The following is a 219,794-nucleotide window of genomic DNA, read 5'->3' as shown; positions in this document are numbered from 1 at the left end:
GCCAGATCGGGCCGTCGGCGTCGATGACCTCGATGCGGGTGCGGGCATTGGGCTCACCGGGCACTTCGGCCATGCGGAAGAACGGTTCGCCCGCTACCAGCCGGGTATGCCGCTCCAGCGGAAAGGTTCGCCCGGGCAGCGCCGGGGCCAACGCCTCGTAGGTCTTGTCGATGCGTCGCTCGCGGAACAGCCGCTGGTAGGCGTCACGGGAATCGGGGCGGGTCGAGAACAGCACCAGCCCGGCGGTGAGGCGGTCCAGCCGGTGCAGCGGCACCAGGTCCGCATTGCCGGTGCGCGCCACCAGCCGCGCCAGCAGGGTTTCGCGCACATGCGACCCGGCCGGGGTCACCGGCAGGAAGTGCGGCTTGTCAGCCACCAACAGATGCGCATCCTGATGCACCACCGTTTCAAGGAACGGAATCACCGGCTCCTCGGCCACCTCACGGAAGTACTGGATCTCCAACCCCACCTGCCACGCCCGGTCCGGCGCCAGCGCCCTGCCCTGCGCGTCCAGCACCCGCCCGCGTGCAAAGCGGCTTTCCCATTGCGCCCGGTCGATCCGCGGGAAGCGCGCGCACAGGCCGTCGAGCAGCGTTGCCCACGCGCCCGGCGGCAGCTGCAGCCGACTGGGCGGGGTCATGCCGGGGCCCCGCTGCGAGCGTCGGCGTCGGCGTCGGCAGGCAGCGCGGCCACCGCCAGCAATGCCCAGCCATCGCGCTCATCGCCCCGCACATCGGCTGCAGCCAGCCCGGCGTCGATCAGCGCGCGCATCACCGCCGGCCGGTGCAGGTTGACCCACTGACCGCCGGCAGTCCGCACGCTGCCCGTGGCCAGCCCCGCGTCGCCTGACAGGCGACCGCTTGCCGGATCGGCAGCGAAGCGGATACGCAGGCGGCGCCCGGCACCGTAAGCCGACAGCACCGTGCAGGCCGGGTCGGCGCTGACCGGCCCACGCCGGACGCTGCAGATGAAGGGAGTACCGTCGATGACCAGACGGCGTGGCGGGGAACGTGACATGCAGGGCGACAACCGGACCGCGAAGGGCCCAGCGTGCCACCAAACGCCCTCCTCCAGAAGCATCGTGCCGGACACCCCCGGGGCAAACCACTATCATGGTCCTCTTTGCTCCCGGTATCCCCATGGCCCTCACCGCCACCATCCGCAAGGCCGAACTGCAGATCAGCGATATGGATCGCGGCTACTACGCGACCCATAACCTGACCCTGGCCCAGCACCCGTCGGAAAACGATGAGCGACTGATGGTGCGCCTGCTGGCCTTCGCGCTGAATGCAGAGGACCGCCTGGAGTTCGGCCGCGGCCTGAGTACCGACGACGAGCCGGACCTGTGGCACCGCGACTACACCGGCGACATCCTGCAGTGGATCGACCTGGGCCAGCCCGACGAATCGCGCATCCGCAAAGCCTGCAACCGCAGCCGGCAGGTGCAGGTGATCACCTTCGCCGGGCACGGCGCCGATATCTGGTGGAGCAAGCAGGCCAAGGGCCTGGAGCGCTTCGACAACCTCTCGGTGCTGGATCTGGACAGCACCTTCGTGGAACGCTGGGCCGAGCAGATCCAGCGCGCCATGCGCTGGAATGTGCTGATCCAGGATGGCGAAGTGCAGCTGATCAACGACCAGATGCAGCTGGACGTGATCCCGACCTGGCGTAAGCGCATCAAGGAATGAGCCAGGCGATGAAGCCCATTGCATGCGACGTGCTGGTGATCGGCGCCGGCGCGGCCGGGCTGATGTGCGCGCTCACCGCCGGCCAACGCGGCCGCATGGTGCAGGTGATCGACCATGCCAACAAGGTTGGCAAGAAGATCCTGATGTCCGGCGGCGGGCGCTGCAACTTCACCAACACCGGCACCACGCCGGCCAATTTCCTCTCGGCCAACCCGCACTTCTGCAAGTCGGCGCTGGCCCGGTATACGCCGTGGCACTTCATCGAGATGGTCGAACGCCACGGCATCGCCTACCACGAGAAGGAACTGGGCCAGCTGTTCTGCGACATCTCCTCCAAGCAGATCGTGCGCATGCTGATGGACGAGTGCCAGGCCGCCGGCGTGCAGGTGCGCACCGACTGCGGGGTGACCAAGGTCGAACGCGGCAGCGACGGTTTCCATGTCACCACCGCACAGGGGCAGTTCCATGCCGCCTCGCTGGTGGTGGCCACCGGCGGGCTGTCCATCCCCAGCCTGGGCGCCAGCGGCTTCGGCTACGAGCTGGCCCGCCAGTTCGGGCATGAGGTGCTGCCCACGCGCGCCGGGCTGGTCCCGCTGACCCTGAGCGGCAAGCACCAGGAACGCTTCAACGACCTCAGCGGGGTGGCCCTGCCGGTGACGGCGCGCTGCAACGATGTGGCCTTCAGCAACTCCATGCTGATCACCCACCGCGGCATCAGCGGCCCGGCCATCCTGCAGATCTCGTCGTTCTGGCAGCCCGGCGACGACCTGCGCCTGGACTTGCTGCCAGGCCAGGACGCGGAAGGCTGGCTGCGCGCGATGAAGCGCGACCGCGGCGCGGCCGAACTGCGCACGGTGCTGTCCGAAGTGCTGCCGCGGCGGCTGGCGCTGCGCCTGTGCGAGCACTGGCTGCCCGACCGCCCGGTCAAGCAGATCGACGAACCGCAGCTGCGCGAGGCCGCGGCCTTGCTGCAGGGCTTCCCGCTGGTGGCCAGCGGCACCGAGGGTTACCGTACCGCCGAGGTCACCCTGGGGGGCGTGGACACCCGCAAGGTGTCGTCCAGTACGTTTGAATCGCAGTTGGTTCCCGGCCTGCACTTCGTGGGGGAAGTGCTGGACGTGACCGGCTGGTTGGGCGGGTACAACTTCCAGTGGGCCTGGGCCAGCGGCCATGCCGCAGGCCAGGTGGTGTAAGCCGGCGGCGGATTCGTGACCGGCTACCGTTTGCCGCATGGACGTATCCACAGCCATCGTGTATCAAGTTTGCAGTCCGGGGAGTAGTGAATGCAGAACACGAATGACATGACCGTGCGCCTGCTGATCGTGGATGACAGCGGTGAAAACGCTGAAACCATCGTCAGCACGCTGCGCAACAGCGGCATCGCGGTGCGCCCGGCGCGCCCGCAGCACGCCGAGGAGCTGGCCCAGATCCTGGGCAGCCAGCCGATCGACCTGGTGCTGGCCGCGCCTGCGCAGAGCATTCCGCTGCTGCTGGTCACCCAGCAGATCGCGGCCAGCGGCAAGGACATCCCGATGATCCTGCTGGCCGAGTCGATCGACGAGAACGAATGGGTGGAAGCCGGGGCCAACGGCATCCGCGCCATCGCCCTGCGCAACCGCCCCGAGCACCTGCTGGCGGTGGTGCGCAACGAGTGGACCGACCTGCACGCGCGCCGCGGGCTGCGCCGCATCGAAGCGCAGATGCGCGAAACCGAACGCCGCTGCGATGCCCTGATCTCCTCCTCGCGCGACCCCATCGCCTACGTCCACGAAGGCATGCACATCCGCGCCAACGAGGCCTACCTGGAGATGTTCGGCTACGAATCCTTCGACGACGTCGAAGGTATTTCGCTGCTGGACATGGTGGCCCCGCAGCACGTGGACGGCTTCAAGCAGCTGCTCAAGTCCATGAGCAAGGGTGAGGCGCCACCGCCGCAGTACCAGGTGGATGCGCGCAACCAGGACGGCGCGGTGTTCCCGGCCACCATGGAATTCACCCAGGCCAGCTACGAAGGCGAATCCTGCCTGCAGGTGGTGTTCCGCCGCCGGCGGATGGAGTTCGACCCGGAACTGGCCCGCGAGGTCGAAGACCTGCGCCAGCGCGACCAGGTCACCGGCCTGCTCAACCGCCCCACCTTCATGCTGCACGTGGAGAACGCGGTGGCCCAGGCCGGCCGCAGCGAGGGCCAGTTCGGCCTGCTGCTGATCGAGCCGGACCACTACGCGCGCCTGCTGCCGGACATCGGGCTGGATTCGGCCGATGCGCTGATCGGCGCGCTGGGCCAGGTGCTGGCCGCCAGCGTCGGCGATGTGGCACAGGTGGCCCGCTTTGGCGAGCACAGCTTTGCGGTGCTGACCGAAGGCGCCTACGCGCAGACGGTGGCCCTGGCCGACCAGATCCGCGACGCGTTCGCCGGCCAGGTGTTCAGCATCGGCGAGCGCTCGGCCACGGTGACCGTCAGCATCGGCGGCGTACAGGTGGGCGAGAAGATCGCCAGCATCGGCCAGGTGCTGGCGCGCGCCACCGAATGCCAGCAGGCGGCGTCGGAACTGGGCAACACCACCCGCATCTTCGATCCGGCCGCCATCGACCGGGTGGAAGAAGAACGCATCCAGCGCTGGGTCACCCGCATCCGCGAAGCGCTGGGCGGCGACGGCTTCCAGTTGCACTACCAGCCGGTGCTGAGCCTGCAGGGCGAGCCGCTGGAGCTGTACGAGGCGTACCTGCGCCTGGACAACAACGGCGAGCTGCTCAGCCCCACCGCGTTCCTGGGCATCGCCGAAGAACATGGGCTGCTGGCCGACATCAACCGCTGGGTGGTGGCGCACGCCATCGGCGTGCTGGGCGAGCGCGAGCGCGCCGGCCACCCCACCCACATGATGGTCAAGATCACCCCCGAATCGTTCAACGACCCGCAGATGGTGGCCACCCTGCGCCGCGAACTGCAGGCCCAGGGCGTGCCCGGCGAGCGGCTGTGGCTGCATGCGCCGGAAGCGAAGGTGTTCACCCACCTGCGCAATGCCCAGCAGTTCCTGGCCGAGGTGGCGCCGCTGGGCTGCCGGATCGGCCTGGAGCAGTTCGGATCGGGGCTGGATTCGTTCCAGCTGCTGGCGCACTTCCAGCCGCAGTTCCTCAAGCTGGACCGCGACTTCACCCGCGATGTGGCCAGCACCCGCGAGCACAGCGAGAAGATCAGCGAAATCACCGCACGTGCGCAGTCGGCCAACATCCGCACCATCGCCGAGTTCGTCGCCGATGCGAACTCGATGAGTCTGTTGTTCAGTGCCGGGGTGGACTACGTGCAGGGCGACTTCGTCGGCCCCGCCGGGCCGGTGATGAATTTCGATTTCGCGTAAGGGGCGTCACGACCAACGGTCGTGACCCGCTACCGGGTGGCCAGCAGGCCGCCCAGCAGCAGATCAAGCGCGGCTTGTGCCTGGCTCAGACGCTCGGTCGCCTCGGGGTCCTCGGCAATCCAGAACGCTGCTTCGGCCAGACTGCCGTAAATCAGCGAGGCCAGCGCCTGCGGGTTGGCGTCCGCCACTACGCCCAGGCGCATGAGGTTTTCGATCAGGCCCTGCATCGAGGCGACGCAATGGCGCTGCGCTTCCGGTGATGCCCCGCCCAGCACCGCGCGCGCATCGCGCAGCACGATGCGCTGGATGTCCGGCTCCAGCGCCATCTGCAGGTAGGCATGGCAGCGGCTGCGGAACCCGTCCCATGGGTCGGCCGCAGTGGCCGAAATCGTCTGAAGACGGGCGTCCATGGCGGCGTCCAGCTGCGCCACCAGGGCCTGCAGCAATCCCTTCTTGTCGCCGAAGTGGTGATACAGCGCGCCCCGGGTGAGCCCGGCCTGCGCGGTCAGATCGTCCATCGAGGCGTCCGCATAGCCCTGCGCGGTGAACACGGCGTGCGCGGTCGCCAACAGGGCCGCGCGGGTTTCTTCCATCTCGGCACGGGTACGGCGGGCCATCCGGTCAACTCCTTACATACGGCACGTATGATTATTTACATTCACCCCGTATGTATATAGGATTTTATTCATACATGTCGTATGTATGTTCGTCCGCCCATCGGGCCGACGGCCGAATCCTGGAGAAACCCGATGTTCGCCCCGTACCGAATTTTGTTCGCCGCCCCCGGAACCGGGCGCTTCGCCCTTGCCGGGCTGCTGGCGCGCCTGCCCCTGCCGATGACCGGCATCGGCATCATCACCCTGCTTGCGCAACTGCGCGGCAGCTACGCCCTGGCCGGCAGCGTGGCCGCCACCTTCGTCCTCACCTACGCGCTGCTGTCGCCGCAGATCTCACGCCTGGTGGACCGCCACGGGCAATCGCGCGTGCTGCCGGTCGCCACGGCGATCAGTGTGTTGGGCATGGCGCTGCTGCTCGCGGCCGCTTGGCGGCAGGCACCGGCATGGACACTGTTTGCCGGGGCGGTGCTGGCCGGGTCCATGCCGAGCATGTCGGCGATGGTGCGCGCGCGCTGGGCCGCGATGTTCCGGGGGCAACCGCGCCTGCAGACCGCCTACTCACTGGAAACCGTGCTGGACGAAGTGACCTTCATTGCCGGTCCGCCGCTGGCGGTGGGGCTGTCGGTGGCGATCGATCCGCTGGCCGGCCTGTTCGTCGCCGCCGTGCTCTTGGCCCTGGGCGTTGCCGCGCTGGTCGTGCAACGCGGCAGCGAACCGCCGCTGCAGCCCATCGATGCGGGGGACAGCCACGGGTCGGCGCTCGGCGTGGCGAACGTGCGTCTGCTGGCGTTGCTGATGGTGGCAATGGGCGTGATTGTCGGCACCGTGGACATCACCAGTGTCGCCTTCGCCGAGCAGCGCGGCGTGCCCGGTGCCGCCAGCGCGGTGCTGTCCGCCTATGCACTGGGCTCGTGCGTGGCCGGCCTCTTGTTCGGTGCGGTGTCGCTGCGTTGGCCGCTGCGGCGCCTGCTGTTGCTGGGCGGCATGGCCACCGCGCTGTCCACCCTGCCCCTGCTGCAGGTGGACAGCATCGCCGCGCTCGCGGTGGCCGTGCTGGTGGCCGGGGTGTTCTTCGCCCCGACCATGATCGTGGCGATGTCGATCGTGGAACGGCTGGTGCCTGCGCATCGGCTGACCGAAGGCATGACCTGGCTGCTGGCCGGTCTCAACGTGGGCGTGGCGATGGGTGCGGCCGGTGCTGGCCAGATCGTGGATATCGCCGGTGCACGCGCAGGGTTCGGGGTCGCCGTGACCGGTGCGGCGTTGGTGGTGATCACCACGCTGTGGGTACATCAGCGGCTGCCCGGCAAGACTGGCACCGCACCCGGTGCGGCCGAAGCGCCCGCCACGCTTGCTGCAGGATCGGACCGATGACCCGCGTTTCCATTGCCCCCTCCTTCGCACCGCGTCCATGGTTGGCGGTGGTGGCTGCCGGCCTGGCCACGTTCTCGGTGGTCACCACCGAAATGCTGCCGGTCGGCCTGTTGTCGAGCATCGCCGAACAGTTGGGCACCCGCACCGGCACCGTGGGTCTGACGCTCTCGCTACCGGCGCTGCTGGCCGCGTTGTTCGCCCCCATCGCGGTGATCGGCGCCGGGGGCATTGACCGCCGCTGGATCCTGGCGGGCTTGCTGGCCCTGCTGGTGGTCGCCAACCTGGCCTCGGCGCTGGCGGTGGACATTTACTGGCTGCTCGCCGCCCGGGTGCTGGTGGGGTTCTGCATGGGGGGCATCTGGGCCATCGCCGGTGGCCTGGCGGCGCGGCTGGTGCCGCCCGAGGGCGTGGGCCTGGCCACGTCGATCATCTTCGGCGGTGTCGCGGCGGCGTCGGTGCTGGGCGTGCCGCTGGGTACCTGGATCGGCGACCTGGCCGGCTGGCGATGGGCCTTTGCCGGCATGGCGCTGTTCAGCGCTGCGGTGCTGGCACTGCATCTTCTGGCGATGCCCGCGCTGCCGGTAGCGTCCTCGCCTACCCTGCGCCAGTTGCGCGCGCAGCTGGGCAACCGGGCGTTGCAGGCAGGGTTGCTGTTGACGCTGCTGCTGGTCGGCGGCCACTTCATGACCTTCACCTTCGTGCGGCCGCTGCTGGTCGGCGTGGCCGGCATCGATCCGCGCTGGATGGGTGCGGTGCTGTTCGGCTATGGCATCGCGGGCATCGGCGGCAATTTCCTCGCTGGCACCGCGGCTGCGCGTCGCACGGCACCGACGGTCGCGGCCATTGCGTTGGGCCTGCTGCTCACGCCGGTGCTGTTCCTGACCATCGGTGACACGGTCGCCGGTGGCACCGCCGTGCTGCTGGTCTGGGGGCTGGCCTACGGCGGGGTGTCGGTGGCGTTGATGACCTGGGTGATGCGGGCCGCGCCGCACGCCGTTGAAATGGCCAGCGCGCTCTATGTCGGCGTGTTCAACGTCGGCATCGCGTTGGGCTCATGGAGCGGCGGCCAGCTGATGGACGGGCCGGGACTGAGCATCATGCTGTGGACGTCGGCCGGCTGTGCCGGCGCCGCGCTGATTCTGGCGGTGGTGCTGACCGCACGTGGACAGCCGCCGCGGACGCAAACGACAAACGCCGGGTAATCCCGGCGTTTGCAGTGCAGCTCAGGCGCGCCCCTGCTGGGGCGCCCTGGGTCAGGCCATGTCGACCAGGTTTGGAATCTGCACGTCGGTGGCCACGTCGGCGTCGTAATCCACGCCGTCCACGCCGAACCCGAACAGGCGCAGGAAGTCGGCCTTGTAGCCGGCCAGGTCGCTGATCTCGTACAGGTTCTCGTTGGTCACCTGCGGCCACAGGGCCACCACTTCGCCCTGCACGTCCGGCGCCATTTCCTTGTAGTCCGCACGCAGGCGGCCCGCGTCGTCGATCAGGTCAACCTGGCGGTCGCCATCGGTGAGCGCGTGGCGCAGGCGTTCGGTTGCGGTGCCGGTGTCCTTGCCGCCGTAGACGATGTCATACAGCGTATCGAGCTGCTCGATGCAGCCTTCGTGGGTGCCCTTGGCCTTCATCACCTTGAACAGCAGCGACAGGTACAGCGGCATGGTCGGGATGGCCGAGCTGGCCTGGGTGACCACCGCCTTGAGCACCGACACGCGCGCATCGCCGCCAATCGCCTGCAGCTTTTCACGCAGGCCCAGTACCTTGTTGTCCAGGTCCTTCTTGGCCGCGCCGATCGAGCCGTTCCAGTAGATGGCCTGGGTGATTTCTTCGCCCACATAGGTGAAGGCGGTGGTGGTGGCGCCGTCGGCCAGCACGCCCGCTTCCAGCAGCGCGTCGATCCACATCTGCCAGTCTTCGCCGCCCATCACCGCCACCGTGCCGGCCACTTCTTCCGGGGTCGCCGGCTCAATGGTGGTCTGGGTGATCACTTCCTTGTCGGTGTCCAGGCCGCGCAGGGTGATCGGCGCACCGATCGGCTTGAGCGTGGAGCTGATGATCTCGCCGGTCTTGGGATGCTTGCGGCGCGGCGCGGCCAGGCTGTACACCACCTGGTCGACCTGGCCCAGGTCCTGCTTGATCAGTTCGATGACCTTGGCCTTCACTTCATCGGAGAAGGCATCGCCGTTGACGCTCTTGGCGTACAGGCCGGCCTGCTCGGCGTACTTGTGGAAGGCCGCGGTGTTGTACCAGCCGGCCGTGCCGGGCTTGGTTTCGGTGCCCGGGCGCTCGAAGAACACACCCAGCGTGGCGGCATCGCTGCCGAAAGCGGCGGTGATGCGCGCGGCCAGGCCGTAGCCGGTGGAGGCGCCGAGCACCAGCACCTTCTTGGGGCCATTGGCGATCTTCGGCTTGGCCTGGATGTATTCGATCTGCTGCTTGACGGCCGCATCGCAGCCGACGGGATGGGTGGTGACGCAGATGAAGCCGCGCACACGCGGTTTGATGACCATGGAAACCTCGTTTGGACTGGCGCAGGCCGGGCCTGCGCGATGAAAAGGGGCGGTGCGCGCCACCGGGGCGGCTGCGCGGAACGCATGGGATCGTAGTGTGCGGGGCGGTGTTTCACAACCGACGGGGGTGTATGGCGGGTTGCTTGCCCCGGTGTTGCGAGGGACGGGATGTGCATGGCGGGACACGCCGTAAACCCGTCCTTGGGGGCTCGTGGTCCGCATCCATGCGGCCCAACGGTCCTGCCACGCCCATCCCGTCCCTCGCCCGACAGTGGGTCGCCCGCGGAGAGAAGAGCAGCCGGGCAGAGCCCGGCTCTACGCGCTGTGACGCCCCGTAGAGCCGGGCTCTGCCCGGCTGCCACACATCCGTAGAGCCGGGCTCTGCCCGGCTGGGCTTTTACCGCCGCGCAAAAGAAAAGCCGCGCAGGGCGCGGCTTTTCAGGTACTTCATGCAGCCGGTGGCTTACGGACGACGCTCGAGCGCCTCGATGTCCTTGGCCTTGGGCAGCAGGTCCTGCTTGGTCACGCGCAGGGCGCCGATGGTCAGCATCGGCACGGCCACCAGGATCGAGGACAGCACCACGATCACCGCGCCCACCATGTGGGTTTCGGCCAGGCCTTCCATCGAGGTGCCGCCGTACATGTACAGCGCCAGTGCCGACAGGAAGAACATCACCGCGGTGATCACCGTACGCGACAGCGTCTGGTTGATCGAACGGTTCAGCACTTCCAGCGGCTCCACGCGCAGGCTGCGGAAGTTTTCGCGGACGCGGTCGAACACCACGATGATGTCGTTGATGGCAAAGCCCATCACCGACAGCAGGCCGGCCAGCACGGTGAGGTCGAACTCGCGGCCGGTGGCCGAGATGTAGGCCACCGTTACCAGCAGATCGAACAGCGCCACGATGCTGGCGGTGATCGCGAACTTCCACTCGAAGCGGAACGCGATGTAGATCAGGAAGCCCACCAGCATGAACAGCGTGGCGTACAGCCCGTTCATCGCCAGGTCCTTGCCGACCTGCGGACCAACGAACTCGTTGCGCTGGATGGTGGCCTGGTTGTCGCTCAGCGAGATCGCCTTGACCACCGCAGCGGCGGTGCGCTGGTCACTGGCCGAATTGCCGGTGCCCGGTGCGTGCTCGCCCTGCGGCGCCAGACGGATCAGCAGGTCGGTGTTGCCACCGAAGCTCTGCACCTGGGCGCCTTCGAAGCCATTGGCTTCGAGCTTGGCGCGGACGTCTTCGACGTCCACCTTGCGCTCGAAACGGGCCTCGATCAGGGTGCCGCCGGTGAAATCCAGCGCGTAGTTGAAGCCCTTGGTGGCGATCAGTGCGATCGAACCGATGAACAGCAGCAGGGTGACCACCATGGCGGCATGACGCCACCGCATGAAGTCGATCTTGGTGTCGTTCGGGAGGATGTGCAGCGGAAACAGTTTCATTGTGCGAGTCGTCCCGTCAGATGGCCACGTTCTGGAGCTTCTTGCGACGGCCGTAGATCAGCGTCGCCAGGGCGCGCGATACGGTGATCGCAGTGAACATCGAGGCGAAAATACCGATGATCATGGTCAGCGCGAAGCCCTTCAGCGGACCGGTACCGAATGCGTACAGGGCCACGCCGACGATCAGGCCGGTCAGGTTGGCGTCGAGGATGGTGCCGCTGGCGCGGTCGTAACCGGTCACGATGGCGGTCTTGCCCGGCATGCCGGCCCGCAGCTCTTCACGGATACGCTCGTTGATCAGGACGTTGGCGTCGACCGACAGGCCCACCGACAACGCCAGACCGGCAAAGCCCGGCAGGGTCATGGTGGCACCGAACATCGACATCACCGCCACCACGATCAGCAGGTTGAACAGCATCGCCAGCGAGGTGATCACGCCGAACATGCGGTAGTACACGCTGAAGAACACCAGGGTGAACAGGAACGCGTAGACCACGGCGGTAATACCGTTCTGCACGTTCTCGGCACCCAGGCTCGGGCCGACCACGCGCTCTTCCACGAAGTCCATGGGCGCGGCGAGCGAGCCGGACTTCAGCAGCTTGGCCAGGTCTTCGGCTTCTTTCTTCTCCAGACCGGTGGTCTGGAAGTTCTTGCCGAACACGCCGTTGATGTTGGCCACCGAGATGACCTCTTCCTTGACGCGGAAGCTGCGCACTTCCTTGCCATCGACCATGGTCACCGTCGGGATGCGCTCGGTGTAGACCACGGCCATCGGCTTGTTCACGTTGGCGCTGGTGAAGTCGAACATGCGCTGGCCGCCGACGTTGTTCAACGTCACGCTGACCGCGGCCGAGCCGTTCTGGTCGGTGGTGGCCTGCGCGGCGACCATCTGGTCACCGGTGACGATCACGCGCTTGTTGAGCAGCACCGGGCCGCCGTTGTCACGGCGCTGGTAGACCTTGGCTTCCGGCGGGATGCGGCCACTGGCGATGGCGTCCTGCGCGTTGCCGTCGACCACGGCGCGGTATTCCAGCGTCGCGGTGGCACCGATCATGCGCTTGGCTTCGGCGGTGTCCTGCACGCCCGGCAGCTGTACCACCACGCGGTCGGCACCCTGGCGCTGGATGATCGGCTCGGCCACACCCAGCTGATTGACGCGGTTGCGCAGCGTATTGATGTTCTGCTCGATCGCACCGTTGGCGATCTGGCTCAGCTCGGTTTCCGGCACGGTGATGGCGATGCGGTTGCCGGTGACGTTGTAGCCCAGGGTGGGCTGCGCCTTGGCCATCACATCACGCGCCTTGGTGACCGCTTCTTCGCCGGCCGACGGGCTGATGGTGGCCACGATGCTGTTGTCCGGGCGACGCTCGACCGACTGGTAAGCCACGCGGGCATCACGCAGGCTGGTCCGCACGTCTTCGGCGTAGGCATCCAGGCGCTTGTCCAGCGCAGCCTTCTGGTCGACCTGCAGCACGAAGTGCACACCGCCCTGCAGATCCAGGCCCAGCACCATCGGGCGACCGCCCAGCTTGGCCAGCCAGTCCGGCACGGTCGAGGCCAGGTTCAGGGCCACCACGTAGTTTTCGCCCACGCTGTCGCGCAGCGTGTCGCTGGCGGCGGCCTGTGCCTGCAGGTCCGGCAGGCGGACGATCAGGCTGTCGCCTTCCTTTTCCGCGCCCATGGTGGCGATACCGGCCTTCTTGAGGTCGGCCAGCACCTGGTCACGCAGCGCGTCGTCGATCTGGCCGCCACGGTTGGCGGTGATCTGGACGGCCGGGTCCTTCTGATAGACGTTGGGCAGCGCATACAGGGTACTGAGCGCCAGCACGATCAGGATGAGGAAATACTTCCAGCGTGGAAATTCGAGCATTGCTTGGGTCCCGCGCGGCGCCCATCCCGGCGCCGCGGTTGTGCTTCGGAAAGGAGTGGCTTAGTTGGCCGACTTCAGCGTGCCGGTGGGCAGCACGTTGCCCACGGCGCCCTTCTGCACGCGGATGCGCACGTTGTCAGCCACTTCCAGGGTGATGAAGTTGTCGCCGATGTCGGTGACCGTGCCGGCGATGCCGCCGTTGGTCAGCACTTCGTCGCCGCGCTTGATCTTCTCCAGCATCGCCTTGTGTTCCTTCTGGCGCTTCATCTGCGGGCGGATCATCAGGAAGTACATGATCGCGATCAGGATGATCGGGAACAGCAGCGTGGTCAGACCCATGCCGCCCTGCGGCGAGCCGCCGGCAGCTTGGGCGTGGGCGGCGGGAATCAGGAAAGCGATCAGGTTCATCTTGTGTCCTTGGGTTGGGAGGCGCCCCGCCCAGGTGGGCCGGGGAGTCGCCGCGAAACGGGGGTCAGCCACGAAGTATGCCATGGCCCCGGGAGTTCGTCCTTGGGCCGTTTGGCAGGGTTTGCGCGCTGATTTGGACTGCGTGCGACCCTTACAACGCCGGCGTGGCCATGCCACGGGCCGCGTAGAAGGACTCACGGAAGGCGGCAAAGGTTCCCGCCTCGATGGCCGCGCGCATGTCGGCCATCAGCTTTTCGTAGTAATACAGGTTGTGGATGGTGCCCAGCATCGGGGCCAGCATTTCGTTGCAGCGGTCCAGGTGGCGCAGATAGGAACGCGTGTAGCCACTGGTGCAGGCGTGGCAGCCGCAGCCCGGCTCGATGGTGTCCATGTCGCGCTGGTAGCGCGCGTTGCGGATGCGGATGGTGCCGGCCGAGGTGAAATAGTGGCCGTTGCGGGCGTTGCGGGTGGGCATCACGCAATCGAACATGTCCACGCCACGGGCGACGCCTTCGACCAGATCTTCCGGGCGCCCCACGCCCATCAGGTAGCGCGGGCGGTCGGCGGGCAGGATCGGGTGCATGTGGTCGAGCATGGCGTTGCGCTCGTGCTCGGGCTCGCCCACGGCCAGCCCGCCGATGGCGTAGCCGTCGAAGCCGATCTTCTGCAGGCCCTCGGCCGACCGGCTGCGCAGGTCGTGGTGGACCCCGCCCTGGACGATGCCGAACAGCGCGGCGTCGTTGCCCAGTTCGTCATGCGCGTTGCGGCTGCGCTGGGCCCAGCGCAGGCTCAGCTCCATCGAGGTGCGCGCCACCGGCTCGGTGGCCGGGTACGGGGTGCACTCGTCGAAGATCATCACCACGTCCGAATCGAGCACCTTCTGGATGCGCATGCTCTCTTCCGGCCCGAGGAAGACGCGTGCGCCGTCGTTGGGCGAGGAGAAGGTGACGCCCTGTTCGGTGATCTTGCGGCGATGGGCCAGCGAGAACACCTGGAAACCGCCCGAATCGGTCAGGATCGGGCCATCCCAGCGCGCGAAGCCGTGCAGGCCGCCGTGGTCGGCGATGACGTCCAGGCCCGGCCGCAGGTACAGGTGGAAGGTGTTGCCCAGGATGATTTCCGCGCCCAGCGCCCGGATCTGCTCCGGCAGGATGCCCTTGACCGAGCCATAGGTGCCCACCGGCATGAAGGCCGGGGTTTCCACGGTGCCACGGGGGAAGGTCAGGCGGCCCCGGCGGGCACGCCCGTCGGTGGTCTGGAGCTGGAACTGGAGTCGGGACATGGAGCGGGATTCGGGCAAATAATTGCCGATTATCGCCGAAAAGCGGCCGACATGGCCGGCGGAGGCCGGACGGGCACGGATCGACCCGCCAACCGTACCGGCCAACGGCCGGTACCTACCCAAACGCGTGGAGCCACCGTCGATCGGCCACCCACACGGTGCACCCGGCATTTGGCCGGCCGCGCGCGCGCCGACGTAGAGCCGACCGTTGGTCGGCTGCCCGTCGGTCGGCTGCCCGTGGGCCGGCTTCCCTCAATTCACCCCTGCGGGAACAACAACATCGCGTCGCCGTAGCTGAAGAACCGGTACTTCTCCGCGATCGCGGCCCGGTAGGCCTCGAACACCCGCGCCTGGCCGGCAAACGCCGAAATCATCATCAGCAAGGTGCTTTCCGGCAGATGGAAGTTGGTCACCATCGCGTCCACGCTGCGGATCCGGTAACCCGGGGTGATGAAAATCTGGGTCTCGCCGGCATACGGCAGCAGTTCGCCGTCGCGCATCGCGCTTTCCAGCGCGCGCACCACCGTGGTGCCCACCCCGATCACCCGCCCACCGGCGGCCCGGGTGCGGCGCACCTGCTGGACCAGCTCGGCGCCCACGTTCAGCCATTCGCGGTGCATCACATGGTCGGTGAGGTCGTCCACCCGCACCGGCTGGAAGGTGCCGGCGCCCACGTGCAGGGTCACATGGCCGAAATCGACCCCCTTGTCCTTCAAGGCCGCCAGCAGCGCTTCGTCGAAATGCAGGCCGGCGGTCGGCGCGGCCACCGCGCCCACCTCCCGGGCGAACACGGTCTGGTAGCGCTCGCGGTCATCCAGCCCCGGCTCACGTTGGATGTAAGGCGGCAACGGCAGCCGACCGGCATGCAGCAGCCACTGCTCCAGTGCCTCGGGCACGTGGAACTGCAGCACATAGAACTCGCCATCGCGCCCCAGCACCTCCGCCTCGCCGCCCGCGTCCAGCGCGATCCGGCTGCCGGGCTTGGGCGACTTGCTGGCGCCCACCTGGGCACGGGCCTGCTGCGCGCCCAGCAGGCGCTCGATCAGGATCTCGACCCGGCCACCGCTGGCCTTCTGCCCGAACAGGCGCGCGGGGATCACGCGGGTGTCGTTGAACACCAACAGGTCGCCCGGGTTGAGCAGGTCCGGCAGGTCGCGCACATGGCGGTGATCGAAGGCGGCTGGCGCCTGCGGCACCAGCATCAGGCGGCTGGCGGAGCGTTCGGCCAGGGGCGCCTGGGCAATCAGCTCGGGCGGCAGTTCGTAGTTGAAATCGGACTTCTTCAAGGCAGCGCACGGCAACGTGTAGGCAATGTCGGCCATTGTACGACTGGCCCTCGGTGGCAACGCAGCTTTTACCGAACGTCGCGCAAAATGCTGCTATGCAACAGTTTTTGACGGGGTTATCGCGCGAAAAACCGCGTGATAGCATCGGGCTGGAAGTCAGATGCACGAGCAGGAATACCCCGAGCGCGCGCGAATAGACGCGCGTTTTGCGTTTTGCGCCGTGCCGCCAATTGTTTCAGGAGATCTGCAATGAGCTTCATCGAACGCCTCGCCCCCCTTCGCGCCCAGCCCGGCACCCGCCTCACCGCGGGCCTGGATGACGCCACGCTGGAACGCCTGGCCGCTGGCCACCCGCACCTGGTTGCCGCGATCGACGCTGCCGCCGCCGAATTCGAGCGCGTGCGCGCCGATCTTGGCGCGCTGCTGGCCGCCGACGAACGCGCCCAGATCGATGCGATGCAGGACGGTTTCGTCAACTTCTATGCCGACGATGCGGTGACCCCGTATGTCGCCCTCGCCGCCCGTGGTTCCTGGGTGGTCACCCTGAAGGGTGCGGTGCTGTATGACGCCGGCGGCTACGGCATGCTCGGTTTCGGGCATACCCCCGAGGCGGTGATGGAGGCGATGGCCGCCCCGCAGGTGATGGCCAACGTGATGACCCCCAGCCTGTCCCAGCAGCGCTTCATCCAGGCCCTGCGCAAGGAAATCGGCCACCGTCGCGGCGGCTGCCCGTTCAGCCACTTCATGTGCCTGAACTCCGGCTCCGAGGCGGTCGGCCTGGCCGCGCGCATCGCCGACGTCAACGCCAAGCTGCAGACCGACCCGGGCGCCCGCCATGCCGGCGCGAAGATCAAGCGGGTGGTGATCAAGGGCAGCTTCCACGGTCGTACCGACCGCCCCGGCCTGTACTCCGATTCCAGCCGCAAGACCTACACCCAGCATCTGGCCAGCTACCGCGGCGAAGACAGCGTCATCGCCCTGGCCCCGTACGACGAGGAGGCGCTCAAGCGCGTGTTCGCCGAGGCCGAGCAGAACCGCTGGTTCATCGAAGCGGTGTTCCTGGAGCCGGTGATGGGCGAAGGCGACCCGGGCCGTTCGGTGCCGCCGTCGTTCTATGCGCTGGCCCGCGAGCTGACCCGCCAGCACGGCAGCCTGCTGTTGATCGACTCGATCCAGGCTGGCCTGCGTGCGCATGGCGTGCTGTCGCTGGTGGACTACCCCGGCTTCGAGGGCCTGGACGCGCCGGACATGGAGACCTACTCCAAGGCGCTCAACGCGGCGCAGTTCCCGCTGTCGGTACTGGCCGTCACCGAACATGCCGCGCAGCTGTACCGCAAGGGCATCTACGGCAACACCATGACCTCCAACCCGCGTGCGCTGGACGTGGCCTGCGCCACCCTGTCGCTGCTGACCCCGCAGGTACGCGAGAACATCCGCGTGCGCGGCGAGGAAGCGGTGCGCAAGCTGGAACAGCTCAAGAGCGACCTGGGCGGCTTGATCACCAAGGTGCAGGGCACCGGCCTGCTGTTTTCGTGCGAGCTGGCCCCGCAGTTCAAGTGCTACGGCACTGGTTCCACCGAGGAATGGCTGCGCAACCACGGTATCAACGTCATCCACGGCGGCGAGAACTCGCTGCGCTTCACCCCGCATTTCGGCATGGACAGCGAAGAGCTGGACCTGCTGGTGGGGCTGGTGGGCCGGGCGTTGAAGGAAGGCCCGCGCCGGGAGCAGTCGCAGGCGGCGTGAGGCCCGTGGCCGTGCGGGTGTGAACCCGCATGGTCGGTTCCGCGATACGGCGGCCGACCAACGGTCGGCTCTACCCGGGCAATGGCAGCCGACCAACGGTCGGCTCTACCGGCGATGGGCCGATTGGCCTCCGCGCCACGAACGCGCGATAATCCTCCCCCGCATTCGCGGAACGAACCCCGTCACGAGGCCGGAACATCGGTCATCGGCGGGGCTTTTTCGTTTCCGCCGCATCCGTTCCCGAACACAGGAAGATCCAATGAAGTCGATTTGCGTTTACTGTGGCTCCAACCCCGGCAGCAAGCCGATCTACACCGAGCGCGCCATCGCGCTGGGCGACCGCATCGCCCGCGACGGCCTGCGCCTGGTCTATGGCGGCGGCAACGTCGGCCTGATGGGCACCGTGGCCAATGCCGTGCTGGCCGGCGGTGGCGAAGTGACCGGCGTGATTCCGCAGCAGCTGGCCGATTGGGAAGTGGCCCACCGCGGCCTGACCGAGCTGGAGATCGTCGGCTCGATGCACGAGCGCAAGTCGCGCATGTTCGAGCTGTCCGACGCGTTCGTGGCCCTGCCCGGCGGCTTCGGCACCATGGAAGAGATCTTCGAGATGCTCACCTGGCGCCAGCTCGGCATCGGCAACAAGCCGTGCGCGTTCCTGGACGTCGACGGTTTCTACGCCCCGCTGATCGGCATGATCGACCGCATGGTCGAAGAGCGCTTCCTGCACCCGGAACAGCGCGCCGACCTCTGGTACGGCTCGGACATCGACGCCATGCTGGACTGGATGCGCGCCTATGAGCCGGCGCAGGCGTCCAAGTGGATCGATGAGAAGCGTCGCGCCGCGTTGGTGTGATCGTGTGATGCGGTGATGTGGGGTGCCGGCCAGCGGCCGGCACTACCGGGCTTCGAAGGTTTCCATGGGGGCGGGGCGGCCGAGCAGGTAGCCTTGGCCGTAGTCGCAGCCCAGCTGCAGCAGGGTCTGGCGCTGGGCATCGTTTTCGATGCCCTCGCCCACCGTTTCGATGCCCAGCGTGCGTGCCAGCGACAGCACGCCCTGCACCAGCGCATAGGTGCTCTGCATGTCCTGCCCGTGCAGGCCGGCGATGAAGCTCTGATCGATCTTCAACGTCGAGATCGGGAAGCGGTGCAGGTAAGACAGCGCCGAGAAGCCCGTACCGAAATCATCCAGCTGCACCAGCACGCCGCGCTCGCGCAGCGTCTGCAGAATCCGCAGCGTGCGCGGACCGTCGTCGAGCAGCGCCACTTCGGTGATTTCCAGGCGCAGGCGGTGGGGATCGGCACCGGCCGCCTCGATCAGCCCGAACAGGCGGGTGCTGAAATCGGCCGAACGGAAATGCCGCGGCGACACGTTCACCGACAGATAGCCCTCGCCGCCCCGCGCGAGTTGCCCGATCACGTCTTCGTACAGCAGCCAGTCCACCTGCTCGATCAGCCCGCTTTCCTCGCCCAGGTCGAGAAACGCGCTGGGCAACAGCAGCCCGCGCCGTTCGTGGCGCCAGCGCAGCAGCGCCTCATAGCCCACTACCGCGCCGTCGGACAGCCGCACGATGGGCTGGTAATACGGCAGGAAGTCGCGGTTGATGATCGCCCGGCGCAGGTCCGCTTCCAAATCCAGGCTGCGCAGCGCTTCCTCGCGCATCGCCTCGTCGAACACCGCGCAGCGGTCCTTGCCCTGGGCCTTGGCCCGGTACATCGCCGCGTCGGCGTCGCGTACCAGTTCCTCGCCATTGCGGTAGCGCGGGTTCCACATCGCAATGCCCAGGCTGCCGGACGGAAACAGTTCGCGTCCCTTCACCCACATCGACTCTTCCAGCGCCACCAGCATCCGCTGCGCGAACTCCCGCGCCGAATCCAGCCCGTGGTCGCACTGCAGCACGATCGCGAATTCATCGCCGCCCAGCCGCGCCACCACGTCGCCCGGGCCGATCATCGACACGATCCGCTTGGCCACCTCGACCAGCATCTGGTCGCCGGCCGCGTGGCCGATACTGTCGTTGACCAGCTTGAACCGGTCCAGGTCCAGGAACAGCACCGCAAAGCGTGGGCCGTCGGGCACCCGGGCGCGCGCGATCGCATCTTCCAGCCGGTCCAGCAGGTGCAGGCGGTTGGGCAACCCGGTCAGCGCATCGTGCATGGCCTGGTGGGTCAGGCGCTGCTCGGCGCGCAGACGTTCACCGATCTGCCCGAGCAGTTTGTCGTTCACCTCGGCCAACTCGCGGGTGCGCTCGTCCACGCGCTTTTCCAGCTCGGCGTGCGCGTTGCGCAGGCGCTCCTGGTCGCGCTGGCGGGCCAGGCCGTTGCCGATGTTCTGCGCCACGAAGGTGAGCAGGCGCTGGTCGTGCGCGGTGAAGCTCACCTCCGGCGAGTAGCTCTGCACCACGATCACCCCGACCACGTCGTCGTCGCTGAGCAGCGGCACGCCCAGCCAGCAATGCGAGCGCGCGCCGAACTCGCGTACCCGCCCGGCGTCACGCAGGGCGTCGATGTGCTCGCGCGAGGCCAGCAGCGGCTGCCGGTTGCGCACGATGAACTCGGTCAGGCCCTGGCTGAACGGACGCGGCGCGCGCGACGCGTTGTACTCATCCACCGAGTACACGAAATCCAGCCCATCGCCGACCTCGTTGACCAGCGCGATGTAGAAATTGCGTGCATCCAGCAGCGTGCCCACCACGCCATGCACCTGCACGTAGAACTGGGCCAGGCTCTCGGCGCTCATCGCCATTTCGGCAATGTTGAACAACGCCAGCTGCAGCTTCTCGGCGCGGCGGCGTTCCACCACTTCGTCCTGCAGGCTGCGGTTGGCGCGCTGCAGTTCCAGCGTGCGCCGCTCCACCTGGCGTTCCAGCTGCACCTGGGCCTGGCGGCGGTCCATCGCGGTGAGGATGTGCTGGGCCACGTAGCCCAGCAGGGTGCGGTCGGCCTCGTTGTAGCGCACCCGGTGCTCGTAGCTCTGCACCACGATGGCCCCGCACACGCGGCCTTCGCGCAGCATCGGCACGCCCAGCCAGTCCAGACTTTCCGGCCCGCGGCTGGGGTCGTATTCGTCGTTCATCGCCGCCAGCAGCTCGTTGGACGGCCCGCTCAGCGGCTGCCCGTGGCGCAGCAGCGCGAAGGTCAGGCTGCGCGGCATTTCGTGTTCTTCGTAGCTGCGGTCCGGGTCGGCCACGAAGCTGTCGCGCTGGTCGGCGAAGTACAGGAAGCGCACCCGTCGGCGTACGTCGTCGTACTCGACGATGTAGCAGTTCTGCGCGTACATCAGCGAATTGAGCACGCGGTGGAAGTGGCGCAGCATGTCGGCCATTTCCAGGTCCGCGCCGGCCAGGTCGGCAATCTCGTACAGCGCCTGCTGCAGCCGTTTGGAGGTTTCCAGCGAGCGGATCTGCGCCCGCTGCCGGGCCAGTGCCACCGCGTCCTGCAGCGCCTGGCGGGCGATGTCCCACCACGCCTGGTCGGGCACGCCGCCGTCGGCGGTCAGCGCCTGGACGGCCAGTTCGCTGCCGTGGTCCTGCCAGCGACGCAGCGCGGTCTCGGCCCCGGTGGCACCGCCCAGCAGTGCCTCCAGCAGCGCGGCCGGGTCCTGCGCGGGAGCGGGATCGGCCTGGCAGCCTTCACCCAGGCCCGGATCGGACCAGGCCAGCGCCACCTGCGCGTTGCCGGGCAGCAGCGCGCCCAACGCCTGCGCGAGCGCAGCGGAAACCACCGCGTCATGATCGGAATGCCGCACGGATGTCGCTACCTGGCTGGACACGATGCTGATCTCTTCTGGCGCCGGATGCCCGGCACCTCCCCTGTGCCCTGAGCATAACGCGGCGGGCGGGGGGCAATGGAAGCCCACAACCCCGTTCAGCACCTTCGGACGTTGAACAGGTCATGTCCCCCGTCCCCGCGCCCCTGCTGTCGCCTGCCGTCGCCGCCCCGCCCCGCTATGCGGACGGCGGCCCAGCGCTTACCCTGTGCGCCGTGGACGCCGCTGCCCTGCCAACCGACGAATCGCTGATGCTGGCCTGGGCCGGCGGGGAGCTGCGCGCGTTTGAAACGCTGTATGCGCGCCACCGCAGCCGCCTGTACAGCTTCCTGCTGCGCCAGCTGCGCGATGCCGCGCTGGCCGACGAAATGTTCCAGGACGTCTGGCAGCGGGTGATCGCCGCGCGCGCCGGCTGGCAGCCCGACGCCGCCTTCACCACGTGGCTGTTCCGGATCGCCCACAATCGACTCAACGATCACTGGCGCGCCGCGCGGCACCGTCCGCCAGCGCCCGGCGACGCCGACGAGCGGGTGGCACGGATGAGCGATACCCGCACCCCGGAAAGCCAGCTGTCCGAGTTCGAACAACGCCGGCGCCTGCAGCTGGCGATGGAACAGCTGCCCGATGAACAGCGCGAGGTACTGCAGTTGCGGCTGGAGCAGGAACTGAGCCTGGAAGAGATCGCACAGATCACCGGCGTGGGCCGCGAAACGGTCAAATCACGGTTGCGCTATGCGATGGACAAGCTGCGCGCGGGGTTGTCCGAATGAACCGCTCGGATCCGCTGACCCCCGAAGAACGCGAACTGGCGCGCCTGCTCGGCCGTGCGGTGCCCAGCGCACCGTCGGCTGCGCTGGACGAGGCGGTGTTGGCGGCCGCACGGGCGGCCGTGCAGGCCGCACCGGTGGCCACGGCGGTTCCCTCCGACGACGCGGACGCTGCATCACAACCGCCCAGGGCTGCCGCCCCCGTCACGCGCCGGCCGCGGTCGCGGCTGCCCGCCGCGCTGGGCCTGGCCGCGTCGGTGGTGTTCGCGGTCGGCATCGCCTGGCAGCTCAAGCCCGACGCCCCGACCCCGCCCGCGCTGGCTGAGGTCGCACCTGCGCCTGCAACCGCCGAGGATGCCGTGCAGGCACCGGCCGCCGACGCTGCCGCCCCTGCCATGGCCACTGCCGAGGTGGCCGATGCGGCCACTGCGCCGGTGGCCCAGCCGCAGGCCAAGCAACGCTCGGTGGCCGCCGCGCCGCCGCCGCCACCCCACGACGTGCCGCAACCGATGGCGGCACAGCCCGCGCCCTCGGTAGTGGCTCCGCCGATGCCGCCTGCCCCGCCCGCACCCGCGGCCGCCCCGATGCAGGCCGCCGCTGCCCCGCGTGCAGACGCGTACGTGATGGACAGCGCAGAGGCGCGCCCCAACGACACCGTCACCGTGACCGGCGCGCGGGCGCGGGACGACGCGCTCACCGCCGCACCGGCACCGATGACCAACGAAGCGGCGCGCCCGATGAAAGGCGCACCCGGCGTGATGCGGCGCGCGGCATCGCCGGCCGTGGGCGGCGCGTTGTCGGCCAGCGCCGTCGATGCCGCCGTTGCGGCCGATGCCCTGCTGCCGCGCAAGCAGTGGCTCAAGCGCATCCGCGAGCGTCGCGATGCCGGCGACCGCGATACCGCGCGCGCCAGCCTGGAACGCTACCTGCAGCAGTACCCGGAAGCGCGCGTGCCACGCGACGTACGCCAGCTGCTGGACAACTGAGGGGCACGTGACGACCCACGGTCGTCACCTACAATGGTGGGAATGCCCGATACGCTCGCCACCGTCGTCAGCCACAGCCTGGAGATCAAGCACAGTCGCTTCATCGCGCATGCCGCGCCGATCGACACGGCGGGTGCCGCGCTGGCGTTCCTGCAGCAGGTGGCGATCCCCGATGCCACCCACAACTGCTGGGCCTACCGACACGGCAGCGAATACCGCTCCAGTGACGATGGCGAACCGGCCGGCACCGCTGGCCGACCGATCCTGGCCGCCATCGATGGCCAGGGCTTCGACCGGGTGATGGTGGTGGTGATCCGCTGGTACGGCGGGATCAAGCTGGGTGCCGGCGGCCTGGTCCGGGCCTACGGAGGCACGGCGGCCGAATGCCTGCGTACCGCGCCGCGCCTGCCACTGGTGGCCCTGACCCGCTTGCACGTGCAGGCTGCATTCGAGGACCTGGGCGCCTTGCATGCCGCGCTGTCCAGCCATGCGGCCGAGAAACTCGATGAATCCTTTACCCCGTCCGGGGTGGAAATGCAGGTTGAATTGCCGGCCGACCAGGCCGAGCCGTTGAAAAACCGCCTCCGCGACGCCACCCGTGATCGTATCCGCATCCAACGATGCACCGAACCAGGCCCCCTTGATGACTGAGACCACCCCCGCCCCGACCCCCGCGCTGCGCCGCCTGGGCAGTCTGGGCACGCTGTGGCCGTTCGTCCGTCGCCATTCGGGGCTGTTCACTGCCTGGCTGGTCGCCCTGGCGGTCTCGTCGGCGGCCACGCTGAGCCTGCCGCCGGCGGTCAAGCTGATGATCGACCATGGCTTCAACAACAACGGCCAGATCAATCGCGCGTTCGGCCTGCTGTTCCTGGTCGCGGTGGTGATGGGGCTGGCCACCGCCGCGCGCTTCTTCTTCGTGTCGTTGCTGGGCGAAAAGGTCGTGGCCGACCTGCGCAGCCAGCTCTACACCCACCTGATCACCTTGGGCGCCGGCTTCCACGACCGCAGCCGCAGCGGCGAACTGGTGTCCCGGCTGACCGCCGACAGCGAGTTGCTGCGCAGCGTGATCGGTTCCACCATGTCGGTGGCCCTGCGCAGCAGCGTGACCGTGGTTGGCAGCCTGGTGATGTTGTTCGTCACCAGCCCGCGTCTGGCCGTGTGGTCGCTGCTGGGCATCCCCCTGGCCGTGCTGCCGGTGATCATCGGTGCACGCCGCCTGCGCAACATCGCCCGCGCCAGCCAGGACCGCGTCGCCGACGCCAACAGCCTGGCCGCCGAAACCCTGGGCGCGGTGCGTACCGTGCAGGCGCATGCACGCGAGCCCTATGAACGCGGCCGCTTCAACGTCGCGCTGGGCGAATCGATCAAGGCCGCGCGCCGGCGCATCGGCGCGCAGTCGATCGTCACCGCCACCGCCATCGTGCTGGTGTTCGGCGCCATCGTGGGCGTGCTGTGGCTGGGCGCGCACGATGTCAACGACGGCCGCATGACGGCCGGCACGCTTGGCCAGTTCGTGCTGTACGCGATGATCGGCGGCGGCTCGGTCGGCGCGCTGGCCGAGGTCTGGAACGAACTGCAACGCGCCTCCGGCGGCATGGGACGGATCGCCGAACTGCTGCAGGAAGACATCGAGATCACCGCACCGGCCAACCCGGTGCCGATGCCCCTGCCGCTGCGCGGCGAGATCCGCTTCGACAACGTGGTGTTCCACTACCCGCAGCGCCCGGACACCGCGGCACTGGAAGGGTTCGACCTGCATGTGCGGCCCGGCGAGACCGTTGCCCTGGTGGGCCCTTCGGGCGCTGGCAAGAGCACGGTGCTGTCGATGCTGCTGCGTTTCCACGATCCGGCCACCGGCAGCATCCTGGTCGACGGCGTGGATGTACGCCAGGTCGACCCGGCGCAGCTGCGCGCGCAGATGGCGCTGGTCCCGCAGCAGCCCACGCTGTTTGCCGCCACCGCCCTGGACAACATCCGCTACGGCCGATTGGAAGCCAGCGATGACGAGGTGCAGCGCGCCGCCGAGGCCGCCGAAGCCGACGAATTCCTGCAGGCACTGCCCGACGGTTACCTGAGTGAGCTGGGCGAGCGCGGCGCGCGCCTGTCCGGTGGCCAGCAGCAGCGCATCGCGATCGCACGGGCGCTGCTGAAGGATGCCCCGATCCTGCTGCTCGACGAGGCCACCAGTGCACTCGATGCGCAGAGCGAGCGCGCGGTGCAGCAGGCGCTGGAACGGTTGATGGCGGGGCGTACCACGCTGGTCATCGCCCACCGCCTGGCCACCGTGCTCAAGGCCGACCGCATCGTGGTGATGGACCACGGCCGCATCATCGCCCAAGGCACGCACGAACAACTGCTGGCCGAGGGCGGGCTGTACGCGGAGCTGGCACGCCTGCAGTTCATCGATTGATGACGCACCGCTAACGCGGCCGGTTGCATGGTGCGCAGGTCACAGGTCGATGCCACTGCAGGAGGTGCTTCATGTCGTTTCGACAGTTTCCCGCTACCGACGCCACGGGCGAAAGCTACGTCATCATCGAGTTCAAGCAGGACGAAGCGGCCGCCGCACCGTCGGCTGCGGCCGCGGACGCGAACGTCCGCTACGAGCTGGCCGATGGCCGCCACCTGGTCCGCGATGGCCGTCAGTTCCGCACCCGTGGCGGCGAATTGACCCTGACCACCTGAGCGCGCGGCGCGCCGGATCGGCGCGACCCAAAAAAGTTTGCGACAGGCTGGTCATTTTATGACCAGCCATCTTGACAGCCTTTGCCTGCAACGGCTGCACGCGGTTATCCACATGTTTGTGCGCAACTCATCCACACCCCCTGTGGATGAATGCGGCGTTGCAGCACGTCAGCGCGGCAGAACCCGGCCGATGCCGGTGGCATCAATTTCCACGGCGGCGCGCTGCAGCGCCTGCACATCGCTGCCGGCCACGAAGCCAACACGGAAATGCACTTCCCCGCCCGGCGTGCGCGAGGAGTGGATCGACGCCAGGCTCACCGCGTGCCGCTCGAACACGTGCAGCAGTTCGCGCAGCGAACCGGGCCGGTCTTCGGGAAGATGCACGCTGATGGCATTGCGCTCGGTCAGGTCGGCCAGCAGATAGCCCACCCGTTCGAAGGTGTAGTTGCCTTCGGCCAACACCGTTTCGCCTTGACTGTCACGGTTGTCCAGCAGCAGCTGCTGCCGGAACGCCGCACGCGCGGCATCATCGCCCTGCCCGACCTGCGCGCGCAGCTGCTGCAGCTGGGCCAGCAACCGGTCCAGCATGGGCGCCACGTGCGGGTTGCCGAACTGGATGTCCTCGTAGATCGCCGGGTTCAACGACAGGATCCGCGCGATGATCGCCGTGTCCAGTTCGAACGACGCCGAGCGGTACGGCATCAACGCGGGCAGCGCGCCCAGCAGCGGCGCGTACTCGCGCAGCACGCCGGCCTGGGCAAGGTGGGTGGCATGCACCATTGCCTGCACCAGCGCCATCACCTGGTCGTGGTGCTCGGGCGTGGCGCGCACGCATTCGGCTTCCAGCGCGTCGCACAACTGCTGCACCCACGGCTGCCACCGCGCCAGGCGCGCCTCGCAGACCACCATCACCCGGCCTTTCAGCGTGGGCGCCTTGGGCGGTGCGGTCATCGGGTGCAGGCCTACCACCTCGGCCTGCGAGGCCAGCATGGCCGCCACCGGCGCGCTTTTCACCGAGGTCACGTCCAGCCACAGACGCCCGGCCTCGCGCCCGGCCGAGCGCGCGACGTAGTCGGCGATCAGCGCCGGCGTGTGCCGGATCGGCGCGGAGAAGACCAGCACATCGGCCTGCTCCAGCAGCTGGTCGGGCGTGTGCGACTGCGGGTCGGCGGGATCGTGGCCGATCACCTCCACGCCCATCCGCTGCTGCAGGAAACCGCGCAGCCAACGGCCATACGCGCCGGCACTGCCGACGATGCCCACTACCCGTGCGCTCACGCGATGCGCTCGGGCACGAAGCGCTGCGGCAGCGCCAATGCGGCCGGTGCGGCGGCCAGCACGTCGAACTCCTCGTGGCCATTGGCCAGCGTGGTTTCCAGCGCGACGTGCACGCCGGCGATGGCGCGCGAAATCGACTGTTCGAAGGATTCGCCGCGCAGCAGGAAGGCCACCAGCAGCGACATCAGCACGTCACCGGTGCCGGCCACGTCCACCGGCAGGTGCGGCGAGGACCAGCGCCAGATCGCCTCGCGGCTGACCGCCAGCGTGACCAGCTGGCCGGGCTCGCCGCCCACACTGTGGGCCAGCACCCACTGCGGGCCACGCGCCAGCAGCGCCTGCGCGGCGGCGATGGCATCGTCTTCGGCGAGGCTGGGCATGCCGGTCAGGCGGCCCAGCTCGAAGGCGTTGGGGGTCACCAGCCATGCATGCGGCAGCAGCCGCTCGGCGAAGATGGCTTCCAAGCCGGGTTCGACGTAGGGGCCGGTGTGGGTGTCGCCAATCACCGGGTCCAGGCAGTAGCGCAGCTGCGGCGCGGTGGGCAGCACCTGGTCGAGCCAGTCGGCGAAGGCCGCACCATTGCCGACGCTGCCGAAGTAGCCGGACACCAGCATGCGGGCGCGCTGCGGCAGGCCGCGTTCGCTGGCCCCCAGCAGCAGCTCGGCGAACCAGTCGGCCGGCAGCACGCGACCGCGCGTGGTCGGATAGAACGGCGCATTGCTGAGCAGCGTGGTGGGCACTTCGGCCACGCGCACGCCCAGCGCGCGCAGCGGCGGCACGGCCGCACTGTTGCCGGCGTAGCCATAGACCAGCTGCGACTGTACCGAGATGACGTCGACCGGCGACGGACCGTCCGGGCGCTGGCGGCGTCCATGGACCAGATGGCTTTCGAGGGATTCGTTCATACGGCCATTTTACGCCCCGCGCCGCGCCGGTAGAGCCACCCCATGGGTGGCTGCGCTGTCCCGCCGCACCCCACGGGTCGCTGCGCGGAGCCGGTCCACCGGTAGAGCCACCCCATGGGTGGCTGTCGACCCACCTGATACCGCGTGCAGCCACCCATGGGGTGGCTCTACCTTGGGCCGGGCGGTGCAGCCACCCATGGGGTGGCTCTACCCCCCCGTCGTCGGCGCACAGAAAAGGCCCGCTGTTGCCAGCGGGCCTTGAGGTGCATCACAGGAACCGGCCCCGCTTACGAGGTCATCCGGTCCCAGAAGCCCTTCACGCCGTCGATGAACGTCGCCGATTTGGGCGAGTGCTTGCGCGCTTCTTCGCCGGTGAAGGTGGTTTCAAACTGTTCCAGCAGCTTGCGCTGCTCGGTGGTCAGGTTGACCGGCGTTTCCACCACCACGCGGCAGTAGAGGTCGCCTTCGCTGCGGCTGCGCACCGACCGCACGCCCTTGCCGCGCAGGCGGAACAGCTTGCCGGTCTGGGTTTCAGCCGGAATGCGGATTTCCGCATAACCGCCCAGGGTCGCCACGCGGACGGTATCGCCCAGGGCCGCCTGCGAAATCCGGATCGGCACTTCGCAGTGCAGGTCGTCGCCGTCGCGCTGGAAGATCGCGTGCTCGCGCACCCGCACTTCCACGTACAGGTCGCCCGGCGGCGTGCCGGCCGGACCGGCCTCGCCTTCGCCCGACAGGCGGATGCGGTCGCCGGTATCGACGCCCGCAGGCACCTTCACCGACAACACCTTGTCTTCCTCCACACGGCCGTTGCCGTGGCAGGTCTTGCACGGGGTCTGGATGATCTTGCCGCGCCCGTTGCAGTTGTGGCACGCCTGCTGCATGGCGAAGATGCCGCGCTGGATGCGCACCTGGCCGTGGCCATGGCACACGCTGCAGGTGTCCACCTTGCCGTCTTCGGACCCACTGCCATCGCAGTCGTCGCACTCGGCCAGGGTCGGAATCTCGATGCGGCGCTCCACGCCCATCACCGCTTCTTCCAGGTCCAGCTCCATCACGTAGCCGACATCGGCACCGCGACGGGCCTGGCGCTGACCACCGCCGGCAGCACCGCCGAAGATGTTGCCGAAGATGTCACCGAAGATGTCGCCCATGTCCGGACCACCCGGGCCACCACCGCCGCCCCCCATCCCATGCTCGAACGCAGCGTGGCCGTGGGCGTCGTACATGCGGCGCTTGTTGGTGTCAGACAGGGTTTCGTAGGCTTCCTTGCACTCCTTGAAGGAGGCTTCGGCCGCCGCATCGCCCGGATTGCGATCCGGGTGGAACTTCATCGCACAGCGGCGATAGGACTTCTTCAGCTCTTCTTCGCTGGCGGTGCGGGACACGCCCAGCACTTCGTAATAGTCGCGCTTGCTCATAACTTGAATCGGTATCCGGAGGTCGGGATTCGTCAAAGCGGAAGAGCGGAACCACGTCCGCTCTTTCGTCGGGCGCCCCGACAAACCGTGTTACGGCTGCCAGGACCCAGGGAAAACGACAACGGGACGTTGCCTGCGCAACGCCCCGTGTCTGGGCCGGATCAGGACTTCTTGTCGTCCTTGACTTCGGTGAACTCGGCGTCGACCACATCGTCGTGCGCGCCGTTGTTGGCACCGGCGTCCGGGCCCGGGGCAGCACCGCCCTGATCGGCCGCGGCCGATGCAGCGAACAGCGCCTGGCCGGCTTCTTCCAGCACCTTCGACTTGGCTTCGATCTGCGCCTTGTCGTCGCCCTTCATGGCGGTTTCCAGGTCGGCCAGGGCCGACTCGACCTTGCCGATCACATCGCCACCGACCTTGCTGCCGTGCTCGGTGATCGCGGTACGGGTACCGTGGATCAGCGCGTCGGCCTGGTTGCGGGCCTGGACCAGCTCATGGAACTTCTTGTCTTCTTCGCGGTTGGCTTCGGCATCGGCGACCATGCGCGCGATCTCGTCCTCGGACAGACCCGAACCGGCCTTGATCTCGACCTTCTGTTCCTTGTTGGTCTTCTTGTCCTTGGCCGACACGTGCAGGATGCCGTTGGCGTCGATGTCGAAGGACACTTCCACCTGCGGCATGCCGCGCGGCGACGGCTCGATGCCGGACAGGTCGAACTTGGCCAGCGACTTGTTGAAGCGGGCCTGCTCGCGCTCACCCTGCAGCACGTGCACGGTCACGGCCGACTGGTTGTCCTCGGCGGTGGAGAACACCTGCGAGGCCTTGGTCGGGATGGTGGTGTTCTTTTCGATGATCTTGGTGAACACACCGCCCATGGTTTCGATGCCCAGCGACAGCGGGGTCACGTCCAGCAGCAGCACGTCCTTGACGTCGCCGCCCAGCACGCCGCCCTGGATCGCCGCACCCAATGCCACGGCTTCGTCCGGGTTGACGTCCTTGCGCGGTTCCTTGCCGAAGAACTCGGTGACCGCCTGCTGCACCTTCGGCATACGGGTCTGGCCGCCGACCAGGATCACTTCGCTGATGTCGCTCGAGCGCAGGCCGGCGTCGTTCAGCGCCACGCGGCACGGCTCGATCGACTTCTTGATCAGCTCTTCCACCAGCGCTTCCAGCTTGGCGCGGGTCAGCTTGATGTTCAGGTGCTTCGGGCCCGACGCGTCCGCGGTGACGTACGGCAGGTTCACTTCGGTCTGCTGGGCGCTGGACAGCTCGATCTTGGCGCGCTCGGCGGCGTCCTTCAGGCGCTGCAGGGCCAACGGATCCTTGCGCAGGTCGATGCCCTGGTCCTTGTTGAACTCGTCGACCAGGTACTCGATGACGCGGTTGTCGAAGTCTTCGCCGCCCAGGAAGGTGTCACCGTTGGTGGCCAGCACTTCGAACTGCTTCTCACCGTCGACGTTGGCGATCTCGATCACCGAGACGTCGAAGGTGCCGCCGCCCAGGTCGTACACCACGATCTTGCGATCCTTGTTGTCGCCCTTGTCCAGGCCATAGGCCAGCGCCGCGGCGGTCGGCTCGTTGATGATGCGCTTGACTTCCAGGCCCGCGATGCGGCCGGCGTCCTTGGTGGCCTGGCGCTGGCTGTCGTTGAAGTAGGCCGGCACGGTGATCACGGCCTCGGTGACGGTTTCACCCAGGTACGCTTCGGCGGTCTTCTTCATCTTCTCCAGCACGCGGGCGGAGATTTCCTGCGGGGCCATCTTCTTGGCGTCGCTGGTCTGGACCCAGGCGTCGCCGTTGTCGTGGGCCAGGATGCCGTAGGGCACGTGCGCGATGTCCTTCTGGACTTCAGCGTCGGTGAACTTGCGGCCGATCAGGCGCTTGACGGCGTAGAAGGTGTTCTTCGGGTTGGTGACAGCCTGGCGCTTGGCCGAGGCGCCCACCAGCACTTCGCCGTCCTTGGTGTAGGCGACGATCGAAGGCGTGGTGCGGTCGCCTTCCGAATTCTCGATGACGCGGGCCTTGCCGCCGTCCATGATCGCCACACACGAGTTGGTGGTGCCGAGGTCGATACCAATGATCTTGCCCATGAGGGAGACTCCTGAAATGTCGGGGAACATCCGGCAGTTGCCGGGTTATGAATGGGATGTGTGGGACGCCGGGAGGACTTTCAAGCCACCCACCAAACACAGTGTCCGATGGCGGCCCAACGTGTTCAGCGTCCGTAGAGCCGGGCTCTGCCCGGCTGGCTGATGCCCGGCTGGCCGACGCCCGGATCAGTCGCGGGCCACGACCACCAGGGCCGGGCGTAGCAGGCGATCGTTGAGCAGGTAGCCCTTCTGGAACACCTGGACCACGCTGCCGGGTGCCGCGCCGGGCGCGTCGACCTGGCTGATGGCTTGGTGGTGGTCCGGGTTGAAGGCCTGGCCGGTTGGGTCGAGCAGGGTCAGGCCATTGTCGGCGGCGACCTTGAGCAGTTGCTTGTAGGTCAGCTCCAGGCCTTCGCGCAGCGGGCTGGGCTCGGCACCGGCGCTGTTGAGGCCGGCGTCCAGGCTGTCGAACACCGGCAGCAGTTCGCCCAGCAGCTTTTCATTGGCGAAGCGGCGCGCCTGTTCGACGTCGCGGGCCACGCGCTTGCGCTGGTTGTCCAGGTCGGCGCGCTCGCGCAGCGACTCGGCGCGCAGCAGGGCCACTTCATTGTGCAGGCTGTCCAGCTGCTGCTGCAGGGACGGCTCGGCAGCCGGTTCACCGGCGGGATTCTGGGATGCGATATCAGGCTGATCTTGGTTCATTTCCGGATCCTTGGCGGTGACTCTCCGCCTCCACCCACCCCTATGTGGGCGCGGGGTCCCGTTTCAAGAGTCCAGCGGTGGGTTTTATGTGCGATCGCGGGACAATCCGCCGCCGGCCGGGTCGGCCAACGCCGCGCCCAGCACCTGGGCGGTGGCCTCCACCAGCGGAATCATGCGGTCGTAGGCCATGCGCTTGGGCCCGATCACCCCCAGCACGCCCAGCACCTGGCCGCCGGCCGAATACGGCGCGGTCACCAGCGACACCCCTTCCAGCGGCATCACCCCGGTCTCTTCGCCAATGAAGATGCGTACCCCCGGGGCCTGGATGGTGCGCTCGAGCAGCTGCAGGATCTCGCGCTTGCTGGCGAACACCTCGAACAGCTCGCGCAGCCGCTCCAGGTCGGACAGGTCCTGCACGCCCATCAGCCGGGTCGCGCCGGCCAGCACCATGTCGTCGGCCGGCGGCACCAGCGCCTGTTCGGCCAGCTCGATGCCGTGGGCCAGCAGCTGCTCCATTTCCGACTGCGCGTCGCGCAGCTCCAGCAGCAGCCGCTGGCGGATCTCCGACAAGGGCCGCCCGGCGCAGTTGGCATTGAGATAGTTGGCCACCTGCTCCAGCTCGCCGGGGCCGAAGCTGCGGCGGGGCTCGATCACCCGGTTCTGCACTTCGTTGTCGGCAAACACCAGGATGGCCAGCACCCGGCGCGCGTCCAGCGCCACGAAATCGATATGCCGGAAGGCGAACTGTTCACGCCGCGGCGCGCTGACCACGCCAACGAAGTGGCTCATTGCCGACAGCAGCTCCGAGGCACTGCCCAGCAGGGCTTGGGTGCCACTGCCGCTGGCCAGTTCGGTGCGCAGCCGGCTCAGCTCGCCCTCGCCGGGCGGCTGCATCTTGACCAGGCTGTCCACGAACACCCGGTAGCCGTGCGCGGTGGGCACCCGCCCGGCCGAGGTATGCGGCGAACTGAGCAGGCCCAGGTCTTCCAGATCGCCCAGGATGTTGCGGATGGTGGCCGGGCTGACATCCAGCCCGGCCAGCCGCGCCAGTGTCTGCGAGCCGACCGGCTCGCCGTCCTGGATGTGGCGGGCGATCAGCGTCCGCAGCAGGTGGCGGGCGCGGGGCGCAAGATGTGACGCAGTGGGGTGCATGGAATCAGCCTGTGAGACGCCATCCTAGATAATGGCTCCGGGGACCGAAGGCAAGTTATTGGAGCTGTCCCCGCCCCATGCTAGCGTTGCGCGGCTCAAGAACAGACAACCATGCTCAAACATCTATCGATCAAGGATTTTGCCGTCGTCCGTGCTACCGAACTCGAATTCGGGCCGGGCATGACCGTGGTGTCCGGCGAAACCGGCGCCGGCAAGTCGCTGATGGTCGACGCCCTCGGCTTCCTGTCCGGGCTGCGCGCCGACAGCGGCGTGGTCCGCCACGGCGCCGCCCGCGCCGAACTGTCGGCCGAATTCGCCCCCGGCGAGGACGCCCCGGCGCGGCGCTGGCTGCGCGAGAACGAACTGGACGACGAGGACCAGTGCCAGCTGCGCCGGATCATCCGCGCCGATGGCGGCTCCCGCGCCTGGATCAACGGGCGCCCGGTCACCCTCACCCAGCTGACCGAACTGGCCTCGACCCTGGTCGAAATCCACGGCCAGCACGAACAACAGGCCCTGCTGGCGCGGCCCTCGCAGCTGGCGCTGCTGGACGCGTTCGCGCGCAACGACGCCGAGCGCAGCCAGGTCCGCCAGGCCGCCGCACGCTGGCAGGCGCTGGTGGACGAGGCCGAAGCCTTGTCGCGCCAGGGCGATGTCAGCGACCGCATCGGCTATCTGGAACACCAGCTGGGCGAACTGCAGCGCGAAGACCTGGAGCCGGCCTCGATTGCCCAGCTGGGCAGCAGCCATCGCCGCCAGGCCCATGCCAGCGCCCTGATCGCCGCCTGCGATGTCGCCGTGGCCCGCCTCAATGGCGACGAGGACACCTCGGCGCTGCAACTGCTGCAGCAGACCCGCCACGAACTGGCCCGCGTGGCCGAACACGACCCGCGCCTGGGCGAGGTGGACGCCCTGCTCGACAGCGCCGCCATCCAACTGGACGAGGCACTGGCGCTGCTGGACCGGGTGCATGACGACCTGGATGCCGACCCCGAGCAGTTCGAGGACATCGAACGCCGGCTCGGCCGCCTGCACGACCTGGCGCGCAAGCACCGGGTGCCGATGGAGACGCTGGGCGAGCACCGCGACGCGATGGAAGCCGAAGTGGAGCAGCTGCGCGGCGCCGACACCCGTCTGCAGGCGCTGGCCGGCCAGATCGAGCGCGCCGCCGGCCAGTGGCAGACCGTGGCCGACACGCTCACCGCCAGCCGGCGCAAGGCCGCCACGGCGCTGTCGGAGACCACCACCACCCTGATCGGCGAGCTCGGGATGGGCGGCGGCCAGTTCCTGATCGAAATCGAACCGCAGCCCGTGGCCAAGCCCGACCCGAACGGCGCCGAGCGCGTGGAGTTCCTGGTGGCGGCCAACGCCGGGCAACCGCCGCGTGCGCTGCGCAAGGTCGCCTCGGGCGGTGAACTGTCGCGTATTTCGCTGGCCATCGAGGTGGCGGCGCTGGGCCTGGACGCGGTGCCGACCATGGTCTTCGACGAAGTGGATTCGGGCATCGGCGGCGCCGTGGCCGACATCGTCGGGCACAAGCTGCGCGCCCTGGGCGAGAAGCGCCAGGTGCTGTGCGTCACCCATCTGCCGCAGGTGGCCTCCAAGGGCCACGCCCATTACCGGGTCAGCAAGGCACCGGTGGACGGCATGACCCAGAGCGCGGTGGAAAAGCTGGACCCCAAGGCCCGCGAGGAAGAACTGGCGCGGATGCTGGGCGGGGTCGAAGTCAGCAAGGAAGCCCGCGCGGCCGCGCGCAAGCTGCTGCAGGTGTGAGGCCGGGTACCGACCAACGGTCGGTACCTACCCGTGGCGGCACCTCGCCCGGTAGTGCCGGCCGCTGGCCGGCTCCTCGCGGACCCACTGCACCTCGCCCGGCAATCCCGGCCGCTGGCCGGCTCCTCGCGGACCCACTGCACCTCGCCCGGCAACCCCGGCCGCTGGCCGGCTCCTCGCGGACCCACTGCACCTCGCCCGGCAATCCCGGCCGCTGGCCGGCTCCCCGCGATGCCGGCCCCGCGCGATGCATCCACCCGCACGCCGTTCACCCCAACGGCTTGGCCAGATCCACGTGGCCCATCAGGTAATCCAGCAGCGCACGCACCCGCAGCGGCAAATACCCGCCCTGCCCCTGAAACACCGCGTGCACCTCTTCCAGATCGCCCGGATTGGCCATCTCCAGCACCGGCAGCAGGCGCCCGGCCGCGACATCAGCCTGCACCTGGAACGCCGCCAGCCGCGCCAGTCCCACGCCCCCCAGCACCAGCCGGCGCAACGCCTCGCCATCGCTGGCACGCGCACTGCCGCCGGTCTGCACCACCTGCCGCTCGCCATCGACCACCAGCGGCCAGCCGGACTGCGCACGCGGGTGGGCGATATCCAGCCGGTTGTGCGCCTGCAGGGCGTCGGCGCTCTGCGGCATCCCATGCCGCGCCAGGTAGGCGGGCGCCGCCACGATCATCATCCGCGTCGCGCCCAGCCGCCGCGCCACCAGGCTGGAGCTCTTCAATGGCCCGGCCCGCACCGCCACGTCGGTGCGCTGCTCGAGCAGGTCGATGACCTCGTCGGTCAGCACCACGTCCACGCCCACCTGCGGATGCGCGACCAGGAAGCCGGGTAACAGCGGCAACAGAAAGTGGTGCCCGAATGGCACGTTGGCATTGACCCGCAGGCGCCCGCGCGGCTCGGCATGGGCACTGGCGCAGCGCTCGGCCTCGTCCAGGTCGGCCAGCACGCGCAGCCCGCGCTCGTAAAACGCACAGCCCTCGGGGGTCAACTGCAGCTGCCGGGTGGAGCGCTGCAGCAACCGCGTGCCCAACCGCTGTTCCAGCCGGGACACCAGCTTGCTGACCGCCGAGGGACTCAGCTCCAGCGAGCGCGCGGCGGCCGAAAAGCCGCCGGTTTCGATGACCCGGACGAACACTTCCAGTTCGCCGGAACGGTTGATGTCGGTGCCTGCCATGTGATGAATCCAGTTCACAGATGATTGTCCGTGCGCAGTCTAGTTCACAGATGCAGCGAAGATCACGATGGCCGTCCCCTCCAACGGATCGCCCGATGAACGCCCTCACCCGCTTCACCGCCATGGCCCTGCTCGCCGCATCGACCTCGGCGTCGGCCCAGCCGCCTGCCACCTGGGTAGCCAGCTGGCAGGCCAGCCCACAACCGGTATGGGACGCGTCGTTCCTGTTTCCCACCTTGGTCCCAGCCGCCCTGGAAGGGCAGACCTTCCGCCAGACCGCCCGCCTCAGCCTGGGCGGGGACCAGCTGCGGGTACGCCTGAGCAACGCGTATGGCACCGCGCCACTGCAGATCGGCGCGGCCAGCGTGGCCGGCGCTGACGGCCAGGCACCGCTTCCGCTGACCTTCGACGGGCGGGCCGGCACGCAGATCGCACCCGGCAAGGCGCGCCTGAGCGACCCCGTGGCGCTACCCACCCGCGACCGGCAGGCCGTGCAGGTCAGCGTCTACGTTCCCGCGAATACCCCGCTGCACACGTTCCATTGGGACGGCCGGCAAACCGCATCGATCGGGGCCGGCGATCAGACTCTGGCGCCGCAAATGGATCCGGCATCCACCACCACCGCGCGCCTGTTCGTGACCGGTATCGAGGTGCAGGCCGCCGCCGGCGCCCGCAGCGTGGTGGTGATCGGCGACTCCATCACCGATGGCGCCACCGCCAGCCTGGACCGCGACCAGCGCTGGACCGACCACCTGGCCGAACGGCTGGCCCCGCGCGGCGTGGCGGTGGTCAACGCCGGCATTTCCGGCGGACGCCTGCTGCGCGATGGCATGGGGGAATCGGCCCTCGAGCGCTTCCAGCGCGACGTGCTCGACCAGCCCGGCGTCGCCAGCGTGATCGTGCTGATCGGCATCAACGACATCAGCTGGCCCGGCACCGCGTTCGCCCGGAACCAGGCCCGGCCCACGCTGGGCGAACTGCAGGCAGGCTATCGCGCGTTGGCCACGCGCGCCCACGCACGGGGCCTGCGCGTCCTCGGTGCCACCCTGCCCCCGTTCGCCGGCGCCCTGCCCGGCACGCCGCTGGACGACTACTACGCCGCGGACAAGGACGCGCTGCGCCGCCAGCTCAACGCGTGGCTGCGCACCGACAGCCCGTTCGACGCGGTGATCGACCTCGACGCGGCGCTGCGTGATCCGGCCGATCCCTCACGGATGGCGGCTGCTTACGACTCCGGCGACCACCTGCATCCGGGCGATGCGGGCAACCGGGCGATGGCCGAGGCGGTGGATCTGGAACCGATTCTGATGCGCCCGTGATATCCAGCGAGCGCCGCAGGGCGTCTCAATCCGGTCGTCCATCTGGCATTCGTGCCCGCCTGTACCAACGGCCTCGACTGTCGATCCGCTCGCTGACGCGTACCCGAACGTCCTGCAGCGAGGCGCGGTTGGGCGCGCTGTACAGAGATGGGTCGTGCGCGCCTTTGCCATCGTCCTCCCAGGTGCAGACAGGGCAGATGTCATATTCACCCCGCTGGGAGAGGGTCAGGAACCCGCAGCAGGGGCAGGCCTCCAGCGGCGGCTCATTGCCGACCACGGCCACCGGTCGCCCCATACAGGCGGACAAATGCGTCTCAAGGGCCTCGTTTGAGACCCCCAGAAGGACCACCTCGACGAAATGCCGCAGCAGGAACGCCTGCGCCGCCTCGTCGAACACACTGCCGTAGGGCAAGGGCTGGCCAGACGTCTCATCTAGATAGTCCGCAGACAGATGGTCCTCCAGCTCGGCTGTCGACAGCTGTGACAGGCGATCCACCGCCAACACGGCCAATGCAGCCGACCTTCCAACGCTACGCATTCCCGCTTCCCCGCATTCCGCACAATCCCTCAGAGTCGCGCCATCCGAAGACGCCGTCGAGGCCGATGGCGACGGTGACGGATAACGAAAAACCCCGGGCATGCCCGGGGTCTCGTCACACTCGGCTGTTCAAGGGGCTTACTTGCGCTTCTTGCGCACGTACAGCACCAGCGAGTGCTCTTCCAGCTCGTAACCGTGGTCCGCCGCGATCTTGCGCTGCAGCTCCTCGATCTCGTGGCTTTCAAATTCAATGATCTTGCCGCTGTCCACGTCCACCATATGGTCGTGGTGGCCGCCGCGGTCCAGTTCGTAGACGGCCTGGCCGCCCTCGAAGTTGTGCTTCAGCACCAGGCCGGCGGCCTCGAACTGGGTCAGCACCCGGTACACCGTGGCCAGGCCGATCTCGTCACCGTGCTCCAGGAGCTGGCGGTAGATGTCTTCGGCGGTCATGTGGTGCTGATGATTCTGGGCATTGCGCTGCTCAAGCAACGCCAGGATCCGCATCCGCGGATGGGTCACCTTCAGGCCGACTTTGCGCAGGTCGTGGGTTTCCATAGTTCTCCGTTCATTGGCGATTTAGCGCCAGCTGCCTCGGATTGGGTCGCGGCGACGCGTCGTGAGTGTATCATCGACTGGATTTCCCCAAACGCCATTCCCGATGCGCAATCTCCTGCTGGTCGCCGCCGTTGCCCTGTCCACCACGGGCTGCGGCATCATCTATAAGCAACCCATCTATCAGGGCAACCTGATCCGGGAGCAGGCCGTCGGTCAGCTGCAGGTGGGCCAGAGCAAGCAGCAGGTCAACGCTCTGCTCGGCACCCCCTCGATCCCGGACCCGTTCCACGCCCAGCGCTGGGACTACACCGCCAGCGAGCGGGTCAACCGCCTCGGCCAGACCGAAGTGAAGAACTTCACGGTCTACTTCGAGAATGACCAGGTCACCCGGTGGGACGGCGAGTACTTCCCCAACCAGGATGCCGAGCTTGCCAAGTCCAGCGTGCGCCAGTTCGGCCGCAACCTGGCCAAGGACAAGAAGAAGCAGCGCGGCCGCTGAGCCAGCCTGACCCGGCTTCAGCTGCTGGCGCGGGCGCGCCGGCGGCGGTTGTCCTTGGGATCGGCCAGCAGCGGACGCAACAGCTCGACCCGGTCTCCCTCGCGGAGCAGCTGGGTCGGGTGGGCCAGCACCCCGTGCACGGCCACCGCCGGGCACAGCGCACTGCCCTCCAGCGCAGCGGCCGCGATGGCCTCGCCAACCGTGGCCGTGGCGGGCAACTGCAGCTGCCGCGACACCACCCGGTCTGGCCAGGCCAGCACCACCTCCACCGCAATCACGGCTCAGTCCTGCGCATCGGCGACGCTGACGAAGTCATTGACCATGCGGTCGGCCAATCCCTGGAAGCCCAGCGCCAGCGCCGGCCCCAGCAGGCGCGAGGTAGGTTCGAACTCCAGGGTCAGGCTGACCTTGCAGGCATCCTCGGCCAGCGCATGGAATTCCCAGCGCCCGTGCAGGCGCTTGAACGGCCCGTCGCGCAGCTGCATATCAATGCTGCTCGGGCGCTGCAGGGTGTTTTCGGTCATGAACCAGGTCGAGAACGCGCCCAACCCCAGGTCCAGGCGCGCCACCAGGCGGTCCGGTCCGGATTCCAGGATCTGCGCAGCCGAACACCAGCGGAAGCGGCGCGGATAGGCATCGATATCATTGACCAGGTCAAACATGCGGGCAGCCGAATGTTCGACCAGGGCACTACGGCGGATAGTTGGCATTTCGATTACTGATTGCTGATGAATCGACCGGGGAGGCCCGAATCGGAGACAATACGGACATGAGCAAGAACAGCGGCAAGGATAAAGCAAAGAGCGCGACGGCCAACAAAACCATCGCGCTCAACAAGCGTGCCCGCCACGAGTACCACATCGAAGATCGCTTCGAGGCCGGCCTGGCCCTGCAGGGCTGGGAGGTCAAGTCGATCCGCGCCGGGCGCGGCAACATCGTCGATGCATACGCCTACGTGCGTGATGGCGAGATCTTCCTGATCGGGGCACAGATCACCCCGTTGATCCAGGCCTCCACCCACGTGGTGGCCAACGACCGCCGCGAGCGCAAGCTGCTCCTGCATCGCAGCGAGATCGACAAGCTGATCGGCCGGGTCCAGCGCGACGGGTACACGATCGTCCCGACGGCCATGTACTGGAGCAAGAACAAGATCAAGCTCGAGGTCGCCCTGGCCAAGGGCAAGCAGACCCACGACAAGCGCGACGCCGAAAAGGACCGCGACTGGGCCCGCGAGAAGTCGCGGACCATGCGCCGCCACAACCGCGACGCGTGACCGCCCCTGCCCCGCCACCCCGTATCGAACCGGCCACGGCCGACGACGCGGCGGCGGTGTTGGCCGGGCTGCGTGCGTTCAACCACGCCGCCTGTGGCACGGCACTGGACGACCAGCCCCTGCATCGGGTGATCCGCGACGCGGATGGTGTGCCCTGTGCCGGCCTGGTAGCCGATGTCTACGGCGGCTGGCTGATGGTGCACGCCCTGTGGGTGGACGCCAGCCAGCGCGGCCGTCGGCTGGGCCAGACCCTGCTCGCCGATGCCGAGCAGCAGGCGCTGGCGATGGGGGCCCATTCGGCCATGCTCGATACGTTTTCCTGGCAGGCCGAGGGCTTCTACCTCAAGCAGGGCTACGAGATCTTCGGGCGGCTCGACGACTTTCCGCCCGGGCATCATCGAACCTACCTGCGCAAGCGGTTGATCGGCGCCTGAGCGCACACGACCGGGCCACGCGCACGGCATTTTCCCGCAGCGCACCCACAAGTGTCAGAATCCCCGCTTATTACCCAGGCTGGAGCGTTGCGTGACACAGGAAATCCCCCAGGAAACCACCGCGAGCGCGGACCCGATCGCTGAAATCAAGGCCGATATCGCCGCCTATGAGTCGATCTTCGCCGAGCTGACCCGCGCGATGGACCCGGCCGCCCTGCTCAAGGTGCTGACCTACCTGGTGCGCAATGCCAAGCGCGACGCGTCCGAGAACCAGACCTTCGATACCCTCGAGCACCGCCGCCTGGTGGCACGCGTGGACGCGCTGATGGCGCAGGTCCAGCCGGAAGCCCGCAAGCAGGCCATTTCCCAGCGCAACGAGCAGAACCACCAGCGCAAGCTGAAGGCCAAGCACCAGGCCGACAGCAAGCGCCAGCGCGAAGGCAAGCGCTGAACCACCGCGGCACGCAGACAGAACAGGAACGGACGCCTGCCGGCACCTCATGGAAAAGAGTTACTTCGCCACATTGCTGGCACTGATCGTGCACCAGATCGACGCCGCCTACTGGCATGAGTGGGACCTGTTCCACCTGCCGGGCGGCGTGCAGGGCTACCTGCTGTTCAACCTGCTGGCCCTGCCGGTGCTGCTGCTTGGCTATCGGCACGTCGTACTGGGCAGCCCGCAGGCGCGGACGTATGCGCGGATCTGCGCGGCGCTCGGGATCGCCACCTTCCTTATCCACGCCGGCTTCGCCGCCGCCGGCGAGCGCAGTTTCCACCTTCCCCTGTCCATCGCGATCATCGCGGCCTGCCTGCTGGCCGGCCTATGGCTCGGGTGGCGCAGCCGGCGCACCGCGTCGGCCTGAGCCAGTCCACGCCGCCGGCAACGGCAGGCCCTGTACGTATTACCGGTCGCCCGTTCGGGATGCACCCCATTCCGCAAAGGACATTCACGATGCGCACGTTGACCCCACTGCTGTTGTTCGGTGCGTTGGCCGCCACGGCGACCGCGGCGACGGCCGCCAGGCCCGCCGCCATCCCCGCGATGCACGCCTGCACGGCTGACGAAGCGGACCGCCGACGCATCGCGGACGACCGCATGGAAACCCCCGATGACGCCGCCAGCATGAGAGGCACGGCCCTGCAGGAACCCGACGGCACCTTCGCGGCGGATCTGGTGCTGGCCCAGGCCGGTGATGCGCCTGCCCAGAACCGGGTGGGCCACGCCTACGCCACGGGAAGCGGCGTCCTCCGAGATCCGGATGAGGCCCTGCGCTGGTACCAGCGTTCGGCGCACCAGGGGCTTCCCGCCGCCCAGTCCAGCCTGGCCGAGGCCCATCTGTTCGGACTGGGTACGCCGCCCGACCTGACCCGCGCGATCACCCTGTACCGCCAGGCCGCCGCGCAGGGCAATGCGGAGGCGATGCGCCGGCTGGGTGACATCCACGCCATCGGCGGCCCCATCAACCGCTACAACCGCTACCCCGCCGGCGCCCAATGCATCGCGGTCGACCTTCCCGAAGCGGCGCGGTGGTACGTGAAGGCGGCCGAGGCGGGCGACGCGTTCGCCCAGGAACAGCTGGCCATCGCCTACCTCGCCGGGCTCGGCGTCGACCCCGATCCGGTGCAGGCCGAACGCTGGCTGGAGGCGATCGGGAAGGAGCGCCGCGCCCATGCGGTGTTCTACCTCGCCGACCAGTACCTGTATGGCCGCGGCGACGTCGTGCCACAGGACCTGGCCAAGGGCGCGCATTACACGTTGATCGCCGCCGAACTGGGCCACCCGCCCGGTCTGGCCCAGCTCGGCGCGCTGCACGAGTACGGCACGGGCGTCGAGCAGGACGACGTGAAAGCCTACGCCTACGCGCTGGCGGCGCACGATGAGGGGCTTCCGATCGACGACCGCCAGTTCGCCAACCAGGTGGCCATGTTCCAGGCCCGCATGACCGAGGCCCAGCAGGCCGAAGCGCTACAGCTGTTCCGCAGCATCCGCCAACTGCTGCACAGCGAAGGGACCTACCTGTAAGCCCGCCCCCGCGCGCGCGGACGCGCTCGCGTGACTGTTCAGCTGGAGTGGAGTAGCATTGGCCCCGTCAAGTAGCGTCTGGGTCGCCAGATGTCTTGCGGTTCTTGAAGAAACCGGGGGTGCATTGGTTTCGACGGGGGTTGTGAAGTTACTTGGTGCATGCCGAGGGGGCAGCTTTCCTCGTTAATCCAGCAGCAAACTTTTAGTTGCCAACGACGACAACTACGGTTCGGACTTCGCAATCGCCGCCTAAACAGCAGCAGTTGCTTTAGTTCTACAGCCGCCTAAGGCGAACCCCCGAACCTACTTGTGCCCGTGCTCGTAGATGTAGGGTCATTATCACGGAACCGGTTGTGATGGCTGCCTGTCAGTCACGACTTAACTAAAGCAGGCTGGTCCTGGGGTGCGCTTTGCACGCCGTGCTGCCACAGGGCGAGATTCAACGGCGAGCTAAGCATGTAGTACCGGGGATGGAGTGCCTTCGGACGGCGGTTCAATTCCGCCCACCTCCACCAATGACGGGTTCGAAAGAATCCGAAGAAGCCCGGGAATCCTTACACAATAAGGGTTCCCGGGCTTTTTTATTTCCGGTTTCGTTCGGACCAGTGCGTTGCAGGTCGTGAGACCGTGGGGGCATATTCTAGGGCATCGATCCCATGCCCCCAGTCAGATGCCCCCACTTGCCGATCTGGCCTTGCGGCGCGCCAAGTCGGCCGAAAAGACCCAGAAAATGTTCGACGGCGGCGGCCTGTACTTGGAGATCTCTCCTAAGGATGGCCGATGGTGGCGCCTCAAGTACAAATTCGACGGAAAAGAGAAGCGTCTGACCCTCGGCGTCTACCCGGACGTGCCCCTTGCCCTTGCCCAGCAGCGACGCGAGGATGCGCGCCAGATGCTCGCTCGGGATATCGATCCAAGCGAACACCGGAAGGCGGTAGCACAAGCAAAAGCCGAGCTCGGGGCCAACACCTTTGAAGTGACAGCGCGCGAGTGGCTTGGCAAGCGAGATTGGGTGCCGAAGTGCTCGGTGAAGCTCGTTGCGCGGATGGAGAACGGCGTCTTCTCTTGGATCGGGTCCGGACCGGTAGGCGAGCTGACTGCCCCAGACTTCCTGCGGGTTGCTCGACGCATCGAAGCCCGGGGCGCGATCGAGTCTGCCCACCGGATCATGCAGAACTGCGGCCAGATCATGCGGTACGCGATCGCCACCGGGCGCGCGGAGCGAAATACCGTCGCCGACCTTCGCGGAGCCCTGCCCCCTGCCTTTGATCGCATGCGGCCGTGGTCGACCCGGTTGAGCTCGGGGAGCTGCTGCGTGCCCTGCATTCCTACCAGGGTACGATCATCGTCCAGACAGCGCTGAAGCTGGCACCCATGCTGTTCGTCAGGCCCGGGGAGCTCAGGCAGGCAGAGTGGGCGGAGATCCATCTCGACGACTCTCTATGGAGCATCCCGGCAACTAGAATAAAAATGCGGCAGGCGCACCTTGTCCCGTTGCGCAGGAAAGCTGTGGACTTGCTGCGGGAGCTGCATCCCCTAACCGGGCGCGGCCGGTACGTGTTACCCGGGGCCCGCAGCGTCAAACGACCGATGTCAGAGGCCGCCGTGCTAGCTGCTCTTCGGGTAATGGGATTCGACAAAAACACGGTAACTGGCCACGGGTTCCGGGCCGCCGCGCGCACCCTACTTGACGAGGTGCTGGGCTACCGGCCAGACATCATCGAGCACCAGCTGGCGCACGCAGTAAAAGATCCGAACGGCAGGGCCTACAACCGTACGACGCACTTGGCCGAGCGGACGCAGATGATGCAACGGTGGGCCGACTATTTGGATGAACCTCGCGGAGCCACCTGATGCATGAGCTCCGCGTCGCCGTCACGCGCTACCGCCGAGCAGTGGATCTGGGCCGTACCCTCCGTAACGTGCTGAGTCATCCTGGAACTTGATGATTGCCGCCTCCAATGTATCGACGTGCGGCTGTGATCCAAATGCTTTTGCGGCTGCAATGAAAGTCAGTCCGCCTCTGTAGAAATAGTTCCACAGATCGTGCTCATGCTCTTTCCGCCGAAAGTCCGGACCCGCGGACACTTTGAATCGTCCGTCTCGATGGTCATACATCTCCATCACGTTCGGCGCAGCGGCATGCACAAAGCCAGAGTAAGTTGCACTTAGTCTCTTCGCGATCTTTCCGGCAGTGCTGGGATCTTCCCAGTCCCTGTGTAGCGCAGCGTGGATCTTTTCCCGGCGGACCTGTCGTGGCTTTTTCACCTCGGTTACATCCGCAGGGTCGAGATGATCGTCTGCCCAGAAAGCGGCTAGGAATTCCTCATGTCTACTGGTCATCCCGTGGAGAATTCCCAACGCCAGGAAAGTTGCGTCGTCCCCGGCCTCATCGGCCATGCGTTCGAGAGCGCCTTGCGCCATCACTAATCCGGCCTCGCAAACTTGAATGGCGCCGTTCAGGAACTGGAGCAGCGCTGCCAATTTAAGCAGCATCGCGTGGTGAACGTCCTTCTTGGAAAAGCGTAGAACGTATCCGTCCCCTTGGCGGTACGGCACGGGCGGCGTCATTCCCCCTTCAAAATCTTGAAAGATAAGCTCCAGACGGGTGAGAAAATCCCTGCAGGGGCGAATGCTGTTGGCGTCATACTCCATGCGCTGCCTCTATCCTCAATACTCAGAGCATTGATGCAGCCCCCTACCATGTCAAGGTCGGGGGAAGATCAACAAAAACAAAGACTAAGCCGATCACCCGCGATCACTTGTGCTCTTTGGGAATCAATGACTTGCCAATGCACTGGGGTCAGTTTGGGGTCATCCCTTCCGCTTGAGCTCCAAAGCCTTGACGAGGCGCGGCTCCCACTCTACGAAGCCTCAAACGGTCTTTGTGCAGGAGTGCCCATAGCGTGGAGCCGATGACTCCTGGTCGTAACGGTTGCATGCTTGGCCCTTCATGTGTCGGCTAGAAGGCGCCGGTCCACCCCTCCCACGTCACTTGGTCACATGGGTGCTGCCGGAGCCGGAGCACCTCCGCGTTGTCGCACAGATGTACTCGCAGCGGCCCGCCGACGAGGCTTATCAAAAAGCAAAAAAATCCCCGGCACTGCCGGGGACTTTCTTCACCCATCACCGGACCTATCGACCCGTCCCTGAAGAACCTTGACCATCGCTCGACTGAACCTTTACTTGCTCAGCCTTGCGCAACTCGATCACGCGATCTAGCGCTTCCATGTGGCGAGCCATCAGGTAGCCAGGAAGCCTGAAAGACCAAATCATGGCCATGGACGCCAAGAAGACCAGAGCGTATTCGATTCGCAACTGCATCTTCATGGGCCATGCAAAATCCAGCGAAACTATAAACGCCAGCGTAAGCACGACAAGATAGAGAGAGAAAAGCCGGCGGTGAGATCGAAGCTCCCTCTTAATCAACTCAAGATCCGCAACATTACTGCGCCAACTTTTCCCCCTCAGAGCACGCTCATCGGAGACAATCGCAAATACCGCAATGAGAAAGCCCGCCAATATAGAGAAAACGGTCGACAGAATCGTGAGTGCATTCGAATTGTTGTGATACTTATCCTGAAAAAAGTAGGCAGCGGCGACAGAAATGACGACGCTACCACAACTGAATGCAGCTTTTTTCAAGCTAATTTTCTGTTTAATTAAACCTTCCATCGCCCTGATCCAGCGAGCTCCGCACGGAACTCTTTTATTTTATTCCAAGCATCAGTGAAGTCCAAATCATTTTGCTTAGCGAACCGCTTAATCGACTTGGTGGAAGAAAGTGAAAGACTATCGGCGCTGATCGGATTATTCTTCGTTGTAAGGAATCCAACGTCAGCCCCCGGCGGTGCATCGTCCATCGCCTGCTGGGCGACTTCTTGAAGCGCTTGGTACATCATAGGCTCTCCGCGCGAACCCTTCTTCACACTGATGACCGTCGTGACGTTCAACTCGTCAAAGCTATTTGCGATTGTCGCACGTGCCGCCTGACTGGGAGATTCCTCCAAAAACTCTTCGCGAACACCGCGCCAGAAAACGTCGAATCCATCCCGAAGGGCGTTCTTCTTCTTGGACTTTTTTGCGACCTGGGTTGCCGCATAACTTGCGGCAGATATCCTTATTTCCTTTACACCTTCAACCGCCAGGGTTTTCGCCATGTCTTGGTCAAGTCGGGAGATCAAACCAAACATTTCCGCTGGCGCTCCAAACTTGCCGAGGCCAATCAGAGCTTTCAGATAGGCTTCGAGGGTTCCCCGGCTCATGCCACCGTCATTGCAAAAGAGAACCTCATTGTCGTCAATGACACAAAAGCTATCTGCGAGCTTGAATACTCGGCCCGGCGGCGGCGCTTCGGGGGCATTTGCATCGGCATCCGCTTTCACGCCCAAGCCCATCGTCGCCATTCCCTCGCCTTTAACGCCGAGGCCGATAGCCAATGACACCGAATCGGGAGACACCACTTCACGCTCACGTACCGCCAGCGTGCCGGTGGACGCCATCAAAATTTCGGTTTGCTCCATAGTCCGGGTTTTAAGAACGCTTCGGACCATCTCCTCCAAAGTTCGCTTAACCTTGGTAGCGTCATTAAAAACGACGCGGACATAATAAATGCGCTTTTGCGAGCTCCGTGCCACTCTATTCCCCTGTGATCTCAAAAGATGCGACAGGCGCACTACGGTTATGTGGTGCGTCCCTGCACAACGGCACTTTAGACCATAATCGGCTTGCGCCCAAATCCTGACCGGAACTGGGCGAAAGGCACATTATTTACACTATAAAATCAATCACTTAGCGCTCGAAGACGCGATCTGTTGTGGTCATTTTCATCCGCCCGGGCTGCAGCAATGCGGTCAGCAGAAAGCCTCCCGCGACAGCGCGGCACACACCCGCGTTCATGAAATCCGCCTGGGCTCTGGCCGCAGCCATGACCTCAGACCGCTCGAAGCTGTTCTGGAGCCTTGAGCCCAGCTTCAAGGCCTCGCGCAGTCTGCGCTGCTGCTGCACCTCAAGGCGCAGACGGACCTGGTGCCGGATTGCCCAACGCTCCGAGCCGGTGACGCCCTGCTCGTAGCTCGTGCATACCCTGCACGAGATCGACCTGGCAGCGGCGATGGGCGGGGCGTGATGCTACCTACGGCCGGCCCGGTTCCGGTAGTCGGCCATCAGCCATCCCACGCGCCTCTTGGACTCCGCTTCCGCCAGTGCAAGGGCCGCGAGCGCAGCATCGATGCCGCCCCGAATTATCTTGAACGTGACTTCCAGCTTCTCTTGCTCCAAATCCGGAAGCGCAGTAGCAGCGGCCAGAACCGCCTTGCTAGCCTCAATGGCGATGACCACGCCGGTTGCGACTTCAAGGTCAACAGCAGGCCACTTAGTGAGGTCGACTTCTCTCGTCGCCAGACGCGAGAGTCCGAATTTGATGCTATCGGCGTAGTGCATGCGGTGGTCGCGACGTATCAGGTTGTTGGCGTCGACCCACATCGAGACGTCAGTTTCCTTTCCCACCGGCAAGGCCTCATCAGTCTTTCTGAGGCACGCATGGGCGTCGACGATGTCGTGCATGTACGCCGCCATGAACAGTGCGTTGGCCTTCTTTCGCACGAGTCGACGCTGGATCGAGGGCGCAAACACGGCAGCAAAAACCGCAGCGACCGTACCCACAGCGGCCCAAGCATCCCAGTCGATCAGACAGTCCTTGCTCAGCCACCAGCACTGGCTCACCCCGTCCTTCATAGACCAAAGCTCGCTGAGCAATCCCATATCCTTCCCCTATCCGAGTTGGCGCCGATTCTGCCATGACTCAGCGACACATCAGCCACCCCGAGGGGCTGTCGGCCTGCGCCGCCGGTCACAGCGCGCGCCACATTCTCGACCTGCGCGGCGTCGACCGCGGCGGCGGACAACTAGTCGAGCGCAAATGCCGGGCCACCAGCAAGCGCGTGGAGCCCGACCAGGCCTTGGCCAAGTGGCGGCGCATCAATCGCCCTGCCCGGCGCCCCCAGTCAGCGCAGTGTTCCAACGTCGTACAGATCCCTCTTCGTCTCGTGGCCACGGCCACAGAGACCGCCGCCTGACCGCGAGGACCTCATGACCGAGACTGACACCCCTCCGCCCCGCTTCCTTCGCCTCAAAGAGGTCCAAGAGCGAGTTAGCATTTCAAAAACCACCATCTACGATCGCGTCAAAGCCAAGAGCTTTCCCGCACCGGTTCACCTAGGAACGATGGCAGCCTGGGTGTACGCCGAGGTCGATGCATGGATCCTTGAACGCATCAGCGAGCGGGACCAAGGCAAGGCGGCGTAGCCCGGCGGCATCCTTGGGGGCACACAACCAATTACGGTTGATTTTTTATACCTATATCAACAACTTACGTCACCTATACGGTTTGGGCCCACCTCCACCAATGACGGGTTCGAAAGAATCCGAAGAAGCCCGGGAATCCTTACACAATAAGGGTTCCCGGGCTTTTTAATTTCCGGCATGGGCTGTGCGCAGCCAGCCTATGCCTCGGCAAGATTGCGCTGCAGCAGGCCATCCGCCAATGCCGCGATCTCGTCTCCGCGGTGGACACGGGCGAGCCAAGCCGCTGGGACGCCGGCCACGCCGTAGAAGGCACCCGCCAGCTGACCGACAACCGCCGCGGTCGTATCCGCATCATCACCGAGGTTCGCAGCCTCCAGCACCGCACCAGCGAAGCTGTCGTGCTGGTGGAGGCACCACAACGCGGCTTCCAGGCTGTCCACGACGTAGCCTGTGCCACGTACCTGGTCGCGCGTGGCGCTCCGGTATCCGCCAGCGGCGATGTCGCACAGACGCTGGCTGGACACCTCGATGGCGGCCAGGTCCAACACCTCCGCCTTGTCGCACCCCGCCAACGCGCGTTCAAGCGCCACGGCCAGCAGGCGGCACGCGTCCAGACACTCCCCCGCCGCGTGCGTCGTGCGGGAACTCAGTACGGCCATGGCCTGCAGCTCCGGCTTCCCGGCAAACCGAAGGACCACGGGCGCCAAGCGCATGATCGATCCATTACCCGCGCTATCGGGGTCGGTGTTGCCGGCCAGAGGCTCCCCGGTCACGAGGTAGGTGTGGATCGCGCCGCGTGTTGCCACGCCGATATCGAAGCAGGTGCCCGTCGAGCTCCAGTAGCCATGCTGATACCAATTGGCGTAGCGGTTCATCTGATCCCGCGGATCGAACGCGTCGCAGCGGATCAGGCTCTCGGCCAGGCACAGGGCCATGGACGTGTCGTCCGTCCACTGTCCTGACTCCAGATCGAAGGGCCCGCCGCCCACCATGTCGGTCAGCGGTTCGAAGCTGCCGCGTGGCTTGAACTCCAGCGTGGTGCCAACGGCGTCGCCTGCGGCCAAGCCGAGCAAAGCGCCTCGGTATCGATTCTGTAGGTCCATGTGGCCATTCTAGGACAACAGCACCACCCGCGATGCAGGCCCACTGCTTCAGGCGCGCGGTGAACACGCCGCGCAACAACCGCGACGTACGGCGCGCTGCCGTGGCCTGAGCCCGCTCTCCACAACTGCTAATCTGATGCAGGAACTGACCCGCTTGCAGACAGACGTAGCGGCGAGCGAGGTTGGGCAGCGGCCATCGTGTATCGGGCCAACGCGTCTATTGAGTTGACCCCACCGCAAGGACAGAGAGTGCTTATCGTATTCAGCGGCCTTCCTGGCACCGGAAAAACCACTATCGCCAAGGGGCTCGCCGCGAAGGTTGGCGCTCTGTATCTGCGGATCGATACGATTGAGCAAGCGCTTCGAAACTCCGGTGCGCTTGCGCACGATGTGGGGCGTAGTGGCTACATGGTTGCCAATGCGCTTGCGCTGGACAATCTCCCTCTGGGACGGACAGTCATCGTTGATGGTGTGAATCCCGTAATGGAGAGCCGAACTGCCTGGAGCGAGATCGCCTCGAAGGCTGGCGTTGAGCTGGTGAATATTGAAGTGATCTGCTCGGATAAAAATGAACATCAGCGGCGGGTGGAAACAAGGCCGGGTGATGTTCCGGGGCTGACACCCCCCTCTTGGCAATCGGTGTTGGATCACGAGTATGAAGCGTGGGCCGATGCACCGTTTTCAATAGACACGGCACTGATGTCACCGGTGCAAGCCGTTTCGATTGTCACCCAGCACCTGATCGCCGGTCGCGGGTGATCCGCACCCCCTCGCTGGGGGTCGTCCGGCGCTCAGGCGGCGGACAGGTCTTTGCTGAGAAACACGCGACGCGTTCCGGCTGGTTCGCACGGTATCTCGCCGAACACCCGCCAACCGTGCTTCACATAGAAATCCGGCGCCTGGAAGCTGATGGTGTACAGCACACCAGAGCAGCACCCACGCCGCCTGGCTTCGTCCTCAGCGGCCGCGAGAATGCGCGCGCCGAGGCCATGCCCACGCAGTTCTGCCGGAAGGTGGAACAGATCAATGAACAACATCCCCAATGATGTCCGGCCAGTCAGACCGCCCAGCATCTTGCCGGTTTCGGGATCAGTGACCAGAACCGCCAACGCACGCCGGTCGGCGTAACCGGCCGCATCCAGATTGAAGCCATCCAATCCATTGGCGATCAGATCCAGCGCCTCTGCACCAGGCGAGTCTGTGATGGAGATATCGAACTGCATGGTTCCATCTGCTGGCAGTGTTGTGACCTTGAATCCTAGCAAATCGGAGCTGCTCCTCAGAGACAGCGGATCGCATGGGCACCACCCTCCCCCGCCCGCTCTTTCGCCCGCCGCCTCAACACCCCGTCGTCCATCAGGTCCAGTCAAACGAGAACAGCACGGTGCGGCTGTCCGGCTCGTACAGCATCACGATGGCATCCGGGCCGGTGGCACACCAGTTGTAACCGGCGACCGTGGCAACCGCGAAGAACGGTCTGCCCGCACGGGTGATACGCACATTCTCCGCATCGGCCGCGCGATCGCGCTCGTACATCAGCGGATCCAGCCACAGCTCGAACGCAGGCGGAATGGGCGCGGTCTCGGTCCAGTTGCCGTCGGAGATCTGTCCACCGAGTGTGTCCAGGTAGGCCTGCTCGTTGGGGCCGCCTTCGCCAAAGTGCGAATAGCTGGCCAACCGCCCATGGTCCTTGAAATAGGCCTTCGCCCTTTCGTAGCTGTCCCGCATTTCGCCGATGTGCTCCACCAGCTCCGGGTCCTGCACGTTGATCCCCAGGAAGTAGCCTTCTTCCCCGAGGAAACGCATGCGGTTGTCGGTCGTCAGCTCGAACGCGATCCAGTTGGTGCCGATGCATGCGTTGTGATGCGCCTCGGTCTCTTCGCCAAGGCATCCTTCATAGGGCTCGACGGGACACAGCATTGTGGCCACGGTGCCTGCCAGTTCCGGACGCAGAATGCCCAGGTCCACGGAGATCAGCGGCAGTAAATGCGCCGCCAACCAGGCCTGCCCGGGAGCGAATACGTCGGAGGGAAAGGGCGTGAGGCCTGGCTGGAGCTCCCGGATATCGGTCTGGTAGAACATGGCGGTCCCTGCATGAGAAAAAGACGGTCGATACGTCGTAGTGTGCACCCGGCCAGCGAGCGAAGGAAACGCTGCGGCTCCGACGGCGCCAAAAGCACGGTGTTATGTTGCCCGATGGTGTGGTGTCCAAAGATGGCGAGCAACTTCCCCCACATCGCATCACGATGGGCGCACACCAGGAGACGCCCATGCACCGTTGGCATCTGAGCGGCCTTGACCACCGCCAATTCGAACACCTCGTTGAGATGGATGACAGCGACCTCGCAGCGCGCGGGATCGTGCGCTGCGTAGCCACGCAGGATCACGGATTCCCGTGCCGCATCAGCCTCGTCGATGCACGCGTCGGCGAAGAACTGTTGCTGCTTCCCTACACGCACCTGGCATGCACCTCGCCCTACCGCGCATCCGGGCCGGTGTTCATCCGGTGCCATGCAGTACGCTGCGTGTTGCCACCCGGCGTGGTGCCGCCCTATGTGCACCGCCGGCAGATGTCGGTCCGCGCCTACGACGCCGGGGCATTCATGCTCAGCGGGCAGGTCTGCGAAGGCGCTGAAGTGGCCGCCACTCTGGACCAGCTGTTCGATGATCCCCACGTGCACCAGGTCCATCTGCACAACGCCGGGCGCGGCTGCTATTCCTGCCGTGCCGAACGCTGCACGACCGACGTTCAGCCCGACGCGACGCCGCCGTCGGTCGAGATCAATCCATAGACATCAAAGTCACGCGCCACACCCCGCACCTGCCGGAAGTGGCGTAGCCGGCCTTCGTGCTGGAAACCACAGCGGCGCAGCACGGCGGCGGAGGCCACGTTGGTGTCCAGCACGCACGCCCGGATGCGATGCCAGCCGAAGGCCGCCAACGCCCATCGGCTGACAGACTGGCACAGCGCGCTGGCGATCCCGCGCCCCCAGTACGCCGGGCAGAGTTCATAGGCGATTTCTGCGGTGCCATGCGGCCACTGGATGCTGTGGAAGCCGATGCTGCCCACCAAGGCACCGGCGCGATCCACGACGGCCATGCGGATCTGGGTAGGCGCGCGGGGTGTTTCCAGCGCGTCGAATATCGGGGCCAGATCGTCCACGGAGGAGAGCTGCCAGCTGGTGTGTTCCAGTACGCCCGGTTGCATCAGGCAGGCATACCAGTCGGCGGCGTCGTCCCGCACCAAGTGACGCAGGCTGACCTCGGGGTGCCCGGAAGGTGGAATGCTGGTGCGCATGATGCTGGGTGCCGGTGCGGTTTGCCTCAATCTGCCCGCGTCACACCGGATGGGTCAACCGGCAGCCGCGCTCAGGTGCTTATGGAACAGCCGCATCTCCTGCAGGTCGGGCGCGCGGTCCAACAGCGCCTGGTAGCGTGCTTGCAGCGCGTCGTGTGCCGAGCGCCGGTGCAACAGATACAGCGCAGGATAGTCGGTGTTGGCTTCGATCCATTCCGCTGCATCCGCCCTGCGGAACCACTCCAACGATAGCGTGACGCTGGCGGACAGCTGCGCCTGCCAGCCCGGCACTTCGTCGAGGCTGTCGAACGCGCGCAGCCAGATCCAGAAGCGCGCGTTGAAGGCTTCCAGCGCTTCGGTGTCGTCCCTGAGGCTCCGCCAATCAGTCAGCTCCGCCACCACCGGGTTGGACACACGGGCCTTGATGGTGGATTCGACCAGAGCGGGCGGCCAACTCTCCGGATAGTCGAATGCCTCGTCGCGCAGCGCCTGTTCCAGCACGGCGTTCACCCCTGCCATCAGCGTTCGATCAAGCAGACCCAGGGTGAGGTGGAGCGAGTACCACCCTTTCTGCTTGGACAACCCGACCGTGTAGCGGTGGGTGCGCCCGGATGCGCCGACGCGCTCGAAATGGCGCCCGCGCTTGAGCACGAATCCCGTGGCCGCGAACTCGGCGGCGACGGCATCGGTCAGCGTCTTCAGCATTGCCTGGGTAGCCTGGGTCACGCGTTACGCTCCTTGTGACGGTGCCGACGCTCGCTCACGGCAGGGTGAATTTCCGGGCCATGCGCAGCGGCCACACCGAGGTGAACTGCGCGCCGCCGACCAGCCGGTAGGCTGCGGAGACGCTGTGCAGCACCCCAAGCCGGTCCAGCACGTCCTTGGCCCGCCGAAAGACCGAGCGCGGGTCGTCGGTGAACATGAACAGGTTGATCTCCTTGGCACTGACGTCGTGGCCGTCCAGCGCCGCCGTCGTGCCCAGGACCTGGCTGAGCTCGGCCTCCAGGGTGCCCAGGAAGGCCTCGTCGTCCAGCGACTTTCTCCAGAACTTGATCACAAGCTGGTAATCCATCGGGGGGCCTGCCGTTCAAGAAGGGAACCACCAAGGTTACCCTCCCTGGCGTCATCGACAACACCTTGATGTGCAGGCGATCATGCTCCGGTCATCCCCTCCCGGACTGCGAAGATTGCCATGGCCCCCTTCCGTTCGATCCTGTTGACCGCCCTGCTCGCACTGGCCCCGACCCTGGCCGGCGCGGCCGACAAGGTCACCACCACGCCGGTGCAGTTCGCCAAGGGCACCAGCAGCGCCACGCTGCGCGGCACTGTTGCCGGCTACGACACCGTCCGTTATACGGTGGCCGCACGCGCCGGCCAGACCATGACCGTCACGCTGGGTGGCAGCGCCAACGCCAATCTCAACGTGTACGCGCCGGGCGTGGTGCCCGGCCAGGGCGAAGCACTGGGCAGCACCGATGAGACGCGGCGCTGGACCGGCACCCTGCCCGCCTCCGGCACCTACGTGGTGCAGGTCTATCAGATGCGTGCGCAGGCACGTCGCGGCGAGAAGGCACCGCATACGTTGACCGTTGCCATCCACTGACCATGGATTTCCTCAAACTGCTCCGGTCGCTGGAAGAGTTTCTCTACGAACTCTGTACCTGGTTCCTGTTCTTTCCGCGCACGTTGTACCGGGTCATCGTGTACCCGCGGCGCATGGCGCAGTACGTCAACACCGAGCTGACCCAGAAGCTGGACAACCAGTTCGACGATGCGATCAGCCCGCCGATGTTCCTGATGCTGGCGGTGCTGGTCGCACACGGTGTGGAGCTGCTGATGCACCAACAGGTGACCGGGACCGGGCAGCTGTCGCGCACGGTGTTCGGCAACGAGGAAAGCCTGCTGCTGTTTCGCTCGATCACCTTTGCGGTGTGGCCGCTGATCAGCAGCGTGCACCTGCTGCGGCGCAAGAAGGTGGCGATGACCCGCGAATCGCTGCGCCGGCCGTTCTTCATGCAGTGCTACCTGACGGCCCCGTTTGCGGTGGCGTTGTCGACCAGCATGGTGTTCGTACGCCTTCCGGGCGCACTGTCCACCCAGATCGGCATTGCGGTGTCGGTGCTGTCGCTGCTCTGGTATGCCGTGGTGCAGGCTGGCTGGCTGAAGGTGGCCCTGCAGCGATCGTGGCCGAACACGGTGCTGTCGACCGCGTGGGTGCTGATGCTGGGCATCGTGATCAACAGCCTGATCGGCTGGATCCTGCTGGCGAACTGAGCGTGCGGCAGTGCAGCGTTTACTGCACGTCGCGCCACATGCTAGATAAGTCCTGCGCATGTGCGCTGCAGAAGCAAGGAACCTGCTGATGAAACTGCATTTGGCCGCGATGGCCGCATTGGCAATCACGTTGGGCGCAACCGGAACCGTCGGCATGGCCAAGGCCTCGCCACTGGACGGTCATTTCACCGAGTGCGTCCCGTTCATGGTCGCCAAGTATGTGTACCACCAGCGGTGCACCACCTATTACCTGGACGAGAACGGCAATCGCCACGTTGCCAGTGTCTACCACATCGACCAGGACGGGCAGTGGTACGTGCCCAACGAGTAAGACGGCGGCGTTGAGCCGCACGGGGTAGGCGCGCTCCGCCTGCCCCTCCATCCGCCAATGCGTGCAATTCCCCCTGGCCCCATTCCATGCGACCCTTCGGGGAAACGTTTTCATGGGATGGAGGGATTCCAATGTTGTCTCGTTTTCGTCGTACCGCGCTGCTGGCGCTGATGGCCTTGTCATTGCCCGTCGGCCACGCACTGGCCGAAACGGCTGCCCCGCTGCGGGTGATGTCATTCAATGTGCGCACCCCCGTGGATACCGAACCCGGCCGCCGCTGGGACGACCGCCGCGATGCGATGGTCAGCCTGCTGCGCGAGCAGCACCCGGCGGTGTTCGGCACGCAGGAGCTGGTGCAGAAGCAGGCCGATTACCTGGTGGCCCACCTGCCCGGGTACCGCTGGTTCGGCAAGGACCGGCGCGGCGGCAGCGGCGACGAACATATGGGCGTGTTCTACGACAGCGCGCAGCTGACGGTGGTGGAACAGGGCGATTTCTGGTTGTCCGACACGCCCGACGTGCCGGGCAGCATCACTTGGGGCAATCTCATGCCGCGCATGGTCACCTGGGCCTTGTTCCAGCGCCAGGCCGACGGCAAGCAGTTCTACCTGCTCAACACCCACCTGCCCTACCGCGACGAAGACGAGCCGCGCCGCGTGCTGGGCGCCAAGCTGATCGCCACGCGCCTGGCCACGCTTCCCAAGGACATCCCGGTGGTGGTCACCGGCGACTTCAACAGCGAACCGGGCAGCACCACCTACCAGGCGTTCACCGCGGCACTGAGCGATGCCCGCAAGCTGGCCACCAAGGTCGATGGCCCGCGGCTGACCTTCCACGACTTCACCGGCAAGCCGACCGTGGAACTGGACTGGATCCTGGTGCGCGGCTTCAAGGTCGACCGTTTCCAGACGCTCGACGATGCGCCCGGCGGCGTGCTGCCGTCGGATCATTATCCGGTGCAGGCCGAGCTGCGCTTCCCGGCCGCGACAGCGCGCTGAGGCAACCCGTGCAGGCCGTGCCGCACATCGCGGCGCGGGCCTGGGCACCGTAGCGGCCGCTGCGGTTGGGACAGCGCGGGCGGGGCTACGTCACGCCCCGTCGATGCCCGCGGTGCGATACCGGCACCCTCCCACCCTGGAGGTGTCCACCATGTCCCACCGCAGCCGCCTGGCCGGTTTCATCATCGATTGCCACAACACCCCCGCCGACGAAGCCGCTGCCTTCTGGTCGGCAGCACTGGGGTACCGCGCGCAACCGGCCTATAGCGAAGAGGGGGCCGAGTACGCCGACCTGGCCGGGGCGCCAGCCGGGCTGAATGTGGAAGTGCAGCGGGTGGACCACGCGTCACGCGTGCACCTGGATATCGAAAGCGACGACATCGACGCCGAGGCCGCGCGCCTGGAAGCACTGGGGGCGCGCCGGATCGGATTCGTCAAACGCTGGTGGGTGATGGAAGCCCCTACCGGACACCGGTTCTGCATCGTGCGCATGCGCGATGGGCAGGAGGGTGCGGCGGTCAACCACTGGGATTGAGTCAGGGCCTGCGTTGGCTGGCGCGCTCCCCCAACAGCCGGCACACCGCCAGATGCTGGTCGCGCGCCTGGCAGATCCGGGCCACGATGGCCAGGAACACCCCGATAAGAAGGACGCCGATGGCCAGCAGCGTGTCGGGAAGCCTGGCAAAGCCGAGCGCCACAATCACTGCGGCAAGCACCAGCAGCGTGATCGCGCCGGGCGACAATGCCGATTGCCCGTTCTGGGCCGGCGTGGCGTCGCCTCGCCACGGGTTGGGTTTGATCATGGAAACGTCCCCGGTAAAAGGGACGTTTTGTATCACTTGGATTGATGTCTACGGCAGTGGCAAAGCCGCCAATGGCCTCTTTTCTGGCTCGCAGTCGCGGCAAACTCTGACGCAGCGCACAGGTGAGGGCGGCCAGGCCGCCCTCACCTGCCAGGTCAGCGCAGCGTGCCGACCACGGCCGGTGGTGCGGCATCCTGCTGCTGGCCCCAACCACCCAGGGCCTTGTACACCCCCACCACGCTGACGTTGACCGTGGATTCGGCCGCCGCCAGTGCGTCGTCCGCCGCCAGCTGGGTGCGTTGCGCATCCAGCAGGGTCAGGAAGTCTTCCGAACCCTCGCGGTAGCGGATCTGCGCCAACTGCTCGGCACGCCTCGCGGCCTGCGCCTGCTCGGCGACGATGGCCAGCCGCGACTGCTGCTTGGCATACCGGGTGAGCGCGTTCTCGGTGTCCTCCAGCGCCAACAGCACCGCCTTCTCGTACTCGGCCGCCACACCGTCGGCCTGCGCCTTGCTGGCACGCAGGCGCGCCCGCACGGTACCGAAATCGAACGCGGCCCAGCTGATCGACGGGGTCACCGACCACGCCTTGTTGGCACCGTTGACCAGGCCGCTGGCATCGCCGGACAGGAAGCCGACGAAGCCGGTCAGGCTGATCCGCGGGAACAGATCGGCCGTGGCCACGCCCACGCGGGCAGTAGCAGCGGCCAGGCGGCGTTCGGCACTGCGCACGTCGGCACGCTGGCGCAGCAGGTCGGTGGTGTCACCCAACGGCAGCTGCTTGGCGTAGGCCGGTACTTCGCGCGGCTGCAGCAACTCGTCCAGTGCATCCGGACGCTGCCCCAGCAACACCGCCAGGCGGTGCCGCGACTGCACTTCGGCCACTTCCAGCAGTGGGATGTCGGCCTCGATCGCCTTCAGGCGTGCGCGGCTGCTCTGCACGTCCAGCTCGCTGCCGGCGCCCAGCTCCCAGCGGGCCTCGGTCAGGCGCTGGGTATCGCGCAGGTTGACCAGGGTGCGTTTGGCCACGTCGATGCGCTTTTGCGACCCACGCAGTTCGAAGTAGTTGCGCGCCACTTCGGCGGCCACGGTGACCTGGGCATCGGCTAGGTTGTCCTGCTCGGCACCGAGGTCCGCACGCGCCGCTTCGGCGGCACGGCGCTGGCGACCGAACAGGTCCAGCTCCCAGCCGGCGTCAAAGCCGAGCTGGTAGGTTTCGCTGAAGACACGCTCGCCGCCCACGGTGGCATCGGGCTGCTTGCGGCGGTCGTAGCTGCCGCCGGCGGTGACGTGCGGCAGCTGGTCCAGCCGCTGCTCGACGAACACCGCGCGCGCTTCACGCACGCGGGCCATCGCGATGCGCAGGTCCAGGTTGGTGCCCAGTGCGTCGTGCACCAGCTGTTCCAGCACCGGGTCATCGAACTGCGCCCACCAGCTTGCCACCGGCGAGGCGGAGGTGAACACCGGCGCGGCGGCGCCCTGCAGGGTCACCGGCGTAGCCGGTGGCGCCTGGTAGTTGGGGCCGACGCTGACGCAGCCGGCCAGCAGCGCGCTGGTCACGGCCACGGTCAACAGGCGGATCACCATGGCAGCACCTCGCCGAGGTAGGTGAAGCTGCCGTTCGGGCCGTCGGCACCGATCAGCGCCATGCCCACGCTGGAGCGTGCGCCTTCGCTGATTTCGATCTCGCCTTCGCCACCGTTCATGTCGGTTTTGACGTAGCCGGGATGCACGGTGTTGACCTTGGTGGTGCCGTCGCGCAGCTCATAGGCCAGCTGCACGGTCCAGGCATTCACCGCGCTCTTGGAGGCGTTGTAGGCCGGCACCGCAAAGCCATAGATCGGCGAACCCGGCTGGCTGTGCAGGGTCAGCGAGCCCAGGATGCTGGACACGTTGACGATGCGGCCCGCCGGCGAGGCGGTGATCAGCGGCAGGAACGCCTGGGTAACGGCGATGACCGCGAACACGTTGGTGTCGAAGGTCTCGCGCCAGGTCTGCAGGGTCTGCGCCGACGGTGCCAGCTTGATGTCATCGAGCAGGATGCCGGCGTTGTTGACCAGGATGTCCAGGCGGCCGTGACGTTCGGTCACGGTCTGCACGGCGGCGGCGATGCTGGCAGCATCACCCACGTCCAGCTGGATCGCCTCCACCGGCAGGCCTTCGGCCTGCAGCTTCAGCGCCTCGGCCACGGCGACGTCGCGCTTGCGCCCGGCCAGCAGCGTGTGCACGCCGGCCTGGGCCAGCTGGCGGACGGTTTCCAAGCCGATGCCGCGGGTGGCACCGGTGACCAGAGCGATCGCTTGGGTAGCGGTATTCATGTATGAAACCTCGCGGGGGATGGGATCAATGGTGGATGGTGGGTTCGCCGTGGGTCACCAGCTGCCCGCCGCCGTTACGGCTGACGAACTTGCGCAGGGCCACGTAGAACACCGGGGTCAGGAACAGGCCGAACAGGGTCACGCCCAGCATGCCGGCGAACACCGTGATGCCGGTGACAGAGCGCACCTCGGCGCCAGCGCCGTGCGAGAGCACCAGCGGGATGGTGCCGGCGATGAAGGCGATGGAGGTCATCACGATCGGGCGCAGACGCAGGCGGCAGGCTTCCAGCGCGGCCTCCACGATGCCCTTGCCACCCATCTCCAGCTCCCGGGCGAACTCGACGATCAGGATCGCGTTCTTGCATGCCAGGCCCATCAGCACCACCAGGCCAACCTGCACGAACACGTTGTTGTCGCCACCGGTCATCCACACGCCGAACAACGCCGACAGCAGGGTCATCGGGACGATCAGGATCACCGCCAACGGCAGCGACCAGCTTTCATACAGCGCAGCCAGCACCAGGAACGCCAGCAGGATGGCGACCGGGAACACGATGAAGGCGGCCTTGCCCTGGGTGGCCTGCTGGTAGCTCAGGTCGGTCCATTCGGTGGCCATGCCGACCGGCAGCACCTTGGCGGCGATGGCGGTGAGGTTGGTCATCGCTTCCGCCGACGACAGCATGCGCGGATCGGCCTCACCGGCCAGGTCGGCGGCCGGGTAGCCGTTGAAGCGCAGCACCGGGTCCGGGCCGAAGGTTTCCTTGACGGTGACCATCGAGCCAATCGGCACCATTTCACCACGGTCGTTGCGGGTACGCAGCTTGCCGATGTCCTCGACGCTGTCACGGAACTGGCCGTCAGCCTGGGCGATGACCTGCCAGGTGCGACCGAACTGGTTGAAGTCGTTGACGTACGACGAGCCCAGGTAGGTCTGCAGGGTGTCGAACAGCTCGGTGAGCTGCACGCCCTGTGCCTTGGCCTTGACGCGGTCCACTTCAGCATCCAGCTGCGGCACGTTGGCCTGGTAGCTGGTGATCGGGAACGCCATGCCCGGCGTCTGCGCGACCGCACCCTGCATCGACTGCACCGCGTTCTGCAACGCGCCGTAGCCCAGGTTGCCACGGTCCTGGATGAACATCTGGTAGCCGTTGCCGTTACCCAGGCCGAGGATCGGCGGCGGCATCATCGCAAAGGCAAAGCCTTCCTGCAGCCCGGCGATCTTCTGGTTGATCTCGGCGTTGATCTGCGCGGCGGTGCGGCCATGGCGCTCGTTGAACGGCTTGAGAGGAATGAACGCCACGCCGGTATTGGGCGTGTTGGTGAACTGCAGCGCGTTGAGGCCGGGGAACGAGATCGTGTGGGCCACGCCATCGGTTTCCTGGGCGATCTTGGCCACCTTGCGCAGCATTTCATCGGTACGCGCGATCGACGAGCCTTCCGGCAGCTTCACACCGGCGATCAGGTACAGCTTGTCCTGGGTCGGGATGAAGCCCGGCGGCACCAGCTTGAAGATGAAGCCGGTCCCCACCAGCAGCACCGCATACACCACGAACACCGCCCCGCGGCGACCGAGGATCTTCGACACGCCGCGCTCGTACTTCTCCGAGCTGGACTTGAAGAAGCGGTTGAACGGACGGAACACCCAGCCGAACAGACGGTCGATGATGCGGGTCGGGGCATCCTTCGGCGCGCCATGCGGCTTGAGCAGGCGGGCGGCCAGGGCCGGCGACAGGGTCAGCGAGTTGATCGCCGAGATCACCGTGGAGATGGCGATGGTGACCGCGAACTGCTTGTAGAACTGGCCGGTGACGCCCGACAGGAACGCCATCGGCACGAACACGGCACACAGCACCAGCGCGATGGCGATGATCGGGCCGGACACTTCACGCATCGCCTGATGCGCAGCCGCCAGCGGGGTCAGGCCTTCTTCGATGTTGCGTTCAACGTTCTCCACCACCACGATCGCATCGTCGACCACGATGCCGATGGCCAGCACCAAGCCGAACAGGCTCAGCGTATTGATCGAGAAGCCCAGCAGGTACAGCGCACCGAACGTACCCACGATGGACACCGGCACGGCGATCAACGGAATGATCGAGGCGCGCCAGGTCTGCAGGAACAGGATCACCACCAGCACCACCAGCGCGATGGCTTCCAGCAGGGTGGACACCACGGCCTTGATCGAGTCACGCACGAAGATGGTGGTGTCATACACCGCTTCGTACTTCACATCGGCGGGCATGGTCTTCTGCATCTCGTCCATGCTGGCCATCACCGCATCGCGGATCTCCAGCGCGTTGGCGCCGGGGGCCTGGAAGATACCGATGCCGACCGCGTTCTTGCCGTCCAGCTGCGAGCGCAGGGTGTAGTCGCCGGCGCCCAGTTCCACCCGGGCCACGTCCGACAGCCGCACCACTTCACCGTCGGTACCGCTCTTGAGCACGATGTCGCCGAATTCCTTTTCGCTGCGCAGGCGGCCCTGGGCATTGATCAGGGTCAGGAACTGGCTGTTGGGCATCGGCTCGGCGCCGAGCTGGCCGGCCGAGACCTGCACGTTCTGCTCGCGCATGGCACCGACCACGTCGCTGGCGGTCAGGCCGCGCGCGGCCACCTTGTCCGGGTCCAGCCAGGCGCGCATGGCGTAGTCGCCACCGCCGAAGATCTGCGCATCGCCCACGCCCTGGATACGCGCCAGGGCGTCCTTGACGTGCAGGCGGGCATAGTTGCGCAGGTACAGGGTGTCGTACTTGCCGTTGGGCGAGGTCAGGTGCACCACCATCAGGAAGGTGGGCGACTGCTTCTGGGTAGTCACGCCTTGGCGGCGGACATCCTCGGGCAGGCGCGCCTGGGCCTGGGCAACGCGGTTCTGCACCTTCACCGCCGCTTCGTCCGGGTCGGTGCCCGGGCGGAAGGTGATGGTCATCTGCAGCACGCCGTCAGAGCCGGCCACCGACTTGAGGTAGATCATGCCTTCGACGCCGTTGATGGCCTCTTCCAGCGGGGTGGCCACGGTTTCGGCGATCACCTTGGGGTTGGCGCCGGGGTACACGGTACGCACCACCACCGACGGCGGCACCACTTCCGGGTACTCGCCGATGGGCAGCATCGGAATGGAGATCAGGCCGGCGGCGAAGATCACGATCGACAACACCGCCGCGAAAATCGGCCTGTCGATGAAGAAACGGGAAAAGTCCATGGGTGGATTCCTGGGGTTTCACCATCGCCGGCGTGCACGACCCCGGCCGCTGTCACAGGTGACAGCGGTGGCGGGCTCCCCTGCACGGGGCGATGGCAGTCACGGTAGAGCCGACCGTGGGTCGGCTCCTACGTAGAGCCGACGGTCAGTCGGCTGCTCTTCAGTTCTTTGCAACAGCCGGCGCAGCGACCGGCGCGGCAACCGGCTGCATGGCAACGGCCTTGGCCTGCACCGGCATGCCCGGCATGAAGACCTTCTGCACGCCGTCGATGATCACCCGGTCGCCGGCCTTCAGACCCTGCTGCACGATGCGCAGGCCGTCGGCATTGCGGCCCAGCGTGATGTCCTGGCGCTGTGCCTTGCCGTCCTTGTCGACCACGTACACATACTTGCGGTCCTGGTCGGTCAGCACGGCCTTCTCGTCGATCAGCATGGCCTGGAACTGGCCGCTGCCCAGCAGCTGCACGCGGGCGAACAGGCCCGGGGTGAAGGTGCGGTCGGCGTTGTCGAGCAGCGCGCGAACGCGGATGGTGCCGGTGCTGCGGGTGACCTGGTTGTCGAGGAAGTCGACCTTGCCTTCGTGCGGGTAGCCGTCCTCGCCCGACAGGCCCACCTTGACCGGCAGGTCGCTGTCACGCTCGCTCGGGCGCTCGCCCTTGCGCGCCATCTGGGCGTACCGCAGGAAGGTGGCTTCGTCGGCATCGAAGTACACGAACACCGTGTCCAGCGACACCAGCGTGGTCAGCACGCTGGCGCTGTCGCCGGCGGTGACCAGGTTGCCAGCGGTCACCATCGCGCGGCCGGCGCGGCCGTTGATCGGGGCGCGCACCTTGGTGAACTCCAGGTTCAACGCGGCGGCATCCAGCGCGGCCTGCGCGGCCTGCACGCTGGCACCGGCCTGGTCAGCCGCGGCACGCCGCTGCTCCCAGGTTTCGGTGGAGATGGCCTGCTGATCGGACAGCTTCTTGGCGCGCTCGGATTCGCTGCGGGCCAGGGTGGACTGGGTGCGGGCGCGCGCCAGTTCGGCACGGGCGCGGTCGTACTCGGCCTGGTAGCTGCGGGCGTCGATGGTGAACAGCACGTCGCCCTTCTTCACTTCCTCGCCTTCGACGTAGTTGACCTTGTCGATGTAGCCGGACACGCGCGGACGCAGCTCGACGCTCTGCACCGCTTCAACGCGGCCGCTGAAGTCGTCCCACTGGCTGACGGGCTTGATCAGCACCGGCGCGGCGCTCACCTGCGGCGGGGGCGGCATGCCGGCTTCTTCTGCGTGGCCACCGCTGCAGGCAGCCAGCACGGCGGCGGCGAGGATCGAGACGCCGGCCATGGCCAGCCGTCGGGTAAGACGATGCGGAGTGGAATTGGGGGAGGTCATGACAGGCATCCGTACGGAGGGGTGGTATTCGAAAATCGGGGGTAGTGCTGAACGTGGGTGGCGCATCCTGCGACCTCAACCTTGGTAGAGGTCAAGCAGCGCCAGCGGTGTCGCGCGACATCGGGGGAGGCCAATCCCTGTGCAGCAGGCCGCGCGGCAGTTCGGCATCGCGCGCATCGCAACGCACGATGGCGCGGTTGTCGGTACAGGTGTCCAGCAGCGATACGAGGCGGCGGCCCACCAGCAACGCGCTGGGCCACTCGATGCAGGCGTTGGCCGCATTGGCCGGGGTGCAGACCGGGTTGCACACTTCCAGCATCTGCGCGCGCACGCCCAGCGCCTGCGCTTCCTGATGCAGCACCTGCGCGTACATGCGCGTGGCGGACATGGTGATGGACGATTCACCGTGCCCGGCCCACGGCTTGAAGCCGGCCGGACCGCCGATCAACACATAGCGACGCGGATGGGTGCCACCGCGCAGCAGCGGCAGCAGGTGGCGGCCGGCATGCACGTGCGGCATCACGTCGGCCTGCAGCGCCTGCAGCAGCGCGTCGCCACTGCGATCGGTCACCCGGCCGCGGTTGTAAGGCCCACCCATCGCATCGACCACGGCCGACAACGCGCGCCGGCGCGGGGCGATGCGCTCGGCCACGGTCTGCGCCGAGGCGTCGTCGCCGAAGGAACCCAGCAGGGTCTCCAGACCGGGCTCATCGGCGAACTGTTCCTGCAGGGCCGCCAGCCGACCGGGGTCGCGGCCGACCACCAGGACCGGGCTACCGGCCTCCAGCAGCGCAGCCACGATGCCCTGGCCGACACTACCGGTGCCGCCCAGAACAAGGACCTCGGGGGCCAGCGTCCCACTCATGGGACTTTCACTCCCGCCGCCGGGATAATCCCAATCCGGCCCAGTCGGCCCAGATCGCGATTGCCCAGGCGCAGACTGCCGCCGCGCTGCATCTTGGCGGGCGGGGTGAACTCTCGGAAAGCCTTGTAGGACAAGGACGAGGGCCGCTTCTCAACGGTCATCGCCAGGTCCAGCGGGGCTGTGCGGCCGGTCAGTACGCGGCCAAGAATGTTCCGCAACCACATGGCGGAGGTCCTTCAATTCGGGAATGGCGCCAGATTAGTCCTCAAACTCCCACTTGATTAGTCCGGATTAAGGGGAATAATCGTCCCGTACCCGGCACAATCTTTCGGGCACCCTATCCCCTCCCCGACTTCGGACCCGTCATGGCCCACGATCTCAACGACACGCTGATCTTCGTCAAGGTGGTCGAGCAAGGCAGCTTCATCGCCGCCGCCACTGCGCTTGGCCTGCCCAAGACCACGGTCAGCCGCAAGGTGCAGGAACTGGAAACGCGCCTGGGCGCGCGCCTGCTGCACCGGACCACGCGCCGGCTGGGCCTCACCGAGGCCGGGTCGGTGTACCACGAGCATTGCCAGCGCATCGCACGCGAACTGGAAGAAGCCGAAGGTGCGGTCAACCAGCTGCAGTCCGGCCCGCGCGGCTGGCTGCGCTTCACCGTGCCCTACTCCATCGGCATCACCTGGATCGCGCCGCTGTTGGGCGAGTTCCATGCGCAGTACCCGGAAATCCAGCTGGACATGCACCTGGGTAACGAAAAGCTCGACCTGATCGCAGGCGAAGCTGACCTGGCGTTGCGCGTGGGCACCCTGCCCGACTCCAACCTGGTGGCGCGCAAGCTGGGCAGCCTGCGCACCCAGGTGTTCGCCAGCCCGGCCTACATCGAACGCTACGGCGAGCCGCTGCATCCGGACGAACTGCAGTTCCATCGCATCCTGGCGATGCGCAAGGCGCGCAACCTCAACAACAACCGGTTCTTCTGGCAGCTGGGCGAGAACGGCGGCGACCTGCGCGACTTCCCGGTCAATCCACTGCTGGTGGCCAACGATCCCTCCGCGCTCAACGGTGCACTGGTGTGTGGCGAAGGCTTGCTGCTGACCGGTGACGTGATGGCCAAGCCGTTCGTCGAATCGGGCATGGTGCGCCGCGTACTGGCGGGCTGGACCGGCCCCGAGGTGGACTTCAACGCGGTGTTCGCCGGCGGCCGGCTGGTCTCGCCGAAGGTGCGTGCGTTCGTCGATTTCCTGGTGGCCAAGCTCGACTTCGACGCCAACTACATGCTGGCGCAGTGCCCGAACGCGAAGTTTGCCAAGCAGCAGAATGCGCAGGTGGAAGAGGAACTGCAGGCCACCGGCAAGCGGATCCTGGAGACGGTCACCGCGACCTGATCGCGCGCTTTTTCCCTGCGGTGGATTGTCGATCCACTGCCGCACAAGGCCGCCCTCGGGCGGCCTTGTCGCATCTGGGCGCCATGATGGCGCAGATACCCAAGGATTCTGCGGGACGTTGCGGGTAGCTGCGTCACATGCGGATCGTCGGGCTGGGCTGGGCTCGATCGGTATCCGATGCCGACCTGCCTTCCGTTGACCTTCGGCATGACAATAGCTAAATTAGAGTGAACACTCTGATTTAGAATCCGTGCGCAAACCCAATGCAGCAAGCCACGCCGCTCAACGCGCCCATCTCATCCAGGCGGCGAGGCGCTGCTTCGCGCGCGCCGGTTTCGATGGCTGCAGCACCGAGTCTGTCCGTGTTGAAGCCAAAACCAGCACTGGCAAGCTGTTTCACTATTTTCCAAACAAGCAGGCGTTGATCCTGGCGGTGGTGGAAGCCCACACCCGCAGCACGCATTCATCGCTCAGCGCGCTGGAACACCACGATGACGCACGCGCGGCGCTTCGGCTTCTGCTGAAAGGCGTCATCGAAGCCGCGGCCGATCCGGAAGAAAGGTGTCTCATCCTCGAAATATCCGCTGCCGCTTCGCGCGACGAAGAAATTGCCAAGCTGAGTGCCCAAGCAGACAAGGTCCTGGTGCAAACACTCAGTGCGCTCATCGCGCGCGTAAAGAAGGGCTTTCTCCTGCCCGATGAGCAGATGGTTGCACTGCTGTCATCTTGGATCGATGGAGTATTCAGTCGCGCCGGGACCGATCCTTCCTTCAATCCACTGACCATGCTCGCGACCATGGACAACCTGCTCGCAGTTCTTCAAGGCACACACCGTGGCAGCGGAGATGTCTGAACGCATCGACGCCATCGACGCAGTCCGAGGGTTCGCGCTTGCAGGCATTCTTGTGGTCAACAGCCTGGTCTTCGCCTCGACCTTCTATGGGACCGGTCTGTCCACGCCCGATGTGAGCTGGCTCGATACGCTCATCGGGGGCCTTGTCTCAGCAGTGTTCGAGCTGAAGTTCTACCTGCTGTTCTCCTTTCTCTTCGGTTACTCCGTCACGTTGCAGATACGGTCTGCCGAGCGTTCCGGAACCCGCTTCATGCCCCGCATGCTGCGCCGGCAGGCAGGACTTTTCGTCATCGGCGCGATACACGCGGTTTTGCTTTTCCACGGCGACATTCTGACCACCTATGCCGTTCTGGGACTGGTACTGCTGGCCCTGCGCAAACGCACTGATCGTTTTCTCACTACGCTTGCAGTGATCCTGACGGTCGCAACGGGCCTCCTATGGGCAGGAATTGCCGTTTGGCAGGCCGGTCTGCCCGTACTGGACCAGACCGATATGGCGCGAAGCATGATCCTCGCTGCGGCAGAAAACTGGCGGGACAACCCCATGCAGATCATTGCCGGGCACCTCGCCGCGCTTGCGGACTTTCTGCCCCTCCTGCTGCTTCTGCAAGCGCCGACGGCACTTGCAATGTTCCTCCTGGGGTATGTGGCGGGCCGCCATGAGATGTTCAAGCACTTGGAGACAGTGCGGCAGAACTGGGCTGGCCGCATCTATACGCTCGGGTGGCTTGTTGGCGTGCCCGGTTCCTTGGCATACGCATTGGGCTCGACGTTCTTTCCCGCCACCCACCTTGAAACCGCCGGTCTGGCGGTGTCCGTCGTGACTGCGCCATTGCTCTCCGCTGCCATGGCCCTTGGGGTTCTGGACCTGCTGTCGCGCCCTGCTGCGGCAGGGCTGCGCAGCCTGCTGGCTGCGGCAGGACGAATGGCGCTGACCAATTATCTGTTGCAATCGGTGCTCCTTGCCCTGGTGTTCCATGGCTATGGGCTTGGCCTTGTCAACCGCCTGTCGATGGTCCAGCTCGTTATCGTCGATGGTTTGATCTTCGCCATGCAATTGCTGGCGAGCACGTTCTGGCTTGCCCGCTTTCGCTATGGCCCACTGGAATGGCTGCTCAGAGCGCTCACACGGTTCTCGTTCACATCCACCAGCGCTGCGCAGTAGCCCGGATGCGGCGGTCAGAATTTCCAGCGACGCCGTAAGCTGCCAAATCGCCACGGCAACGTTGCCTTGCACGTGTGCGTTGCTGTTCGGCGTCTACCTTGACCATGGCGTTGTGGTGGAGGCGGCAGCAACGCCGCCTGGAGAAGGAGACGCTGTACATGCCCAATATGGCCTGCAAGACCGGCTGAGCGCAGCGCCGCCCAAGCGGGCAAGTGGGCCATCAGGACGCATCTGGCTCTGTCTGCGCGGATTGTCGTGATCGGCGTCGTTGCGCGCTGCATCCATCGCACTCCTGCGGATGCGTTCGGCGCGATCTGCATCACACCTTTGATCGTTCCAATCGCTGTTTCTCCAACCCGCGTCACATTGACGAGCGCTGCCGCGAACCACTGCGCACTTCCACTGTCTACGCGGCGTTAGGTTCCGCCCCACGCGACCTGGCCAGCCCGGCCGGATGCACTGGAGGCGAGACATGCACCACCCGTTCCGCGCACGGATCCAACCGCGCAAGGCCCCCCTCTCCCTGTTGCTGGTGGCCCTGCTGTCGCCGCTGCCTGCGCTGGCGCAAAGCACGGTCGGGGACATCCTCGGCCATGTGCCCGGGGCCACCCAGGGCACCGTGCAGATCCGGCACCTGGACGCTGGCACCACGCGTGAGACCCGGATCAACCCTGACGGCCGCTTCCGCCTGCCGGCGCTGTCCACCGGCCAGTACGAGGTCCGCATCACCCGTGCCGACGGCAGCAGCGAGCAACGCCAGGTGACCGTGGTGGCAGGCCAGACCACGCAGGCGGACTTCGCCCGGGCGGCCACGCTGGAGACGGTCAAGGTGCGCGCCAGTGCCGCCGCCCCTATCGACCTGGGCAGCGTGGAAACGCGCACCACCTTCACCGCCGAGCAGCTCAACACGTTGCCGGTGGCACGCGACATCACCAGCATTTCCCTGCTGACACCGGGCACCGTGGCCAGCAGCAGCTTCTTTGGCCCGGCCTCGTTCGGCGGCGCCTCGGCAGCTGAAAACAGCTACTACGTCAATGGCTTCAACGTCACCAATCTGTTCGACAGCCTGTCCTTCTCCGAGGTGCCGTTCCAGGCCATCGACCAGTTGGACGTGCAGACCGGTGGCTATGGCGCGCGCTACGGGTTCTCCACTGGCGGGGTGACCAGCGTCAACGTCAAGCGCGGCACCAACACCTGGAAAGGCGGCTTCAGCTGGACTACCGTGCCCTCTTCGCTGCGCGAGAATGCGCCGGACACGCTGCGCAGCGATGGCAGCATCCTGCGCTCGTACGACAACAACAGCAGCTCCAGCGACGTGGCCAGCGCCTGGGCCGGTGGCCCGCTGATCGAGGACAAACTGTTCGTGTTCGCACTGGGCAGCCTGAGCCGCTCGGACAGCGTTACCTTCGGCGGCCGCACGGCTAGCGGCCCGCGTCGCGCCAGCGACCCGAACACCCCGGTACCGCCCGCCTCGCTGTCAGCGTCGGCGCAGGACTACCGCTCGCGCGACCCGTACTGGCTGTTGAAGCTGGACTGGTATCTCAACGACCGCAACCACCTGGAATACACCGGTTTCGACAACCGCCAACGCTACCGCTACGACTACTACGACGCCGAGTACAGCAGCGACCGTCCCGATGCCGAGCCCGGCAAGCGCGACTATCGCGGCCGCAAGGAAGGTCGCGCCGGTGGCACCACCCATGTGTTCAAGTGGACCAGCCAGCTCACCGACGACCTCACCGCCAGCGTGCAGCATGGCCGCATGCGCAACCACACTGGCGAATACACGATCAGCCCGGACGGAAAGCGCGGTGACTATGACGGCGACATCAACGCCCCCGAAGGTGAGTGCCCGTACGTGGTTGACCGTGTGCTCGGCAAACAGGTCGGGTGCGCGGTCGACAGCCAGCTGGGCCTGCGCAGCGGCAGCAACGAACGCCGCACCACCCAGGCCGATCTGGTCTGGCAGCTCGGCAACCACCAGCTCGGTGGCGGCTACAGCCAGGAAGACTGGACCTCGGTGCAAGGCAAGGCGTATTCCAGCGGCGCCTACTGGAACCTCTACGCGAACTACGCCCAGCGCATCAACTTCCGCACCGGGGGCGCGATCGGCGTCAAGCAGGCGTCGTGGTACCTGGAAGACCACTGGCAGGTCACCGACCGGCTGATGCTGTACGCCGGGCTGCGCAACGACTCGTTCGACAACCGCAACGGCAGCGGCACCACGTTCGTCAAACAGGACAACATCTGGCAGCCACGGCTGGGCCTGTCGTGGGATCCCACCGGTGACGGCGACAGCAAGCTGTATGCCTCGCTCGGCCGCTACTCGTTGCCGATCGCGGCCAACGTGGCACTGCGCGCGGCCACCGCCTCGTACTACACCATGGACTACTTCACCTACGACGGCTATGACCCGGTGACCGGCAAGCCGAACATCACCGGCTCCTACCGCAACGGCAGTGCCGACGGCGTGGTCAACGGGGCCGATGGCAGCACACCCAACCCGCGTGCGGTCGCCTCACAGGGGCTCAAGCCGTATACCCAGGACGAACTCATCCTTGGCTACCAGCGGCAACTGCACTCAAGCAACGACTGGGTGGATGGCTGGACCCTGGGCGCCAAGCTCACCCTGCGCCGGATCAACCAGGTGATCGATGACACCTGCGATTCCCGTGCGCTTTACAACGCCGCCAAGGCGGCCGGCTACGACGTCTCGCATTGGGACAGTGAGTGGGAAGTGCCCAGCGGCCTGCCCGGCTGCTGGCTATACAACCCGGGCAGCGACCTGGTGCTGGACATCGACGTGGACGGCGACGGCACGCCCGACAACATCCGCGTTCCCGGCGAGGACCTGGGGCCGAAGGCCAAGCGCCGCTACACCGCGTTGACCTTGTCGGCGGAAAAACGCACCGAACGCTGGTATGCCAGCGCCAGTTACACCTGGGCCAAGCTGCACGGCAACTACGAAGGGTTGGTGAAGAGCACCAACGGCCAGGATGACACCGGCACCACCTCGGACTTCGATTTCAAGGAGCTGTCCTACGGCGCCGACGGCTACCTGTTCAACGACCGTCGCCACAGCATCAAACTGTTCGGCAGCTACCAGTTGAGCCCGGAGTGGCAGGTCGGCGCCAACCTGCTGGTGCAATCCGGCACGCCGATCAGCTGCCTGGGCGGCGGCAACGGCACCTTCGGCACCGAATATGGCTATCGCGGGGTGTTCCACACCTGCAACGTGGGTGAGGACGATATCGCCAAGCTGGGCAGCAGTGGCCGTACGCCGTGGACGGCGACCTTCAACCCGAACGTGGTGTATTCGCCGGCCGCGCTGGCCGGGCTGAGCGTGCAGCTGTCGGTGATCAACCTGTTCAATTCGGTCAAGCCGGTGCAGGTCTACGAGACCGGCTATGACGTCAATGCGGCCGGCACGGTGACCGACTACTTCAACTACGGCAAGGCGCGCTACAACACCACCCCGCGTTACGCCCGGCTGCAGGTGCAGTACGACTGGTAAGAGCCGCGCAGGCGGATGGGTTGATGGCGTACCGGCCAACGGCCGGTACCTACCCACCGCCGGTAGTGCCGACCGTTGGTCGGCACGGGTCCGCGAACGGGCCGACGTTTTCATGGCGTACCGGCCAACGGCCGGTACCTACCCACCGCCGGTAGGTGCCGACCGTTGGTCGGCACGGGCCCGCGAACGGGCGGACGTGTTCATGGCGTACCGGCCAACGGCCGGTGCCTATCCACCGCCGGTAGTGCCGACCGTTGGTCGGCACAAGCCCGCGAACGGGCGGACGTGTTCATGGCGTACCGGCCAACGGCCGGTACCCACAAAAATGCCGCCTGCAAGGGCGGCATTTTTGCTCCGGCCGGTGACCGGAGCCGTAACGCTGCGCGTTACGCGTTATTGCCGAAGCGGAATCACCCGGATTTCCACGCGGCGGTTCTGCGCGCGGCCCGCATCGGTGCTGTTGTCGGCGATCGGGTAAGCCTTGCCGGCGCCCAGCGTTTCGATACGGGCACCCTGCACGCCCTGGGCGGTCAGGTAGGCGGCCACCGAATCGGCACGCTCCTTGGACAGGCGATTGTTGACCGCGTCGCTGCCGATGCTGTCGGTATGGCCCACCACCTCGATCATGGTCTGGTTGTACTCGGCCAGGGTGCTGGCCACGCCATTGAGCGAGCCGTAGAACTGCGGCTTCAGCGTGGACTTGCCGAAATCGAAGGTGATGCCGTCCGGCAGGTTCAGGGTCAGGTTGTCGCCATCGCGGGACACGTCGATACCGGTGTTGGCGGTACGCTCGCGCAGGGCGCGTTCCTGGCGGTCCTGGTACTGGCCGATGGCCGCGCCGCTGAGCGCGCCGATACCGGCACCGATCATCGCGTGCTGGCGGCGCTCGGTGGCGCTGTTGCCACTGAGCAGGCCGGCGGCCACGCCCACGGCAGTACCGATCAGCGCGTTGCGGCCGGTCTTGTTCTGCTGCTGGGTGGGGTTGCCGTACTGATCGGACTGGGTATACGAGCCGCCGGTGGCGCAGGCCGTCAAGGCAGCGGCGGTCATCAGGGCCAGGGCCACGTTACGGGTTGCGGGTCGAATCATGGTGTTCTCCTTGGTTACCGGTCTACCGGCGTGCGAGCGCCCAAAGAATAAACACGCAGACGCGATGCCGGCATGACGATGCAAACCCCTGCGGGCTCCCCGTTCAGCTTTCTGAGCGGCGCCCGCGCGGCCGGGTTTACACGCTGCCGGTGTGACGGTAAGCAGCCAGCGCGGCATCCCGCCCCGCCGCGAGGTCCACCAATGGCAGGGTGGGATAGGTTGGCGCGTGCTCGGCCAGCAGGTGCGGGTGCTGCCACGGCGCAAAGCGGGCCTTCAGCGGCAGGGGGGCCAGCTCGGGCACCCACCGGGTGATGTAGCGCGCCTGCGGGTCGAACTTCTCCGACTGGGTGACCGGATTGAAGATACGGAAGTACGGCGCGGCGTCGGCACCGGTACCGGCAACCCATTGCCAGCCCATGGTGTTGTTGGCCAGATCGGCATCCACCAGGGTGTCCCAGAACCAGCGCGCGCCTTCGCGCCAGTGCTGGCGCAGGTGCTTGCACAGGAAGCTGGCCACCAGCATGCGCACGCGGTTGTGCATGTAGCCGGTGGCCCACAGTTCGCGCATGCCCGCATCGATGATCGGAATGCCGGTGCGGCCCTGCTGCCACGCCTGCAGCTGTGCGGCGTTGGGCGGCGCCCAGCGGAACCCGTCGAAACGCGGATTGAGGTTGTGGTCCGGGGTCTGCGGAAAGTGGTGCAGCAGGTGGTAGGAGAACTCGCGCCAGCCCAGCTCGCGGATGTAGCCGTCGATGTCGGCGTCACGGCTGGCACTGCGTTCGTCCTGCAGCCGGCGCACGATCTGCCAGGGCGCGATCTCGCCGAAATGCAGGTGTGGCGACAGCAGCGAGGTGCCCACCCGGTCGGGCAGGTCACGCTGCTGGCGATACCCGTTGAGCGCACCGTCGATGAACACCGTCAGCGCCTCGTGCGCGCCGGCTTCACCGGGCTGCCAGTGGTCCCAGAACTGCGCGTCCCAGGGCAGCGGCGCGGCCAGCTGCAGCGCGTCCAGTGCAACGCCCTGCACCGAGTGCGCCGGCAAGGTCGCCGGCGGCGGCGTGGGGGCCGGCACCTGCAGGCGAGTCAGTGCATTGCGCCAGAACGGGGTAAATACCTTGTACGGGTTGCCCTGGAGCGTTGCGATATCCCACGGCTCCAGCAGCAGGCTGCCGTTGTGGCTTTCGGCGTTGATGCCCTGCTCGCGCAGCGCGCGCTTGATGGTCGCATCACGCGGTTGGGTGGCCGGCTCGTATTTGCGGTTCCAGTACACGGCCACCGCCCCGGTCTGCGCGATCAGGCGCTCCAGCTCGGCGTGGCTGTCGCCCTGGCACAGCAGCAGCGCCGAGCCGCGCGCACGCAGGTCGGCGTCCAGCGCCGCCAGCGACCGGTGCAGCCAGGCATTGGAGGCCCCGCCCGGGGCCCAATCACCCTCTTCGTGCGGCGCATGGATGTAGACCGGTACCGGCAGATGGCCAGCATCCAGCGCGGCCTGCAGGGCCGGGTTGTCCTGCAGCCGCAGATCACGGCGAAACCACACCAGCGCTACCGTCACAACCACCACCCAGGCGAAAAAACCGTGGCCATGATAGCCAGCCGCGGTGAAGAACACGCACTGGCCCGGCGCCACACCGGGTTTGTGCGCCGCCTCGATGCTGGCTAGTCTTCGCAGTCCCGCCCCGGATGGACCCGCACCATGCACGCACTGCACGCTTCGTTTGCCCGCTTCGGCCCGCTGAAGGCGCAATCGACCGACCTGTGGCAAGGCGACATCGCACTGCCGTCAGCGCTCGCCGCGTTCTATACGCAGGTTGGTCCGTGGGGCGAGACCGTGCATGCCAGCGTCGGCCCGGTCGGTATCAGCGTGCCCGGAGTCAACGTCGCGTTCCCGCCGCTGCACCGTTTGTGGGCGCTGCAGGCAGGCTATCGCTGGGAAGGCGACGCTGGGGCGCGCATCGCGGAGTGGCCCGAACAGTGGCTGGTGATCGCCGACCAGAACGCGGACCCGTTCATCCTTGACCTCGACAGTGGCCAGGTGCTGTTTGCCTTCCACGGGGCGGGTACGTGGGAGGCAACGGTGCTCACCGAGGACCTGCGCACCTTCGTCGCCGTCCTTGCAGCCGTTGGCACGGTGTACCTGGAGGCCGGCGACGACCTGGAAGACGACGACGGCGAGCTTCGCCCGGCGCATCGCGACGCGGCCCTGAAGGCAGCGGCGGCCGTGCTGGGCGATGACGAGGCGGCGGACACCTTCTTCGAGACGCTGGAGTGGTGACGTCGGCAGGCGGCGGTGGGCAACAGGGCGCGTCCTTCGCACGGCAGCCATGCGCCGTGCACCGGCCTTGCACGCGGCGGCGTTCAAGGTGGCTGCATGCGATGCCCCAGCCGGCTGCTGCCAGGGCGTAACCCACGGTCACCCCAGCCGGCACTTCCTCCCGTTGCCCAGGATGCCGCCCCATGACCCCGTTCGCGCCCGCTGTTGCCTATTCGCCCGACGTTGAACAGCGCGCGCCGGACGAAGCAGAGAGCATCGCCGCCCTGGCCAAGGTGTTCACCGATATGGCCAGCACCGTGGCTGACCATGAAGGTCATGCGCATCGGGCGGTGCATGCCAAGGGTCATGCACTGCTGCGCGCACGCTTCCAGGTAGCACACGACCTGCCCGCCGACCTTGCCCATGGGCTGTTCGCCCGCCCCGGCGCGTATGACGCGCTGGTGCGGCTGTCGTCACCGCCGGCCGAACAGCTGCCGGACAGCGTTTCCACCCCGCGCGCGATGGCCGTCAAGATTCTGGGCGTGCAGGGCGCGCGCGTGGAAGGCGGCGATGAGCAGCACAGCCAGGACTTCCTGATGGTCAACGGACCGGCGTTCAGTACGCCGGGCGTGCAGGGTTTCCTGCGCGCGGCGAAACTGCTGGCGGCCACCACCGAGCGCATGCCGCGCACCAAGCAGGTGCTGTCGGCCACGTTGCGCGGTGCCGAAGCGGCGCTGGAAGCAGTGGGCGGGCAAAGCGCCACCTTGAAGGCATTGGGCGGCGAGCCACAGCATCATCCGCTGGGCGAAACCTTCTTTACCCAGGTCCCGTTCCTGTACGGGCCGTACATGGCCAAATTCTCGTGGGTGCCGGAGTCGCCGGCCCTGCTGGCGCTGCGTGGACAGCCACTGCCCTCCGGCGCCGATGCCCAGCGCGATGCCATCGCCGCATTCTTCGCCGACCTGGCCGCCCCGGTGATGTGGGAGCTGCGCGTGCAGTTGTGCCGCGACCTGGCGCAGATGCCCATCGAGGATGCCTCCGTGGCCTGGCCGGAAAGCCTCAGCCCGTTCCTGCCGGTAGGGCAGCTGTCGATCGGCGCACAGCCGGCATGGAGCGCCGATGCGGAAGCGCGCGAAGATGCCCTGGCCTTCGCACCCTGGCACGCGCTTGCTGCGCACCGCCCGCTAGGCAGCCTCAACCGTGCACGCCGGGTGGTGATGGCGGCATCGCGGCAGTTCCGTTCCCGGTTCAACCGCTGCCCGATCCACGAACCGTGACCGCCCTCAGCGGACCCGCCGTTCCAGCAGGTAATAGGCCAGGTTGCCCAGCCCGGTAGCGCCCAGCAACAGCGCGATCGCACCAGGGGTCACCTCGTTGATGCCAAGCAGGTCGATCAGGCCAAAGCCCAGCGCCACCGCCACCAGCACGCTGCCCCAGTGCAGCGCCGACTGCCGGCGCTTGCTGGCGTCGCCATCAAGCAGGGAGCGCACCAACGCCTCGGACCCGTGCGCGGCGATGATCCGGCGCCGCGTACCGGCGTCGACCACGCTCTTGATGGTGTAGACGACGCCGAGAATCAGGATGATCGGCAGGATGAGGTTGAAATCCATGGAAGGCCTCGCTGTGGTGGGGGTGTGTGCAGAAGGAGATACGGTGCGGGCGGCGGCGGTTGCACCCAGCGCACTTGCAACCGATCGGCCGCAGGACGTATCCCTATGGGAATGCCCGACCCCATCGCTCCCGACGACGCCGCACTGCACGCCGACCACGCGCTGGTCACCGCTGTCCTTGCCGGCACGCCGGGTGCGTTCGAAAAGGTGGTGCGCAGCTACCAGGGCCTGTGCTGGCATATCGTGGACCGCATGGTCCGCCATCCCGACGACACCCGTGAGCTGTGCCAGGAAACCTTCCTGCGCGTGCATCAGTCACTGCACCAGTACCGTGGCGAACGCCCCTTGAAAGCATGGATCGCGCAGGTCGCCTACTCGATGGCCAAGCGGCACCTCGAACGCCGTCGCATTCCCATCGCCGACAATGGCCCGGATGGGCAGATGCATGCCGCAGCAGAACGGGTCAGCGACGGGTTCGACCTGGAGACCCATACCAGCACGCAGGAGGACCACGCCCTGCTGCATGCCGCCATCGAGGCACTACCGCCGCTGCAGCGCACACTGCTCACGCTCTATCATCTGGAAGAGATGCCCATCGCGGAGATCGCCAGTGTGACTGCGCTTGCCGAAGGCACCATCAAGAGTCATCTGTTTCGCAGCCGCCGGCAGCTGCGGCAGATTCTGCACGCCCGCATGGGAGTTACCGCATGAACCGTGATCGCATCTCCCCTGTCGATGCCGACGAATGGGCGGCCCAGGAGCAAGGTCGGCTGCATGCAGGCGACGCAGCAAACGCCCGTACCAGCGCGGTGTCGGCCGACTACCGGCAGATCGCGATGGCCCTGCGATCGTTGCCGCGCAGCGCGCCGCCACCGGACTTCACCGCCGCGGTACTGCGACAGGTCACCGTGCACGAGGCCGGGGTCGAGAAACGCCTGGTGCCTGTGCTGATCGCCGTGCTTGTGGTGGTGACCGCGGGCATGGTGATGCTGTTCGGCCGGTACTGGTGGCAGCTGGTTCAGCTATACGTAGGCCACGATGGCATCCGCTGGGCCGTCGCCCTGGCTGCCTGCATGCTCGCCTCGCGGCTGTGCCGGCGTTGGTTGCGTCGGCCCGCCCCAACGATGGCTGACGCGCTGCACCGGCACGCTTGACCTCAACCATGCTTGAGGTCCGAAGATGTCTCCTCCCCTGACGGAGCTGTCTTCGATGACCTACACCCTGCCCGCCCTGCCCTACGCCTACGACGCCCTGGAACCGCACTTTGACGCGCAGACGATGGAAATCCACCATGCGCGCCACCACCAGACCTACGTCAACAACCTCAACGCCGCGCTTGCCGACGCCGGCGTTGAACCGATGCCGGTTGAACACCTGATCGCCGATATCGAGGCGCTGCCCGACAGCGTACGCACCGCCGTGCGCAACAACGGCGGCGGGCATGCCAACCACAGCCTGTTCTGGACCGTTCTCAGCAGCAACGGGGGCAGCCCGGCCGGTGCATTGGCGGCGGCAATCGAGCGTGACCTGGGCGGCTACGACGCCTTCAAGGACGCCTTCACCAAGGCTGCGCAGACCCGCTTCGGCAGCGGCTGGGCCTGGTTGACGCTGGGCCGCGACGGTCGCCTGCTGGTGGAAAGCAGCCCCAACCAGGACAGCCCGTTGATGGGCGCCTACGCCAACCTGTCCGGCGGCACGCCGATCCTGGGCCTGGACGTGTGGGAGCATGCCTACTACCTGCACTACCAGAACCGCCGCCCCGACTACATCGGCGCGTTCTTCCAACTGATCGACTGGAGCGAAGTGGCACGTCGCTTCGAGGCGGCGGGCGGGCGCTGATGCGCGCGGGCCCGGCACCTGCTGCGGCACCGGTCGTTGCCGCCGACGCGTCCGGTGCCGGGCTCGACACGGCTGCATTGCGCCACGTGTTCGGGCAGTACCCGACCGGCGTGGCGGTGGTCGCCGTGCATGGCGCGGCGGGCTTGCCGGTGGCGATGACCATCAACTCGCTCACCACGCTGTCGTTGCAGCCACCGCTGGTGGCGTGGAGCATCGGCGAGCGCGCCGCCGACCTGCCCATGTTCCGCGACGCGGCGTACTTCGGTATCAGCCTGTTGTCGTCCGGCCAGGAAGCGGTGGCGCGCCACTTCGCCGACCCGCTGCGGCGTCGCACACCGGCCGCTGCGGACGTGCTCGACCTGGGGGGCGCCGCACCGCGGGTGCGCAAGGCGGTCGGCTGGCTGCTGTGCACGGTGGAGCGCAGCCTGCCACTGGGCGACCACGTGTTGATCGTGGGCCGGGTTGCGCGTTTCGAGGCGGCACCGGGCGCGGCACTGGCCTACCACCGCAGCCGCTACACCCCTATCGATGGCCGCGCCGACGTGGATGCTCCGCCATGGACATGACCGCCCTGCAGCGCATGCTCGACGCCGGTCGCGACAGTGCGCTGCTGCGCTTCAGCCTGGGCAAGGGCCTGCTGGACGCGGGTGAGCCCGCCGAGGCGGCCGCGCACCTGCAGCGCTGCGTGGCGCAGGACCCGGCCTATTCGGCGGGCTGGAAACTGCTGGGCAAGGCGTGGCTGGCCGCCGGCGATGCCGATGCGGCGGCACGGGCATGGCAGGAAGGCATTGCCGTGGCGCAGCGCAACGGTGACAAGCAGGCCGAGAAGGAAATGGCGGTGTTCAAACGCCGCGTGGACAAGGCGACCGCCGCGCGCGGTTGAGCGCGCCTACGGCAGCGGCGGTGGCGTGGGCACGCGCTGGGATACCACCAGCATGTGGCCCAGCGGCACCATCACCGGCAGCCCCAGCACGCCGACAAAGGCCAGTGCGTTGAGCCGGTTGAAGAGGCCGGCAATCAGCAACGCCCCCAGGCACAGCAATGCACCGGTGCCGGTGCACCAGCGCGCCCAGCGAGGCGCGCCGTGCAGGGTCAGGCCATCGAGCAGGAAGCCGAACGCAAGCCGCCAGAAGCCGACCAGTGCCACGCTGGCCAGCAACACGCCGACCAGCATCGGCGCGTAATCCGGGTGGCCGGTGGGGCGCGACAGCATCAGCAGGCCGAAGCCATCGAGCAGGGTGACGGGCAATGCAAACACCAGCAACTCCAGCACCAGCAAGGCCACGCCAACCCCGTTCGCCCACTGCGACTTGCCCATCATCCGCCCCCCGGCTGTAGTGCGCCGAGCATACAACGGGCGGAGCGCCTCAATCGCCCTTGCGGCGCTGCTGCTGCAGGTCGAAGCGCTGCATCGAGGCGCGGATCAGCGCCTTGGCCTCGGCCGCGTTGCCCCAGCCATCGAGCTGCACCGGATTGCGTCCTTCGGGCAGGTCCTTGTACACGCGGAAAAACGCTTCGATGCGCTGGCGTTCGATCAGTGGCAGGTCCTGCAGGTCGCGGATGCCGGCGTAGGTGGGGTCGAGCTTATCGGTGGGCACGCCGATGACCTTCTCGTCATGTTCGCCGTTGTCCAGCATCTTCAGGAACCCGATCGGACGGAACCGCACGATCACACCGGGATGCAGCGGCTCGCGGGTCAGCACCAGCGCGTCGAGCGGGTCGTTGTCGCCGGCCAGCGTGCGCGGCATCGACCCGTAGTTGGCCGGGTACGCCACCGGCATCGACTGGAAGCGGTCCACATGGACCAGGCCGTCTTCCTTGATCTCGTACTTGGTGAAACTGCCGGCCGGTATTTCCACTGCCAGGTTGGCCTCGTCCGGGGCCTCCTTGGGCTGGGCGGCCAGGAACGGGTGCAGCACGGCGTTGGTGGCGCCACCGGCACCGGCCAGCAGCAGCAAGGCGGCGGCGATGGCGGCCAGGGGCAGAACGCGTCGGGTGGTCATCTTGTTCTCCAGCATCGGCCGGGCGCGTCGCAACGGCCCGGCACGGGGGTCATTCCCAGCAACGGTCGGCGCGGCCCTTGAGGGTTTGCGCGCGCGTGCAGTCACGGGGGGCGATGCGTCCCTGCGTCAGTTCGGTCTTGCGCTTGCGTCCATTGGCGGCACGGGTCAGTTCGAAGCCGTCATACAGCTGGCCGGTGACCGTGCGTGCTTCATAGCGCAGGTGTTTCGGGTCGATCTTCAGCACCTGGTAGAGCTGGGTGTCTTCGCCTACCGGCGCCATCGTCGCGCGCGCCTGCTCAGACAGGCGGTACTGCTTGGGACCGGCCACGGTGACCACGAACTGCGGGGTGGCGCCCTGCCCCTCGCCACGACGGCCATAGGTGTGGTCGTGGCCCTGCAGCACCAGGTCCACCTGATGGCGGCGCACCACCGGCAGCAGCACGTCGCGCAGTTCGGCGTTCTCGCGACCCTCGCGCGGCGAGTAGAACGGCTGGTGCAGCAGCACGATGCTCCACGGGTGCGGGTTGTTGGCCAGCACCGTGTCCAGCCATGCGGCCTGCGCCTGCGCGGTGCCCAGGTCCAGTGCCGAGGTGCCGTCGAGCACGGCGATGCGCACGCCCTGGTAGTCGAACCAGTAGGTGCTGGTGTCGGCGGCGTCCACGCCATTGCGCGGTAGCGCGAAGGTCACCGGCCAGTGTCGGCCCAGCACCCGTCGCTCCTGCGGGGTGTCTTCGAACTCCTCGAAATACTCGTGGTTGCCGATGGCCGGGGCCACCGCGGTTTCCTGTGGCAGCCAGCCCGCGGCGGCGAACCACTCGCCCCACTCGCTGTCGTCCTGGCCGTCGCCGCCGCTGACCAGGTCACCGGCGAACAGGCTCAGGCGCGCATCCGGTGCGGCCTTGATGCCCGCACGCAGCACGCGCGAGACGTGGCTGAGGTTCTTGTTCTGGGTGTCGCCGAAGTACAGCAACGTCAGCGGCTGCCGGGCGGTGCCTGCGGTGCGCAGCTGGTGCCACGCGCTCCAGGTGCTGTTGCCCTGCACCCGCCAGAGATACAGCGTGTCCGGCTGCAGCCCGGCCACGTCGGCGCGATGGTAATGGGCCGGGCCGTTCTCGGTCTCCAGCGCGCGGGTGGCCGCCGTGATGCGGGTGGGCGTGCCCACGTCCGGCGAGTCACCGGCCACCACCCACTCCAGGATTGGCGCGCTGACGGAGGCATCGGTGCGCCAGGACACGCCGAAGCCGCGCGCGGCGTCCTGCGCCGGCGAGGCCACCATGCGGTCCGGGAAACCAGTGGCCGCATAGTGGCGGTTGCCGGCGGGCACCTGGGTGTTGGGTTCGGCAGCGTTGTCCGGTGCCTTTGCGGCGGCCGGGCCGTTGCCCAGCAGCAGCGCCAACAGCAATGCCGCAGTGGTAATCGGGGCGCGCGTCATGGCGCGCACTCCAGCGGCAGCGACAACTGCCGGGCGACAGTGGCCCAGTCGAACGCCACCACGCCCTGGTCGTCATGCACGGCATACAGCACGCCGTGCGGGAACCGCGCAGATGCCGCTTGATCCAGCCAGATGCCGTCGGTGTTGGCCACCGTGTTGCCCTGGAACGCACCGACATGCTTCAAGGTGTGGCGGTCGAACAGGTGGAACACGCTGCGCTGCTTGCCCTGTTCGGTGGTGATCCACCAGCCGTCCTTGCCGCAGGTCTTGAGCATCACGCCTTCGGCCTGCGCCTGGAAGGCATCGCGGCCAAACGTGGTACCGGTGAAGCGGCCTTCCAGCGTGTACACCTTGATCTCGCTGGCGTAGGTTTCGTCTTCCTCGGCAATCAACAGGCGGTCGTTGGCCGGGTCGCCCCAGATCGATTCGACCACGCGCAGGGCACCGGCATCGCTGGTGTCGCCGATGCTGCCCACCAGGGTCGCGTCCAGCGTGTTCCCCTTCATCGTGAGTGCGTAGCGGCGCACGCGCTTGTCCAGTTCGGCCAGGGGCGGCAGCACGTCATTGCCCTGCGCGTCTTCGCCGGCATCGTAGGAGTCGGTGACGTAGACGTCGTAGCCTTCGCGCTGCTTGTTCACCCACAGCCCATAGGGCTTGCGCAGGTCGGCGGCGGCGAACACCCCCAGCGGGGTGAAATCGGGCAGGTGCAGCACCTGCACGCGGTGGTTGTCGCGCTCCACCACCAGCACCAGGTCGTCGATCACGGCGATGCCGTTGGGGCGGTCGAACTGACCCGGGGCGGTGCCCTGGCTGCCCACGTCACGCAGGTGCGCGCCGGTCTGGCCGTCATAGACCACCAGCTTGTGGGTGGTCTTGGCGGTGGCGATCAGCCACTGCTTGCCGTCGGGGGCGGTCCAGCTGGCCGGCGAGTCGATGTTGTCGGCCGGAGTCATCGGGGTAAGGAAGGCTTCGGCCACCGTGGCCACCGAACGCGTTGCAGCCGCGCCGGCCGGCGCATCGGCCGCCGGGCCGGATGCCGCCTTGCACGCCGCCAGCAGGGCCAGGCTCACCACCGCCACGGCATGACGTGCGCGCATCACAGCGCCACCTTCAGGCCCAGCGCATACGTGCGGCCATACTCTTCCATCTGCAGGGTGCGCGAGCGCGTGCCCTGGTACAGCTCCAGCGGCTTGTCGAGCAGGTTCTGCGCTTCCAGGTACACGCTCACGTTGGCGGTGATCTTGTAGTCCAGGCTGACATCCAGCTGGGTGTTGGGCGCCACGTAGATGTCGTAGGCAGCGCTGTCACCCAGCGTGTCCAGGTACTCGCTGCGGTACACCGCCGCCACGCGGGTGCTGAAGCCGGCCTTCTCATAGCCGATGTGCGCGGTGTAGACGTGCTTGGAGGCGCGCGGCAGCATGAAGTCGTCGCGCTCGCGCCCGGCCAGGCCCGGATCGAAGTCGGTATCCAGCCAGGTGCCGCTGGCGCCCACCAGCAGGCCGTCCCAGCCGGCCGGCAGGAACGCCAGCTGCTGCTGCCAGTTGAACTCGGCGCCCTTGACGGTGGCCTTGTTGCCGTTGATCACCCGGGTGACCTTGAAGTCCGGGTAGGCCGGGTCGGTCGTGCTCACCGTGTTGACGATGTAGCCGTCGATCGCCTTGTGGAACAGGCCCAGCGACAGGATGCCGGTGGTGCCGATGTACTTCTCGATCGACAGATCGATGTTCTTCGATTCGTACGGGTCCAGCTGCGGGTTGCCGATGCGCACTTCCTCGTCGCCACGGCTCAGGCCGATGCGCGGGGCGATGTCGCCGAACGACGGGCGCGAGACGGTCTTGTTGGCGGCCGCGCGCAGCACCCAGGCATCACCGGCGTCGTAGCGCAGGTGCAGGCCCGGCAGCACGTTGCTGTAGCTGCGGCTGACGGTGAGCGGGGTCACGGTGTAGGTGCGGCCATTGCTGGCCACGTCCACGCTGTTGCCGGTGGCGCTGAACTGGGTGTTCTCCACGCGCACGCCGCCGATGATGCGCAGTGCCCCGATGTCCCAGGTGCCCATCGCGTAGCTGGCGAAGATGTCCTCGCGGGCGGTGTAGTCCTCTTCCAGCGAGGTCAGCGCATTGCCGCCGGCATCCTGCGGGCGTGCGCTGTACTGGCCACCGAACTGCGCCCAATAGCGGCGCATCGCGTCCGAGCTCATGCCCTGGCCCAGCGTGCCGCCACGGTGTTCGGGCGTGCCGGTGGTCCAGTCGGACAGGGCGATGTCCGGGCCAACGCGCAGCTCGCGCTCGTTGGTGTCCACGTCGCGGTCGCGCCAGCGGCCGAGCAGGCCGAACTTGTAGCTGGCGTTGTCGCCGTCGAAACGCAGGTTGACCTGCGCGCTGTGTTCCTTGTCGTCCACGCGCTTGGGCGACAGCACCATGCGGTCGAAGTCGTAGGTGCCGTTGTCCATCCAGCCCGCATCGCTCAGGGCGATGCGCGGCACGCGGCTGTTCTGGTCGACGGTGGCGGACAGGTCGTCACCGGCGTACTCGAACCGCGCTTCCATCTCGTCGTTGACGCGCTCTTCGGTGCGCGTATAGCCCACCTTGTAGTCGACCACCGCGCCGCTCAGGCGGTTCTCACCGCCGACGCTGGCGGCGAACGTATTTTCCTTCTTGGTGCGGTAGCGCATGCGCTTCTGGATGCTGTCGGCGGCCAGGTCATCCACGCGGTACTGGTTGCCGCCCAGCGCGGTGATGCCCTCGTCACCAAAATCGAAGATGGTGCGCTGGCGCGTTTCGGCATCGTCGAACTGGCTGTACAGCGTGCGCAGGTAATAGCGGTTGTCCTCGTCGGGATGCCAGTCCAGGTTGAGGTTGGCGCCGATGCGTTTGCGTTCGATCTCGTACTTGCGGCGCTGCAGGCTGTTGGCGAACAGGTCGTCCTTGGCGCCGCCCTCGAAGGTGCCGTACTCCACTTCGGTGTTGTCCGATTCGAAGCTGCGCTTCTGGTAGTTCACGCCCACCGCCACGCCGAAGGTGTCGGCGAACACCTCGCTGTAGTTGAAGGCCGCCTTGGGGCTGGTCTCACCGGACAGTTGCTGGTGGCTGGCTTCGATCTTGCCGCGCAGGCTGCGCCCGTCGCGATCGAAGGCCGAGGCCGATTCCACCAGGATCGCACCGCCGATGGCATCGCCGGGCATGTCCGGGGTGGGCGACTTGACCACGCGCAGGCGCTCGGTCGAGTCGGAGGGGATCACGTCCAGCGGTGCAGCGCGGCTGGAGTCTTCCGGGGTGCCGATGGCGATGCCGTCGACGCTGACACTGTTGAGATTGGCGTCCAGGCCGCGGATCACCACGAAGCGGCCCTCGCCCTGGTCGCGGGTCACGCTGACGCCGGGCAGGCGCTGCAGCGACTCGGCCACGTTCTTGTCCGGGTACACGCCCATGGCGTCGGACGATACCGCATCCTCGATGGCGTCGCTGCTGCGCTTGAGGTCGACCGCGCGGGTCTGCGACTCCAGCTGCGGGCGGACTTCGACCCGGTCCAGGTCAATCGCCCCGGCCCCACTGGCGGCGGTGCCCACGCTGGTGTCGGCGGCGAACACCGACGGACTGGCCATCACCAGCAACGACAGGCTGATCGCCCGGCCCAACACGCTCTTGTTCTGCACGGCATTCCCCAACGGCGTAAAGATTGGGTCAGCACGGTATGTCCGGGAGGTTGCATGGGCATGACACCGGGGGTCCTGCGGCGCCGGGCTTTGGCTTCGGTGGGGCTTGCGGCACACTAGTGGCCTTCCTGCTTACCGTTGCCTTTCCCCATGAAAATCGTCGAAGTGCGCCATCCGCTGGTGCAGCACAAGATCGGCCTGATGCGCGATGCGTCCCTGAGCACCAAGGATTTCCGCGAACTGGCCAACGAGCTCGGCGGCCTGCTGGCCTATGAGGCCACCGCCGACCTGGACACCGAAGCCCACACCATGGCCGGCTGGGCCGGTCCGGTGACGGTGCAGCGCATCGCCGGGGCCAAGATCACCGTGGTGCCGATCCTGCGTGCCGGGCTGGGCATGCTCAGCGGCGTGCTGTCGCTGATCCCGGCCGCGCGGGTCAGCGTGGTGGGCCTGCAGCGCGATGAGGAAACCCTGCAGCCGGTGCCCTACTTCGAGCGCCTGACCGGTCGCCTGGAAGAGCGCGATGCGCTGATCCTGGACCCGATGCTGGCCACCGGCGGCACCCTGATCGCCACCATCGACATGCTCAAGCGTGCGGGCGCGCGCCGCATCAAGGGCATTTTCCTGGTGGCCGCGCCGGAGGGCATCGCCGCCGTACAGGCCGTGCACCCGGACGTGGAGATTTTCACCGCCGCCATCGACGCCCAGCTCAACGAAAAGGGCTACATCCTGCCGGGCTTGGGCGATGCCGGTGATCGCATCTTCGGGACCCGCGTGGTCGGTTGATCCACGCGTTGGCTGGCGGCCCTGCGCGGCCGCCGGCTTCTTCACGCGGCCTGCTCAGGGCGAGGCAGAAGCTGCGCGCAACCCTACCCGTGCGTGGAGTGTTGCCATGAAGACTGTGTCCCTGCTGGCCTGCCTGCTGCTGATCGGCAGCCCCGTGCTGGCCGATGCCGCTACCCCGCAACAGCAGCGCATGGCCGACTGTTCGGCCAAGAACAAGGGCAAGACCGGCGAGGACTACAAGTCCGCGCAGAAGGCCTGCCTGAGCGGGCCGGCCCCGGCGGCGACCACGCCGCAGGAACGCATGAAAACCTGCAATGCCGATGCCGCCGCGAAGAAGCTGGCCGGCGATGCACGCAAGACCTTCATGAGCGGGTGTCTGAAGGCGCATTGAGGTTCGCGCCGGGTTGTACCCGGTGCTCGGATTGGATGCCGTGCCGACCAACGGTCGGCACCTACCGGTGCGCTTGGACGGCGGCCCCGACGGTAGTGCCGGCCGCTGGCCGGCTCCACGTTATACGTCCGAGGTTCATGAGGAGCCGGCCAGCGGCCGGCACCACCATGACGTGCCGAGCGACGGTCGGCATCTACCGGCATTGCCGGGTGCATCAGGCCAGCGCGCGGGCCTTCAGTTCGCCCTGCTCGTGGACGGTGCCGAACCGGCCCTTGTCATCGCGCACCACCTGCGCCAGCGCGCACTGCGGGTCGTGGGTAAAGAACAGGTGCACGTTGCGCGCCAGTTTGTCTTCCAGGAAGGTGCGCTTTTCGTCGATCAGCAGTTCGGCGTTGCGGTCGTAGCCCATGGTGATCGGCACGTGCACCCACGACCGACCCGGAATCAGGTCGGCGCAGAACACCACCCCGCCACGCGCCTGGCCATCGACCTGCTCGGGGCCGACGATCTCGGCCAGCATCAGGCCCGGGGTATGCCCGTCGCTGAAACTGAAGCGCACGCTGTTGCCCAGCGCCTTGGAATACGGGCCGTCCACGATCTCCAGCCGCCCGCTGGCCTGCAGCAGGCCGGGCAACTCGGGAATGAAGCTGGCGCGGTCGCGCGGGTGCGGGTGCAGCGCCCGTTGCCAGTGCTCGGCGCCCACCAGGAAGGTGGCATTGGGGAACAGCAGCTCCAGCTCGCGTCCTTCGCTCCACTGCGCCAGCAGGCCGCCTGCGTGGTCGAAATGCAGGTGGCTGAGCACCACCACGTCGATATCCTCGTGCTCGAAGCCGGCCTCGCGCAGCGATTCCATCAGTACGTGGCGGGGTTCCTGCACCCCGTAGCGGTCGCGCAGTTTCGGCTCGAAGAACGCGCCGATACCGGTCTCGAACAACACCGTCTTGCCGGCCAGCGGGCTGGCCAGCAGGGCGCGGCACGCCAGCTCGATCCGGTTCAGATCATCCGGTGCCGCCCATTTTTCCCAGACCGCGCGCGGCGCATTGCCGAACATCGCACCGCCGTCCAGCTTCTGTGAGTTACCGCGTATCGACCATAGTTTCATGCGCAAATTATCCGGCGGGACGCGTTAAATATTCGCTAGGCGCATCGGTTCATACAACGAAAAACCCCGCCGGCAGGCGGGGTTTTTCGCAGTAACAGGTGACGCAGACTCAGCGCGCGGCGGCAGGCGTTACCGCCGCACTGCCCACCGGATTGCGCGGGTCGCTGCCGCCGCTGAGCACGTTGGCCTTGCGGTCCCACTCCACGGTCTGCAGGTTGCCCCACACATGGCTGGAGCCACGGCCGCCCTCGGCGCTGTCGCCGGGCAGCTCGATCTTGTGGCCCATCGCCTGCAGCTGCTTGATCGTGTCCACCGACAGCGCGCCGGTTTCGGCCGAGATCTCGTCGGGCAGCCACTGGTGGTGGTAGCGCGGCAAGGCGGCTACCTGCTGTGCAGTCAGGCCGTCGTCGTAGCCCAGGATGCCCAGCAACACCATGGTGATGATGCGGCTGCCGCCCGGGGTGCCCAGCACCACCACCTTGTCGGGCGATTCCATGAAGGTGGGGGTCATCGAGCTGAGCATGCGCTTGCCCGGCTTGGGCGCGTTGGCTGCATAGCCCATCACGCCGAAGGCATTGGGCGTGCCCGGCTTCAGCGCGAAATCGTCCATTTCGTTGTTGAGCAGCACGCCGGTGCCCTTGGGAATCAGGCCCGAGCCGTACAGCAGGTTCACCGTCTGGGTGGCGCCCACGCGGTTGCCGTCGCGGTCGATGATCGAGAAGTGCGTGGTTTCGTCGTCTTCCAGCGGGGTCGGGTTGCCCGACAGCAGGTCGCTCGGGGTGGCCTTCTCCGGGTGGATCGTGGCGCGCAGGCCCTGGGCGTAGTCCTTGCTGGTCAGCACTTTCTGCGGAATCTGCACGAAGTCCGGGTCGCCCAGGAAGAACGTACGGTCACGGTAGGCGCGGCGCATCGCTTCCACCACCAGGTGGGTGCGGTGGGCCTGGTCCATCGATTTGAGATCCCAGCCTTCCAGGATCTGAAGCATCGATGCCAGCGCGATGCCACCGGACGACGGCGGCGAGGCGGTGGTGATGGTCCAGTCGCGGTACTTGAACACGATCGGCTCGCGCAGCTTGACCCGGTAGCCGGCCAGCTCGTCGGCGGTCCACGTGCCGCCGGCCTGCTTCACGCCGGCCAGCAGCGCCTTGCCGGTCTGGCCGCGGTAGAAACCGTCGAAGCCCTTGTCGGCCAACCGCTCCAGCGTGGCAGCCAGTTCGGGCTGGCGGAACAGGTCGCCCTCGGCGATCGGCTTGCCGTTGCGCAGGTACACCTCGCGCGTGCCGGGGTAGCGTTCCATCACTTCGCGGCGTGATGCATAGCCCTTGGCCATGCGGGCATACACCGGGAACCCGTCACTGGCGATGCGCATCGCCGGGCCCAGCGAGGTGCGCAGCGGCAGCTTGCCGTGCTTGGACGACAGCTCCACCAGCGCCGCCGGCAGGCCGGGGATGCCGGCCGACCACGGGCCGTTGACCGAGCGGTCGCGGTCCAGTTCGCCCTTGCTGTCCAGGAAGGCAGCCTCGGTGCCGGCCTGCGGCGCGGTTTCGCGCGCGTCCAGCATCACATCCTTGCCGGTCCGGGCGTCATGCAGCAGGAAGAACCCGCCGCCGCCCAGCCCCGAGCTGATCGGCTCGACCACCGCCAAGGTGGACGACACCGCCACCGCCGCATCGAACGCATTGCCGCCCTTGGCCAGGATCTCCATGCCGGCCTCGGTGGCCAGGTGGTGGCCGCTGGCAATGGCCGCGCCGTCCGGATGGCTGGCCAGGGAACCCTGTGCGGGTGCGGCGGACCATGCCACCGGGGACCACAACAGGACGAGCAGCAACCAACGACGCGACAACATGTTCATTCGGATGGGGGCTCCGCATAAAGTTCGGGATGGTCGCGCTGCAGCCCGAACAACTTGGCCAGCAGGGCGTCCTGGGTTTCCGGGATGTCCGGATCGGGATCGATGCATTCGACCGGGCAGACGACCACGCACTGGGGTTCGTCGAAATGTCCCACGCACTCGGTGCAGCGGGCCGGATCGATCACGTAGATGGTTTCACCCATCGAGATGGCCTGATTGGGACAGGCTGGCTCACACACGTCACAGTTGACGCAGAGCTCATTGATTTTCAGCGACATGGCGTTACTCCACGCCCGCGCCGGCGGATGAAGACCGACCAGCGCATGCGCGCCGGCCGGTCATCGGCGGCTTCCTCGCAGAAGCCGCCCGGGCCACGCGGGACGCGCGGCCGCCACTGCACGGGTTACTTGGCTTCTACGAAGATGTACTCGGCGCCGGTCGGCTGGATGATGGACTGCACGCGGGCGTTGTCAGCGGCCTTGCCGATGAACACCACGCGCACGTTCTTCATCGAGTCAGCCGGCACATCCTTGAACACGGCCTGGATCATGTCGGCCATCTTCGAGGAGGCCGACGAACCGAAGGCCAGCATGTTGCCCGGCTGGATACCACGGGCGACGGCCTGGGTGGCGCTCTCGACCTGACGCTCGTACTTGGCGGCGAACTCCGGGTCCGATTCCGGGGACAGGTAGTACAGGAACGGGCTGTTGGTAATGTTGCCCATGTTCTGCACGGCCACGGCCTGCAGGTACTTCTTCCAGCCGGCGTCGTCATTGGCGTCCGGGGCGACCAGCGCCTGCTGGGCTTCGGCGACCGGAGCAGCCTCTTCCTTCTTGCAGGCGGTGAAGGCCAGCGCGAACGACGCGATCAACATGGCACGCATGGTGTTGTTCATGGAATTCCTCCCTTGGTGATTCTTGGTATGTGTGGATCTGACAGGTGTTTACGACGGGCCCGACTTCGCTTCACGGACCTTGCGCAGCGCCTCGAGGACCGAGGCGGGCACGAAGCCGGACACGTCGCCGCCCAGGCGGGCGATCTCGCGGACCAGCGAAGACGAAATGAAGCTGTGCTGCTCGGCCGGGGTCAGGAACAGGGTCTCGACCTCCGGGATCAGGTGGCGGTTCATGCTCGCCATCTGGAATTCGTACTCGAAATCGGACACCGCGCGCAGCCCGCGCAGCAGCACCCCGCCCTGCACCGAGCGCACGAAATGCGCCAGCAGGGTATCGAAGCCGATCACTTCCACGTTGCGGTTGTGGCCCAGCGCATCGCGCGCCAGCTGCACGCGCAGCTCCAGCGGCAGCGTCGGGCCCTTGGACGGGCTCTGCGCCACGCCAACCACGACCTTCTCGAACAGCGGCGCGGCCCGGTTCACCAGGTCGATGTGACCGTTGGTGATCGGATCGAAGGTGCCCGGGTAAACGGCAATGCGGCGGTTGGCCACGGTCATACGTCAGCTACACGTTGTGATCTGGTGAAAGTGTAGCAGTGGCGCGGCGGTACAGGGCAAAACGCACCTCCCGGGTCCCGCCCTCGCGGTGCAGCAGCCACGGCGCGGGCACCCGCGGTGCCTGCTCGGCCGGTGCCTCCAGGTACAGCCAGGCATCGGCGGCCAGGTGCGGCCCCAGCCCCGCCAGCACCTGGTCCCACAGCCCGGCGGCGAACGGCGGGTCCACGAACACGATATCGGCCTGCCCTGTCGGCGGCTGCGCCAGCCACTGCAGCGCATCGGCCTGCACCACCGCCACCTGCCCCTGCGCGCCCAGCTTGGCCACCGATTCGCGCAGCTGCCGGGCCAATCCGGCATCCCGCTCGACCAGCGTCACCTGCCCGGCCCCACGCGACACCGCCTCCAGCCCCAGCGCCCCGCTACCGGCAAACAGGTCCAGTACCCGCGCGCCGCCAATCCGCGGCATCAGCCAGTTGAACAGCGTCTCCCGGACCCGATCACTGCTGGGTCGCAGCCCCGGCGACAGCGGCACCGGCAACTTCGTCCCGCGCCACTTGCCGCCGATGATCCGCACCTGTCCCACGGCCGCCGCCACCGGCGGGCGCGGCTTCATGCGCGGCTCCAGAAGGAAAGAGCGGACGGGTCGAACGAGCGGGAACAGGTCATGGGCACGAAGATCAGGCGATTCAGGGCGTCATTCTAGGCGGTCCGGCCACCGCCACCACCACGCCCTCTTTCATGGAAACGTAGGCGCCGCGCTTCTATGCCTTGAAAACGGGACAATCCACCCCTACCCCTTGAGCCAGCCGCCGCGCCGGGCGCGGCATCGTCCAAGGAGCATCGTCACCGTGACCGAGCAGACCCAAAAACAAACCCTGGGCTTCCAGACCGAAGTCAAACAACTGCTGCAGCTGATGATCCACTCGCTGTACTCCAACAAGGAAATCTTCCTTCGCGAGCTCATCTCCAACGCCGCCGATGCCTCCGACAAACTGCGCTTTGAAGCGCTGACCCAGCCGGCCCTGCTCGAAAACGACGGCGACCTGCGCATCCGTGTCAGCTTCGATGCCGACGCCCACACCCTCACCATCGACGACAACGGCATCGGCATGAGCCGCGAGGATGCCATCGCGCACCTCGGCACCATCGCCAAGTCCGGCACCGGTGACTTCCTGCGCCAGCTCTCCGGCGACCAGAAGAAAGACTCCCAGCTCATCGGCCAGTTCGGCGTCGGCTTCTACAGCGCCTTCATCGTCGCCGACCAGGTCGACGTCTACTCCCGCCGTGCCGGCCTGCCCGCCAGCGAGGGCGTGCACTGGTCCTCGCGTGGTGAAGGCGAGTTCGACGTCGAACCCATCGACAAGCCCGAGCGCGGCACCCGCATCGTCCTGCACCTCAAGGACGACCAGCACGACTTCGCCGATGGCTGGCGCCTGCGCGGCATCATCAAGAAGTACTCCGACCATATCGGCCTGCCGATCCAGATGGTCAAGGAACACCACGGCGACGACGCCCCGGCCGAGGTTGAATGGGAAACCGTCAACCGCGCCAGCGCCCTGTGGACCCGTCCGCGCACCGAGATCAGCGACGCCGAGTACCAGGAGTTCTACAAGCACGCCGCCCACGACCACCAGGATGCCCTGGCGTGGAGCCACAACAAGGTCGAAGGCAAGCTCGAATACACCTCGCTGCTGTACGTGCCCGGCCACGCCCCGTTCGACCTGTACCACCGCGACGCGCCCAAGGGCCTGAAGCTCTACGTGCAGCGCGTGTTCGTCATGGACCAGGCCGAACAGTTCCTGCCGATGTACCTGCGTTTCATCAAGGGCGTGGTCGACTCCAACGACCTGTCGCTGAACGTCTCGCGCGAAATCCTGCAGTCCGGCCCGGTCATCGACTCCATGAAGTCGGCCCTGACCAAGCGCTCGCTGGACATGCTGGAGAAGCTGGCCACCGACAAGCCCGACGTTTACGCCGGCTTCTGGAAGCAGTTCGGCCAGGTGCTCAAGGAAGGCCCCGCCGAAGACTTCAACAACCGCGAAAAGATCGCCGGTCTGCTGCGCTTCGCCTCCACCCATGACACCAGCGGCGAGCAGAGCGTGTCGCTGGCCGATTACGTGGGCCGCATGATCGAAGGCCAGGACAAGATCTACTACCTGACCGGCGACAGCTACACCCAGGTCAAGGACAGCCCGCACCTGGAAGTGTTCCGCAAGAAGGGCATCGAAGTGCTGCTGTTCACCGACCGCATCGACGAATGGCTGATGGGGTACCTGACCGAGTTCGATGGCAAGTCGTTCGTCGACGTCGCCCGCGGCGACCTGGACCTGGGCGCGCTGGAAAGCGCCGAAGACAAGCAGGCCCAGGAAGCGGCCGCCAAGGACAAGCAGGGCCTGGTCGACCGCATCAAGGCCGCGCTGGGCGAGGATGTCGCCGACGTGCGCGTGTCGCACCGCCTCACTGACTCCCCGGCGATCCTGGCCATCGGCGAACAGGACCTGGGCCTGCAGATGCGCCAGATCCTGGAAGCCAGCGGCCAGAAGGTGCCCGACAGCAAGCCGGTGTTCGAGTTCAACCCCGGCCACCCGCTGATCGGCAAGCTGGACCAGGAAGCCGACAGCGCCCGCTTCGACGACCTCAGCCGCGTGCTGTTCGAACAGGCCGCGCTGGCTGCCGGTGACACGCTGAAGGACCCGGCCGCCTACGTGCGCCGGCTCAACAAGCTGCTGCTGGAATTGTCGGCGTAAGGCGACCGATGCTGGGACGGGTGCGTGCCGACCAACGGTCGGCATTCGCACATCCGGCAGATGGCGGCATTCGCACACACGGTAGTGCCGGCCGCTGGCCGGCTCATGGGAAACCACACGGGTGCGAGGAGCCGACCAGCGGCCGGCAGATGGCTGCAGTCGCATGACCGGTAGTGCCGGCCGCTGGCCGGCTCATGGGAAACCACACGGGCGCGAGGAGCCGACCAGCGGCCGGCAGATGGCTGCAGTCGCATGACCGGTAGTGCCGGCCGCTGGCCGGCTCACGGGAAACCACACTGGTGCGAGGAGCCGGCCAGCGGCCGGCAGATGGCTGCAGTCGCATGACCGGTAGTGCCGGCCGCTGGCCGGCTCATGGGAAACCACGCTGGTGCGAGGAGCCGGCCAGCGGCCGGCACTACCGTGCGATTCGGGGTCAGGCGCGCTTGTCCAGCAACGCGCCGAGCATCTGGTCGCTGCGGCGAATCAGCGTGGCGTTGGCAGCAAACGTCAGCACCGCCTCTTTCGCGGCAAGCAGGTCCGACACCGGTGCAGCCGGATCGGTCGCCACCTCGACCAGGCTGGCGTCCACCCCGCCGCCGGCAACCGCGGCCTGGGCCACGCCGATCCGGGTGGCCTCGGCCACCGGCAGGCGCGCCACGTTCGACGCGGCCGCCTGCACCCCGAGGGTCGCGGCGCGCAGGCCCGAGCTGGCAATGGACATCACGTTCACGGTTCGGCACTCCACGATGTACGACTGCGTCCGCATGACGCAGTGCTTCACAGCCGTTAGCGGCTGCCGCGGCGCTGGCTTAAGACGGCAGCCGACCAACGGTCGGCTCTACCCGGTGGTGGGTGGTGGCCGGTAGAGCCGACCGTTGGTCGGCTGCCCGCAGCAATGCACACCACCCACGTTCGCACTGCCGTCCAAGGGCGCAGTGGTAGCATATCCCCCTGATTTCAGCGCCGAATCCAATGCTCAGTTTCTTCCGTCGCAAAAAGACCCAGGACGCTCCCCAGGACGCGCCCAAGACCCAGCACTATTCGGCCGAAGAACTGGCCGCGGCGTTCCCGCAGGCCAGCCAGGATGGCCCGTCGGCGCCGACGCCGATCGAGGCACCTGCTGCCGAGGTGCCTGCCGCTGAGGTGCCTGCCGCTGAGGTGCCTGCCGCTGAGGTGCCTGCCGCTCACGCGCCTGCTGTCGAGACGCCTGCTGCCGAGGCTCCCGTTGCGCCGCTCGCCGCACCGCTGCCGCCGGTTGTATCTGCTGCCACCGTCGCGCCAGCACCGGTTACGCCCGAAGCGCCGGTCGCCGCGCCTGTGGCCGCGCCTGCCGTGGTTCCGGCCGCTGTGCCCGATACGGCTGCCGGCGTGGCGCCCGCCGTTGTCGCACCGACCACCCCGACCCCGCTGGTGGTGGCCGAACCCATCGCCGCGCCCTTGCCGCCGCCGGTACTGGTCGCCAACCAGATCACCCAGGAAGCCGCGCAGCCGCTGGCCACCGAGCCGGCTGAAGGCACCGCTGCCGCAGCACCGGGCAAGCTGGGCTGGCGCGACCGCCTGCGCAACAGCGTCATCGCACGCAGCTTCGGCGGCCTGTTCTCGCGCAATCCCAAGCTCGATGACGACCTGCTGGATGAACTGGAAACCGCGCTGATCACCGCCGATGTGGGCGTGGGCGCCACCACCGCGCTGGTGGAAGGCCTGCGCAAGCGCATGAAGGCGCGCGAATTCGCCGATGCCAACGCGCTGCTGGCTGCGCTGCGCAGCGACCTGATCGCCATCCTGCAACCGGTCTCCAAGCCGCTGGTCATCGACCGCAGCGCCAAGCCGTTCGTGGTCCTCACCGTCGGCGTCAACGGCGTGGGCAAGACCACCACCATCGGCAAGCTGGCCAAGCGCTTCAAGGACGATGGTCACAGCCTGATGCTGGCCGCCGGCGATACGTTCCGTGCCGCCGCCGTGGCCCAGCTGCAGATCTGGGGCGAACGCAACGGCGTGACCGTGGTGGCCCAGGGCCAGAACGCCGATGCCGCCTCGGTGGCGTTCGACGCGCTGCAGGCCGGCAAGGCCCGTGGCACCGAAGTTCTCATCGCCGACACCGCCGGCCGCCTGCACACCCAGGGCGGACTGATGAACGAACTGGGCAAGATCCGCCGCGTGCTGGGCAAGATCGACCCGGCGGCACCGCACGAGGTGCTGATGGTGATCGATGGCACTACCGGGCAGAACGCGCTCTCGCAGCTGCGTCAGTTCCATGCCGCGGTCAACGTGACCGGGCTGGTGGTGACCAAGCTGGACGGCACCGCCAAGGGAGGCGTGGTGTTCGCGCTGGCCCGCGAGTTCGGCATCCCGATCCGCTTTGCCGGCATCGGCGAGCGCCCGGAAGACCTACGCGTGTTCGACCCGGAAGCCTTCGTCGACGCATTGCTGCCCGAAGCGCTGGGCAGCTGATCGAACGGCGCGCTGGGCGTACGTCCCGCGCGCGCCCCCGGTGAATGCATCGCCGCACCCGGGTTGGTAGAGCCACCCCATGGGTGGCTGTATCGGGCGGGGATGCGTCGTCGGCAGTTTGCGCTGCCCCGCCCGGATAGAGCAGCCACCCATGGGGTGGCTCTACCCCCGTCCAGGAATCACCATGCCACGCCAGCCCACCGCCAGCGCCCCTGTCCCCGCCGACGATGCCTTCGTCGCGCGGCTGCTGCCGTGGTTCGACGGGCATGGCCGGCACGACCTGCCGTGGCAGCATCCGCGCTCGCCGTACCGGGTGTGGCTGTCGGAAATCATGCTGCAGCAGACCCAGGTCGGCACGGTCATTCCGTACTTCCTGGCCTTTCTGCGCGTGTTCCCCACCCTGCCCGACCTCGCCGCGGCCAGCAACGATGCGGTGATGGCGCAGTGGGCCGGGCTGGGCTACTACGCCCGTGCCCGCAACCTGCATGCCGCCGCGCAGCGTTGCGTTGAACAGCACGACGGCGCGCTGCCGCGCGATGTCGAGGCCTTGAACGCGCTTCCCGGCATCGGCCGCAGCACCGCCGCGGCGATCCTGAGCCAGGCCTGGAACGACCGTTTTGCGATCCTCGACGGCAACGTCAAGCGGGTACTGACGCGCTACCACGGCATCGACGGGTTCCCCGGCCTGCCCAAGGTGGAGAAGGCGCTGTGGGCCCTGGCCGACGCGCACGTGGCGCACGTGCCCGACACGCGCATGGCCGACTACACCCAGGCGCAGATGGACCTGGGCGCCACCGTCTGCACCCGCAGCCGGCCGGCCTGCGTGATCTGCCCGCTGCAGGCGGACTGCGTGGCGCGCCGCGAAGGCCGCACCGACCAACTGCCCACGCCCAAGCCCACCAAGACCCTGCCCGAACGTGAAGCCACCGCACTGCTGCTGCGCGATGGCCATGGCCGCGTGCTGCTGCAGAAGCGCCCGGACACCGGCATCTGGGCGCAGCTGTGGACGCTGCCGCAAGCCGACACCGGCAGCGACCTGCAGGACTGGTTCGACACCCACGTGAGCGGTTCGCTGGATGACGCAGAGGTGCTGCCCGTGTTGGAGCACACCTTCAGCCACTACCGGCTGCACCTGCAGGTGCTGGTGCAGCGCGTGGACGGCCTGCAACGCGATGACCCGACGTTGCGCTGGGTGGCCGCCGCCGACCTGCCCAGCCTCGGCCTGCCTGCGCCGATCCGCAAGCTGCTGGACACCGGTGCGCCGCCGGCCCGGCCCAAGCGCCGTACAATGCGGGGCGCACCACCTTCACCCGAGTCCGAGTAAGCCATGCCCCGCACCGTTTTCTGCCAGTACGAACAACGCGACACCGAAGGCCTGGACTTCGTGCCCTACCCCGGCGAGCTGGGCCAGCGCATCTTCAACGGCATCGGCAAGAGCGCCTGGAGCGCCTGGCTGGCGCACCAGACCATGCTGATCAACGAAAACCGGCTGTCGCCGCGCGATCCCAAGCACCGCGCCTTCCTGGAAACCGAGCTGGTGAAATACCTGTTCGAGAAGGACGCCGAAAAGCCGGCAGGTTTCGTTCCCGAAGCGTGATTGCCGCCTGCCGACCATCGTGACCGGTACGTACCGGCCGTTGGTCGGTACATCGCCACCACGCAACGCCCGACCGCCAAACGGTCCCTACGTCGTCACTTCGCCGGCACGGCCTGCGCGTCCTGGCGCTCCTGCACCTGCGCCTGGCGCAGCTCCTTCTCGGTCGAACGCAAGGCCTGCACATCCAGCTTGCGGATGCTGCCGATGAAGCACGGCAGGGTGGGCCCCGGCGTCGGGTCACGCACCAGCACCTTGTCGAACCGCGCCGACACCCGCCCCATCTGGCTGGTCAGGCCGATGGCCGCGGCGTAGTCCAGGCCCTGGCACGGACCGCGCAGTTCCAGCAGATACGCCTCGCTGGGCCGGGTCCAGACCGCCAGCGCACTGTCGCCCAGTTCGGTCCAGCCATTCAACGATCCGAAGTACTGCAGGCTGTCCTGTGGCGGGCCGGCATGGGCCCGGTACAGCTCCAGCCGCTGCTGGCTGGACAGGCGCCCGGTGGTGGCGCACGCCACCAGGGCAAGGCACAGCACAGCCGCTCCGATCAGGGTCTTCATGGCACCACCTTCAAGGATGAACATGCCGATGATGCACCTGTTGGGTGAGGCCGGCGACAGGATCACGCCGACCATTCAGCGGCCAGCTTAGACCTCGCTGTTGGCCAGTTCGTGCAGGCGCCCTTCGCGCAGCTCCAGCACGCGGTCCAGCTTGCGCGCCAGGCTGCGGTCGTGGGTCACCAGCACCAGGCTGGTGTGGTGCGCGCGGTTGAGTTCGAGCATCAGTTCGAACACCGTGGCGGCCGTCTTGTCATCCAGGTTGCCGGTGGGTTCGTCGCCCAGCACGCAGGCCGGCTTGTTGACCAGCGCGCGCGCCACGGCCGCACGCTGGCGCTCGCCGCCGGACAGTTCGCCCGGCTTGTGCTCCAGCCGATGGCCCAGGCCCACCGACTCCAGCAGCAGCTGCGCGCGCTCCTTGGCAGCCGCCACTTCCTGGCCGCCCAGCAGCACGGGCATCATCACGTTTTCCAACGCGGTGAACTCCGGCAGCAGGTGATGGAACTGGTACACGAAGCCCAGCGCCCGGTTGCGCAGCAGGCCGCGCTGGCCATCGGTCAGCCCCGACATGCGATGCCCGGTCACAAATACCTCGCCTGCGGTGGGCGTGTCCAACCCGCCCAGCAGGTGCAGCAGCGTGCTCTTGCCGGCGCCGGACGCGCCGATGATGGCCACCGTTTCGCCGGCCGACACGGTCAGGTCCAGCCCGTTGAACACCGGGGTGTGCATGCGGCCTTCGGCGTACACCTTGGCCAGCCCCTGGGCACGGATCACTTCGTCGCCGCGATCGATCGGCTCATTCATAGCGCAGGGCCTCCGCCGGCTGGGTGCGGGCAGCGCGCCACGCGGGATACAAGGTGGCAAGGAAACTCATGGCCAGCGCGATGAGGGTGATGACGATGATGTCTGGTGCCTGCATGTCGGTGGGCAGGCCGGTGATGTAATAGACGTCCTCGGGCAACAGCTTGACGTTGAACACCGTCTCGATCGCGCCGAGGATGCGTTCCAGGTTCAAGGTCAGGGTGATGCCACCGATCACGCCGGCGACGGTGCCGATGATGCCGATCAGCGAGCCCTGCACCATGAACACCTGCATCACCCCGCCCGGGGTCAGGCCGAGGGTACGCAGGATGGCGATATCGGCCTGCTTGTCGGTCACCAGCATCACCTGCGACGACACCAGGTTGAACGCGCCCATGGCGATGATCAGCGAGAGCAGGATGCCCATCACCACCTTTTCCATGCGCAGCGAGTGGTACAGGTTGGCGTTCTGCTGGGTCCAGTCGCTGACCCGGTACGCGCCGCCCAGGCTGTGGGCCAGGTCCACGCCAACGTCCAACGCCTTGTCCATGTCGTGCAGCTTGAGCCGCACGCCGGTCACGCCGTCCATGCGCAGCACGCGCTCCATGTCGGCCATGTTGGCAAACGCCACGCCCTTGTCGATCTCGTTGTAGCCGGCTTCGAAGATGCCGCTGACGGTGAAGCGCTTCAGCCGCGGCATCGCGCCCACCGGGGTGCCCTGCACTTCGGCCAGGGTCACCAGCACGGTGTCACCGACATTCACGCCCAACCAGATCGCCAGCTCCTTGCCCACCAGCAGGTTGTAGCTGCCCGGGGTGAGGCTGTCGAAACTGCCCTTGACCACTTTCTGGTTGATCACCGACACGCCCGGCTCCAGTGCCGGGTCGATGCCCTGCACGATCGCACCCTGCACGCGCGGACCGCTGAGCATGGCCTGGATCTCGATGTACGGGGCAGCGCCGGCCACGCGCGGATCCTTTTTGGCCGCATCCACCGCACGCTGCCAGTCCGACATCGGCGCGCCATCGCTGGTGATGGTGGTATGGGCGGTCATCTGCAGCAGGCGGTCGCGGATTTCCTTCTGGAAGCCGCTCATCACGGCCAGCGTGGTGATCAGCACGGTCACCCCCAGCGCAATGCCGAGGATGGAGGCCATCGAGATGAAGGAGATGAAGCCGTTACGGCGCTTGGCGCGCAGATAGCGCAGACCGATCGAAACAGGTATGGGTTTGAACATGCAGGTGCGCCGGACAATTCAGGCTATGGTGCCACTGCTGGACGTGAACGGGAAATGCAGCGTGCACGCACGGCCAGTCGCAGTTCACGTCGTTGCGCCGGGGTGAGCGTGTCGGGCCAGAACAGCCGCCAGTGGCGGCGTCCCTGCTGGCGCCAGGCCAGTTGCAGCAGCACGCCACGATCGGACAGCTGCAGGTCATCGACCGGCTGCCCATCCACCTGCGCCGGGTCATCACCGGGCGGTATCACGATGGCCTGGGCGGGCATGCGCCCGTAGCGCCACGCCCCGGTTGCGCCCATGGCCACGGCCAGCAGCGCGGCCGGCCAGTGCCAGCGGCCGGTCAGGTCGGTGCTGAACACCGCCCACGGCAGCAGCGCGGTGATCAGCCAGTGCGCACCGCACTGCCAGCGGGAAGGCCGCCACTCAAGCCGGCAGGGCGCGGATCCGGGCGATGAGCGCGGCAGGCTGCGCATGCGGGCACTCCTCGTAACCCATGAACCAGCGCCACAACCTATCGTCTTCGCTTTCCAGCAGGAACAGGAAAACCTCGCGCTCTTCGGTAGGTGCCTGCAGCCAGCAGCGGTCCAGGTAACGCCCGAACAGCTGGTCCAGTTCACGCATGCCACGCCGGCAACGCCAGCGCAGCTTCTTCAGTTCAGTGGCTTCGTCCATCGATCAGGCTCCGGAAACAGCAAGGCCGGGCATGGCCCGGCCGAACGTGCAGCCGGGTCGCGCCCGGCGTTGATGCAGCCGGGCAAGCCCGGTTCCTTTCAGCGGGGCAGAGCCCCGCTCTACGCGCACAGCCGGGCAGCGCCTAGCTTAGGCGCGGCGCGCCATCATCAGCTTCTTGATCTCGGCAATGGCCAGCGCCGGGTTCAGGCCCTTCGGGCAGGTGCGCGAGCAGTTCATGATGGTGTGGCAGCGGTACAGCTTGAACGGGTCTTCCAGTTCGTCCAGGCGCGCACCGGTGTCTTCATCGCGCGAGTCGACGATCCAGCGGTAGGCCTGCAGCAGGATCGCCGGGCCGAGGTAACGCTCGCCGTTCCACCAGTAGCTCGGGCAGCTGGTGGAGCAGCACGCGCACAGGATGCACTCGTACAGGCCGTCCAGCTTCTTGCGGTCTTCCGGCGACTGCAGGCGCTCGCGATCCGGCGGCGGCGGGGTCTGCGTGCGGATCCACGGCTTGATCGAGGCGTACTGCGCGTAGAAGTGGGTCAGGTCCGGCACCAGGTCCTTGACCACGCTCATGTGCGGCAGCGGGTAGATCGGCACTTCAGCCTTGCCGCAATCGGCAATGGCGCGGGTGCAGGCCAGCGTGTTGGTGCCGTCGATGTTCATCGCGCACGAACCGCAGATGCCTTCGCGGCACGAACGACGGAAGGTCAGAGTCGGGTCGACCTCGTTCTTGATCTTGATCAGCGCGTCCAGAACCATCGGGCCGCAGCTGTCCAGATCGATCTCGTAGGTATCGGTCCGCGGGTTGCTGTCGTCGTCGGGACTCCAGCGGTAGATCTTGAAAGTGCGCGTGTTCTTCGCACCGCTCTTGGCGGGGAAGTGCTTGCCCTTTCCGATCTTGGAATTCTTGGGGAGGGAAAACTCGGCCATGGCTGTTCTCGTTGGCTCAGGCGGCTCGCGCTGCGATGCAGGCGCGGCTAGCACGGAAGATGAGGAAGTTGACACCGCCGGCCCGCAGCGCGCGCACCACCCTGCCCGTGCGGGCAGGAAGGTGGGCAGGCGCTGCGTGGCCGGAGGTCATCCCGCAGGTCTCTTAGTACACGCGCGGCTTCGGCGGTACCACGTCCACGTCCTTGCTCAACGTGTACATGTGCACCGGGCGATAGTCGAAGCTGCACTTGCCCTTGTCGTCGACATTGACCAGCGTGTGCTTCTGCCAGTTGACGTCGTCGCGGTCCGGGAAGTCCTCATGCGCATGCGCGCCACGGCTTTCCTTGCGCTGTTCGGCCGAGTTGATCGTCGCCACCGCGTTGAGCAGCAGGTTGTTCAGCTCGTAGGTTTCGATCAGGTCCGAGTTCCACACCAGCGAGCGGTCGGTGACCTTGACGTCCTGGAAGGAGTCGAAGATCTCGGCCATCTTGCTGCAGCCCTCTTCCAGGGTCTTGCTGGTCCGGAACACCGCCGCGTCGTTCTGCATGGTGCGCTGCATGTTGTCGCGGATGACCGAGGTCGGGGTGTCGCCGTTGGCGTAGCGCAGCTTGTCCAGCAGGCCCAGCGCCTTGTCGCATGCATCGGACGGCAGGGTCTTGTGCGGCGCGCCGGACTTGATGGTCTCGGCACAGCGGTTGGCCACGGCGCGACCGAACACCACCAGGTCGAGCAGCGAGTTGGAGCCCAGCCGGTTGGCGCCGTGCACCGACACGCAGGCCGCTTCGCCGATGGCGTACAGGCCCGGTACCACGGCATCGTTGTTGTCGCCCAGCTTGCGCACGACTTCGCCGTGGTAGTTGGTCGGGATGCCACCCATGTTGTAGTGCACGGTCGGGATGACCGGGATCGGCTGCTTGTGCACGTCCACGCCGGCGAAGATGCGGGCGCTTTCGGCGATACCCGGCAGCTTGTCGTCGATCACGCCCGGGCCGAGGTGGGTCAGGTCGAGCAGGATGTGATCCTTGTGCTCGCCGACGCCGCGGCCTTCGCGGATTTCGATGGTCATCGAACGCGACACCACGTCGCGCGAGGCCAGATCCTTGTAGTGCGGTGCGTAGCGCTCCATGAAGCGCTCGCCGTTGCTGTTGCGCAGGATGCCGCCTTCGCCACGCACGCCTTCGGTGATCAGGCAGCCCGCGCCGTAGATACCGGTCGGGTGGAACTGCACGAACTCCATGTCCTGCATCGGCAGGCCGGCACGCATGACCAGACCGCCGCCGTCGCCGGTGCAGGTGTGGGCCGAGGTGGCGCTGAAGTAGGCGCGGCCGTAACCGCCGGTGGCCAGCACCACGCCGTGGGCGCGGAACAGGTGCAGCGAGCCGTCGGCCATGTCCAGGGCGAGCACGCCGCGGCAGACGCCTTCGTCATCGAAGATCAGGTCGAGCGCGAAGTACTCGATCATGAAGCGCGCGTTGTGCGCCAGCGACTGCTGGTACAGCGTGTGCAGCATGGCGTGGCCGGTACGGTCGGCCGCGGCGCAGGTGCGCTGCGCGGACGGGCCTTCGCCGTACTTGGTGGTCATGCCACCGAACGGGCGCTGGTAGATCTTGCCTTCTTCGGTACGGCTGAACGGCACACCGTAGTGTTCCAGCTCGATGATGGCCGGAATCGCTTCGCGGCACATGTACTCGATGGCGTCCTGGTCACCCAGCCAATCCGAGCCCTTGATGGTGTCGAAGAAGTGATAACGCCAGTCGTCTTCACCCATGTTGCCCAGCGCGGCGGAAATACCGCCCTGCGCGGCCACGGTGTGCGAACGGGTCGGGAAGACCTTGGTCAGGCAGACGGTCTGCAGGCCCTTGGCGGCAAGACCGAACGTAGCGCGCAGGCCAGCGCCACCGGCGCCGACCACGACCATGTCGTACTTGTGTTCCGTAATCTTGTAAGCGGACATCTAATCTGGATTCCTGTCTTGGTGCCTGGACTCAGGCAACGCCGAGCGCAATGCGGGCGACCGCAAAAACACTGACGATCGCGCCGAGCACGGCGATGAACTTCACCGTGGTCTGCAGCGCCAGGGCCAGCAGCGAGTTGTGGATGTAGTCTTCCAGCACGACCTGCAGGCCGAGCTGGGCGTGCCAGAACATCGCGACCAGGAAGCCGACCAGCAGCACCGCATTCCACGGCTTGGACACCGCGTCGGTGGCGGTCACGTAATCGGCGCCGATCAGGCTCAGCACGAACACCAGGAACCAGATGGTCAGGCCGACCAGCGCGGTGGCGGTCAGGCGCTGCATCACGAAGTGCTCGGTACCGGTCTTGGCCGCGCCAAGGCCACGCACGTTCTTCAGCGGGGTACGGAACTTGTTCATGCGGCGGCTCCGGCGAAGACGTAGGCCCAGACCAGGGCGGTGATCACCAGGCTGGCGAAGACCGAGATCCAGCTGCTGCGCACGAAGGCAGGAATGGAGAAGCCGATCGCGAAATCCTGCACGATGTGCCGGATGCCGTTGCACAGGTGGTAGGCGAAGGCCCACGTCCATGCAAACAGGAACAACTTGCCGTACCAGCTACCGGCGTGGCCGGTGAAGCAGTTCCAGGATTCAGGACCCATCATCAGGGCGAGCAGGCCGCCGGCGATGATCAGGGCTCCAACAGACAGAAAGATGCCGGATGCTCGATGCAGGATCGAGGTGGCCATCTGAATCTGCCAGCGATACACCTGAAGGTGCGGGGAAAGGGGACGTTCTCTGGCGGCCATTCGCTGGGCTCGTTGTCTCGGCTGGGCGGCGCAATGCCGCGTTGGCTCAATGCTGATCAAAAATCGATGCAGCGTCCGTTTTTCTCCCAGTCTCCATACCGCACCGGATCGAGTCCGCCGCGGCCACCAATCTCCACGGGCACCACAGGGGTCTGCGGAAGCGGCTGCTTCTCATCGACCTGCGGGGCTTCGGAGTCGGAATCTGGAGTGGGGGTTGTTTGGCCTATCATGGGTGGTCTCGCAACGCACAAATTTTAGACCCCGTTCACGTGCCTGACAACCTGCCCATGGATTTCAACGGTTTTCCGCGCCTCTCCGGTCACCAGCTGCTCAGTCTGGATGGTCCCGATGCGGCCGCGTTCGCCCACGCCCAGTTTTCCAGCGACGTCACTGCCCTGCCCGTCCGGCATTGGCAGTGGAACGCCTGGCTGAGCGCCAAAGGCCGCACCATTGCTGTGTTCCAGCTGATCCGGGTGGATGAAGAACGGATCCTGCTGGTGCTGGCCGATGGCGACGCCGATGCGATTGCGTCGCAATTGCAGCGTTTTGTGTTCCGCCGGAAGGTCAAGATCGCGGTGCGCGATGACCGGATCGTGGCCGGCAGCTTCACTGCGCCGGAAGCGGCGTCGGACGCCGCAATCGCGGTGCACGGTGAGACGCTGGAGCTGGATGTGGGCAGCGATGCCCTGCCGCGGACGCTGCGGATCGCGCCGCTGGACGGTGCCACGGCCACCGACGATGCCGGCTTCGTGCTGGCTTGGCGCCAATCGGATCTGCGCTACGGTGTGCCGCGTCTGGCCGCCGACCAGCGCGAGCAATGGACGCCGCAGCAGCTCGGGCTGGACCGTTTGAACGGGTACAGCGTCAAGAAGGGTTGTTACCCGGGCCAGGAGATCGTGGCGCGTACCCATTTCCTGGGCAAGGCCAAGCGCGCGTTGCAGTTGCTGCGGGTGGGCGATGGCACCGCCAGCGGTGCGCAGGTGCAGCAGAACGGCGCGGCGATCGGCACGGTGGCCAGCGTGGCCGGCGACCTGGCGTTGGCGGTGTTGCCGCTGGAGATCGCCAGCGATCCGCTGTCGGTGGACGGCATTGACGCCGTGCACCTGCCGCTGCTGGATGGCCTGGCCCGGTAGGCATCGACCGTGGGTCGATGCGCCACATCAGGAGCGTTGATCGTGCTGCGTGGTTGCCGGCCAGCGGCCGGCACAACCCGATCACGCGGCACCGGTAGTGCCGGCCGCTGGCCGGCAATCCCGGAAACCCGCCCGCCACCTCAGGCCGCGTTCAACCGCTCGCCGCTCTCCGCATCGAAGAAATGCAGGCCCTGCGGGTGGATCGCCACGCGGATGGTCTCGCCCACTGCCGGCAGCGCCTGCGGGGCCACGCGCATCACCAGGGGCTGGCCGCCGCCGGTCATGTTGACGAAGATCTCGTTGCCCACCGGCTCGATGCCGTCGATGGTGGCCACAAACGCGGTGGCATCGTCGGCGGCGGCCGGCTGCAGGTGCTCCGGGCGCACGCCCACGGCCACGGTGCGGCCGATCCAGGCCGGATCGATCGCCGCCTGGCCCAGCGGCGCGGTCAGCTGGGTGTCCTGCACCACCACGCCACTGTCGTTGCGCTGCAGGGTGCCACGCAGCACGTTCATCGCCGGGCTGCCCAGGAAGCCGGCCACGAACAGGTTGGCCGGGCGGTCGTACAGCGCCATGGGCGTGTCGATCTGCTGGATCACGCCGTCCTTGAGCACCACGATGCGCTGGCCCAGCGTCATCGCCTCGACCTGGTCGTGGGTGACGTAGATCATGGTGGTGCCCAGCTTGCGGTGCAGCTGCGCGATTTCCGTGCGCACGCTGTGGCGCAGCTTGGCGTCCAGGTTGGACAGCGGCTCGTCGAGCAGGAACACCGCCGGCTCGCGCACCAGGGCGCGGCCCAGTGCCACGCGCTGGCGCTGGCCGCCGGACATCGCCTTGGGCAGCTTGTCGAGCATGTCGGTCAGGCCCAGCGTTTCGGCCGCTTCGGTCACCCGCTTGCTGATCGTGGCCTTGTCGTGGCCGCGCAGCTTCAGGCCGAAGGCCAGGTTCTCGGCCACGGTCATATGCGGGTACAGCGCATAGCTCTGGAACACCATGGCGATGTCGCGGTCCTTGGGCGCCACGTCGTTGACCACCCGGTCACCGATGGTCAGCGTGCCCCCGCTGATTTCTTCCAGGCCGGCCACCATGCGCAGCAAGGTCGACTTGCCACACCCCGACGGCCCCACCAGCACCATCAATTCGCCATCGGCCACTTCGAAGGTCGCGCCCTGGACGGCCACCTGGCCGTTGTCGTAGACCTTGCGAACGCCCTGCAACTGCACTTTTGCCATATCACCCATTCCAGTCCGCCCGCTGCCGGGCTGTTGATGCGGAACTGCCTTCGGCCCTCCCGATGGCAGGTCGATGGCGTGGTGCCGCATGACGGCGACCACTGCAATCGAATACAGTCTGCTCATTCTGCCATGTAAACGTTTTCACGTGGCAGTATCCGTTGGTCGGTCATGACCGCGACGCATCGGGAGCCGCACAGTCTCCCGATTCGCCCCGTGCATGCCCCATGATGCGCTGGCCCGGTGCCTGTTCATGTTGCACCCGCAGCACTGGACACCATGCCCAGCTGGACCCCCGAGAACATAGACGAGAAGCGATTGACAACGATGTCACCCGGATCTGAAACTCGAGCGATGCACGACACCCTCTTCCTGTTCGGCGCGACCGGCGACCTTGCCCAGCGCTACCTGTTCCCTTCGTTGCTGCGCCTGCTCGGCGACGGCCTGCTGCCGGAGGATTTCAAGATCCGTGCGCTGGCCTTGAGCCCGCACGACACCGAGGGTTTCCGCGACATCCTGCGCCCGCGCCTGCAGCAGGCCATGCCGATGGCCAGCCAGGACGACATCCAGTCGCTGCTGTCGCGCATCGACTACCGTTCGGTGGACCTGCGCAACGCGGACTCGGTGGCCGAGTCGGTCAGTGACCTGGTCAACCGCCACTGCGTGAGCTACCTGGCCATTCCGCCGGGCCTGTACATCTCCACCTGCGAAGGCCTGGCCAAGGGCGGCGCCCTTGCCGCACCGCACCGCCTGATGCTGGAGAAGCCGATCGGCAGCGACAGCGCCAGCGCCGAGGAGATCATCTCCACCATCGGCCAGTGGATCGACGAAGACCGCGTGTTCCGCCTGGATCACTACCTGGGCAAGGCCGCGGTACAGAACCTGATCGCGCTGCGCTTCGGCAACACGCTGCTGGAAGCCGTGTGGAACCGCAACTACATCGAGTCGGTGCATATCCTGGTGGCCGAAAGCGAAGGCGTGGACGGCCGCGACGCGTACTACGCCCGCTCCGGCGCGCTGCGCGACATGGTCCAGAGCCACATCCTGCAGCTGTTGTGCCTGGTGGCGATGGAGCCGCCGGCCTCGCTGGAAGCCGACCGCATCCGCGACGAGAAGGTCAAGGTGCTGCGCGCCCTGCGCCCGCTGGACGCCAAGCACGCCGCCCGCGACAGCGTGCGCGGCCGCTACACCGCCGGCACCATCAACGGTCAGCCGGCCCAGGCCTACCAGCCGCCGGAAGGCAGCGACGTGGAAACCTTCGCCGGGGTCACCGCGCATATCGACAACTGGCGCTGGTCCGGCGTGCCGTTCCACCTGGTCACCGGCAAGCGCCTGGCCGAGCGCACCACCCGCGTGGTGGTCACGCTCAAGCCGGTCACCCACTGGCTGTTCGAGCGGCCGCATCGTCGCAATGCCACGCCCAACCGCATCGTGTTCCAGCTGCAGCCGCAGGAGAACATCGAGCTGGGTCTGATGAGTTCGCTGGCCGGCCCGGAATGGGGCGCGCTGGAACTGCATCCGCTGGAACTGGAACTGTCCGTGCCGACCGGCCTGCACCGCCGCATCGCTTACGAACGCCTGTTCCTGGATGCGTTCAACGGCAACCACGCGCTGTTCGTGCGTGACGACGAAGTGCGTGCCGCCTGGGCCTGGATCGACAGTGTCAGCGATGCCTGGAAGGCCGCCAGCCTGCCGCTGCAGCCCTACCCGGCCGGCGAATGGGGCCCGGCCGAAGCCGCCGGCTTCCTGCCCGCTGAAGTGGATGCCGACGCCGGCCGCAAGGACGGCGACGCATGACGCTGCAGAACCAACCGGTCCTGGTTGCCGATATCGGTGGCACCAACGCCCGCTTCGCGCTTGCCGACACCAGCCTTGAGGCTCCGCTGCAGCAGGACAGCATCCGCGAATTCGCGGTGGCCGATTTCCCCTCGCTCGGCGATGCGGCGCGGCACTACCTGGAACAGGTCGGCGCCTCGGCCACGCGCGGCGTGTTCGCCGTGGCGGGCCGCGTGGACGGCGATGAAGCGCGCATCACCAACCACCCGTGGGTGATCTCGCGCAGCCGCACCGCGCACATGCTGGGCTTCGACGAGCTGCACCTGATCAACGATTTCGCCGCCCAGGCGATGGCCATTTCGCTGCTGCAGCCGCAGGACGTGGTCCAGGTGGGCGGCGCGGCGTGGGTGCCGGGCAAGCCGGGCCAGCCGCGCAACTATGCGGTGATCGGCCCGGGTACCGGGCTGGGTGTCGGTGGCCTGATCCTGCGCCACGGCCGCTGCTATCCGCTGGAAACCGAAGGCGGCCATGTCAGCTTCCCGCCGGGCACGCCGGAGGAAATCCGCATCCTGGAGATCCTCTCCGAGCAGTTCGGCCGGGTCTCCAACGAGCGCCTGATCTGCGGCCCGGGCCTGGTCAACATCCATCGCGCCGTGTGCGAGATGGCCGACATCGATCCGGGCCAGCTGCAGCCGGTGGACGTGACCGCCCGTGCGCTGCACGGTGACCCGCAGGCCATGCGTGCGGTGGACGTGTTCTGCGCGGTGTTCGGCGCCATCGCCGGCGACCTGGTGCTGATGCAGGGCGCCTGGGATGGCGTGTTCCTGACCGGCGGGCTGACCCCGAAGATGCTCGATTCGCTGCAGCACTCCGGTTTCCGCCAGCGCTTCGAGCACAAGGGGCGCTTCTCTTCGATCATGGCGCGCGTGCCGTCGCTGGCGGTGATGCACCCGCATGCCGGCCTGCTGGGCTCGGCTGCCTATGCCGCCGATGTTGAACGCGACCTGCAAGGAACCAACGCATGAACAGCCTGGATGCATCCGATCGCTTCACCCTGATCCGCCACGGCGACGCCGATGCCTGGATCGAAGCCATCGCCGCCGAAATGGCGCAGGCGCTGAACAACGATATCGCCACCTTCGGGCGCGCGCGCATGCTGCTGTCCGGCGGCACCACGCCGGCACCGGTGTACCAGGCGCTGGCCGAACTGGACGTGCACTGGGACCGGGTGGAAGTCAGCCTGGTCGATGAGCGCTGGCTGTCGCCGCAGGACCGTGACAGCAACGCCTGGCTGGTGCGCGAGAGTTTCCTCGGTCGCGCCGATGGCGCGCATTTCGACCCGCTGGTGCGGGTCGGCAAGCCGCTGCCGGAGTGCGTGTATACCGCCAACCTGCAGGCCCAGCACAGCCAGGCGCCGTGCCTGAGCGTGCTCGGCATGGGCAACGACGGCCACACCGCGTCGCTGTTCCCCGGTTCCAAGGACCTGGCCCGGGCGCTGGAAAGCACCCTGCCCTACGCCGCCCTGGACGCCACCGGTTGCCCGGGCGCGAACCAGTGGCCGCTGCGCATCACGCTGACCCCGCACGGGCTCAGGCATAGCGGCCAGCGCCTGCTGCTGCTGCGTGGCAAGCAGAAGCTGGAAGTGCTCAAACAGGCGCTGGAAAGCAACAACCCGCAGCTGTATCCCATCCTCAACGCGATCGACCTCGACGGCGCGAAACTGCGCGTCCACTGGTGTGACTGACCTGTCCCCGGTGTTGTTCGTCCGCCCTCTCATAGCCGGTAGCCAATGAGCCTGCATCCCCAACTCCATGCCATCACCCAGCGCATCGTCCAGCGCAGCGTCGCCTCGCGCGCGGCCTACCTGGCCGGGATCGATGCCTCGCTGCGCGATGGGCCGTTCCGTTCGCGCCTGAGCTGCGGCAACCTCGCCCACGGGTTCGCCGCGTGCGGGCCGACCGACAAGTCGCGCCTGCGCGGCGGTGTCACCCCGAACCTGGGCATCATCACCGCCTACAACGACATGCTGTCGGCGCACCAGCCGTTCGAGTCGTACCCGGAGATCCTGCGCGCCGTTGCGCGCGACATGGGCGCCACCGCGCAGGTGGCCGGCGGCGTGCCGGCGATGTGCGACGGCGTCACCCAGGGCCGTGGCGGCATGGAGCTGTCGCTGTTCTCGCGCGATGTGATCGCGCAGTCCACGGCGATCGGCCTCAGCCACGACATGTTCGACGCCACCGTGTACCTCGGGGTGTGCGACAAGATCGTGCCGGGCCTGTTGATCGGCGCGCTGGCGTTCGGCCACCTGCCGGCGATCTTCCTGCCGGCCGGTCCGATGACGCCGGGCATTCCGAACAAGCAGAAGGCCGAAGTGCGCGAGCGCTATGCCGCCGGGCTGGCCAGCCGCGAGGAACTGCTGGAAGCCGAAGCGGCGTCGTACCACGGTGCAGGCACCTGCACGTTCTACGGCACCGCCAACTCCAACCAGACGTTGCTGGAAGCGATGGGCGTGCAGCTGCCGGGCGCGTCGTTCGTCAATCCCGATACGCCGCTGCGCGATGCATTGACCCGCCGCGCCGGCGAGCGTGCGCTGGAGATCTGCGCGCTGGGGGACGATTTCCGTCCGCTCGGCCGGCTTATCGACGAGCGTGCGATCGTCAATGCGGTGGTGACGTTGATGGCCACGGGCGGCTCGACCAACCACACCATCCACTGGATCGCGGTGGCACGGGCGGCCGGTATCGTGCTGACCTGGGACGACATGGACGAGCTGTCGCAGCTGATTCCGCTGCTGGCGCGGGTGTATCCGAACGGTGAGGCCGACGTGAACCGCTTCGCGGCCGCCGGCGGTACGGCGTTCGTGTTCCGCGAGCTGATGGAAGCCGGGCTGATGCATGCCGACCTGCAGACGGTGGCCGAAGGCGGGATGCCGCAGTACGGGCAGGAGCCGGCGCTGCGTGATGGCACGCTGGCGTACGTCGACGGGCTGCGCGAGAGCGCGGATGCGGACGTGGTGCGCGGTGTGGCCGATCCGTTCGAGGCCCAGGGTGGGCTGCGGCTGCTGCGCGGCAATCTGGGGCGTTCGTTGATCAAGCTGTCGGCGGTGAAGCCGCAGTTCCGTACGATCGAGGCGCCGGCGGTGGTGGTGGATGCGCCGCAGGTGTTGAACAAGCTGCATGCCGCCGGTGTGCTGCCGCACGATTTCGTGGCGGTGGTGCGTTTCCAGGGGCCGCGCGCGAACGGGATGCCGGAGCTGCATTCGCTGGCGCCGTTGCTGGGGCTGCTGCAGAACCAGGGGCGGCGTGTGGCGCTGGTGACCGATGGTCGTCTGTCGGGCGCGTCGGGCAAGTTCCCGGCGGCGATCCACATGACGCCGGAAGCGTCGCGCGGCGGGCCGCTGGCACGGGTGCGCGAGGGCGACATGATCCGTCTGGATGGCGAGGCGGGGACGCTGGAGCTGCTGGTGGACGCGGCGGAGTTCGCGGCGCGCGCGCCGGCACCGAACACAGCACCGGCGGCGCACGACATGGGGCGCAATCTGTTTGCGCTGAACCGGCGCGTGGTCGGCCCGGCCGACCAGGGCGCGATTTCGATTTCGTGCGGGCCGGCGACGGCCGACGGCGATATCTGGAATTACGACGCCGAGTACGACCTGGGGCGTGATGCAGCGGCGGCGGAAGCGCCGCATGAAGCCAAGGACGCCTGAGGCGACCGACGCAGCGGCGGCTGTCCCGTGCCGAGGGAGCGGTTGGCCCCCTTCGGGACACGCCGTGAACCCATCCATGGGGGCTCGTCCAAAACATCCATGTTTTGGACGGTCCCGAAGGGGGCCAACCGCTCCCTCCCGACATATCGCGGCGCCTTGATGGCGTCGCTCGAATCAGCAAAGGGAAAGACAACAATGAGCATCGAGCAACATCAGAAGCGCGCAGCCGAGCTGCTGCATGCGGCCGGCATTCTGCCGGTGGTGACCGTGCATACGCTCGACCAGGCCCGCGCGGTCAGTGCGGCGTTGCTGGAAGGTGGGTTGCCGGCGATCGAGTTGACCCTGCGTACGCCGGTGGCGATGGAAGCGCTGGCGATGCTGAAGCGTGAGCTGCCCGATGTGGTGGTGGGTGCCGGTACGGTGCTGACCGTGGCGCAGATGCAGCAGTCGATCGATGCGGGCGCGGATTTCCTGGTGACGCCGGGTACGCCGGCGCACATGGCCGATGCGTTGGCGCAGGCGGCACTGCCGGTGGTGCCGGGTGCGGCGTCGCCGACCGAGATGCTGGCGCTGTATGCGCGGGGCTTCCGGGTGTGCAAGCTGTTCCCGGCTTCGGCGGTGGGTGGGCTGGCGATGATCAAGGGCCTGGCCGGGCCGATTCCGGACCTGAAGCTGTGCCCGACCGGTGGCATCACCGAGGATACGGCGGCCGAGTACCTGGAGCAGAAGAACGTGGTCTGCATCGGCGGCTCGTGGATGGTGCCGGGCAGCTGGATCGAGCACGGGCAGTGGGACAAGGTGCGCGACAGCGCGGCGCAAGCGGCGAAGATCGTGGCGCGGGTACGCGCGCACTGAGGCACTGTCGGGGGAGCCAGCAACGCATGGCGTGGCTCTACCGGTAGGATGGCGCACCGAAAAAGGCCCGGCTTGCCCGGGCTTTTTTTTGCAAAAACGGGGACCACCTTTACGTCCGGCGCGCGGGACCCATGAAGGTCAAACAGCAGAAGTCCTGACGAGTGGGCCCCGAGTCACTTCGGAGCGATCTTCGTGAATGAAGGTCCATAGCTCCGACGGAACTGGTCACAACCCTCAATCAGCAGCGACCACGCTGCTGGCGGAACGCCGAACTCTTCTTCGGCCTGCTCCATCGCCTCTTCCAATGATTGATGCCACGTGTCAGCCAGGTGCGACATATCCATACCGAACCTGTGAAGAAAATAGCCGACCGACTCTTCTTCGATCCGAAGAATCCTCGTATAAACATCTGCATCGAGGTTCACGATACCCGCGCCACCCGATGTGTCGGCACCGAAATGCGCGACATTGAGAGACCTGCTACCAGAATCACTGACGACCGCCTGCCAAATTCTCACGGCGTCACCCCCAAGTATAAGTTCTCCGTGACCGTACCAGCCTTGTTCCTGGTACAAATCTCACCGACAACGCGTTACATCGGCCGTGCCGGATCCACCAGACCGTACTGGCTGGCCATGCGGGCCAGCGCGATGTTGTCGTGGATGCCCATTTTCTCGAACAGGCGCGCCTTGTGCGTGTTGACGGTTTTGGCACTCAGGCTCAAGCGCTTGGCGATGTCTTCCTGGCGCAGGCCCTGGGTGAGCAGCAAGGCCACTTCCAGTTCGCGCGGGGACAGGGCGTCGAACGGCGACTGGGTGCCTTCGACGTTGGACAGCGCCAGGTTCTGCGCGATGCTGCTGCCCAGGTAACGCCGGCCCAGCGCGGCGTCGCGCACGGCACGCAGCAGTTCCTGTGCATCGCAGCCCTTGCCGATGTAGCCGGAGGCACCGGCTTCGAGCAGGCGCTTGGGCATCGGACCGTCTTCGAGCACCGAGACAATCACCACGCGGGTGCCGTGGTCGCCACGCACCACCCGTTCGGTGACTTCCATACCACTGACGCCCGGCAGGTGCAGGTCGCACAGCACCACGTCCGGTCGCAGCTGACGGATGTCAGGCAACGCATCTTCGCCGGAGTCCGCTTCACCGACTACCTCGATATCGGTCTCGTTGGACAGGATCATCTTCATGCCGGTTCGCACCAGCGCATGATCGTCCACCAGATACACTCGAATCGTCATCCACGTACCTCTTCAAACGCTGCGAACGGGGGCAAGCCTAGCGGCGGGATGATGCGATAACAAGGAAGAAACCTTCCCGTCGGCGCGTTCTGGTGCCCGCATCACAACCAAGCTGGATTACCCCTACCCCTTAGCCTTTCACCCCAGGCCATATCGGTTTACTACGCCTATTACTCTACGCCTATACCCCGTCGCGATCGGCCTTTGCGGCCGAGGACCCGGCGAGGGGGCGGTGGCGCCAGGGATGCCGGCGCCTGAACATGACCAGGAAGCACCCTACCACCCAAACCAGGGCGGCACACCAACCGGCCAGGATGTCCGACGGATAGTGGACCCCCAGGTACACCCGGGACACGCTGACCAGCACGCTGAACCCGGGTGCCAGCACCAGCACCGGCCAGCGCCAGCGGGTGTTCCAGGCCAGCAGGGCCACCGTGACCGCCAGGGTCATCGAGCCCATTGCGTGGCCGCTGGGAAAGCTGAACGTGCTTTCCGGGGCGATCGATTCCCATAGGCTGGGCCGGTCGCGCTGGAAGAACTGCTTGCTGCCCAGGTTCAACAGCGCCGAACCGACGAAGCTGATGGCCACGAAACTGGCCTCGCGCCAGCGCTTGCGCCACAGCAGCGCCACCACGATGAGCACATCGGCCGGGATCAGGAACCACTCGTAGCCCAGCTTGGAGAGCAGCGTGAAGAACTGGTCCAGCCCCGGCGAATGCAGGCCGTGCATCTTCCAGAGCAGTGGCGCATCGAAGTGGAACGATTCAAATTCGTGCACCTCGTCGGCCAGTGCGACGAAGCCGGCCAGCGGCAGCAACACGCCGGCGAACAGCAGGACGAACCGCCACGCGTTGTGCGCCATCCAATGGCGGAACCCCGCGACCGGCTCCTGGCCGGCCATTACGTCGGGCTTATCCGACGCTGCGGACATACTTTCGCTCAACGTAATCGTCGATCAGCGCCACGAAATCCTGGGCGATGTGGTCGCCACGCAGGGTCACGGCCTTCTCGCCATCGACGAACACCGGCGCGGCCGGGGTTTCACCGGTACCCGGCAACGAAATGCCGATGTTGGCGTGGCGCGACTCGCCCGGCCCGTTGACGATGCAGCCCATCACCGCCAGGGTCATGTTCTCCGCACCCGGGTGGCTGATCTTCCAGACCGGCATCTTCTCGCGCACGTGGTTCTGCACCACCTTGGCCAGCTCCTGGAAGAACTCGGAGGTGGTGCGGCCGCAGCCCGGGCAGGCCGTGACCAGCGGGGTGAAGGCGCGCTGCCCGGTGGTCTGCAGCAGTTCCTGGGCCACGATCACCTCGGCGGTGCGCGACTGGCCCGGCTCGGGGGTGAGCGAAATGCGGATGGTGTCGCCGATGCCTTCCTGCAGCAGCACGGCCAGCGCCGCCGAGGAGGCCACGATGCCCTTGCTGCCGATGCCGGCCTCGGTAAGGCCCAGGTGCAACGCGAAATCCGAGCGCTGCGCCAAGTCGCGGTACACCGCGATCAGCTCCTGCACGCCGCTGACCTTGGCCGACAGCACGATGCGATCCCGCGGCAGGCCCAGTTCGACCGCGGTATGCGCCGAATCCAGCGCCGAACGGATCAGCGCCTCGCGCAGCACCCGGCCGGCATCCCACGGGGTGGCCCGCTGGCTGTTCTCATCCATCAGGCGGGCGGCCAGCGACTGGTCCAGCGAGCCCCAGTTGGCGCCGATGCGAACCGGCTTGCCGTAGCGGATCGCAAACTCGATCAGCTGCGCGAACTGGGTGTCCTTCTTCTTGCCGAACCCGACGTTGCCCGGGTTGATCCGGTACTTGGCCAGGGCTTCGGCGCAGGCCGGCTCCTGCGTCAGCAGCTGGTGGCCGTTGTAGTGGAAGTCGCCGATCAGGGGCACGTCGATGCCCATCATCTGCAGCTTTTCCACGATCCGCGGAATGGCCGCGGCCGACTCGGGGTTGTTGACCGTCAGCCGCACCATCTCCGACCCGGCCCGCCACAGTTCGGCCACCTGCTTGACGCTGGCGGCGATGTCGGCGGTGTCGGTGTTGGTCATCGACTGCACCACCACGGGGCTGCCCCCGCCCACGACCACGCCGCCGATGCGGACGGCCTGGGTCTGGCGGCGGGCCCACACGGTGGTGTCGGACGGTTGGGTCGGTTGGGTCACGGCGTCATGCATTCCCCATTTTAGCGCGCCACGCGTGTTCACGCGCGCGGCGTGGCTACCGACCGTTGGTCGGTACTCATTCAACCGATGCGGCCGATTGTCGCAGGCAGGCCAGCCCCCGAGCGCATAGGATGTGCGCAATGACCGGCACCGACGCCCCCTTCCTCCGAACCCTGTGCAGCCTGCGCTGGCTGGCCGTGGCCGGCCAGGCCGCCACGATCCTGGTGGCCACCTCGGTGCTGGGGCTGGAACTGCCGCAGCTGCCGCTGTGGGCCGGGGTGGCCGCGCTGACCCTGTTCAACCTGTACGCGCAGCTGCGCGTGAACGACGCCGACACCGCGCCGGTGACCGCGTTCGGCCACATTCTGGTGGACGTCAGCGTGCTCACCTGGATGGTGGGCTGGAGCGGTGGCATCGGCAATCCGTTCGGCTCGCTGTTCCTGATCCTGATCGCCCTGGCCGCGCTCGCCCTGCCCCTGCGCTGGACCCTGGCGGTGGCCGCGACCTGCCTGATCGGCTACGCGGTCAGCGGCATCTTCGGGCTGCCTTTGCCGGCCGGCTACTTCACCGCCATGCAGATGCACCAGTGGGGCGTGGTCTGCAACTTCCTGTTGTCGGCCACGGTGGTGCTGGTGTTCGCCACCCGCCTGGCAATCGCCCTGCGCCACCGCGAGCATGAGCTGGCCCTGCTGCGCGAGCGCTTCGTGCGCAACGAAGGCATCGTGGCCCTGGCCACCCACGCCGCGTCGGTGGCCCATGAGCTCAACACGCCGCTGGCGACCATGACCCTGCTGGCCGACGACATCGCCGACCAGACCAACAGCAGCGAAGTGCGCGATGACGTGGATACGCTGCGCGAGCTGCTGGTGCAGTGCCGCGAGCGGGTGCTGGCGCTGGCCCGCCCGGCCGCCGGCGATGCGCCCGGGCGCGACACGGTGACCCTGCCGCAGGTGCTGGAACAGTGGCGGCTGGTGCGCCCGACCATCACCCTCAAGCGCAACGACGACGCACCGCTGAAACTGCCGCTGGACCCGGGCATCGGCCACCTGCTGATGGTGCTGCTGAACAACGCCGCCGACGCGGGCGAGAAGGCCGAGCGCCCGCAGGTGGACCTGACGCTGCGCATTGAAGGGGACACCCTGATCGGCGAAGTGCGCGACTACGGCCACGGCTTCGATGCCCGCCAGGCAGTTCTGCCCGGCACCCTGTTCAACAGCGGCAAGGCGCAGGGCATGGGCGTGGGCCTGGCGCTGTCGCACGCCACCATTGAACGCCTGGACGGCGAACTGTGGATGCGCCCGGCCAACGGCGCCGGCACCCGCGTCGGCTTCCGCCTGCCTTTGACGTCTTCGGAGACTTCCGCATGAACATTCCCCCCCTGCCCGCTGCCAGCCATGGCCTGCTGGTCGACGACGACGAGCTGTACCTGCGTACCCTGCAGCGCAGCCTGGGCCGCAAAGGCCTGGAAACGGTGACCGCCAGCGACATTGGCTCGGCGCTGTTGCTGGCCCGGCAGAACCCGCCGGCATATGCGCTGATCGACCTGAAGCTGGGCTCCGAATCCGGCCTGTCGCTGATCCAGCCGCTGCGCGCCCTGCGCGAAGACATGCGGATCCTGCTGGTCACCGGCTACGCCAGCATCGCCACCGCGGTGGAGGCAATCAAGCTGGGGGCCGACGACTACCTGCCCAAGCCGGCCACGGTGCCGATGATCCTGCGCGCGCTGGGCGAAGAAGACGATGGCCCGGCCGACGATGGCGACCTGGAGCCGCCGGACGCGATGACCCCGATCAGCCGGCTGCAGTGGGAACACATCCAGCAGGCCATGCACGAAACCGGCGGCAACGTATCGGCCGCCGCGCGCCTGCTCGGCATGCACCGCCGCTCGCTGCAGCGCAAGCTGGCCAAGCGGCCGAGTCCGGAACGCGACCCGAGCCGGTAAGGCCCGGCGCGGGTTGGCCGCGCAAACACCGGGCGCAACAACCGGTAGAGCCGACCGTTGGTCGGCTGCTCTTCACCACAACGACCAACACCGCGCGTTGCGCGCGATAGCCGACCAACGGTCGGCTCTACCTGCCTTTAGCCGATCAACGGTCGGATCTACGCGGTGGTCAGGCGGTCAGCCGGCCCAGCAACTCCAGCGTCACCGGGTCGGTGATCGCATGCGCTTCACCCTGCAACGCCGGCAGCAACTGGCTGGCCAGCTGCTTGCCCAGCTCCACGCCGAACTGGTCGAAGGCGTTGATGTTCCAGATGATCGACTGCACGTACACAGCGTGTTCGTACATGGCGATCAGCGCGCCAAGCGACTGCGGGGTGAGCGCGTCGAGCAGGATCAGCGTGCTCGGGCGGCCGCCGGGATACGCGCGGTGCGGGTCGTCGCTGCCCTGGCCGTTGGCCAGCGCTTCGGTCTGTGCCAGCAGGTTGGCCATCAGCGCCTGGTGGTTGACCACGTACGGGTCATCGTTGCGCACGCAGCCGATGAAATCGGCCGGAATCACGCTGGTGCCCTGGTGCAGTGCCTGGAAGAAGCTGTGCTGCACGTCGGTGCCTGCCCCGCCCCACCACACCGGCACGGTGTCGCTGGCAACCGGGCTGCCATCGAGCTGCACGCGCTTGCCCAGGCTTTCCATCACCAGCTGCTGCAGGTAGGCCGGCAACAGCGCCAGGCGCTGGTCGTAGGTCATCACCGCATGCGTGGCATGGCCCAGCAGGTTGCGGTTCCAGATATCGGTCAGGGCATGCAGGACCGGCAGGTTCTGCTCGAGCGGCGCGGTGAGCGCGTGTTCGTCCATCTGCGCGGCACCGGCCAGCAGCTGTTCGAAGCGCTCGAAACCGATCGCCAGCGCGATCGGGAACCCGACCGCCGACCACAGCGAATAGCGCCCGCCCACCCAGTCCCACATCGGCAGCACGCGGCCGGCGGCGATCGAGAAGGCCTTGGCCGCCCGCTCCGGGTTGGCGCTGACCGCATACAGGCGCTCGCTGCCGCCCAGCCAGTCATGCAGGATCTGCCCGTTGAGCAGGGTTTCCTGGGTACCGAAGGTCTTGGAAATCAGGACGCCGGCGGTGGTGGCCGGGTCGAGCGTGGCCAGCGTGCGCTGCATGGCGGCGCCGTCCACGTTGGAAACGAAATGCACGCGGAAGCGCGCGCCGCTGACCGGGCGCAACGCGTCGGCAACCAGGCGCGGGCCGAGGTCCGAGCCACCGATGCCGACACTGACGATGTCGGTGACGGTGGTCTTTTCCAGCGCGGCGATCAGGTCGCCCATCTGCGCGCGGACCTGGGCGGCGGTGGCGAAGGCTTCGCCGGCCACCGGTGCACCGCTGAGGTCGCCCCGCAATGCGGTATGCAGCGCCGCGCGGCCTTCGGTCAGGTTGACCGTTTCACCGCGGAACAGGCGCTGGAAGCCGCCGGCGACATCGCGCTCGGCGGCCAGCTGCAGCAGTGCGTCCAAGGCCGCGCGGTCGTACTTCTGCCGCGCGAAATTGACGTACAACGGACCGACCCGCAGCCCCAGCGATTGTGCGCGGCCCGGTTCGGCGGCGATCAACGAAGGAATGCTTGCGCCACGCAGGCGCTGGGCATGGGAGTGGAGCGGGTCGAATCCGTTGTGCTGTGTCATGCGGCCTGGGTCGGGATGCTGTCGTTGGTGTGGGAGATCTGGTTCTTGCCGTCCACATATACCAACTTCGGCTTGAAGCTGTCAGCTTCTTCTTCGCTCATGCTGGCGAACGCCGCGATGATGATGATGTCGCCGACCTGCACGTGGCGCGCTGCGCCGCCGTTGAGCGACACCACGCCACTGCCGGCTTCGGCACGGATGGCATAGGTGGAGAAACGCGCACCGTTGGTGACGTCCCAGATGTGCACCTGTTCGAACTCACGGATCCCGGTGGCCTGCAGCAGGTTGTCATCGATGGCGATGGAACCTTCGTAGTTCAGCTCGGAGTGGGTGACGGTGGCGCGGTGGATCTTGGTCTTGAGCAGGGACAGATGCATGGCAACGGGACAACGGTAAAGGAAAGGGAAATTCTAGCACCCGCCGGACAACGGGCAGGGCAAGCCGCGCCCGCCCGCGCCGGGGGCTGCCAGCGGTTCAGCATCGTCACGACCCACCCGTCCCGCGGTAGAGCCACCCCATGGGTGGCTTCACGGTCATCTCGGGTCACATCCGCAGGACGGCGGGCGCCCCGGGGGTAGAGCCACCCCATGGGTGGCTGCACGGTCATCTCGGGTCACACCCGCAGGACGGCGGACGCCCCTGGGTACCCCCCCGCCTCAATCCCGGGGGTTAGCCCCTCAGAACTCCAGGTTGTCGATCAACCGGGTGTTGCCGATGCGCGCGGCGATCAGGGCCACGCGGGTGCCGTCATTGGCGTCGGCCGGCTCGGACAGATCCGGCTTGCGCACCACCGCATAGTCCACCTGGAACCCGGCGGCCTGCAGGGCGGCGGTGGCCTCGGCTTCGATCAGGCTGCGGGTCTTGCCGGCGATGAAGCCTTCGCGCATGCCCAGCAGCACCTGGTGGATGGTGGTCGAGACCGGGCGCTGCTCGGCGTTGAGGTACTGGTTGCGCGAGCTCATCGCCAGGCCGTCGGTTTCACGCACGATGTCCCCGCCCACCACCTGGATCGGGAAGGCCAGGTCTTCCACCATCTGGCGGATCACCGCCAGCTGCTGGTAGTCCTTCTTGCCGAAGGCGGCCACGTCCGGCTGCACCTGGTTGAACAGGCGCGAGACCACCGTGCACACGCCATCGAAATGGCCCGGGCGGTGGGCGCCTTCCAGCAGGCCACTGATGCCCGGCACGTTGACGCTGGCCGCCAGTTCGATGCCGAACGGGTACATGGATTCGACGGTCGGCAGCCACAGCACGTCGCAGCCGGCCTGCTCCAACCCGGAGGTGTCGGCTTCCGGGGTGCGCGGGTAGCGGGTGAAGTCTTCGTTGGGGCCGAACTGGGTCGGATTGACGAAGACACTGGAGACCACGCGGTCGGCGTACTGCCGGGCCAGCGTGACCAGCGAGTAGTGGCCCGCATGCAGGTTGCCCATGGTGGGGACCAGCGCGACGCGCAGGCCCTCACGCTTCCAGCCGTTGACGACGGCGCGCAGGCGGGACAGTTCGGTGACGGTTTCGATCATGAGGCGTAGGCGTGTTCTGCGTCGGGGAAGGAGCCGTCGCGCACGGCGTCGGCGTAGGCACGGACAGCACCGGCGACCGAACCGCCGTCGGCAAGGAAATCCTTGACGAACTTGGGTCGGCGATGGCCGCTGTCCAGGCCGAGGAAATCATGCAGCACCAGCACCTGGCCGTCGCAGCCGGGGCCGGCGCCGATACCGATGGTGGGCACGGACACGTCGGCGGTGACCTGGGTGGCGACCGGGGTAGGCACGCACTCCAGCACGATCAGGGTGGCACCGGCGGCGACCGCGGCCTTGGCGTCGTCGCGCAGCTGCTGGGCGGCATCGCCCCGGCCCTGCACGCGGTAACCGCCCAGGCGCAGCACCGACTGCGGGGTCAGGCCCAGGTGCGAGCAGACCGGGATCTCGCGCTCGACCAGGTAGCGGATGATGTCCAGCTTGAACCCGGCGCCTTCGATCTTGACCATCTCCGCGCCCGCCTGCAGCAGGCGCAGCGAAGCATCCAGCGCGCGTTCGGGGGTGGCGTCCGCGCCGAACGGCAGGTCGGCCACCAGCAGCGCACGCTGCAGCACGCGGGCCACGGCGCGGGTGTGGTAGACCATGTCGTCAGTGGTCACCGGCAGGGTCGAATCATGCCCCTGCACCACCATGCCCAGCGAGTCGCCGATCAGGATCAGGTCCACGCCGTTGGCGTCGAACGCACGCGCAAACCCGGCGTCATAGGCGGTCAACATCACCAGCTTCTGGCCGTTGCGCTTGGCCTCGGCCAGGGCGGGAACGGTCCAGGGCTTGCTGTCTGCGTGGGTACTCATGAGCTGATAACCGGTGGCGATAAGCCCCGCATTATCCCCCTATTGGCGCGATCCCGCAGGCCTCGACCCGCATCACAGCATCCCGCACACGGCCGTGGCCGGGAATCACCGCGTCCGGGGCAACGTCGGCCAGCGGCAGCAGCGCGAACGCGCGTTCGTGCAGGTAGGGATGCGGGACCTTCAGCTGCGGCAGGTCGATCACGTCCTCGCCGAACAGCAGCAGGTCCAGGTCCAGCGTGCGCGGCCCCCAGTGCACGCCCGGCTGGCGAACCCGGCCGAAGTCGCGCTCGATGCCCAGCAGCGCGTCCAGCAGCTCCGGGCCGCTCAGCGCGGTGTCGAGCAGCGCCGCGGCGTTGACGAACGCCGGCTGGTCTTCATTGCCCCAGGCCGGCGTGCTGTACAACCGGGAGCGCGCGCGCAGCGTGGTGCGCGGGAGCCCCGCCAGGGCCTCGAACGCGTCGCGCAGGGTCTGCGCGGCGTCGCCCAGGTTGGCGCCCAATCCAATGCAGGCAGCGGTCACGTCTTACTCGCCCGTGGCGGCCCCGCCCGGACGACGGCGCCGGCGCCGACGCTTGCGCGGTGCACCGTCTTCGTCGACCTCACCCTCGACATGCGCCGCATCCAGCGCCGAATCCAGCTCCGGGCCGGACTGCAGCTGGGCTTCGCGCCAGAACTCGACGTCGGCGCTGTGCTCGCTGGAGGCCACCTGGCGCAACACCAGGAAGTCGTAGGCGGCGCGGAAGCGCGGATGGGTCAGGGTGCGGATCACGCGCTTGCGCTGGCGCGAGCTGAAACGCCCCTGCAGCAGCCAGATCTCCTGCATCGGCAGCGAGAAGCGGCGCGGCAGCGCGATGGTGGTCAGCTGGTGCAAGGTGACGCGGTCGGCGGCGCGACGCTGCGCCTCTTCCAGCGCCACGCCCTGCTTCTGCAGGCTGGCCAGGGCGCGGCAGAACGCCGGCCACAGCAGCAGCGCGAACAGGAACGACGGCGACACCGGCTCATCGTTGGCCACGCGCAGGTCGGTGTTGTGCAGGCCTTCGATGACCATGCGGCGCAGCGCGCCACTGCGGTTGCTGCGTAGCGCGGCCGCACTTTCCGGGAACATCACATCCAGCAGGCCGTAACGCTCCAGGCCTTCGAAGCTGGCCACGCCGTGCCCGGACAGGAACAGCTTGAGCACTTCCTCGAACAGGCGCGCCGGCGCGGCTTCGGCCAGCAGGCCGGCAAGCCGCGGCAGCGGCTCGGCGCTGGCGTCGTCGATCTGGAAACCGAGCTTGGCCGCCAGGCGCACCGCGCGCAGCATCCGCACCGGGTCTTCCTGGTAGCGCTTTTCCGGGTCGCCGATGAGTTTCATCAGGCGCGCCTGGACGTCTTCGAAGCCGCCGGTGTAGTCGCGCACCGAGAAGTCCTCGATCGCGTAGTACAGGGCGTTGCAGGTGAAGTCACGGCGGATCGCGTCGTCTTCGATGCTGCCGTAGACGTTGTCGCGGACCAGCATGCCGTTTTCCATCTCGCGGTCGCCGCTGCCATCGTCGATGTTGGCGCGGAAGGTGGCCACTTCGATGATTTCGCGACCGAACACCACGTGGGCCAGCCGGAAGCGGCGACCAATCAGGCGGCAGTTGCGGAACAGCGCCTTGACCTGTTCCGGGGTGGCATCGGTGGCCACGTCGAAGTCCTTGGGGTTGCCGCCGACCAGCAGGTCGCGCACGGCGCCCCCTACAAGGTAGCCAGCGAACCCGGAATCACGCAGCCGGTACAACACGCGCAATGCGTTGGGGCTGATGTCCTTGCGGGAGATGGTGTGCTGGTCGCGCGGAATCACGCGCAGGCTGAACGGTGATGTAGCAGAAGAATTGATGTTGGCGCTTCCGGTTGAGTTTTCGGGATTGCCCAATGGCATCTAGGTCCATATACTAGCGCGCTGCGCAGTTCGCGACAAAGCCTGCTCCCTTCGTCTAATGGTTAGGACGTGGCCCTCTCAAGGCTAAAACAGGGGTTCGAGTCCCCTAGGGAGCACCAGTCGCGCTGCACGGAAGCCAAAAACCCCGCCACGGCGGGGTTTTTTGCGTTCCAGGCCCGGGGCCGCCAGCCCCTGCCCTGCCAGGCGCGCAACGGGGAGCACGTGCCACCCGCTGCGTCGCCCGACCAGGTCGCCCCGGTCGGGCGCGCGCTCAGCCCTCCATCTGCTCCAGTTCCTTGCCCTTGGTCTCGTTGACGAAGCGCAGCACGAAGAACACCGACAGCACCGCGGCCACCGTATAGATGCCGTACGCCCCGGCCAGGCCGATGCTGCCCAGCAGCACCGGGAAGGACACGGTGATGGCGAAGTTGGCCGTCCACTGCGCCGCACCGGCCACCGCCAGCCCCGAGCCGCGGATCTGGTTGGGGAACATCTCGCCCAGCATCACCCACATCACCGGGCCCCAGGACATGTTGAAGAAGATCACGTAGACATTCGCCGCGACCAGCGCCAGCACGCCCATGCTGTCAGACAGCTGCAGCTTGCCGCCGGCATCCAGCGACCCGCTGGCGAAGGCGATGGTGACCAGCGCCAGCGAGATCGCCATGCCTACCGAGCCGATCCACAGCAGCGGCTTGCGGCCGATACGGTCGATCAGCACCACGGTGACCAGGCAGGCACCGATGCTGAGCGCACCGGACAGCACGTTGATGAGCAGCGCGTCGTTCTCCGAAAAGCCCACCGCCTGCCACAGCACCGCGCCGTAGTAGAAGACGACGTTGATGCCCACCAGCTGCTGGAACACCGCCAGACCGATGCCGATCCAGACGATCGGGCGCAGCGTGCCGGTGGCCTTGCTGATCAGGTCCTTGAAGGTCGGGTGGTGCTGGTCCTGGGACAGCGAGCCTTCGATCTCGGTGATCTTGGCCTGCGCCTCGGCCGGCCCGTACAGACGGGTCAGCACCGCCAGGGCCTGGTCACGGCGCCCTTTGACCACCAGAAAGCGCGGGCTTTCCGGGATCACCAGCAGCAGGCACAGGAACAGCAGCGAGGGAATGGCCTGCATCCAGAACATCCAGCGCCATGCCGCCTGGCCCAGCCACAGGGACTCGGTGGAGGCGCCGGCCGCCCTGGCCAGCAGGTAGTTGCTCAGGAAGGCGCAGAACAACCCGCTGATGATCGCGATCTGCTGCACCGTGGCCAGCCGCCCGCGGTACCGGGCCGAGGCCACCTCGGCAATGTAGGCCGGCGACATCACGCTGGCCGCGCCGACCGCGAACCCGCCGATCACCCGGGCGATGATGAACACCGTGGAGCTGTGCGCCGCACCGGCCCCCAGGGCCGAGAACAGGAACATCACCGCGGCGATGATCAGCACGCCGCGGCGGCCGAGCCGGTCGCCCAGCCGGCCGGCGAAGAACGCACCGATCGCGCAGCCGAGCAGCATCGAAGCCACCTCGAAGCCGATCCCGGCCGAGCTGGACTGGAACGTGTCCTTGAGGCCATCGACGGTGCCGTTGATCACGCCGCTGTCGAACCCGAACAGGAAGCCACCGATGGTGGCCACGCAGCTGATCAGGATGATGAAGCCGGTGTTCTCGCCGCTGCCGGCACGTGTACTGCTGAGCGAAGCACTGGTCATGGGAAACCCTGGGTTGAAGGGACGCTGCGCACGACCGCAGCAGGGACGGATGGCGCAGGTTCTCATACCTTTCGCGCCGGCTGGGCGGCGGCGGGTGGGCCCGGACCTGGCGGCGGCCCGCGGCGGTGCGGGCGCATGGCCGCGCTCGACGACCGGTTGAACACCGACGCCCTCCACTGCGACCATGCCCGCCTGGCCGCCCTGCCCACTCCCGGGCGTGGGGCGGCATTGTGGAGGAGCGCCTGCCCATGCCCATGTACGTTCGCCTGAGTGCCCTATCCCGCTGTGGCGCCACGCCGGTCGTGCGGATGCCCACCGGTGCGTCGCAATGAGCCTCGAACGCGCGCCGGCCACGCTGGCGGTGGACAGCCGCTGCACCCACGGCGAGGGCGTGCTCTGGTGCGACCGGCGGCAGAGCCTGCTCTGGATCGACATCGCCGAACGTCGGCTGTGGCAGCACACCCCGGCCAGCGGCAGCACGCGCCACTGGGTGTTACCGGACCGGCCCGGCTGCATCGGGTTGTTCGACGACGGCACGCTGCTGGTGGCATTGGTCAGTTCGCTGCACCGCGCCGACCTGACCGCAGCCACCGACGAGGCGCTGCCGCTGCAGTGGCTGGCCGACGTGGACCCACACAACCCGTACACGCGCAGCAACGATGGTCGCGCCGACCGCCACGGCAACTTCGTGTTCGGCACCATGAACGAACACCCGGCGCGCGCCGCCGACGGCCGCTTCTATCAGTACTCCAGCCGCCACGGCCTGCGCGAACTGCCGCTGCCGGGCATCGTGATTCCCAACGCGATCAGCTTCAGCCTGGATGGCCGCACGCTGTACTGGTGCGATTCGGTGACGCCACGGATCATGGCCTGCGATTACGACCCCGAGCGTGCCAGCACCGCCAACGTGCGCGTGTTCACCACGCTGGCCAACCGCGCCGCCGAGCCCGACGGGTCGGCGGTGGATGCCGGCGGGCGGGTCTGGAACGCACAATGGCGCGCCAGCCAGGTGAGCTGCTATGGCGCCGACGGCGCACTGCTGCAGGTACAGCCGGTGCCGGTGAAGAACCCCACCTGCGTTGCCTTCGGCGGCGCCGACCTGCGCACCTTGTACGTGATCAGTTCGCAGCTGGACCACACGCCCGAAGCCCTGGCCGCAAGCCCGCATGCGGGCAGCCTGTTCAGCGCGCGCCAGGACCAGCCTGGCCTGCCGGAGAGCCGGGTCCACGTGGCCTGACCCGCTGCGGGTCGGGCATGCACCGGGCGCTTAGGCAGCGGCGACGCACGTGCACAGGGAATCCCCGCGCCCAGCGCGCGGGTGCGCAGACCCCGCAACCGCCCGGCCCGATCGCCATGCAGACCCCGCAACGCGTTGCCGCACAAGGGCTACCCGCACTTACCCGGACAGCCGGAGGGCCGACTGAGCACGCCACGCCAGCATTCAGCCACAACCTGTTCTAGAATTACGCGGCTTAACGCCGGATTTCCCCATGCCTTTCGTTGTCACCGAAAACTGCATCAAGTGCAAACACACCGATTGCGTGGAAGTGTGCCCCGTGGATTGCTTCCATGAAGGCCCGAACTTCCTGGTGATCGACCCGGACGAGTGCATCGACTGCACCCTGTGCGAACCGGAATGCCCGGTCAACGCGATTTTCCCTGAAGACGACGTGCCCGCCGGGCAGGAAGCGTTCGTCGCCCTGAACGCCGAGCTGGCCAAATCCTGGCCGGTGCTGACCGTGCGCAAGGACCCGCCCGCCGACGCCGGCGAATGGGATGGCAAGCCGGACAAGCTGCCGCTGCTGGAACGCTGAGCCGCGGCCTGCCGCAAACGAAAAAGGGCGCCTAGGGCGCCCTTTCCGTTTCTCCAACCGGATCCCCGAACGAAAAAGGGCGCCCAGGGCGCCCTTTTTGTTTCCCCAACCGGATCCCCGAACGAAAAAGGGCGCCTATGGCGCCCTTTTTGTTTCCCCAACCGGATCCCCGGTAGTGCCGGCCGCTGGCCGGCTGCCCTTCGCCCCAACGCCATCAGCGTCAGACCCGGGCAGGCACGCAATGCATCCCTGCCCGGCCAGCAACCGGACCTACCGCAGGCTTCCTTACGGAGCCAGCTTCGCCTTCAGCTCGCCCAGCAGCTTGGTCGGGGCGGCGCCGGTGGCCGGCAGGCCACGCGGGTCAACAGCCGACACGTAGGCGCCGGCTTCAACACCGACCACGCGGACCAGGAAGTCGCTGCCTTCATAGGCCACGTCATAGGAGCCCAGCAGCTGTGCCTTGCTGGCGACCTTCACGCCGGCCACCGATTCCAGCGCGGTGCCGACCTTGCCGAACACCTCGTCCTTGCTGCCCGGCACGGTGAAGCCTGCGGCGTTGGTCGGAGCCTGGGTGGACGCTGCCGCCGGCGCCGGCCTGGCCGCCTGCGACGCCAGCACCGGCACCTGGGCGGCCGGGCTGCCGCCCGGGGCGTTCAGGTCCGGCGGCACTTCCAGCGGACGCATTTCCGGCGCCAGCGCGTAGTCGCCCTTGGCCCCGCGCTTGAAGCAACCGGTGGTACCCACGAGGGTGGCGGTAGCCAGGATCGCGAAGGACAACACGCGGATGGCGGAAACGGATTGACGCATGGGAATCTCCTGGGTGACCACGGGTGGTCAGTGGTTGGATAGTGCTTCCAGCGCACCGATATCGGTGGCCAGGTGTTCGGCAGCGGCATGGTGCGCCGCAGACAGGGACAGCAGCGGCAGGCGAAGCCCGTGGCCGATGCCGATCCGGCGCAGCAGGTCCTTCACCGGGATCGGATTGGACTCCACGCCGCAGAATTCATGGAACGGCTCCAGGCGGGCATCCCACGCCTCGGTTGCCTCGCGCTCGCCGGCCGCAGCCAGGTCGCACATGCGTCGGTATGCGCCCGGCAAGGCATTGGAGCCCACCGAGATCAAGCCATCCACGCCGGACAGGATCGAGCGCGCCGCGGTGCCGTCATCGCCACTGAGAACGGCAAAATCGGCCGAACGCAGCGCCAGCAGGGCCTGCACGCGGCCCACATCGCCCACCGCTTCCTTGATGCCCACGATGTTCGGGTGGGCAGCCAGCACGGCCACGGTCTCGGGCAGCATGTCGCAGCCGGTCCGGCCGGGCACGTTGTACAGGATCACCGGCAGCCCGCCCTGGTCGGCGACGGCGCGGTAATGGGCGATGAGCCCTTCCTGGGTGGGGCGCACGTAGGGCGGGGTCACCACCAGCGCATGGGTGGCGCCGCTGGCGGCCGCCCGGCGGGTCTGTTCGATGGTTTTCGCCGTGCCCGACAGGCCCGTCCCGGCCAGCACCGGGATGCGCCCGGCCACGGTTTTGACCGCGCTGCGCAGCAGCTGGTCGTACTCGTCGTCGGACAGGGTAGCGGCCTCGCCGGTCGAACCGGCAACCACCACCCCGTGAACGCCACCCTCCAGTTGCAGATGCAGCAGGCGCTGCCAACCGTCGGGATCCAATGCGCCATCGGCCTTGAAAGGCGTGGCCAGCGCGGTGATGAGACCGGAAAGGGACAAGGAAACGTTGCTCGGAAGAAAGGGGGAACCCGGCGGGCCTAAACGCCGGCCGGATGTACGTTGCATGTTACTTGCGGGTCGAAAGCACGGGCAAGTATGCTGGACTCCGGCGAACGTGCCGTCGCCGGCCGTTCAGACTCACCTTGCATCACCCGGAACCCTCTTGACCGACACCACGCCGCGGCCTGCGCCGACCGAAAACCATCTCCTGATCAACGCCTACACGACGCATCCGGAGTCCCCACTGCTGCCCGTCACCCGGCGTATCTCCGACAGCGGTTGCAACCTGGTCGATGCACGCCTGGCCACGGTGGGCCGCGACGTCTCGGTGACCGCGCTGGCCACCGGCTCGTGGGACGCGGTGGCCAAGCTGGAAGCCATGCTGACCCGGCTCGAGCGCGAAGAGGGCCTGAAGCTGGTGTGGTACCGCACCGGTGCCAAGCAGGCGCAGTCCAACCTGCTGCCGTACATCGTGGAAGTGATCGCCGCCGACAAGCCGGGCATCCTGTTCCAGCTGGCCGATTTCTTCGACCGCCAGGGCATCACCATCGAGAATCTGCAGAGCACCCGCTACCGGGCGATGCAGACCGGGGCGGAGATGTTCTCGGCGCAGGTCACCATCGGCGTGCCGGCCAACATGCACATCGCCGCGCTGCGCGACGATTTCCTCGAGTTCTGCGACCACCTGAACCTGGATGCCATCATGGATCCGATGAAGTTCTGATCGTTCGCGCGTTCGTCACGGGCGCGCAGCGTTTCATGCAGTTGTAATGGCACGACCCCAGGATCCGGAAAGGAACCCATGAACGACGGCGACACCCTGGACAGCACCACCCTCGCACTGCCGCTGGCGTTGTCCGGCGGCGAGCACACCTCCCTCGGCGCACTCGCCGGCCAGTGGCTGGTGCTGTACTTCTACCCGAAGGACAGCACCCCGGGCTGCACCACCGAAGGCATCGACTTCAACGCCCTGCTGCCCGAATTCACCCGCCTCGATGCGCGCGTGTTCGGCGTCTCCCGCGATTCGGTCAAATCCCACGACAACTTCTGCGCCAAGCAGGGCTTCGCCTTCCCGCTGATCAGCGATGGCGACGAAGCGCTGTGCACCGCCTTCGACGTGATCAAGCTCAAGAACATGTACGGCAAGCAGGTGCGCGGCATCGAGCGCAGCACCTTCCTGATTTCGCCCGACAGTCGTATCGTGCAGGCGTGGCGCAAGGTCAAGGTGGCCGGCCACGCAGACACCGTCCTTGAAGCCCTGAAGGCCGCGAAAACCCAGTGACCAACCTGCACCCCCCAATGGCCATCACCCTGCCCTGCAGGCTGTGATGGCTTGTCCCTGTTCTGCCACCAGGAAATGACGATGACCCGAGGCAAGCGCATCTACGTTCTGGATACCAACGTGCTCATGCACGATCCGACCGCGCTGTTCAAGTTCGAGGAGCATGATGTCTACCTGCCGATGCAGGTGATCGAAGAGCTGGACAACGGCAAGAAGGGCACCACCGAGGCCAGCCGCAACGCGCGCCAGGTCAGCCGTTTCCTCAACGAGCTGGTGCAGGCCTCGGGCCTGGACAACCTGGCCGACGGCATTCCGCTGCTTCGGCCCAACGGGCTGCAGCTGCGCGGCAAGCAGAGCGTGGGTCTGCTGCGTTTCCAGACCAGTCATTTCGACGCGGGCAAGAGCTTTGGCGCGGTCATCCCGGACAACGCCATCCTCGGCGCGATCCTGGCGCTGAAGGAGCAGATCCCCGAGATCCCGGTGGTGTTCGTTTCCAAGGACATCAACCTGCGGATCAAGGCGGCCATCGCCGGGATCGTGTCCGAAGACTACGAGAACGACCGCGCGCTGGACGATTTCAGCCTGCTCTACACCGGCGCCACCGAACTGCCGGAAGACTTCTGGAAGAAGCACACCGACAACCTGCGCAGCTGGAGCGACAAGGGCCGTACCAGTTACGAAATCATCGCCAGCGAAGACGAGAGCTGGCACCCCAACCAGTACGCCTACCTGCCGGGCGACGATGAAGTCGAACTGCGCGTGGCCAAGGTGGACGGTGACAAGATCACCCTGTCGCTGGTCAACGACTTCCGCCACGGCAGCCACGCGGTGTGGGGCATCAGCGCGCGCAACCGCGAGCAGAATTTCGCCCTCAACGCGCTGATGGACCCGGAGATCGATTTCGTCACCCTGCTCGGCACCGCCGGCACCGGCAAGACCCTGCTGGCGCTGGCCGCCGGCCTGGCCCAGACCATGGACCAGCAGCGCTACCGCGAAATCATCATGACCCGTGCCACGGTCAGCGTCGGCGAAGACATCGGCTTCCTGCCCGGCACCGAGGAAGAAAAGATGACGCCGTGGATGGGCGCGCTCACCGACAACCTGGAAGTGCTCACCCACACCCAGGAAGGCGGCGCGTGGGGCCGTGCGGCCACCAACGACCTGATCGCCAGCCGGATCAAGATCCGCTCGCTGAACTTCATGCGCGGGCGCACCTTCCTGTCGCGCTACCTGATCCTGGACGAAGCACAGAATCTCACCCCCAAGCAGATGAAGACCCTGATCACCCGTGCCGGCCCCGGCACCAAGATCGTCTGCCTGGGCAACGTCGAACAGATCGACACCCCGTACCTGACCGAAACCACCTCGGGCCTGACCTACGCGGTGGACCGCTTCAAGAACTGGCCGCACAGCGCCCACGTCACGCTGCGTCGTGGCGAGCGTTCGCGCCTGGCCGATTACGCCTCGGAGGTGTTGTGAGCCGTTCCCTGTCCCGTGCCGTCCTGCCGCTGGCGCTTGCTGCGCTGGCGGCCGCCTGCACGCCTGCCAACGTCCGCCCGGGCGCCAGCGTGCCCACCGCAGTCAAGACCGGCCAGTCCTGGGTGGTCACCCGCCCGGTGATCGCCGCCCAGGTGCTGGACACCTGCTCACGTTCCAGCCCCGGCCGCGAGGCCGGGGCGGTCACCGGCTACTGGGCACCCAGCCGCCAGCAGGTGGAACAGCTGGAAGCCCAGCTGCCCGGCCTGGACGCCCAGGTGCCCCATGCGGCCGATTTCGACCGGCAGTACGTCGGCATCGAGATGGGCGGCAAGCAGCTGATCTACCTCAACGCCTTCCATCTGCCCGACGGCACCGATATCGACCCGGCCCGCGACGCCATCCGGGTCTGTGACGGCGGGGCGCAGTTCTGGGGCGCGGTGTTCGATCCGGCCACCGGCACCTTCTCCGATGTGCAGTTCAACGGCCCGCCGAAGGGCCGTTGAGCATGGCACTGACCGTGCCGCGATGAGCCGCCCGCACGCCGGATGAGCATCCGGCTTCCGACCTGGGTATGGATCGGTGCGATCGCGCTGTCCTGCGTGGCCGGCATGGTCAACGTGGTCGGCTTCCTGGGATTCGAACACCAGGCGGTGAGCCACATGACCGGCACCACCAGCCAGCTTGGCATGGCGCTGGCACAACGCGACTGGCGCGTGGTCGGTCATCTGTGGGGCCTGCTGATCGCGTTCTGCCTGGGCGCGATGCTCAGCGGCATGATCGTGCAGGACAGCACCCTGCAGCTGGGCCGCCGCTATGGCGTGGTGCTCACGCTGGAATCGCTGTTGCTGCTGGTCGCCATCCCGCTGTTCAAGCAGCAGCAGATCTGGGGCGCACTGGCCGCGGCGATGGCCTGCGGGTTGCAGAACGCCATGGCCACCACCTTCAGCGGCGCGGTGGTGCGCACCACCCACCTCAGCGGCATGTTCACCGACCTGGGCATCGGCCTGGGCCACCTGCTGCGCGGGCTGCCGTTGCCGATCCGACGCCTGACCCTCAGCGGGCTGATCGTCAGCGGCTTCCTCGCCGGCGGCGTCCTGGGCGCATGGCTGTTCCTGCGCTGGGGGTACGACGCGCTGCTGGCCCCTGCCCTGCTGACCGGCTGCACCGGCCTGGGCTACATGCTGTTCCAGCAATGGCGGCGGTGGCGCCCGCACTGAGCAGCACGCCAGCGGCAAACATTGCACAATCGCCGCATGACCCCCTCTTCTCCCGTTTCCGCCCTCACCATCGCCGGCTCCGACTCCGGCGGTGGCGCCGGTATCCAGGCCGATCTCAAGGCGTTCGCCGCCCACCGCGTGCATGGCCTGTCGGCGATTGCCGCGCTGACCGCGCAGAACACCCGCGGCGTCACCGCGGTCCACGTACCGCCGCTGGCGTTCCTGCAGGCACAGATCGACGCCTGCTTTGCCGACTTCGACATCCACGCCGTGAAGCTGGGCATGCTGGCCAATGCCGACGTGATCGGGCTGGTGGCCGATGCGCTGGAGAAGTACCGCCCCACGCACGTGGTGCTGGACCCGGTGATGGTGGCCACCAGCGGTGCCAGGCTGCTGGAGGACAGCGCGCTGCACGCGATGCGCACGCGCCTGCTGCCACTGGCCACGCTGCTGACCCCGAACATTCCCGAAGCGGAGCTGCTGCTCGGCCGTCCCATCACCACCGCTGACGAAGCCGAGGATGCCGCTGCGGCCCTGCTCGATCTGGGCACCGGCGCGGTGCTGCTGAAAGGCGGCCATTTGCACGAGGGTGCGCGCGTGGTCGATCGCTACTTCGACGGCGTCACCCGCGACGAATTCATCCACGCCCGCCTGCCGGTGGACGCCCATGGCACCGGCTGCACGCTGGCCTCGGCGATCACCGCGCAGTTGTGCCAGGGCCTGTCGTTGCCCAATGCCTGTGAAGCAGCCATCGACTACGTCGCCCGCGGCCTGCAGGGGGGCTACTACCCGGGACGCAGCGAGGTGCTGGTGATCGACCACTTCGGCGCGGCGCGCCCGGCATGATCGAGGCGCTGACGTTGCCGGTCGTTGCCGCCGACGACCACCGTTTCGACCTGCTGGCCCGCGTGCCGGCGCAGCCACGCGCGCGCTTGCTGTGGTTGCCGGCACTGGGCGTGGCGGCACGCCATTACCTGCCGTTGGCCGATGCGCTGGCCGCGCACGGCATCGCCGTGTACCTGCACGAGTGGCGCGGCAACGGCAGCAGCAGCCTGCGCCCCTCGCGCACGCAGGACTGGGGCTATCGCGAGATCCTCTACCACGACCTGCCGGCCAGCCTGGCCGCACTCCCGCGGGACGGCGTGATGGACACCCTCATCGGCGGGCACAGTCTGGGCGGACAGCTGGCCTGCTGCTTTGCCGGGCTGCACCCGGCGGTGTTCCAGCGCGTGTGGCTGGTCGCCAGCGGCACGCCGTACTGGCGCACCTTTCCCGGCCCACGCGGCTGGACGCTGCCGTTGATCTACCGCTTCCTGCCCTGGCTGGCGCAACGCCAGGGCGTGCTGCACGGGCGTAGGCTGGGGTTCGGTGGCACCGAGGCACGCGGCCTGATCGGCGACTGGGCCCGGGTCGGGCTGACCAATCATTACGCCGGCGTCGGCATCACCGACGACCTTGAAGCCGGCCTGCGCACCGTGCGCGGCCGCGCCACGGCCGTGGTGATGGCGCAGGACTGGCTGGCGCCGGTCCCTTCGATGCAGGGCCTGCTGGCCAAGCTGCCGCAGGTGCAGGCCACGCTGCGCGTGCTCGATGCGGCGACGCTGGGAACCGATGCGGATCACTTCGCGTGGATGAAATCGCCGCAGGCCGTGGCCACGCTGCTTTTTCATTCATTTGAGTGAAGTTCTTCACAAAGGCGTTGACGAATGCGGCCCACATCCGCATAATTCCGCTCCTGTTGACGCGCCCGTAGCTCAGTTGGATAGAGTACCTGGCTACGAACCAGGCGGTCGGGAGTTCGAATCTCTCCGGGCGCACCATCAACAGGTTGCCAACTCCGCCGTTGGCATCAGCAGTACAACGTGATGTAAATGCGCCCGTAGCTCAGTTGGATAGAGTACCTGGCTACGAACCAGGCGGTCGGGAGTTCGAATCTCTCCGGGCGCACCATTACATCGCACAGCAGGCTCGCCTGCCATCCCGTCGAACGTGGCAACACGTACGGCAGGACGCACAACCAGACAATGCAAATGCGCCCGTAGCTCAGTTGGATAGAGTACCTGGCTACGAACCAGGCGGTCGGGAGTTCGAATCTCTCCGGGCGCACCATTGCATCGATGAAAAACGGCAGCCCTGGGCTGCTGTTTTTTTTTGCGTTCCGCATCGCCCAACGCGCGTCGACCGACCCCGACCAACGAACGACCGCGTAGTGCCGGCCGCTGGCCGGCTCATCATGACCCTCGAACAACCACGCGTAGTGCCGGCCGCTGGCCGGCTCCCCCTGCCCCTCGAACAACCACGCGTAGTGCCGGCCGCTGGCCGGCTCGTCATGATCCTCGAACAACCACGCGTAGTGCCGGCCGCTGGCCGGCTCGTCATGAACGCTGGGAGATTTGCCTGGAGCCGGCCAGCGGCCGGCACTACGGAATGCTGGGATCGCCTGGAGCCGGCCAGCGGCCGGCACTACCGAATGCTGGGATCGCCTGGAGCCGGCCAGCGGCCGGCACTACCGCATTGGCCTGCGACGCCTATCGCGCGATCATCCGCGCGGCGCTTGCGCCTGCAGTTGCGCCATCACCAGCCGGTCGGCCTCATGCGGCATCTGCGGCGCGGCGCAGCGCGCGTCGGCAGGACCCTCCTGCGCAAGCCAGTCATCCACCACCCCACCCAGCAGATCCAGCCGCAACGGCAACGTAATGTGGTCTTCGCCGCGCATTTCGATGTAATGCACACGCGGGCTGGCCAAGGCCAGACGCCGCCCCTGGTCCACCCGCACGTGCTGATCATCCTGCCCGTGCACCAGCAATACGCAGGCACGCGTGTCGGCCAGCGCGCCGGCCACGTCGACGCGATCCAGGTCCAGGTCCAGGCGCTGGCTGGCCGCGGCAATCACCGCGTCGATGTCCTGCCCGCCGTAGCGCCAGCGCCCATAGGCCGCCATCGCCTGGGCCTTCCACGCGCTGGGCTGCAATGCCATCAGGTGCGGGATCATGCTGCGGATGGCATCGCCGGCATTGGCAAAGGACTCCATCGCCACCACACCGCTGACCCGGTCGCCCAGCTTGTCGGCGGCAAACACCGCCGTGGCCGCGCCGTAGGACACACCGAACAGGTACAGCGGTCCCACCACTTCACCGCGCGCCTGCAGCGCATCGATCACGTCGATCACATCGTCCGACTCGAAGGTGCCATAGCCCGACGGCCCCGCACCGGAATGGCCGTGGTTGCGCAGGTCGATGGTGACCACGCGGTAGCCGGCCTGGGCCAGCTGCAGCGACCACGGCAGCATCGCATCGCCGTTCATCATCCAGCCGTGCAGCAGCACCACGGTGCCGCGCGGCGGCTGCGCGCGGAACGGCGTAGGCAGCGCCAACGCAAGCCCGGTCTGCAGCGGCTCGCCGTTCTCGTGCTGCTGGGCCAGATATTCGTAGCGCAGCCCGTACTGGCCCGGGTCGAACGCCCGCCAGAAGATCGGCACGCCGGCCCGGCTGGTGACCCGGCCATGCCGGTTGGGCACGCTGTCCACCGCCGCGGCAATGCGCGCGGTGTCCAGCAACGTGGACACCCCACCGGGCGCGACCAGCCGGTCGCTGAGCGAGGTCGAGGCAGCGGTGGAGGTGAGCGAGGAGCAGGCAGCCAGCCACAGGCCGGCCCCGGCCAGCAACAACAGCAGCAGGCGCTTCATGAGGGACACAGGGGAAACCAGATTGAGCCCGGCAGGTTACCGACCGCCGGCCAGGCGCTCTATCGCATCCACATGACCGTGCGATGACAGCGCAGCGGCGATTCAGCTTGGCAGCACCCGGTCAGGCACCTCATCCCAGCCAGCCCTGCATCGTCGGCCACCAGCCGGCCATCACCGCCGGGCCCTGCATGCGCGCGCGCCACCAGCGCAGCGCGGCACCCTCCTCGCCTGGCCGCCAGGCCAGCCAGAAGGTCTCGTCGGGCTTGGGCTCTTCCACCTGCTTGATCACCAGCCGGCCCTGCTGGACCGCCTGCTGCACGTACGGCGCCGGCAGGAAACCGAACCCGAGCCCGGCGCATTGCAGGCGGAACTTGCTGACCGTATCGGGCACCGTCACCGTCTCCTGCCCCATCAGCAGGCCCACCGTACGCGGCAGCAACCGCCGCGCCGAATCGGCCACCGCGATCGCACAGTGCGCGGCCAGCTGCTCGCGCCCCAGGGGCCCGGGCACGGCCGCCAGCGGATGCGAGGGTGACACCGCGAACACGAATTCCACCACGCCCATCGGCTCCACCACGTAGCCGCCACCACTCGGCCCTTCGCCGGCCGCGCCCACCAGCAGGTCCGCGCGCCGGTCCAGCAGGGCCTCCCAGGTGCCCGACAGCGACTCGCTGATCAGCCGCACGCGGGTCTGTTCGGCCACTGCATTGAACGCGCGCACGTCCTCGGCCAACAGCGCCGGCTGGAACATCGAGTCCACCGCGACGGTCAGCTCCGCTTCCCAGCCCGAGGCCACCCGGCGCACCCGCATCTCCAGCTCGCGCGCCGCACGCAGCAGGTGCCGCCCCTCTTCCAGCAGCGCCTGTCCGGCCTGGGTCAGCTGCGCGCGCGGGCCCACCCGGTCGAACAGCTGCACGCCCAGGTCCTGTTCCAGCTTGGACACCGTGTAGGAAATGGTCGACGGCACCTTGTGCAGCGCCTTGCCGGCGGCCGCGAACGAGCCGCGGCGGTCGATGGCGTCCAGGATCTGCAGGGCATCCAGGCTGAGCTTGAGCATTCGAATTTTTCGATGATGGCTTGCGAAACTATCCGTTTTTCAAACCCCAGGCGCAAGCGGATACTGGCGCCAACAGGAAAGGGACGCGACAAACGCCTCCCGGCCCACCATCGAAACCATCGAATACCCGAGGAGATCCACCATGCTGCAGATCCGCAAGAGCACCACCCGTGGCAAGGCCGACCATGGCTGGCTGAACTCCATGCACACCTTCTCCTTCGCCAACTACTACGACCCGCGCTACACCAGCTTCGGCCCGCTGCGGGTGATCAACGAGGACCGCGTGCAGGGCGGCCAAGGCTTCGGCACCCACAGCCACGCCAACATGGAGATCATTTCCTACGTGCTCGGCGGCGCACTGGAGCACAAGGACTCGATGGGCACCGGCTCGGTGCTGCGCTACGGCGACGTGCAGCGCATGAGCGCCGGCAGCGGGGTCAGCCACAGCGAGTTCAACCATTCGGCCGACGAGACGGTGCACTTTCTGCAGATCTGGCTGTTCCCCGACCAGGAGAACATCGCCCCGAGCTACCAGGAGACCCATTTCGCCCCCGAGGCCAAGCGCGGCCAGCTGCGCCTGATCGCCGCCAAGGATGGGCGTGACGGCGCCTTGCTGATCCACCAGGACGCCAACATCTACGCCACGATCCTGGACGGCAACGATCGCGTGCAGCTGCCTCTGGCCCCGCGTCGCGGCGTCTATGTGCAGGTGGCCCGGGGCCAGGTGCAGGTCAACGGCATCCCCCTGGACACCGGCGACGCGCTGCAGATCAGCGACGAGGCGCAGGTGACGCTGGAAAACGCCACCGATGCCGAAGTGCTGGTGTTCGACCTGCCGCTGTAAGCCCGTGCGATGACCGCAGGCGGCCCCGACCCGATCGGGGTCGCCTGCTGCGCGTCAGGCCGTGGGTACCGGCGCATCCGCGGCGATCAGCTGCTGCTGTTTCAGTTCGGCCCAGAACGCGGCCGGGATGGCGACCGACATCGACGCCACGTTGGCGAGCACCTGTTCGGGCGTGCGCGCGCCAGGAATGACCGCCGACACCACCGCCGGCGCATCGGCAAACTGCAGCGCCGCGGAACGCAGATCCACCCCGTGGCGGTCGCAGATGGCTTGGACCCTGGCACGCTTGTCCGGCGCCCAGGCCGGCACCCTGCCGTCGTACAGATACCGCTCGCGTCCGGCCAGGTAGCCGGCCAGCAGCGGCGACCCCACCACCACCGACGCGCCGTGCGCGGCGATCTTCGGGAAGGTGTCGTGCAGGGCCTGGTCGTGGTCCAGCAGCGAGTACTGGCACGCCAGCAGGAAGATGTCCGGGTCGGCCTCGGCGATCGCGCGCAACGCAGGCTCCGGGCGGTTCACACCGAATCCCCACGCCTTGATCAGCCCCTCTTCGCGCATGCGGGTCAACGCCGGCATCGCGCCCTTGGCCGCCTCGGCGAAGCGCTGCTCCCACGGCATGCCCAGGTCCTTCTCGTTGTCCGGGGACAGGTCGTGGATGAACACCACGTCCAGCTGCGACACGCCAAGCCGGTTGAGGCTGTCCTCCACCGAGCGCCGGGTGCCATCGGCCGAATAGTCGTACCGGTAGTGGAACGGTGACGGTTCCTGCCACATCGTTTTCTGCAGTGCGCCCGTCGTGGCCGTCAGCAGGCGGCCGACCTTGGTCGACAGCGTGTACTCGCGTGCCGGGTGGTTGTGCAGGTGATGGCCGTAGCGGCGCTCGCTGAGGCCCAGCCCATACCAGGGCGAAGTATCGAAACAGCGCACGCCGGCCGCATACGCGGCGGCCAGCGTCGCCTCACTGATGGCATCGGTGGTGGCCGCAAAGCCATTGCCGATCGCCACTCCGCCCAGCCCCAGCCGGGTGTGCGGCCGGTAGCGCCCCGCCTGCCCCGCCGCGTTGGTGGCCAGCGTGCGCGCACTGACCTGCCCGCGCGTGGGCAGCACGCTGCCCGGGCCGGCGGCCTGGGCGAGCAACGGGGACGCCGCCAATGCGGCAGTGCCAACAGCGGCAGCGGAAAGAAACTGGCGACGTGCGTTCACGGCGACTCCTGCAGGGCGGACCAATACCCACCCTCGCATTCGCGCGGTGCACGCCATGCGTGGACGGCGTCAACGTAACGGCAACGGCGGCCTGGACCGCCTGCAGCACCCCGGCGCACTGGCCGGGGTGCTGCGCAGCATCAGAACTTGTAGTTGAGGGTCAGCCGCACGTTGCGCGGTTCGCCCCAGGTGTAGGTGCTGTACCAGCTGAAGATCGTGTAGTAGTGCTTGTCCAGCAGATTGTTGACGTTGAGCGTGGCCGACAGCTGGTCATTGAACTCATACCGCGCCATCGCGTCCAGCAGCCAGTACGGCTCGGTGCGGTGGACCAGGCTGGCACCGTTGGCCGGGTTGGTGATGGTGCCGAAGGTGCTGCCCTGCCAGCGCGCACCGCCGCCCACGCTCCAGCCCTGCAGCGCGCCGCCCTGCAGGCGGTAGCTGGTGTGCAGGCTGAACTGGTCTTCCGGTTCCAGCGTGGAGACCTTGTTCGACTGCTGCCGCGCGATCTTGTGCGCGTAGCCGCCCTGGACCTGCCAGCCCGGCGCCACCTGGCCGGACATCTCCAGTTCGTAGCCCTTGGTGCGCACGCCCATCAGCCCGCGGTAGGCGATGCCACCGCTGGGGGTGCGGCCCCCGGTGGGTTCGGCGTAGTTGTCCTGGTCGAGCTGGAACACCGCCGCACTGGTGTTGAAGCGGCCCTCAAGGAACTCCGCCTTCAGCCCGGCCTCGTAGCTGCGCCCTTCCATCGGGTCGAGCGTCTTGCCCTGCTCGTCCTGGTTGCCCTGCGGCTTGAAGATGGTGCTGTAGCTGGCGAAGACCGAGAAGTTGCGGTTGAGGTCGTAGACCATGCCGGCGTACGGCACGATCACGCCGCTTTCGTCGGTGTCCGGCGATGTGTAGTTGGCGATGCGGCTGCCGACGATCAGCTTGAGCGGATCGGCCAGGTCGAAGCGGGCCACCACGTACGCACCGCTCTCGCGGGTCACCTGGTTGTCGCCGTAGCCCCACTGCCAGTCCGGCTCGGGCACGTCACCGGTCCAGCTGTAATAGTCGGCCACGCTGCTGATGTAACCAGGCTGCGGCGAGTAACCGTTGTTGACCCAGCGCTTGCGCGACACACTGCCGCCCACCACCAGTTCGTGCTGGCGACCGAACCAGTCGAACTTGCCGCTGACATACAGGTCGGCGGCGTTGCTGGTGGTCTTGCCGATGTACTGGCCCAGCCACATGCTCACGCCCGCCCCCGTCACCGGGTCCGGGTTGCCACCGGCGGCCGCGCCGAGCGAGGCGTCGTATCCGTTGACCTGGTGGTTGAGCTGCAGCTTGGCCACCCAGTCATTGCCGAAGGTGTGCTCGAGCGTGGCGAAGGCGGTGCGGCTGTACTGGCCCCAGCGGCTCCAGCGCGCCCCGTTGTTGAACGACCGCGGCATGTCGTTGAAGCTGCCGGTGCTGTCCAGCAGCGGAATGCCGCCCCAGCTGGAACCGCGCGGATCGCTGTCCTGGTAGTCGGCGCCGACGGTGAGCAGCGTGCTGTCGTCGAGATCGGCTTCCAGGATGGCGTAGAACACCTGGTTGCTGCGCTGGTAATGGTCCACGTTGGAGTGCTTGTCCTGGTAGGCCCCGACCACGCGGCCACGCACGCGCCCGCTTTCGGTCAGCGGCCCGCCCACGTCCACCTCGGCGCGGTAGCTGTCCCACGAGCCCACGCCCAGCGTGGCGCTGCCGGCCAGTTCGCGGGTCGGCTTCTTGCGCACCAGGTTGATGGTCGCGCCCGGGTCGCCCATGCCGGTGAGCAAGCCGGTGGCGCCCTTGAGCACTTCCACGCGGTCGTAGATGGCCATGTCGCTGAGCGTGTTGCCGGCCGAGTACGCCGAATCGCGCGCCATCGGAATGCCGTCGTACTGGAAGTTCTGCACCGCAAAGCCGCGCGCGTAGTACTCGGTGCGCTCGCTGTCGTAGGTGACGATGCTGATGCCCGGGGTGACCTTCATGACATCGTCGATGCCATTGAGCGCGAAATCATTCATCTCCTGCCGGGTGATCACGCTGATCGACTGCGGCGTCTGCCGCGGGCTCAGTACCAGCCGGGTGGCGGTGGCGATGGTGCCGGGCGTGTACGAATCGCTGCCCTCGGTGACGGTACCCAGCTGGTTGGCGGTGACCTGCACGGTCTGCAGGGTCTGCGCCGCGTCGTCCTTGGGCGGTGCCGGCGCGTCGTCGGCCTGTGCGGCCGTGGCAAACACGGCAAGGCCAAGGGCGCTGGCCAGTGCCAGGCTCAACGGGGACAACGACGGCGACGACGCAGCGCGACCGACGCGGGTGGGGACAACACGGAACGAAGCAACGGACACGGCAACGCCTCCAGCAAGGAAGGAAGTCCTCTGGCGGCGGCTGGAGGGAAAGGGGGTTTGAAGGCTGCAACGCCTTCAGTGCGGCGCGATTCTACTCCCGCAGCCGCGGGCTGTCGCGGTCCGCGATGACGCAGCCTGCCTTGGTAACCGCAGGCGCCGGGCCCGTAGGCGGGCGCGAAATTAGCAAAACTACTAACTCACCGGTAGACTGTGTGCCGGCATGCGTCACCGCAGCGCATGCACTCACAACGGCCCACGAGGCACGCACATGATCGATTTCTCCCCCGCCCAGCGTGGCGGCCTTCCGCCCTTGACCGGCACCCGCTGGCCGATCCGTTGCGGCCACGGCTTTTCCGCCGAGGAACTGGCGCAGCTGCGCGACGGCCTGTGGCCCCGCGCCAGCGACGATCGCTGGGCGGTGTGGCTGGACGGCACCACCCTGCGGTGCTGGCGCGCGCTGACCAGCGGCTGCATCTACGAAAGTGTGATTGTCATGGCCGACGATGGCAGCGGTACCGCCGTGGTCCTGGATGTGCTCGACGACCCGACGCAGTACCAGCGCGCCGGCACCGACAGCGGCGAACTGGAACGTTTTGAAGGCGTGGTGCGGTTGGCGCTGGCACAGGCACGCGCAGCCTGATCACCGGGCGGCGCTGCCGCCCTGCCCCTGCCACGGCGGGCCGGACCGATCCGGCCGCTGGGCGACGCCCGCGCTAGGCGATCAGGTCGCCCGGCACCGCCGGGGCATCCTGCAGCCCGGCCATGGCCTGTTGCAGTTCGCGCATCCGGAACGGCTTCTGCAGGCCATGTCGCGCCCGGAAGTTCGGCGGGATGGCGGTGCCGTCGTAGCCGGTGACGAACATGTACGGGATGCCGCGCGCTTCCAGCGCTTCGGCAATCGGGAACGACGGCGTGCCGCCGAGGTTCACGTCAAGCATGGCGCAGTCGATGCCGCCCCCCTGCAGCGCCGCCAGTGCCGCATCGACATTGGGGGCCACCGCCGCCACTTCATAACCAAGTTCAATCAGACAGTCTTCGACCATCATCGCCACCAGCGATTCGTCTTCGACCACCAGTACGCGCGCCTTCATGGTTCAACCTCGTGTGCATCGTCAGGCAGGGGGATCGATACGCGGAAGGTGACGCCCTCCGGGTCAAAGGCCAGGTCCACGTTTCCCCCCATGTCATGTTTGAGCCCGCGTTCAAGTAGCCGCGATCCAAAGCCGCGCTGCGCCGGCGGCTGTACCTGCGGGCCACCGCGCTCGCGCCACACCAGCTCCAGCTCCTCGCCATCGCCACGGCGGTTGCGCTGCCAGGCAATCTGCACCGACCCGTCCGGCGTGGACAACGCACCGTGCCGGGCCGCGTTGGCACACAGCTCATGCAGTGCCATGGCCAGTGCCATCGCACGGCGCGGATCGAGCCGGCACGATTCGCCCTGCACGTCGAACTGCCGTGCATCAAACCGGCCCTGTGCGGCCAGCCCACGGGCCAGCTCGGCCACGTCTGCGCTGTGCCAGTTTTCACGGGTCAGCACATCGTGCGCGCTGGCCAGGGCGAGCAGGCGCTCTTCGATCTTGCCGCAGGCGTCGTCCATGCCATCGGCATTGGCGAAGGTCTGCCGCGCGATCGACTGCACCGTGGCCAGCGTGTTCTTGACCCGGTGATTCAATTCGTTGACCAGCAACTGCAGGTGCTCGGCGTGGCGGGTACGTTCGGTGATGTCGCGGGTGCTGCCGGCAATGGCTTCCACCTGCCCGTCCGGCCCGAACACCGGCGTAAAGATGTAGTCGTAGACGCGGGTGCCTTCGGTGGTGTGCGGGAACGGCACCTCGCCACGTACGGGTCGCCTGGTGGCGATCACCTGCTCGATCTCGTCGTCATGCATGGCGGCATGCCAGGGCGCATAGCCGAGTTCCAGGCAGGTCTTGCCCGCCGCCTCCTCCCAGCGCATGCCCCACATGTCCAGCAACGCCTTGTTGGCATAGATGAAGCGGTGCTGTAGATCGAAGACATACGACAGATCCGGCGTGGCCTGCAGGAGGGCCTCGTAGATGCGCCACTTCGCGGTGTCGTGTTCGTGTTCGTGCAGCACAGAGGGGGCATCCACAGTTGGATGAGAACCATAGGTGTACGCCTGTGAAAGACGGGTCAGCGCAGCAGGCGGGCGTTCATGCTGCATCAGCCACCAAAGGAAGGCGCTTTTCCTTGAAGCAGCCCTTCCCTGCAGACGGGTAAAAAGAAGCAAAAAAAAAGCCCCTGAGCTTGCGCTCAAGGGCTTTTCTCACATCTGGCGGAGCGGGAGGGATTCGAACCCTCGATAGAGTTTTAAGCCCTATACTCCCTTAGCAGGGGAGCCCCTTCAGCCACTCGGGCACCGCTCCAGTGTTCTGGTTCCGCCGCTGCGTTGAATCATCTCAGCGGGGGCGCGAATAATAACGTTTTCCGCGCCCGAAGGTAAAGCCTTAATCCGAAGAATTTTCACTTCCGGATGCATTCGGCTCATCGCCGCGCTGGATACGCTGGTAAATCTCTTCGCGGTGCACGGCCACGTCCTTCGGAGCAGTGATACCGATACGCACCTGGTTGCCCTTGACGCCGAGCACGGTCACGCTGACCGAGTCACCGATCATCAGGGTTTCGCCTACGCGGCGAGTCAGGATCAACATTTTTGCAAGTCTCCAGGGAACCGGTGGATCTTCCCCACCGGCTCGGCGCCCAGCCAAGGAACGCCACACGACAAAGGGAAAGGATTAGCCATAGTACCGTCAGGCCTCCCGCCCCTTCAAGGAGCAGGAAGCTTCAGGTGTTCAGATACGTGGGGTGACCCAGTCGACAACGGCCGCAAGGGCAGAAGCAAGGGCGGGCCCGTCCTCGCCACCACCCTGGGCGAGATCCGGGCGGCCGCCGCCCTTGCCCCCGGTCTGACTGGCGATATGGGACAACAGTTCCCCGGCCTTGACCTTGCCCATTGCACTGCCGTTCACGCCGGCGACCAGGGCTGCCTTGCCGTCCTGGGTGCCGGCCAGCACGATCACCGAGTCGCCCAGCTGCTGCTTGAGGCGGTCGATTGCGTCACGAAGCGCCTTGGCATCGAAGCCTTCCAGGCGCGCGGCCAGGATCTTGATGCCGTTGACCTCGACCGCCGACGCGCCGAGATCGGCGGTGGCGCCCGCAGCCTGCTTGGCCTTCAATGCGTCCAGTTCGCGTTCCAGCTTCTTCTGGCGCTCACCGAGCTGGCGGATCTTGTCGACCACGTCGCCGGCGTTGCCGCCGAGCAGCGACGCCGCTTCGCCGAGCACGGCCTCTTCGTGGGCCACGTAATCCAGCGCGCCCTGCCCGGTCACCGCTTCAATGCGGCGCACACCCGAGGACACACCGCCTTCGGAGGTGATCTTGAACAGGCCGATGTCACCGGTGCGGCCCACGTGGGTACCGCCGCACAGTTCGGTGGAGTAATCGCCCATCTTCAGCACGCGCACGTTCTCGCCATACTTCTCGCCGAACAGCGCCATCGCGCCGAAGTCCAGCGCTTCCTGCATGGCCATGTTGTGCACTTCGACGGCGTTGTTGGCGCGCACCTGCGCGTTGACCTTGCGCTCGACGACCGCCAGGTCCTCGGCGCTGATCGGGGCGAAGTGCGCGAAGTCGAAGCGCAGGCGGTCCGGCGCCACCAGCGAGCCCTTCTGCTGCACATGGGTGCCCAGCACTTCGCGCAGGGCGGCGTGCAGCAGGTGGGTGGCGGAGTGGTTGAGGATGGTGGCGCCACGGCGCTCGCCATCGACCTGGCCACGCAGCACATCGCCGACCTTCAGGCTGCCCTGGGTGATCGTGCCGACGTGGCCATGGAACTGGCCGGCGAACTTCTGGGTGTCGCTGACCTGTACCTGCCCACCCGCACCGGCGAGTTCACCGGTGTCGCCGACCTGGCCGCCGGATTCGGCGTAGAACGGGGTCTGGTCGGTGATCACGATCACCTCGTCACCGGCCTGCGCCGCGTCGACCGGGCGACCGTCCTTGAGCATGGCCAGCACGGTCAGACCGTCGGCCTGCAGGCGGTCGTAGCCCAGGAACACGGTCGGCTTGAGCGTGGCCACCAGGTCGGCGGACAGGGTCACGCCGCCGCCGAACTTGCCCGCCGCGCGCGCGGTTTCGCGCTGGTTGTCCATCGCGGCGTTGAAGCCGTCCATGTCCACCGTCATGTCGCGCTCGCGGGCGATGTCGGCGGTCAGGTCGACCGGGAAGCCGTAGGTGTCGTACAGGCGGAAGGCATCCACGCCCGGGATCACGCCGTCACTGACCTTGGCCGCCACGTCGTCGAAGATCTTCATGCCCGCGTCGAGAGTTTCAGCGAAACGCTCTTCCTCGGCCTGCAGCGCGCGCACCACGGTGTCGGCCTGGGCCGGCAGTTCCGGATAGGCCACGCCCATCTGCTCGACCAGGGTCGGCACCAGCTTGCTGAAGAACGGCTGGCGCACGCCCAGCATCCAGCCGTGGCGCAGCGCGCGACGGATGATCCGGCGCAGCACGTAGCCTCGGCCTTCGTTGGACGGCAGCACGCCATCGACGATCAGGAACGAACAGGCCCGGATATGGTCGGCGATGACACGCAGCGACTTGTTCTCCAGGTCGGCCATGCCGGTCAGTTCGCTGGCCTTGCGGATCAGCGCCTGGAACAGGTCGATTTCATAGTTGGTGTGCACGTGCTGCAGGATCGCGGCCAGGCGCTCCAGACCCATGCCGGTGTCCACGCAGGGCGCCGGCAGCGGCACCAGGGTGCCGTCGGGCTGGCGATCGAACTGCATGAACACCAGGTTCCAGATTTCGATGAAGCGGTCGCCGTCTTCGTCCGGCGAGCCCGGGGGGCCGCCGGCGATGTGGTCGCCGTGGTCATAGAAGATCTCGGTGCACGGGCCGCACGGGCCGGTTTCGGCCATCTGCCAGAAGTTGTCCGACGCGAACGGCGCACCCTTGTTGTCGCCGATGCGCACGATGCGCGCTTCCGGGATGCCGATCATGTCGCGCCACAGCGCATAGGCCTCGTCATCGGTCTGGTAGACCGTGACCAGCAGGCGCTCGGCCGGCAGCTTCCAGACCTGGGTCAGCAGCTCCCATGCCCAGGCGATGGCGTCCTTCTTGAAGTAGTCGCCGAAGGACCAGTTGCCCAGCATTTCGAAGAAGGTGTGGTGACGCGCGGTATAGCCGACCTGGTCCAGGTCGTTGTGCTTGCCGCCGGCGCGCAGGCAGCGCTGGACGTCCGCGGCGCGCACGTAGCTGCGCTTTTCCGCGCCAAGGAACACGTCCTTGAACTGCACCATGCCGGAGTTGGTGAACAGCAGGGTCGGATCATTGCCCGGCACCAGAGGCGCCGACGGCACGATGGTGTGGCCCTTTCCCTTGAAGAACTCAAGGAAATCGCTGCGGATCTGGGAGGTAGTGAATGTGACGGATGCGTTCATGGGGGCTGGCTTTATGCGGGCCGGCCGGTCCATGGCACTCAGCCCCAATGGCCGGGTGTCGCTGCTGGACCGCCGAAACCACAAAGGGTATCAGGCCCGGGCCGCTCAGTCGTCAGGGTCGTAGCGGGTGGCGCGCCGAATGGTGTCGCCGTCGAACCCGCGCCGGGCCAGCAGATCGGCCGCTTTACGGCGTTGCGGCAGCTCCTGGGGGCCGGCCTCGCCGAAACGACGGCAGACCAGATCCCGGGCATTTTCGGCCCAATCGCCCTCGAAGGTGTCCATGGCCAGTGCGATCTGTTCGCTGTCCAGCCCATGGGTGCCCAGTTCGGCACGGATATGGATCGGACCGTAGCCGGTGTTGGCCCGGATCCGGACCAGGTTCTCGGCGAACCGGGTGTCGTCCTGCCAGCCCGCCTCGCTCAGCTTGTCGACCGCCGCCACGGCGGCCTCGGTCTCGATGCCCCGGGCCTGCAGCTTGCGGGTCAGTTCCTTGCGCGAGTGCTCCCGGCGCACCAGCAGGCCCAGCGCCCGTTGGACCGGGGTCTGTTCACTGACACGGCGTTTACGGCGGGGTGCCGGGCTGTCGGAATCCTGCATGGCGACCTTTACTCAATCAAATGCGCCGTCCCTGGCGCTCCCCCCGTCGGGGGAATACGGAAACCGCGGTGCAGGGCGAGCGTCACTGACGGCGCTGCCCTGCCCCGCAGGAAACTCACTCGACGTCGTCTTCCACGTCGTCCCCGCCTTCACGGGCGGCCTCTTCCGGCTGGAACTTCTCGCGCAGCTCGGCTTCCAGGCGCTGGGCAATCTGCGGGTTGTCGCGCAGGTAACCGCGGGCATTGTCCTTGCCCTGGCCGATGCGCTCATCGCCGTAGCTGTACCAGGCGCCGGCCTTCTCAACCAGCTTGGCTTCCACGCCCATGTCGATCAGTTCGCCTTCGCGGCTGATGCCTTCGCCGTACAGGATCTCGGTGATGACCTGCTTGAAGGGAGGTGCCAGCTTGTTCTTGACGACCTTGATCTTGGTCTGGTTGCCGATGATCTCGTCGCCCTTCTTGATCGCGCCGATGCGGCGGATGTCCAGGCGGACCGAGGCGTAGAACTTCAAGGCGTTGCCGCCGGTGGTCACTTCCGGGCTCTGGCCCGGCATCATCACGCCGATCTTGTGGCGCAACTGGTTGATGAACACCACCAGGGTATTGGAGCGCTTGATGTTGCCGGTGAGCTTGCGCAGCGCCTGGCTCATCAGACGGGCCTGCAGGCCCGGCAGCTGGTCGCCCATTTCGCCTTCGATTTCGGCCTTGGGGGTCAGCGCGGCGACCGAGTCGACCACCACGATGTCCACGGAGCTGGACCGCACCAGCATGTCGGCGATTTCCAGCGCCTGCTCACCGGTATCGGGCTGCGACAGCAGCAGGTCGTCCACGTTCACACCCAGCTTGGCGGCGTAGATCGGGTCCAGTGCATGCTCGGCGTCGATGAAGGCGGCGGTGCCGCCCTTCTTCTGGCATTCGGCAATGGCCTGCAGGGTCAGGGTGGTCTTGCCCGACGATTCCGGACCGTAGATTTCAACGACACGCCCCTTGGGCAGGCCACCAATGCCGAGTGCGATATCCAGCATCAGCGAACCGGTGGGGATGACCTCGACCGCCTCGACGACGCGGTCGCCCATGCGCATCACGGCGCCCTTGCCGAACTGCTTTTCGATCTGGCTCAGCGCGGCGGTGAGGGCACGCTTTTTGTTTTCGTCCATCGGAGTGGTCCTTGCAGAGGTCGTGTCGGTGGAGGTGCTGTCTTTGGAAGTCTTCTTGGCCATGGGTTCACTTTAAGGCTGGCGTATCGCACAGGCTGAGATTCTGCCCGGCGTTCGGAAAAAAATTATCGGACATCCGTACCAACCTCAGCGGAACCAGAGAATCGCCACAAAAGACCGTGCAGGTTTTACGTAGTAGAGGGGTCAGCGGTTGGGCCGCAGCAGGCCGCAATAGAGGCCTTCGATTGCGAAGTCCTGGTCGGGCAGCACTTCGATCGGCTTGTAATCGGGGTTGCGCGGCAGCAACCGGATGCGGTCCTTGCCCATCTTGAGCAGCTTGACGGTGATCTCGTCATCGATGCGCGCCACCACGATCTGGCCCGAGCGGGCGTCGCGGGTGCGGTGCACGCCGATCAGGTCGCCGTCGAAGATGCCTTCGTCGATCATCGAATCGCCCTGCACCTTGAGCAGGTAATCCGGCGCGGGCGAGAAGAACACCCGGTCGAGCACCACGAAATCGTCGGACCCGATGTCCGCGCCGATCGGCAGACCGGCAGCGACCCGGCCCAGCACCGGAAGGCGCAGTACGTGGTCGGGCAATGCCGGCACCGACAGCGAGGCCGGCAGGCCGTCCTGCAGCGGCGGCGCCTGCACCAGCCGGATGCCGCGGGCCTGCCCGGGAATGCGACGGATCGCCCCGGCCTGCTCCAGCGCTTCCAGATGGTACTGGGCCGCGCGCACGCCCTTGAAGCCGAACGCGCGGGCGATTTCCGTCTGCGACGGCGGTGCGCCATCGGTCTCTATACGCTCGGCGATCAACTGCAGGATCGCCTGCTGGGTATCGGTCAGGTCCATGGTTAGTAGTATTACTACTAACGATGTGGGCACGCAAGTGCCCACAGAAGAAGAGCAAGCAGAGGCAGGACCATCCCACCCTCACCGAAGCCCTCAGCAGTTCGTAGCCACCGACCGTTGGTCGGTGACCGCGCGAACGCGCGGCCATGCATGGCGGCGAGGTTTCTTGTCGGCTTCGGCTCGGTTTCCGGGGTTTAGGGTGTGCAATCTCTTGGATCAGAGGTTCATGACGGCCGAAACGGAGAGCAGCCACCCATGGGGTGGCTCTACCGGGCGGTGTCTGATCCTTCGGCAAGCGCGTGTGGGCGAACCAGATCTGTATTGGCTGAGCCGGTAGCCGCCGACCGTTGGTCGGTGGCCGCGCGAACGCGCGGCAATGCATGGCGGCGAGGATCTTTGTCGGCTTCGACTGTGTTTCCGGGGTTTGGCGTGTGCAATCCCAAGGATCAGAGGTTCATGACGGCCGAAACGGAGAGCAGCCACCCGTGGGGTGGCTCTACCGGGCGGTGTCTGATCGGGCTGCAACGGCGTATGGGCGGCGAACCTGATCTGTGGTGGCTGGACCGGTAGCCACCGACCGTTGGTGGGTGGCCGCGATCTGGCGTTCATGGCCGGCGAAGTGAGGGCGGCGACGGGGCTGGAGGGTCATGAAGGCGGTCGGGTAGAGCAGCCGACCAACGGTCGGCTCTACGTGCAATCTGCCGCGTTGGCGGCAGATTGCGGGATCCTTCGGATCCCAGCGGCAAGAACCCTAGGGGTTCTTGCCGCTGCGCCAGATCGAAAACAGTATCCACACGCCACAGAAACCCGCGCCGATGAAGCCGGCCACGCCCAGCGCCAGCAGCCAGCGGCTGGAGACGCCGCCTACGCTGTGCATGACGATGGAGGAGCCGATGATCAGCGCGGCGGTCACGATGCCCATCACCAGCCGGTTGGCGGCGCGGTTGACCTGGTCGCCGAAGCCTTGCAGCGCGGTGGTTTCTACTTTCAGCTGCAGGCGCCCGCGGCGCGCCATCTGCAGCAGGCGGCGGACGTCGCGCGGCAGGTCGCCGAGCAGGTCCATCACCCCGACCAGGCTGCGCTTGCCGCGTTTGAGCACCGCGCCGGGGGCATAGCGCTGCCACATCACCCGTTCCAGGTAGGGCCGCGCCGCACTGGCCATGTCGAACTGCGGGTCGAGCTGGCGGCCCATGCCCTCCAGGGTCAGGAAGGTCTTGATCATCAGCGCCAGATCGGCCGGCAGGGTCAGCGAGTACTGGCGCAGCAGCGTGGTGATGTTGCCCAGCATCAGGCCCATGTGCAGGTCCTTGAGCGGCACGCCACGGTACTGGTCGACGAAGGTGCTGATGTCCTGCTGCAGCCGCGATTCGTCCACGTCCACGCCACCGGCCCAGTCCAGCAGCACGTCCGAGACCGCTTCAGGCTCCTGGCTGACCAGCCCGTGCAGCAGCTGCGCGACCTGGAAGCGACGCTGTTCGGAAATGGCACCGACCATGCCGAAATCGATCACGCCGATCCGCCCGTCGCGCAGGTAAATGATGTTGCCCGGGTGCGGGTCGGCATGGAAACACCCGTCCTCCAGCACCATCTTGAGCACGATGTGGGCGCCACGTCGCGCCAGCTGCACGCGGTCCAGGCCGGCTGCGTCGACGCCGACCAGGTCGCGCCCGGGAATGCCATCCACGAAGTCCTGCACGTTGAGGCTTTCGCAGGTCCACTGCCAGTGCACGTTGGGTATCAGGATGTCCTGGCGCCCCTGGAAGTTGCGGGCGATACGCTCGGCGTTGCGGCATTCGGCAGCGAAATCCAGCTCGCGACGCAGCGATACCTGGAACTGCTGCACCACTTCGGCCGGGCGGTAGCGCTGCAGGTCCGGCAGGCGCGCTTCGACGATCTCGGCCAGCCGGGCCAGCAGGCGCAGGTCGGCCTCGATCACTTCGCGGATGCCGGGTCGGCGGATCTTCAGCACCACCGCGGTGCCATCGTGCAGGGTTGCGCGATGGGCCTGGGCCAGCGAGGCGGCCGCCATCGGGGTTTCATCCAGCCACGCGAATACCTCGGTGGCTGGCGCGCCCAGGTCGGCTTCCAGCTGCTCGCGCACCTGCGCGTAGGGCAGCGCGGGCACGGCGTTCTGCAGTTCGGAGAATTCGGCGATCCAGTCCGGCGGGAACAGGTCCACGCGGGTGGCCAGCACCTGCCCGAGTTTGACGAAGGTGGGGCCCAGGTCCTCCATTGCGCGACGCACCCGCACCGGGGCGGTCATGCGCAGCATCTCGGTGTCGTTCCAGTGCAGCAGGCGCCCGGCCCGCTCCAGCACGTCGGCCAGGCCGATCCGGCGCACCAGGTCGCCAAAGCCATAGCGGATCAGGACCGAGGCGATTTCCTGCAATCGCCCCAGGTCGCGCACGGTGCCCAGCGTTTCCCACATCGGTACAGCTCCTGTCGACGCACGCGCTCAGGATGTCACACCGGGGCGAAAATTCCCGTCAGTGCCTGCTGCACTGTCTGGCGGCGGATGGCATCGCGGTCGCCATCGAACTGGAACAGCTGCGCCCGGGCGTAACCGCCGCGTTGCTTCCAGCCGATCCAGACGCTGCCCACCGGTTTGTCCGGGCTGCCGCCGCCGGGGCCGGCAATGCCGGTCACGGCCACGGCCATGCCGGCGCCGGAATTGATCAACGCGCCGGAGACCATTTCCAGCACCGTTTCACGGCTGACCGCGCCGAACTGTTCCAGGGTGTGCGCGCGCACGCCGAGCAGCCGCTGCTTGGCCTCGTAGCTGTAGACCACCATGCCGCAATCGAAGAACGCCGACGAGCCGGCCACGTCGGTCATCGCCTTGGCGATCCAGCCGCCGCTGCAGCTTTCGGCGCTGACCAGTTGCAGGGCAGCCTGCTGCAGGCGCTGGCCGACATCACGGGCGAGGACGCCGAGTTCGGCATCGGTGGGGACGTGCATGGGGATCCTGGAACGGGGGACGAATGCCCCCGTTTTAGCCGATATCGACGGCGGTGTCGTGTGCGGGGCGTGCGACGCAGTGTCGCGACCGGTGCCCGTGGGCGGCCGATGCATGTAGAGCCGGGCTCTGCCCGGCTTGAAGGTGTCGAACAGCCGGGCAGAGCCCGGCGCTACGAATCGCGAACTGCCGGGCAGAGCCCGGCGCTACGGATCGCGAACAGCCGGGCAGAGCCCGGCGCTACGGGGCGTGGGCGCCGGCCGGGGCTACCACTCCGGCAGCTTTTCCGGCAGTAGGGCGCGGATCGGTTCGCCGCCCTCGCCCGCCGCCAGTTTCTCGGCCTCGGCGATGGGCAGGTCGACATCCAGCAGCCAGCCGTCTTCGTCGGCCTGTTCGCTGCGCACCACTTCCAGCTGGTGCAGGCGCGAGCGCAGCCGGCCGGCACTGGGCGGCAGCCGCAGTTCGCCGGTGACATGCTGCAGGCCCAGCCGCTTGCCCAGTACGGACTGCAGCAGCGGCAGGCCAAGCCCGTCGCGCGCGGAAATCCAGACCCGCTCACGGCGCGCCTCATCGGGGATGCCGTCCTGCGCGTCGTGACGCACGTCGGCACCGTCGATGCGGTCGATCTTGTTGAAGACCAGCAGCTGCGGCAGATCCCCTGCACCGACGTCGGCCAGTACTTCGTCGACCTGGGCGATGCGCTCCTCGCGGTGCGGATCGGCCGCATCGACGATGTGCAGCAGGAAATCGGCTTCGCGCGCTTCGCTCAGGGTCGAGCGGAACGCAGCCACCAGCTCATGCGGCAGGTCGCGCACGAAGCCGACGGTGTCGGCCAGCACGACGCTGCCACCGGGCACGATGATGCGGCGCACGGTCGGGTCGAGGGTGGCAAACAGCTTGTCGGCGGCATACGCCTCGGCACCGGTCAGCGCATTGAACAGCGTCGACTTGCCCGCATTGGTGTAGCCCACCAGGGCCACGCGCGGCAACTCGCTGCGCACGCGTGCGCGGCGCATCTGGGTGCGCTGCACTTCCACTTTTTCCAGCTTCTTCTGCAGCTGCTCGACCCGCTTCTGGAGCAGGCGGCGGTCGGTTTCCAGCTGGGTTTCACCCGGGCCGCGCAGGCCGATGGAACCGCCGCGCTGACGCTCCAGATGGGTCCAGCCGCGGATCAGCCGGGTGGACATGTGGCGCAACTGCGCCAGCTCGACCTGCAGTTTGCCTTCGTGGCTGCGCGCACGCTGGGCGAAGATGTCCAGAATCAACCCGGAACGGTCGATCACGCGCCGTTCCAGGAAGCGTTCGAGGTTGCGTTCCTGCCCCGGCGACAGCGCATGATTGACCAGGATCAGGTCGGCGCCGGTGGCATCGGCCACGGCTTTCACCTCGTCCAGCTTGCCGGTGCCGATCAGGATCGACGGATTGGGCCGATCGATGCGCGCGGTCACGGTCGCCGCGATGCTGGCCCCTGCCGAGCGGGCCAGATCGGTGAACTCTTCAAGCACATCGTCTTCGAGCCGGCCGGAATGCGGCTGGATCAGGAGTGCGTGTTCGCCTCGCTTGGAACGGTCAAACACGCAGTTCTCCGAAAATACCGAACGTATTACTCAACGTCGTCTTCACCTTGGACGCCTTCGGCGCCACCTTCATTGGACTGCACATAGCCGCCGCCCGGACCGACCCGCACGTTGCGTGCCGGTACCACGGTCGAAATGGCGTGCTTGTACACCATCTGGCTCACCGTATTACGCAGCAGCACCACGAACTGATCGAACGATTCAATCGTTCCCTGCAGCTTGATGCCATTGACCAGATACACCGAAACCGGCACGCGCTCGCGCCGAAGTGCATTGAGAAACGGGTCCTGCAGCGATTGCCCCTTGGACATTGCCAACTCCTGATTATTGTTTTTATGGTCTTCCGGCAGTTCCACGGCCCCCGCCGCCCACCGGAATCCTTGATGGTACACGGGCCGGAGGGGAGAAGGCGTGGAGTCAGCGTGCGACGAAGGTCGACACCGCGTCTGCCAGGGAAGCCTTATCCAGATGGGGGTCGAACCAGCGCACATCAAGCTCGCCGCGCAGCCAGGTCAGCTGGCGCTTGGCCAGCTGGCGGGTGGCCTGGATGCCCCGGTCGCGGAACTGGCTGGCACTGCCCTGCCCGTCCAGGAATTCCCAGGCCTGGCGATAACCGACCGCGCGGATGGCCGGCAGGTCCAGCGGCGCCGCCACCCGGGTCATCTCCGGCAGGGCGCGCAGGGCGCGGACCTCGTCCAGGAAGCCGTGGGCCAGCATGGCGTCGAAGCGGGTCTCGATGCGCTGATGCAGGACGCTGCGCTCGCGCGGGGCCAGCACCAGCTTGAGGGTACGCACCGGCAGGCGATCCACGCCGGGCAGCTTCTGCCATTCGCTGATCGGGGTGCCGCTCAGCCGGTACACCTCCAGCGCACGCTGGATGCGCTGGGGATCGGTCGCGTGAATGCGCGCCGCGGCCACCGGGTCGATGCCGGCCAGTTCGGCGTGCAGCGCCGCCCAGCCCTCGGCGGCCGCCTGTTCGGCAATCCGCGCGCGGGTGTCGGGATCGGCCGGTGGCATCGGCGACAGCCCCTGCAGCAGCGCACGGAAATACAGCCCGGTGCCGCCGGCCAGGATCGGCATGCGGCCACGGGCGACGATGTCGGCGACGGCGCGCGCGGCATCGGCGGCGAACTCGGCCGCTGAATAGGTCTGCCACGGATCGCGCAGGTCCAGCAGGTGGTGCGGGGCCTGCGCGCGCTCGGCCGCATCCGGCTTGGCCGACCCGATCTCCAGGCCGCGATAGACCAGCGCCGAATCGACGCTGACAATCTCGCCGCCCAGCTGTTGGGCCAGTGCGATCGCGGTGGCGGTCTTGCCCGACGCCGTCGGGCCCATCACCGCGATCGCCAGCGGACGCTGGTCTGCGCCCATCAGGCGTCGTCCGGCCAGCGCGGCATCGCCGGGGCGGCGTCCACGCGCGGCATCGGCACCGCGTCCACCGCCGCCCATACCTTGAGTGCGTCGACCGTGGCAGCCACGTCGTGCACGCGCAGCAGCATCGCGCCGCGCTGGGCGGCAATCAGGTGCGCGGCCACCGAGCCGGCCACGCGGTCGCGCGGCTGCTCGCGGCCGGTCAGCTCGCCGATGCTGCGCTTGCGCGACAGGCCCGCCAGCATCGGCACGCCGAGATTGAGGAACCGCGCCGAGCGTGCCAGCAAGGTCATGTTGTGTTCGGTGGTCTTGCCGAAGCCGAAGCCCAGGTCGATGACCAGGTGCTTCTTGGCCACACCGGCCATCTCGGCCTGGAACATGCGCTCGGTCAGGAAGCGATGCACCTCGGCCACCACGTCGTGGTAGTGCGGGGTGTCCTGCATGCTGCCCGGCTCGCCCTGCATGTGCATCAGCACCACGGGCACGCCGAGGTCGGCGGCCGCGTCCAGCGCACCGGGCTGACGCAGGGCATGGATGTCATTGATCATGCCGGCGCCGGCGGCCACGGCGGCACGCATCACCGCCGGCTTGAAGGTGTCGATGCTGATCGGCACCGCGGTTTCCGCCGCCAACCGCTCGATCACCGGGATCACCCGGCGCAGCTCTTCCTCCACCGGCACCGGCGCACTGCCGGGACGGGTGGACTCGCCCCCGATGTCCAGCAGGTCGGCGCCCTCGGCCACCAGCTGCAGGCCATGCGCGACCGCCGCCTCCACGGTGTCGTGGGCGCCGCCGTCGGAGAACGAATCCGGGGTGACGTTGACGATGCCCATCACGCGCGGGCGGTCCAGTCGCAGCACGCGGCCGCCGCAATCGAGCTGGGGGGAAATGTCGAACATGGGCAGGTCCACGGAATACGCCAGCGCGTAGTTTACGCCGGCCCATCGCCACCAGCCCGGGACGCCTCGCTCAGCGTTGCTGGCGGCGCTTGCGATCCACGTACAGCGTCTTGGCAATGCTCAGCAGGATGCCCAACGCGATGCCGATGCCGGCGCCCAGCAGGAAGTTGTCGCGGAACAGGCCGATGCCTACGCCCACCACCGTGGCGATCACCATTTCGGCGGTGTGCGACACCGGGGTCGGGGGCGGGATGGACATGGCAGCTCCGGAACGGACGACGAAAACGAGGGCGCCATTATGGCGCGGAAACGACGAAGGCCGGGTTGCCCCGGCCTTCGTCATTCACATCACTGCCTGCTTACAGCTGCTCGGCAGGACCGGCGATCGGCGGCACCGGACGGGCGTCGCCGCCCTTGTCGTTGTTGCTGCCGTTGCCACCGTCCTTGTTGGACTTTTCCCAGCCCATCGGCGGCGGCGGATCGCGACCTTCCATGACCGCATCGATCTGCGGCACGTCGATCGTCTCGTACTGCAGCAGCAGCTGCGACATGGTGTGCAGCTTGTCGAGGTTGGCGGTCAGCAGCTCGGTGGTCCGGGCGTAGGCCTTGTCCAGGATGCTGCGCACCACTTCATCGATGCGGCGCGCGGTGTCGTCGGAGACGCTCTTGTGCTGGGTCACCGAACGGCCCAGGAACACTTCATCGTCTTCCTCGCCGTAGGCGATCGGACCCAGCTCGTCGGACAGGCCCCACTTGGTAACCATGTTGCGGGCCATCTTGGTGGCGCGCTCGATGTCGTTGGACGCGCCGGTGGTGACCTTGTCGGTACCGAAAATCAGCTCTTCGGCCACACGACCGCCGTACAGCGAGCACAGCTGCGATTCGATCGCCACGCGGTTCATCGAGTACTTGTCGCCTTCCGGCAGGTACATGGTCACGCCCAGCGCGCGACCGCGCGGGATGATGGTGACCTTGTAGACCGGATCATGCTCGGGCACCAGGCGGCCGACGATGGCATGGCCGGCTTCGTGGTAGGCGGTGAGCGTCTTTTCTTCTTCGCTCATCGCCATCGAACGGCGCTCGGCACCCATCAGGATCTTGTCGCGGGCACGGTCGAAGTGGTCCATGCGGACTTCCTTCTCGCCACCACGCGCGGCGAACAGCGCCGCCTCGTTGCACAGGTTGGCCAGGTCCGCACCGGAGAAGCCCGGGGTACCGCGCGCGATCACCATCGGCTCGACGTCGTCGGCCAGCGGCAGCTTGCGCATGTGCACCTTGAGGATCTGCTCGCGGCCGCGCACGTCGGCCAGGCCCACCACGACCTGGCGGTCGAAGCGACCCGGACGCAGCAGCGCCGGATCCAGCACGTCGGGACGGTTGGTGGCGGCGATGACGATCACGCCCTCGCCTCCCTCGAAGCCGTCCATCTCGACCAGCAGCTGGTTCAGGGTCTGCTCGCGTTCGTCATGACCGCCGCCCAGGCCGGCACCACGGTGGCGACCAACGGCGTCGATTTCATCGATGAAGATGATGCACGGCGCCTGCTTCTTGGCCTGCTCGAACATGTCGCGGACGCGGCTGGCGCCGACGCCGACGAACATTTCCACGAAATCCGAACCGGAGATCGAGAAGAACGGGACCTTGGCCTCGCCGGCGATGGCGCGGGCCAGCAGGGTCTTGCCGGTACCGGGCGGACCGACCATCAGCACGCCGCGCGGGATCTTGCCGCCCAGCTTGGTGAACTTGGTCGGGTCGCGCAGGAAGTCGACCAGTTCGCCGACTTCTTCCTTGGCTTCGTCGCAGCCGGCGACGTCGGCGAAGGTGACCTTGATCTGGTCCTCGCCCTGCAGCTTGGCGCGCGACTTGCCGAAGGACATGGCGCCCTTGGAGCCGCCACCGCCGCCCTGCATCTGCCGCATGATGAACAACCAGAAGCCGATGATCAGGATCACCGGGAGGAAGTTCATCAAGATGGCGCCCAGCGAGATGCCGCTGGACGGCTCTTCCTGGACGATTTCCACGTTCTTGCCGCGCAGCACGTTGATCAGGTCACGATCGTAGGGCGCGGTGATGGTGGCCGACTGGCCGCCACGGGTGGTGTAGGAAAGCTGGCTGGTGCCGCCGCGCACGTCACCGGCAAAGGTGACCTTCTGTACGTTGCCGCTGTCCACCTGGTCCAGGAACTGCGAATAGGTCGCGCCCTGGGCTCCCGCGCCGCTGCTCTTGGGCGAGAAGCTCTGGAAGACCACCATCAGCACCACGGCGACGACCACCCATAGCAGGAGGTTCTTGGTCAAGTCGTTCATCCTCATTGGCTCCGGTGTTCCTCTAATTCCTGACGCGATTCGTATGGTTGAGCTTACTTGATCTGCGCGCGTTTGCCCTGCCCCAAGGCATACACCTCGGGAGAGCGCTTGCGGGACGCTTCCGGCTTGCGGATGGCGACCTTGTCGTACCGGCGGCGCATCTCGCGCACGTAGTCGTCAAAGCCCACGCCCTGGAACAGCTTGATCAGGAACGCACCACCCGGCTTGAGATGGTTGTCGGCAAATTCCAACGCCAACTCCGCCAGGTGCATCATCCGCGGCTGGTCGACCGCGTCCATGCCACTTTTATTGGGGGCCATATCCGACAGAACAAGGTCTACCGGCTGATCCCCCAGCATCGCTTCAAACTCCGATAGGACGGTTTGCTCCCTGAAGTCTCCGTGAAGGAACTCCACGCCGGCCAGCGGCGGCATCTCCAGGATGTCCAGGGCCAGCACCCGGCCGGTGTCGCCGATCTGCCGGCGCACCTGCTGGGACCAGCCGCCCGGGGCCGCGCCCAGGTCGACCACCACCATGTGCGGCTTCAGCAACCGGTCACGCGCGAGCAGCTCCTCCAGCTTGTAAGCGGCGCGCGAGCGCATGCCCTCTGCCTGCGCCTTCTTCACGAAGGGGTCGGAAAAGTGTTCTTTCAACCAGCGTTGACTGCTCTTGCTGCGCGATACCATTGGTAATAGGGCCGGAACGGGTGGTCATGATACCCTGATCGCCCCAGTTAACCGCTTGTTCCTGAATGTCTATTGCCCTGACCTCTGCCCAGACCCGCTTCCTCCGCGGCCATGCCCATGATCTGAAAGCCCTGCTGCAGATCGGCGGCAAGGGGGTCACGCCGGCCTTCCTGGCCGAACTGGAGGAAGTTCTGGAACGCCATGAACTGATCAAGGTGAAGGTGGCCGCCGAAGACCGCGATGCCCGTGACGCCATGATCGCCGAACTGACCACCGCCTCTGGCGCCGCGCTGGTGCAGCGCATCGGCCATGTGGCCGTGCTGTACCGCCCGAGCAAGGAAATGCGCCAGATCGTGCTGCCGCGCGGCTGATCCGGACCCCACGATGCAACTGAGTCACGAACTGCCCGATTACGCCTACGCCCTGCGCGCCGCCGATGGCCGCACCGCGAAGGTGAATGACCGCACCCTGGCCAGCAGCTTCGTGCTGACCCCGGAAACGCTGATCGAGGCGTGGCCGGTGGCCAATATTGCCGAACTGACCCCCGAGCACCTGCAGCCGGTGCTGGCGCTGAATCCGGCGCTGGTGGTCCTGGGCACGGGCGAAACCCAGGTGTTCCCGCCGGCCGCCGTGATGGCCGCCTGCCTGACCCGTGGCATCGGCCTGGAAGTGATGAACAACCCGGCGGCGGCCCGGACCTTCAACATCCTGGCCGGCGAAGGCCGCAAGGTGGCGGCGGCGTTCATCCTGACCGGCTGAAACCGGCGATTTTCGTTCAGGAAAGGCCGCCGCGAGCGGCCTTTTTTGTGCCTATGGCCCCGGCCCGGATGTTGAGCCACCCCATGGGTGGGTACGCGGGTGCGGAAGGGCCTGCATGTTCGACCCCGCAGCGACGCATGGCGTCGCTCTACCCGGTCGCGGAATACCCGGTAGAGCCCACCGTTGGTCGGCTACACGGAATGCCCGGTAGAGCCGACCGTTGGTCGGCTGCACGGAATGCCCGGTAGAGCCGACCGTCGGTCGGCTGCGCGGAATCCCCGGTAGAGCCGACCGTTGGTCGGCTGCACGGAATACCCGGTAGAGCCGACCGTCGGTCGGCTGCGCGGAAATACCCGGTAGAGCCGACCGTTGGTCGGCTGCTCCGATTACCGCGGCGGCAGGTACAGCAGCGGGTCGACCGGCTTGCCGTTGTAACGGATCTCGAAGTGGAGCATGTCGCGGGTGGTGCCGGTACGGCCCATCTCGGCAATCTGCTCGCCCGCCTTCACGCTTTGGCCCTCGTTGACCAGGCGCTTGCGGTTGTGGCCATAGGCCGACAGCCACTGGTCGCTGTGCTTGATGATGATCAGTTCACCGAAGCCGACCAGGCCGGCACCGGAATACACCACCACGCCCTGCGCCGTGGCGCGGACCGGCTGGCCGCTGCTGCCGGCAATGTCCACGCCCTGCTTGGTGACGTCGGCCCCCACGAACCTGCCCACCAATGCCCCATCGGCCGGCCAGCGCCAGCTGATGTTGCTCTTGATGGCGGTGGTCGGCGACGGCGTCGGCGTGGCCACCGGGGTGGTCGTGCCGGGACGCGGCGCGGTCACCACCGTGGTCGGCGCCCGACCCGGTGCGCCGCCACCCGGATACAGCTTGAGGGTCTGCCCCGGATAGATCGTGTACGGCTCGGACAGCCCGTTCCAGGCGGCCAAATCGCGCGGGGTGATGTTGTGGATGCGCGCCAGCGCATACAGGGTGTCGCCCTTGCGGATCACCGCGGTCTGGCCCGGCTTGGCCACCGACGCCTGCGGCGTGGTGTGCACGGTGCCGCCCCGGCCGCCAGCCGGCTTCACCACCGTCGCGGTACCGCACGCGCCCAGCGTGGCCACCGCCAGCAGCAGCGCCGTGGCGCGCATTCCCTTGTTCAACCGATCAGCACTCATGCGAACTTCGACCTCCAGACAAGCCAGGCGACCAGCGCCACGACCAGCACGGTCGCGATCCAGCCCAGCGGTTCAATCCAACGCCGCAGCGCAGCTTCCGCGCGCGGTCCACCAATACGGATCACCGCGGCCAGCACGAACACGCGCTTGCCCCGGCCGATCAACATGCTCAGGAAGTACTGCGGCAACGGCACGCCGACGATACCCGATGCCCATGTGAAGACCTTCATCGGGATCGGCATGAAGCCGCCCAGCACCAGGAAGGTGAACACCGCCCACGGCGACTCGGCCATCTTGGCCTGCACCACCGCGATGCCGCTCTCGATGCTGGTCAACATGCCCAGCGCGGCGAACACCGGCTTGAGCACTTCAAAGGCGTAATGCCCCAACGCGTAGCCGACCAGTGCACCGGCCATCGAGCCGGACAGGCTCAGGGTGGCAAACCACCAGCCGCGCTTGGGCTGGGCCACGCACATCGGAGCCAGCATCACCTCGGGCATCACCGGGAAGATGATGGCCTCGATGAAGCTGAGCACGGTGAGATAGGTCGGGGCGCGCTCGTGCGCGGCCCACTTCATCGCCCGCTCGTACAGCGGACCAAAGATCTTCATGACGTAACGCTCCTGGGAATCAATCCAGCATGCCAGACAGCAACGGCACGAACGTGACCGGTGCCAGTACCTGCTGTTCAATGCTGCCGTCATCGCGACGGGTCAACTGCACCAGCGACTGCGCACCGGGGCCACCCACCGGGGCCACCAGGCGGCCGCCCACGGCCAGCTGTTCAACCAGCGCATCCACCAGCGCCGGTGCCGCGGCGGTCACCACGATCGCATCGAAGGGACCGTGCTCGGCCCAGCCGGCGCGGCCATCGTCGTGCTTGGTGCGGATGTTCATGCCCAGCGCCCGGAAGCGCTTGCGCGCCTGCCGCAACAGGTCGCCGATGCGCTCCACGGTGTAGACCTCCAGCCCTACCGCGCCCAGCACCGCGGCCTGGTAACCCGAGCCGGTGCCGACTTCCAGCACGGTCTTCGGTGCGCATTTCAGCACCGCTTCGGTCATGCGGGCCACCACCCACGGCTGGGAGATGGTCTGGCCGTGGCCGATCGGCAGCGCGGTGTCTTCGTAGGCACGTGAGGCCAGCGCTTCGTCGATGAACAGATGTCGGGGCACCACGCGGATGGCATTGAGCGTGTCTTCGTCGGCGATGCCGGCCTCGCGCAGGCGCTCGACCAGCCGGTCGCGCACGCGCTGGGAGGTCATGCCGATGCCGACCGCTTCGGGCTGCAGGCGCAGGCGCGGGCTCATGCGGGCTGGTCCAGCGCGGCAGTCAGCCCACCTACCCAACTGGCCACCTTCTCCAGTGCCTGGTAACGGGTGAGGTCGACCTGGATCGGGGTGATCGAAATGAAGCCGTTGCGTACCGCGTGGAAATCGGTGCCGGGGCCGGAGTCCTGTTCGCGCCCGGCCGGGCCGATCCAGAACACCTCGTTGCCGCGCGGATCGCGCTGGGCGATGCAGCCTTCGGCACGGTGCCGGTTGCCCAGGCGGGTGACCTCGAAGCCGCGGATCTCGCTCCAGGGCAGGTCCGGCACGTTGACGTTGAGGATGGTGTCGGCGGGCAGCGGGTCGGCCTTGAGCCGGGTCACGATCTCCACCGCGGCGCGCGCGGCGGTCTCGAAGTTGCGCGGCTCGTGGTTGCGCGTCACCAGCGACATGGCCACTGCCGGCAGGCCCAGGAACCGCCCTTCCATCGCCGCCGACACGGTGCCGGAGTAGATGACGTCGTCGCCCAGGTTGGCGGCGTTGTTGATGCCCGACACCACGATGTCCGGCTCGTACTCGAGCACGCCGGTCAGTGCCAGGTGCACGCAGTCGGTCGGGGTGCCGGCCACCGAACAGGTGTAGTGGTCGATGCGCTTGAGCCGGATCGGCAGGTCCAGGGTGAGCGAATTGCTGGCACCGGAGCGGTCACGGTCCGGGGCGAACACCGTCACTTCATGACCGGCGTCACGCAATACCGACGCAAGCATCTTGATACCGGGGGCGTCGACACCGTCGTCGTTGCTGACCAGGATCCGCATCTGCGATTTAACCGCTTGATTTTTCAAGACTTCGATTCCATCACTTTCCAGCGTTGGCGGGGCCGGCGCGTCCCCAGATGGGGCGGGTCGACCGCGCAAGTGCGTCAGCTATTGTGCCGCAAGCGGGCAGATCGTCCTACCCCGGAAACCGTAGGCAGCTGCCCTCGCCTGGCATTACGCTGTACGCATGTCACATCCTGAAGACGAAGACCCCGCCGCGCTGTTCCGTTCGGCCATCGGCGAGGTCAAACCCCTGCGCAAGCCCGCGGCGGCGCCGCCGCCCACGCCCAAGCCGAAACCGCGCGCGCGCATGGCCGAACGCGACGACCAGGAGGCCCGCGGCGAGTTCGCGCGGCTGCTGCGCGACAGCAGCCCGCTGGAAGCCGGCGACACCGCCAGCTACCGCCGCGACAACCTGCCGGCGCGCATGTTCCAGCGGCTCAAGCGTGGCCAGTATTCGGTGCAGGACGAGCTGGACCTGCACGGCGCCACGGTGGCGCAGGCCGAAACCCTGCTGCGCCAGTTCCTGCTGGAAGCGCATGCGCACGAGCATGGCTGCGTGCGCATCATCCACGGCAAGGGCCTGCAGTCCGACGGCGGCGCGCCGGTGCTGAAGAACCTGGTCGACCGCCTGCTGCGCCAGCGCAACGACGTGCTGGCCTTCCATTCGGCGCCGGCCGGCCAAGGCGGTACCGGCGCGGTGCTGGTGCTGCTGAGCAACCGATAACGCCCACCACGCAGCGCACATCGGTAGAGCCGACCGTTGGTCGGCTGCATTTCGGTCCTGCGCGTGGATTTGGCGCGCAGAGCCGACCGTTGGTCGGCTGCATTTCGTTCCGGCGCGTGGATCCGGCGCGTAGAGCCGACCGTTGGTCGGCTGCGTTTCGTTCCGGCATCGGGAAACCACGCACCGCGCCAAGCCGACCAACGGTCGGCTCTACCTGGGTGTGGGTCTGGCCGACCGTTGGTCGGCGGCATTCAGTTCAGGCGTCGGGCTGGCTGGCGTCTTCCACCGGCCCAAGCTCGTGCAGCACTGCAGTGGCATAGCAGCCCGGCGGCAGCGCGAAGCTCAGTTCCAGCACGTCCGGCTGCAGCCACTGGTGCTGCAGCATCGCCGGGCGCAGGCGCAGCGCGCGGCGCTCCTGCTTCAGGCGCGCCCCTTCCAGCCCGGCGCGCAACGCCAGCGACTGCTCGTCGCTGACCGCGGCCAGTTCCAGCGCCGCGGCTGCTTCACTGCTGCGCAGCTCGCCTTCACCCCACAACGGGCCGCTGGGATGGATGTCGAACCGCGCCAGGCGGTCGGCCAGCAGGTCGGTGAACGGCTCGGGGCCAAACACGCTGCGGCTGCCGTCCAGCATCCACACTTCGCCGTCCAGCGGGGCGTCCCAGTTGCCCTGCGCCACGCGCTCGGCGAGCACCTGGTTGAACAGCGCCGAACGCGCCGCCGACAGCAGCAGCGAGCGCTGGTCCGGGCGCATCCGGCGCCCGCCGAACATCGCCAGCGCGGCCGGCACGTTGCCACCATCGCGGCCGAAGCGCTGCTCGCCGAACCAGTTCGGCAGGCCGCGCGCAGCGATCAACGACAACCGCTCGTCAATCGCCGCCGCATCGCCCTGCACGTCACGCAACACCAGCTTGAAGCGGTTGCCGGCCAGCGCACCGCGCTGCAGCTTGCGGTTGTGCCACGTGGATTCGACCACCTCGATTTCATCGGAGGCCAGCAGCGCCGGGTCCGGCGCGATCCGCTTGGGCAGGTGCACGCTGAAACGCTGCGTGGTGACCGCATGGCGATCCTTCATGCCGGCGTAGCTGACCGCCATGTCCGGCAGCCCGGCCCAGCGTGCAAGCACCTTGGCCACGTGCACGGTATTGGCGCCGCGCTTGCGGAGGGTGAGCAGCAGGTGCTCGCCCTCCCCGCTCGGCTCGAACGCGGGCAGCTCGTCCACCTGGAAATCGTCGGGAGTGGTGCGGATCTTCGCGGTCAGCAACGGCGCGCCGAACGCCAGCGGCAGCGCGATCACAGCGCCACCAGCAGCACGACGGCCTGGGCGGCAATGCCTTCACCGCGCCCGGTGAAGCCCAGCTTCTCCGAGGTGGTGGCCTTCACGCTCACGCAGTCCAGCGCCACGCCGAGCACGCTGGCGATGCGCTCGCGCATGGCCGCCGCGTGCGGGCCCACCTTGGGCCGCTCGCAGATCACGGTGATGTCGGTGTTGCCGACCTGCCAGCCGCGTTCGCGCAGCAGACCGTTGCAATGGTCGAGCAGGTGCGCGCTGTCGGCTCCCTTCCAGCGCATGTCGGTCGGCGGGAAGTGCACGCCGATGTCGCCGAGAGACAGCGCGCCCAGCATCGCATCGCACAGCGCATGCAGAATCACATCGCCGTCGCTGTGGGCCAGCACGCCGCAGCTGTGCGGCACGCGGATACCGCCCAGCATCACGTGGTCGCCCTCGCCAAAGGCGTGGACGTCGTAGCCCTGTCCGATGCGGACCGGCGGGAATGGTGCGGTGTTCATGGCAAAAACCTGCAGTTGTGGCGACGCGCGCGGACTCAGTACCCGCGACGCGCCAGCTCGAATTCAAATCGGGACAGATCGGCCGGGGTGGTGACCTTGAAGTTGTCCTCACTGCCTTCCACCAGCAACGGGCGCAGCCCCTGCCGCTCCATCGCCATGGCGTCGTCAGTGACCTCCACGCCGGCGTCGGCCGCCTCCTGCAGGGCCCGTGCCAGCTGGTGGCGGCGGAACAGCTGCGGGGTCAGCGCGCGCCACAGGCGGGCACGCGGCTCGGTGGCATCGATGCCGCCGTCGTCGCCGGCACGCTTGAGGGTGTCGCGCACCGGCGCGGCCAGGATCGCCCCGACCGGGTCATTGCGCCCCACTTCCAGCAGCCGGCCGAGGTCGGCGGCCGCCAGGTTGGGTCGTGCGGCGTCATGCACCAGCACGAAATCATCGGCCCGCACGCTGTCGGGCAAGGCCTGCAGCCCCGCCAGCACCGATGCGGCGCGGGTGGCACCGCCGATGCAGGTCAGGATCGGCTTGTCGGCCAGCGTCTGCCAGCCCGGCCAGTCGGTGTCGCCGTCGGCGACCACCACCATCACCCCGGCCACGACCGGGTGCGACAGCAGGGCCTCCAGGGTATGGGCCAGCAGCACCCGATCGCCCGCGACCAGGTACTGCTTGGGGGTCTCCCCGCCGAAGCGGGTGCCGCGACCGGCCGCGGGCACCACCGCCCAGACCGTACCCATCAGGGCACGTCCTGGTGCGGGGCGTCAGGGTCGACGGCCACCGGCGCGCGCGCGGGCGCAACCGGGGCATCTTCCACCACGCGGTAGAACTTCTCGCCCGGCTTGATCATGCCCAGCTCGCTGCGTGCCCGCTCTTCGATGGCGGCCTGGCCTTCCTTGAGGTCCTTGACCTCGGCGGCCAGCGCGTCATTGCGCTGTTGCAGACCGGCGTTGTCGCGCTTCTGGTTGTCGACCTGGGCTTCCAGGGTCATCACTTCACCTGAATTGCCCGGGCCGAACCAGAAACGGTACTGCAGCCACGCCAGCAACAGCGCCAGCAGCAGCAACATCCAACGCCAGTTGCGCATGGGATCAGCGCTTCAGCGACACGAACGCATCACGGCCGGCGTAGCGCGCACCCGCACCCAGCGCTTCTTCGATGCGAAGCAGCTGGTTGTACTTGGCCACGCGGTCGCTGCGGCACAGCGAGCCGGTCTTGATCTGGGTGGCGGTGGTGGCCACGGCGATGTCGGCGATGGTGGTGTCTTCGGTTTCGCCCGAACGGTGCGAGACCACGGCCGCGTAGTTGGCCGCGTCCGCCATGGCGATCGCTTCCAGGGTCTCGGTCAGGGTGCCGATCTGGTTGACCTTGATCAGGATGGCGTTGGCGGTGCCCGAGGCGATGCCTTCCTTGAAGATCTTCGGGTTGGTCACGAACAGGTCGTCGCCGACCAGCTGCACCTTGCTGCCGATGCGGTCGGTGAGCAGCTTCCAGCCCGCCCAGTCGTTCTCGGCCAGGCCGTCTTCGATGGTGATGATCGGGTACTGCGCGGCCCAGTCGGCCAGGAAGTCGACGAACTGCTCGGAGGTCAGGCGCTTGTTCTCGCCCACCAGGTTGTACTTGCCGTTTTCGTAGAACTCGGTGGACGCCACGTCCAGGCCCAGCATCACGTCTTCACCGGCGGTGTAGCCAGCCTTGCCGATCGCTTCGAGGATGGTATCCAGCGCTTCGACGTTGCTGCGGAAGTCCGGCGCGAAGCCACCTTCGTCGCCCACGGCGGTGCTCAGGCCATGGCCCTTGAGCACGGACTTGAGCGAATGGAAGATTTCGGTGCCGGCGCGCAGCGCTTCGGAGAACGAGGTGAAGCCGACCGGCAGCACCATGAACTCCTGGAAGTCGACGTTGTTGTCGGCATGCGCGCCGCCGTTGATGATGTTCATCATCGGCACCGGCAGCGACGGGGTGACGCCGGTCTTGGCGGCCAGGTACTGCCACAGCGCCTGCTTGTTGGCGGCGGCAGCGGCGTGCGCGGTGGCCATGGACACGGCCAGCAGCGCATTGGCGCCCAGGCGGCCCTTGTTCTCGGTGCCGTCGAGGTCGATCAGGCGACGGTCCAGGCCTTCCTGGTCGGCCGCGTCATAGCCCTTCAGCGCGTTGGCGATGGTGGTGTTGACGTTGGCCACGGCGTTGCGCACGCCCTTGCCCAGGTAACGGGTCTTGTCGCCGTCACGCAGCTCCACCGCTTCCTTGCTGCCGGTCGAGGCGCCCGACGGAACCGCGGCGCGGCCGAACGAACCGTCCTCGAGGATGACATCGGCTTCCAGCGTGGGGTTGCCACGGCTGTCGAGGATTTCACGGGCGTGGATGCTGCGGATCGTGGTCATGGTGGGCCGGTTACCAGTCAGGAAGGGGAAACGCCAAAAAAGGAGCGCTGAAAAAGCTGCCGCGTGATTATCGCCATCCACCTGCCGCTTGCCAAATCGGCGTGCGGGCGGGCCGCGGCGACAGCGGCCTAGAACAGCGCCGGTACCAGCAGCGCCACCAGCAGCAGCGCCGTCAACACCAGCGCACACACGCCCCCGGCCGGTTGCCGGCGCAGGCGCATGGCCAGGACGCTGGCGACCACGCCGCCCATCAGCAGGCCGACGCCCAGCGCCAGGGTGAAATACAGGTACGGGGCGACGCCTTGCAGGGCATGGCTGCCATCGCCCGGCATGCCCATGCTGGTCATCACCAGCACCACCAGCATGAAGGTGCAGGCCCAGGCGCCGATCGACAGCAGCAGCGCGGCCCAGCCCCAGGGCCAGGCGCGCCAGCGGCGGCGCACGTTCTGCGCCGCCTTTGTGTCTGGGCTCATGCCGGCCGCCCGGCAGGGCGACCGGTGCGCAGCGCGATCAGGCGCCCGCGCCCAGCGGGGCGCCGGCCTTGCGCTCACGCGCGGCACGGATGAAGCCGATGAACAGCGGGTGGCCATCGCGCGGGGTGGACAGGAACTCCGGGTGGGCCTGGCACGCCAGGAACCACGGGTGCTGGTCGCGCGACAGTTCCACCACTTCCACCAGGGTGTCGTCCATCGACTTGCCGGCGATCACCAGGCCGGCGTCTTCCAGCTGGGTGCGGTAGCGGTTGTTGAACTCGTAGCGGTGGCGGTGGCGCTCGGACACCACGTCCTTGCCGTACAGCTCGCGGGCCAGGGTGCCCGGCTTCAGGCGTTGCTCCTGCAGGCCCAGGCGCATGGTGCCGCCGAGGTCGCTCTTGTCGTCACGCTTTTCCACATCGCCGGTGGCGGTGCGCCATTCGGTGATCAGGCCGATCACCGGGTTCGGCGACTGGCGATCGTTCTCGGTGCTGTTGGCGCCTTCCAGGCCGGCCACGTGGCGGGCGAAATCGACCACCGCGGCCTGCATGCCGTAGCAGATGCCGAAGTACGGCACCTGCTGCTCGCGGGCGAACTGCGAGGTCAGCACCTTGCCTTCGAAGCCGCGGTCGCCGAAGCCGCCCGGCACCAGGATGCCGTCGACGTCCTTCAGCGCGCCCATGTCGCTGCCTTCCAGGTCCTGGGCTTCCAGCCACTTCAGGTTGACCTTGGTGCGCTGGCGCAGGCCGCCGTGCTTGAGCGCTTCACCGACCGACTTGTAGGCGTCCTGGTGATCGACGTACTTGCCGACCACCGCGATGGTGACCTCGTCCAGCGGGTGCAGGGTGGCGTCCACCGCCGCTTCCCACTCGTGCAGGTCGGCCGGGCCGGCCTTGTCGCCGAGCTTGAACTGGTTGATGACGATGTCATCCAGGCCCTGGGCGTGCAGGCCCATCGGGATGCGGTACAGCACGTCCACGTCCGGCACGCTGATCACCGCGCGCTCGGAGACGTTGGTGAACTGGGCGATCTTGCGGCGCTCCGAGTCCGGCACCACCTGCTCGGAACGGCACAGCAGCACGTCCGGCTGGATGCCGATCGAGCGCAGCTCCTTGACCGAGTGCTGGGTGGGCTTGGTCTTCAGCTCGCCGGCGGCGGCGATGTACGGCACCAGGGTCAGGTGCATGAACAGCGCCTTTTCCGGGCCACGCTCGGTGCGCACCTGGCGGATCGCCTCCAGGAACGGCAGCGACTCGATGTCGCCCACGGTGCCGCCGATCTCGACCAGGGCCACGTCGAAGCCTTCGGTGGCCTCGTCCATGCAGCGGCGGATCTCGTCGGTGATGTGCGGGATGACCTGCACGGTGGCGCCCAGGTAGTCGCCGCGGCGCTCCTTGCGGATCACGTTCTCGTAGATGCGGCCGGTGGTGACCGAATTCTTGCGGCTCAGGCGGGTACGCACGAAGCGCTCGTAATGGCCCAGGTCCAGGTCGGTCTCGGCGCCGTCGTCGGTGACGTAGACCTCGCCGTGCTGGAACGGGCTCATGGTGCCCGGATCGACGTTGATGTACGGGTCGAGCTTCATCATCGTGACGGTGAGGCCACGGGCTTCAAGGATGGAGGCAAGTGACGCGGCGGCAATGCCTTTGCCGAGCGAGGACACTACGCCGCCGGTTACGAAGATCAAGGGAGTCATGGCTGGGGGTGTCCTGTCAGGAAGGGGGAGACGGCGCCGACGCGCAGGGCGGCGGACGACGTGAAGGGGAAAGGGGGGCGGATCCGGTCGGCCGGGGCGGTGGACGCACGCGCCGGGGACGGGATCGGGGAGGCAGCGCGGGGACCGGTCGGCGAGGTCGGGGTGGCCGTGCCGGTCGCCGTTGGGACCGTCACCTCCTGCCTACCCTGCTGGCGATCGCGCACGATCAGGCCAGTCCATTCGCTGATGGATGACACGCACTGCTCCCGGAAAGCGCTAGTTTACAGATTGGAGGCCGCAAGCCCAAGCACTGGATTGCGGTCCCCACAAAAAAAGGCGCCCCGGCAAGGCCGGGGCGCCCATGGCAGCAGAAGAAGGCTCAGCGCTTCTTTTTGGCCTCTTCCTCTTCTTCCTTCTGCGGGGCCTGCGCGCCCTTGGCCTTCATGTCGGCCGTGGCCTGGGCCCGGCGCTTGGCCTTGGCGTCCGCCTCGGACTGCGCCTTGTCGGCCTGCTCGCCCTGCTGCGGCGTGGGCTGGCCCTGTCCGGCGTTCTGGGCCATGGCCAGCGGCACGGCCACGACGGCGGCGGCAATGGCAACGATGGTCAGCAACTTCTTCATGGGTCACTCCTCGCGGTATCGGCTTGGGATGGGGTCGCCGGGGTACGGTTTCCACCACGCACAGTGTATCCAACCCTGGTCGGCCGCCCCCTGAACGTGCGGCGTGCAAAAAAACCGTCCAGACCGCAAACTTCGCCGTCGCTTTGCGCTATATGAAAACAGATGAACGCCCGTTATAACGCCGCCGATATTGAAGTCCTGTCCGGCCTGGACCCGGTCAAGCGCCGCCCCGGCATGTACACCGACACCGCCCGCCCGAACCATCTGGCGCAGGAAGTCATCGACAATGCCGTCGATGAGGCCCTGGCCGGGCATGCCCGTACGGTCGAGGTCACCCTGTACAAGGACGGCAGCTGCGAGGTCAGCGATGACGGCCGCGGCATGCCGGTGGACATCCACCCCGAGGAGAAGATCCCCGGCGTCGAGCTGATCCTGACCCGCCTGCACGCGGGCGGCAAGTTCAACAACAAGAACTACACCTTCTCCGGCGGCCTTCACGGCGTGGGCGTGAGCGTGGTCAATGCGCTGTCGACCCTGGTCGAGGTGCACATCAAGCGCGAGGGCAGCGAACACCGCATCACCTTCCGCAATGGCGACCGCGCCAGCCCGCTGGAAGTGGTGGGCAGTGTCGGCAAGAAGAACACCGGTACCCGCGTGCGCTTCTGGGCCGACCCGAAGTACTTCGATACGCCCAAGTACAACCTGCGCGCCCTGCGCCACCTGCTGCGCGCCAAGGCGGTGCTGTGCCCCGGCCTGACCGTGAAGCTGCGCGACGAAGCCACCGACGAGCAGGACACCTGGTACTACGAAGATGGCCTGAGCGATTACCTCAAGGCCGAGCTGGGCGAGCGCGAGATGCTGCCGGCCGACCTGTTCGTGGGCCACCTGAAGAAAGAAAACGAGATCGTGGACTGGGCCCTGGCCTGGATTCCGGAAGGCGAGCTGGTCCAGGAAAGCTACGTCAACCTGATTCCAACCGCCCAGCACGGCACCCATGCCAATGGCCTGCGCACCGGCCTGACCGAGGCGCTGCGCGAGTTCTGCGACTTCCGCAACCTGCTGCCGCGCGGGGTCAAGCTGGCCCCGGAAGACGTGTGGGACCGGGTGTCGTTCGTGCTGTCGCTGAAGATGACCGACCCGCAGTTCAGCGGCCAGACCAAGGAGCGCCTGTCCTCGCGCCAGGCCGCCGGGTTCGTCGAGGGTGCCGCACATGATGCCTTCAGCCTGCTGTTGAATCAGAACGTGGACATGGGCGAGAAGATCGCCCAGCTGGCCATCGAGCGCGCCAGCGCGCGCCTGAAGACCGAAAAGCTGGTGACCCGCAAGAAGGTCACCCAGGGCCCTGCCCTGCCCGGCAAGCTGGCCGACTGCATCAGCCAGGACCTGTCGCGCACCGAGCTGTTCCTGGTGGAAGGCGACTCGGCCGGCGGCAGTGCCAAGCAGGCGCGCGACAAGGACTTCCAGGCCATCATGCCGCTGCGCGGCAAGATCCTGAACACCTGGGAAGTGTCCTCGGGCAGCGTGCTGGCCTCGGAGGAAGTGCACAACCTGGCCATCGCGATCGGCTGCGACCCGGGCAAAGACGACATCAGCGGGCTGCGCTACGGCAAGGTGGTGATCCTGGCCGACGCCGACTCGGACGGCCTTCACATCGCCACGCTGCTGACCGCCCTGTTCCTGAAGCATTTCCCGGCGCTGGTCGATGCCGGCCACGTGTTCGTGGCGATGCCGCCGCTGTTCCGTATCGACGTGGGCAAGCAGGTGTTCTACGCGCTGGATGAAGAAGAGAAGCGCACCATGCTGGACAAGATCGAGCGCGAGAAGATCAAGGGCACGGTCAGCGTGACCCGCTTCAAGGGCCTGGGCGAGATGAATCCGCCGCAGCTGCGCGAGTCGACCATCCACCCCGATACGCGCCGCCTGGTGCAGCTGACCATCGACGATGGCGAACAGACCCATTCGCTGATGGACATGCTGCTGGCCAAGAAGCGCGCGGGCGACCGCAAGCAGTGGCTGGAGAACAAGGGCGACCTGGCCTCGCTGGAAGTCTGATCGCAGCGCCAGCCGCCGCCCAATGAAAAAGCCCGCCTACCGGCGGGCTTTTTTTTGTTCTTCTGCCGTCCGTGTGACGGGCCGGTAATGCACCCTGAACCTCTCCAGGCGCGGTCGTGTGCGGGAAACGGCGATAATCGAACACGGTTCACCGCCAGACCTTCAGATGACCGCTATCCGCCCCGCCCTGCCAGCCGACTACGACGCCATCACCGACGTGTGGGAGGCATCGGTACGGGCCACCCACGACTTCCTGCCCGAGCACGCCATCCAGACGCTGCGACCGCTGATCCGCGAGGTGTATCTGGCCGCGGTGGACCTGTGGGTGTATTGCGATGCGCAAGGCGCGATCGACGGCTTCGTCGGGGTCGCCGAAGGCCGCATCGAAATGTTGTTCATCCACCCGCAGCGGCGCGGCGGCGGCATCGGCAAACACCTGCTGCGACATGCCATCGAGACGCTCGGTGCCACCGCACTGGACGTCAACGAACAGAACCCGCAGGCGGTCGGCTTCTACCAGCACCTTGGCTTCGTCGTCACCGGGCGCTCGCCGCTGGATGGCCAGGATCAACCGTATCCATTGCTGCACATGGCGCTGCCCGGCGCGGCCGGCCCCTCTTCCTGATCGAGTGTTCCCATGTATTTCGACCCGACCCTGCAGCTCCACAGCGCGCGCCTGGTACTGAGCCCGATCCGCGCCAGCGACGGCGCCGCCCTGTTCGCCATCCAGTCCGATCCGGCGGTGATGCGCTACTGGAACCACCCCGCCTGGACCGACATCAAGCAGGCCTACGCGCAGATCCTGGACGACCTGACCGCGATGCGGGCCGGCACCCAGCTCAAGTTGGGCATCCGCGAGCACGCCGATGCGCCGCTGCTCGGCATCTGCGTGGTGTTTGCGATCGATGCCGATTCACGCCGCGCCGAGATCGGCTACCACCTGGCGCCCGAGGCGCAGGGCAAGGGCTACATGCGCGAAGCGCTGCAGTGTTTCATCGACCACCTGCTGGACGACCGTGGCCTGCGCCGGCTGGAGGCCGAGATCGACCCGCGCAACGTGCCATCGGCGCGGGTGCTGGAACGGATCGGCTTCCAGCGCGAAGGCCTGCTGCGCGAGCGCTGGTGCGTGGGCGGGGAGCTGTCCGACTCGGCGTTGTATGGCTTGCTGGCGGGGGACCGCAGCGCCTGAGCAGTGTGTCGGGGGCGGACACCGGTTGGGGGGCGATGCGTCCTGCTGCGATGGATCCCGGTCGGGGCGCGCCGACGCGTCCTGCGGCAATATGGACCCCGGTAGGGTCGCGCCCCGGCCGACTGCCGATAACGGCGCAACGTTCGATGGTGGCGTGACATTCAAACGACATCCCGCCTTTCACCGTACGCGGATGCCGATCATTTCCATGCCGATATCGCGGCGGCGGGGGTTCACGGCAGTCGGCTGGGGCGCGACCCTACCGAAGCGCGTGCCGGACCAACGCGTCGCATGGGCCAACACCGATAGGGTCGTGCCGATGCGTCCCGCAGCAATGGGCACCCAAGGTAGGGTCGCGCCCCGGCCGACTGCCGATAACGGCGCAACGTTCGATGGTGGCATGACCCTCGAACAACATCCCGTCCGTCACCGCGCGCGGATGCCGATCATTTCCATGCCGACATCGCGGCGGCGGGAGTTCACGGCAGTCGGCTGGGGCGCGACCCTACCGGCGTCCCGGCGTTCGGCGTGACGGCATCCAGCATCCCGGTGTCCTGCATTCGGCGCCCCGGCGTGCGGGAACGCGGGCCGAGGGCCCGCGTCCTGCCGCGGCGTCGCCGGGATCTGTCGGGCATGTCTGTCTGATGCGTTGCTTGCGCCCACAAAAAACCCGCCTTTCGGCGGGTTTTTTGTGGCAGCCGGGCAGAGCCCGGCTCTACAGTGCGCAGGCTTATGCCCAGCCGAACAGTTCGAACAGGCGCAGGATCAGGTATGCGCAGCCGCCTGCCGCCGGGATCGTGAGGATCCAGGCCCAGACGATGCGCTCGATCACGCCGAAGCGCAGCGAACGCGGGTTCTTGGCGTAACCCACGCCCATGATCGCGGTGGAGATGCTGTGCGTGGTCGAGACCGGCATGCCGAAATGCGCCGCCAGGGTCAGGATCGTGGCCGAGCTGGTTTCTGCGGCGAAGCCGTGGATCGGATGCAGCTTGACCATCTTGTGACCCAGGGTCTTGATGATCTTCCAGCCACCCGACGCCGTACCGGCCGCCATCACCACCGCGCAGGTCAACACGATCCACATGGCGATGCCGTCACCGGCACTGGCCTGCGGGTGCATGAAGGCCAGCCACGACGGCAGGTCGTTCAGTGCACCGGTCGCCTCGGCGCCGATCAGGGTCATGGCGATGATGCCCATGGTCTTCTGCGCGTCGTTGTGGCCGTGGGCGAAGCCCATGTAGGCCGCCGACACGATCTGTGCCTTGCCGAAGAACGCATTGACGATGCGCGGACGCGCCAGGCGCCCGAGCCAGCCACCGGCCTTGGCCATGCCGGCGATGATCGCCCACAGCAGCAGCATCACCACGATGCCCAGCAGGAAGCCGGCCACCGGCGAGGTGATCATCGGCAGGAACACCTTCCACAGCAGGCCCTTGTTCTGGGCCCAGGTGCCGATCCGCTCGGACCAGATCAACGCATCCCAGTTGTTGTGGGCCGCGGCCAGGCCGGCGCCGCACAGGCCGCCGATCAGGGCGTGCGAGGACGACGAAGGCAGGCCCTTCCACCAGGTGATCAGGTTCCAGATGATGCCGCCCAGCAGCGCGCACAGGATCACCTGCGGGGTCACATCGACCACGTTGGTGTTGAGCAGGCCCGAAGCGATGGTCAGCGCCACGGCGGTGCCGGTCAGGGCGCCGATGAGGTTCATGAAAGCCGCGAGCATCACCGCCCAACCGGGCGAGAGCACTTTGGTCGCCACCACGGTGGCGATGGAGTTGGCGGTGTCGTGGAAGCCGTTGATGAACTCGAAGACGAGCGCGGCCAGGATCACCACCAGGACAAGGGTCAGCATGCTGTGGCGTCCGTCAGCTGTTCTTCAGCACGATCTGGTACGCCACCACACCGGCCTCGCGGCAACGGTCGATGGCTTTTTCCAGGATCTCGAAGAACTCCTTGAGCAGGAACATCTGCAGGTTGTCCAGGCGGCCGGAGTAGATGTCGCGGTACAGCTCGAGCATCAGGCGGTCGGCTTCGTTCTCCAGCGAGCGCAGCTTCTCGTTGAGCGCGGTCATCCGGTCCAGATTCATGTGGCGCAGGTCGTTGACCATCTCCACCACCACGCTGGCGGCCTGTTCGAGCATCGCCGCGCGCGGCGCGAAATCGATGTGCTCCAGGTGGGCGGTGGCCAGCGAGTAGCGGTCGGCGAACTTCTCGACCTGCTTGGGGATCTTGTACAGGGCCGAACCCAGCGCTTCGATGTCCTCGCGCTCGATCGGGGTCATGAAGCTGTCCACCAGCGCCTGGCTGATCTTGTCCGAGGCGGCACGTTCGCGCAGGCGGGCCAGCTTGAAGGCGTCCAGCGCCGGCTGGCGGTCCGAATCGCGCAGCATGGCGTGCAGCGCCTTGGCGCTGTCCTGGGCGGCCTGGGCAGCCTCGTCCAGCAGGGTGTAGAACTGTTTGCCGGAGCCGAAAATGGTCTGCAGAGAGAACATTGAGAAACCTATTCGCCGTCGAGGAAGGACGGCACCGGGCGGAATTATGACGGTTTGATGTCCACTCCGGGTACTCCCCCCTGTCTTCACGCCGCAAAGGGGCTGCCTGAACGACTCTGTTTGCTTCCCTGCCCCGGCCTTTTGTTAAGATGCGCGGGCGCCTTCGGGCGCACTCTATGGACGACGACCCTTACCCCCCGCCGCACCGCCGCGCTCACGCGCCCTACGGTAGCCGCCATCGCTTGAACACGCCCTCCCTGCCACCAACCGGGGACGACGCCCGTGTTTGAACTGATTATTGTCCTGGCCCTGATCCTGCTCAACGGCTTCTTCGCCATGTCCGAGATGTCGGTCATGACCTCGCGCAAGAGCCGCCTGAAGCAGATGGCCGGCACCAGCAAGCGCGCCGCACGCGCGCTGGAACTGTCTGAAAAGCCCGAAAGCTTCCTGTCCACGGTGCAGATCGGGATCACCCTGATCGGCATCCTGACCGGTGTGTTCGGCGGCGAGGCGATCGGCCTGGCCATCGCCGAGTGGCTGCACGGGGTGTTCCCCGCCTTTGCCTATGCCAGTGAAGTGGGCAAGGCACTGGCCGTGGCCCTGATCACCTTCCTGACGCTGATCTTCGGCGAACTGGTGCCCAAGCGGCTGGCGATCACCCGCTCGGAGGACATCGCCGGGCTGGTCGCCTGGCCGATGGGCTGGCTGTCCCGGATCGCCTTCCCGGCGGTGTGGCTGCTCTCGCACAGCACCCGGCTGGTGCTGCGCGTGCTGGGCCTGGGCAAGGACGAGGCCGCATCGGTGACCGAAGAGGAGATCCGCATGCTGGTGGCCGAGAGCCACGAGGCCGGGGTCATCGACGCGCACGAGCGCGACATGATGAACCGGGTGATGCGCCTGGGCGACCGGACCGCCGACAGCCTGATGACCCCGCGCAACCGGATCGCCTGGCTGGACACCGTGGCCGACCCGGAGAAGAACATCGCCACGATGCGCGAAAACGAGTTCTCCCGATACCCGGTGTACCGCGACAACGACCAGGACATCGTGGGCGTGCTGGAAGTGAAGAGCCTGGTGACGCGCCTGGTGCGCGATGACCATTCGCTGTTCCAGCAGTTGCGCGAGCCGCTGTATGTGTCCGAATCCACCCATGCGATGAAGCTGCTGGAGATCTTCCGCGAGGAACAGCAGTCGATGGCGCTGGTGGTGGACGAGTACGGCGAGATCCAGGGCCTGGTGACCATCAGCGACCTGATGGGCGCGGTGGTCGGCCGCCTGCAGTCGGTGGAGAACGTGGACGAGGACGCCCTGGTGGTGACCCGTGAGGACGGCTCCTACCTGGTCGACGGCTCGCTGTCGATCGAAGACCTGCGCGAACTGATGGGCAATGCCGAACTGCCCGACGCCGAGGACGGCGACTACTACACGCTGGCCGGCATGTGCATCCACTTCTTCGGGCGCATTCCGCATGCGGGCGAGTATTTCGACTGGGCCGGCTGGCGCATCGAGATCGTCGACCTGGACGGTGCGCGGGTGGACAAGCTGCTGCTGCGCACGCTGTCCGAAGAAGAGACCGATGAACTCACCGGCTGATCCAACTCCGCCGGACGAGGGGCGCCCGGCGTACCGCAACGAAGGCATCCGCACGTTGCTGGCGATGTTCGACCACGGCGACCCGGAGGAGCGGCTGCTGCTGGGCAAGATCCTGCAGGACCTGCAGCAGAGCGCGTTCGGCGTGTTCCTGTTCGTGGCGATCCTGCCGGCCTTCATCCCGATTCCTGGGGTGGGCGGCGCGGTGAGTGGCCCGCTGATTCTGCTGATCGGCGGGCAGATGCTGTTCGGCCTGCGCCGGCCGTGGCTGCCGAAGTTCATTGCCAACCGCGGCCCGAAGCGCGGCACGATGCACCGGTTCCTGGCCCGAATCGACGGCCCCCTGCGGCGGCTGGACAAGCTGCTGAAGCCGCGCCTGCCCACGCTGCTGGTGCCACTACCGGCGCACGCGCTCACCGGCCTGCTGCTGATCCTGGTGGCGGTGCTGCTGTCGCTGCCGATCCCGTTCACCAACTACCTGTTCGGCTTCCAGCTGCTGTTGTTCGCGCTGGCGCTGCTGGAACGCGACGGCATGCTGATGTTGTTGAACTGGATCGGCGCGCTGGCTGCCGTGCTGTTCTTCGGCTTCAGCTCCGGCCAGTTGGTGAGCTACACGGTGGAACAGGTCCAGCGCTGGTTCTGAGACGCACCGACCAACGGTCGGCGCCTACCGAAGCGACACCACGCCCCCACCCGGACGGTAGAGCCGACCGTTGGTCGGCTTCCCACCGACAAGGGTAGAGCCGACCGTTGGTCGGCTTCCCGGAAATCGCCCCAAAACCTGCCCCAAAAACCGCCCAACCATCACGCCCCAGGCTTGAGATCCACCGTACCGGTATCCGACAACGCGCCCGGGTCGTCCGTAACGGCCGACAACACGAAATACAGCGCGCTACCCAGCAGACCGCCCGGGCCGTCCCAATACTCGGCCGATTCGGCGCTGACGTGGATCAGGCGCAGGTTAGGGTCGTCCTTGCCGCCGGGGAAGAACAGCTTCATCGCCGGCGACCACAGTTCCTCGATCTTCGCGCGGTCATCGACGATGCGCGCGGTGCCGGCGACCGACACATAGGTGTTGCCCGAGGGCGAGGAATAGGACACGTTGACGCGCGGGTTGAGCGCGATCTCGGCCACCTTGGGGCTGTCGGCTTCGGTGGCGAACCAGAGGTCGCCATCGAACTCGACTTCCTGCGTGCCGAGCGGACGGCTGTAGAGCCGGCCGTCGACACCGACGGTAGTGAACATGGCGATGTCGACATCGCGGATCATGCCCGCCAGTTGTTTGATGTGCTGTTGGCGGTCGTGTTCTGCCATGGACGTAGCTCCTGAAACGGGAGCCCCCATCACAGCCGATCGGCAGCCACGGCAGCGTGAACCATGCGGTCACGCCGCCTTCGCGCGCATTCGCAACGGTGTTCTTACGCGTTGGCCTTCCACGCCTGCATCGCCAGCCCGAACGAGCGCTTGCGCGCGGCATGGTCGAAGATGTTGGCCGTGAGCAGCAGTTCATCGGGCTTGTGGCGCGCAGCGAACGCCGCCATGCCCTCGCCCACCTGGCGCACGTCGCCGACCACCGCGCAGGCCAGCGCGTTCTGCACGCCCAGCTTTTCATGCGGCTGCCAGAAGGCTTCGATGTCGTCGATCGGCGGCGGAATCAGCCCCGGCTTGCCGCGCCGCAGGTTGACGAAGCTCTGCTGCTGGGTCGTGAACAGACGCTTGGCCTCGGCCTCGGACTCGGCCGCCACCACGTTGATGCCCAGCACCGCGTACGGGGCCTCCAGGTACTGCGACCGGCGGAACTCGCGGCGGTACACCGCCAGCGCCTCGTCCATCGCATCGGGCGCGAAGTGCGACGCGAACGCGAACGGCAGGCCCATCGCGGCGGCCAGGCGCGCGCTGAACAGGCTGGAGCCAAGCAGCCACACCGGCACCGGGATGCCCGCACCGGGCACGGCGCGCACGGCCTGGCCGGTCTGTGCCGGTTCGAAGTAATGCAGCAGTTCGCGCACGTCCTGGGGGAACTGGTCGGCGCTGTCGAAGTAGCGGCGCAGGGCGCGCGCGGTGGGCTGGTCGGTGCCGGGCGCGCGGCCCAGGCCCAGATCGATGCGATCGGGGTAGAGCGAGGCCAGCGTGCCGAACTGCTCGGCCACCTGCAGCGGCGAATGGTTGGGCAGCATGATGCCGCCGGCGCCCACGCGGATGCGCCGGGTGCCGCCGGCCACGTGGCCGATCAGCACGGCCGTGGCGGCGCTGGCGATGCCCGGCATGTTGTGGTGCTCGGCCAGCCAGTAACGGTGGTAGCCCCAGCCTTCGGCGTGCTGGGCCAGGTCCAGCATGTTGGCGAAGGCCTGGGTGGTGTCACTGCCCTCACACACGGGGGCCAGATCAAGAATCGACAATTGCATGGACGCGTTCCCTCCAGAAGTCATCCCACCCAGATGGGGCTGGCCACCGCCCGCCGCCAGTGCCGGTGGCGGGATGCTGATTCCTGCGGTTCGGCTTCGTGAGGGTGCCGCGTAGCTGCCGGTCGTGCCGCGCCCTGCCCGGCCGCCAGCGCTCAGGCGGCTTCGGTACCGGGTTGATCGACCAGCGGCTGCAAGTCCGCGTCCAGCGCCACGCGCTCGTCGAACACGAAGCACCGGCCCTCGTAGCCTTCGCCGCCGACGGCCTCGAAGTACCCCAGGATGCCGCCGTCCAGCTGCAGCACGTTGTCCATGCCGTCGTTGCGCATCCACAACGCGGCCTTTTCACAGCGGATGCCGCCGGTGCAGAAGCTGACCACGGTGCTGTCGCGCAGCGCCTCGCGGTGCGGCGCGAGTGCATCGGGCAGGTCGGTGAACTTGGTGATCGGCAGCACCAGCGCGTCCTGGAAGGTGCCGTACTCGATTTCCTGGGTGTTGCGGGTGTCCAGCATCACCACCGGCTTGCCGGCATCGTCATGGCCCTGGCGCAGCCAGCGCTGCACCGTGGCCGGGTCCACCGACGGGGCGCGCGGGTAGGCCAGCGGCTGCCCGTCGTCGATGCGGAAGCTGATGATCTCCGGCTTGACCTTGGCCTTGAGCCGCGCGAATGGCTGCATCTGGCTGTAGCTGGTTTTCACCCGCAACCCGGCAAAGCGCGGGTCGGCATGCAGGGCAGCGTAGAAATCGGCAATGCCGGTGTCGGTGCCGGCCAGGAACAGGTTGATGCCCTCGCCCGCCACCAGAATGGTGCCGCGCAGGCCGCCCGCAGTGGCGCGCTCCAGCAGCGTGGCGCACAGCGCGTCGGGGTCGGCGATGGGGGTGAAATGGTAGGCGGCGGTATTGGCGATCATCGGCTCATTATAAATGCCGACCGCCCCGCTGCCGGGGCCGTGGCCGCCGGCGGTTCAGCCGCGCAGCAGCACGAACGGCAGGAACACCAGCGCCGCCGCGGCAACCATGCCCAGCAGCACGGCGACCACGAACAGCGGCCGGCGCTGCAGCAGGCTGCCGAAGGTTTCGGCGGTGCCATCGCGCAGCGCCGCCTCGCGCTCGGCCCGCACGCGTACCCCGCGGGCCTCCTGGTAGGGCGCCATCACCGCCTTCGCCCGCGGCAGGTCCTCGTTGTCACGGATCCAGATCCCGCCCCAGGAGATCCCCCACGGGCTGGGTTCGGTGCGGTAATGGGCGATGCCCGCCTGGTCCAGCAGGGCGATCACGTCCTGGATTTCATCGTCCGCGACATTGCGCAGGTTGAGCAGCAGTTTCGACATGCGCCCATGATAGCGCCCGGCGATGCGCTACCCTTGCGTCCCGTTTTTGCGATCCGGAGCCGCCATGCGCCCCCTGCCCTCCTATCTGCTTGCCCCCCTGATGCTGCTGGGCCTCGCCGGCTGCACCCCGCCCGGCCCGCCCCCGGGCGGCACGATCGCGCAGTTCGAGAAGATCGATACCCAGCCGGGCACCGGCGCCGAGGCCACGCCCGGCAGCAAAGTGACCGTGCATTACACCGGCTGGATCTACGACGAGCGCACCGCCGACAAGCACGGTGACAAGTTCGACAGCTCGGTTGACCGTGGCGAGCCTTTCAGCTTTGACCTCGGCAAGGGCCAGGTCATCAAGGGCTGGGACGAAGGCTTCGCCGGCATGAAGGTGGGCGGCAAGCGCACCCTGATGATTCCGGCCGAATACGGCTACGGCGACCGGGGGGCCGGCCCGATCCGGCCCGGTTCGTCGCTGGTGTTCGATGTCGAGCTGCTCGACGTCACCCCGCGCTGATTGGCCTGCATGACCCTTTCCAGCACTGCCCCACGACGTGTGGCGATCATCGGCGGTGGCCCGGCCGGGCTGATGGCGGCCGAGACCGTGCGCGCCGCCGGCCACCAGGTTGATGTGTATGAGGCCAAAGGCTCGCCCGGGCGCAAGTTCCTGATCGCCGGTAAGGGCGGGCTGAACCTGACCCACTCCGATGCGCACGGTGTATTCGTGGCGCGCTACCGCGAGCGGGCCAGCGAGGTGGGCGCATGGCTGGCCGATTTCGACGGCCCGGCACTGCGCGACTGGGCGTTGGGTTTCGGTGTGGAAACCTACGTCGGCAGTTCCGGCCGGGTGTTCCCGGTGGACCGCAAGGCCGCCCCGTTGCTGCGTGGCTGGGTGCGCCGCCTGAAGGAACAGGGCGTGCGCCTGCATGTGCAGCATCGCTGGACCGGCTGGGCAGACGACGGTGCCCTGCGCTTTGAAACGCCCGAGGGCGAGGTCACGGTGCAGGCCGATGCCGTGGTTCTGGCGATGGGCGGTGGCAGCTGGCCACAGCTTGGCTCGGATGCGGCATGGGTGGCACCGCTGGCCGCGCGCGGCATTGATATGGCGCCGCTGCAATCGGCCAACTGCGGCTTTGACGTCGACTGGACCGCGTACTTCCGCGATCGCCAGGCTGGTGCTCCGTTGAAGCCGCTGGTGGCCCATTGGATCGCGCTGAACGGTCAACCACGCACGCTGCAGGGCGAATGCGTGATCAGCGCCGACGGCATCGAAGGCAGCCTGATCTATGCGATGGCCGCCGACCTGCGCGACACCCTCGCCCGCGACGGCGCGGTGACGCTGCATCTGGACCTGCTGCCCGGCCAGACCGAGGCGCAGCTGCTGGACAAGCTGCAGCGCCCTCGCCAGGGCCGCAGCTTCGGTGAGCACCTGCGCCGCCAGCTGGGCCTGGGCGGGGTCAAGTCGGCGCTGCTGTTTGAAGTGCTGGGCAAGGACGCCGGCCAATTGCCCGCCGACCGCATCGCCGCTGCATTGAAGCGCCTGCCGCTGTCGCTGCTGCGCCCGCGCCCGATGGCCGAGGTGATCAGCACCGCCGGCGGCGTCCGTCTGGAGGCGCTGGACGCGCAGCTGATGCTGCGGCAGATGCCGGGCACGTTCTGCGCCGGCGAGATGCTGGACTGGGAAGCGCCCACCGGCGGCTACCTGCTGACCGCCTGCTTTGCCAGCGGTCTGCGTGCCGGGCGCGGCGTGATCGAGTACCTGCAGATCCAGTAAACGGGCCGCGTTGAAACGCCGATAACGGGCCGCGTTGAAACGGTAGTGCCGGCCGCTGGCCGGCTCCACGCACGCCTCGAAGCACTGCGGATACCACCGGCCGCTGGCCGGCTCCACGCAGATCCATGGGCACCACGAGGAGCCGGCCAGCGGCCGGCACTACCTTGCGCACCGGGCACCGCGGGGAGCCGGCCAGCGGCCGGCACTACCGGGTCAGGGGTGTTGCATGCGCACCGAGGCGAGTGCGACGCCGCTGGGGTGCGGGTAGGTTTCCTCGCGCAGCGCCCGGAAACCGCAGCGCTGGTAGAACGGGACCGCATTGAGCGAGGCCGACAGAACCAGCGGCCTGTCCGGATCGGCCAAGGCCTGCAGGGCCTGCATCAAGGCCTGGCCGATGCCACGCCCGCCACAGTCGGGGTCGACGAACAGCGCATCGATTTCATTGCCTGCCGTGTCGAGGATGCCGTACCCCAGCAGCTGCCCGGTCCCGTCCTCGGCCACCACGCAGCCGCCCTTCGCGATCAGCGCAGCGTACTGCGCCGGCGGCGGCGAGGCCGCCCACGGCGCGATCACCTCGGGCGGGTACGCCGTGCTGCACAGTTCACGCACGCAGCGGGTGCGCAGCACCCACAGCCGCTCGGCCTCCTCGGCCGTCCCCACCCGTAGCGCCGGGCTCTGCCCGGCAGCCCCGCCATCGCCGGCCGTCCCCATCCGTAGCGCCGGGCTCTGCCCGGCAGCCCCACCATCACGAACCGTTCCAGCCATCATCGCGACTTGCTCGTGCGCAGTGCCTGGATCCGCGCCGGCGGCTGGAACGAATCGCTGCGCGCGTCGCTCCAGTAATCATGGAACACCGCGTGATCGGGCACCTGCCGCAGCAGTTCACCCGGCGCCAGGTACCGGTACAAGGACGCCAGCGAGCGGATCTCCACCGGCGATACCCGCCGCAGGATGTGCTCCGGGCCCAGTTCGGACGGGTGGTTCAAGCCTGCCGCGCACAGCAGGTCGCGCAGCGCGCGCACGGTGTTGTCGTGGTAACTGTGCACGCGGGTGGCCTTGTCGGCCGCATCCAGATGCCGCCAGCGGTGCGGGTCCTGGGTGGCGATACCGGTGGGGCATTTGTCGCTGTGGCAGCTCAGCGACTGGATGCAGCCCAGCGCGAACATGAAGCCACGCCCGGCATTGCACCAGTCCGCGCCCAGCGCGATGGTGCGCGCGATCTCGAACGCACTGGTGACCTTGCCGGCCGCGCCCACCTTGATCCGGTCGCGCAGGTCCAGGCCGACCAGCGTGTTGTGGACCAGCAGCAGCGCTTCGTGCATCGGCACGCCCACATGGTCGATGAACTCGGCCGGCGCCGCGCCGGTGCCGCCTTCGGCACCGTCGACCACGATGAAGTCCGGCAACAGCTGGGTCTCGTGCATCGCCTTGGCAATGCCGAACCACTCCCACGGATGGCCGATGGCCAGCTTGAACCCGACCGGCTTGCCACCGCTCAACTCGCGCAGGCGCGCCACGAACTGCAGCAGCTCCACCGGCGTGCTGAATGCCGAGTGCTTGGACGGTGACACGCAATCCACGCCCATCGGCACGCCACGGGTGACCGAGATCTCCGCGCTGACCTTGGCCGCCGGCAGCACGCCGCCATGGCCGGGCTTGGCGCCCTGGGACAGCTTGATCTCGATCATCTTCACCTGATCGGTGTTGGCATTGGCCACGAACTTCTCTTCGCTGAAACCGCCCGCGTCATCGCGGCAGCCGAAGTAGCCCGAGCCGATTTCCCACACCAGGTCGCCGCCCATCTCGCGGTGATAGGGCGAGATCGAGCCTTCGCCGGTGTCGTGGTAGAAACTGCCGCGGCGCGCGCCCTCGTTGAGGGCACGGATTGCGTTGGCCGACAGCGAGCCGAAGCTCATCGCCGAGATGTTGAACACGCTGGCCGAATACGGCTTGGCGCAATTGGGGCCGATCAGCACGCGGAAATCGCTGTGCGCGATCTCGGTGGGGGCCAGCGAATGGTTGATCCACTCGTAGTCCACCGCATAGGTGCTGCGCAACGTACCGAACGGCACCACGTCCATTTCGTTCTTGGAGCGCTGGTAGATCAGCGCGCGCTGCTGCCGCGAGAACGGCACGTCCTCCAGGTCGCTCTGTACGAAGTACTGGCGGATTTCCGGGCCGATCGACTCCAGCCCGTAGCGGAAATGCGCCATCACCGGGTAGTTGCGGCGCAGCGTGCTGCGCTTCTGCAACAGGTCCCAGGTGCCCAGCACCACTAGCGCGAGGGTGCCGCCGACGCCCCAATACCAGGCCGGCCAGATCGTGGCCAGCCACAGGCAGACCGGCAACAACAGGATGGCGAGCACGTAGACCAGGTAACGATGCATGGCTTTCCTCGATCAATAACGCATTCGAGTCTACAACCGGTCGTCGACAACGTCCCGTGGCCAGACCGATTTGACGTCGTACACCACCCCGTCGGAGGTGAGCAGTGCGCGGACGGTGGCCGCGTCGAACGCACGGAACTCGTCGTGGGCCACGGCCAGCACCACGGCATCGAACACGCCGGGATCGGCGCGCTCCACCCAGTGCACGCCGCTGCCGGCCAACACCGCCGGCCCGACCCACGGGTCCTGCACGTCCACCCGCGCACCGGCCGCCTGCAGCGACTGCGCCAGCTCCAGCGCGCGGCTGTTGCGCAGGTCCGGGCAGTTTTCCTTGAACGTCACGCCCAGCACCAGGATGCGCGCAGCGGCCGGCACCTTGCCGCGCCCCGCCAGCAGCGCCAGCACGCGCTGGGCCACATGCGCACCGACCCGGTTGTTGACCTGCCGCGCGGTGTGGATCAGGTCCGGGTGGTAGCCCACGCTTTCGGACTTGTGCAACAGGTAATAGGGATCCACGCCGATGCAATGGCCGCCAACCAGGCCCGGCCGGAACGGCAGGAAATTCCATTTGCTGCCCGCTGCATCCAGCACGTCCTGGGTATCGATGCCGAGCCGGTCGAAGATCAACGCCAGCTCGTTGACCAGCGCGATGTTGACGTCGCGCTGGATGTTCTCGATCACCTTGGCCGCTTCGGCCACGCGGATCGACGGCGCCGGCCACGTGCCGGCGGTGATGATGGTCGCGTACAGCGCATCGACCCGCGCCGCGATCTCGGGGGTAGAACCGGACGTGATCTTGCGGATGTCGGGCAGGCGGCGCTGGCGGTCACCGGGATTGATCCGCTCGGGGCTGTAGCCGCAATGGAAATCGTGGTTGAACCGCAGTCCCGACCCCGCTTCCAGCAGCGGCACGCACACTTCCTCGGTGGTTCCCGGGTAGACGGTGGATTCGTAGATCACCAGGTCGCCCGGCTTGAGCACGGCGGCGATCAGCGACGAGGCGCTCCGCAACGGCCCCAGGTCCGGCTGCTCCAGCGCATCGATCGGCGTGGGCACCGTCACGATGTAAATGGTGCACGCGGCCAGTTCGGCGGGGTCGGCGGTGTAACGGGCGTGCCGTGCGGCGGCAAGCTCGTGCGGCTCCATTTCCAGGGTGTGGTCATGCCCTCGCTGGAGCTCCTCGACCCGCGCGTGGTCGATGTCGAACCCGAGTGTTGGCTGACGGGCGCCGAACGCAACGGCCAACGGCAACCCGACGTAGCCAAGCCCGATTACCGCGATTTGCGGCGCATCTGCGGCGCCTGCTCCAGCGACCATCAGCCGCGCCCCAGGGGCAAGCAGCAACGGCAGGCAGGGGGCGGCAATGGGGCGGACTGACTCATGGGGGCGGCGCCGGGGAAAGAATGGCACAGCCTAACGCGGGAAGCCGCATGCCACAAAGAACAAAGCCGCCGTCCGCGGAGAGTACGGACGACGGCCAACAAAATGGTCCAGCTGCGGTTACTACCCTTTCAGACAGCCTGGCGGAGTTTCCGCAGGACCGGTCACAGCTGGTAGAGAGATAGTAGGCGCGGACCCGTGATGTTCTTGTTACGGGAAACGAACAGTTGCGTTACGAGCCGAGCATGACCGCCGCCGGTTCCAGTTCACCGGTTACCCCGGTCCACAATTCAAGCAGACGGGCGAACCCCACCCGGCCCTGCCCTTCGATCGGCGCTGCAGGGCTGAAGCCCTCCCAGGCGGTCTCGATCATGCCGGTGAGCACCTGCGGTTCGATCGCCGCCGATGCCATCGTCCACCGGGGGAAGTGGCGGGTCAGGACCGAGCCACGCGCCAGCTCACGCAGGAACAGATGGCTGCGCGAATTCAGGACACGCTGGTAGACCGAATCGACGCCGTCTTCGGGGCCTTCGAAATACTGCAGGAAACGGGTGCCGTCGAACATGAGCACGCCGGTGACCCCGGCGACCTTGTTGAAGCTTGTCGCCGCGGCAAGGATGCGATCGATATCCGATGCTTGAATCCCTTCGAAGGCGACGCTGGTGTAGGCGATCGCACGCAACGGCATGCAGTCAGAACTCCCCTGAGAACTGCTTCGACTATGCCACGAACCTGCATGTGTAGATAGATGATCACGGGGCGCCACGGCACCGGCAGGCGTGCGTCCGCTTGTCGCAGGCTCAGGGCGCCTGGACCTCGAACCCGGCCTGCTCCAGGCGCGCCAGATAGCCACCGGGCTGCACCAGCAACGCCACCGGCACCACCGCGAAGGTGGTTGCGTTGCGCCCCAGCGCGGCCCGCGCCATCTGCACCCATTTGTCGGCCGCCTGCTTGTCCACCCCGGCCAGGCCACGACGGCGCCCAACCTCGCTGTCGGCAATCGCCCCCACGCAGGCGTCGTACTGACTCTGCACCGCCAAGTGCTGCAGCGCCCCGGTGTCGCCCACCGCCCAGGCGTTGGCCCGCTCCACCAGCAGCGGCAACTGGTGTTCCACCACATCAAGCGTGCGCTGGAAGCACGCGACATCGGCCAGCGTGCTGCCCCGCATTTCCTTCAGCGCCGCGCGCGGGTCCTCCACCCGGATCGCCACCCGGGTCGGCACCGGCTTCAGGCCCCGTGCCTTGTAGGCCTTCTCCAGCACACGGGTCATCGGCTTGCTGCCGCCAAGCCCCACCGACTTCAATGCATCGCCGTACAGGCGGGCGGCGGCCACCAGCGGACGGTCCTTCTCCACGCCGCGGTCGCGCCCCATGTAGCGCTGTTTGAGCGGCAGCCAGCGTGCATACAGCGCCGCCGGCAGGATCTCGTCCAGGCGCCGGCCCTGCGGATCGTGCGCGGCCTTCATCGCCGAGGGCAGCAGGGTCAATCCCCTGAATACCCCGATGTCGGCGTCCACCGTCCAGCCGGGGGGGCCCAGCACTTCATCGGCGCTGGCGATCACCGCCTGGACTTCATCGGCACGCCAGTCCAGCTTGGCCGGCAACGGTGACACCGTGCCCAGAATCCAGAGCGCATGGCCATCGCTGCCGGTCACCTTCCACATGCCCGGACCGGGCTGCACACCGGATACCACCACCGGCGCCAGATCGACCACCGTCGGCCCACCCGTAGGGGCCTGGGCCTGCGCGCCAGCCGCGCACCACAACGCCATCGCCAGTACCGCCACCGCCTTCCCTGCCCGTGCCGCGCTCGCCATGCTGCCTTGCCTGTGTTGGGGTCGAACGCAGCCTACGGGGACAGCGGCGCGCCTGCGTAAAGTTTGCGTTTGGCCGCTGCCCGCATAATGGAGCCATCGGTCCCCAGGAGAATGCGCCATCGATACCCTTCGCAGTGCCGAGGCGCTCGCGCGCCGCGCCCATGCCAGCCAGATCGACAAGGCCGGCCACCCGTACATCGGTCATGTCGCGCGTGTGGCCGCGCGTGTGCGTGGCGACGCTGACGCCGAAGCGGTGGCCTGGCTGCACGACGTGGTGGAAGACTGCCCGGACTTCGCGGCCGAGGTGGACCAGTTCCCCGCGCACATCCGTGCGGCGGTCGCCTGCCTCACCCGGCGCAAGGAGGTACCGGCAGACGACTACTACGCCGCCATCGCACGCAACCCGCTGGCGCGGAAGGTCAAGCTTGCCGACATTGCCGACAACAGCGATCCGGCGCGCCTGCAGTACCTGCCCGCGGCGGTGTCGCAGCGGTTGACGCAGAAATATGCACACGCCCTGCTGGCCCTGGATGCGGGCCCAGTACCCGCCGCGAACTGACCGGCGCGGTCATCCGGCGGGGACGAGACAGCTGCTCAGACCCAGCGCATCGAACCGGCCCCGGTCCGGCACCGCGCCCTGCGTGACCAGCGCGCGCAGCATCAGCGAAAAGCGCGTCGGGTCGCCCACGTAGTCACGCAGCCGCAGCACCGCCTCGGGCGTATGGCGCAGCACGTGCAGACCGTAGTGCATCAGCACAAGGCGGGACACCAATTCCGCCGCCGTACTCGCCTGGGGTGACGTGGTATCAATCATCGCGTCGAAGATGCGCGTTTCGTCATCGCGCAGCGTGGCCAGGAAGACATCCGGATGCGCCAGCTCTGCATGGGGTGGGTGCAGTGCCAAGCGCCAGGGCGGCGGCGCTGGCGTTTCCAGCCAGTGCACCCAGCCCAGGTGGAACGCGCGGGCCACTTCCAGGAACGGTGCGAAACGTCGGCGAGGAAGGGTCAGACACTCATACATCGCGCCGACAACGACCGACAGCGGGCGTGGGCCCAGCCGCTCGGCATGGAACAGCAGGCGTCCTTCGCCGAACTGGACGCGGTCCCGCGCTTCATCATCGACGTCCAGCTCGAACAGCAGGAAGTACAGCGCATGCTGGCGCAGTGCCAGGTGCGCGTCTGTCGGCTGCGTCAACGTCAACAGGTGCAGCACGTGGCCGAACAGGGCGTAGTCCTTGTTGCTGCGCTGCCCGGCGTCGATGGCAAACAGGTTGGCCGCCCGCGTCAGCACGAGCAGCAGCGCATACATATCGGCATCGGTGTAGCCACGGTCGCGCATGCGGCACGCCAACGCAGGCACCCGGATCACGTCATGCCAGCGCACCAGCGCGATCGGACGGCCACGGTGGTCACGGGCCGACAGGTGCCAACGCCCGGGCTGCCCGTCATCCTCGACATGGAACAGCGGCCCCGGCGCGCACGCAGGCGGCCCACCCTGCACGAACGCGGCGATGCGCTGGTTGAACAGAGCGTCCAGGTTCATCCCTGCGTGGCAGGCCCGGTGGTGCACCGGCGAAGGTCATTCACCGCCGTCGCGCGCGTCCGGTGCCTGCCGGTACGGCTCTTCGAACGGGCGGAAGTCGTGTTCGGCCAGCGCGCCCGCCACCCACTGCTGCACGCCCTGCAATGCCAGCACCGCCTGCATGTAGCGCTGGACGCGCGGGCTGACCGGCACCGCATAGGTTTTCAGGCGCATCACCACCGGCGCGAAGAAGGCATCGGCACTGCTGAACTGGTCGAACAACAATGGGCCGTCGTGGCGCGCCAGCAGGCGTTCCCACAGCGCCTGCAGGCGTTGCAGGTCGTCGACAACGGCCGGCTGCTCGCGCAGCACGCGTGCGCCCACCTCGGGCAACGTGGCTTCGATGTTCATCGGAAAGTGCTGGCGCAGCGCGCCGAATCCGCTGTGCATGTGCGCGCATACGCTGCGCGCCAGGGCACGCGCCTCCACCGCCTGCGGCCACAGCGCGCGGTCGGGGAAGCGTTCGGCCAGGTACTCGGCGATCGCCAGCGTGTCCCACACCACCAAGTCGCCATCCACCAGCACCGGCACCGTGCCCGACGGCGACAGCGCCATGGCCTGGCGTTTGAACTGCGAGTCGGGATCGAAGCTGTCGAACCGCAGCAGCACTTCATCGAACGCAATGCCCGCCTGGGTCATCAGCACCCACGGACGCATCGACCAGGACGAGTAGTTCTTGTTGCCGATATGGAGGGTAAGCATGGCGGCGGCGCAGGCTGGCGAGGGAGCGCCCATGCTACCGGTATTCGGCGTGGACCCGGCGGCCACTCCGGGCAGCACGTGGTTGGCGGTCCCGCCCTGCTGCAGCTCCCTCGCCTTCACGGAAACTCCGCGATAGCGGTCACATAACCGTATGGCGCTTTCTCATACGCTGGCGCTGCCCATTCGGGCCTGACAACAACGGAGACAAGGATGAAAGGGAAGATTCGGCTTTCTGTCGCTTCGTTCATTGCGCTGTTGGCATTCGGTTCCATCGCCAACGCGGATCCCATCGCCTGCAACGCCGGTCGCGTGTTCTGCAACGATCAATACCGGCAATGCCTGGCCGATGGCCGCAGTGTCCCGGTATGTACGCAGCTGCGCGACGAGTGCGTCCGGGATTTCTGCCAGTAACACGTGATGCCACTGGCGGCGTCAACCCGCCGCCAGTACGCCTGCTGCGCAGCACAAAGCGCAGGTTGGAAGGAGGCATGTTCATCCTTCTGTCGGTCGTCAGATCGTTGATCGAATCTGGCGTTGACGGTCCAGAGCAGCTGGACCTCGCGCGGCTTGCTCATCAACATTGTTTGGTGCCCGGAGCCGGAATCGAACCGGCATGGAGTTGCCTCCGGCGGATTTTAAGTCCGATGCGTCTACCAGTTTCGCCATCCGGGCAACGCGGGGCATAGGGTGCCTGATCGCGCCCGGTTTGGGAATGCACGGGCGTTTCAGAGGTCCGGCATCAGCACCTGCGACGGGTCATCGGGGTGGTACAGAATGCGCGCGCGCTCACGCGGGACCCGGGGCAGGTCCAGCAGGCTGACCACCTTGCGCACGGTAACCGTGTGCGTAGTGCCCTGCCGGTCCTCGAAGGCCAGCTGGAACGCCAACTGCGGCTGGGCGTTGATCTCGGTGCCGGTCTGGCGCACGTGCAGCACCCGGGCCTCGACCCCGATACCGCGGTAGTGGAGGGCTTCGGCGCGCCGGTCGATCCCCGCCATGCGGGTGAACAGGCGGCCCAGCACCAGATAACCGCACAGGCAGGCCGGCATGACCAGCAGCGGATGCCACGGGGCCAGGAACGTCCAGCCCTGCCCGTTCCCCTGCCCCGGGTCGTTCCAGCACCAGGCGTAGTAGGCGGCCAGCGCAGCCAGCAGCACCACGCCGATCAACGCGCGGCGCAGCAGCCGACCCCGGTCGATCTCCGGCATCGCCCCTTCCAGCACCACGTTGGGATACCCGCCCGGATCATCGCTGAGCAGCGCATCGAGCTGGTTGTCGACCACGAACCGCTGCAGCTGCGGTTGGCTGTCCACCGCCAGCATCTGGTCCTGGATCGGCGTGCCGGACAGATTGTCGAAGGCCAGGGTCAGGTTCCACACCCGCCAGCCCCGCATCAGCCGACCGGTGTCCTGCGCCTGCACCACGCGGGCGCGGCGGCGGATCGCCGCACGCTGGATCGCCCGGGTGCGCGCCTGGGCGCGGAACGGCGCCCGCAACAGCGTATGCACATAGGCCGCTGCCAGCAGCGCCCACAGCAGGATCGACAACGCCAACCACACGGTGGCCACGGCGGGCGACGTCCGCTCGGCGGCATCGACTGGATAACCGATGCTGTAGTACAGGATGCACGGGAACGGAAGGGCGAAAAACAGCAGGTACGCTGCCCAGAAATACAGCATTTTCTTCATGCAGCACTCCACTGGCCGAGGCCAGCGGAGGGTACTACACGCGCATCACCGCGCCGATGACCGGCCCTCAGATGGCGCGCGAGTAGCGTACCGGCTGGTCCGGGCGTGCCAGGTAGCGATCAAAGCACATCGCCAGCAGCCGCAGCAGCGGGCGGCCACGCTCGGTGGCGCGCACCACGCCGTCGGCGTACTCGGCCAGGCCATCGTGCTGCAAGGCCTGCAACGCCACCAGCGCGTCGGCGAAATAGCCGTCGAAATCCAGCCCATGGCGCGTGGCCAGCGCGCGACCGTCCACCTCACCCTGGCACATCAGCTGGCCGATCAGTTCAGCGCGCACCACGTCGTCGGCATCCAGCTGCAGGCCGCGCCACACCGGCAACCGCCCGGCATCCACCGCCGCTTCCCAGCCCGGCAGGTCGCGCGGGTTCTGGCTGTAGCTGTCGCCGATATGACTGATGGCGCTGGCGCCAAGCCCCACCAGGTCGGTGTCGGCATGGGTGGTGTACCCCATGAAATTGCGGTGCAGGTGGCCGGCACGCTGCGCCTGCGACAGGTCTTCGTCGGGCAGCGCGAAGTGGTCCATGCCCACGTACTGGTAGCCGGCCAGCGACAGGCGCCGCACCGCCAGCCCCAACAGGGCCAGCTTCTGCTCCGGGCTGGGCAGCGCCGCATCGGGGATCTGCCGTTGCGCCTTGAACAGGTGCGGCAGGTGCGCATAGCCATAGACGGCCAGCCGGTCCGGCCGCTCGCGCAACACCGTTTCCAGGGTCTGTGCAAAGCCGGCCGGGGTCTGGTGCGGCAAGCCGTAGATCAGGTCCACGTTGACCGAGCGCAGGCCGTTTGCACGGCAGGCACGCAGGATCTCCAAGGTCGGCTCGACACCCTGCTCGCGGTTGATCGCCCGCTGCACCACCGGGTCGAAATCCTGGATGCCGAGGCTGGCCCGGTTGAAGCCGAGCGCGGCCAGCGTGGCGATGTCGTCTGGACTGACGAAACGCGGGTCCAGTTCAATGGAGAAGTCACGGTGCGCGGCGGTACTGAAGCGGAACCGCTCGCGCAGGCCATCGATCAGTTCGCGCAACTGCGCGGCGGCGAGGAAGTTGGGCGTGCCGCCGCCGAGGTGCAGCTGGATCACCTCGCGCGTGCCATCAAACAGCGGCGCGATCTGGTCCGCTTCGCTCAGCACGCGCGCCACGTAGGCCACGCCCTTGCTGTGGTCGCGGGTGATTACCCGGTTGCAGCCGCAGTAGAAGCACGGGCTGCTGCAGTACGGCACATGCACATACAGCGACAACGGCCGGGCACTGGCATTGCTGGCGCCGATGGCCGCGCGCAGCGCATGCGCGCCGAAGCCGTCGTGAAAATGCGGTGCGGCCGGATAGGAGGTGTAGCGCGGGCCGGGCCGGTCGTGGCGACGCAGCAGGTCCGGGTCGAAGTGCCAGGCAAGCCCGGCGGCAGCAGGCGAGGTGATGTCCATGCCGCCAGCGTGCGCGCGGCCGGCCGCGCGCGCATTGAGCCAGATCAATCCAGGCGCGCGGCGCCGGCGATCGGCAACTGCGGCCAGCGCAGCATCTGGAAGCGGCGCCAGAAGGTATCGGCGATCCGCGTGGCCACGTCATCGGCCAGGCGCTGCATCGGCGGGTTGGCGCATTCGGCGGTGGTCTGCCGGAACAGCTGCAGCCAGCGGTCGAACAGGTCGCGGTCCAGCTCGTCCATGGCCATGTGCTTGGGCATCGGCGCGCCGTTGAAGCGGCGCGTACCGCGCAGCATCGCCGACCAGAAATCGACCAGCTGCGCCAGGTGCGCGTCCCAGTCGTGCACGCGGGCGGTGAACACCGGGGCCAGGCGCGGCTCTTCGCGCACACGCGCGTAGAAATCGTGCACCAGCCGGGTGACCTCCTGCTCGCTGCACAGGTCCAGCGATGGCGTGGGCAACGCGGTGACGGGCGGATGCTGCATGCGGTTTCTCTACGGCCGGTGGGGTGCTGCGCGTGGTGCCGAGCATGCGCGCGCAGGCGGCGCGCCATCTTGATCAGGATCAATGTCGGCGCAGATCGTGCGCCCTAGTCTGTGAGTCAAACACTGACCGTGGCTGCAATGACCGACCTGCACGACCCACCCGGGGCCCGCCGCCGCCGGCTGTTGATCCAGCAATGGGGCGCCATCTTGTGGCCCAGCTTCGTCGCCGCTGGCCTGGCCAGCATGGTGTTCTTTGCCATTGTCGATCCGCTGCAGCTGCGCGACATCAGCTTTCCGCAGCACGCGCTGAGCCGTGAGCTGGGCTACACGCTGGGCTTTTTCATGTTCTGGGCGGTAACCGCCGCCGCCAGTGGCCTGACCTGGTACCTGTCACGGCCGCCGCGCCGCGACGATGACGACGAGCAGCTGGGGTGACGATGCCAGCCCGCCTGCACCTGCACCTGGTCGACCCTGCCCCGCCGCCGCGTGGGCGACGCATGCCGCACTGGCGTCCGCTGCTGTCGGCCGCCTTATTGGCCGCCTTCTACGCACTGCCGTGGCTGCGCTGGAACGGTCGCCAGGCGCTGCTGTTCGACCTGCCCGGGCGCCGCTTCGACCTGTTCGGGCTGACCCTGTGGCCGCAGGACCTCGGGGTTCTGCTGGGGCTGCTGGCGGTGATGGCCACCAGCCTGGTGCTGCTGACCTCCCTGGCGGGGCGGGTGTGGTGCGGCCACGGCTGCCCGCAGACCCTGTGGAGCCGTCTGTTCCGCTGGATCGAGCAGGCCACGGCGCGCCACCTGCGCCAGCCTGTGCTGGCGCGCGCGACCAAACACCTGCTCTGGGCGGTGGTGGCGCTGTGGACCGGGGTGACCTTCGTGGGCCTGTTCAGCCCGATGCAGACGTTGGTCGGCACGCTGTGGCCGCCGACCTGGAGCGGCTGGGAAACCTTCTGGGTAGCCTTCTACGCCTTGGCCACCTGGGGCAACGCCGGCTTCCTGCGCCAGCAGGTGTGCATCGACCTGTGCCCGTTCGCGCGGATCTGCCCGAGCCTGTGTGACGCGGACACCCCGCAGGTGCAGTACGACGCACGCCGTGGCGAACCGAGGGGGCCGCGTGCGCACGGGCCGGGCGCGGTGATGCAGCGCGGCCGTGGCCTGCTCGATGCGGTCAGCGCCAGCGACTACGCCTTCCGCGCCGCCCATCCCGCCTTGGCGGGGCCGATGCCGCATTTTACGGCCGACCGGCTCGGCGACTGCCTGGCGTGCGGTGCCTGCGTGACGGTGTGTCCAATGGCGTTGGATGTGCGCAGTGGGCCGCATGCGGACTGCATCGCCTGTGGTGCCTGCGTGGACGCCTGCAACACGCAGATGCGCGCGCGGCAGTTCCCGGCCGGGCTGCTCCGCCATGCCAGCACGGCCCACATGCAGCAGCGCCGCACGCGCTGGCTGCGGCCCCGCACGCTCACAGCACTGATCACCCTGCTGGTGCTGCTGGGTGTCGGACTGCATCGGCTATAGACCACTGACCCCTTGCCCCACGGCCGCCATTCCCCCGAATGGCACCGGTCCCCCGACCGGAAACTCAGCGCAGGCGGGTACTGCGTGGCGGCACCATCTGCGCGCGCCGCACGATCCCCAACTGCTCGATGATCAACGCCAATTCATTGGTGACCTGGGTACGGCTGCGCCCTTTGGGCACCAACCGCTCCAGCACCTGCTGGTAGGTGGTCCAGAATTCCGGGCCGCAGCCATGCTTGCTGTAACTGGCTTCCAGCTCGGTGCGCACGCCACTTGCCAAGTCATGTACGTCGTAGTGCATACGACCTCCCTTGGACTTGCCTTGCATCGGAGACGAGCTACCACCCTGCGTGGTACAGGTTCACTTGCGCTTCACCCAAAATTTGCACGGTCCTCGCACCAAGTCAATCGGCAGGAGACACTTTGACGAGGACATCGCTGAATGGTTCAGATGCGCCGCGCCCGTTCCGTCCAGGCAGGATGGGCGGAAAGTGTTGACAGGGTGATGTCAGAAACCGCTACGCGGCCCGGCTAGGACGCCAGCCGCCAGACCCCGTAGCCGCAAATGGCGATCCCCACGCCAAGCAGCGCCCACACCAGCCCATTGAAGCGCTTGAGCGCCTTGGCCAGCACCAGCGAGAACCCGATGCCGGCCAGGCCGATCGCCAGCCAGAGCATGCCGTTGACGTTGCTGGGTGATGCCCAGAACGAGCCAGGCGCCCCGGTGGCGGCAAACAGCTGGACCAGTGTCATGGCAGGACCTCGGAAGTGAACGAGCCTGCATCGTGGTCAACCGATCGTGCCGACGCGGTGAAGACCGGGCCGCCAGAGGCGGTCGACTTACCCCGCCGCCGCCGGCATGGCCGGGGGCGCGGGCAGGGTGTGCGCCAGCAGGTCAAGCAACCGGTCCAGACCGGTGCTTACCGCCGCGCCGTCATTGACCCGGCGCGCAAACCCGGCCCAGTCGCCCGCCGACAACTGGCGGATCAGGGCCGGCTCGACACCCAGCCAGCGCATGCCCCAGAACGGGAAATAGCGCTGGGGCACGCGGCCTCGGCACAGCTCCACGATGCCATGGTGACTGCGTGCCTGGAGGATGCGCTCGTGCACGGCAGCCATGCCGTCATCCGGGCCTTCGAAGTACTGCAGGAACCGGCCACCATCAAACAACAGCACGCCGGTGACGCCGGCTACGGTGTTGAAGCGGGCAGCATCGTCGACCAACGCATCCAGGGCGGTCCTGGACAAGCCGGCGGGCGCCTCACTGACGTAGGCAATCGCGCGAAGGGGCATGGGCGGATCCTTGGATGGAAGGGAGATGCTGTCACTTTCAGCCGGGCAGATAAACCACGTCGCTGAAGCGTTCAGATGGGAGGCGATCCGACAAACGATAAAGCCCGCTTTCGCGGGCTCTATGCGTGATCAATTTGGAGGCCTGGACGGGAATCGAACCCATCTCAACGGATTTGCAGTCCGGTGCATAACCACTCTGCCACCAGGCCGGTGACCCTACAGCTTACCGGGCAATGATACCCCGATAAAACAAGACCCCGAGAACGGGGCCTGGTCAGGATTTGGAGCGGGAAACGAGACTCGAACTCGCGACCTCAACCTTGGCAAGGTTGCGCTCTACCAACTGAGCTATTCCCGCAAAATCAGGCGCGTATCTTACCGAAACCGCAGGTAACACACCAGCCTTTTCACACTTTATTTCACATCCCCGCCGGCGCTGCCGATCAGGATGCCCGCGTGCCACCGCGGAGAAAAACAAGGCCCCAAGGGGGCCCTGTCGAAATCTGGAGCGGGAAACGAGACTCGAACTCGCGACCTCAACCTTGGCAAGGTTGCGCTCTACCAACTGAGCTATTCCCGCAGACTTTCGCTTGCCCCGGCTGCACCGCACCGTGAAGTGCTGGAGGCTGCCGGCCCATCGACCTGCGTCGAAGGAGCGCTATTGTGTCGGGATTCCTTCACGCCGTCAACATGCTTGTTCATCGGAAAGCGGGGCCACTACACCCGCATCCCGCGCCGATGGAAATACACCTGCTCGGCCACCCGCCGCATCGCGCCGGAGTGCAGCACCAGATCCAGCGGCCAGTCCATCTGCAGGTGGTCCATCGCCCAGCGCAGCAGACGTTTGGGGCGGAAGGTAGGTGCTGCTTTGCGCGCCACCGCTTCTGCGGGCGGCCCATTGCCGCGCAGGTGCAGGCCGGCGGCATCGCCGATGGCCCAGCCATGCCGCCAGGACGAATGGATGCCGCCGGCCGACAGCGGCGACACGATGCCGGCCGCGTCGCCGGTGAGGATCACCCCGGGCGCGGTGATCGGGCCGTCCGGCAGGCCACACGGCACCAGCCCGGCGCGCGTGGCGGTCGGCACCGCCGCAGCCGGCAGACCCACCACATCCCGCACATGCTGCAGGAATCCCTCCATATCGGGCTGCCGTGCATGGGTCGGATCATGGCGCAGCGCCAGCCCTATCTGCACGCCGGTCGGATTCTGCGCCGCCCAGCCGATGTACCCCGGGGCGAAGCGCTTGCTGGCAAAACAGTGCAGCGCCCCGGCTTCGGCCAGCTGGACGCCGGCGAACTCCTGCTCCACCCCGTACAGATTGTCCTGCACCCGGCCCAGCCCGGTGCGCTGCGCAACGCGTGAGGTGGCGCCGTCGGCACCGATCAGATAGCGCGTGCGCCCTGCCCCCTCCACCTGCCAGCCGTCACCGTCGCGCCGTGCCTGGGTGAACGACTGCTGCAGACGAAGGTCGACCCCGTTGGCGCACAGTTCGGCCGCCAGCCAGCGCAGCAGGTTCGGCGTGTCGGTGGTCATGAAGTAGTAGCCGGGTGCGGCCAGCAGCACGCTGCGCAGGCTGGGGGCATACAGCCGCACCCGCTCCACACGTTGCAGCAACTCACCCGGCGCCCGGCCCAGCCACGTCTGCTCGATGGCCTCTTTGACGATGATGCCGGTGGTGTGCAGGCGCGCGCCGGGATCGGCCTTGCGTTCCAGCACGCACACGCGCAGGCCGTACTGGACGGCGGCGAGCGCGCAGGCCGCGCCGGCGAAGCTGGCACCAACGACGACAAGGTCCCAGTCGTAGGCGGTAGAAGACGTCTCCATCAACGGGGTGTCCTGTGCGGTCGAGGCGCACAGGATCGAATGCATGGAGGGGGAGGCAATGAAGTGCCGGTGAAGCGAGGATGAAGCGACAGGGGCAGGTGTGGCGGCGCCCGCCACGTGGAAGAATGCCTGCCATGAAAGCCCCATTGAACACGTGGATCGGCTGGTGGAGCGCCGCCGTGCTGGCAGCAGCGCTCACCTGCAGCCTGTCAACGAATCTCGCCTCGAACGCGATGATGCTGCTATTGGACGGCAGCAATGTCATCCCTGCCGAGTCGTCGATTTTTTTCTTCGAACCCTATGTGATCAACCAAGGTTCATCCAACTACTGGCTATACGGCCGGGATCGGCGCAATTACTACCACTTCATTTATCGACAAGACGCCGCCTACGTGTATATCCCCATCCAGAACAGCTGCCCCGGCTTCGATCACACCAATGCACGCACCTGGTGCCAGGCCCGAACCGGAGGGGGGCGATGACCCCGTTGCCGGGCACGTTCACACGCGATGTGTCGCGAAGGGTTGGCGTGGCGTTGTTGTTGGTCGCCGCTACCCTCACGCTGCCGTTGAGGGCTGCACCGGCGCCCATCAGCGTGCCGTTGGCCGATGGCAGCGGTGCACGCCTGCGCATCGACAGCCGCCAAGGCAGCGCGCGGCTGCTGTCTGCGTCCGGCGAAACCGAGCTTCGGGTGAACACGACGCTGCGCGATGCGCTGTCCAGGTCAGACACTGTGCTGGCGATCGGCCGGCACCGCCTCACCGCCGAACCCGACAGCAGCGTGCTGCTGTTCGTCAGCGCCCCGTCCAATCCCACTGCCCCGATGGGCTACTGCGGCGCAGGGCAAGAAGACGGATTGCTGCTGCTTGCGGTGCGCAACGGCGCGCTGGTGATGCACGATTTCGTGCTCTTGCAGAGCTGCCTGCACTCCATCGAGCAGGCCGTGGACCTGGGTGCTGAGCCTGCGGCCGCCCTCCATCCCGTGCCGTCCCCTTGGCTGGTGAGCTTTGCGGCCATGCACGACGACAGGCGCGTGCAACGTTGCGTCGGCATCCGCGATGAGCGGCTAACCTTCCAGGACGATTGCATAGCCGCGCCCGACGCGTCGCCGTGATCGACCTGGGCCAACAGCAGAAACAGAAAAAGCGACCTTCCGGTCGCTTTTTCTGTTGGCCTCCACCGCGATGAATCGCCTTGGAAACCTGTATCTGGAGCGGGAAACGAGACTCGAACTCGCGACCTCAACCTTGGCAAGGTTGCGCTCTACCAACTGAGCTATTCCCGCTTGGGAGGCGAAATTCTACAACCAAATGCGCAGGTGTCAACAGCCCTTACGCATTCTTTTTCGCACGCGCGGTTTCGCGGGCCAGGCGCTCGTCTTCACGCAGGCTCGGCCACGCGGCATGCAGGTACTGCAGGCCCGAGAACAACGTGAGAATCGACGCAATGGCCAGCGTCCAGTCGCCAATGTGGAACACCTGCACGCCCATCCAGATGTCCTGCATCGGCGTATGCGGTGCCACCGAATAAAGCAGGCACAACAACGCCACCATCTGCGCGGTGGTCTTGACCTTGCCGATCAGGGCCACGCGCACCTTGGCGCGCTGGCCGATCTCGGCCATCCACTCGCGCAGTGCCGACACGGCGATTTCGCGGCCGACGATCACCGCCGCCCACACCGCCATCCACGCGGTCGGATGCCCCTGCACGATCAGGAACAGCGCCACGGCCACCATGAGCTTGTCGGCCACCGGGTCCAGGAACGCGCCGAACGCGGATGCCAGGTTGTAGCGGCGGGCGATCCAGCCATCCAGCCAATCGGTGATGGCGGCCAGGCCGAAGATCGCCGCGGAGGCGAAATTGGTCCATTTGTAGGGAAGGTAGAACACCAGTACCAGCACCGGGATCATCAGGATCCGCAGCAGGGTGAGCCAGGTGGGGAGGGTCAACTTCATCGCATCTCTCTACTCGCCCGCCGCGTCGGGCGCGGGCAGTCCATGAAGGTTAGCGTAGATGCGTGCAGCGAGGGCGTCATTGATGCCCTCGACTTTCGCGATTTCGGCTTCGCCGGCCGCTTTCAGGCCGACCAGGCCGCCGAAATGCTTGAGCAGGCTGGCGCGGCGGCGCGGGCCGATGCCGGCGATATCCTCCAGCTTGCTGGTCATGCGGGCCTTCTGGCGGCGCCCGCGGTGGCCGGTGATGGCGAAACGGTGGGCTTCGTCACGCACCTGCTGGATGAACTGCAGCGCCGGCGAGGCCGCCCCGGGGCGCAGTTCGCGGCCATCGGGCAGCACCAGGGCCTCGTGCCCTGCCCGGCGCTCCACGCCCTTGGCCACGCCCACCAGCATCACCCCTTCCACACCCAAGTCGGCCAGCGCCGCCTGGGCCTGGCCGAGCTGGCCGGCGCCACCGTCGATCAGCAGCAGGTCCGGCAGCACGCCGTCTTCTTCCACCGCACGGCGGAAGCGCCGCTCGATCGCCTGGCGCATGGCCGCGTAGTCATCGCCGGGCTCGATGCCGCTGATGTTGAAGCGGCGGTACTGGCTGCGTACCGGGCCGGCGGCATCGAACACCACGCACGAGGCCACGGTGGCTTCGCCCATGGTGTGGCTGATGTCGAAGCACTCCACCCGCTTGACCTGCTCGGCCAAGCCCAGCATCTGCCGCAGATCTTCGCTGCGCGCATGCTGGGCACTGCGGCTGCTCAGTTCGCTGACCAGGGTGATCTGCGCGTTGCGGCTGGCCAGTTCGACATACCCGGCGCGCTCGCCACGTACGTTCCACTTCAACTGCACCTTGACCTCGGCCGAGGCCGAGAGCGCGGACTCGATCAGGCTGGCGTCGGGAATTTCGCGGTCCAGCAGGATTTCGCGGGGCGGCGAGTGCTCTGCGTAATACTGCGACACGAACGCCGCCAGAATTTCTTCGGCGCTCTCCTCGCCGTTGGTCCGCGGGTAGAACGGGCGCGTGCCCAGGTTGCGCCCGTCACGGAAGGCCAGCAGCATCACGCAGGCATTGGCGCCGCGGGTGGCGCAGGCCAGCACGTCCAGGTCGGCAGCGCGGCCGTCCACGTACTGGCGGGTCTGCATGCTGCGCAATGCGGTGACCAGGTCGCGCAGCCGCGCGGCCTGTTCGAATTCCAGCGCGTCGCTGGCCGCCTGCATCTGGGTGCCCAGTTCGCGCGCGAGCAGGTCGCTCTTTCCCTCCAGGAACATCGAGGCACGACGTACCGATTCGGCATAGTCCGTCGTGCTGACCAGGTCCACGCAGGGGGCGCTGCAGCGGCCGATCTGGTACTGCAGGCAGGGCCGCGAGCGGTTGCGGAACACGCTGTCCTCGCAGCTGCGCAGCTTGAAAAGCTTGTGCATCAGGTTGAGCGTGTCGCGCACGGCGGTCACGCCCGGATAGGGGCCGTAGTAGCGGCCCGGCACCGCGCGCGGCCCGCGATGCAGCGCGATGCGCGGCCAGTCTTCGCGGGTGAGCAGGACGTGCGGGTAGGTCTTGTCGTCGCGCAGGGACACGTTGTAGCGCGGCGACAGCGACTTGATCAGCTGGTTTTCCAGCAGCAGCGCTTCGGCCTCCGAGCGGGTCACGGTCACGTCCATGCGCGCAACCTGCGACAGCATCGACATGATCCGGGTGGTCTTGGGCGTGCCGTTGAAGTAGCTGCCCACCCGGTTGCGCAGCGCGCGCGCCTTGCCGACATACAGCAGGCTGTCGTCGGCGGCGTACATGCGGTAAACGCCGGGCGCGGTACTCAGGTGGGCCGCGAATGCCTTGCCATCGAAGGCGGGTGCGGTGGAAACAGTCATTCGCTGATCGGGACTTCGCTCAATACGCCACTGACAGGGTCGAAACGCAGCACGGCATGGGCGTCGGTCTCGGCAATCCACACCGCCCCGCCGCCCAGCGCCAGCCCCGCCGGACCGTGCAGACGACGCGGTAGTTCCAGCGTGCTCAGCTCACCACCGCCCAGGCGCAGCGTGCGCAGGCGGCCATTGCCGGCATCGGCGATCCACAGCAATGGCGCATCCGGACTGAGCGCGATGGCCTGCGGATGCTGCAGCTGGGCGATCGTGCGCGGGCCATCCTGCTCGCCGAACGACCACAGGCCCTGCCCGACCAGCGTCTGCACCAGGTCGCCGCGCAGCTGCATGGCACGGATCGAAGACCCCAGCGCATCGCAGACGTACAGCACCTGCTGCACGGCCGCCAGCGATGCCGGCTGCGCGAACGCGGCCAGGTGGCCGCTGCCGTCGCGCTCGTCGATCGCCCCCGAGCCGGCGCGCCACTGCAGGCTGCGCTGTCCCAGGTGGTAGGTCCAGATGCGGTTGTCGCCGGCCATCGCGATGTGGATCTGGTTGTCGGCCACCGCCAGTCCCTGCGGGTGGTTGAGCGCAGTCTGGCGCGGCTGCGCCACCGGTCCCTCGATCGGCTCGCCCGGGCGGCCGGTGCCGCACAGCGTGTCGACCTGGCCGGTCAGCAGGTGGATGCGGCGCAGGGCATGGTTGCCGGTGTCGGCCACGTACAACGACTCGCGCTCCAGGGCCAGGCCCTGGGGACGGTTGAACGCTGCCTCGGCCGGCCCGCCGTCCATGAAATCGGCGGTGCCCAGCCCGAACTGGCGCAGCACGCGCCCGCCGTGGCTGCATTCCAGCACGCGGTGGTGGCCGCTGTCGGCGATGTACAGGCGCTCGGTCGTGGCCACCAGCCCGGTCGGGAAGGACAGCGGCAGGCGCGGCTCGGGGTGCAGTTCGCGTACCAGCGTCATGTCGCCGTCCACCGGTCGGGCGCCGCCTTCGCACAGCGCGTTGAGCGCCCGTTCCAGTTCACCGCCAAACCCGACCAGCCGATCACGCTCGCGTCCCTGCGCATCCAGCAGCACCAGCGTCGGCCAGGCCGTCACGCCGAAGCGGCGCCAGCCATCCCAGTCCGCGTCGAGCAGCGCCGGGCCACTCAGGCCCTGTCGGCGCAGCAGCTTGAGCGCCTGCGCGGGGTCGCGTTCGCAGTCGAAGCGCGGCACCTGCAGGATCAGCAGCTGCAGCTTGCCCGGGTTGCGCGACTGCCATTGCGCCAACTCGGCCAACCGCTGCGCGCACCACACCGAGGCGGCGTTGACGAAGGCCAGCACCACCGGCCGCCCGCGCAGTTCGGTCAGGGTGGTCGGCGTGGCGTTCAGCCACGTGGCAAATTCGGGCAGGTCCTGGACAGGCTGTACGTTCATGCCCCGATTATGCCGGAGTCGGCGTCATGCAATCGTCGTGCCGCGTCAATCCGACGGCGGCCTGCGCGCGCCGGCCGGTCAGCCCTGCGCCGCCAGCCAGGCTTCGGCCCGGGCGAGGTCTTCGGGGGTGTCGATGCCCGGCGGGAACTCGGCCGGGGTCAGCGCCACGCTGATGCGATGGCCCGCTTCCAGCGCGCGCAGCTGCTCCAGCGACTCCAGTTGCTCCAGTGTGCCCGGCGGCAACGCCGCGAATTGGCGCAGGAAGCCGGCACGATAGCCGTAGATGCCGATGTGACGCAGCCAGTGCGGCCCCGCCAGGGTGTCGCGGGAGCGCGCGAAGGCGTCGCGATGCCACGGAATCGGTGCGCGGCTGAAGTACAGCGCATCCAGGTTCTGCCGGCGCACCACCTTGACCGCATTGGGGTCGAACAGCGTCTCAGCGTCTTCCACCGGGGTTGCCAGGGTGGACATCTCCGCTCCGCTGTAGACCAGCGCTTCGGCCACCGCGCGAATGCCTTCGGCCGGGGCGAACGGCTCGTCCCCCTGCAGGTTCACCACTACCGTGTCATCGCTCCAGCCGGCCTGCACGGCACATTCGGCCAGTCGGTCGGTGCCGGAGGCGTGGTCGGCCGAGGTCATCGCCACGCGCACGCTGGACAGGCCCTGCAGCGCATCGGCAATGCGGGCGTCGTCGGTGGCCACCCACACCTCGCGCGCACCGGCCAGCAGCGCACGCTCGGCCACGCGCAGCACCAGCGGCTGGCCACCCAACAGGCGCAGCGGTTTGCCGGGCAGGCGCGAGGCCGCGTAACGGGCCGGAATGGCGACAACGAAATCGAGGGGCTGGCTCATGTGCGGACTCACGAATATGTCAGGGGACTCGAGACGACGGGCAACACGCTCAGCGCTTGCCCAGCTTGTCGACGCGGTCGAGCAGGTTCACCCAGAACGCGGCGGGCAGGTCGGCCGCCAACGGCACGGCGAAATGCCATTCGTTGGCAAATACCTTGCACTTCACCGCATCCTTCTCGGTCATCAATACAGGCAGTTCGCTGCCAAACCGCAGGTCGGCGGCCTGGTAGGCGTGATGATCGGGGAACGCGTGCGGCACCACGCCGATGCCCTGCGCACGCAGCATGTCGAAGAAGCGCTGCGGGTGCGCGATGCCGGCCACCGCATGCACGCGCTGGCCACGGAAATGCGCCAGCGTGCGCGGGCGGCCACCGCTGAGCGGTTGGGCACTGTCGATATGCAGCTGCATCGGCCATTCGCCGAAGCCGCACGCCGGTTGCGCGCCAACGCCATCACTGGCCTGGCCCATGTTGACCACACGGAAATCGCAGTCGTTGGCGCGGCTGACCGGCTCGCGCAATGGGCCGGCGGGGATCATCCGCCCGTTGCCGTAGCGACGCTGCGCGTCGACCACTTCGATCTCGATATCGCGGGCCAGCCGGTAATGCTGCAGGCCGTCGTCGCAGACGATGATGTCGCAGCCGGCCTCGACCAGCGCCTTGCCGGCCGCCACGCGATCGGCATCCACGCGGACCGGCACGCCGGTCTTCCACGCGATCAGCACCGGTTCGTCGCCGCCGATGGCGGTGGACGTGGTGGCCTCCACCCAGCGCGCCGTCCCCGGCTCGTCGCGGCCGTAACCGCGACTGGCCACGCCGGGCTTCCAGCCGGCGTCACGCAGGCGCTTGACCAGCGCGATGGTCAGCGGGGTCTTGCCGGTGCCCCCGGCCGTGACATTGCCCACCACCACCACCGGCACCGGCAGCGCGTGGCGTTTCAGCCAGCCCCGCCGATACAGCAGCCTGCGCAGCGCAATGGCGCCGCCGTACAACGGCGCAAGCAGCCGCGCCGGCAACGGAATGGCGCTGCCGTCATACCAGTACGACGGCGTGCGGGTGCCCTTGGCCGCCATCAGGCCTGCCTTTCGCGGAACTGCATCTTGTGCAGGTGCTCATACAGCCCGCCGAGGGCCAGCAGCTCCTGGTGGGTGCCGCGTTCGACGATGCGACCGTGGTCCATGACCAGCACCTGGTCGGCGTGTTCGATGGTGGACAGGCGGTGTGCGATCACCAGCGTGGTGCGCTCGGGCATCAGGCGCTGCAACGCGTCCTGGACCAGGCGTTCGGATTCGTTGTCGAGTGCGGCGGTGGCTTCGTCCAGGATCAGGATCGGTGCATCGCGCAGGATCGCGCGTGCGATCGCCAGGCGCTGGCGCTGGCCGCCGGACAGCAGCGCGCCGTTTTCGCCCACCGGCGTCTGCAGCTGTTGCGGCATGCGCTCGATGAACTCCCAGGCATTGGCCGCTTCGGCGGCGGCGCGGATCTGCTCTTCGCTGGCGTCCATGCCGTAGGCGATGTTGGCGCCCACGCTGTCGTCGAACAGCATCACCTTCTGCCCCACCATCGCCACCTGGCGGCGCAGGTCGGCCAGCGGGTAGTCCTCCAGCGAAACGCCGTCCAGGGTGATGCGGCCCCCGTTGGGTTCGTAGAAGCGCGGCACCAGCCGGATCAGGCTGGTCTTGCCGCTGCCGGAGCGCCCGACGATCGCGGTGACCGTGCCCGGCTTGGCGACAAAGCTGATGTCATCCAGGGCGATGCCGGTGTCTTCACGGTAGCGCAGCATCACGTGCTCGAAGGCGAGCTCGCCACGCGCACGGCCGATCTTCTGGATGCCCTCGTCACGCTCGACCGGCAGGTCGAGGATGCCGAACAGGCGCTCGGCGGCAGCCACGCCACGCGAGATCGAGGTCTGCACGCTGGTCAACCGGCGCAGCGAGGGAATGATGGCCATCATCGAGGTCATCAGGCCCATGAACTGGCCTGCGTTGAGCTTGCCGGCCAGGGCTTCGCGGGTGGACACCCATACGATCACCGCCAGCGCCAGCGCGGCCAGGAACTGCACCGTGCTGGACGCCAGTGCACGGGTGGTCTCCACCTTCATGTTGAGGCCGAGCATGCGGTTGGCCAGGCGGGCATAGCGCGAGATTTCATGCGCCTGGGTGCCATGCACCTTCACTTCCTGCTGCGCGGCCAGCGACTGCTCGGCGGTCTGCGCCATGCTGCCCATGCCGTCCTGGATGCCACGGCTGATGCGGCGGTAGCGCTTGCCCACGAACGACACGATCACGCCGATCAGCGGCACCACCACCAGCATCGCCACGGTGACCTTGACGCTCATCTGCAGCATCACCACCAGCATCGCGATGATGGTCAGGGTGTCGGCCACCAGTGTCTTGAGCGCGTCGGCGCTGGCCTGGGTGACCTGTTCGGTGTCGTAGTTGAGGCGGCTGACCATCACCGGCGTCGCCTCGCTGTCAAAGTGCGAAGACGGCAGGTGCAGGTACTTTTCCAGCACCTGTTCGCGCAGATCACGCACCACGCTGCGACCGGTGCGGGCCAGCGCGTAGTCGCTGACCAGCGTGGCCAGGCTGCGCATCATGAACAGGCCGAGGATGGTCAGCGGCAGGATCACCGCCATGCGCGGCTCGGGGTTGACGAAGCCGCGGTTGACCAGCGGCTCCATCAGCTTGGTGAAGTGGTAGCCGGCAAGCGCTTCGACGACCATGGCGATCACCGCGGCCACCATGAAGGTCCAGTAGGCGCGGGTATAGCCGAGCAGGCGCTTGTAGATCGGCCAGATCGGGGCGTGTTGTTTACTCATGGATGCACCTCCGGCGCAGTAGCGATGGCGATGCGGCGGAAGCCGAGCTGGCCCAGGGCATCCTGGGCAGTGACAACGGCCTGGTAAGGCGTGCGCGCATCGGCGCGCAGCAGCACGGCCTGTTCACGGTCGCTGCCAGCCACCGCGGCGATGGTCTGTTTGACCGCCTCCACGTCGGTACGCAGCACTTCCTGGTCGTTGATGAAGTAGCGCCCTTCGGCGTTGACCAGCACGCTGAGCGAACGCGGCGGCTCGCTGTTGTCCTGCTGGCTGGCGGTCGGCAGCTGCAGTTGCAGGGTCGAGCGCGCGTCGAAGGTGGTGGTGACCACGAAGAAGATGATCAGCACGAGGATCACGTCGATCAGCGGTACCAGATCGATATGCGGCTCGTCCTGGACCCGGTCATTGCGAATACGCATCCGTCAGCCCTTGGCCGTAACGGGTGCGGCCGGCGCGGCGCTCTGCGCACGGGCGCCGGTGTTCATCACCCCGGGGCGACCGTCCAGCGCATCCAGCAGCGCGCTGGCTTCCTGCTCCATCTCGATCACGTAACCGCCGATGCGGCCCTTGAAGTAGCGATGGAACATCAGCGCCGGAATCGCCACGATCATGCCGGTGGCGGTGCACACCAGCGCCTTGCCGATACCGCCGGCCAGCTGGTTCACGTCGCCCACGCCGTGGTCGAGGATGCCCAGGAACATCTGGATCATGCCCACCACGGTGCCCAGCAGGCCCAGCAGCGGGCCGGCCGAGGCGATCGTGCCCAGGGCGTTCAGGAAACGCTCCATGCGGTGCACCAGGTGCCGACCGGCATCCTCGATGCGCTCGCGGATCTGGTCGCGCGGGCGGTTGCGCGCTTCCAGCGCCACGGCCAACAGCGCACCCAGCGGCGAGTTGGCGCGCAGCGACTGGATGTGGCTGGGATCGAGCTTGCCGCGCGCGGCCCAGTTGCGCACTTCCTGGCCCAGCCCGGGGGGCAGGACCTCGTTACGCCGCAAGGTCCAGAAACGCTCCAGGACAATTGCCAAAGCCAGTACGCCCAACAGCAGCAGCGGCACCATCGGCCAGCCACCGGCCTTGACCAGTTCCCACACGTTTCAACCCTCCGGCCCATCAGCCGCTTGTTTGACCGCCGATAGGATAGCAGCCGACCGCGCCCGCTCCGCGGCATCCCACCAACGCGGCTGAAAAACCCGCTGTTCACGCACGTGCAGGCCTTCACGCCCGAGCCAGGCGCGCAGCGCGCCACTGTCGGCGGTGTTCAGCACTTCGGCTCCGGCGCCTTGCCAGCGCGCCACCACGCCCGGGCGCGGGTGCCGGAAGCGGTTGCCGTGCCCGGCCGAGACAATCGCCAGCCGGGGCGCCACCGCGGCTACCCAAGGAGCACTGGAGGAGCCGTCACTGCCATGATGCGGCACCACCACCAGCTCGGCCCGCATCGTGGACGCGGCCTGCAGCAGCTGTGCCTCGCTGCGCGCACCGATATCGCCGGCCAGCAGGATCGCGCCCTGCGCGGTCACGATACGCAGCACGCAGCTGCTTTCGTTGCCCTGGTACGGGGCGCCCGGGCGGGGGTGCAGGAACTGGAAGTCGACCCCGTCCCAGCGCCAGGACTGCCCGGCATGGCAGGGCGCATCGATGCCTGGCAACGCACCCTGCGGCGCCAGCAACGGTGCGCGCGGGAAGCCACGTTTGACCGCCGCAACGCCGCCGGCGTGGTCGCGGTCGCCATGGCTGAGCACGAGGCGATCCAGCCGACCCTCGCCCAACGCGTGCAGAGTGGGCACGACGATCCGCTCGCCCGCGTCGAACCCGCCCGTCGCAGCGGGGCCGGTGTCGTACAACAACCGGTGGGTGCGGGTCCGCACCCATATGGACATGCCCTGCCCCACATCCATCACCAGCAGCTCCACCTCACCGTCGCCTGGCCGCGACTGGGCCGGCCACAGCAGCGGCAGGCACAGCAGGACCGCCGGCAGACGCCCACCGCTGCCGCGCGGCAGCAGCAGCCACGCAACCCCGAGCACCGCCGCCGGCAGCGCCGCGTCGCGGGCCTGCGGCAGCCACCACAGCGCCAGCGGGCTGCGGGCCGCGTAGCCGAGCAGCCACCAGCTACCTTCGAAACACCACGCGGCCAGCTGCCAGGGCCAGCGCCCTGCCCCCTCCACCAACGCTTCCAGTGCGGTGCCCAGCAGCGCCAGTGGCACCACCACCAAGCTCCACCAGGGAATCGCCAGCAGGTTGACCAGCGGCCCGGCACGCGAGGCCTGGCCGAACAGCGCCACGGTGAGCGGCAGCAGCGCCAGCGTGGCCACGCCCTGCGCCGCCAGGAAGGTGCGCAGCCAACGCGGATCGCGTCCCGGCAAGCACCACACCAGCCACAGCACCCCGGCGAAGCTGAGCCAGAAGCCGGGCGCCAGCACGGCCAGCGGATCCACCGGCAACACCGCCAGGGCGGCCAGCGCCAGGGCCTGGCCGACCGTCACCCGGCGCCGGCTGCAGCGGGCGGCGGCCAGCACGGCAATCATCAGCACGGTGCGCACGGTCGGCAGCGCAAAGCCCGCCACCGCGGCGTACAGCGCCGCCCCGGAGACGGCGGCAACGGCCATCCCCAACGGGCGAGGCCAACACCGCCCCAGCGGCGGCCACACGCGCCAGGCGCAGCCGGCCAGCCACGCCGCGAACCCGGCGACAAGCCCGACGTGGAAGCCGGAGATCGCGATGAGGTGGGTCAGCCCCAGTGCGCGCAGGTCGTCCCAGTCGGCCTGGGTGAGCGCCCGGGTATCGCCCAGCGCCAGGGCCTGCATGAAACGCGCGCCGCCCCCGGTTACCTGGGCGGCGATGGCCGCCGCCATGCGTTCACGCCAGGCGGGCACCCCGCTGCCGGGCGTCAGTAAACGGGCGCTGTCCGGTTCACGGACCTGTCCTGACCCTGCCACCCCCTGCAACAGGGCGTGGCGTTCTGCATCGAAGCCACCGGGATTGCGCAGCCCCCGTGGCGGGCGCAGCCGTGCATGCAGCCGCCAGCGCGCGCCCGCCTGCACGCGCCGACGCGGATCCTCGCTGCTGTCGGACCGGGCATGCCACCCCATCGCGAACACACGGTCGCGCACCTCAACCGGTAGCGCCGGATCGTCGTCAACGCGAAACAGGAACCGGCTGCTGCGCCCACCGTGCTCGGGCAGGCTGATTACCCGGCCCTGCAACACGTGATCGACCCCCGCCGCCGCGGCAGGCAGCTGCCGCGCAAGCGCCGTGTGCCCGTGCAGGCAGGCGCAGCCCACTCCAAGCAGCGCCGCGCCCAGCCAACGCCATCGCGAGGGCCAGCACCACACCAGCAGACCGACACCGACGGCCACCACCCCCAGCCCACGCGGCAGCAGCTGCGGCGCAAAGACAATGACGCACACGCCCACCAGCAGCGCCGCAGCGCACGCCTTGCCGAACAGGGGAAGTGGAACCGCCGCTGGCACACCGTCACGGCCTGCCGCGATGACCATGCAACGCTCCGGGCACAAAACCCGATGCTGGGCCGGGCCGGATACCTGCGCTATCGGGCAGGTCGTCGCCTGGATGTCGGTGAATGTCGCGGGTGCCGCCATGGCGACCCGACCAACGCCGACCCAAACGAAAAAGCCGACCTGATGGCCGGCTTTTCTGTGGGTCCCACTGCAGTCTCTGCGACTGGAGTGGTGGGCGGTACAGGGTTCGAACCTGTGACCCCTACCATGTCAAGGTAGTGCTCTACCGCTGAGCTAACCGCCCGTTTGCTGCTTCTGCGCCGCTGCGAATGCGTCGGTGCAGGCCGCGTATATTACGGACGTCCCCCGACAAGCGCAACACTTTTGTGAAGGTATTTCACAACGCGTTGTTCAGCCCAGACTGGCCTCCTTCAGCTGCCGGATCTGGTCGCGTACGTGCGCGGCATCTTCGAACTCCAGGTCGCGGGCATGCTGGTACATCTTCTGCTCCAGCGCCTGCAGCCGCTTGGCGATCTGCGCTGGCCCCAGCGTGCGGTAATCCACCGCCTCTTCGGCCACCTTGCCACCGCGGCCCTTGCCCTTGCCGCGCGACTCTTTCTCGGCCGCATCCGACCGTGCGCCTTCAAGCACATCGGTGATCGGCCGCAGCACCGACTTCGGCGTGATGCCATGCAATTCGTTGTACTCGACCTGCTTGGCGCGACGACGGTCGGTCTCGTCGATCGCCGCCTGCATCGAGCGCGTGATCTTGTCGGCGTACAGGATCGCCTTGCCGCGCAGGTTGCGCGCTGCGCGGCCAATGGTCTGGATCAGCGAACCGGTGGAACGCAGGAACCCTTCCTTGTCCGCATCCAGAATCGCCACCAGCGACACTTCGGGCATGTCCAGGCCTTCGCGCAGCAGGTTGATGCCCACCAGCACGTCGAACTTGCCCAGGCGCAGGTCGCGGATGATCTCCACCCGCTCCACCGTGTCGATGTCCGAATGCAGGTAGCGCACGCGGATGCCGTGCTCGGTGAGGTAGTCGGTGAGGTTCTCGGCCATGCGCTTGGTCAGCGTGGTGACCAGCACGCGGTCGCCGAGCTTGATCCGCTCGTTGACTTCGCTCATCAGGTCGTCGACCTGGGTCCCCACGGGGCGGATCTCCACCACCGGATCGATCAGGCCGGTCGGGCGCACCACCAGTTCGGTGATCTCATCGCCGGCTTCGCGCAGTTCGTACGGACCGGGCGTGGCCGACACGTAGATGCTGCGCGGGCACCGTGCCTCCCACTCCTCGAAGCGCAGCGGGCGGTTGTCCAGCGCCGACGGCAGGCGGAAACCGAACTCCACCAGGGTTTCCTTGCGCGACCGGTCGCCCTTGAACATCGCGCCGATCTGCGGAATGGTCACGTGCGACTCGTCGATCACCAGCAGCGCGTCGGCCGGCAGGTAGTCGAACAGGGTCGGCGGCGGCTCGCCCGGGGCCTTGCCGGTGAGATGGCGTGAATAGTTTTCGATGCCGTTGCAGAAGCCGACCTCGGCCATCATCTCCAGGTCGAACTGGGTGCGCTGCGCCAGGCGCTGCGCTTCCACCAGCTTGTTCTGTTCGTACAACTGCTCCAGGCGCGGCTTGAGCTCGGCCTTGATGGTTTCCACCGCCGCCAGCACGCGCTCGCGGGTGGTCGCATAGTGGGTCTTGGGGTACAGCGTGTAGCGCATCAGCTTGCGCAGGCTTTCACCGGTGAGCGGGTCGAACATGCTGATCTGCTCGACCACCCCGTCGAACAGCTCGATGCGTACCGCTTCGCTGTCCGACTCGGCCGGGAACACGTCGATGACCTCACCCCGCACACGGAACGTACCGCGCTGCAGCTCGTACTCGTTGCGGGTGAACTGCAGCGAGGTCAGGTGGTTGATCAGGTCGCGCTGCTCGATGCGTTCGCCGGTGGACAGGATCAGGCGCAGCGACAGGTAGTCTTCCGGCGCGCCCAGCCCGTAGATCGCCGACACCGTGGCCACCACGATCGCGTCCGGGCGGGACAGCAGGGTCTTGGTCGCAGCCAGGCGCATCTGCTCGATGTGCTCGTTGATCGAGCTGTCCTTCTCGATGAAGGTATCCGACGCGGCCACGTAGGCTTCGGGCTGGTAGTAGTCGTAGTAGCTGACGAAGTACTCGACCGCGTTGTTGGGGAAGAACGACTTGAACTCACCGTACAGCTGCGCGGCCAGGGTCTTGTTCGGCGCCATGATCAGCGTCGGTTTCTGGACGTTCTGGATGACGTTGGCAATGGTGTAGGTCTTGCCCGAGCCGGTCACGCCGAGCAGGGTCTGCTTGGCGATGCCCGCCTCGAAGTTGGCCGTCAGCTTCTCGATCGCCGCGGGCTGGTCACCGGCCGGCGAATACGGAGATACAAGTTCGAAGCGATCGCTCATGGTGCCGCCATATCCGGGGCCTACCAGTATACCGAGGGGGATGGTGACGGCTGGCTGAGGGGAAGGCCGAGGCCCAAGTGGGCAGCCCACCTATTTGCCCGGCATGAACCACGGCGCAGGCTGGGTTTCCCAGCCCTCCTCTGTGCGGTGGCCCGATGCCTCTCCCCATACAGCTGCGCCCGCCCCGCCGGGGCTATCGCGGCCAGTCCCTGCTGCAGCTGATGGTGACGCTGTTGGTTCTGGCGGTTTGCGTGGGGGTCGCGCTCCCCGGGCTAAGCGGGCTGATGGACCGCCAGCGCGCCGCTGGCGCCCGCCACCTGCTGAGCAGTCATTTTGCCTCGGCGCGGATGACCGCGATCCAGCGCAATACCACCGTTGCGCTCTGTCCGAGCAGCGATGGCCGCCACTGCACGCCCGGGGTGGACTGGAGCGACGGCTGGATGTCCTTCCTGGCGCAGAATGACAGCGCACAGGCTCCCGCCCAGCGCGACATTCTCCGCTTTCAGCCATGGAGTGCCCGCCGGGGATGGCGCATCCAGACCACCGAAGGCCGGGGCCGGCTGCGGTACCTTGGCAACGGCCGCGCCTACGGCAGCAACCAGACCCTGCGAATCTGCCGCGACAATCACTTGCATGGCAAGGTGATTGTCAACAACAGCGGGCGGATACGCTCGGAGCGATTGGACGAGCCGGGCAAATGCGCCGACTGAAGACCGAATCCGGCGTGAGTTGAAATGTATTCGCCCATGAAAAAACCGCGATTTCTCGCGGCCTCTTCAAATATGGCGCCCGAAGTTGGACTCGAACCAACGACCCCCTGATTAACAGTCAAGTGCTCTAACCGGCTGAGCTATTCGGGCGGGGAGGCGCATTGTAAAGGGGGTTTTGCCGGAGGGCAACACCTTGGTGCCCCCATCCAAGCCAACCAAATCTTACCAGCAGTCCGCCAGCTCACCGGTACTGTTGGTCTTGCGGTTGGCCTGGTCCACGCTCAACGTGCCGCACTTGTCCTTGGCCTGCTCCCCCTGCGGCGCCGCATTGATCGTGAAGCTGGAACCATCGCCGTTAAATTCGAGCTGATAGCGCGTCGTCCCACCCTCGCGCGGCGAGATTGCAGACGGCAAAGTGAAATTGGCATAGGTGTTGTTGACCGAGTGGTAGCGCTCGGCCCGCTGCGCGTATTCCACCATGTCCGCCTTGACCACGGCACGCCGGGTCTTGAGCATGTACTGCTGGTAGGACGGATAGGCAATGGCCGCCAGGATCGCGATGACGATGACCACTATCATCAGTTCGATCAAGGTGAAGCCTGCGGCATTGGCCTTGCCCCGAGGGGCGCTGCTGCTATTCATCATGTCCAAGGTTCCGGAGCGTTACTGAATCTGGCGCCAGGATTGGCGACCACAGGGGTACGGGATATACAACGGCTGGGCGCCGGCAACATTGACTACCATCCAGCAGGCGCGATCACCAGGGCCACCGCCGCCTGCCAGGCGCGGAACCACTGCTACGGCGACATCCTTCACAGGCGCCGTCCCGCCCGTATTGAGACTGGTCGCAGCAACACCCTGGCCGTAGGGATCTCCCCCGGGCGACCCGACGCGCGCCTGCTCCATTGCAGCCCCCCCACTGACCGGACTCAACCCGAACAGCCAGTTGGACCCTTCGGTGGAGCAGCCTTCGCCACCGGAATTGGGCAGGTAGGTCGGCATGAAGACCACGCCAGCGGCAACCGAAGGGTTGCCGACGAAACGCTCGCCACTGCCAGGCAGGACCACGTTCCAACCACTCGCCACACCCGAGAAATCGGCCGCTTCGATCGACCGTACTCCGGCCGTAGTGGTCACGGTGTAGGTGACCAGGTCCGCCGGCACCAGCGTCGAGACCGGCTGGCGCTCACTGGTATCGTTGACACCATACAGCGACTGCGAAGCCACATCGAGCGGGTCGCTGTTGAAGGAGAAGCTGCCGGTGCCGAACAGCAGCATGACGCCGCCAGCGGGCCCGGTCACCGTGGTCATGCCGCCGGTGATCGGCTGGCGGAACACCTGTGCGGAGTTGGGGGCGGTTTGGCGGGCCGTGGTGAACACCGGAACAGACACGGTATCGGCGGCATCTTCCAGGTTGAATTTCCACAGGGCACCGCGCTGATCGGCGGCGTACACGGTATCAGCCAACCCATCGCGGCCATTGATCGACTCCTGTCCGACCGGCGGATTGGCG

Annotated in this window: 225 protein-coding genes, 12 tRNA genes and 1 other RNA gene (2 of these 238 only partly in view); 89 read left to right on the top strand and 149 right to left on the bottom strand. The window is 67.2% G+C overall.

Features of this window, described 5'->3' with window-relative positions; all coding sequences use genetic code 11:
* Positions 1-640: the 5' portion of a pseudouridine synthase gene (locus AC6CHL_RS11145; protein WP_498294367.1), read on the bottom strand. The gene continues 242 nt to the left of window position 1, outside the view; the window shows 640 of its 882 coding nt (coding positions 1-640); its start codon is at positions 638-640; its stop codon lies off the left edge, out of view.
* The gene (locus AC6CHL_RS11140) at positions 637-1,017 is read right to left on the bottom strand and encodes a hypothetical protein (RefSeq protein ID WP_498294366.1); all 381 of its coding nucleotides are present in this window, start codon (positions 1,015-1,017) and stop codon (positions 637-639) included. Before AC6CHL_RS11140 ends, AC6CHL_RS11145 begins: the two co-directional genes overlap by 4 nt.
* Before the next feature lie 122 nt (positions 1,018-1,139).
* Here AC6CHL_RS11140 and AC6CHL_RS11135 point away from each other — a divergent pair, with 122 nt between their 5' ends.
* From AC6CHL_RS11135 to AC6CHL_RS11125, 3 genes are all read left to right on the top strand, one after another.
* Positions 1,140-1,688: a YaeQ family protein gene (locus tag AC6CHL_RS11135; RefSeq protein WP_038688875.1), complete on the top strand. Its 549-nt coding sequence runs from the start codon at positions 1,140-1,142 to the stop codon at positions 1,686-1,688.
* 8 nt (positions 1,689-1,696) lie between these two features.
* Complete coding sequence (locus AC6CHL_RS11130; protein WP_102100685.1) at positions 1,697-2,881, top strand: BaiN/RdsA family NAD(P)/FAD-dependent oxidoreductase; 1,185 nt, start codon at positions 1,697-1,699, stop codon at positions 2,879-2,881.
* A gap of 90 nt (positions 2,882-2,971) precedes the next feature.
* Complete coding sequence (locus AC6CHL_RS11125; protein WP_313243934.1) at positions 2,972-5,044, top strand: GGDEF/EAL domain-containing response regulator; 2,073 nt, start codon at positions 2,972-2,974, stop codon at positions 5,042-5,044.
* Positions 5,045-5,073: 29 nt separating this feature from the next.
* Here AC6CHL_RS11125 and AC6CHL_RS11120 read toward each other — a convergent pair whose 3' ends face one another.
* Entirely contained in the window at positions 5,074-5,661 is a 588-nt protein-coding gene (locus tag AC6CHL_RS11120) for a TetR/AcrR family transcriptional regulator (protein WP_498294365.1), read from the bottom strand.
* A gap of 132 nt (positions 5,662-5,793) precedes the next feature.
* Between AC6CHL_RS11120 and AC6CHL_RS11115 the strand changes: the two genes are divergently transcribed.
* Together AC6CHL_RS11115 and AC6CHL_RS11110 are read left to right on the top strand one after the other, a co-directional pair.
* On the top strand, positions 5,794-7,035 hold the full coding sequence (locus AC6CHL_RS11115) for an MFS transporter (protein WP_498294364.1): 1,242 nt from the start codon (positions 5,794-5,796) through the stop codon (positions 7,033-7,035).
* Positions 7,032-8,237, top strand: a complete 1,206-nt coding sequence (locus AC6CHL_RS11110; protein ID WP_498294363.1) for an MFS transporter — start codon at positions 7,032-7,034, stop codon at positions 8,235-8,237. The genes AC6CHL_RS11115 and AC6CHL_RS11110 overlap by 4 nt, the downstream gene beginning before the upstream one ends.
* A gap of 51 nt (positions 8,238-8,288) precedes the next feature.
* On the opposite strand, the gene fabV is transcribed toward AC6CHL_RS11110, so the two are convergent.
* The 6 genes from fabV to queA form a co-directional block, all read right to left on the bottom strand.
* Positions 8,289-9,545: an enoyl-ACP reductase FabV gene (gene fabV / locus AC6CHL_RS11105; protein WP_038688887.1), complete on the bottom strand. Its 1,257-nt coding sequence runs from the start codon at positions 9,543-9,545 to the stop codon at positions 8,289-8,291.
* Between the two features lie 463 nt (positions 9,546-10,008).
* Positions 10,009-10,986 (bottom strand): protein translocase subunit SecF, encoded by a 978-nt coding sequence (gene secF, locus AC6CHL_RS11100; RefSeq protein WP_038688893.1) that lies wholly within the window; start codon positions 10,984-10,986, stop codon positions 10,009-10,011.
* A 16-nt stretch (positions 10,987-11,002) separates the two neighbouring features.
* On the bottom strand, positions 11,003-12,856 hold the full coding sequence (secD, locus tag AC6CHL_RS11095) for a protein translocase subunit SecD (protein WP_498294362.1): 1,854 nt from the start codon (positions 12,854-12,856) through the stop codon (positions 11,003-11,005).
* Positions 12,857-12,916: 60 nt separating this feature from the next.
* Positions 12,917-13,264, bottom strand: coding sequence for a preprotein translocase subunit YajC (gene yajC / locus AC6CHL_RS11090; RefSeq protein ID WP_038688897.1), 348 nt, complete (start codon positions 13,262-13,264; stop codon positions 12,917-12,919).
* Positions 13,265-13,415: 151 nt separating this feature from the next.
* A complete protein-coding gene (tgt, locus tag AC6CHL_RS11085) occupies positions 13,416-14,546 on the bottom strand; it encodes a tRNA guanosine(34) transglycosylase Tgt (RefSeq protein WP_128096752.1) in 1,131 nt (376 codons plus the stop codon).
* A gap of 257 nt (positions 14,547-14,803) precedes the next feature.
* Complete coding sequence (queA, locus tag AC6CHL_RS11080) at positions 14,804-15,868, bottom strand: tRNA preQ1(34) S-adenosylmethionine ribosyltransferase-isomerase QueA (RefSeq protein ID WP_137189235.1); 1,065 nt, start codon at positions 15,866-15,868, stop codon at positions 14,804-14,806.
* 213 nt (positions 15,869-16,081) lie between these two features.
* Between queA and AC6CHL_RS11075 the strand changes: the two genes are divergently transcribed.
* Positions 16,082-17,578: an aminotransferase class III-fold pyridoxal phosphate-dependent enzyme gene (locus tag AC6CHL_RS11075; RefSeq protein WP_498294361.1), complete on the top strand. Its 1,497-nt coding sequence runs from the start codon at positions 16,082-16,084 to the stop codon at positions 17,576-17,578.
* Between the two features lie 259 nt (positions 17,579-17,837).
* Entirely contained in the window at positions 17,838-18,431 is a 594-nt protein-coding gene (locus AC6CHL_RS11070; protein WP_038688904.1) for an LOG family protein, read from the top strand.
* Positions 18,432-18,473: 42 nt separating this feature from the next.
* On the opposite strand, the gene AC6CHL_RS11065 is transcribed toward AC6CHL_RS11070, so the two are convergent.
* Complete coding sequence (locus AC6CHL_RS11065) at positions 18,474-21,323, bottom strand: bifunctional diguanylate cyclase/phosphodiesterase (RefSeq protein ID WP_498294360.1); 2,850 nt, start codon at positions 21,321-21,323, stop codon at positions 18,474-18,476.
* A 272-nt stretch (positions 21,324-21,595) separates the two neighbouring features.
* On the opposite strand from AC6CHL_RS11065, the gene AC6CHL_RS11060 reads away from it, so the two are divergent.
* The 5 genes from AC6CHL_RS11060 to AC6CHL_RS11040 all read left to right on the top strand — a co-directional run bounded on the left by AC6CHL_RS11060 (position 21,596) and on the right by AC6CHL_RS11040 (position 25,782).
* The gene (locus AC6CHL_RS11060; RefSeq protein ID WP_244880244.1) at positions 21,596-22,114 is read left to right on the top strand and encodes an RNA polymerase sigma factor; all 519 of its coding nucleotides are present in this window, start codon (positions 21,596-21,598) and stop codon (positions 22,112-22,114) included.
* Positions 22,111-23,097 (top strand): hypothetical protein, encoded by a 987-nt coding sequence (locus AC6CHL_RS11055; protein ID WP_498294359.1) that lies wholly within the window; start codon positions 22,111-22,113, stop codon positions 23,095-23,097. The genes AC6CHL_RS11060 and AC6CHL_RS11055 overlap by 4 nt, the downstream gene beginning before the upstream one ends.
* A gap of 42 nt (positions 23,098-23,139) precedes the next feature.
* The gene (locus AC6CHL_RS11050; protein WP_498294358.1) at positions 23,140-23,748 is read left to right on the top strand and encodes an IMPACT family protein; all 609 of its coding nucleotides are present in this window, start codon (positions 23,140-23,142) and stop codon (positions 23,746-23,748) included.
* Positions 23,741-25,507 carry an ABC transporter transmembrane domain-containing protein gene (locus AC6CHL_RS11045; protein ID WP_498294357.1) on the top strand — a complete coding sequence of 589 codons (1,767 nt, stop codon included), beginning with the start codon at positions 23,741-23,743 and terminating at the stop codon, positions 25,505-25,507. The genes AC6CHL_RS11050 and AC6CHL_RS11045 overlap by 8 nt, the downstream gene beginning before the upstream one ends.
* A 71-nt stretch (positions 25,508-25,578) precedes the next feature.
* Positions 25,579-25,782, top strand: coding sequence for a hypothetical protein (locus AC6CHL_RS11040; RefSeq protein WP_498294356.1), 204 nt, complete (start codon positions 25,579-25,581; stop codon positions 25,780-25,782).
* Positions 25,783-25,950: 168 nt separating this feature from the next.
* Here AC6CHL_RS11040 and AC6CHL_RS11035 read toward each other — a convergent pair whose 3' ends face one another.
* From AC6CHL_RS11035 to hrcA, 6 genes are all read right to left on the bottom strand, one after another.
* Positions 25,951-27,060 (bottom strand): prephenate dehydrogenase, encoded by a 1,110-nt coding sequence (locus AC6CHL_RS11035; protein WP_463600771.1) that lies wholly within the window; start codon positions 27,058-27,060, stop codon positions 25,951-25,953.
* Positions 27,057-27,965: a pyridoxal kinase gene (gene pdxY / locus AC6CHL_RS11030; protein ID WP_463600770.1), complete on the bottom strand. Its 909-nt coding sequence runs from the start codon at positions 27,963-27,965 to the stop codon at positions 27,057-27,059. The genes AC6CHL_RS11035 and pdxY overlap by 4 nt, the downstream gene beginning before the upstream one ends.
* 287 nt (positions 27,966-28,252) lie before the next feature.
* Positions 28,253-29,386, bottom strand: a complete 1,134-nt coding sequence (gene dnaJ / locus AC6CHL_RS11025; protein WP_038688919.1) for a molecular chaperone DnaJ — start codon at positions 29,384-29,386, stop codon at positions 28,253-28,255.
* 161 nt (positions 29,387-29,547) lie between these two features.
* Positions 29,548-31,476, bottom strand: a complete 1,929-nt coding sequence (dnaK, locus tag AC6CHL_RS11020; protein ID WP_448133446.1) for a molecular chaperone DnaK — start codon at positions 31,474-31,476, stop codon at positions 29,548-29,550.
* Between the two features lie 186 nt (positions 31,477-31,662).
* A complete protein-coding gene (gene grpE / locus AC6CHL_RS11015) occupies positions 31,663-32,178 on the bottom strand; it encodes a nucleotide exchange factor GrpE (RefSeq protein ID WP_038688923.1) in 516 nt (171 codons plus the stop codon).
* Positions 32,179-32,262: 84 nt separating this feature from the next.
* Positions 32,263-33,330: a heat-inducible transcriptional repressor HrcA gene (hrcA, locus tag AC6CHL_RS11010; protein WP_038688925.1), complete on the bottom strand. Its 1,068-nt coding sequence runs from the start codon at positions 33,328-33,330 to the stop codon at positions 32,263-32,265.
* Between the two features lie 111 nt (positions 33,331-33,441).
* Between hrcA and recN the strand changes: the two genes are divergently transcribed.
* Positions 33,442-35,103, top strand: a complete 1,662-nt coding sequence (recN, locus tag AC6CHL_RS11005; protein WP_498294355.1) for a DNA repair protein RecN — start codon at positions 33,442-33,444, stop codon at positions 35,101-35,103.
* 268 nt (positions 35,104-35,371) lie between these two features.
* Here recN and AC6CHL_RS11000 read toward each other — a convergent pair whose 3' ends face one another.
* The gene (locus tag AC6CHL_RS11000) at positions 35,372-36,289 is read right to left on the bottom strand and encodes a LysR family transcriptional regulator (protein ID WP_498294354.1); all 918 of its coding nucleotides are present in this window, start codon (positions 36,287-36,289) and stop codon (positions 35,372-35,374) included.
* Between the two features lie 95 nt (positions 36,290-36,384).
* On the opposite strand from AC6CHL_RS11000, the gene AC6CHL_RS10995 reads away from it, so the two are divergent.
* A complete protein-coding gene (locus AC6CHL_RS10995; RefSeq protein WP_498294353.1) occupies positions 36,385-37,608 on the top strand; it encodes an SGNH/GDSL hydrolase family protein in 1,224 nt (407 codons plus the stop codon).
* Positions 37,609-37,633: 25 nt separating this feature from the next.
* On the opposite strand, the gene AC6CHL_RS10990 is transcribed toward AC6CHL_RS10995, so the two are convergent.
* Entirely contained in the window at positions 37,634-38,113 is a 480-nt protein-coding gene (locus AC6CHL_RS10990) for a CPCC family cysteine-rich protein (protein ID WP_498294381.1), read from the bottom strand.
* Positions 38,114-38,284: 171 nt separating this feature from the next.
* Entirely contained in the window at positions 38,285-38,701 is a 417-nt protein-coding gene (gene fur / locus AC6CHL_RS10985; protein WP_038688936.1) for a ferric iron uptake transcriptional regulator, read from the bottom strand.
* A 103-nt stretch (positions 38,702-38,804) separates the two neighbouring features.
* Between fur and AC6CHL_RS10980 the strand changes: the two genes are divergently transcribed.
* Positions 38,805-39,200: an outer membrane protein assembly factor BamE gene (locus tag AC6CHL_RS10980; RefSeq protein WP_038688937.1), complete on the top strand. Its 396-nt coding sequence runs from the start codon at positions 38,805-38,807 to the stop codon at positions 39,198-39,200.
* A 17-nt stretch (positions 39,201-39,217) separates the two neighbouring features.
* On the opposite strand, the gene AC6CHL_RS10975 is transcribed toward AC6CHL_RS10980, so the two are convergent.
* Positions 39,218-39,478 carry an RnfH family protein gene (locus AC6CHL_RS10975; protein ID WP_498294352.1) on the bottom strand — a complete coding sequence of 87 codons (261 nt, stop codon included), beginning with the start codon at positions 39,476-39,478 and terminating at the stop codon, positions 39,218-39,220.
* Positions 39,479-39,481: 3 nt separating this feature from the next.
* Positions 39,482-39,910: a type II toxin-antitoxin system RatA family toxin gene (locus tag AC6CHL_RS10970; RefSeq protein WP_128096163.1), complete on the bottom strand. Its 429-nt coding sequence runs from the start codon at positions 39,908-39,910 to the stop codon at positions 39,482-39,484.
* Between the two features lie 59 nt (positions 39,911-39,969).
* Here AC6CHL_RS10970 and smpB point away from each other — a divergent pair, with 59 nt between their 5' ends.
* The 8 genes from smpB to AC6CHL_RS10930 all read left to right on the top strand — a co-directional run bounded on the left by smpB (position 39,970) and on the right by AC6CHL_RS10930 (position 44,784).
* The gene (gene smpB / locus AC6CHL_RS10965; protein ID WP_038688943.1) at positions 39,970-40,473 is read left to right on the top strand and encodes an SsrA-binding protein SmpB; all 504 of its coding nucleotides are present in this window, start codon (positions 39,970-39,972) and stop codon (positions 40,471-40,473) included.
* A complete protein-coding gene (locus AC6CHL_RS10960; protein ID WP_498294351.1) occupies positions 40,470-40,907 on the top strand; it encodes a GNAT family N-acetyltransferase in 438 nt (145 codons plus the stop codon). The genes smpB and AC6CHL_RS10960 overlap by 4 nt, the downstream gene beginning before the upstream one ends.
* A 91-nt stretch (positions 40,908-40,998) precedes the next feature.
* A complete protein-coding gene (locus tag AC6CHL_RS10955) occupies positions 40,999-41,358 on the top strand; it encodes a hypothetical protein (protein WP_038688945.1) in 360 nt (119 codons plus the stop codon).
* 49 nt (positions 41,359-41,407) lie between these two features.
* Positions 41,408-41,770, top strand: a complete 363-nt coding sequence (locus AC6CHL_RS10950) for a DUF6713 family protein (RefSeq protein WP_463600764.1) — start codon at positions 41,408-41,410, stop codon at positions 41,768-41,770.
* A gap of 89 nt (positions 41,771-41,859) precedes the next feature.
* Positions 41,860-42,930 (top strand): tetratricopeptide repeat protein, encoded by a 1,071-nt coding sequence (locus AC6CHL_RS10945; RefSeq protein WP_498294350.1) that lies wholly within the window; start codon positions 41,860-41,862, stop codon positions 42,928-42,930.
* Between the two features lie 115 nt (positions 42,931-43,045).
* Positions 43,046-43,445, top strand: a transfer-messenger RNA (tmRNA) gene (gene ssrA / locus AC6CHL_RS10940).
* Positions 43,446-43,600: 155 nt separating this feature from the next.
* On the top strand, positions 43,601-44,293 hold the full coding sequence (locus tag AC6CHL_RS10935) for a tyrosine-type recombinase/integrase (RefSeq protein ID WP_498294349.1): 693 nt from the start codon (positions 43,601-43,603) through the stop codon (positions 44,291-44,293).
* Positions 44,212-44,784 carry a tyrosine-type recombinase/integrase gene (locus AC6CHL_RS10930; RefSeq protein WP_498294348.1) on the top strand — a complete coding sequence of 191 codons (573 nt, stop codon included), beginning with the start codon at positions 44,212-44,214 and terminating at the stop codon, positions 44,782-44,784. The genes AC6CHL_RS10935 and AC6CHL_RS10930 overlap by 82 nt, the downstream gene beginning before the upstream one ends.
* A gap of 21 nt (positions 44,785-44,805) precedes the next feature.
* Here AC6CHL_RS10930 and AC6CHL_RS10925 read toward each other — a convergent pair whose 3' ends face one another.
* The 4 genes from AC6CHL_RS10925 to AC6CHL_RS10910 form a co-directional block, all read right to left on the bottom strand.
* Entirely contained in the window at positions 44,806-45,585 is a 780-nt protein-coding gene (locus tag AC6CHL_RS10925) for a hypothetical protein (protein WP_498294347.1), read from the bottom strand.
* 480 nt (positions 45,586-46,065) lie between these two features.
* Positions 46,066-46,605, bottom strand: a complete 540-nt coding sequence (locus AC6CHL_RS10920) for a hypothetical protein (protein WP_498294346.1) — start codon at positions 46,603-46,605, stop codon at positions 46,066-46,068.
* Positions 46,593-47,453 (bottom strand): hypothetical protein, encoded by an 861-nt coding sequence (locus AC6CHL_RS10915; protein ID WP_498294345.1) that lies wholly within the window; start codon positions 47,451-47,453, stop codon positions 46,593-46,595. The genes AC6CHL_RS10920 and AC6CHL_RS10915 overlap by 13 nt, the downstream gene beginning before the upstream one ends.
* A gap of 607 nt (positions 47,454-48,060) precedes the next feature.
* Positions 48,061-48,687 (bottom strand): hypothetical protein, encoded by a 627-nt coding sequence (locus AC6CHL_RS10910; protein ID WP_498294344.1) that lies wholly within the window; start codon positions 48,685-48,687, stop codon positions 48,061-48,063.
* 41 nt (positions 48,688-48,728) lie between these two features.
* On the opposite strand from AC6CHL_RS10910, the gene AC6CHL_RS10905 reads away from it, so the two are divergent.
* Both AC6CHL_RS10905 and AC6CHL_RS10900 read left to right on the top strand, forming a co-directional pair.
* Positions 48,729-49,007 carry a hypothetical protein gene (locus tag AC6CHL_RS10905; RefSeq protein ID WP_498294343.1) on the top strand — a complete coding sequence of 93 codons (279 nt, stop codon included), beginning with the start codon at positions 48,729-48,731 and terminating at the stop codon, positions 49,005-49,007.
* A 13-nt stretch (positions 49,008-49,020) separates the two neighbouring features.
* Entirely contained in the window at positions 49,021-49,236 is a 216-nt protein-coding gene (locus AC6CHL_RS10900) for a helix-turn-helix transcriptional regulator (RefSeq protein WP_498294342.1), read from the top strand.
* Positions 49,237-49,433: 197 nt separating this feature from the next.
* Here the strand turns inward: AC6CHL_RS10900 and AC6CHL_RS10895 are convergent, their stop codons facing one another.
* Entirely contained in the window at positions 49,434-50,339 is a 906-nt protein-coding gene (locus AC6CHL_RS10895) for an ADP-ribosylglycohydrolase family protein (RefSeq protein ID WP_498294341.1), read from the bottom strand.
* Between the two features lie 249 nt (positions 50,340-50,588).
* On the opposite strand from AC6CHL_RS10895, the gene AC6CHL_RS10890 reads away from it, so the two are divergent.
* Positions 50,589-51,098, top strand: a complete 510-nt coding sequence (locus AC6CHL_RS10890; RefSeq protein WP_498294340.1) for a P-loop nucleotide/nucleoside kinase family protein — start codon at positions 50,589-50,591, stop codon at positions 51,096-51,098.
* A 32-nt stretch (positions 51,099-51,130) separates the two neighbouring features.
* Here AC6CHL_RS10890 and AC6CHL_RS10885 read toward each other — a convergent pair whose 3' ends face one another.
* A complete protein-coding gene (locus tag AC6CHL_RS10885; protein ID WP_498294339.1) occupies positions 51,131-51,562 on the bottom strand; it encodes a GNAT family N-acetyltransferase in 432 nt (143 codons plus the stop codon).
* Positions 51,563-51,695: 133 nt separating this feature from the next.
* Positions 51,696-52,421, bottom strand: a complete 726-nt coding sequence (locus tag AC6CHL_RS10880; RefSeq protein ID WP_498294338.1) for an enolase — start codon at positions 52,419-52,421, stop codon at positions 51,696-51,698.
* A 188-nt stretch (positions 52,422-52,609) separates the two neighbouring features.
* Here AC6CHL_RS10880 and AC6CHL_RS10875 point away from each other — a divergent pair, with 188 nt between their 5' ends.
* Complete coding sequence (locus AC6CHL_RS10875) at positions 52,610-53,131, top strand: DUF1203 domain-containing protein (RefSeq protein ID WP_498294337.1); 522 nt, start codon at positions 52,610-52,612, stop codon at positions 53,129-53,131.
* Here the strand turns inward: AC6CHL_RS10875 and AC6CHL_RS10870 are convergent.
* From AC6CHL_RS10870 to AC6CHL_RS10860, 3 genes are read right to left on the bottom strand one after another with little or no spacing between them, the layout of a single operon-like run.
* Positions 53,089-53,637 carry a GNAT family N-acetyltransferase gene (locus AC6CHL_RS10870; protein WP_498294336.1) on the bottom strand — a complete coding sequence of 183 codons (549 nt, stop codon included), beginning with the start codon at positions 53,635-53,637 and terminating at the stop codon, positions 53,089-53,091. The two genes, AC6CHL_RS10875 and AC6CHL_RS10870, sit on opposite strands and share 43 nt — an antisense overlap.
* A 54-nt stretch (positions 53,638-53,691) precedes the next feature.
* Positions 53,692-54,363, bottom strand: a complete 672-nt coding sequence (locus tag AC6CHL_RS10865; protein WP_498294335.1) for a hypothetical protein — start codon at positions 54,361-54,363, stop codon at positions 53,692-53,694.
* Positions 54,364-54,397: 34 nt separating this feature from the next.
* A complete protein-coding gene (locus AC6CHL_RS10860; protein ID WP_498294334.1) occupies positions 54,398-54,709 on the bottom strand; it encodes a hypothetical protein in 312 nt (103 codons plus the stop codon).
* Positions 54,710-54,829: 120 nt separating this feature from the next.
* Here AC6CHL_RS10860 and AC6CHL_RS10855 point away from each other — a divergent pair, with 120 nt between their 5' ends.
* The 5 genes from AC6CHL_RS10855 (at position 54,830) to AC6CHL_RS10835 (ending at position 57,775) form a co-directional block, all read left to right on the top strand.
* On the top strand, positions 54,830-55,240 hold the full coding sequence (locus AC6CHL_RS10855) for a g-type lysozyme inhibitor (protein ID WP_448133428.1): 411 nt from the start codon (positions 54,830-54,832) through the stop codon (positions 55,238-55,240).
* Between the two features lie 2 nt (positions 55,241-55,242).
* Positions 55,243-55,911: a hypothetical protein gene (locus AC6CHL_RS10850; protein WP_498294333.1), complete on the top strand. Its 669-nt coding sequence runs from the start codon at positions 55,243-55,245 to the stop codon at positions 55,909-55,911.
* Between the two features lie 88 nt (positions 55,912-55,999).
* Positions 56,000-56,242, top strand: a complete 243-nt coding sequence (locus tag AC6CHL_RS10845; protein ID WP_498294332.1) for a hypothetical protein — start codon at positions 56,000-56,002, stop codon at positions 56,240-56,242.
* Between the two features lie 131 nt (positions 56,243-56,373).
* Entirely contained in the window at positions 56,374-57,240 is an 867-nt protein-coding gene (locus AC6CHL_RS10840) for an endonuclease/exonuclease/phosphatase family protein (protein ID WP_498294331.1), read from the top strand.
* Positions 57,241-57,391: 151 nt separating this feature from the next.
* Positions 57,392-57,775 (top strand): VOC family protein, encoded by a 384-nt coding sequence (locus AC6CHL_RS10835; protein WP_498294330.1) that lies wholly within the window; start codon positions 57,392-57,394, stop codon positions 57,773-57,775.
* A 1-nt stretch (position 57,776) separates the two neighbouring features.
* Here the strand turns inward: AC6CHL_RS10835 and AC6CHL_RS10830 are convergent, their stop codons facing one another.
* The 7 genes from AC6CHL_RS10830 to AC6CHL_RS10800 all read right to left on the bottom strand — a co-directional run bounded on the left by AC6CHL_RS10830 (position 57,777) and on the right by AC6CHL_RS10800 (position 66,020).
* Positions 57,777-58,043: a hypothetical protein gene (locus AC6CHL_RS10830; protein WP_498294329.1), complete on the bottom strand. Its 267-nt coding sequence runs from the start codon at positions 58,041-58,043 to the stop codon at positions 57,777-57,779.
* Positions 58,044-58,198: 155 nt separating this feature from the next.
* Complete coding sequence (locus AC6CHL_RS10825) at positions 58,199-59,629, bottom strand: efflux transporter outer membrane subunit (protein WP_498294328.1); 1,431 nt, start codon at positions 59,627-59,629, stop codon at positions 58,199-58,201.
* On the bottom strand, positions 59,623-60,360 hold the full coding sequence (locus tag AC6CHL_RS10820) for an SDR family oxidoreductase (RefSeq protein ID WP_498294327.1): 738 nt from the start codon (positions 60,358-60,360) through the stop codon (positions 59,623-59,625). Before AC6CHL_RS10820 ends, AC6CHL_RS10825 begins: the two co-directional genes overlap by 7 nt.
* Positions 60,361-60,385: 25 nt before the next feature.
* Positions 60,386-63,556, bottom strand: a complete 3,171-nt coding sequence (locus AC6CHL_RS10815) for an efflux RND transporter permease subunit (RefSeq protein ID WP_038688975.1) — start codon at positions 63,554-63,556, stop codon at positions 60,386-60,388.
* A gap of 160 nt (positions 63,557-63,716) precedes the next feature.
* Positions 63,717-64,931: an efflux RND transporter periplasmic adaptor subunit gene (locus AC6CHL_RS10810; protein ID WP_038688977.1), complete on the bottom strand. Its 1,215-nt coding sequence runs from the start codon at positions 64,929-64,931 to the stop codon at positions 63,717-63,719.
* A gap of 91 nt (positions 64,932-65,022) precedes the next feature.
* Positions 65,023-65,796: an SDR family NAD(P)-dependent oxidoreductase gene (locus AC6CHL_RS10805; protein ID WP_038688979.1), complete on the bottom strand. Its 774-nt coding sequence runs from the start codon at positions 65,794-65,796 to the stop codon at positions 65,023-65,025.
* Positions 65,793-66,020, bottom strand: coding sequence for a hypothetical protein (locus AC6CHL_RS10800; protein ID WP_038688981.1), 228 nt, complete (start codon positions 66,018-66,020; stop codon positions 65,793-65,795). Before AC6CHL_RS10800 ends, AC6CHL_RS10805 begins: the two co-directional genes overlap by 4 nt.
* A gap of 141 nt (positions 66,021-66,161) precedes the next feature.
* Between AC6CHL_RS10800 and AC6CHL_RS10795 the strand changes: the two genes are divergently transcribed.
* The 4 genes from AC6CHL_RS10795 to AC6CHL_RS10780 all read left to right on the top strand — a co-directional run bounded on the left by AC6CHL_RS10795 (position 66,162) and on the right by AC6CHL_RS10780 (position 72,716).
* On the top strand, positions 66,162-67,184 hold the full coding sequence (locus AC6CHL_RS10795; protein WP_038688983.1) for a LysR family transcriptional regulator: 1,023 nt from the start codon (positions 66,162-66,164) through the stop codon (positions 67,182-67,184).
* Between the two features lie 250 nt (positions 67,185-67,434).
* The gene (locus AC6CHL_RS10790; protein ID WP_081797232.1) at positions 67,435-68,037 is read left to right on the top strand and encodes a TetR/AcrR family transcriptional regulator; all 603 of its coding nucleotides are present in this window, start codon (positions 67,435-67,437) and stop codon (positions 68,035-68,037) included.
* Positions 68,030-69,202, top strand: coding sequence for a DUF418 domain-containing protein (locus AC6CHL_RS10785; protein ID WP_498294326.1), 1,173 nt, complete (start codon positions 68,030-68,032; stop codon positions 69,200-69,202). The genes AC6CHL_RS10790 and AC6CHL_RS10785 overlap by 8 nt, the downstream gene beginning before the upstream one ends.
* Before the next feature lie 472 nt (positions 69,203-69,674).
* A complete protein-coding gene (locus AC6CHL_RS10780) occupies positions 69,675-72,716 on the top strand; it encodes a TonB-dependent receptor (RefSeq protein WP_498294325.1) in 3,042 nt (1,013 codons plus the stop codon).
* Between the two features lie 393 nt (positions 72,717-73,109).
* Here the strand turns inward: AC6CHL_RS10780 and AC6CHL_RS10775 are convergent, their stop codons facing one another.
* Entirely contained in the window at positions 73,110-73,805 is a 696-nt protein-coding gene (locus AC6CHL_RS10775; protein ID WP_038688990.1) for a YiaD family glycine zipper/OmpA-like lipoprotein, read from the bottom strand.
* A gap of 136 nt (positions 73,806-73,941) precedes the next feature.
* On the bottom strand, positions 73,942-75,357 hold the full coding sequence (locus AC6CHL_RS10770; RefSeq protein ID WP_498294324.1) for a cryptochrome/photolyase family protein: 1,416 nt from the start codon (positions 75,355-75,357) through the stop codon (positions 73,942-73,944).
* A gap of 141 nt (positions 75,358-75,498) precedes the next feature.
* On the opposite strand from AC6CHL_RS10770, the gene AC6CHL_RS10765 reads away from it, so the two are divergent.
* Together AC6CHL_RS10765 and AC6CHL_RS10760 are read left to right on the top strand one after the other, a co-directional pair.
* Positions 75,499-76,077, top strand: a complete 579-nt coding sequence (locus AC6CHL_RS10765) for a hypothetical protein (protein WP_498294323.1) — start codon at positions 75,499-75,501, stop codon at positions 76,075-76,077.
* 182 nt (positions 76,078-76,259) lie between these two features.
* Complete coding sequence (locus AC6CHL_RS10760) at positions 76,260-77,333, top strand: catalase family protein (protein WP_498294322.1); 1,074 nt, start codon at positions 76,260-76,262, stop codon at positions 77,331-77,333.
* A gap of 6 nt (positions 77,334-77,339) precedes the next feature.
* On the opposite strand, the gene AC6CHL_RS10755 is transcribed toward AC6CHL_RS10760, so the two are convergent.
* On the bottom strand, positions 77,340-77,666 hold the full coding sequence (locus AC6CHL_RS10755) for a hypothetical protein (RefSeq protein ID WP_038688996.1): 327 nt from the start codon (positions 77,664-77,666) through the stop codon (positions 77,340-77,342).
* Between the two features lie 111 nt (positions 77,667-77,777).
* Between AC6CHL_RS10755 and AC6CHL_RS10750 the strand changes: the two genes are divergently transcribed.
* The 5 genes from AC6CHL_RS10750 to AC6CHL_RS10730 are packed head-to-tail and all read left to right on the top strand — an operon-like array spanning position 77,778 to position 80,388.
* A complete protein-coding gene (locus AC6CHL_RS10750) occupies positions 77,778-78,377 on the top strand; it encodes an RNA polymerase sigma factor (RefSeq protein ID WP_498294321.1) in 600 nt (199 codons plus the stop codon).
* Complete coding sequence (locus tag AC6CHL_RS10745) at positions 78,374-78,820, top strand: hypothetical protein (RefSeq protein WP_498294320.1); 447 nt, start codon at positions 78,374-78,376, stop codon at positions 78,818-78,820. The genes AC6CHL_RS10750 and AC6CHL_RS10745 overlap by 4 nt, the downstream gene beginning before the upstream one ends.
* Before the next feature lie 55 nt (positions 78,821-78,875).
* Positions 78,876-79,505, top strand: coding sequence for a superoxide dismutase (locus AC6CHL_RS10740; protein WP_038689000.1), 630 nt, complete (start codon positions 78,876-78,878; stop codon positions 79,503-79,505).
* Positions 79,505-80,071: a flavin reductase family protein gene (locus tag AC6CHL_RS10735; RefSeq protein WP_498294319.1), complete on the top strand. Its 567-nt coding sequence runs from the start codon at positions 79,505-79,507 to the stop codon at positions 80,069-80,071. The genes AC6CHL_RS10740 and AC6CHL_RS10735 overlap by 1 nt, the downstream gene beginning before the upstream one ends.
* A complete protein-coding gene (locus AC6CHL_RS10730) occupies positions 80,062-80,388 on the top strand; it encodes a tetratricopeptide repeat protein (protein WP_038689002.1) in 327 nt (108 codons plus the stop codon). The genes AC6CHL_RS10735 and AC6CHL_RS10730 overlap by 10 nt, the downstream gene beginning before the upstream one ends.
* A 6-nt stretch (positions 80,389-80,394) precedes the next feature.
* Here AC6CHL_RS10730 and AC6CHL_RS10725 read toward each other — a convergent pair whose 3' ends face one another.
* The 5 genes from AC6CHL_RS10725 to AC6CHL_RS10705 are packed head-to-tail and all read right to left on the bottom strand — an operon-like array spanning position 80,395 to position 86,541.
* Positions 80,395-80,823: a hypothetical protein gene (locus tag AC6CHL_RS10725; protein ID WP_185753341.1), complete on the bottom strand. Its 429-nt coding sequence runs from the start codon at positions 80,821-80,823 to the stop codon at positions 80,395-80,397.
* Between the two features lie 49 nt (positions 80,824-80,872).
* The gene (locus tag AC6CHL_RS10720; RefSeq protein WP_137189190.1) at positions 80,873-81,508 is read right to left on the bottom strand and encodes an inorganic diphosphatase; all 636 of its coding nucleotides are present in this window, start codon (positions 81,506-81,508) and stop codon (positions 80,873-80,875) included.
* 49 nt (positions 81,509-81,557) lie between these two features.
* Positions 81,558-82,940, bottom strand: coding sequence for a purple acid phosphatase family protein (locus AC6CHL_RS10715; RefSeq protein ID WP_498294318.1), 1,383 nt, complete (start codon positions 82,938-82,940; stop codon positions 81,558-81,560).
* Positions 82,937-84,037 (bottom strand): phytase, encoded by a 1,101-nt coding sequence (locus AC6CHL_RS10710; RefSeq protein ID WP_498294317.1) that lies wholly within the window; start codon positions 84,035-84,037, stop codon positions 82,937-82,939. Before AC6CHL_RS10710 ends, AC6CHL_RS10715 begins: the two co-directional genes overlap by 4 nt.
* Positions 84,037-86,541, bottom strand: a complete 2,505-nt coding sequence (locus tag AC6CHL_RS10705) for a TonB-dependent receptor (RefSeq protein ID WP_498294380.1) — start codon at positions 86,539-86,541, stop codon at positions 84,037-84,039. Before AC6CHL_RS10705 ends, AC6CHL_RS10710 begins: the two co-directional genes overlap by 1 nt.
* A gap of 201 nt (positions 86,542-86,742) precedes the next feature.
* On the opposite strand from AC6CHL_RS10705, the gene upp reads away from it, so the two are divergent.
* Positions 86,743-87,378 carry a uracil phosphoribosyltransferase gene (gene upp / locus AC6CHL_RS10700; RefSeq protein ID WP_019183235.1) on the top strand — a complete coding sequence of 212 codons (636 nt, stop codon included), beginning with the start codon at positions 86,743-86,745 and terminating at the stop codon, positions 87,376-87,378.
* Positions 87,379-87,484: 106 nt separating this feature from the next.
* Entirely contained in the window at positions 87,485-87,769 is a 285-nt protein-coding gene (locus AC6CHL_RS10695) for a PsiF family protein (RefSeq protein ID WP_463600740.1), read from the top strand.
* A gap of 214 nt (positions 87,770-87,983) precedes the next feature.
* Here the strand turns inward: AC6CHL_RS10695 and AC6CHL_RS10690 are convergent, their stop codons facing one another.
* From AC6CHL_RS10690 to rsmD, 6 genes are all read right to left on the bottom strand, one after another.
* Positions 87,984-88,871, bottom strand: coding sequence for an MBL fold metallo-hydrolase (locus AC6CHL_RS10690; protein WP_498294316.1), 888 nt, complete (start codon positions 88,869-88,871; stop codon positions 87,984-87,986).
* Between the two features lie 109 nt (positions 88,872-88,980).
* Positions 88,981-90,723: a gamma-glutamyltransferase gene (gene ggt / locus AC6CHL_RS10685; RefSeq protein WP_498294315.1), complete on the bottom strand. Its 1,743-nt coding sequence runs from the start codon at positions 90,721-90,723 to the stop codon at positions 88,981-88,983.
* Complete coding sequence (locus AC6CHL_RS10680; RefSeq protein WP_038689019.1) at positions 90,720-91,001, bottom strand: YfhL family 4Fe-4S dicluster ferredoxin; 282 nt, start codon at positions 90,999-91,001, stop codon at positions 90,720-90,722. The genes ggt and AC6CHL_RS10680 overlap by 4 nt, the downstream gene beginning before the upstream one ends.
* Positions 91,002-91,126: 125 nt before the next feature.
* Complete coding sequence (locus AC6CHL_RS10675; RefSeq protein ID WP_038689021.1) at positions 91,127-91,618, bottom strand: hypothetical protein; 492 nt, start codon at positions 91,616-91,618, stop codon at positions 91,127-91,129.
* Between the two features lie 48 nt (positions 91,619-91,666).
* On the bottom strand, positions 91,667-92,176 hold the full coding sequence (coaD, locus tag AC6CHL_RS10670) for a pantetheine-phosphate adenylyltransferase (RefSeq protein ID WP_038689023.1): 510 nt from the start codon (positions 92,174-92,176) through the stop codon (positions 91,667-91,669).
* Positions 92,177-92,183: 7 nt separating this feature from the next.
* On the bottom strand, positions 92,184-92,789 hold the full coding sequence (gene rsmD, locus AC6CHL_RS10665; protein ID WP_498294314.1) for a 16S rRNA (guanine(966)-N(2))-methyltransferase RsmD: 606 nt from the start codon (positions 92,787-92,789) through the stop codon (positions 92,184-92,186).
* Between the two features lie 235 nt (positions 92,790-93,024).
* Here rsmD and htpG point away from each other — a divergent pair, with 235 nt between their 5' ends.
* The gene (htpG, locus tag AC6CHL_RS10660) at positions 93,025-94,923 is read left to right on the top strand and encodes a molecular chaperone HtpG (RefSeq protein WP_498294313.1); all 1,899 of its coding nucleotides are present in this window, start codon (positions 93,025-93,027) and stop codon (positions 94,921-94,923) included.
* A 433-nt stretch (positions 94,924-95,356) separates the two neighbouring features.
* Here the strand turns inward: htpG and AC6CHL_RS10655 are convergent, their stop codons facing one another.
* Entirely contained in the window at positions 95,357-95,644 is a 288-nt protein-coding gene (locus AC6CHL_RS10655; protein ID WP_498294379.1) for a hypothetical protein, read from the bottom strand.
* 251 nt (positions 95,645-95,895) lie between these two features.
* Here AC6CHL_RS10655 and ftsY point away from each other — a divergent pair, with 251 nt between their 5' ends.
* From ftsY to AC6CHL_RS10640, 3 genes are all read left to right on the top strand, one after another.
* The gene (gene ftsY / locus AC6CHL_RS10650) at positions 95,896-97,374 is read left to right on the top strand and encodes a signal recognition particle-docking protein FtsY (RefSeq protein WP_498294312.1); all 1,479 of its coding nucleotides are present in this window, start codon (positions 95,896-95,898) and stop codon (positions 97,372-97,374) included.
* 184 nt (positions 97,375-97,558) lie between these two features.
* Positions 97,559-98,698, top strand: a complete 1,140-nt coding sequence (gene mutY / locus AC6CHL_RS10645; protein ID WP_498294311.1) for an A/G-specific adenine glycosylase — start codon at positions 97,559-97,561, stop codon at positions 98,696-98,698.
* 3 nt (positions 98,699-98,701) lie between these two features.
* Positions 98,702-98,971: an oxidative damage protection protein gene (locus AC6CHL_RS10640; RefSeq protein ID WP_038689032.1), complete on the top strand. Its 270-nt coding sequence runs from the start codon at positions 98,702-98,704 to the stop codon at positions 98,969-98,971.
* A 95-nt stretch (positions 98,972-99,066) separates the two neighbouring features.
* On the opposite strand, the gene AC6CHL_RS10635 is transcribed toward AC6CHL_RS10640, so the two are convergent.
* The 10 genes from AC6CHL_RS10635 to AC6CHL_RS10590 all read right to left on the bottom strand — a co-directional run bounded on the left by AC6CHL_RS10635 (position 99,067) and on the right by AC6CHL_RS10590 (position 106,159).
* Positions 99,067-99,528, bottom strand: coding sequence for a DUF6491 family protein (locus AC6CHL_RS10635; RefSeq protein WP_038692317.1), 462 nt, complete (start codon positions 99,526-99,528; stop codon positions 99,067-99,069).
* Positions 99,529-99,615: 87 nt separating this feature from the next.
* Complete coding sequence (gene lolD / locus AC6CHL_RS10630; RefSeq protein WP_498294310.1) at positions 99,616-100,329, bottom strand: lipoprotein-releasing ABC transporter ATP-binding protein LolD; 714 nt, start codon at positions 100,327-100,329, stop codon at positions 99,616-99,618.
* Positions 100,322-101,563 carry a lipoprotein-releasing ABC transporter permease subunit gene (locus AC6CHL_RS10625; protein ID WP_038689035.1) on the bottom strand — a complete coding sequence of 414 codons (1,242 nt, stop codon included), beginning with the start codon at positions 101,561-101,563 and terminating at the stop codon, positions 100,322-100,324. Before AC6CHL_RS10625 ends, lolD begins: the two co-directional genes overlap by 8 nt.
* 23 nt (positions 101,564-101,586) lie before the next feature.
* Complete coding sequence (locus AC6CHL_RS10620; protein WP_448133404.1) at positions 101,587-102,036, bottom strand: hypothetical protein; 450 nt, start codon at positions 102,034-102,036, stop codon at positions 101,587-101,589.
* Positions 101,987-102,235, bottom strand: a complete 249-nt coding sequence (locus AC6CHL_RS10615; RefSeq protein WP_038689039.1) for an FAD assembly factor SdhE — start codon at positions 102,233-102,235, stop codon at positions 101,987-101,989. The genes AC6CHL_RS10620 and AC6CHL_RS10615 overlap by 50 nt, the downstream gene beginning before the upstream one ends.
* 147 nt (positions 102,236-102,382) lie before the next feature.
* A complete protein-coding gene (locus AC6CHL_RS10610; protein ID WP_038689041.1) occupies positions 102,383-103,168 on the bottom strand; it encodes a succinate dehydrogenase iron-sulfur subunit in 786 nt (261 codons plus the stop codon).
* A 163-nt stretch (positions 103,169-103,331) separates the two neighbouring features.
* Positions 103,332-105,122 carry a succinate dehydrogenase flavoprotein subunit gene (sdhA, locus tag AC6CHL_RS10605; protein WP_141058690.1) on the bottom strand — a complete coding sequence of 597 codons (1,791 nt, stop codon included), beginning with the start codon at positions 105,120-105,122 and terminating at the stop codon, positions 103,332-103,334.
* Between the two features lie 31 nt (positions 105,123-105,153).
* Entirely contained in the window at positions 105,154-105,540 is a 387-nt protein-coding gene (gene sdhD / locus AC6CHL_RS10600) for a succinate dehydrogenase, hydrophobic membrane anchor protein (RefSeq protein WP_038689045.1), read from the bottom strand.
* Complete coding sequence (sdhC, locus tag AC6CHL_RS10595; protein WP_038689047.1) at positions 105,537-105,929, bottom strand: succinate dehydrogenase, cytochrome b556 subunit; 393 nt, start codon at positions 105,927-105,929, stop codon at positions 105,537-105,539. The genes sdhD and sdhC overlap by 4 nt, the downstream gene beginning before the upstream one ends.
* Positions 105,930-105,985: 56 nt before the next feature.
* Positions 105,986-106,159 carry a DUF1674 domain-containing protein gene (locus tag AC6CHL_RS10590; RefSeq protein WP_081797234.1) on the bottom strand — a complete coding sequence of 58 codons (174 nt, stop codon included), beginning with the start codon at positions 106,157-106,159 and terminating at the stop codon, positions 105,986-105,988.
* Between the two features lie 39 nt (positions 106,160-106,198).
* Here AC6CHL_RS10590 and ygfZ point away from each other — a divergent pair, with 39 nt between their 5' ends.
* The gene (ygfZ, locus tag AC6CHL_RS10585) at positions 106,199-107,062 is read left to right on the top strand and encodes a CAF17-like 4Fe-4S cluster assembly/insertion protein YgfZ (RefSeq protein ID WP_498294309.1); all 864 of its coding nucleotides are present in this window, start codon (positions 106,199-106,201) and stop codon (positions 107,060-107,062) included.
* 140 nt (positions 107,063-107,202) lie between these two features.
* Here the strand turns inward: ygfZ and AC6CHL_RS10580 are convergent, their stop codons facing one another.
* Complete coding sequence (locus tag AC6CHL_RS10580) at positions 107,203-108,294, bottom strand: ABC transporter ATP-binding protein (protein WP_038692319.1); 1,092 nt, start codon at positions 108,292-108,294, stop codon at positions 107,203-107,205.
* A 354-nt stretch (positions 108,295-108,648) separates the two neighbouring features.
* On the opposite strand from AC6CHL_RS10580, the gene zwf reads away from it, so the two are divergent.
* The 5 genes from zwf (at position 108,649) to AC6CHL_RS10555 (ending at position 114,631) form a co-directional block, all read left to right on the top strand.
* Entirely contained in the window at positions 108,649-110,091 is a 1,443-nt protein-coding gene (gene zwf / locus AC6CHL_RS10575) for a glucose-6-phosphate dehydrogenase (protein ID WP_038689052.1), read from the top strand.
* A complete protein-coding gene (gene glk / locus AC6CHL_RS10570) occupies positions 110,088-111,095 on the top strand; it encodes a glucokinase (protein WP_038689054.1) in 1,008 nt (335 codons plus the stop codon). Before zwf ends, glk begins: the two co-directional genes overlap by 4 nt.
* Entirely contained in the window at positions 111,092-111,814 is a 723-nt protein-coding gene (gene pgl, locus AC6CHL_RS10565) for a 6-phosphogluconolactonase (RefSeq protein WP_038689056.1), read from the top strand. The genes glk and pgl overlap by 4 nt, the downstream gene beginning before the upstream one ends.
* A 45-nt stretch (positions 111,815-111,859) precedes the next feature.
* Complete coding sequence (gene edd / locus AC6CHL_RS10560; RefSeq protein ID WP_038689057.1) at positions 111,860-113,776, top strand: phosphogluconate dehydratase; 1,917 nt, start codon at positions 111,860-111,862, stop codon at positions 113,774-113,776.
* A 195-nt stretch (positions 113,777-113,971) separates the two neighbouring features.
* Positions 113,972-114,631: a bifunctional 4-hydroxy-2-oxoglutarate aldolase/2-dehydro-3-deoxy-phosphogluconate aldolase gene (locus AC6CHL_RS10555; RefSeq protein WP_141058686.1), complete on the top strand. Its 660-nt coding sequence runs from the start codon at positions 113,972-113,974 to the stop codon at positions 114,629-114,631.
* 173 nt (positions 114,632-114,804) lie between these two features.
* Here AC6CHL_RS10555 and AC6CHL_RS10550 read toward each other — a convergent pair whose 3' ends face one another.
* From AC6CHL_RS10550 to ispG, 4 genes are all read right to left on the bottom strand, one after another.
* Positions 114,805-115,149 (bottom strand): hypothetical protein, encoded by a 345-nt coding sequence (locus tag AC6CHL_RS10550; protein WP_498294308.1) that lies wholly within the window; start codon positions 115,147-115,149, stop codon positions 114,805-114,807.
* A 74-nt stretch (positions 115,150-115,223) separates the two neighbouring features.
* The gene (locus AC6CHL_RS10545) at positions 115,224-115,871 is read right to left on the bottom strand and encodes a response regulator (RefSeq protein WP_038689063.1); all 648 of its coding nucleotides are present in this window, start codon (positions 115,869-115,871) and stop codon (positions 115,224-115,226) included.
* Positions 115,872-116,052: 181 nt separating this feature from the next.
* Entirely contained in the window at positions 116,053-116,802 is a 750-nt protein-coding gene (locus AC6CHL_RS10540) for a phosphatase PAP2 family protein (protein ID WP_038689065.1), read from the bottom strand.
* The gene (gene ispG / locus AC6CHL_RS10535; protein WP_038689067.1) at positions 116,783-118,048 is read right to left on the bottom strand and encodes a flavodoxin-dependent (E)-4-hydroxy-3-methylbut-2-enyl-diphosphate synthase; all 1,266 of its coding nucleotides are present in this window, start codon (positions 118,046-118,048) and stop codon (positions 116,783-116,785) included. The genes AC6CHL_RS10540 and ispG overlap by 20 nt, the downstream gene beginning before the upstream one ends.
* Positions 118,049-118,176: 128 nt before the next feature.
* Between ispG and AC6CHL_RS10530 the strand changes: the two genes are divergently transcribed.
* On the top strand, positions 118,177-119,403 hold the full coding sequence (locus tag AC6CHL_RS10530) for an ATP-binding protein (RefSeq protein ID WP_038689069.1): 1,227 nt from the start codon (positions 118,177-118,179) through the stop codon (positions 119,401-119,403).
* Positions 119,400-119,978, top strand: coding sequence for a response regulator transcription factor (locus AC6CHL_RS10525; RefSeq protein WP_498294307.1), 579 nt, complete (start codon positions 119,400-119,402; stop codon positions 119,976-119,978). The genes AC6CHL_RS10530 and AC6CHL_RS10525 overlap by 4 nt, the downstream gene beginning before the upstream one ends.
* 169 nt (positions 119,979-120,147) lie before the next feature.
* Here the strand turns inward: AC6CHL_RS10525 and pgi are convergent, their stop codons facing one another.
* The 6 genes from pgi to pcnB all read right to left on the bottom strand — a co-directional run bounded on the left by pgi (position 120,148) and on the right by pcnB (position 125,891).
* On the bottom strand, positions 120,148-121,662 hold the full coding sequence (gene pgi, locus AC6CHL_RS10520; RefSeq protein ID WP_463600733.1) for a glucose-6-phosphate isomerase: 1,515 nt from the start codon (positions 121,660-121,662) through the stop codon (positions 120,148-120,150).
* Entirely contained in the window at positions 121,659-122,039 is a 381-nt protein-coding gene (gene panD / locus AC6CHL_RS10515; RefSeq protein ID WP_038689075.1) for an aspartate 1-decarboxylase, read from the bottom strand. Before panD ends, pgi begins: the two co-directional genes overlap by 4 nt.
* A gap of 300 nt (positions 122,040-122,339) precedes the next feature.
* Positions 122,340-123,182, bottom strand: coding sequence for a pantoate--beta-alanine ligase (gene panC, locus AC6CHL_RS10510; protein ID WP_038689077.1), 843 nt, complete (start codon positions 123,180-123,182; stop codon positions 122,340-122,342).
* A complete protein-coding gene (gene panB, locus AC6CHL_RS10505; RefSeq protein WP_038689080.1) occupies positions 123,179-123,994 on the bottom strand; it encodes a 3-methyl-2-oxobutanoate hydroxymethyltransferase in 816 nt (271 codons plus the stop codon). Before panB ends, panC begins: the two co-directional genes overlap by 4 nt.
* Positions 123,995-124,025: 31 nt before the next feature.
* The gene (gene folK, locus AC6CHL_RS10500) at positions 124,026-124,514 is read right to left on the bottom strand and encodes a 2-amino-4-hydroxy-6-hydroxymethyldihydropteridine diphosphokinase (RefSeq protein WP_498294306.1); all 489 of its coding nucleotides are present in this window, start codon (positions 124,512-124,514) and stop codon (positions 124,026-124,028) included.
* Between the two features lie 3 nt (positions 124,515-124,517).
* Entirely contained in the window at positions 124,518-125,891 is a 1,374-nt protein-coding gene (pcnB, locus tag AC6CHL_RS10495) for a polynucleotide adenylyltransferase PcnB (protein WP_038689084.1), read from the bottom strand.
* Between the two features lie 50 nt (positions 125,892-125,941).
* Here pcnB and AC6CHL_RS10490 point away from each other — a divergent pair.
* Positions 125,942-126,016 (top strand) — tRNA-Glu (locus tag AC6CHL_RS10490).
* A gap of 152 nt (positions 126,017-126,168) precedes the next feature.
* Here AC6CHL_RS10490 and AC6CHL_RS10485 read toward each other — a convergent pair.
* Positions 126,169-127,599, bottom strand: coding sequence for a sugar porter family MFS transporter (locus tag AC6CHL_RS10485; protein WP_498294305.1), 1,431 nt, complete (start codon positions 127,597-127,599; stop codon positions 126,169-126,171).
* A 328-nt stretch (positions 127,600-127,927) separates the two neighbouring features.
* On the opposite strand from AC6CHL_RS10485, the gene AC6CHL_RS10480 reads away from it, so the two are divergent.
* Entirely contained in the window at positions 127,928-128,836 is a 909-nt protein-coding gene (locus AC6CHL_RS10480; protein WP_498294304.1) for an SMP-30/gluconolactonase/LRE family protein, read from the top strand.
* A 253-nt stretch (positions 128,837-129,089) separates the two neighbouring features.
* On the top strand, positions 129,090-129,413 hold the full coding sequence (gene fdxA / locus AC6CHL_RS10475) for a ferredoxin FdxA (protein ID WP_038689090.1): 324 nt from the start codon (positions 129,090-129,092) through the stop codon (positions 129,411-129,413).
* Between the two features lie 285 nt (positions 129,414-129,698).
* Here fdxA and AC6CHL_RS10470 read toward each other — a convergent pair whose 3' ends face one another.
* Positions 129,699-130,220 carry a hypothetical protein gene (locus AC6CHL_RS10470; RefSeq protein ID WP_498294303.1) on the bottom strand — a complete coding sequence of 174 codons (522 nt, stop codon included), beginning with the start codon at positions 130,218-130,220 and terminating at the stop codon, positions 129,699-129,701.
* 27 nt (positions 130,221-130,247) lie between these two features.
* On the bottom strand, positions 130,248-131,141 hold the full coding sequence (dapA, locus tag AC6CHL_RS10465; protein WP_141058677.1) for a 4-hydroxy-tetrahydrodipicolinate synthase: 894 nt from the start codon (positions 131,139-131,141) through the stop codon (positions 130,248-130,250).
* A gap of 163 nt (positions 131,142-131,304) precedes the next feature.
* On the opposite strand from dapA, the gene AC6CHL_RS10460 reads away from it, so the two are divergent.
* The 10 genes from AC6CHL_RS10460 to AC6CHL_RS10415 all read left to right on the top strand — a co-directional run bounded on the left by AC6CHL_RS10460 (position 131,305) and on the right by AC6CHL_RS10415 (position 137,228).
* Entirely contained in the window at positions 131,305-131,865 is a 561-nt protein-coding gene (locus AC6CHL_RS10460; protein ID WP_038689096.1) for a glycine cleavage system transcriptional repressor, read from the top strand.
* Between the two features lie 78 nt (positions 131,866-131,943).
* Entirely contained in the window at positions 131,944-132,423 is a 480-nt protein-coding gene (locus tag AC6CHL_RS10455) for a peroxiredoxin (RefSeq protein ID WP_038689098.1), read from the top strand.
* 81 nt (positions 132,424-132,504) lie between these two features.
* The gene (locus AC6CHL_RS10450; RefSeq protein ID WP_038692321.1) at positions 132,505-133,902 is read left to right on the top strand and encodes a PhoH family protein; all 1,398 of its coding nucleotides are present in this window, start codon (positions 132,505-132,507) and stop codon (positions 133,900-133,902) included.
* Positions 133,899-134,405: a hypothetical protein gene (locus AC6CHL_RS10445; RefSeq protein WP_425598275.1), complete on the top strand. Its 507-nt coding sequence runs from the start codon at positions 133,899-133,901 to the stop codon at positions 134,403-134,405. Before AC6CHL_RS10450 ends, AC6CHL_RS10445 begins: the two co-directional genes overlap by 4 nt.
* A 42-nt stretch (positions 134,406-134,447) precedes the next feature.
* A complete protein-coding gene (locus AC6CHL_RS10440) occupies positions 134,448-135,119 on the top strand; it encodes a YoaK family protein (protein ID WP_498294302.1) in 672 nt (223 codons plus the stop codon).
* Between the two features lie 36 nt (positions 135,120-135,155).
* Positions 135,156-135,965, top strand: coding sequence for a bifunctional hydroxymethylpyrimidine kinase/phosphomethylpyrimidine kinase (gene thiD / locus AC6CHL_RS10435; protein WP_448133394.1), 810 nt, complete (start codon positions 135,156-135,158; stop codon positions 135,963-135,965).
* Positions 135,962-136,801: an alpha/beta hydrolase family protein gene (locus tag AC6CHL_RS10430; RefSeq protein WP_498294301.1), complete on the top strand. Its 840-nt coding sequence runs from the start codon at positions 135,962-135,964 to the stop codon at positions 136,799-136,801. The genes thiD and AC6CHL_RS10430 overlap by 4 nt, the downstream gene beginning before the upstream one ends.
* Positions 136,802-136,862: 61 nt before the next feature.
* Positions 136,863-136,939 (top strand) — tRNA-Arg (locus AC6CHL_RS10425).
* Positions 136,940-136,992: 53 nt separating this feature from the next.
* Positions 136,993-137,069, top strand: a tRNA-Arg gene (locus AC6CHL_RS10420).
* Positions 137,070-137,151: 82 nt separating this feature from the next.
* Positions 137,152-137,228 (top strand) — tRNA-Arg (locus AC6CHL_RS10415).
* 430 nt (positions 137,229-137,658) lie between these two features.
* Here AC6CHL_RS10415 and AC6CHL_RS10410 read toward each other — a convergent pair.
* Together AC6CHL_RS10410 and AC6CHL_RS10405 are read right to left on the bottom strand one after the other, a co-directional pair.
* On the bottom strand, positions 137,659-138,804 hold the full coding sequence (locus tag AC6CHL_RS10410) for an alpha/beta hydrolase family protein (protein ID WP_463602073.1): 1,146 nt from the start codon (positions 138,802-138,804) through the stop codon (positions 137,659-137,661).
* A 130-nt stretch (positions 138,805-138,934) separates the two neighbouring features.
* On the bottom strand, positions 138,935-139,861 hold the full coding sequence (locus AC6CHL_RS10405) for a LysR family transcriptional regulator (protein ID WP_137189147.1): 927 nt from the start codon (positions 139,859-139,861) through the stop codon (positions 138,935-138,937).
* A gap of 142 nt (positions 139,862-140,003) precedes the next feature.
* Between AC6CHL_RS10405 and AC6CHL_RS10400 the strand changes: the two genes are divergently transcribed.
* Positions 140,004-140,705 (top strand): pirin family protein, encoded by a 702-nt coding sequence (locus AC6CHL_RS10400; RefSeq protein WP_313424585.1) that lies wholly within the window; start codon positions 140,004-140,006, stop codon positions 140,703-140,705.
* A gap of 54 nt (positions 140,706-140,759) precedes the next feature.
* On the opposite strand, the gene AC6CHL_RS10395 is transcribed toward AC6CHL_RS10400, so the two are convergent.
* Positions 140,760-141,908 (bottom strand): aldo/keto reductase, encoded by a 1,149-nt coding sequence (locus AC6CHL_RS10395; protein WP_498294300.1) that lies wholly within the window; start codon positions 141,906-141,908, stop codon positions 140,760-140,762.
* Between the two features lie 140 nt (positions 141,909-142,048).
* Positions 142,049-144,259 (bottom strand): TonB-dependent siderophore receptor, encoded by a 2,211-nt coding sequence (locus AC6CHL_RS10390; protein WP_498294299.1) that lies wholly within the window; start codon positions 144,257-144,259, stop codon positions 142,049-142,051.
* 268 nt (positions 144,260-144,527) lie between these two features.
* On the opposite strand from AC6CHL_RS10390, the gene AC6CHL_RS10385 reads away from it, so the two are divergent.
* The gene (locus tag AC6CHL_RS10385; RefSeq protein ID WP_038689112.1) at positions 144,528-144,899 is read left to right on the top strand and encodes a hypothetical protein; all 372 of its coding nucleotides are present in this window, start codon (positions 144,528-144,530) and stop codon (positions 144,897-144,899) included.
* Positions 144,900-144,972: 73 nt separating this feature from the next.
* Here the strand turns inward: AC6CHL_RS10385 and AC6CHL_RS10380 are convergent, their stop codons facing one another.
* From AC6CHL_RS10380 to rlmE, 17 genes are all read right to left on the bottom strand, one after another.
* Positions 144,973-145,350 (bottom strand): response regulator, encoded by a 378-nt coding sequence (locus AC6CHL_RS10380; protein ID WP_038689114.1) that lies wholly within the window; start codon positions 145,348-145,350, stop codon positions 144,973-144,975.
* Complete coding sequence (locus AC6CHL_RS10375) at positions 145,347-146,351, bottom strand: sensor histidine kinase (RefSeq protein WP_498294378.1); 1,005 nt, start codon at positions 146,349-146,351, stop codon at positions 145,347-145,349. Before AC6CHL_RS10375 ends, AC6CHL_RS10380 begins: the two co-directional genes overlap by 4 nt.
* Before the next feature lie 199 nt (positions 146,352-146,550).
* Positions 146,551-146,643: transfer RNA gene (locus AC6CHL_RS10370), tRNA-Ser, on the bottom strand.
* A gap of 81 nt (positions 146,644-146,724) precedes the next feature.
* Positions 146,725-146,928 carry a carbon storage regulator CsrA gene (csrA, locus tag AC6CHL_RS10365; protein WP_019183311.1) on the bottom strand — a complete coding sequence of 68 codons (204 nt, stop codon included), beginning with the start codon at positions 146,926-146,928 and terminating at the stop codon, positions 146,725-146,727.
* A gap of 141 nt (positions 146,929-147,069) precedes the next feature.
* A complete protein-coding gene (gene alaS, locus AC6CHL_RS10360) occupies positions 147,070-149,718 on the bottom strand; it encodes an alanine--tRNA ligase (RefSeq protein WP_498294298.1) in 2,649 nt (882 codons plus the stop codon).
* A 105-nt stretch (positions 149,719-149,823) separates the two neighbouring features.
* A complete protein-coding gene (recX, locus tag AC6CHL_RS10355) occupies positions 149,824-150,315 on the bottom strand; it encodes a recombination regulator RecX (protein ID WP_313424594.1) in 492 nt (163 codons plus the stop codon).
* A gap of 115 nt (positions 150,316-150,430) precedes the next feature.
* On the bottom strand, positions 150,431-151,471 hold the full coding sequence (gene recA, locus AC6CHL_RS10350) for a recombinase RecA (protein WP_038689120.1): 1,041 nt from the start codon (positions 151,469-151,471) through the stop codon (positions 150,431-150,433).
* Between the two features lie 204 nt (positions 151,472-151,675).
* Positions 151,676-152,326 carry a transcriptional repressor LexA gene (lexA, locus tag AC6CHL_RS10345; RefSeq protein WP_128096926.1) on the bottom strand — a complete coding sequence of 217 codons (651 nt, stop codon included), beginning with the start codon at positions 152,324-152,326 and terminating at the stop codon, positions 151,676-151,678.
* Between the two features lie 751 nt (positions 152,327-153,077).
* Positions 153,078-154,754: a 2-polyprenylphenol 6-hydroxylase gene (gene ubiB / locus AC6CHL_RS10340; protein WP_038689124.1), complete on the bottom strand. Its 1,677-nt coding sequence runs from the start codon at positions 154,752-154,754 to the stop codon at positions 153,078-153,080.
* Between the two features lie 35 nt (positions 154,755-154,789).
* Complete coding sequence (locus tag AC6CHL_RS10335; RefSeq protein WP_137189137.1) at positions 154,790-155,284, bottom strand: CinA family protein; 495 nt, start codon at positions 155,282-155,284, stop codon at positions 154,790-154,792.
* 264 nt (positions 155,285-155,548) lie between these two features.
* Positions 155,549-156,859: a ribosome rescue GTPase HflX gene (hflX, locus tag AC6CHL_RS10330; protein ID WP_038689128.1), complete on the bottom strand. Its 1,311-nt coding sequence runs from the start codon at positions 156,857-156,859 to the stop codon at positions 155,549-155,551.
* A gap of 26 nt (positions 156,860-156,885) precedes the next feature.
* Positions 156,886-157,170: an RNA chaperone Hfq gene (gene hfq / locus AC6CHL_RS10325; protein ID WP_137190031.1), complete on the bottom strand. Its 285-nt coding sequence runs from the start codon at positions 157,168-157,170 to the stop codon at positions 156,886-156,888.
* Positions 157,171-157,276: 106 nt separating this feature from the next.
* Positions 157,277-158,230 carry a tRNA (adenosine(37)-N6)-dimethylallyltransferase MiaA gene (gene miaA, locus AC6CHL_RS10320; protein WP_038692327.1) on the bottom strand — a complete coding sequence of 318 codons (954 nt, stop codon included), beginning with the start codon at positions 158,228-158,230 and terminating at the stop codon, positions 157,277-157,279.
* Entirely contained in the window at positions 158,230-159,129 is a 900-nt protein-coding gene (gene folP / locus AC6CHL_RS10315) for a dihydropteroate synthase (protein WP_498294297.1), read from the bottom strand. The genes miaA and folP overlap by 1 nt, the downstream gene beginning before the upstream one ends.
* Positions 159,130-159,199: 70 nt before the next feature.
* Positions 159,200-159,388, bottom strand: coding sequence for a hypothetical protein (locus tag AC6CHL_RS10310; RefSeq protein WP_038689133.1), 189 nt, complete (start codon positions 159,386-159,388; stop codon positions 159,200-159,202).
* A gap of 100 nt (positions 159,389-159,488) precedes the next feature.
* Entirely contained in the window at positions 159,489-161,435 is a 1,947-nt protein-coding gene (gene ftsH / locus AC6CHL_RS10305) for an ATP-dependent zinc metalloprotease FtsH (protein ID WP_038689135.1), read from the bottom strand.
* Between the two features lie 53 nt (positions 161,436-161,488).
* Positions 161,489-162,121 carry a 23S rRNA (uridine(2552)-2'-O)-methyltransferase RlmE gene (gene rlmE / locus AC6CHL_RS10300; protein WP_038689137.1) on the bottom strand — a complete coding sequence of 211 codons (633 nt, stop codon included), beginning with the start codon at positions 162,119-162,121 and terminating at the stop codon, positions 161,489-161,491.
* A gap of 65 nt (positions 162,122-162,186) precedes the next feature.
* Here rlmE and yhbY point away from each other — a divergent pair, with 65 nt between their 5' ends.
* On the top strand, positions 162,187-162,492 hold the full coding sequence (yhbY, locus tag AC6CHL_RS10295) for a ribosome assembly RNA-binding protein YhbY (protein ID WP_038689139.1): 306 nt from the start codon (positions 162,187-162,189) through the stop codon (positions 162,490-162,492).
* Positions 162,493-162,505: 13 nt separating this feature from the next.
* Positions 162,506-162,880 (top strand): Mth938-like domain-containing protein, encoded by a 375-nt coding sequence (locus AC6CHL_RS10290; RefSeq protein ID WP_137189133.1) that lies wholly within the window; start codon positions 162,506-162,508, stop codon positions 162,878-162,880.
* 386 nt (positions 162,881-163,266) lie between these two features.
* On the opposite strand, the gene AC6CHL_RS10285 is transcribed toward AC6CHL_RS10290, so the two are convergent.
* From AC6CHL_RS10285 to surE, 4 genes are read right to left on the bottom strand one after another with little or no spacing between them, the layout of a single operon-like run.
* Positions 163,267-164,049 (bottom strand): peptidoglycan DD-metalloendopeptidase family protein, encoded by a 783-nt coding sequence (locus AC6CHL_RS10285; RefSeq protein ID WP_038689143.1) that lies wholly within the window; start codon positions 164,047-164,049, stop codon positions 163,267-163,269.
* Entirely contained in the window at positions 164,046-164,660 is a 615-nt protein-coding gene (locus AC6CHL_RS10280; RefSeq protein ID WP_038689145.1) for a YqaA family protein, read from the bottom strand. The genes AC6CHL_RS10285 and AC6CHL_RS10280 overlap by 4 nt, the downstream gene beginning before the upstream one ends.
* Before the next feature lie 19 nt (positions 164,661-164,679).
* Positions 164,680-165,357: a protein-L-isoaspartate(D-aspartate) O-methyltransferase gene (locus AC6CHL_RS10275; protein WP_038689147.1), complete on the bottom strand. Its 678-nt coding sequence runs from the start codon at positions 165,355-165,357 to the stop codon at positions 164,680-164,682.
* Entirely contained in the window at positions 165,354-166,133 is a 780-nt protein-coding gene (gene surE / locus AC6CHL_RS10270; RefSeq protein ID WP_038689150.1) for a 5'/3'-nucleotidase SurE, read from the bottom strand. Before surE ends, AC6CHL_RS10275 begins: the two co-directional genes overlap by 4 nt.
* 187 nt (positions 166,134-166,320) lie before the next feature.
* Here surE and AC6CHL_RS10265 point away from each other — a divergent pair, with 187 nt between their 5' ends.
* The gene (locus AC6CHL_RS10265) at positions 166,321-166,860 is read left to right on the top strand and encodes a Smr/MutS family protein (RefSeq protein ID WP_038689151.1); all 540 of its coding nucleotides are present in this window, start codon (positions 166,321-166,323) and stop codon (positions 166,858-166,860) included.
* Positions 166,861-167,116: 256 nt separating this feature from the next.
* On the opposite strand, the gene truD is transcribed toward AC6CHL_RS10265, so the two are convergent.
* The 8 genes from truD to AC6CHL_RS10225 form a co-directional block, all read right to left on the bottom strand.
* Positions 167,117-168,154 carry a tRNA pseudouridine(13) synthase TruD gene (gene truD / locus AC6CHL_RS10260; protein WP_498294296.1) on the bottom strand — a complete coding sequence of 346 codons (1,038 nt, stop codon included), beginning with the start codon at positions 168,152-168,154 and terminating at the stop codon, positions 167,117-167,119.
* On the bottom strand, positions 168,151-168,648 hold the full coding sequence (ispF, locus tag AC6CHL_RS10255; protein WP_038689156.1) for a 2-C-methyl-D-erythritol 2,4-cyclodiphosphate synthase: 498 nt from the start codon (positions 168,646-168,648) through the stop codon (positions 168,151-168,153). Before ispF ends, truD begins: the two co-directional genes overlap by 4 nt.
* A 35-nt stretch (positions 168,649-168,683) precedes the next feature.
* The gene (gene ispD, locus AC6CHL_RS10250) at positions 168,684-169,382 is read right to left on the bottom strand and encodes a 2-C-methyl-D-erythritol 4-phosphate cytidylyltransferase (RefSeq protein ID WP_498294377.1); all 699 of its coding nucleotides are present in this window, start codon (positions 169,380-169,382) and stop codon (positions 168,684-168,686) included.
* Positions 169,379-169,726 carry a cell division protein FtsB gene (gene ftsB / locus AC6CHL_RS10245; protein WP_038689160.1) on the bottom strand — a complete coding sequence of 116 codons (348 nt, stop codon included), beginning with the start codon at positions 169,724-169,726 and terminating at the stop codon, positions 169,379-169,381. The genes ispD and ftsB overlap by 4 nt, the downstream gene beginning before the upstream one ends.
* 4 nt (positions 169,727-169,730) lie before the next feature.
* Positions 169,731-171,023, bottom strand: a complete 1,293-nt coding sequence (gene eno / locus AC6CHL_RS10240) for a phosphopyruvate hydratase (RefSeq protein WP_038689162.1) — start codon at positions 171,021-171,023, stop codon at positions 169,731-169,733.
* 128 nt (positions 171,024-171,151) lie between these two features.
* Positions 171,152-171,496: a hypothetical protein gene (locus AC6CHL_RS10235; RefSeq protein ID WP_498294295.1), complete on the bottom strand. Its 345-nt coding sequence runs from the start codon at positions 171,494-171,496 to the stop codon at positions 171,152-171,154.
* Positions 171,497-171,533: 37 nt separating this feature from the next.
* On the bottom strand, positions 171,534-173,192 hold the full coding sequence (gene pyrG / locus AC6CHL_RS10230; RefSeq protein ID WP_498294294.1) for a CTP synthase: 1,659 nt from the start codon (positions 173,190-173,192) through the stop codon (positions 171,534-171,536).
* 379 nt (positions 173,193-173,571) lie between these two features.
* On the bottom strand, positions 173,572-173,811 hold the full coding sequence (locus tag AC6CHL_RS10225) for a hypothetical protein (protein ID WP_038689165.1): 240 nt from the start codon (positions 173,809-173,811) through the stop codon (positions 173,572-173,574).
* 162 nt (positions 173,812-173,973) lie between these two features.
* On the opposite strand from AC6CHL_RS10225, the gene parE reads away from it, so the two are divergent.
* The 3 genes from parE (at position 173,974) to AC6CHL_RS10210 (ending at position 177,052) form a co-directional block, all read left to right on the top strand.
* Positions 173,974-175,863, top strand: coding sequence for a DNA topoisomerase IV subunit B (gene parE, locus AC6CHL_RS10220; protein WP_038689167.1), 1,890 nt, complete (start codon positions 173,974-173,976; stop codon positions 175,861-175,863).
* Between the two features lie 166 nt (positions 175,864-176,029).
* Positions 176,030-176,488 (top strand): acetyltransferase, encoded by a 459-nt coding sequence (locus AC6CHL_RS10215; protein ID WP_498294293.1) that lies wholly within the window; start codon positions 176,030-176,032, stop codon positions 176,486-176,488.
* A 12-nt stretch (positions 176,489-176,500) separates the two neighbouring features.
* Entirely contained in the window at positions 176,501-177,052 is a 552-nt protein-coding gene (locus AC6CHL_RS10210) for a GNAT family N-acetyltransferase (RefSeq protein ID WP_141058661.1), read from the top strand.
* A gap of 730 nt (positions 177,053-177,782) precedes the next feature.
* Here AC6CHL_RS10210 and AC6CHL_RS10205 read toward each other — a convergent pair.
* A complete protein-coding gene (locus AC6CHL_RS10205; RefSeq protein WP_038689173.1) occupies positions 177,783-178,904 on the bottom strand; it encodes an inorganic phosphate transporter in 1,122 nt (373 codons plus the stop codon).
* 13 nt (positions 178,905-178,917) lie between these two features.
* On the bottom strand, positions 178,918-179,544 hold the full coding sequence (locus AC6CHL_RS10200) for a DUF47 domain-containing protein (protein ID WP_038689176.1): 627 nt from the start codon (positions 179,542-179,544) through the stop codon (positions 178,918-178,920).
* A gap of 282 nt (positions 179,545-179,826) precedes the next feature.
* Here AC6CHL_RS10200 and AC6CHL_RS10195 point away from each other — a divergent pair, with 282 nt between their 5' ends.
* A complete protein-coding gene (locus AC6CHL_RS10195) occupies positions 179,827-181,137 on the top strand; it encodes a hemolysin family protein (protein ID WP_137189122.1) in 1,311 nt (436 codons plus the stop codon).
* On the top strand, positions 181,121-181,777 hold the full coding sequence (locus AC6CHL_RS10190) for an exopolysaccharide biosynthesis protein (RefSeq protein WP_447592904.1): 657 nt from the start codon (positions 181,121-181,123) through the stop codon (positions 181,775-181,777). The genes AC6CHL_RS10195 and AC6CHL_RS10190 overlap by 17 nt, the downstream gene beginning before the upstream one ends.
* Before the next feature lie 161 nt (positions 181,778-181,938).
* Here AC6CHL_RS10190 and AC6CHL_RS10185 read toward each other — a convergent pair whose 3' ends face one another.
* From AC6CHL_RS10185 to AC6CHL_RS10170, 4 genes are all read right to left on the bottom strand, one after another.
* The gene (locus tag AC6CHL_RS10185; RefSeq protein ID WP_128096695.1) at positions 181,939-182,448 is read right to left on the bottom strand and encodes a pyridoxamine 5'-phosphate oxidase family protein; all 510 of its coding nucleotides are present in this window, start codon (positions 182,446-182,448) and stop codon (positions 181,939-181,941) included.
* A gap of 104 nt (positions 182,449-182,552) precedes the next feature.
* Positions 182,553-183,539, bottom strand: coding sequence for an LLM class flavin-dependent oxidoreductase (locus tag AC6CHL_RS10180; RefSeq protein ID WP_448133388.1), 987 nt, complete (start codon positions 183,537-183,539; stop codon positions 182,553-182,555).
* Positions 183,540-183,691: 152 nt separating this feature from the next.
* On the bottom strand, positions 183,692-184,447 hold the full coding sequence (locus AC6CHL_RS10175) for a sulfurtransferase (RefSeq protein ID WP_038689185.1): 756 nt from the start codon (positions 184,445-184,447) through the stop codon (positions 183,692-183,694).
* A 54-nt stretch (positions 184,448-184,501) separates the two neighbouring features.
* On the bottom strand, positions 184,502-184,867 hold the full coding sequence (locus tag AC6CHL_RS10170; RefSeq protein WP_038689187.1) for a DUF6164 family protein: 366 nt from the start codon (positions 184,865-184,867) through the stop codon (positions 184,502-184,504).
* Between the two features lie 64 nt (positions 184,868-184,931).
* Here AC6CHL_RS10170 and AC6CHL_RS10165 point away from each other — a divergent pair, with 64 nt between their 5' ends.
* Complete coding sequence (locus AC6CHL_RS10165; RefSeq protein WP_498294292.1) at positions 184,932-185,372, top strand: FKBP-type peptidyl-prolyl cis-trans isomerase; 441 nt, start codon at positions 184,932-184,934, stop codon at positions 185,370-185,372.
* Positions 185,373-185,381: 9 nt separating this feature from the next.
* The gene (locus AC6CHL_RS10160; RefSeq protein ID WP_498294291.1) at positions 185,382-186,629 is read left to right on the top strand and encodes a TIGR03862 family flavoprotein; all 1,248 of its coding nucleotides are present in this window, start codon (positions 185,382-185,384) and stop codon (positions 186,627-186,629) included.
* 213 nt (positions 186,630-186,842) lie between these two features.
* On the opposite strand, the gene AC6CHL_RS10155 is transcribed toward AC6CHL_RS10160, so the two are convergent.
* The 5 genes from AC6CHL_RS10155 to AC6CHL_RS10135 all read right to left on the bottom strand — a co-directional run bounded on the left by AC6CHL_RS10155 (position 186,843) and on the right by AC6CHL_RS10135 (position 192,213).
* A complete protein-coding gene (locus AC6CHL_RS10155) occupies positions 186,843-187,340 on the bottom strand; it encodes a GNAT family N-acetyltransferase (protein WP_498294290.1) in 498 nt (165 codons plus the stop codon).
* A gap of 53 nt (positions 187,341-187,393) precedes the next feature.
* Positions 187,394-189,016, bottom strand: a complete 1,623-nt coding sequence (locus tag AC6CHL_RS10150) for an FMN-binding glutamate synthase family protein (RefSeq protein WP_038689193.1) — start codon at positions 189,014-189,016, stop codon at positions 187,394-187,396.
* A gap of 30 nt (positions 189,017-189,046) precedes the next feature.
* Entirely contained in the window at positions 189,047-190,333 is a 1,287-nt protein-coding gene (locus AC6CHL_RS10145) for a nucleotide sugar dehydrogenase (RefSeq protein WP_498294289.1), read from the bottom strand.
* 295 nt (positions 190,334-190,628) lie between these two features.
* Positions 190,629-191,084, bottom strand: coding sequence for a BLUF domain-containing protein (locus AC6CHL_RS10140; protein WP_038689196.1), 456 nt, complete (start codon positions 191,082-191,084; stop codon positions 190,629-190,631).
* A 112-nt stretch (positions 191,085-191,196) separates the two neighbouring features.
* Positions 191,197-192,213, bottom strand: coding sequence for a TraB/GumN family protein (locus AC6CHL_RS10135; protein ID WP_498294288.1), 1,017 nt, complete (start codon positions 192,211-192,213; stop codon positions 191,197-191,199).
* 214 nt (positions 192,214-192,427) lie between these two features.
* Between AC6CHL_RS10135 and AC6CHL_RS10130 the strand changes: the two genes are divergently transcribed.
* The gene (locus AC6CHL_RS10130; RefSeq protein ID WP_498294287.1) at positions 192,428-192,772 is read left to right on the top strand and encodes a phosphohydrolase; all 345 of its coding nucleotides are present in this window, start codon (positions 192,428-192,430) and stop codon (positions 192,770-192,772) included.
* 9 nt (positions 192,773-192,781) lie between these two features.
* On the opposite strand, the gene AC6CHL_RS10125 is transcribed toward AC6CHL_RS10130, so the two are convergent.
* The gene (locus AC6CHL_RS10125; RefSeq protein ID WP_498294286.1) at positions 192,782-193,756 is read right to left on the bottom strand and encodes a hypothetical protein; all 975 of its coding nucleotides are present in this window, start codon (positions 193,754-193,756) and stop codon (positions 192,782-192,784) included.
* Positions 193,757-193,792: 36 nt separating this feature from the next.
* Positions 193,793-194,497: a glutathione S-transferase family protein gene (locus tag AC6CHL_RS10120; RefSeq protein WP_498294285.1), complete on the bottom strand. Its 705-nt coding sequence runs from the start codon at positions 194,495-194,497 to the stop codon at positions 193,793-193,795.
* A 210-nt stretch (positions 194,498-194,707) separates the two neighbouring features.
* Here AC6CHL_RS10120 and AC6CHL_RS10115 point away from each other — a divergent pair, with 210 nt between their 5' ends.
* Positions 194,708-194,908, top strand: a complete 201-nt coding sequence (locus tag AC6CHL_RS10115; RefSeq protein WP_038689206.1) for a hypothetical protein — start codon at positions 194,708-194,710, stop codon at positions 194,906-194,908.
* Between the two features lie 174 nt (positions 194,909-195,082).
* On the opposite strand, the gene AC6CHL_RS10110 is transcribed toward AC6CHL_RS10115, so the two are convergent.
* The 4 genes from AC6CHL_RS10110 to AC6CHL_RS10095 form a co-directional block, all read right to left on the bottom strand.
* Positions 195,083-195,169: transfer RNA gene (locus AC6CHL_RS10110), tRNA-Leu, on the bottom strand.
* A 53-nt stretch (positions 195,170-195,222) separates the two neighbouring features.
* Positions 195,223-196,185 carry a hypothetical protein gene (locus AC6CHL_RS10105; protein WP_038689208.1) on the bottom strand — a complete coding sequence of 321 codons (963 nt, stop codon included), beginning with the start codon at positions 196,183-196,185 and terminating at the stop codon, positions 195,223-195,225.
* Between the two features lie 67 nt (positions 196,186-196,252).
* A complete protein-coding gene (gene hemN / locus AC6CHL_RS10100) occupies positions 196,253-197,662 on the bottom strand; it encodes an oxygen-independent coproporphyrinogen III oxidase (RefSeq protein ID WP_498294376.1) in 1,410 nt (469 codons plus the stop codon).
* 44 nt (positions 197,663-197,706) lie between these two features.
* Positions 197,707-198,144: a group III truncated hemoglobin gene (locus AC6CHL_RS10095; protein WP_038689210.1), complete on the bottom strand. Its 438-nt coding sequence runs from the start codon at positions 198,142-198,144 to the stop codon at positions 197,707-197,709.
* 138 nt (positions 198,145-198,282) lie between these two features.
* Between AC6CHL_RS10095 and AC6CHL_RS10090 the strand changes: the two genes are divergently transcribed.
* Positions 198,283-198,579: a hypothetical protein gene (locus AC6CHL_RS10090; protein ID WP_038689212.1), complete on the top strand. Its 297-nt coding sequence runs from the start codon at positions 198,283-198,285 to the stop codon at positions 198,577-198,579.
* A gap of 62 nt (positions 198,580-198,641) precedes the next feature.
* Complete coding sequence (locus tag AC6CHL_RS10085; RefSeq protein WP_498294375.1) at positions 198,642-199,661, top strand: 4Fe-4S dicluster domain-containing protein; 1,020 nt, start codon at positions 198,642-198,644, stop codon at positions 199,659-199,661.
* A 64-nt stretch (positions 199,662-199,725) separates the two neighbouring features.
* Here the strand turns inward: AC6CHL_RS10085 and AC6CHL_RS10080 are convergent, their stop codons facing one another.
* The 7 genes from AC6CHL_RS10080 to AC6CHL_RS10050 all read right to left on the bottom strand — a co-directional run bounded on the left by AC6CHL_RS10080 (position 199,726) and on the right by AC6CHL_RS10050 (position 202,778).
* Complete coding sequence (locus AC6CHL_RS10080) at positions 199,726-199,962, bottom strand: hypothetical protein (RefSeq protein WP_038689216.1); 237 nt, start codon at positions 199,960-199,962, stop codon at positions 199,726-199,728.
* A 230-nt stretch (positions 199,963-200,192) separates the two neighbouring features.
* Complete coding sequence (locus tag AC6CHL_RS10075; RefSeq protein ID WP_498294284.1) at positions 200,193-200,414, bottom strand: hypothetical protein; 222 nt, start codon at positions 200,412-200,414, stop codon at positions 200,193-200,195.
* A gap of 87 nt (positions 200,415-200,501) precedes the next feature.
* Entirely contained in the window at positions 200,502-200,954 is a 453-nt protein-coding gene (locus tag AC6CHL_RS10070; RefSeq protein WP_320488284.1) for a BLUF domain-containing protein, read from the bottom strand.
* 135 nt (positions 200,955-201,089) lie between these two features.
* Positions 201,090-201,163, bottom strand: a tRNA-Cys gene (locus tag AC6CHL_RS10065).
* A gap of 73 nt (positions 201,164-201,236) precedes the next feature.
* A tRNA-Gly gene (locus AC6CHL_RS10060) sits at positions 201,237-201,312 on the bottom strand.
* 146 nt (positions 201,313-201,458) lie between these two features.
* Positions 201,459-201,534, bottom strand: a tRNA-Gly gene (locus tag AC6CHL_RS10055).
* 137 nt (positions 201,535-201,671) lie between these two features.
* On the bottom strand, positions 201,672-202,778 hold the full coding sequence (locus AC6CHL_RS10050) for an NAD(P)/FAD-dependent oxidoreductase (protein ID WP_498294283.1): 1,107 nt from the start codon (positions 202,776-202,778) through the stop codon (positions 201,672-201,674).
* A gap of 134 nt (positions 202,779-202,912) precedes the next feature.
* On the opposite strand from AC6CHL_RS10050, the gene AC6CHL_RS10045 reads away from it, so the two are divergent.
* A complete protein-coding gene (locus AC6CHL_RS10045; protein WP_038689224.1) occupies positions 202,913-203,260 on the top strand; it encodes a hypothetical protein in 348 nt (115 codons plus the stop codon).
* Entirely contained in the window at positions 203,257-203,892 is a 636-nt protein-coding gene (locus AC6CHL_RS10040) for a hypothetical protein (protein WP_498294282.1), read from the top strand. The genes AC6CHL_RS10045 and AC6CHL_RS10040 overlap by 4 nt, the downstream gene beginning before the upstream one ends.
* A 95-nt stretch (positions 203,893-203,987) precedes the next feature.
* Here the strand turns inward: AC6CHL_RS10040 and AC6CHL_RS10035 are convergent.
* From AC6CHL_RS10035 to uvrB, 12 genes are all read right to left on the bottom strand, one after another.
* A tRNA-Gly gene (locus tag AC6CHL_RS10035) sits at positions 203,988-204,063 on the bottom strand.
* Between the two features lie 46 nt (positions 204,064-204,109).
* On the bottom strand, positions 204,110-204,733 hold the full coding sequence (gene pgsA, locus AC6CHL_RS10030; protein WP_447592867.1) for a CDP-diacylglycerol--glycerol-3-phosphate 3-phosphatidyltransferase: 624 nt from the start codon (positions 204,731-204,733) through the stop codon (positions 204,110-204,112).
* Between the two features lie 9 nt (positions 204,734-204,742).
* Complete coding sequence (uvrC, locus tag AC6CHL_RS10025) at positions 204,743-206,590, bottom strand: excinuclease ABC subunit UvrC (protein ID WP_038689230.1); 1,848 nt, start codon at positions 206,588-206,590, stop codon at positions 204,743-204,745.
* Entirely contained in the window at positions 206,587-208,002 is a 1,416-nt protein-coding gene (locus tag AC6CHL_RS10020; RefSeq protein ID WP_141058642.1) for a hypothetical protein, read from the bottom strand. The genes uvrC and AC6CHL_RS10020 overlap by 4 nt, the downstream gene beginning before the upstream one ends.
* 78 nt (positions 208,003-208,080) lie before the next feature.
* The gene (kdsB, locus tag AC6CHL_RS10015) at positions 208,081-208,854 is read right to left on the bottom strand and encodes a 3-deoxy-manno-octulosonate cytidylyltransferase (RefSeq protein WP_038689234.1); all 774 of its coding nucleotides are present in this window, start codon (positions 208,852-208,854) and stop codon (positions 208,081-208,083) included.
* Positions 208,855-208,903: 49 nt separating this feature from the next.
* Positions 208,904-209,926: a tetraacyldisaccharide 4'-kinase gene (gene lpxK, locus AC6CHL_RS10010; protein ID WP_137189100.1), complete on the bottom strand. Its 1,023-nt coding sequence runs from the start codon at positions 209,924-209,926 to the stop codon at positions 208,904-208,906.
* On the bottom strand, positions 209,926-211,674 hold the full coding sequence (msbA, locus tag AC6CHL_RS10005; RefSeq protein ID WP_038689237.1) for a lipid A export permease/ATP-binding protein MsbA: 1,749 nt from the start codon (positions 211,672-211,674) through the stop codon (positions 209,926-209,928). Before msbA ends, lpxK begins: the two co-directional genes overlap by 1 nt.
* On the bottom strand, positions 211,671-212,093 hold the full coding sequence (locus AC6CHL_RS10000) for an ExbD/TolR family protein (protein WP_498294281.1): 423 nt from the start codon (positions 212,091-212,093) through the stop codon (positions 211,671-211,673). Before AC6CHL_RS10000 ends, msbA begins: the two co-directional genes overlap by 4 nt.
* Before the next feature lie 3 nt (positions 212,094-212,096).
* A complete protein-coding gene (locus AC6CHL_RS09995; RefSeq protein WP_038689241.1) occupies positions 212,097-212,768 on the bottom strand; it encodes a MotA/TolQ/ExbB proton channel family protein in 672 nt (223 codons plus the stop codon).
* A 3-nt stretch (positions 212,769-212,771) separates the two neighbouring features.
* A complete protein-coding gene (locus tag AC6CHL_RS09990) occupies positions 212,772-215,174 on the bottom strand; it encodes a DNA internalization-related competence protein ComEC/Rec2 (protein ID WP_498294280.1) in 2,403 nt (800 codons plus the stop codon).
* 190 nt (positions 215,175-215,364) lie between these two features.
* Positions 215,365-215,439 (bottom strand) — tRNA-Val (locus tag AC6CHL_RS09985).
* A 107-nt stretch (positions 215,440-215,546) separates the two neighbouring features.
* Complete coding sequence (gene uvrB / locus AC6CHL_RS09980) at positions 215,547-217,571, bottom strand: excinuclease ABC subunit UvrB (RefSeq protein WP_038689243.1); 2,025 nt, start codon at positions 217,569-217,571, stop codon at positions 215,547-215,549.
* A gap of 221 nt (positions 217,572-217,792) precedes the next feature.
* On the opposite strand from uvrB, the gene AC6CHL_RS09975 reads away from it, so the two are divergent.
* Entirely contained in the window at positions 217,793-218,281 is a 489-nt protein-coding gene (locus AC6CHL_RS09975) for a GspH/FimT family pseudopilin (protein WP_498294279.1), read from the top strand.
* Positions 218,282-218,354: 73 nt separating this feature from the next.
* On the opposite strand, the gene AC6CHL_RS09970 is transcribed toward AC6CHL_RS09975, so the two are convergent.
* The 3 genes from AC6CHL_RS09970 to AC6CHL_RS09960 form a co-directional block, all read right to left on the bottom strand.
* Positions 218,355-218,431: transfer RNA gene (locus tag AC6CHL_RS09970), tRNA-Asn, on the bottom strand.
* A gap of 72 nt (positions 218,432-218,503) precedes the next feature.
* Positions 218,504-218,923 carry a type IV pilin protein gene (locus tag AC6CHL_RS09965; RefSeq protein WP_498294374.1) on the bottom strand — a complete coding sequence of 140 codons (420 nt, stop codon included), beginning with the start codon at positions 218,921-218,923 and terminating at the stop codon, positions 218,504-218,506.
* Positions 218,924-218,944: 21 nt separating this feature from the next.
* On the bottom strand, positions 218,945-219,794 hold the end of the coding sequence (locus tag AC6CHL_RS09960) for a pilus assembly protein (RefSeq protein ID WP_498294278.1). It continues 2,954 nt past the right edge of the window; 850 of the gene's 3,804 nt are visible here — the last part of the coding sequence; the start codon falls outside the window, past its right edge — the gene reads right to left on this strand; it ends in the stop codon at positions 218,945-218,947.

This window comes from Stenotrophomonas sp. GQ19 (assembly GCF_059758695.1).
Note: the sequence above shows the minus strand (reverse complement) of the source record. Positions and strands in the feature narration are given on the sequence as shown.

What these genes read in the sequence shown, in the direction of transcription:
- AC6CHL_RS11140 (WP_498294366.1), bottom strand. Translation starts at nt 1,017, where the DNA reads ATGTCACGTTCCCCGCCACGCCGTCTGGTCATCGACGGTACTCCCTTC.
- AC6CHL_RS11135 (WP_038688875.1), top strand. Translation starts at nt 1,140, where the DNA reads ATGGCCCTCACCGCCACCATCCGCAAGGCCGAACTGCAGATCAGCGAT.
- AC6CHL_RS11130 (WP_102100685.1), top strand. Translation starts at nt 1,697, where the DNA reads ATGAAGCCCATTGCATGCGACGTGCTGGTGATCGGCGCCGGCGCGGCC.
- AC6CHL_RS11125 (WP_313243934.1), top strand. Translation starts at nt 2,972, where the DNA reads ATGCAGAACACGAATGACATGACCGTGCGCCTGCTGATCGTGGATGAC.
- AC6CHL_RS11120 (WP_498294365.1), bottom strand. Translation starts at nt 5,661, where the DNA reads ATGGCCCGCCGTACCCGTGCCGAGATGGAAGAAACCCGCGCGGCCCTG.
- AC6CHL_RS11115 (WP_498294364.1), top strand. Translation starts at nt 5,794, where the DNA reads ATGTTCGCCCCGTACCGAATTTTGTTCGCCGCCCCCGGAACCGGGCGC.
- AC6CHL_RS11110 (WP_498294363.1), top strand. Translation starts at nt 7,032, where the DNA reads ATGACCCGCGTTTCCATTGCCCCCTCCTTCGCACCGCGTCCATGGTTG.
- fabV (WP_038688887.1), bottom strand. Translation starts at nt 9,545, where the DNA reads ATGGTCATCAAACCGCGTGTGCGCGGCTTCATCTGCGTCACCACCCAT.
- secF (WP_038688893.1), bottom strand. Translation starts at nt 10,986, where the DNA reads ATGAAACTGTTTCCGCTGCACATCCTCCCGAACGACACCAAGATCGAC.
- secD (WP_498294362.1), bottom strand. Translation starts at nt 12,856, where the DNA reads ATGCTCGAATTTCCACGCTGGAAGTATTTCCTCATCCTGATCGTGCTG.
- yajC (WP_038688897.1), bottom strand. Translation starts at nt 13,264, where the DNA reads ATGAACCTGATCGCTTTCCTGATTCCCGCCGCCCACGCCCAAGCTGCC.
- tgt (WP_128096752.1), bottom strand. Translation starts at nt 14,546, where the DNA reads ATGTCCCGACTCCAGTTCCAGCTCCAGACCACCGACGGGCGTGCCCGC.
- queA (WP_137189235.1), bottom strand. Translation starts at nt 15,868, where the DNA reads ATGGCCGACATTGCCTACACGTTGCCGTGCGCTGCCTTGAAGAAGTCC.
- AC6CHL_RS11075 (WP_498294361.1), top strand. Translation starts at nt 16,082, where the DNA reads ATGAGCTTCATCGAACGCCTCGCCCCCCTTCGCGCCCAGCCCGGCACC.
- AC6CHL_RS11070 (WP_038688904.1), top strand. Translation starts at nt 17,838, where the DNA reads ATGAAGTCGATTTGCGTTTACTGTGGCTCCAACCCCGGCAGCAAGCCG.
- AC6CHL_RS11060 (WP_244880244.1), top strand. Translation starts at nt 21,596, where the DNA reads ATGCTGGCCTGGGCCGGCGGGGAGCTGCGCGCGTTTGAAACGCTGTAT.
- AC6CHL_RS11055 (WP_498294359.1), top strand. Translation starts at nt 22,111, where the DNA reads ATGAACCGCTCGGATCCGCTGACCCCCGAAGAACGCGAACTGGCGCGC.
- AC6CHL_RS11050 (WP_498294358.1), top strand. Translation starts at nt 23,140, where the DNA reads ATGCCCGATACGCTCGCCACCGTCGTCAGCCACAGCCTGGAGATCAAG.
- AC6CHL_RS11045 (WP_498294357.1), top strand. Translation starts at nt 23,741, where the DNA reads ATGACTGAGACCACCCCCGCCCCGACCCCCGCGCTGCGCCGCCTGGGC.
- AC6CHL_RS11040 (WP_498294356.1), top strand. Translation starts at nt 25,579, where the DNA reads ATGTCGTTTCGACAGTTTCCCGCTACCGACGCCACGGGCGAAAGCTAC.
- pdxY (WP_463600770.1), bottom strand. Translation starts at nt 27,965, where the DNA reads ATGAACGAATCCCTCGAAAGCCATCTGGTCCATGGACGCCGCCAGCGC.
- dnaJ (WP_038688919.1), bottom strand. Translation starts at nt 29,386, where the DNA reads ATGAGCAAGCGCGACTATTACGAAGTGCTGGGCGTGTCCCGCACCGCC.
- dnaK (WP_448133446.1), bottom strand. Translation starts at nt 31,476, where the DNA reads ATGGGCAAGATCATTGGTATCGACCTCGGCACCACCAACTCGTGTGTG.
- grpE (WP_038688923.1), bottom strand. Translation starts at nt 32,178, where the DNA reads ATGAACCAAGATCAGCCTGATATCGCATCCCAGAATCCCGCCGGTGAA.
- hrcA (WP_038688925.1), bottom strand. Translation starts at nt 33,330, where the DNA reads ATGCACCCCACTGCGTCACATCTTGCGCCCCGCGCCCGCCACCTGCTG.
- recN (WP_498294355.1), top strand. Translation starts at nt 33,442, where the DNA reads ATGCTCAAACATCTATCGATCAAGGATTTTGCCGTCGTCCGTGCTACC.
- AC6CHL_RS11000 (WP_498294354.1), bottom strand. Translation starts at nt 36,289, where the DNA reads ATGGCAGGCACCGACATCAACCGTTCCGGCGAACTGGAAGTGTTCGTC.
- AC6CHL_RS10995 (WP_498294353.1), top strand. Translation starts at nt 36,385, where the DNA reads ATGAACGCCCTCACCCGCTTCACCGCCATGGCCCTGCTCGCCGCATCG.
- fur (WP_038688936.1), bottom strand. Translation starts at nt 38,701, where the DNA reads ATGGAAACCCACGACCTGCGCAAAGTCGGCCTGAAGGTGACCCATCCG.
- AC6CHL_RS10980 (WP_038688937.1), top strand. Translation starts at nt 38,805, where the DNA reads ATGCGCAATCTCCTGCTGGTCGCCGCCGTTGCCCTGTCCACCACGGGC.
- AC6CHL_RS10970 (WP_128096163.1), bottom strand. Translation starts at nt 39,910, where the DNA reads ATGCCAACTATCCGCCGTAGTGCCCTGGTCGAACATTCGGCTGCCCGC.
- smpB (WP_038688943.1), top strand. Translation starts at nt 39,970, where the DNA reads ATGAGCAAGAACAGCGGCAAGGATAAAGCAAAGAGCGCGACGGCCAAC.
- AC6CHL_RS10950 (WP_463600764.1), top strand. Translation starts at nt 41,408, where the DNA reads ATGGAAAAGAGTTACTTCGCCACATTGCTGGCACTGATCGTGCACCAG.
- AC6CHL_RS10945 (WP_498294350.1), top strand. Translation starts at nt 41,860, where the DNA reads ATGCGCACGTTGACCCCACTGCTGTTGTTCGGTGCGTTGGCCGCCACG.
- AC6CHL_RS10935 (WP_498294349.1), top strand. Translation starts at nt 43,601, where the DNA reads ATGCCCCCACTTGCCGATCTGGCCTTGCGGCGCGCCAAGTCGGCCGAA.
- AC6CHL_RS10925 (WP_498294347.1), bottom strand. Translation starts at nt 45,585, where the DNA reads ATGGAGTATGACGCCAACAGCATTCGCCCCTGCAGGGATTTTCTCACC.
- AC6CHL_RS10920 (WP_498294346.1), bottom strand. Translation starts at nt 46,605, where the DNA reads ATGGAAGGTTTAATTAAACAGAAAATTAGCTTGAAAAAAGCTGCATTC.
- AC6CHL_RS10915 (WP_498294345.1), bottom strand. Translation starts at nt 47,453, where the DNA reads ATGGAGCAAACCGAAATTTTGATGGCGTCCACCGGCACGCTGGCGGTA.
- AC6CHL_RS10905 (WP_498294343.1), top strand. Translation starts at nt 48,729, where the DNA reads ATGACTCAGCGACACATCAGCCACCCCGAGGGGCTGTCGGCCTGCGCC.
- AC6CHL_RS10900 (WP_498294342.1), top strand. Translation starts at nt 49,021, where the DNA reads ATGACCGAGACTGACACCCCTCCGCCCCGCTTCCTTCGCCTCAAAGAG.
- AC6CHL_RS10895 (WP_498294341.1), bottom strand. Translation starts at nt 50,339, where the DNA reads ATGGACCTACAGAATCGATACCGAGGCGCTTTGCTCGGCTTGGCCGCA.
- AC6CHL_RS10885 (WP_498294339.1), bottom strand. Translation starts at nt 51,562, where the DNA reads ATGCAGTTCGATATCTCCATCACAGACTCGCCTGGTGCAGAGGCGCTG.
- AC6CHL_RS10880 (WP_498294338.1), bottom strand. Translation starts at nt 52,421, where the DNA reads ATGTTCTACCAGACCGATATCCGGGAGCTCCAGCCAGGCCTCACGCCC.
- AC6CHL_RS10875 (WP_498294337.1), top strand. Translation starts at nt 52,610, where the DNA reads ATGCACCGTTGGCATCTGAGCGGCCTTGACCACCGCCAATTCGAACAC.
- AC6CHL_RS10870 (WP_498294336.1), bottom strand. Translation starts at nt 53,637, where the DNA reads ATGCGCACCAGCATTCCACCTTCCGGGCACCCCGAGGTCAGCCTGCGT.
- AC6CHL_RS10860 (WP_498294334.1), bottom strand. Translation starts at nt 54,709, where the DNA reads ATGGATTACCAGCTTGTGATCAAGTTCTGGAGAAAGTCGCTGGACGAC.
- AC6CHL_RS10855 (WP_448133428.1), top strand. Translation starts at nt 54,830, where the DNA reads ATGGCCCCCTTCCGTTCGATCCTGTTGACCGCCCTGCTCGCACTGGCC.
- AC6CHL_RS10850 (WP_498294333.1), top strand. Translation starts at nt 55,243, where the DNA reads ATGGATTTCCTCAAACTGCTCCGGTCGCTGGAAGAGTTTCTCTACGAA.
- AC6CHL_RS10845 (WP_498294332.1), top strand. Translation starts at nt 56,000, where the DNA reads ATGAAACTGCATTTGGCCGCGATGGCCGCATTGGCAATCACGTTGGGC.
- AC6CHL_RS10840 (WP_498294331.1), top strand. Translation starts at nt 56,374, where the DNA reads ATGTTGTCTCGTTTTCGTCGTACCGCGCTGCTGGCGCTGATGGCCTTG.
- AC6CHL_RS10835 (WP_498294330.1), top strand. Translation starts at nt 57,392, where the DNA reads ATGTCCCACCGCAGCCGCCTGGCCGGTTTCATCATCGATTGCCACAAC.
- AC6CHL_RS10830 (WP_498294329.1), bottom strand. Translation starts at nt 58,043, where the DNA reads ATGATCAAACCCAACCCGTGGCGAGGCGACGCCACGCCGGCCCAGAAC.
- AC6CHL_RS10825 (WP_498294328.1), bottom strand. Translation starts at nt 59,629, where the DNA reads ATGGTGATCCGCCTGTTGACCGTGGCCGTGACCAGCGCGCTGCTGGCC.
- AC6CHL_RS10820 (WP_498294327.1), bottom strand. Translation starts at nt 60,360, where the DNA reads ATGAATACCGCTACCCAAGCGATCGCTCTGGTCACCGGTGCCACCCGC.
- AC6CHL_RS10815 (WP_038688975.1), bottom strand. Translation starts at nt 63,556, where the DNA reads ATGGACTTTTCCCGTTTCTTCATCGACAGGCCGATTTTCGCGGCGGTG.
- AC6CHL_RS10810 (WP_038688977.1), bottom strand. Translation starts at nt 64,931, where the DNA reads ATGACCTCCCCCAATTCCACTCCGCATCGTCTTACCCGACGGCTGGCC.
- AC6CHL_RS10805 (WP_038688979.1), bottom strand. Translation starts at nt 65,796, where the DNA reads ATGAGTGGGACGCTGGCCCCCGAGGTCCTTGTTCTGGGCGGCACCGGT.
- AC6CHL_RS10800 (WP_038688981.1), bottom strand. Translation starts at nt 66,020, where the DNA reads ATGTGGTTGCGGAACATTCTTGGCCGCGTACTGACCGGCCGCACAGCC.
- AC6CHL_RS10795 (WP_038688983.1), top strand. Translation starts at nt 66,162, where the DNA reads ATGGCCCACGATCTCAACGACACGCTGATCTTCGTCAAGGTGGTCGAG.
- AC6CHL_RS10785 (WP_498294326.1), top strand. Translation starts at nt 68,030, where the DNA reads ATGTCTGAACGCATCGACGCCATCGACGCAGTCCGAGGGTTCGCGCTT.
- AC6CHL_RS10780 (WP_498294325.1), top strand. Translation starts at nt 69,675, where the DNA reads ATGCACCACCCGTTCCGCGCACGGATCCAACCGCGCAAGGCCCCCCTC.
- AC6CHL_RS10775 (WP_038688990.1), bottom strand. Translation starts at nt 73,805, where the DNA reads ATGATTCGACCCGCAACCCGTAACGTGGCCCTGGCCCTGATGACCGCC.
- AC6CHL_RS10765 (WP_498294323.1), top strand. Translation starts at nt 75,499, where the DNA reads ATGCACGCACTGCACGCTTCGTTTGCCCGCTTCGGCCCGCTGAAGGCG.
- AC6CHL_RS10760 (WP_498294322.1), top strand. Translation starts at nt 76,260, where the DNA reads ATGACCCCGTTCGCGCCCGCTGTTGCCTATTCGCCCGACGTTGAACAG.
- AC6CHL_RS10755 (WP_038688996.1), bottom strand. Translation starts at nt 77,666, where the DNA reads ATGGATTTCAACCTCATCCTGCCGATCATCCTGATTCTCGGCGTCGTC.
- AC6CHL_RS10750 (WP_498294321.1), top strand. Translation starts at nt 77,778, where the DNA reads ATGCCCGACCCCATCGCTCCCGACGACGCCGCACTGCACGCCGACCAC.
- AC6CHL_RS10745 (WP_498294320.1), top strand. Translation starts at nt 78,374, where the DNA reads ATGAACCGTGATCGCATCTCCCCTGTCGATGCCGACGAATGGGCGGCC.
- AC6CHL_RS10740 (WP_038689000.1), top strand. Translation starts at nt 78,876, where the DNA reads ATGACCTACACCCTGCCCGCCCTGCCCTACGCCTACGACGCCCTGGAA.
- AC6CHL_RS10735 (WP_498294319.1), top strand. Translation starts at nt 79,505, where the DNA reads ATGCGCGCGGGCCCGGCACCTGCTGCGGCACCGGTCGTTGCCGCCGAC.
- AC6CHL_RS10730 (WP_038689002.1), top strand. Translation starts at nt 80,062, where the DNA reads ATGGACATGACCGCCCTGCAGCGCATGCTCGACGCCGGTCGCGACAGT.
- AC6CHL_RS10725 (WP_185753341.1), bottom strand. Translation starts at nt 80,823, where the DNA reads ATGGGCAAGTCGCAGTGGGCGAACGGGGTTGGCGTGGCCTTGCTGGTG.
- AC6CHL_RS10720 (WP_137189190.1), bottom strand. Translation starts at nt 81,508, where the DNA reads ATGACCACCCGACGCGTTCTGCCCCTGGCCGCCATCGCCGCCGCCTTG.
- AC6CHL_RS10715 (WP_498294318.1), bottom strand. Translation starts at nt 82,940, where the DNA reads ATGACGCGCGCCCCGATTACCACTGCGGCATTGCTGTTGGCGCTGCTG.
- AC6CHL_RS10710 (WP_498294317.1), bottom strand. Translation starts at nt 84,037, where the DNA reads ATGCGCGCACGTCATGCCGTGGCGGTGGTGAGCCTGGCCCTGCTGGCG.
- AC6CHL_RS10705 (WP_498294380.1), bottom strand. Translation starts at nt 86,541, where the DNA reads ATGGCCAGTCCGTCGGTGTTCGCCGCCGACACCAGCGTGGGCACCGCC.
- upp (WP_019183235.1), top strand. Translation starts at nt 86,743, where the DNA reads ATGAAAATCGTCGAAGTGCGCCATCCGCTGGTGCAGCACAAGATCGGC.
- AC6CHL_RS10695 (WP_463600740.1), top strand. Translation starts at nt 87,485, where the DNA reads ATGAAGACTGTGTCCCTGCTGGCCTGCCTGCTGCTGATCGGCAGCCCC.
- AC6CHL_RS10690 (WP_498294316.1), bottom strand. Translation starts at nt 88,871, where the DNA reads ATGAAACTATGGTCGATACGCGGTAACTCACAGAAGCTGGACGGCGGT.
- ggt (WP_498294315.1), bottom strand. Translation starts at nt 90,723, where the DNA reads ATGAACATGTTGTCGCGTCGTTGGTTGCTGCTCGTCCTGTTGTGGTCC.
- AC6CHL_RS10680 (WP_038689019.1), bottom strand. Translation starts at nt 91,001, where the DNA reads ATGTCGCTGAAAATCAATGAGCTCTGCGTCAACTGTGACGTGTGTGAG.
- AC6CHL_RS10675 (WP_038689021.1), bottom strand. Translation starts at nt 91,618, where the DNA reads ATGAACAACACCATGCGTGCCATGTTGATCGCGTCGTTCGCGCTGGCC.
- coaD (WP_038689023.1), bottom strand. Translation starts at nt 92,176, where the DNA reads ATGACCGTGGCCAACCGCCGCATTGCCGTTTACCCGGGCACCTTCGAT.
- rsmD (WP_498294314.1), bottom strand. Translation starts at nt 92,789, where the DNA reads ATGAAGCCGCGCCCGCCGGTGGCGGCGGCCGTGGGACAGGTGCGGATC.
- AC6CHL_RS10655 (WP_498294379.1), bottom strand. Translation starts at nt 95,644, where the DNA reads ATGTCCATTGCCAGCTCGGGCCTGCGCGCCGCGACCCTCGGGGTGCAG.
- ftsY (WP_498294312.1), top strand. Translation starts at nt 95,896, where the DNA reads ATGCTCAGTTTCTTCCGTCGCAAAAAGACCCAGGACGCTCCCCAGGAC.
- mutY (WP_498294311.1), top strand. Translation starts at nt 97,559, where the DNA reads ATGCCACGCCAGCCCACCGCCAGCGCCCCTGTCCCCGCCGACGATGCC.
- AC6CHL_RS10640 (WP_038689032.1), top strand. Translation starts at nt 98,702, where the DNA reads ATGCCCCGCACCGTTTTCTGCCAGTACGAACAACGCGACACCGAAGGC.
- AC6CHL_RS10635 (WP_038692317.1), bottom strand. Translation starts at nt 99,528, where the DNA reads ATGAAGACCCTGATCGGAGCGGCTGTGCTGTGCCTTGCCCTGGTGGCG.
- lolD (WP_498294310.1), bottom strand. Translation starts at nt 100,329, where the DNA reads ATGAATGAGCCGATCGATCGCGGCGACGAAGTGATCCGTGCCCAGGGG.
- AC6CHL_RS10625 (WP_038689035.1), bottom strand. Translation starts at nt 101,563, where the DNA reads ATGTTCAAACCCATACCTGTTTCGATCGGTCTGCGCTATCTGCGCGCC.
- AC6CHL_RS10620 (WP_448133404.1), bottom strand. Translation starts at nt 102,036, where the DNA reads ATGCGCAGCCTGCCGCGCTCATCGCCCGGATCCGCGCCCTGCCGGCTT.
- AC6CHL_RS10615 (WP_038689039.1), bottom strand. Translation starts at nt 102,235, where the DNA reads ATGGACGAAGCCACTGAACTGAAGAAGCTGCGCTGGCGTTGCCGGCGT.
- AC6CHL_RS10610 (WP_038689041.1), bottom strand. Translation starts at nt 103,168, where the DNA reads ATGGCCGAGTTTTCCCTCCCCAAGAATTCCAAGATCGGAAAGGGCAAG.
- sdhA (WP_141058690.1), bottom strand. Translation starts at nt 105,122, where the DNA reads ATGTCCGCTTACAAGATTACGGAACACAAGTACGACATGGTCGTGGTC.
- sdhD (WP_038689045.1), bottom strand. Translation starts at nt 105,540, where the DNA reads ATGAACAAGTTCCGTACCCCGCTGAAGAACGTGCGTGGCCTTGGCGCG.
- sdhC (WP_038689047.1), bottom strand. Translation starts at nt 105,929, where the DNA reads ATGGCCGCCAGAGAACGTCCCCTTTCCCCGCACCTTCAGGTGTATCGC.
- AC6CHL_RS10590 (WP_081797234.1), bottom strand. Translation starts at nt 106,159, where the DNA reads ATGATAGGCCAAACAACCCCCACTCCAGATTCCGACTCCGAAGCCCCG.
- AC6CHL_RS10580 (WP_038692319.1), bottom strand. Translation starts at nt 108,294, where the DNA reads ATGGCAAAAGTGCAGTTGCAGGGCGTTCGCAAGGTCTACGACAACGGC.
- zwf (WP_038689052.1), top strand. Translation starts at nt 108,649, where the DNA reads ATGCACGACACCCTCTTCCTGTTCGGCGCGACCGGCGACCTTGCCCAG.
- glk (WP_038689054.1), top strand. Translation starts at nt 110,088, where the DNA reads ATGACGCTGCAGAACCAACCGGTCCTGGTTGCCGATATCGGTGGCACC.
- pgl (WP_038689056.1), top strand. Translation starts at nt 111,092, where the DNA reads ATGAACAGCCTGGATGCATCCGATCGCTTCACCCTGATCCGCCACGGC.
- edd (WP_038689057.1), top strand. Translation starts at nt 111,860, where the DNA reads ATGAGCCTGCATCCCCAACTCCATGCCATCACCCAGCGCATCGTCCAG.
- AC6CHL_RS10555 (WP_141058686.1), top strand. Translation starts at nt 113,972, where the DNA reads ATGAGCATCGAGCAACATCAGAAGCGCGCAGCCGAGCTGCTGCATGCG.
- AC6CHL_RS10545 (WP_038689063.1), bottom strand. Translation starts at nt 115,871, where the DNA reads ATGACGATTCGAGTGTATCTGGTGGACGATCATGCGCTGGTGCGAACC.
- AC6CHL_RS10540 (WP_038689065.1), bottom strand. Translation starts at nt 116,802, where the DNA reads ATGTCCGCAGCGTCGGATAAGCCCGACGTAATGGCCGGCCAGGAGCCG.
- ispG (WP_038689067.1), bottom strand. Translation starts at nt 118,048, where the DNA reads ATGCATGACGCCGTGACCCAACCGACCCAACCGTCCGACACCACCGTG.
- AC6CHL_RS10530 (WP_038689069.1), top strand. Translation starts at nt 118,177, where the DNA reads ATGACCGGCACCGACGCCCCCTTCCTCCGAACCCTGTGCAGCCTGCGC.
- AC6CHL_RS10525 (WP_498294307.1), top strand. Translation starts at nt 119,400, where the DNA reads ATGAACATTCCCCCCCTGCCCGCTGCCAGCCATGGCCTGCTGGTCGAC.
- pgi (WP_463600733.1), bottom strand. Translation starts at nt 121,662, where the DNA reads ATGACACAGCACAACGGATTCGACCCGCTCCACTCCCATGCCCAGCGC.
- panD (WP_038689075.1), bottom strand. Translation starts at nt 122,039, where the DNA reads ATGCATCTGTCCCTGCTCAAGACCAAGATCCACCGCGCCACCGTCACC.
- panC (WP_038689077.1), bottom strand. Translation starts at nt 123,182, where the DNA reads ATGATCGAAACCGTCACCGAACTGTCCCGCCTGCGCGCCGTCGTCAAC.
- panB (WP_038689080.1), bottom strand. Translation starts at nt 123,994, where the DNA reads ATGAGTACCCACGCAGACAGCAAGCCCTGGACCGTTCCCGCCCTGGCC.
- AC6CHL_RS10485 (WP_498294305.1), bottom strand. Translation starts at nt 127,599, where the DNA reads ATGACCAGTGCTTCGCTCAGCAGTACACGTGCCGGCAGCGGCGAGAAC.
- AC6CHL_RS10480 (WP_498294304.1), top strand. Translation starts at nt 127,928, where the DNA reads ATGAGCCTCGAACGCGCGCCGGCCACGCTGGCGGTGGACAGCCGCTGC.
- fdxA (WP_038689090.1), top strand. Translation starts at nt 129,090, where the DNA reads ATGCCTTTCGTTGTCACCGAAAACTGCATCAAGTGCAAACACACCGAT.
- AC6CHL_RS10470 (WP_498294303.1), bottom strand. Translation starts at nt 130,220, where the DNA reads ATGCGTCAATCCGTTTCCGCCATCCGCGTGTTGTCCTTCGCGATCCTG.
- AC6CHL_RS10455 (WP_038689098.1), top strand. Translation starts at nt 131,944, where the DNA reads ATGAACGACGGCGACACCCTGGACAGCACCACCCTCGCACTGCCGCTG.
- AC6CHL_RS10450 (WP_038692321.1), top strand. Translation starts at nt 132,505, where the DNA reads ATGACCCGAGGCAAGCGCATCTACGTTCTGGATACCAACGTGCTCATG.
- AC6CHL_RS10440 (WP_498294302.1), top strand. Translation starts at nt 134,448, where the DNA reads ATGAGCATCCGGCTTCCGACCTGGGTATGGATCGGTGCGATCGCGCTG.
- thiD (WP_448133394.1), top strand. Translation starts at nt 135,156, where the DNA reads ATGACCCCCTCTTCTCCCGTTTCCGCCCTCACCATCGCCGGCTCCGAC.
- AC6CHL_RS10430 (WP_498294301.1), top strand. Translation starts at nt 135,962, where the DNA reads ATGATCGAGGCGCTGACGTTGCCGGTCGTTGCCGCCGACGACCACCGT.
- AC6CHL_RS10410 (WP_463602073.1), bottom strand. Translation starts at nt 138,804, where the DNA reads ATGAAGCGCCTGCTGCTGTTGTTGCTGGCCGGGGCCGGCCTGTGGCTG.
- AC6CHL_RS10405 (WP_137189147.1), bottom strand. Translation starts at nt 139,861, where the DNA reads ATGCTCAAGCTCAGCCTGGATGCCCTGCAGATCCTGGACGCCATCGAC.
- AC6CHL_RS10400 (WP_313424585.1), top strand. Translation starts at nt 140,004, where the DNA reads ATGCTGCAGATCCGCAAGAGCACCACCCGTGGCAAGGCCGACCATGGC.
- AC6CHL_RS10385 (WP_038689112.1), top strand. Translation starts at nt 144,528, where the DNA reads ATGATCGATTTCTCCCCCGCCCAGCGTGGCGGCCTTCCGCCCTTGACC.
- AC6CHL_RS10380 (WP_038689114.1), bottom strand. Translation starts at nt 145,350, where the DNA reads ATGAAGGCGCGCGTACTGGTGGTCGAAGACGAATCGCTGGTGGCGATG.
- csrA (WP_019183311.1), bottom strand. Translation starts at nt 146,928, where the DNA reads ATGTTGATCCTGACTCGCCGCGTAGGCGAAACCCTGATGATCGGTGAC.
- alaS (WP_498294298.1), bottom strand. Translation starts at nt 149,718, where the DNA reads ATGAACGCATCCGTCACATTCACTACCTCCCAGATCCGCAGCGATTTC.
- recX (WP_313424594.1), bottom strand. Translation starts at nt 150,315, where the DNA reads ATGCAGGATTCCGACAGCCCGGCACCCCGCCGTAAACGCCGTGTCAGT.
- recA (WP_038689120.1), bottom strand. Translation starts at nt 151,471, where the DNA reads ATGGACGAAAACAAAAAGCGTGCCCTCACCGCCGCGCTGAGCCAGATC.
- lexA (WP_128096926.1), bottom strand. Translation starts at nt 152,326, where the DNA reads ATGGACCTGACCGATACCCAGCAGGCGATCCTGCAGTTGATCGCCGAG.
- ubiB (WP_038689124.1), bottom strand. Translation starts at nt 154,754, where the DNA reads ATGTGGGAAACGCTGGGCACCGTGCGCGACCTGGGGCGATTGCAGGAA.
- AC6CHL_RS10335 (WP_137189137.1), bottom strand. Translation starts at nt 155,284, where the DNA reads ATGCACGTCCCCACCGATGCCGAACTCGGCGTCCTCGCCCGTGATGTC.
- hfq (WP_137190031.1), bottom strand. Translation starts at nt 157,170, where the DNA reads ATGTCCAAGGGGCAATCGCTGCAGGACCCGTTTCTCAATGCACTTCGG.
- miaA (WP_038692327.1), bottom strand. Translation starts at nt 158,230, where the DNA reads ATGGGCGCAGACCAGCGTCCGCTGGCGATCGCGGTGATGGGCCCGACG.
- folP (WP_498294297.1), bottom strand. Translation starts at nt 159,129, where the DNA reads ATGTTCGACATTTCCCCCCAGCTCGATTGCGGCGGCCGCGTGCTGCGA.
- AC6CHL_RS10310 (WP_038689133.1), bottom strand. Translation starts at nt 159,388, where the DNA reads ATGTCCATCCCGCCCCCGACCCCGGTGTCGCACACCGCCGAAATGGTG.
- ftsH (WP_038689135.1), bottom strand. Translation starts at nt 161,435, where the DNA reads ATGAACGACTTGACCAAGAACCTCCTGCTATGGGTGGTCGTCGCCGTG.
- rlmE (WP_038689137.1), bottom strand. Translation starts at nt 162,121, where the DNA reads ATGGTATCGCGCAGCAAGAGCAGTCAACGCTGGTTGAAAGAACACTTT.
- yhbY (WP_038689139.1), top strand. Translation starts at nt 162,187, where the DNA reads ATGTCTATTGCCCTGACCTCTGCCCAGACCCGCTTCCTCCGCGGCCAT.
- AC6CHL_RS10290 (WP_137189133.1), top strand. Translation starts at nt 162,506, where the DNA reads ATGCAACTGAGTCACGAACTGCCCGATTACGCCTACGCCCTGCGCGCC.
- AC6CHL_RS10285 (WP_038689143.1), bottom strand. Translation starts at nt 164,049, where the DNA reads ATGAGTGCTGATCGGTTGAACAAGGGAATGCGCGCCACGGCGCTGCTG.
- AC6CHL_RS10280 (WP_038689145.1), bottom strand. Translation starts at nt 164,660, where the DNA reads ATGAAGATCTTTGGTCCGCTGTACGAGCGGGCGATGAAGTGGGCCGCG.
- AC6CHL_RS10275 (WP_038689147.1), bottom strand. Translation starts at nt 165,357, where the DNA reads ATGAGCCCGCGCCTGCGCCTGCAGCCCGAAGCGGTCGGCATCGGCATG.
- surE (WP_038689150.1), bottom strand. Translation starts at nt 166,133, where the DNA reads ATGCGGATCCTGGTCAGCAACGACGACGGTGTCGACGCCCCCGGTATC.
- AC6CHL_RS10265 (WP_038689151.1), top strand. Translation starts at nt 166,321, where the DNA reads ATGTCACATCCTGAAGACGAAGACCCCGCCGCGCTGTTCCGTTCGGCC.
- ispF (WP_038689156.1), bottom strand. Translation starts at nt 168,648, where the DNA reads ATGAACACCGCACCATTCCCGCCGGTCCGCATCGGACAGGGCTACGAC.
- ftsB (WP_038689160.1), bottom strand. Translation starts at nt 169,726, where the DNA reads ATGCGCAACTGGCGTTGGATGTTGCTGCTGCTGGCGCTGTTGCTGGCG.
- eno (WP_038689162.1), bottom strand. Translation starts at nt 171,023, where the DNA reads ATGACCACGATCCGCAGCATCCACGCCCGTGAAATCCTCGACAGCCGT.
- AC6CHL_RS10235 (WP_498294295.1), bottom strand. Translation starts at nt 171,496, where the DNA reads ATGAGCCCAGACACAAAGGCGGCGCAGAACGTGCGCCGCCGCTGGCGC.
- pyrG (WP_498294294.1), bottom strand. Translation starts at nt 173,192, where the DNA reads ATGACTCCCTTGATCTTCGTAACCGGCGGCGTAGTGTCCTCGCTCGGC.
- AC6CHL_RS10225 (WP_038689165.1), bottom strand. Translation starts at nt 173,811, where the DNA reads ATGAAGAAGTTGCTGACCATCGTTGCCATTGCCGCCGCCGTCGTGGCC.
- parE (WP_038689167.1), top strand. Translation starts at nt 173,974, where the DNA reads ATGAACGCCCGTTATAACGCCGCCGATATTGAAGTCCTGTCCGGCCTG.
- AC6CHL_RS10215 (WP_498294293.1), top strand. Translation starts at nt 176,030, where the DNA reads ATGACCGCTATCCGCCCCGCCCTGCCAGCCGACTACGACGCCATCACC.
- AC6CHL_RS10210 (WP_141058661.1), top strand. Translation starts at nt 176,501, where the DNA reads ATGTATTTCGACCCGACCCTGCAGCTCCACAGCGCGCGCCTGGTACTG.
- AC6CHL_RS10205 (WP_038689173.1), bottom strand. Translation starts at nt 178,904, where the DNA reads ATGCTGACCCTTGTCCTGGTGGTGATCCTGGCCGCGCTCGTCTTCGAG.
- AC6CHL_RS10200 (WP_038689176.1), bottom strand. Translation starts at nt 179,544, where the DNA reads ATGTTCTCTCTGCAGACCATTTTCGGCTCCGGCAAACAGTTCTACACC.
- AC6CHL_RS10190 (WP_447592904.1), top strand. Translation starts at nt 181,121, where the DNA reads ATGAACTCACCGGCTGATCCAACTCCGCCGGACGAGGGGCGCCCGGCG.
- AC6CHL_RS10185 (WP_128096695.1), bottom strand. Translation starts at nt 182,448, where the DNA reads ATGGCAGAACACGACCGCCAACAGCACATCAAACAACTGGCGGGCATG.
- AC6CHL_RS10180 (WP_448133388.1), bottom strand. Translation starts at nt 183,539, where the DNA reads ATGCAATTGTCGATTCTTGATCTGGCCCCCGTGTGTGAGGGCAGTGAC.
- AC6CHL_RS10175 (WP_038689185.1), bottom strand. Translation starts at nt 184,447, where the DNA reads ATGATCGCCAATACCGCCGCCTACCATTTCACCCCCATCGCCGACCCC.
- AC6CHL_RS10170 (WP_038689187.1), bottom strand. Translation starts at nt 184,867, where the DNA reads ATGTCGAAACTGCTGCTCAACCTGCGCAATGTCGCGGACGATGAAATC.
- AC6CHL_RS10165 (WP_498294292.1), top strand. Translation starts at nt 184,932, where the DNA reads ATGCGCCCCCTGCCCTCCTATCTGCTTGCCCCCCTGATGCTGCTGGGC.
- AC6CHL_RS10160 (WP_498294291.1), top strand. Translation starts at nt 185,382, where the DNA reads ATGACCCTTTCCAGCACTGCCCCACGACGTGTGGCGATCATCGGCGGT.
- AC6CHL_RS10155 (WP_498294290.1), bottom strand. Translation starts at nt 187,340, where the DNA reads ATGGGGACGGCCGGCGATGGCGGGGCTGCCGGGCAGAGCCCGGCGCTA.
- AC6CHL_RS10150 (WP_038689193.1), bottom strand. Translation starts at nt 189,016, where the DNA reads ATGCATCGTTACCTGGTCTACGTGCTCGCCATCCTGTTGTTGCCGGTC.
- AC6CHL_RS10145 (WP_498294289.1), bottom strand. Translation starts at nt 190,333, where the DNA reads ATGGTCGCTGGAGCAGGCGCCGCAGATGCGCCGCAAATCGCGGTAATC.
- AC6CHL_RS10140 (WP_038689196.1), bottom strand. Translation starts at nt 191,084, where the DNA reads ATGCCGTTGCGTGCGATCGCCTACACCAGCGTCGCCTTCGAAGGGATT.
- AC6CHL_RS10135 (WP_498294288.1), bottom strand. Translation starts at nt 192,213, where the DNA reads ATGGCGAGCGCGGCACGGGCAGGGAAGGCGGTGGCGGTACTGGCGATG.
- AC6CHL_RS10125 (WP_498294286.1), bottom strand. Translation starts at nt 193,756, where the DNA reads ATGAACCTGGACGCTCTGTTCAACCAGCGCATCGCCGCGTTCGTGCAG.
- AC6CHL_RS10120 (WP_498294285.1), bottom strand. Translation starts at nt 194,497, where the DNA reads ATGCTTACCCTCCATATCGGCAACAAGAACTACTCGTCCTGGTCGATG.
- AC6CHL_RS10115 (WP_038689206.1), top strand. Translation starts at nt 194,708, where the DNA reads ATGAAAGGGAAGATTCGGCTTTCTGTCGCTTCGTTCATTGCGCTGTTG.
- AC6CHL_RS10105 (WP_038689208.1), bottom strand. Translation starts at nt 196,185, where the DNA reads ATGAAGAAAATGCTGTATTTCTGGGCAGCGTACCTGCTGTTTTTCGCC.
- hemN (WP_498294376.1), bottom strand. Translation starts at nt 197,662, where the DNA reads ATGGACATCACCTCGCCTGCTGCCGCCGGGCTTGCCTGGCACTTCGAC.
- AC6CHL_RS10095 (WP_038689210.1), bottom strand. Translation starts at nt 198,144, where the DNA reads ATGCAGCATCCGCCCGTCACCGCGTTGCCCACGCCATCGCTGGACCTG.
- AC6CHL_RS10090 (WP_038689212.1), top strand. Translation starts at nt 198,283, where the DNA reads ATGACCGACCTGCACGACCCACCCGGGGCCCGCCGCCGCCGGCTGTTG.
- AC6CHL_RS10085 (WP_498294375.1), top strand. Translation starts at nt 198,642, where the DNA reads ATGCCGCACTGGCGTCCGCTGCTGTCGGCCGCCTTATTGGCCGCCTTC.
- AC6CHL_RS10080 (WP_038689216.1), bottom strand. Translation starts at nt 199,962, where the DNA reads ATGCACTACGACGTACATGACTTGGCAAGTGGCGTGCGCACCGAGCTG.
- AC6CHL_RS10075 (WP_498294284.1), bottom strand. Translation starts at nt 200,414, where the DNA reads ATGACACTGGTCCAGCTGTTTGCCGCCACCGGGGCGCCTGGCTCGTTC.
- AC6CHL_RS10070 (WP_320488284.1), bottom strand. Translation starts at nt 200,954, where the DNA reads ATGCCCCTTCGCGCGATTGCCTACGTCAGTGAGGCGCCCGCCGGCTTG.
- AC6CHL_RS10050 (WP_498294283.1), bottom strand. Translation starts at nt 202,778, where the DNA reads ATGGAGACGTCTTCTACCGCCTACGACTGGGACCTTGTCGTCGTTGGT.
- AC6CHL_RS10045 (WP_038689224.1), top strand. Translation starts at nt 202,913, where the DNA reads ATGAAAGCCCCATTGAACACGTGGATCGGCTGGTGGAGCGCCGCCGTG.
- AC6CHL_RS10040 (WP_498294282.1), top strand. Translation starts at nt 203,257, where the DNA reads ATGACCCCGTTGCCGGGCACGTTCACACGCGATGTGTCGCGAAGGGTT.
- pgsA (WP_447592867.1), bottom strand. Translation starts at nt 204,733, where the DNA reads ATGAAGTTGACCCTCCCCACCTGGCTCACCCTGCTGCGGATCCTGATG.
- uvrC (WP_038689230.1), bottom strand. Translation starts at nt 206,590, where the DNA reads ATGACTGTTTCCACCGCACCCGCCTTCGATGGCAAGGCATTCGCGGCC.
- AC6CHL_RS10020 (WP_141058642.1), bottom strand. Translation starts at nt 208,002, where the DNA reads ATGAACGTACAGCCTGTCCAGGACCTGCCCGAATTTGCCACGTGGCTG.
- kdsB (WP_038689234.1), bottom strand. Translation starts at nt 208,854, where the DNA reads ATGAGCCAGCCCCTCGATTTCGTTGTCGCCATTCCGGCCCGTTACGCG.
- lpxK (WP_137189100.1), bottom strand. Translation starts at nt 209,926, where the DNA reads ATGGCGGCCAAGGGCACCCGCACGCCGTCGTACTGGTATGACGGCAGC.
- msbA (WP_038689237.1), bottom strand. Translation starts at nt 211,674, where the DNA reads ATGAGTAAACAACACGCCCCGATCTGGCCGATCTACAAGCGCCTGCTC.
- AC6CHL_RS10000 (WP_498294281.1), bottom strand. Translation starts at nt 212,093, where the DNA reads ATGCGTATTCGCAATGACCGGGTCCAGGACGAGCCGCATATCGATCTG.
- AC6CHL_RS09990 (WP_498294280.1), bottom strand. Translation starts at nt 215,174, where the DNA reads ATGGTCATCGCGGCAGGCCGTGACGGTGTGCCAGCGGCGGTTCCACTT.
- uvrB (WP_038689243.1), bottom strand. Translation starts at nt 217,571, where the DNA reads ATGAGCGATCGCTTCGAACTTGTATCTCCGTATTCGCCGGCCGGTGAC.
- AC6CHL_RS09975 (WP_498294279.1), top strand. Translation starts at nt 217,793, where the DNA reads ATGGTGACGCTGTTGGTTCTGGCGGTTTGCGTGGGGGTCGCGCTCCCC.
- AC6CHL_RS09965 (WP_498294374.1), bottom strand. Translation starts at nt 218,923, where the DNA reads ATGAATAGCAGCAGCGCCCCTCGGGGCAAGGCCAATGCCGCAGGCTTC.